This is a genomic window from Bacillus sp. FSL K6-0972 (assembly GCF_037976035.1).
Lineage (GTDB): Bacteria > Bacillota > Bacilli > Bacillales > Bacillaceae > Bacillus > Bacillus haynesii.
In genome coordinates, this window is record NZ_CP150260.1 from 3293054 (window position 1) to 3522179 (window position 229126).

251 protein-coding genes, 1 tRNA gene and 7 pseudogenes (2 of these 259 cut by a window edge) are annotated in these 229126 nt (G+C 44.5%); 76 read left to right on the forward strand and 183 right to left on the reverse strand.

What is annotated here, in order from left to right; genetic code table 11:
* Both MKX80_RS16730 and MKX80_RS16735 read right to left on the reverse strand, forming a co-directional pair.
* On the reverse strand, window positions 1-115 hold the start of the coding sequence (locus MKX80_RS16730; RefSeq protein ID WP_154999682.1) for a class D sortase. The gene continues 443 nt to the left of window position 1, outside the view; the window shows 115 of its 558 coding nt (coding positions 1-115); it begins with the start codon at window positions 113-115; its stop codon lies off the left edge, out of view.
* Window positions 116-221: 106 nt separating this feature from the next.
* Complete coding sequence (locus MKX80_RS16735) at window positions 222-1217, reverse strand: processed acidic surface protein (protein WP_154999680.1); 996 nt, start codon at window positions 1215-1217, stop codon at window positions 222-224.
* Window positions 1218-1396: 179 nt separating this feature from the next.
* Between MKX80_RS16735 and MKX80_RS16740 the strand changes: the two genes are divergently transcribed.
* The 6 genes and pseudogenes from MKX80_RS16740 (at window position 1397) to MKX80_RS16765 (ending at window position 5771) form a co-directional block, all read left to right on the forward strand.
* Window positions 1397-1585, forward strand: a complete 189-nt coding sequence (locus tag MKX80_RS16740; RefSeq protein ID WP_003184678.1) for a hypothetical protein — start codon at window positions 1397-1399, stop codon at window positions 1583-1585.
* Between the two features lie 124 nt (window positions 1586-1709).
* Window positions 1710-2822, forward strand: coding sequence for a tetratricopeptide repeat protein (locus MKX80_RS16745; protein WP_154999679.1), 1113 nt, complete (start codon window positions 1710-1712; stop codon window positions 2820-2822).
* A 1-nt stretch (window position 2823) separates the two neighbouring features.
* The gene (locus MKX80_RS16750) at window positions 2824-2952 is read left to right on the forward strand and encodes a hypothetical protein (protein ID WP_261763686.1); all 129 of its coding nucleotides are present in this window, start codon (window positions 2824-2826) and stop codon (window positions 2950-2952) included.
* 79 nt (window positions 2953-3031) lie between these two features.
* Window positions 3032-3679: a pyroglutamyl-peptidase I gene (gene pcp / locus MKX80_RS16755; protein ID WP_154999678.1), complete on the forward strand. Its 648-nt coding sequence runs from the start codon at window positions 3032-3034 to the stop codon at window positions 3677-3679.
* A gap of 114 nt (window positions 3680-3793) precedes the next feature.
* On the forward strand, window positions 3794-4450 hold the full coding sequence (locus tag MKX80_RS16760; protein WP_154999677.1) for a TrkA family potassium uptake protein: 657 nt from the start codon (window positions 3794-3796) through the stop codon (window positions 4448-4450).
* Between the two features lie 2 nt (window positions 4451-4452).
* Window positions 4453-5771, forward strand: a pseudogene (locus MKX80_RS16765) (TrkH family potassium uptake protein).
* A 10-nt stretch (window positions 5772-5781) separates the two neighbouring features.
* On the opposite strand, the gene MKX80_RS16770 reads toward MKX80_RS16765, so the two are convergent.
* Window positions 5782-6696, reverse strand: a complete 915-nt coding sequence (locus MKX80_RS16770; protein ID WP_154999676.1) for a DMT family transporter — start codon at window positions 6694-6696, stop codon at window positions 5782-5784.
* Between the two features lie 117 nt (window positions 6697-6813).
* Here MKX80_RS16770 and MKX80_RS16775 point away from each other — a divergent pair, with 117 nt between their 5' ends.
* Window positions 6814-7299 (forward strand): DinB family protein, encoded by a 486-nt coding sequence (locus tag MKX80_RS16775; RefSeq protein ID WP_154999675.1) that lies wholly within the window; start codon window positions 6814-6816, stop codon window positions 7297-7299.
* Window positions 7300-7344: 45 nt separating this feature from the next.
* Here MKX80_RS16775 and MKX80_RS16780 read toward each other — a convergent pair whose 3' ends face one another.
* The 3 genes from MKX80_RS16780 to betB all read right to left on the reverse strand — a co-directional run bounded on the left by MKX80_RS16780 (window position 7345) and on the right by betB (window position 10734).
* On the reverse strand, window positions 7345-7926 hold the full coding sequence (locus tag MKX80_RS16780) for an MOSC domain-containing protein (protein ID WP_154999674.1): 582 nt from the start codon (window positions 7924-7926) through the stop codon (window positions 7345-7347).
* A 109-nt stretch (window positions 7927-8035) separates the two neighbouring features.
* Window positions 8036-9244: an iron-containing alcohol dehydrogenase gene (locus MKX80_RS16785; RefSeq protein ID WP_154999673.1), complete on the reverse strand. Its 1209-nt coding sequence runs from the start codon at window positions 9242-9244 to the stop codon at window positions 8036-8038.
* Window positions 9245-9261: 17 nt separating this feature from the next.
* Window positions 9262-10734: a betaine-aldehyde dehydrogenase gene (gene betB, locus MKX80_RS16790; RefSeq protein WP_182070162.1), complete on the reverse strand. Its 1473-nt coding sequence runs from the start codon at window positions 10732-10734 to the stop codon at window positions 9262-9264.
* 323 nt (window positions 10735-11057) lie between these two features.
* On the opposite strand from betB, the gene MKX80_RS16795 reads away from it, so the two are divergent.
* Both MKX80_RS16795 and MKX80_RS16800 read left to right on the forward strand, forming a co-directional pair.
* Entirely contained in the window at window positions 11058-11612 is a 555-nt protein-coding gene (locus MKX80_RS16795) for a GbsR/MarR family transcriptional regulator (protein ID WP_154999671.1), read from the forward strand.
* Window positions 11613-11730: 118 nt separating this feature from the next.
* Window positions 11731-13359 carry a sodium:solute symporter family protein gene (locus MKX80_RS16800; protein WP_154999670.1) on the forward strand — a complete coding sequence of 543 codons (1629 nt, stop codon included), beginning with the start codon at window positions 11731-11733 and terminating at the stop codon, window positions 13357-13359.
* 43 nt (window positions 13360-13402) lie between these two features.
* Here MKX80_RS16800 and MKX80_RS16805 read toward each other — a convergent pair whose 3' ends face one another.
* Window positions 13403-14320 (reverse strand): class I SAM-dependent methyltransferase, encoded by a 918-nt coding sequence (locus MKX80_RS16805; RefSeq protein WP_154999669.1) that lies wholly within the window; start codon window positions 14318-14320, stop codon window positions 13403-13405.
* Between the two features lie 176 nt (window positions 14321-14496).
* On the reverse strand, window positions 14497-15678 hold the full coding sequence (alr, locus tag MKX80_RS16810) for an alanine racemase (protein ID WP_154999668.1): 1182 nt from the start codon (window positions 15676-15678) through the stop codon (window positions 14497-14499).
* Between the two features lie 367 nt (window positions 15679-16045).
* Between alr and MKX80_RS16815 the strand changes: the two genes are divergently transcribed.
* On the forward strand, window positions 16046-17227 hold the full coding sequence (locus MKX80_RS16815) for an oxalate decarboxylase family bicupin (RefSeq protein WP_268343073.1): 1182 nt from the start codon (window positions 16046-16048) through the stop codon (window positions 17225-17227).
* 74 nt (window positions 17228-17301) lie between these two features.
* Here MKX80_RS16815 and MKX80_RS16820 read toward each other — a convergent pair.
* The 9 genes from MKX80_RS16820 to MKX80_RS16860 all read right to left on the reverse strand — a co-directional run bounded on the left by MKX80_RS16820 (window position 17302) and on the right by MKX80_RS16860 (window position 23173).
* Window positions 17302-17374, reverse strand: a tRNA-Ala gene (locus tag MKX80_RS16820).
* 240 nt (window positions 17375-17614) lie between these two features.
* A complete protein-coding gene (locus tag MKX80_RS16825; RefSeq protein ID WP_234112199.1) occupies window positions 17615-18013 on the reverse strand; it encodes a hypothetical protein in 399 nt (132 codons plus the stop codon).
* A 244-nt stretch (window positions 18014-18257) separates the two neighbouring features.
* Complete coding sequence (locus MKX80_RS16830) at window positions 18258-18893, reverse strand: hypothetical protein (protein ID WP_234112200.1); 636 nt, start codon at window positions 18891-18893, stop codon at window positions 18258-18260.
* A 373-nt stretch (window positions 18894-19266) separates the two neighbouring features.
* Window positions 19267-19653 carry a ribonuclease toxin immunity protein CdiI gene (gene cdiI, locus MKX80_RS16835; RefSeq protein ID WP_154999663.1) on the reverse strand — a complete coding sequence of 129 codons (387 nt, stop codon included), beginning with the start codon at window positions 19651-19653 and terminating at the stop codon, window positions 19267-19269.
* A gap of 1 nt (window position 19654) precedes the next feature.
* Window positions 19655-21376, reverse strand: a complete 1722-nt coding sequence (locus tag MKX80_RS16840) for an EndoU domain-containing protein (RefSeq protein WP_234112201.1) — start codon at window positions 21374-21376, stop codon at window positions 19655-19657.
* 19 nt (window positions 21377-21395) lie between these two features.
* Window positions 21396-21719: a hypothetical protein gene (locus MKX80_RS16845; RefSeq protein ID WP_003184717.1), complete on the reverse strand. Its 324-nt coding sequence runs from the start codon at window positions 21717-21719 to the stop codon at window positions 21396-21398.
* The gene (locus MKX80_RS16850; RefSeq protein WP_234112202.1) at window positions 21716-22423 is read right to left on the reverse strand and encodes a DUF5081 family protein; all 708 of its coding nucleotides are present in this window, start codon (window positions 22421-22423) and stop codon (window positions 21716-21718) included. Before MKX80_RS16850 ends, MKX80_RS16845 begins: the two co-directional genes overlap by 4 nt.
* Window positions 22424-22441: 18 nt before the next feature.
* Window positions 22442-22792 (reverse strand): WXG100 family type VII secretion target, encoded by a 351-nt coding sequence (locus MKX80_RS16855; protein WP_234112203.1) that lies wholly within the window; start codon window positions 22790-22792, stop codon window positions 22442-22444.
* A 21-nt stretch (window positions 22793-22813) separates the two neighbouring features.
* Window positions 22814-23173: a hypothetical protein gene (locus tag MKX80_RS16860; RefSeq protein WP_154999660.1), complete on the reverse strand. Its 360-nt coding sequence runs from the start codon at window positions 23171-23173 to the stop codon at window positions 22814-22816.
* Window positions 23174-23466: 293 nt separating this feature from the next.
* Between MKX80_RS16860 and MKX80_RS16865 the strand changes: the two genes are divergently transcribed.
* Both MKX80_RS16865 and MKX80_RS16870 read left to right on the forward strand, forming a co-directional pair.
* A complete protein-coding gene (locus tag MKX80_RS16865; RefSeq protein ID WP_003184724.1) occupies window positions 23467-23676 on the forward strand; it encodes a zinc ribbon domain-containing protein in 210 nt (69 codons plus the stop codon).
* Between the two features lie 22 nt (window positions 23677-23698).
* Window positions 23699-23872 (forward strand): hypothetical protein, encoded by a 174-nt coding sequence (locus MKX80_RS16870; RefSeq protein ID WP_176276300.1) that lies wholly within the window; start codon window positions 23699-23701, stop codon window positions 23870-23872.
* Window positions 23873-23892: 20 nt separating this feature from the next.
* Here MKX80_RS16870 and MKX80_RS16875 read toward each other — a convergent pair whose 3' ends face one another.
* Complete coding sequence (locus tag MKX80_RS16875) at window positions 23893-25374, reverse strand: alkaline phosphatase family protein (RefSeq protein ID WP_154999658.1); 1482 nt, start codon at window positions 25372-25374, stop codon at window positions 23893-23895.
* A 16-nt stretch (window positions 25375-25390) separates the two neighbouring features.
* Window positions 25391-26524 carry a glycosyltransferase gene (locus MKX80_RS16880; RefSeq protein WP_154999657.1) on the reverse strand — a complete coding sequence of 378 codons (1134 nt, stop codon included), beginning with the start codon at window positions 26522-26524 and terminating at the stop codon, window positions 25391-25393.
* Window positions 26525-26623: 99 nt separating this feature from the next.
* Here MKX80_RS16880 and MKX80_RS16885 point away from each other — a divergent pair, with 99 nt between their 5' ends.
* The gene (locus tag MKX80_RS16885; RefSeq protein ID WP_154999656.1) at window positions 26624-27172 is read left to right on the forward strand and encodes a hypothetical protein; all 549 of its coding nucleotides are present in this window, start codon (window positions 26624-26626) and stop codon (window positions 27170-27172) included.
* A 44-nt stretch (window positions 27173-27216) separates the two neighbouring features.
* On the opposite strand, the gene MKX80_RS16890 is transcribed toward MKX80_RS16885, so the two are convergent.
* The 3 genes from MKX80_RS16890 to MKX80_RS16900 form a co-directional block, all read right to left on the reverse strand.
* Window positions 27217-28032, reverse strand: coding sequence for a metallophosphoesterase (locus tag MKX80_RS16890; RefSeq protein ID WP_154999655.1), 816 nt, complete (start codon window positions 28030-28032; stop codon window positions 27217-27219).
* 130 nt (window positions 28033-28162) lie between these two features.
* Window positions 28163-28993 (reverse strand): undecaprenyl-diphosphate phosphatase, encoded by an 831-nt coding sequence (locus MKX80_RS16895; protein ID WP_268343075.1) that lies wholly within the window; start codon window positions 28991-28993, stop codon window positions 28163-28165.
* A gap of 83 nt (window positions 28994-29076) precedes the next feature.
* The gene (locus tag MKX80_RS16900) at window positions 29077-30222 is read right to left on the reverse strand and encodes an AI-2E family transporter (RefSeq protein WP_216929523.1); all 1146 of its coding nucleotides are present in this window, start codon (window positions 30220-30222) and stop codon (window positions 29077-29079) included.
* Window positions 30223-30434: 212 nt separating this feature from the next.
* On the opposite strand from MKX80_RS16900, the gene MKX80_RS16905 reads away from it, so the two are divergent.
* A complete protein-coding gene (locus tag MKX80_RS16905) occupies window positions 30435-31421 on the forward strand; it encodes a Gfo/Idh/MocA family oxidoreductase (protein ID WP_268343077.1) in 987 nt (328 codons plus the stop codon).
* A 44-nt stretch (window positions 31422-31465) separates the two neighbouring features.
* Here the strand turns inward: MKX80_RS16905 and MKX80_RS16910 are convergent, their stop codons facing one another.
* From MKX80_RS16910 to MKX80_RS16925, 4 genes are all read right to left on the reverse strand, one after another.
* Complete coding sequence (locus MKX80_RS16910; RefSeq protein WP_154999651.1) at window positions 31466-31990, reverse strand: type 1 glutamine amidotransferase domain-containing protein; 525 nt, start codon at window positions 31988-31990, stop codon at window positions 31466-31468.
* 132 nt (window positions 31991-32122) lie between these two features.
* Window positions 32123-34105: a methyl-accepting chemotaxis protein gene (locus tag MKX80_RS16915; protein WP_154999650.1), complete on the reverse strand. Its 1983-nt coding sequence runs from the start codon at window positions 34103-34105 to the stop codon at window positions 32123-32125.
* 133 nt (window positions 34106-34238) lie between these two features.
* Window positions 34239-36224: a methyl-accepting chemotaxis protein gene (locus MKX80_RS16920; protein WP_154999649.1), complete on the reverse strand. Its 1986-nt coding sequence runs from the start codon at window positions 36222-36224 to the stop codon at window positions 34239-34241.
* 145 nt (window positions 36225-36369) lie between these two features.
* Window positions 36370-38352 carry a methyl-accepting chemotaxis protein gene (locus MKX80_RS16925; RefSeq protein WP_154999648.1) on the reverse strand — a complete coding sequence of 661 codons (1983 nt, stop codon included), beginning with the start codon at window positions 38350-38352 and terminating at the stop codon, window positions 36370-36372.
* Window positions 38353-38482: 130 nt separating this feature from the next.
* Between MKX80_RS16925 and MKX80_RS16930 the strand changes: the two genes are divergently transcribed.
* The gene (locus tag MKX80_RS16930; RefSeq protein ID WP_154999647.1) at window positions 38483-39220 is read left to right on the forward strand and encodes a protein-glutamine gamma-glutamyltransferase; all 738 of its coding nucleotides are present in this window, start codon (window positions 38483-38485) and stop codon (window positions 39218-39220) included.
* Here the strand turns inward: MKX80_RS16930 and MKX80_RS16935 are convergent.
* The 3 genes from MKX80_RS16935 to MKX80_RS16945 are packed head-to-tail and all read right to left on the reverse strand — an operon-like array spanning window position 39200 to window position 42393.
* The gene (locus MKX80_RS16935; RefSeq protein WP_154999646.1) at window positions 39200-40255 is read right to left on the reverse strand and encodes a nitronate monooxygenase; all 1056 of its coding nucleotides are present in this window, start codon (window positions 40253-40255) and stop codon (window positions 39200-39202) included. The genes MKX80_RS16930 and MKX80_RS16935 overlap by 21 nt on opposite strands.
* A gap of 15 nt (window positions 40256-40270) precedes the next feature.
* Window positions 40271-40672, reverse strand: coding sequence for a secondary thiamine-phosphate synthase enzyme YjbQ (locus MKX80_RS16940; RefSeq protein WP_154999645.1), 402 nt, complete (start codon window positions 40670-40672; stop codon window positions 40271-40273).
* A 38-nt stretch (window positions 40673-40710) separates the two neighbouring features.
* Window positions 40711-42393: an alpha-glucosidase gene (locus MKX80_RS16945; RefSeq protein WP_234112209.1), complete on the reverse strand. Its 1683-nt coding sequence runs from the start codon at window positions 42391-42393 to the stop codon at window positions 40711-40713.
* Between the two features lie 302 nt (window positions 42394-42695).
* Here MKX80_RS16945 and MKX80_RS16950 point away from each other — a divergent pair, with 302 nt between their 5' ends.
* Window positions 42696-43286 carry a TetR/AcrR family transcriptional regulator gene (locus tag MKX80_RS16950; RefSeq protein ID WP_154999643.1) on the forward strand — a complete coding sequence of 197 codons (591 nt, stop codon included), beginning with the start codon at window positions 42696-42698 and terminating at the stop codon, window positions 43284-43286.
* The gene (locus MKX80_RS16955) at window positions 43283-43957 is read left to right on the forward strand and encodes a 50S ribosomal protein L29 (RefSeq protein ID WP_154999642.1); all 675 of its coding nucleotides are present in this window, start codon (window positions 43283-43285) and stop codon (window positions 43955-43957) included. Before MKX80_RS16950 ends, MKX80_RS16955 begins: the two co-directional genes overlap by 4 nt.
* A gap of 82 nt (window positions 43958-44039) precedes the next feature.
* Here the strand turns inward: MKX80_RS16955 and MKX80_RS16960 are convergent, their stop codons facing one another.
* From MKX80_RS16960 to MKX80_RS16975, 4 genes are all read right to left on the reverse strand, one after another.
* A complete protein-coding gene (locus MKX80_RS16960; RefSeq protein WP_182070151.1) occupies window positions 44040-44825 on the reverse strand; it encodes a glycoside hydrolase in 786 nt (261 codons plus the stop codon).
* A 182-nt stretch (window positions 44826-45007) separates the two neighbouring features.
* Window positions 45008-46297 (reverse strand): hemolysin family protein, encoded by a 1290-nt coding sequence (locus MKX80_RS16965; RefSeq protein ID WP_154999640.1) that lies wholly within the window; start codon window positions 46295-46297, stop codon window positions 45008-45010.
* A 50-nt stretch (window positions 46298-46347) separates the two neighbouring features.
* Entirely contained in the window at window positions 46348-47022 is a 675-nt protein-coding gene (locus MKX80_RS16970) for a zinc metallopeptidase (RefSeq protein WP_154999685.1), read from the reverse strand.
* An 89-nt stretch (window positions 47023-47111) separates the two neighbouring features.
* The gene (locus MKX80_RS16975; protein WP_043927747.1) at window positions 47112-47336 is read right to left on the reverse strand and encodes a hypothetical protein; all 225 of its coding nucleotides are present in this window, start codon (window positions 47334-47336) and stop codon (window positions 47112-47114) included.
* 182 nt (window positions 47337-47518) lie between these two features.
* Between MKX80_RS16975 and MKX80_RS16980 the strand changes: the two genes are divergently transcribed.
* Together MKX80_RS16980 and MKX80_RS16985 are read left to right on the forward strand one after the other, a co-directional pair.
* Window positions 47519-47773, forward strand: coding sequence for a protein mistic (locus MKX80_RS16980; protein ID WP_003184771.1), 255 nt, complete (start codon window positions 47519-47521; stop codon window positions 47771-47773).
* Window positions 47770-48753 (forward strand): potassium channel family protein, encoded by a 984-nt coding sequence (locus MKX80_RS16985; RefSeq protein ID WP_154999639.1) that lies wholly within the window; start codon window positions 47770-47772, stop codon window positions 48751-48753. Before MKX80_RS16980 ends, MKX80_RS16985 begins: the two co-directional genes overlap by 4 nt.
* On the opposite strand, the gene MKX80_RS16990 is transcribed toward MKX80_RS16985, so the two are convergent.
* Both MKX80_RS16990 and MKX80_RS16995 read right to left on the reverse strand, forming a co-directional pair.
* The gene (locus tag MKX80_RS16990; RefSeq protein ID WP_154999638.1) at window positions 48750-49154 is read right to left on the reverse strand and encodes a YugN-like family protein; all 405 of its coding nucleotides are present in this window, start codon (window positions 49152-49154) and stop codon (window positions 48750-48752) included. The genes MKX80_RS16985 and MKX80_RS16990 overlap by 4 nt on opposite strands.
* 38 nt (window positions 49155-49192) lie before the next feature.
* Window positions 49193-49759 (reverse strand): DUF421 domain-containing protein, encoded by a 567-nt coding sequence (locus MKX80_RS16995; RefSeq protein WP_268343083.1) that lies wholly within the window; start codon window positions 49757-49759, stop codon window positions 49193-49195.
* Window positions 49760-49876: 117 nt separating this feature from the next.
* Here MKX80_RS16995 and MKX80_RS17000 point away from each other — a divergent pair, with 117 nt between their 5' ends.
* The 4 genes from MKX80_RS17000 (at window position 49877) to MKX80_RS17015 (ending at window position 52368) form a co-directional block, all read left to right on the forward strand.
* The gene (locus MKX80_RS17000; RefSeq protein ID WP_268343084.1) at window positions 49877-50353 is read left to right on the forward strand and encodes a tryptophan-rich sensory protein; all 477 of its coding nucleotides are present in this window, start codon (window positions 49877-49879) and stop codon (window positions 50351-50353) included.
* A 69-nt stretch (window positions 50354-50422) separates the two neighbouring features.
* Window positions 50423-50956 (forward strand): GNAT family N-acetyltransferase, encoded by a 534-nt coding sequence (locus MKX80_RS17005; RefSeq protein WP_268343086.1) that lies wholly within the window; start codon window positions 50423-50425, stop codon window positions 50954-50956.
* Window positions 50957-51283: 327 nt separating this feature from the next.
* Entirely contained in the window at window positions 51284-51946 is a 663-nt protein-coding gene (locus MKX80_RS17010) for a hypothetical protein (RefSeq protein ID WP_216921343.1), read from the forward strand.
* 53 nt (window positions 51947-51999) lie between these two features.
* On the forward strand, window positions 52000-52368 hold the full coding sequence (locus MKX80_RS17015) for a YolD-like family protein (protein ID WP_216921344.1): 369 nt from the start codon (window positions 52000-52002) through the stop codon (window positions 52366-52368).
* Between the two features lie 225 nt (window positions 52369-52593).
* On the opposite strand, the gene MKX80_RS17020 is transcribed toward MKX80_RS17015, so the two are convergent.
* Window positions 52594-53715, reverse strand: a complete 1122-nt coding sequence (locus tag MKX80_RS17020; RefSeq protein WP_025810452.1) for a Rap family tetratricopeptide repeat protein — start codon at window positions 53713-53715, stop codon at window positions 52594-52596.
* A gap of 256 nt (window positions 53716-53971) precedes the next feature.
* Here MKX80_RS17020 and MKX80_RS17025 point away from each other — a divergent pair, with 256 nt between their 5' ends.
* Together MKX80_RS17025 and MKX80_RS17030 are read left to right on the forward strand one after the other, a co-directional pair.
* A complete protein-coding gene (locus MKX80_RS17025; RefSeq protein WP_339227220.1) occupies window positions 53972-55471 on the forward strand; it encodes a T7SS effector LXG polymorphic toxin in 1500 nt (499 codons plus the stop codon).
* Window positions 55472-55485: 14 nt separating this feature from the next.
* Window positions 55486-55884: an Imm50 family immunity protein gene (locus MKX80_RS17030; RefSeq protein ID WP_026699343.1), complete on the forward strand. Its 399-nt coding sequence runs from the start codon at window positions 55486-55488 to the stop codon at window positions 55882-55884.
* Between the two features lie 45 nt (window positions 55885-55929).
* Here MKX80_RS17030 and MKX80_RS17035 read toward each other — a convergent pair.
* From MKX80_RS17035 to MKX80_RS17180, 30 genes and pseudogenes are all read right to left on the reverse strand, one after another.
* Window positions 55930-56184 (reverse strand): annotated as a pseudogene (locus MKX80_RS17035) (peptidoglycan-binding domain-containing protein); the annotation flags it as partial.
* Window positions 56185-56295: 111 nt separating this feature from the next.
* Window positions 56296-57009: pseudogene (locus tag MKX80_RS17040) on the reverse strand (N-acetylmuramoyl-L-alanine amidase); the annotation flags it as partial.
* 51 nt (window positions 57010-57060) lie between these two features.
* The gene (locus MKX80_RS17045; protein ID WP_073426392.1) at window positions 57061-57324 is read right to left on the reverse strand and encodes a phage holin; all 264 of its coding nucleotides are present in this window, start codon (window positions 57322-57324) and stop codon (window positions 57061-57063) included.
* Between the two features lie 15 nt (window positions 57325-57339).
* Complete coding sequence (locus MKX80_RS17050) at window positions 57340-57609, reverse strand: hemolysin XhlA family protein (protein WP_071583811.1); 270 nt, start codon at window positions 57607-57609, stop codon at window positions 57340-57342.
* A gap of 62 nt (window positions 57610-57671) precedes the next feature.
* Window positions 57672-57854, reverse strand: a complete 183-nt coding sequence (locus tag MKX80_RS17055) for an XkdX family protein (RefSeq protein WP_080627006.1) — start codon at window positions 57852-57854, stop codon at window positions 57672-57674.
* Window positions 57851-58174 carry a hypothetical protein gene (locus tag MKX80_RS17060; RefSeq protein WP_080627007.1) on the reverse strand — a complete coding sequence of 108 codons (324 nt, stop codon included), beginning with the start codon at window positions 58172-58174 and terminating at the stop codon, window positions 57851-57853. The genes MKX80_RS17055 and MKX80_RS17060 overlap by 4 nt, the downstream gene beginning before the upstream one ends.
* 12 nt (window positions 58175-58186) lie before the next feature.
* Entirely contained in the window at window positions 58187-59536 is a 1350-nt protein-coding gene (locus MKX80_RS17065) for a BppU family phage baseplate upper protein (protein ID WP_339227224.1), read from the reverse strand.
* A 13-nt stretch (window positions 59537-59549) separates the two neighbouring features.
* Window positions 59550-62195: a peptidase G2 autoproteolytic cleavage domain-containing protein gene (locus tag MKX80_RS17070; RefSeq protein ID WP_339227226.1), complete on the reverse strand. Its 2646-nt coding sequence runs from the start codon at window positions 62193-62195 to the stop codon at window positions 59550-59552.
* Between the two features lie 36 nt (window positions 62196-62231).
* A complete protein-coding gene (locus tag MKX80_RS17075; protein WP_339227228.1) occupies window positions 62232-63944 on the reverse strand; it encodes a phage tail protein in 1713 nt (570 codons plus the stop codon).
* A 12-nt stretch (window positions 63945-63956) separates the two neighbouring features.
* Entirely contained in the window at window positions 63957-64793 is an 837-nt protein-coding gene (locus MKX80_RS17080) for a phage tail family protein (RefSeq protein WP_339227230.1), read from the reverse strand.
* Window positions 64793-69262 (reverse strand): phage tail tape measure protein, encoded by a 4470-nt coding sequence (locus tag MKX80_RS17085; protein ID WP_339227232.1) that lies wholly within the window; start codon window positions 69260-69262, stop codon window positions 64793-64795. The genes MKX80_RS17080 and MKX80_RS17085 overlap by 1 nt, the downstream gene beginning before the upstream one ends.
* A 208-nt stretch (window positions 69263-69470) precedes the next feature.
* Window positions 69471-69836: a hypothetical protein gene (locus MKX80_RS17090; RefSeq protein ID WP_146910922.1), complete on the reverse strand. Its 366-nt coding sequence runs from the start codon at window positions 69834-69836 to the stop codon at window positions 69471-69473.
* Window positions 69837-69891: 55 nt separating this feature from the next.
* Window positions 69892-70509: a major tail protein gene (locus MKX80_RS17095; RefSeq protein WP_146910923.1), complete on the reverse strand. Its 618-nt coding sequence runs from the start codon at window positions 70507-70509 to the stop codon at window positions 69892-69894.
* A gap of 14 nt (window positions 70510-70523) precedes the next feature.
* Window positions 70524-70907 (reverse strand): hypothetical protein, encoded by a 384-nt coding sequence (locus MKX80_RS17100; RefSeq protein WP_146910924.1) that lies wholly within the window; start codon window positions 70905-70907, stop codon window positions 70524-70526.
* Window positions 70904-71302 (reverse strand): HK97-gp10 family putative phage morphogenesis protein, encoded by a 399-nt coding sequence (locus MKX80_RS17105; RefSeq protein ID WP_195257950.1) that lies wholly within the window; start codon window positions 71300-71302, stop codon window positions 70904-70906. Before MKX80_RS17105 ends, MKX80_RS17100 begins: the two co-directional genes overlap by 4 nt.
* Entirely contained in the window at window positions 71302-71610 is a 309-nt protein-coding gene (locus MKX80_RS17110) for a phage head closure protein (protein ID WP_146910926.1), read from the reverse strand. Before MKX80_RS17110 ends, MKX80_RS17105 begins: the two co-directional genes overlap by 1 nt.
* A complete protein-coding gene (locus MKX80_RS17115; RefSeq protein WP_075621835.1) occupies window positions 71600-71902 on the reverse strand; it encodes a head-tail connector protein in 303 nt (100 codons plus the stop codon). Before MKX80_RS17115 ends, MKX80_RS17110 begins: the two co-directional genes overlap by 11 nt.
* A 20-nt stretch (window positions 71903-71922) precedes the next feature.
* Window positions 71923-72348: a collagen-like protein gene (locus MKX80_RS17120; RefSeq protein WP_145681646.1), complete on the reverse strand. Its 426-nt coding sequence runs from the start codon at window positions 72346-72348 to the stop codon at window positions 71923-71925.
* 22 nt (window positions 72349-72370) lie between these two features.
* The gene (locus MKX80_RS17125; RefSeq protein WP_146910927.1) at window positions 72371-73651 is read right to left on the reverse strand and encodes a phage major capsid protein; all 1281 of its coding nucleotides are present in this window, start codon (window positions 73649-73651) and stop codon (window positions 72371-72373) included.
* Window positions 73652-73690: 39 nt separating this feature from the next.
* Window positions 73691-74422: a head maturation protease, ClpP-related gene (locus MKX80_RS17130; RefSeq protein ID WP_146910928.1), complete on the reverse strand. Its 732-nt coding sequence runs from the start codon at window positions 74420-74422 to the stop codon at window positions 73691-73693.
* The gene (locus tag MKX80_RS17135; protein WP_195257952.1) at window positions 74367-75677 is read right to left on the reverse strand and encodes a phage portal protein; all 1311 of its coding nucleotides are present in this window, start codon (window positions 75675-75677) and stop codon (window positions 74367-74369) included. Before MKX80_RS17135 ends, MKX80_RS17130 begins: the two co-directional genes overlap by 56 nt.
* Window positions 75678-75869: a DUF1056 family protein gene (locus tag MKX80_RS17140; RefSeq protein ID WP_145689609.1), complete on the reverse strand. Its 192-nt coding sequence runs from the start codon at window positions 75867-75869 to the stop codon at window positions 75678-75680.
* Window positions 75870-75881: 12 nt separating this feature from the next.
* The gene (locus MKX80_RS17145) at window positions 75882-77591 is read right to left on the reverse strand and encodes a terminase TerL endonuclease subunit (protein ID WP_146910930.1); all 1710 of its coding nucleotides are present in this window, start codon (window positions 77589-77591) and stop codon (window positions 75882-75884) included.
* Window positions 77588-78103: a phage terminase small subunit P27 family gene (locus MKX80_RS17150; RefSeq protein ID WP_146910931.1), complete on the reverse strand. Its 516-nt coding sequence runs from the start codon at window positions 78101-78103 to the stop codon at window positions 77588-77590. The genes MKX80_RS17145 and MKX80_RS17150 overlap by 4 nt, the downstream gene beginning before the upstream one ends.
* A 229-nt stretch (window positions 78104-78332) precedes the next feature.
* Window positions 78333-78707, reverse strand: coding sequence for an HNH endonuclease (locus MKX80_RS17155; protein WP_145689581.1), 375 nt, complete (start codon window positions 78705-78707; stop codon window positions 78333-78335).
* Window positions 78708-78733: 26 nt separating this feature from the next.
* Window positions 78734-79126 (reverse strand): hypothetical protein, encoded by a 393-nt coding sequence (locus MKX80_RS17160; RefSeq protein ID WP_339227243.1) that lies wholly within the window; start codon window positions 79124-79126, stop codon window positions 78734-78736.
* 44 nt (window positions 79127-79170) lie between these two features.
* Entirely contained in the window at window positions 79171-79341 is a 171-nt protein-coding gene (locus MKX80_RS17165; protein ID WP_339227245.1) for a hypothetical protein, read from the reverse strand.
* Window positions 79342-79665: 324 nt separating this feature from the next.
* Window positions 79666-80067, reverse strand: a complete 402-nt coding sequence (locus MKX80_RS17170; RefSeq protein WP_339227247.1) for a hypothetical protein — start codon at window positions 80065-80067, stop codon at window positions 79666-79668.
* A 79-nt stretch (window positions 80068-80146) separates the two neighbouring features.
* On the reverse strand, window positions 80147-80770 hold the full coding sequence (locus MKX80_RS17175) for a hypothetical protein (RefSeq protein WP_339227249.1): 624 nt from the start codon (window positions 80768-80770) through the stop codon (window positions 80147-80149).
* Window positions 80771-81189: 419 nt separating this feature from the next.
* The gene (locus tag MKX80_RS17180; RefSeq protein ID WP_339227251.1) at window positions 81190-81570 is read right to left on the reverse strand and encodes an ArpU family phage packaging/lysis transcriptional regulator; all 381 of its coding nucleotides are present in this window, start codon (window positions 81568-81570) and stop codon (window positions 81190-81192) included.
* Window positions 81571-82020: 450 nt separating this feature from the next.
* On the opposite strand from MKX80_RS17180, the gene MKX80_RS17185 reads away from it, so the two are divergent.
* Complete coding sequence (locus MKX80_RS17185) at window positions 82021-82839, forward strand: hypothetical protein (RefSeq protein WP_339227253.1); 819 nt, start codon at window positions 82021-82023, stop codon at window positions 82837-82839.
* 95 nt (window positions 82840-82934) lie between these two features.
* Here the strand turns inward: MKX80_RS17185 and MKX80_RS17190 are convergent, their stop codons facing one another.
* The 11 genes from MKX80_RS17190 to MKX80_RS17240 all read right to left on the reverse strand — a co-directional run bounded on the left by MKX80_RS17190 (window position 82935) and on the right by MKX80_RS17240 (window position 89978).
* On the reverse strand, window positions 82935-83474 hold the full coding sequence (locus MKX80_RS17190) for an ERCC4 domain-containing protein (protein WP_025807627.1): 540 nt from the start codon (window positions 83472-83474) through the stop codon (window positions 82935-82937).
* Window positions 83471-83908 carry a hypothetical protein gene (locus tag MKX80_RS17195; protein ID WP_339227255.1) on the reverse strand — a complete coding sequence of 146 codons (438 nt, stop codon included), beginning with the start codon at window positions 83906-83908 and terminating at the stop codon, window positions 83471-83473. Before MKX80_RS17195 ends, MKX80_RS17190 begins: the two co-directional genes overlap by 4 nt.
* Before the next feature lie 268 nt (window positions 83909-84176).
* A complete protein-coding gene (locus MKX80_RS17200) occupies window positions 84177-86615 on the reverse strand; it encodes a phage/plasmid primase, P4 family (RefSeq protein ID WP_339227257.1) in 2439 nt (812 codons plus the stop codon).
* A 60-nt stretch (window positions 86616-86675) separates the two neighbouring features.
* A complete protein-coding gene (locus tag MKX80_RS17205) occupies window positions 86676-87116 on the reverse strand; it encodes a DUF669 domain-containing protein (protein ID WP_061578359.1) in 441 nt (146 codons plus the stop codon).
* On the reverse strand, window positions 87116-88048 hold the full coding sequence (locus MKX80_RS17210) for an AAA family ATPase (protein WP_339227260.1): 933 nt from the start codon (window positions 88046-88048) through the stop codon (window positions 87116-87118). The genes MKX80_RS17205 and MKX80_RS17210 overlap by 1 nt, the downstream gene beginning before the upstream one ends.
* 3 nt (window positions 88049-88051) lie before the next feature.
* A complete protein-coding gene (locus MKX80_RS17215; protein ID WP_059231718.1) occupies window positions 88052-88609 on the reverse strand; it encodes a host-nuclease inhibitor Gam family protein in 558 nt (185 codons plus the stop codon).
* Window positions 88610-88674: 65 nt separating this feature from the next.
* Window positions 88675-88944, reverse strand: a complete 270-nt coding sequence (locus MKX80_RS17220; RefSeq protein ID WP_268361802.1) for a hypothetical protein — start codon at window positions 88942-88944, stop codon at window positions 88675-88677.
* A 93-nt stretch (window positions 88945-89037) separates the two neighbouring features.
* Window positions 89038-89304 carry a YqaH family protein gene (locus MKX80_RS17225; RefSeq protein WP_105179752.1) on the reverse strand — a complete coding sequence of 89 codons (267 nt, stop codon included), beginning with the start codon at window positions 89302-89304 and terminating at the stop codon, window positions 89038-89040.
* Between the two features lie 17 nt (window positions 89305-89321).
* Entirely contained in the window at window positions 89322-89489 is a 168-nt protein-coding gene (locus tag MKX80_RS17230; RefSeq protein ID WP_339227261.1) for a hypothetical protein, read from the reverse strand.
* Between the two features lie 28 nt (window positions 89490-89517).
* Entirely contained in the window at window positions 89518-89787 is a 270-nt protein-coding gene (locus MKX80_RS17235; RefSeq protein WP_268361799.1) for a group-specific protein, read from the reverse strand.
* Window positions 89788-89792: 5 nt separating this feature from the next.
* On the reverse strand, window positions 89793-89978 hold the full coding sequence (locus tag MKX80_RS17240) for a helix-turn-helix transcriptional regulator (protein ID WP_077736774.1): 186 nt from the start codon (window positions 89976-89978) through the stop codon (window positions 89793-89795).
* 268 nt (window positions 89979-90246) lie between these two features.
* Here MKX80_RS17240 and MKX80_RS17245 point away from each other — a divergent pair, with 268 nt between their 5' ends.
* From MKX80_RS17245 to MKX80_RS17255, 3 genes are read left to right on the forward strand one after another with little or no spacing between them, the layout of a single operon-like run.
* Window positions 90247-90675: a helix-turn-helix transcriptional regulator gene (locus MKX80_RS17245; RefSeq protein ID WP_268301667.1), complete on the forward strand. Its 429-nt coding sequence runs from the start codon at window positions 90247-90249 to the stop codon at window positions 90673-90675.
* An 8-nt stretch (window positions 90676-90683) separates the two neighbouring features.
* Window positions 90684-91145 carry an ImmA/IrrE family metallo-endopeptidase gene (locus tag MKX80_RS17250; RefSeq protein WP_339227266.1) on the forward strand — a complete coding sequence of 154 codons (462 nt, stop codon included), beginning with the start codon at window positions 90684-90686 and terminating at the stop codon, window positions 91143-91145.
* A 5-nt stretch (window positions 91146-91150) separates the two neighbouring features.
* Window positions 91151-92299: a site-specific integrase gene (locus tag MKX80_RS17255; RefSeq protein ID WP_017474835.1), complete on the forward strand. Its 1149-nt coding sequence runs from the start codon at window positions 91151-91153 to the stop codon at window positions 92297-92299.
* Between the two features lie 84 nt (window positions 92300-92383).
* Here the strand turns inward: MKX80_RS17255 and MKX80_RS17260 are convergent, their stop codons facing one another.
* Window positions 92384-93736 carry a glucose-6-phosphate isomerase gene (locus MKX80_RS17260; protein ID WP_079289531.1) on the reverse strand — a complete coding sequence of 451 codons (1353 nt, stop codon included), beginning with the start codon at window positions 93734-93736 and terminating at the stop codon, window positions 92384-92386.
* Window positions 93737-94026: 290 nt separating this feature from the next.
* Window positions 94027-95190, reverse strand: a complete 1164-nt coding sequence (locus MKX80_RS17265) for an iron-containing alcohol dehydrogenase (protein ID WP_182070148.1) — start codon at window positions 95188-95190, stop codon at window positions 94027-94029.
* Window positions 95191-95332: 142 nt separating this feature from the next.
* Between MKX80_RS17265 and MKX80_RS17270 the strand changes: the two genes are divergently transcribed.
* Window positions 95333-95569: a DUF378 domain-containing protein gene (locus MKX80_RS17270; protein WP_003184789.1), complete on the forward strand. Its 237-nt coding sequence runs from the start codon at window positions 95333-95335 to the stop codon at window positions 95567-95569.
* Between the two features lie 32 nt (window positions 95570-95601).
* Here the strand turns inward: MKX80_RS17270 and yugI are convergent, their stop codons facing one another.
* The 3 genes from yugI to MKX80_RS17285 all read right to left on the reverse strand — a co-directional run bounded on the left by yugI (window position 95602) and on the right by MKX80_RS17285 (window position 97867).
* Window positions 95602-95991: a S1 domain-containing post-transcriptional regulator GSP13 gene (yugI, locus tag MKX80_RS17275; protein ID WP_020452765.1), complete on the reverse strand. Its 390-nt coding sequence runs from the start codon at window positions 95989-95991 to the stop codon at window positions 95602-95604.
* A gap of 202 nt (window positions 95992-96193) precedes the next feature.
* Complete coding sequence (locus MKX80_RS17280) at window positions 96194-97366, reverse strand: aminotransferase (protein WP_043927758.1); 1173 nt, start codon at window positions 97364-97366, stop codon at window positions 96194-96196.
* The gene (locus tag MKX80_RS17285; protein WP_003184796.1) at window positions 97367-97867 is read right to left on the reverse strand and encodes an Lrp/AsnC family transcriptional regulator; all 501 of its coding nucleotides are present in this window, start codon (window positions 97865-97867) and stop codon (window positions 97367-97369) included. It lies immediately after the preceding gene.
* Window positions 97868-98071: 204 nt separating this feature from the next.
* Between MKX80_RS17285 and MKX80_RS17290 the strand changes: the two genes are divergently transcribed.
* The gene (locus MKX80_RS17290; RefSeq protein ID WP_154999209.1) at window positions 98072-98893 is read left to right on the forward strand and encodes an alpha/beta hydrolase; all 822 of its coding nucleotides are present in this window, start codon (window positions 98072-98074) and stop codon (window positions 98891-98893) included.
* 40 nt (window positions 98894-98933) lie between these two features.
* Here MKX80_RS17290 and MKX80_RS17295 read toward each other — a convergent pair whose 3' ends face one another.
* Window positions 98934-99188: a DUF1871 family protein gene (locus MKX80_RS17295; protein ID WP_154999214.1), complete on the reverse strand. Its 255-nt coding sequence runs from the start codon at window positions 99186-99188 to the stop codon at window positions 98934-98936.
* 79 nt (window positions 99189-99267) lie between these two features.
* Complete coding sequence (locus MKX80_RS17300; RefSeq protein ID WP_154999208.1) at window positions 99268-99765, reverse strand: hypothetical protein; 498 nt, start codon at window positions 99763-99765, stop codon at window positions 99268-99270.
* Between the two features lie 106 nt (window positions 99766-99871).
* On the opposite strand from MKX80_RS17300, the gene MKX80_RS17305 reads away from it, so the two are divergent.
* Window positions 99872-101035: a MalY/PatB family protein gene (locus MKX80_RS17305; protein WP_154999207.1), complete on the forward strand. Its 1164-nt coding sequence runs from the start codon at window positions 99872-99874 to the stop codon at window positions 101033-101035.
* Between the two features lie 26 nt (window positions 101036-101061).
* Here MKX80_RS17305 and MKX80_RS17310 read toward each other — a convergent pair whose 3' ends face one another.
* Window positions 101062-101262: a hypothetical protein gene (locus MKX80_RS17310; RefSeq protein WP_076788991.1), complete on the reverse strand. Its 201-nt coding sequence runs from the start codon at window positions 101260-101262 to the stop codon at window positions 101062-101064.
* Between the two features lie 66 nt (window positions 101263-101328).
* Between MKX80_RS17310 and MKX80_RS17315 the strand changes: the two genes are divergently transcribed.
* Window positions 101329-101718 carry a kinase-associated lipoprotein B gene (locus MKX80_RS17315; RefSeq protein ID WP_154999206.1) on the forward strand — a complete coding sequence of 130 codons (390 nt, stop codon included), beginning with the start codon at window positions 101329-101331 and terminating at the stop codon, window positions 101716-101718.
* Window positions 101719-101745: 27 nt separating this feature from the next.
* Here the strand turns inward: MKX80_RS17315 and kapD are convergent, their stop codons facing one another.
* Window positions 101746-102363, reverse strand: a complete 618-nt coding sequence (kapD, locus tag MKX80_RS17320; protein ID WP_154999205.1) for a 3'-5' exonuclease KapD — start codon at window positions 102361-102363, stop codon at window positions 101746-101748.
* A 218-nt stretch (window positions 102364-102581) separates the two neighbouring features.
* Here kapD and MKX80_RS17325 point away from each other — a divergent pair, with 218 nt between their 5' ends.
* The 3 genes from MKX80_RS17325 (at window position 102582) to MKX80_RS17335 (ending at window position 106251) form a co-directional block, all read left to right on the forward strand.
* Window positions 102582-103853, forward strand: coding sequence for an MFS transporter (locus MKX80_RS17325; protein ID WP_154999204.1), 1272 nt, complete (start codon window positions 102582-102584; stop codon window positions 103851-103853).
* Between the two features lie 90 nt (window positions 103854-103943).
* On the forward strand, window positions 103944-105821 hold the full coding sequence (locus tag MKX80_RS17330; RefSeq protein WP_234112219.1) for a transglycosylase domain-containing protein: 1878 nt from the start codon (window positions 103944-103946) through the stop codon (window positions 105819-105821).
* Between the two features lie 16 nt (window positions 105822-105837).
* On the forward strand, window positions 105838-106251 hold the full coding sequence (locus tag MKX80_RS17335) for a thiol-disulfide oxidoreductase DCC family protein (protein ID WP_182070145.1): 414 nt from the start codon (window positions 105838-105840) through the stop codon (window positions 106249-106251).
* 51 nt (window positions 106252-106302) lie between these two features.
* On the opposite strand, the gene MKX80_RS17340 is transcribed toward MKX80_RS17335, so the two are convergent.
* Window positions 106303-106860 (reverse strand): YufK family protein, encoded by a 558-nt coding sequence (locus MKX80_RS17340; protein ID WP_154999202.1) that lies wholly within the window; start codon window positions 106858-106860, stop codon window positions 106303-106305.
* Window positions 106861-107045: 185 nt separating this feature from the next.
* Here MKX80_RS17340 and malK point away from each other — a divergent pair, with 185 nt between their 5' ends.
* The 7 genes and pseudogenes from malK to MKX80_RS17375 all read left to right on the forward strand — a co-directional run bounded on the left by malK (window position 107046) and on the right by MKX80_RS17375 (window position 113384).
* A complete protein-coding gene (gene malK / locus MKX80_RS17345) occupies window positions 107046-108647 on the forward strand; it encodes a malate sensor histidine kinase MalK (RefSeq protein ID WP_154999201.1) in 1602 nt (533 codons plus the stop codon).
* A complete protein-coding gene (locus MKX80_RS17350; protein ID WP_043929140.1) occupies window positions 108640-109347 on the forward strand; it encodes a response regulator in 708 nt (235 codons plus the stop codon). The genes malK and MKX80_RS17350 overlap by 8 nt, the downstream gene beginning before the upstream one ends.
* Before the next feature lie 54 nt (window positions 109348-109401).
* A pseudogene (locus MKX80_RS17355) lies at window positions 109402-109679 on the forward strand (ABC transporter permease); the annotation flags it as partial.
* A 230-nt stretch (window positions 109680-109909) separates the two neighbouring features.
* Window positions 109910-110446, forward strand: coding sequence for a CDP-diacylglycerol--serine O-phosphatidyltransferase (gene pssA / locus MKX80_RS17360; RefSeq protein ID WP_234112220.1), 537 nt, complete (start codon window positions 109910-109912; stop codon window positions 110444-110446).
* A 6-nt stretch (window positions 110447-110452) separates the two neighbouring features.
* Window positions 110453-110935 (forward strand): DedA family protein, encoded by a 483-nt coding sequence (locus tag MKX80_RS17365; protein ID WP_154999199.1) that lies wholly within the window; start codon window positions 110453-110455, stop codon window positions 110933-110935.
* A 42-nt stretch (window positions 110936-110977) separates the two neighbouring features.
* Window positions 110978-111769, forward strand: coding sequence for a phosphatidylserine decarboxylase (locus MKX80_RS17370; RefSeq protein ID WP_154999198.1), 792 nt, complete (start codon window positions 110978-110980; stop codon window positions 111767-111769).
* A gap of 271 nt (window positions 111770-112040) precedes the next feature.
* The gene (locus MKX80_RS17375; RefSeq protein WP_154999197.1) at window positions 112041-113384 is read left to right on the forward strand and encodes a 2-hydroxycarboxylate transporter family protein; all 1344 of its coding nucleotides are present in this window, start codon (window positions 112041-112043) and stop codon (window positions 113382-113384) included.
* Between the two features lie 59 nt (window positions 113385-113443).
* Here MKX80_RS17375 and MKX80_RS17380 read toward each other — a convergent pair whose 3' ends face one another.
* Window positions 113444-113677 (reverse strand): hypothetical protein, encoded by a 234-nt coding sequence (locus MKX80_RS17380; RefSeq protein ID WP_043929145.1) that lies wholly within the window; start codon window positions 113675-113677, stop codon window positions 113444-113446.
* Between the two features lie 243 nt (window positions 113678-113920).
* Here MKX80_RS17380 and MKX80_RS17385 point away from each other — a divergent pair, with 243 nt between their 5' ends.
* From MKX80_RS17385 to mnhG, 7 genes are read left to right on the forward strand one after another with little or no spacing between them, the layout of a single operon-like run.
* Window positions 113921-116323 (forward strand): Na+/H+ antiporter subunit A, encoded by a 2403-nt coding sequence (locus MKX80_RS17385; RefSeq protein WP_154999196.1) that lies wholly within the window; start codon window positions 113921-113923, stop codon window positions 116321-116323.
* Entirely contained in the window at window positions 116320-116751 is a 432-nt protein-coding gene (locus MKX80_RS17390) for a Na(+)/H(+) antiporter subunit B (protein ID WP_154999195.1), read from the forward strand. The genes MKX80_RS17385 and MKX80_RS17390 overlap by 4 nt, the downstream gene beginning before the upstream one ends.
* Window positions 116751-117092, forward strand: coding sequence for a Na(+)/H(+) antiporter subunit C (locus MKX80_RS17395; protein WP_154999194.1), 342 nt, complete (start codon window positions 116751-116753; stop codon window positions 117090-117092). Before MKX80_RS17390 ends, MKX80_RS17395 begins: the two co-directional genes overlap by 1 nt.
* Window positions 117085-118563: a Na+/H+ antiporter subunit D gene (locus tag MKX80_RS17400; RefSeq protein ID WP_154999193.1), complete on the forward strand. Its 1479-nt coding sequence runs from the start codon at window positions 117085-117087 to the stop codon at window positions 118561-118563. The genes MKX80_RS17395 and MKX80_RS17400 overlap by 8 nt, the downstream gene beginning before the upstream one ends.
* A gap of 5 nt (window positions 118564-118568) precedes the next feature.
* A complete protein-coding gene (locus MKX80_RS17405) occupies window positions 118569-119045 on the forward strand; it encodes a Na+/H+ antiporter subunit E (RefSeq protein WP_154999192.1) in 477 nt (158 codons plus the stop codon).
* The gene (locus MKX80_RS17410) at window positions 119045-119329 is read left to right on the forward strand and encodes a Na(+)/H(+) antiporter subunit F1 (protein ID WP_003184842.1); all 285 of its coding nucleotides are present in this window, start codon (window positions 119045-119047) and stop codon (window positions 119327-119329) included. The genes MKX80_RS17405 and MKX80_RS17410 overlap by 1 nt, the downstream gene beginning before the upstream one ends.
* Complete coding sequence (mnhG, locus tag MKX80_RS17415; protein ID WP_075751277.1) at window positions 119313-119687, forward strand: monovalent cation/H(+) antiporter subunit G; 375 nt, start codon at window positions 119313-119315, stop codon at window positions 119685-119687. Before MKX80_RS17410 ends, mnhG begins: the two co-directional genes overlap by 17 nt.
* A gap of 36 nt (window positions 119688-119723) precedes the next feature.
* On the opposite strand, the gene MKX80_RS17420 is transcribed toward mnhG, so the two are convergent.
* The 6 genes from MKX80_RS17420 to degQ form a co-directional block, all read right to left on the reverse strand.
* Window positions 119724-120113 (reverse strand): hotdog fold thioesterase, encoded by a 390-nt coding sequence (locus tag MKX80_RS17420; RefSeq protein ID WP_154999191.1) that lies wholly within the window; start codon window positions 120111-120113, stop codon window positions 119724-119726.
* Window positions 120114-120129: 16 nt separating this feature from the next.
* On the reverse strand, window positions 120130-120768 hold the full coding sequence (locus MKX80_RS17425; RefSeq protein WP_003184849.1) for a response regulator transcription factor: 639 nt from the start codon (window positions 120766-120768) through the stop codon (window positions 120130-120132).
* A gap of 86 nt (window positions 120769-120854) precedes the next feature.
* Complete coding sequence (locus MKX80_RS17430) at window positions 120855-123161, reverse strand: ATP-binding protein (RefSeq protein WP_234112223.1); 2307 nt, start codon at window positions 123159-123161, stop codon at window positions 120855-120857.
* Window position 123162: 1 nt separating this feature from the next.
* The gene (comX, locus tag MKX80_RS17435) at window positions 123163-123336 is read right to left on the reverse strand and encodes a competence pheromone ComX (RefSeq protein WP_234112224.1); all 174 of its coding nucleotides are present in this window, start codon (window positions 123334-123336) and stop codon (window positions 123163-123165) included.
* 3 nt (window positions 123337-123339) lie between these two features.
* On the reverse strand, window positions 123340-124221 hold the full coding sequence (locus MKX80_RS17440) for a polyprenyl synthetase family protein (RefSeq protein ID WP_268332708.1): 882 nt from the start codon (window positions 124219-124221) through the stop codon (window positions 123340-123342).
* Between the two features lie 189 nt (window positions 124222-124410).
* The gene (degQ, locus tag MKX80_RS17445) at window positions 124411-124551 is read right to left on the reverse strand and encodes a degradation enzyme regulation protein DegQ (RefSeq protein WP_003184860.1); all 141 of its coding nucleotides are present in this window, start codon (window positions 124549-124551) and stop codon (window positions 124411-124413) included.
* Window positions 124552-125036: 485 nt separating this feature from the next.
* Between degQ and MKX80_RS17450 the strand changes: the two genes are divergently transcribed.
* Window positions 125037-125384 carry a hypothetical protein gene (locus tag MKX80_RS17450; RefSeq protein ID WP_268343102.1) on the forward strand — a complete coding sequence of 116 codons (348 nt, stop codon included), beginning with the start codon at window positions 125037-125039 and terminating at the stop codon, window positions 125382-125384.
* Between the two features lie 41 nt (window positions 125385-125425).
* Here the strand turns inward: MKX80_RS17450 and MKX80_RS17455 are convergent, their stop codons facing one another.
* The 7 genes from MKX80_RS17455 to MKX80_RS17485 form a co-directional block, all read right to left on the reverse strand.
* Window positions 125426-126646, reverse strand: coding sequence for an HDOD domain-containing protein (locus MKX80_RS17455; RefSeq protein WP_182070139.1), 1221 nt, complete (start codon window positions 126644-126646; stop codon window positions 125426-125428).
* 179 nt (window positions 126647-126825) lie between these two features.
* Window positions 126826-128295, reverse strand: coding sequence for a nicotinate phosphoribosyltransferase (locus MKX80_RS17460; RefSeq protein ID WP_154999184.1), 1470 nt, complete (start codon window positions 128293-128295; stop codon window positions 126826-126828).
* A gap of 17 nt (window positions 128296-128312) precedes the next feature.
* Window positions 128313-128864, reverse strand: coding sequence for an isochorismatase family cysteine hydrolase (locus MKX80_RS17465; protein ID WP_154999183.1), 552 nt, complete (start codon window positions 128862-128864; stop codon window positions 128313-128315).
* 182 nt (window positions 128865-129046) lie between these two features.
* A complete protein-coding gene (locus MKX80_RS17470; protein WP_025809741.1) occupies window positions 129047-129448 on the reverse strand; it encodes a YueI family protein in 402 nt (133 codons plus the stop codon).
* A gap of 95 nt (window positions 129449-129543) precedes the next feature.
* A complete protein-coding gene (locus tag MKX80_RS17475; RefSeq protein WP_234112227.1) occupies window positions 129544-129792 on the reverse strand; it encodes a YueH family protein in 249 nt (82 codons plus the stop codon).
* Window positions 129793-129865: 73 nt separating this feature from the next.
* Window positions 129866-130087, reverse strand: coding sequence for a spore germination protein (locus MKX80_RS17480; protein WP_154999180.1), 222 nt, complete (start codon window positions 130085-130087; stop codon window positions 129866-129868).
* 56 nt (window positions 130088-130143) lie between these two features.
* A complete protein-coding gene (locus tag MKX80_RS17485; RefSeq protein WP_216929550.1) occupies window positions 130144-131253 on the reverse strand; it encodes an AI-2E family transporter in 1110 nt (369 codons plus the stop codon).
* Between the two features lie 188 nt (window positions 131254-131441).
* Between MKX80_RS17485 and MKX80_RS17490 the strand changes: the two genes are divergently transcribed.
* The 3 genes from MKX80_RS17490 to MKX80_RS17500 all read left to right on the forward strand — a co-directional run bounded on the left by MKX80_RS17490 (window position 131442) and on the right by MKX80_RS17500 (window position 134553).
* A complete protein-coding gene (locus MKX80_RS17490) occupies window positions 131442-131876 on the forward strand; it encodes an Rrf2 family transcriptional regulator (RefSeq protein WP_268343088.1) in 435 nt (144 codons plus the stop codon).
* Window positions 131877-132046: 170 nt separating this feature from the next.
* Window positions 132047-132943, forward strand: a complete 897-nt coding sequence (locus MKX80_RS17495; RefSeq protein WP_003184882.1) for a prolyl oligopeptidase family serine peptidase — start codon at window positions 132047-132049, stop codon at window positions 132941-132943.
* Between the two features lie 146 nt (window positions 132944-133089).
* A complete protein-coding gene (locus tag MKX80_RS17500; RefSeq protein ID WP_268343090.1) occupies window positions 133090-134553 on the forward strand; it encodes a hypothetical protein in 1464 nt (487 codons plus the stop codon).
* On the opposite strand, the gene MKX80_RS17505 is transcribed toward MKX80_RS17500, so the two are convergent.
* From MKX80_RS17505 to MKX80_RS17550, 10 genes are all read right to left on the reverse strand, one after another.
* Window positions 134550-135080 (reverse strand): HD domain-containing protein, encoded by a 531-nt coding sequence (locus MKX80_RS17505; protein ID WP_154999175.1) that lies wholly within the window; start codon window positions 135078-135080, stop codon window positions 134550-134552. The two genes, MKX80_RS17500 and MKX80_RS17505, sit on opposite strands and share 4 nt — an antisense overlap.
* A 157-nt stretch (window positions 135081-135237) precedes the next feature.
* Entirely contained in the window at window positions 135238-135969 is a 732-nt protein-coding gene (locus MKX80_RS17510; RefSeq protein WP_154999174.1) for a (S)-benzoin forming benzil reductase, read from the reverse strand.
* A 13-nt stretch (window positions 135970-135982) separates the two neighbouring features.
* On the reverse strand, window positions 135983-136150 hold the full coding sequence (locus tag MKX80_RS17515; protein ID WP_182070133.1) for a hypothetical protein: 168 nt from the start codon (window positions 136148-136150) through the stop codon (window positions 135983-135985).
* A gap of 12 nt (window positions 136151-136162) precedes the next feature.
* Window positions 136163-136651, reverse strand: a complete 489-nt coding sequence (gene essA, locus MKX80_RS17520) for a type VII secretion protein EssA (protein ID WP_154999173.1) — start codon at window positions 136649-136651, stop codon at window positions 136163-136165.
* Window positions 136641-139757: a type VII secretion protein EsaA gene (esaA, locus tag MKX80_RS17525; protein WP_268343092.1), complete on the reverse strand. Its 3117-nt coding sequence runs from the start codon at window positions 139755-139757 to the stop codon at window positions 136641-136643. The genes essA and esaA overlap by 11 nt, the downstream gene beginning before the upstream one ends.
* Complete coding sequence (gene essC, locus MKX80_RS17530; RefSeq protein ID WP_268343093.1) at window positions 139754-144238, reverse strand: type VII secretion protein EssC; 4485 nt, start codon at window positions 144236-144238, stop codon at window positions 139754-139756. The genes esaA and essC overlap by 4 nt, the downstream gene beginning before the upstream one ends.
* Window positions 144239-144274: 36 nt before the next feature.
* On the reverse strand, window positions 144275-145591 hold the full coding sequence (essB, locus tag MKX80_RS17535; protein WP_234112231.1) for a type VII secretion protein EssB: 1317 nt from the start codon (window positions 145589-145591) through the stop codon (window positions 144275-144277).
* A 14-nt stretch (window positions 145592-145605) separates the two neighbouring features.
* Complete coding sequence (locus MKX80_RS17540; protein ID WP_020452810.1) at window positions 145606-145845, reverse strand: EsaB/YukD family protein; 240 nt, start codon at window positions 145843-145845, stop codon at window positions 145606-145608.
* Between the two features lie 80 nt (window positions 145846-145925).
* The gene (locus MKX80_RS17545; RefSeq protein ID WP_003184900.1) at window positions 145926-146222 is read right to left on the reverse strand and encodes a WXG100 family type VII secretion target; all 297 of its coding nucleotides are present in this window, start codon (window positions 146220-146222) and stop codon (window positions 145926-145928) included.
* 332 nt (window positions 146223-146554) lie between these two features.
* Window positions 146555-147964, reverse strand: coding sequence for a sodium:alanine symporter family protein (locus MKX80_RS17550; RefSeq protein WP_154999169.1), 1410 nt, complete (start codon window positions 147962-147964; stop codon window positions 146555-146557).
* Between the two features lie 183 nt (window positions 147965-148147).
* On the opposite strand from MKX80_RS17550, the gene MKX80_RS17555 reads away from it, so the two are divergent.
* The gene (locus MKX80_RS17555) at window positions 148148-149386 is read left to right on the forward strand and encodes a PucR family transcriptional regulator (RefSeq protein ID WP_154999168.1); all 1239 of its coding nucleotides are present in this window, start codon (window positions 148148-148150) and stop codon (window positions 149384-149386) included.
* 110 nt (window positions 149387-149496) lie between these two features.
* The gene (gene ald / locus MKX80_RS17560) at window positions 149497-150636 is read left to right on the forward strand and encodes an alanine dehydrogenase (RefSeq protein ID WP_268343095.1); all 1140 of its coding nucleotides are present in this window, start codon (window positions 149497-149499) and stop codon (window positions 150634-150636) included.
* A gap of 52 nt (window positions 150637-150688) precedes the next feature.
* Here ald and MKX80_RS17565 read toward each other — a convergent pair whose 3' ends face one another.
* Together MKX80_RS17565 and MKX80_RS17570 are read right to left on the reverse strand one after the other, a co-directional pair.
* Window positions 150689-150931, reverse strand: a complete 243-nt coding sequence (locus MKX80_RS17565) for a hypothetical protein (protein WP_182070129.1) — start codon at window positions 150929-150931, stop codon at window positions 150689-150691.
* A 14-nt stretch (window positions 150932-150945) separates the two neighbouring features.
* Entirely contained in the window at window positions 150946-151539 is a 594-nt protein-coding gene (locus MKX80_RS17570) for a sulfite oxidase-like oxidoreductase (protein ID WP_154999165.1), read from the reverse strand.
* A 103-nt stretch (window positions 151540-151642) separates the two neighbouring features.
* Here MKX80_RS17570 and MKX80_RS17575 point away from each other — a divergent pair, with 103 nt between their 5' ends.
* A complete protein-coding gene (locus MKX80_RS17575) occupies window positions 151643-152239 on the forward strand; it encodes a biotin transporter BioY (protein ID WP_154999164.1) in 597 nt (198 codons plus the stop codon).
* 80 nt (window positions 152240-152319) lie between these two features.
* On the opposite strand, the gene MKX80_RS17580 is transcribed toward MKX80_RS17575, so the two are convergent.
* Window positions 152320-153648 (reverse strand): Na+/H+ antiporter family protein, encoded by a 1329-nt coding sequence (locus MKX80_RS17580; RefSeq protein WP_154999163.1) that lies wholly within the window; start codon window positions 153646-153648, stop codon window positions 152320-152322.
* Between the two features lie 151 nt (window positions 153649-153799).
* Window positions 153800-155290, reverse strand: a complete 1491-nt coding sequence (locus MKX80_RS17585; RefSeq protein ID WP_182070128.1) for a leucyl aminopeptidase — start codon at window positions 155288-155290, stop codon at window positions 153800-153802.
* Between the two features lie 165 nt (window positions 155291-155455).
* On the opposite strand from MKX80_RS17585, the gene MKX80_RS17590 reads away from it, so the two are divergent.
* Window positions 155456-155932: a divergent PAP2 family protein gene (locus MKX80_RS17590; protein WP_182070127.1), complete on the forward strand. Its 477-nt coding sequence runs from the start codon at window positions 155456-155458 to the stop codon at window positions 155930-155932.
* A gap of 42 nt (window positions 155933-155974) precedes the next feature.
* Here MKX80_RS17590 and MKX80_RS17595 read toward each other — a convergent pair whose 3' ends face one another.
* The 4 genes from MKX80_RS17595 to MKX80_RS17610 form a co-directional block, all read right to left on the reverse strand.
* A complete protein-coding gene (locus tag MKX80_RS17595; RefSeq protein WP_025804898.1) occupies window positions 155975-156640 on the reverse strand; it encodes a 3D domain-containing protein in 666 nt (221 codons plus the stop codon).
* 133 nt (window positions 156641-156773) lie between these two features.
* Window positions 156774-157094, reverse strand: coding sequence for a YuiB family protein (locus tag MKX80_RS17600; protein ID WP_011198260.1), 321 nt, complete (start codon window positions 157092-157094; stop codon window positions 156774-156776).
* Between the two features lie 74 nt (window positions 157095-157168).
* Window positions 157169-157297 (reverse strand): YuiA family protein, encoded by a 129-nt coding sequence (locus MKX80_RS17605; protein WP_003184925.1) that lies wholly within the window; start codon window positions 157295-157297, stop codon window positions 157169-157171.
* A 314-nt stretch (window positions 157298-157611) separates the two neighbouring features.
* Window positions 157612-158829: an NAD(P)/FAD-dependent oxidoreductase gene (locus tag MKX80_RS17610; RefSeq protein WP_176277037.1), complete on the reverse strand. Its 1218-nt coding sequence runs from the start codon at window positions 158827-158829 to the stop codon at window positions 157612-157614.
* Window positions 158830-159166: 337 nt separating this feature from the next.
* Here MKX80_RS17610 and yumC point away from each other — a divergent pair, with 337 nt between their 5' ends.
* Window positions 159167-160165, forward strand: coding sequence for a ferredoxin--NADP reductase 2 (gene yumC / locus MKX80_RS17615; RefSeq protein WP_268343097.1), 999 nt, complete (start codon window positions 159167-159169; stop codon window positions 160163-160165).
* 34 nt (window positions 160166-160199) lie between these two features.
* On the opposite strand, the gene MKX80_RS17620 is transcribed toward yumC, so the two are convergent.
* Window positions 160200-160400: a hypothetical protein gene (locus MKX80_RS17620; RefSeq protein ID WP_020452822.1), complete on the reverse strand. Its 201-nt coding sequence runs from the start codon at window positions 160398-160400 to the stop codon at window positions 160200-160202.
* 141 nt (window positions 160401-160541) lie between these two features.
* On the opposite strand from MKX80_RS17620, the gene MKX80_RS17625 reads away from it, so the two are divergent.
* A complete protein-coding gene (locus tag MKX80_RS17625; protein ID WP_043927713.1) occupies window positions 160542-160766 on the forward strand; it encodes a cold-shock protein in 225 nt (74 codons plus the stop codon).
* Window positions 160767-160870: 104 nt separating this feature from the next.
* Here MKX80_RS17625 and MKX80_RS17630 read toward each other — a convergent pair whose 3' ends face one another.
* The 5 genes and pseudogenes from MKX80_RS17630 to MKX80_RS17650 all read right to left on the reverse strand — a co-directional run bounded on the left by MKX80_RS17630 (window position 160871) and on the right by MKX80_RS17650 (window position 165382).
* Window positions 160871-161350 carry a GNAT family N-acetyltransferase gene (locus tag MKX80_RS17630; protein ID WP_182070125.1) on the reverse strand — a complete coding sequence of 160 codons (480 nt, stop codon included), beginning with the start codon at window positions 161348-161350 and terminating at the stop codon, window positions 160871-160873.
* Between the two features lie 102 nt (window positions 161351-161452).
* Window positions 161453-161545, reverse strand: a pseudogene (locus MKX80_RS17635) (iron-sulfur cluster assembly accessory protein); the annotation flags it as partial.
* A gap of 199 nt (window positions 161546-161744) precedes the next feature.
* Window positions 161745-162089, reverse strand: a complete 345-nt coding sequence (locus MKX80_RS17640) for a hypothetical protein (protein WP_268343099.1) — start codon at window positions 162087-162089, stop codon at window positions 161745-161747.
* A 120-nt stretch (window positions 162090-162209) separates the two neighbouring features.
* Window positions 162210-162335 carry a hypothetical protein gene (locus MKX80_RS17645; RefSeq protein ID WP_268343101.1) on the reverse strand — a complete coding sequence of 42 codons (126 nt, stop codon included), beginning with the start codon at window positions 162333-162335 and terminating at the stop codon, window positions 162210-162212.
* Window positions 162335-165382 (reverse strand): phage tail tape measure protein, encoded by a 3048-nt coding sequence (locus tag MKX80_RS17650; RefSeq protein ID WP_339228602.1) that lies wholly within the window; start codon window positions 165380-165382, stop codon window positions 162335-162337. The genes MKX80_RS17645 and MKX80_RS17650 overlap by 1 nt, the downstream gene beginning before the upstream one ends.
* Here MKX80_RS17650 and MKX80_RS17655 point away from each other — a divergent pair.
* The gene (locus tag MKX80_RS17655) at window positions 165312-165638 is read left to right on the forward strand and encodes a hypothetical protein (protein ID WP_339228621.1); all 327 of its coding nucleotides are present in this window, start codon (window positions 165312-165314) and stop codon (window positions 165636-165638) included. The genes MKX80_RS17650 and MKX80_RS17655 overlap by 71 nt on opposite strands.
* Here MKX80_RS17655 and MKX80_RS17660 read toward each other — a convergent pair.
* From MKX80_RS17660 to MKX80_RS17710, 11 genes are all read right to left on the reverse strand, one after another.
* Window positions 165628-165966, reverse strand: a complete 339-nt coding sequence (locus MKX80_RS17660) for a hypothetical protein (protein ID WP_268343174.1) — start codon at window positions 165964-165966, stop codon at window positions 165628-165630. The genes MKX80_RS17655 and MKX80_RS17660 overlap by 11 nt on opposite strands.
* A 59-nt stretch (window positions 165967-166025) precedes the next feature.
* A complete protein-coding gene (locus MKX80_RS17665) occupies window positions 166026-166652 on the reverse strand; it encodes a hypothetical protein (RefSeq protein WP_268343175.1) in 627 nt (208 codons plus the stop codon).
* Between the two features lie 12 nt (window positions 166653-166664).
* On the reverse strand, window positions 166665-167150 hold the full coding sequence (locus tag MKX80_RS17670; RefSeq protein WP_268343176.1) for a hypothetical protein: 486 nt from the start codon (window positions 167148-167150) through the stop codon (window positions 166665-166667).
* Window positions 167147-167497 (reverse strand): hypothetical protein, encoded by a 351-nt coding sequence (locus tag MKX80_RS17675; RefSeq protein ID WP_268343177.1) that lies wholly within the window; start codon window positions 167495-167497, stop codon window positions 167147-167149. Before MKX80_RS17675 ends, MKX80_RS17670 begins: the two co-directional genes overlap by 4 nt.
* Window positions 167494-167880, reverse strand: coding sequence for a hypothetical protein (locus MKX80_RS17680; RefSeq protein WP_268343178.1), 387 nt, complete (start codon window positions 167878-167880; stop codon window positions 167494-167496). Before MKX80_RS17680 ends, MKX80_RS17675 begins: the two co-directional genes overlap by 4 nt.
* A gap of 688 nt (window positions 167881-168568) precedes the next feature.
* Window positions 168569-168799, reverse strand: a complete 231-nt coding sequence (locus MKX80_RS17685) for a helix-turn-helix transcriptional regulator (RefSeq protein WP_268343180.1) — start codon at window positions 168797-168799, stop codon at window positions 168569-168571.
* Window positions 168800-168864: 65 nt separating this feature from the next.
* Window positions 168865-169677: a hypothetical protein gene (locus tag MKX80_RS17690; RefSeq protein ID WP_065643659.1), complete on the reverse strand. Its 813-nt coding sequence runs from the start codon at window positions 169675-169677 to the stop codon at window positions 168865-168867.
* Between the two features lie 242 nt (window positions 169678-169919).
* Window positions 169920-170417, reverse strand: a complete 498-nt coding sequence (locus MKX80_RS17695; protein WP_234025550.1) for a hypothetical protein — start codon at window positions 170415-170417, stop codon at window positions 169920-169922.
* A gap of 644 nt (window positions 170418-171061) precedes the next feature.
* Complete coding sequence (locus MKX80_RS17700; RefSeq protein ID WP_268343181.1) at window positions 171062-171604, reverse strand: hypothetical protein; 543 nt, start codon at window positions 171602-171604, stop codon at window positions 171062-171064.
* Window positions 171591-171938 (reverse strand): hypothetical protein, encoded by a 348-nt coding sequence (locus MKX80_RS17705; protein WP_339227289.1) that lies wholly within the window; start codon window positions 171936-171938, stop codon window positions 171591-171593. The genes MKX80_RS17700 and MKX80_RS17705 overlap by 14 nt, the downstream gene beginning before the upstream one ends.
* Window positions 171935-172132, reverse strand: a complete 198-nt coding sequence (locus MKX80_RS17710) for a hypothetical protein (protein ID WP_268343183.1) — start codon at window positions 172130-172132, stop codon at window positions 171935-171937. The genes MKX80_RS17705 and MKX80_RS17710 overlap by 4 nt, the downstream gene beginning before the upstream one ends.
* Before the next feature lie 108 nt (window positions 172133-172240).
* Here MKX80_RS17710 and MKX80_RS17715 point away from each other — a divergent pair, with 108 nt between their 5' ends.
* Both MKX80_RS17715 and MKX80_RS17720 read left to right on the forward strand, forming a co-directional pair.
* Window positions 172241-172471, forward strand: a complete 231-nt coding sequence (locus MKX80_RS17715) for a helix-turn-helix transcriptional regulator (RefSeq protein WP_048350433.1) — start codon at window positions 172241-172243, stop codon at window positions 172469-172471.
* Complete coding sequence (locus MKX80_RS17720; RefSeq protein WP_017474975.1) at window positions 172461-172649, forward strand: hypothetical protein; 189 nt, start codon at window positions 172461-172463, stop codon at window positions 172647-172649. The genes MKX80_RS17715 and MKX80_RS17720 overlap by 11 nt, the downstream gene beginning before the upstream one ends.
* A 50-nt stretch (window positions 172650-172699) precedes the next feature.
* Here the strand turns inward: MKX80_RS17720 and MKX80_RS17725 are convergent, their stop codons facing one another.
* The gene (locus MKX80_RS17725; RefSeq protein ID WP_268343185.1) at window positions 172700-173041 is read right to left on the reverse strand and encodes a DUF1433 domain-containing protein; all 342 of its coding nucleotides are present in this window, start codon (window positions 173039-173041) and stop codon (window positions 172700-172702) included.
* A gap of 52 nt (window positions 173042-173093) precedes the next feature.
* On the opposite strand from MKX80_RS17725, the gene MKX80_RS17730 reads away from it, so the two are divergent.
* Together MKX80_RS17730 and MKX80_RS17735 are read left to right on the forward strand one after the other, a co-directional pair.
* The gene (locus tag MKX80_RS17730) at window positions 173094-174524 is read left to right on the forward strand and encodes a lipase (RefSeq protein ID WP_268343186.1); all 1431 of its coding nucleotides are present in this window, start codon (window positions 173094-173096) and stop codon (window positions 174522-174524) included.
* 11 nt (window positions 174525-174535) lie between these two features.
* Complete coding sequence (locus MKX80_RS17735; protein ID WP_268343187.1) at window positions 174536-174868, forward strand: hypothetical protein; 333 nt, start codon at window positions 174536-174538, stop codon at window positions 174866-174868.
* Between the two features lie 1091 nt (window positions 174869-175959).
* On the opposite strand, the gene MKX80_RS17740 is transcribed toward MKX80_RS17735, so the two are convergent.
* The 6 genes from MKX80_RS17740 to MKX80_RS17765 form a co-directional block, all read right to left on the reverse strand.
* Window positions 175960-176694, reverse strand: coding sequence for a helix-turn-helix domain-containing protein (locus MKX80_RS17740; protein WP_268343189.1), 735 nt, complete (start codon window positions 176692-176694; stop codon window positions 175960-175962).
* A gap of 165 nt (window positions 176695-176859) precedes the next feature.
* The gene (locus tag MKX80_RS17745) at window positions 176860-177906 is read right to left on the reverse strand and encodes a tyrosine-type recombinase/integrase (RefSeq protein WP_268343191.1); all 1047 of its coding nucleotides are present in this window, start codon (window positions 177904-177906) and stop codon (window positions 176860-176862) included.
* Window positions 177907-178052: 146 nt separating this feature from the next.
* The gene (locus MKX80_RS17750; RefSeq protein ID WP_020452825.1) at window positions 178053-178418 is read right to left on the reverse strand and encodes an iron-sulfur cluster assembly accessory protein; all 366 of its coding nucleotides are present in this window, start codon (window positions 178416-178418) and stop codon (window positions 178053-178055) included.
* 74 nt (window positions 178419-178492) lie between these two features.
* On the reverse strand, window positions 178493-179350 hold the full coding sequence (gene dapF, locus MKX80_RS17755; RefSeq protein ID WP_182070124.1) for a diaminopimelate epimerase: 858 nt from the start codon (window positions 179348-179350) through the stop codon (window positions 178493-178495).
* A 125-nt stretch (window positions 179351-179475) separates the two neighbouring features.
* Window positions 179476-180693, reverse strand: coding sequence for a NupC/NupG family nucleoside CNT transporter (locus tag MKX80_RS17760; RefSeq protein WP_154999156.1), 1218 nt, complete (start codon window positions 180691-180693; stop codon window positions 179476-179478).
* Between the two features lie 156 nt (window positions 180694-180849).
* Window positions 180850-181086: a YuzB family protein gene (locus tag MKX80_RS17765; RefSeq protein WP_003184941.1), complete on the reverse strand. Its 237-nt coding sequence runs from the start codon at window positions 181084-181086 to the stop codon at window positions 180850-180852.
* A gap of 271 nt (window positions 181087-181357) precedes the next feature.
* Here MKX80_RS17765 and MKX80_RS17770 point away from each other — a divergent pair, with 271 nt between their 5' ends.
* Window positions 181358-182425 (forward strand): NAD(P)/FAD-dependent oxidoreductase, encoded by a 1068-nt coding sequence (locus tag MKX80_RS17770; RefSeq protein WP_154999155.1) that lies wholly within the window; start codon window positions 181358-181360, stop codon window positions 182423-182425.
* A 365-nt stretch (window positions 182426-182790) separates the two neighbouring features.
* Here MKX80_RS17770 and MKX80_RS17775 read toward each other — a convergent pair whose 3' ends face one another.
* The gene (locus tag MKX80_RS17775; RefSeq protein WP_154999154.1) at window positions 182791-183066 is read right to left on the reverse strand and encodes an LCI fold-containing protein; all 276 of its coding nucleotides are present in this window, start codon (window positions 183064-183066) and stop codon (window positions 182791-182793) included.
* 224 nt (window positions 183067-183290) lie between these two features.
* Between MKX80_RS17775 and MKX80_RS17780 the strand changes: the two genes are divergently transcribed.
* Window positions 183291-183683 (forward strand): immunity 50 family protein, encoded by a 393-nt coding sequence (locus tag MKX80_RS17780; RefSeq protein WP_154999153.1) that lies wholly within the window; start codon window positions 183291-183293, stop codon window positions 183681-183683.
* 64 nt (window positions 183684-183747) lie between these two features.
* Here MKX80_RS17780 and MKX80_RS17785 read toward each other — a convergent pair.
* From MKX80_RS17785 to MKX80_RS17800, 4 genes and pseudogenes are all read right to left on the reverse strand, one after another.
* Window positions 183748-183819, reverse strand: a pseudogene (locus tag MKX80_RS17785) (peptidoglycan-binding protein); the annotation flags it as partial.
* A 44-nt stretch (window positions 183820-183863) separates the two neighbouring features.
* Window positions 183864-184235: an iron chaperone gene (locus tag MKX80_RS17790; protein WP_154999152.1), complete on the reverse strand. Its 372-nt coding sequence runs from the start codon at window positions 184233-184235 to the stop codon at window positions 183864-183866.
* Between the two features lie 312 nt (window positions 184236-184547).
* A complete protein-coding gene (locus MKX80_RS17795; protein WP_234113263.1) occupies window positions 184548-184730 on the reverse strand; it encodes a hypothetical protein in 183 nt (60 codons plus the stop codon).
* 5 nt (window positions 184731-184735) lie between these two features.
* Window positions 184736-185842 (reverse strand): Rap family tetratricopeptide repeat protein, encoded by a 1107-nt coding sequence (locus MKX80_RS17800; RefSeq protein ID WP_176276382.1) that lies wholly within the window; start codon window positions 185840-185842, stop codon window positions 184736-184738.
* 275 nt (window positions 185843-186117) lie between these two features.
* Between MKX80_RS17800 and MKX80_RS17805 the strand changes: the two genes are divergently transcribed.
* The gene (locus tag MKX80_RS17805) at window positions 186118-186618 is read left to right on the forward strand and encodes a phenolic acid decarboxylase (protein ID WP_009329528.1); all 501 of its coding nucleotides are present in this window, start codon (window positions 186118-186120) and stop codon (window positions 186616-186618) included.
* 19 nt (window positions 186619-186637) lie between these two features.
* Here the strand turns inward: MKX80_RS17805 and MKX80_RS17810 are convergent, their stop codons facing one another.
* Window positions 186638-186904 (reverse strand): hypothetical protein, encoded by a 267-nt coding sequence (locus tag MKX80_RS17810; protein ID WP_154999149.1) that lies wholly within the window; start codon window positions 186902-186904, stop codon window positions 186638-186640.
* A gap of 113 nt (window positions 186905-187017) precedes the next feature.
* The gene (locus MKX80_RS17815) at window positions 187018-187344 is read right to left on the reverse strand and encodes a YuzD family protein (RefSeq protein ID WP_154999148.1); all 327 of its coding nucleotides are present in this window, start codon (window positions 187342-187344) and stop codon (window positions 187018-187020) included.
* Window positions 187345-187477: 133 nt separating this feature from the next.
* On the opposite strand from MKX80_RS17815, the pseudogene MKX80_RS17820 reads away from it, so the two are divergent.
* Window positions 187478-187776 (forward strand): annotated as a pseudogene (locus MKX80_RS17820) (NifU family protein).
* Window positions 187777-187812: 36 nt separating this feature from the next.
* Here MKX80_RS17820 and MKX80_RS17825 read toward each other — a convergent pair.
* From MKX80_RS17825 to yutH, 6 genes are all read right to left on the reverse strand, one after another.
* Window positions 187813-189774 carry a S9 family peptidase gene (locus MKX80_RS17825; protein ID WP_268342879.1) on the reverse strand — a complete coding sequence of 654 codons (1962 nt, stop codon included), beginning with the start codon at window positions 189772-189774 and terminating at the stop codon, window positions 187813-187815.
* 107 nt (window positions 189775-189881) lie between these two features.
* Window positions 189882-190802: a homoserine kinase gene (gene thrB / locus MKX80_RS17830; RefSeq protein WP_154999146.1), complete on the reverse strand. Its 921-nt coding sequence runs from the start codon at window positions 190800-190802 to the stop codon at window positions 189882-189884.
* Window positions 190799-191857: a threonine synthase gene (gene thrC / locus MKX80_RS17835; RefSeq protein WP_268342880.1), complete on the reverse strand. Its 1059-nt coding sequence runs from the start codon at window positions 191855-191857 to the stop codon at window positions 190799-190801. The genes thrB and thrC overlap by 4 nt, the downstream gene beginning before the upstream one ends.
* Window positions 191857-193158, reverse strand: a complete 1302-nt coding sequence (locus MKX80_RS17840; protein ID WP_268310703.1) for a homoserine dehydrogenase — start codon at window positions 193156-193158, stop codon at window positions 191857-191859. Before MKX80_RS17840 ends, thrC begins: the two co-directional genes overlap by 1 nt.
* A gap of 234 nt (window positions 193159-193392) precedes the next feature.
* Entirely contained in the window at window positions 193393-194355 is a 963-nt protein-coding gene (locus tag MKX80_RS17845) for a D-glycerate dehydrogenase (RefSeq protein WP_182070122.1), read from the reverse strand.
* Between the two features lie 91 nt (window positions 194356-194446).
* Window positions 194447-195457 (reverse strand): spore coat putative kinase YutH, encoded by a 1011-nt coding sequence (gene yutH, locus MKX80_RS17850; protein ID WP_182070121.1) that lies wholly within the window; start codon window positions 195455-195457, stop codon window positions 194447-194449.
* A 144-nt stretch (window positions 195458-195601) separates the two neighbouring features.
* On the opposite strand from yutH, the gene MKX80_RS17855 reads away from it, so the two are divergent.
* A complete protein-coding gene (locus tag MKX80_RS17855) occupies window positions 195602-196102 on the forward strand; it encodes a phosphatidylglycerophosphatase A (RefSeq protein WP_154999211.1) in 501 nt (166 codons plus the stop codon).
* Window positions 196103-196148: 46 nt separating this feature from the next.
* Here MKX80_RS17855 and MKX80_RS17860 read toward each other — a convergent pair whose 3' ends face one another.
* From MKX80_RS17860 to MKX80_RS17870, 3 genes are read right to left on the reverse strand one after another with little or no spacing between them, the layout of a single operon-like run.
* Window positions 196149-196919 carry a TIGR01457 family HAD-type hydrolase gene (locus MKX80_RS17860; RefSeq protein ID WP_268323778.1) on the reverse strand — a complete coding sequence of 257 codons (771 nt, stop codon included), beginning with the start codon at window positions 196917-196919 and terminating at the stop codon, window positions 196149-196151.
* Window positions 196920-196938: 19 nt separating this feature from the next.
* Window positions 196939-197379, reverse strand: coding sequence for a DUF86 domain-containing protein (locus tag MKX80_RS17865; RefSeq protein ID WP_035339277.1), 441 nt, complete (start codon window positions 197377-197379; stop codon window positions 196939-196941).
* A 27-nt stretch (window positions 197380-197406) separates the two neighbouring features.
* Window positions 197407-197682, reverse strand: coding sequence for a YutD family protein (locus MKX80_RS17870; protein WP_026588639.1), 276 nt, complete (start codon window positions 197680-197682; stop codon window positions 197407-197409).
* Window positions 197683-197785: 103 nt separating this feature from the next.
* Here MKX80_RS17870 and MKX80_RS17875 point away from each other — a divergent pair, with 103 nt between their 5' ends.
* Window positions 197786-198403 carry a YhcN/YlaJ family sporulation lipoprotein gene (locus MKX80_RS17875; protein WP_154999141.1) on the forward strand — a complete coding sequence of 206 codons (618 nt, stop codon included), beginning with the start codon at window positions 197786-197788 and terminating at the stop codon, window positions 198401-198403.
* 53 nt (window positions 198404-198456) lie between these two features.
* Here the strand turns inward: MKX80_RS17875 and lipA are convergent, their stop codons facing one another.
* Window positions 198457-199368 (reverse strand): lipoyl synthase, encoded by a 912-nt coding sequence (lipA, locus tag MKX80_RS17880; protein WP_268315892.1) that lies wholly within the window; start codon window positions 199366-199368, stop codon window positions 198457-198459.
* 236 nt (window positions 199369-199604) lie between these two features.
* On the opposite strand from lipA, the gene MKX80_RS17885 reads away from it, so the two are divergent.
* The gene (locus MKX80_RS17885; RefSeq protein WP_154999140.1) at window positions 199605-200585 is read left to right on the forward strand and encodes a M23 family metallopeptidase; all 981 of its coding nucleotides are present in this window, start codon (window positions 199605-199607) and stop codon (window positions 200583-200585) included.
* A 46-nt stretch (window positions 200586-200631) separates the two neighbouring features.
* Here the strand turns inward: MKX80_RS17885 and MKX80_RS17890 are convergent, their stop codons facing one another.
* From MKX80_RS17890 to MKX80_RS17925, 8 genes are all read right to left on the reverse strand, one after another.
* Window positions 200632-200745, reverse strand: a complete 114-nt coding sequence (locus MKX80_RS17890) for a methionine/alanine import family NSS transporter small subunit (protein WP_003184985.1) — start codon at window positions 200743-200745, stop codon at window positions 200632-200634.
* Window positions 200742-202271, reverse strand: a complete 1530-nt coding sequence (locus MKX80_RS17895) for a sodium-dependent transporter (protein ID WP_154999139.1) — start codon at window positions 202269-202271, stop codon at window positions 200742-200744. The genes MKX80_RS17890 and MKX80_RS17895 overlap by 4 nt, the downstream gene beginning before the upstream one ends.
* 186 nt (window positions 202272-202457) lie before the next feature.
* Window positions 202458-203231, reverse strand: a complete 774-nt coding sequence (yunB, locus tag MKX80_RS17900; protein ID WP_154999138.1) for a sporulation protein YunB — start codon at window positions 203229-203231, stop codon at window positions 202458-202460.
* Between the two features lie 67 nt (window positions 203232-203298).
* On the reverse strand, window positions 203299-203604 hold the full coding sequence (locus MKX80_RS17905) for a DUF1805 domain-containing protein (protein ID WP_154999137.1): 306 nt from the start codon (window positions 203602-203604) through the stop codon (window positions 203299-203301).
* A 77-nt stretch (window positions 203605-203681) separates the two neighbouring features.
* Entirely contained in the window at window positions 203682-205037 is a 1356-nt protein-coding gene (locus MKX80_RS17910; RefSeq protein WP_268342519.1) for a bifunctional UDP-sugar hydrolase/5'-nucleotidase, read from the reverse strand.
* Window positions 205038-205056: 19 nt separating this feature from the next.
* Window positions 205057-205878, reverse strand: a complete 822-nt coding sequence (locus MKX80_RS17915) for a sulfite exporter TauE/SafE family protein (RefSeq protein ID WP_154999135.1) — start codon at window positions 205876-205878, stop codon at window positions 205057-205059.
* 17 nt (window positions 205879-205895) lie between these two features.
* Window positions 205896-206747 carry a DUF72 domain-containing protein gene (locus MKX80_RS17920; RefSeq protein ID WP_154999134.1) on the reverse strand — a complete coding sequence of 284 codons (852 nt, stop codon included), beginning with the start codon at window positions 206745-206747 and terminating at the stop codon, window positions 205896-205898.
* 131 nt (window positions 206748-206878) lie between these two features.
* On the reverse strand, window positions 206879-207412 hold the full coding sequence (locus MKX80_RS17925) for a hypothetical protein (protein WP_182070116.1): 534 nt from the start codon (window positions 207410-207412) through the stop codon (window positions 206879-206881).
* 89 nt (window positions 207413-207501) lie between these two features.
* On the opposite strand from MKX80_RS17925, the gene MKX80_RS17930 reads away from it, so the two are divergent.
* Entirely contained in the window at window positions 207502-208086 is a 585-nt protein-coding gene (locus MKX80_RS17930; protein ID WP_154999132.1) for a TetR family transcriptional regulator C-terminal domain-containing protein, read from the forward strand.
* A gap of 84 nt (window positions 208087-208170) precedes the next feature.
* On the opposite strand, the gene MKX80_RS17935 is transcribed toward MKX80_RS17930, so the two are convergent.
* The 3 genes from MKX80_RS17935 to MKX80_RS17945 form a co-directional block, all read right to left on the reverse strand.
* Entirely contained in the window at window positions 208171-208359 is a 189-nt protein-coding gene (locus tag MKX80_RS17935) for a hypothetical protein (RefSeq protein ID WP_234112240.1), read from the reverse strand.
* A gap of 653 nt (window positions 208360-209012) precedes the next feature.
* Window positions 209013-209291 (reverse strand): hypothetical protein, encoded by a 279-nt coding sequence (locus MKX80_RS17940; protein WP_268352803.1) that lies wholly within the window; start codon window positions 209289-209291, stop codon window positions 209013-209015.
* Window positions 209292-209409: 118 nt separating this feature from the next.
* The gene (locus MKX80_RS17945; RefSeq protein ID WP_154999130.1) at window positions 209410-210636 is read right to left on the reverse strand and encodes an alanine--glyoxylate aminotransferase family protein; all 1227 of its coding nucleotides are present in this window, start codon (window positions 210634-210636) and stop codon (window positions 209410-209412) included.
* A 164-nt stretch (window positions 210637-210800) separates the two neighbouring features.
* Here MKX80_RS17945 and MKX80_RS17950 point away from each other — a divergent pair, with 164 nt between their 5' ends.
* Window positions 210801-212399 carry a PucR family transcriptional regulator gene (locus MKX80_RS17950; RefSeq protein ID WP_216929599.1) on the forward strand — a complete coding sequence of 533 codons (1599 nt, stop codon included), beginning with the start codon at window positions 210801-210803 and terminating at the stop codon, window positions 212397-212399.
* Window positions 212400-212499: 100 nt separating this feature from the next.
* On the opposite strand, the gene MKX80_RS17955 is transcribed toward MKX80_RS17950, so the two are convergent.
* Complete coding sequence (locus tag MKX80_RS17955) at window positions 212500-213696, reverse strand: MFS transporter (protein WP_154997986.1); 1197 nt, start codon at window positions 213694-213696, stop codon at window positions 212500-212502.
* A gap of 178 nt (window positions 213697-213874) precedes the next feature.
* Window positions 213875-215281, reverse strand: a complete 1407-nt coding sequence (locus MKX80_RS17960; RefSeq protein ID WP_268342517.1) for an AbgT family transporter — start codon at window positions 215279-215281, stop codon at window positions 213875-213877.
* Between the two features lie 243 nt (window positions 215282-215524).
* Here MKX80_RS17960 and MKX80_RS17965 point away from each other — a divergent pair, with 243 nt between their 5' ends.
* Together MKX80_RS17965 and MKX80_RS17970 are read left to right on the forward strand one after the other, a co-directional pair.
* Window positions 215525-216571, forward strand: coding sequence for an anthranilate phosphoribosyltransferase (locus MKX80_RS17965; RefSeq protein ID WP_268310699.1), 1047 nt, complete (start codon window positions 215525-215527; stop codon window positions 216569-216571).
* 79 nt (window positions 216572-216650) lie between these two features.
* Complete coding sequence (locus tag MKX80_RS17970; RefSeq protein WP_268342516.1) at window positions 216651-217463, forward strand: endonuclease; 813 nt, start codon at window positions 216651-216653, stop codon at window positions 217461-217463.
* Between the two features lie 108 nt (window positions 217464-217571).
* Here MKX80_RS17970 and MKX80_RS17975 read toward each other — a convergent pair whose 3' ends face one another.
* The 10 genes from MKX80_RS17975 to sufC all read right to left on the reverse strand — a co-directional run.
* On the reverse strand, window positions 217572-218411 hold the full coding sequence (locus tag MKX80_RS17975) for an FAD binding domain-containing protein (RefSeq protein ID WP_339227315.1): 840 nt from the start codon (window positions 218409-218411) through the stop codon (window positions 217572-217574).
* Between the two features lie 221 nt (window positions 218412-218632).
* Entirely contained in the window at window positions 218633-219754 is a 1122-nt protein-coding gene (locus tag MKX80_RS17980; RefSeq protein WP_268342860.1) for an FAD-binding oxidoreductase, read from the reverse strand.
* A gap of 65 nt (window positions 219755-219819) precedes the next feature.
* Window positions 219820-220680, reverse strand: coding sequence for a DMT family transporter (locus MKX80_RS17985; protein ID WP_154998237.1), 861 nt, complete (start codon window positions 220678-220680; stop codon window positions 219820-219822).
* Window positions 220681-220710: 30 nt separating this feature from the next.
* Complete coding sequence (locus MKX80_RS17990) at window positions 220711-221094, reverse strand: hypothetical protein (RefSeq protein WP_182070105.1); 384 nt, start codon at window positions 221092-221094, stop codon at window positions 220711-220713.
* A gap of 736 nt (window positions 221095-221830) precedes the next feature.
* A complete protein-coding gene (locus MKX80_RS17995; RefSeq protein WP_182070104.1) occupies window positions 221831-223810 on the reverse strand; it encodes a hypothetical protein in 1980 nt (659 codons plus the stop codon).
* Window positions 223811-224073: 263 nt separating this feature from the next.
* Complete coding sequence (gene sufB, locus MKX80_RS18000) at window positions 224074-225471, reverse strand: Fe-S cluster assembly protein SufB (RefSeq protein WP_020452865.1); 1398 nt, start codon at window positions 225469-225471, stop codon at window positions 224074-224076.
* Between the two features lie 18 nt (window positions 225472-225489).
* Window positions 225490-225936: a Fe-S cluster assembly sulfur transfer protein SufU gene (sufU, locus tag MKX80_RS18005; protein WP_182070103.1), complete on the reverse strand. Its 447-nt coding sequence runs from the start codon at window positions 225934-225936 to the stop codon at window positions 225490-225492.
* Complete coding sequence (sufS, locus tag MKX80_RS18010; RefSeq protein ID WP_268313438.1) at window positions 225926-227146, reverse strand: cysteine desulfurase SufS; 1221 nt, start codon at window positions 227144-227146, stop codon at window positions 225926-225928. Before sufS ends, sufU begins: the two co-directional genes overlap by 11 nt.
* The gene (gene sufD, locus MKX80_RS18015; RefSeq protein ID WP_182070101.1) at window positions 227146-228459 is read right to left on the reverse strand and encodes a Fe-S cluster assembly protein SufD; all 1314 of its coding nucleotides are present in this window, start codon (window positions 228457-228459) and stop codon (window positions 227146-227148) included. The genes sufS and sufD overlap by 1 nt, the downstream gene beginning before the upstream one ends.
* Before the next feature lie 17 nt (window positions 228460-228476).
* On the reverse strand, window positions 228477-229126 hold the 3' portion of the coding sequence (gene sufC, locus MKX80_RS18020) for a Fe-S cluster assembly ATPase SufC (protein WP_003185044.1). It continues 136 nt past the right edge of the window; 650 of the gene's 786 nt are visible here — the last part of the coding sequence; its start codon lies off the right edge, out of view; it ends in the stop codon at window positions 228477-228479.

Here is a 229126-nt window from a genome sequence, read left to right on the forward strand (position 1 = left end):
TCGGAGGTTTTTCAGGCTTTTCCTCTTCTTTCATCTGCTGAAATGAAAAAAGAGCATAGCCGTGCATCAGCTTAAACACATTCGTTGTTGTAAAATAAGCGCCGCATGCAACCATCGCAATGGCTATGAGCCAGATGATCTTTTTTCGATGTGCCTTAATTTCCTTTCACTCCTTATAAAAACTTCCCATTCTAAACATACTTAGAATGGGAAGTGAAATGTTAAGCCGCTTTGCGAAGCCTTCTGACCATGAAGAATCCGCCAACCATCAGAACGGCGCCAAAGATCGACCATTCCGCGTAATGCCCGGCCGTTTTTGGAAGCTTTGCACCTTTAACCGTCTTTTTCACATGAGATTTCTGTGTATCATGTTTGACAGCCGTTTTGGTTTGCTTCACTTTTGACCCTGTGTCATGAATTAAATCAGATCCGATCATTTCAGGCGTCAGCAATACATCCAAAATGAAATTGCCCTGCAGATCGTACACTTCCACCAGAAGGCTTGCTCCCTTCAGATCTTCCGCACTGACAAGCGTTGTCAAAGACACTTCTTTTTTCTTTCCGTCTTTTACAAGATAATATTTCGTTTTCACTTCAAGCGTCTTCTGAAGATCGTTTAAAATGGACAGCATTTCAGCGATATCTTGAGCTGACAGCTCTGATACAGACTCGAAATCGGCTACCGCTTCAAGACGTTCTCCAAGAGCCATCAAGTCATTTTCAAGGTTCGGATTGTTATCGCGCACTTTTCGGAGATGATTCACGAGTCTTTCCCACTCCTGATCATCCACACCTAATTCTTGAAACATGTTCCCGATCTGAAAATCGTCTTCTTCATATGTCACGGTGAAAAGCGCATCGTCCAATTCGTATTCAAACATAAACACGTCGAGAATGTTTTGGCCGCTTTCCATATAGCCATTTTCAACAAAAAGGTCAGCCGCTTCTTTTTCGCTCAATCCGTATTCTTTTAAATAAGATGCCAAAAGCTTTTTAGTCAGCTTTTGCCCTAAAAAGTCTTTCAACTCTTCGACTGACTCAAAATCTTTTAAACTCTCATCATATGTATCCTGCAAATAGGTTTCCAATTCCTTTTCTGTCATTCCTATTTCTTCAAGGTACTCTTTAAGCTCGGCCTGTTTCGGCGCGGCAAAAGCCCCTGCTGCCGGCACTAAAAACAAGATGCAGACCAATAATGGCATCAGCCTTTTTTTCATTTCGTATGACCCCCTAAATTTATCTTTCATTTTGATTATAGTGGAAATATTTTAAAAAACATGTATTGTAATTAAAAATCTTTTCGTCTATAATATTTTGTTCTTTTTCCTGTTTAAACAGGCATAATCTTTCCCTCTATTGAATGTAATATAGTAAAGCGAATAGAGGAGGTATACAAATGAATCCTTACTATATGATGCTCTTATGTTACGTCCTATCGATCATCCACTTTTTAATAGGCTACCGGGAAGCCCTGAAAATAAGCGGAGCTGACGGGCTGGTCAACGGAACCGCAATGATCTCCTGTATTCCGCTTGGCGCGGTTTTCGCTTTTTTCGCGCACTTTTTTTGGAAAATGACGATTTAATTTCAGAAATGAATTTTTCACCAACAAACTTATATTTCGGCGTTATTCACAGACAGCGGCAGTTTATGCTATGATTAATAGAACTTCAATTTACAAAAAATTCACAAAGATTGGAGGGAAGAGAATGGCCAAAGCCGTGGCTTCTCAAGAAGTCGCCAATATGCTGAACGACTGGTACATACTGATGAAAAAACGAGACATTTCAGGTTCAATCGAAATGAAAGATGACATAGATAAAGCAATTGAAAAGATGGAAGATGATCATGACGTTCTTCTCTATTATCAAATGCTGGATTTTCGCTTAAGGCTCCTTCTTGAAGATATCTCCCAATCTTCCACCGAAAAATTGGAAGCCATCAGTTTTCAAGACAAAGATCCAAAAAGTACGGACGACAAGCTGAATTATTATTTTTACCTGTTCAAAGGGATTTATGAAGACTACAAGCAAAACCATACAGAAGCGCTTAATTTTTTCAGAATAGCGGAAAAAAGGCTGAACGTCATTCAAAATGAAATTGAAAAAGCCGAATTTCATTATAAAATCGGTGTTTTGTATTACAACTTAAAAGCGACATGGCTGTCGATTCACCACATCAACATTGCCTCCGGCATCTTCCAAGGGTATGACGGGTATGCCAAGCGGGTCATCAACTGCAAAATGCTGATCGGGCTCAATTATATTGACCAATTTAAGTTTGCCGAAAGTGAAGTATTGTTAAAGGAAGCAATTGAAAAAACCGAAAAAATCGGCGACCAATATCTTTTGCCTTATACCTACTATAATATGGGCTTTTTGAAGAGTAAGGAAGATAAACACGAAGAAGCGCTGAAGTATTATAATAAAGCTTTTGCAATCAAAGACTTTGAAACGAAAGCCAAGTATGCTTACCTTCTTTGTGTATATGAAAACACAAGGTCTCTTTTCAAAACCAACGATCCCGACCAAGCTTTTAAATGGATCGACACAGGCTTTAAAAAAGCTCAAGAAGTGAATAGCGAAATTTTCGAATTAAAATTCAAAACTTTATATACATTACATTCCGATTGTCAGAATAAACTGGAAGTAATCAAGGACTTTATTCACCAATTGGAAGATAAAAAAGCATGGGTTGATCTGGAGGAATTGCTGATGGACGTAGCGAATTACTATAGGGAAAATAAGTTATACGAAGAAGCCATATATTTCTACATTAAAACAGACAAGGCTAGTAAACTTGCCGGAAGAGGAGGAGAATAGGATGAAAAAACTGTTGTTTGCTGTATTTGTATTAGGCACTGTTTTCAGCTTTTCATTTGCAAATCACGCTCCTGAAGCGGCTTCTCAAAGCAATGAGATGCTTTTAGCTTCTCGTGGAGCAGGCGGGTGACTACATTCTCAAAATACCCATTCAGACAACTGCTGAATGGGTATTTTGCACTTTACATTCATATTCAGGAGTGATCGATATGGGAAAGAAAGTACTGCTGACAGGTTTTGACCCCTTCGGGGGAGATACGGTCAATCCGTCCTGGGAAGCTGTAAAACGGCTGAACGGAGAGGTAGTCGAAGACGTTTCTATCGCAGCGGAGCAAATTCCGACCGTTTTTCATCATTCAGCGGCTGTTTTGGAACAAGCGATCGAAAAGCATGACCCCGATGTCGTCATTTGTGTAGGACAAGCAGGCGGCAGAGCTCATATTACACCGGAACGCATCGCAATCAATATTGATGACGCCCGCATTCCGGATAATGAAGACCGGGAACCGATCGATGAACCCATCGCGGCACACGGGCCTGCAGCTTACTGGTCCGCGCTTCCGATCAAGCTCATTGTGAAAGAGTTGAGAAAAAACGGAATCCCGGCCTCTGTCTCCAATTCAGCGGGAACTTTTGTATGCAACCATCTCTTTTACCAGTTAATGCACCGTATAGACCGCACCTCGGCGAACATCCGCGGAGGGTTCATCCACATTCCCTTTCTCCCCGAACAAACAGTCGATAAACATGAGCCGAGCCTCAGCCTTGAAACGATCGTCGAAGGACTGAGGATAGCTGCGGTCACTTCCGCCCTTCACGAAAAAGACATTCGCGAAACCGGAGGCTCGCTCAGCTGACACCGAAGCCGCTTGATCCCTTGGCCGCTTTCACTCGGATTCTTGTACATCTTTGTGTGTTTTTCTTGAAAAAAGTAAACACTATAAGAAAAACAGGTAAAAGGGTGAACACGGATGCAGAAATCCTATGCCGTTTTCGGGCTCGGCCAGTTCGGCGGCAGCCTTGTGAAAGCCTTTCACGCAAAAGGGGCGGAAGTTTTAGGCATCGACAAATCAGAAGAAAAAGTAAACGAATATTCTGCTTATGCAACCTACACCATTTGCGCCAATGCCGTTGATGAAAATACATTGAAACAAATCGGAATACGCAACATCGACCACGCATTTGTATCATTCGGCGATGACATTGAAGCAAGCATTCTAACCTCGCTTTTGCTGATTGAAATGGGCGTCCCCAAAGTATGGACGAAAGCACAAAATGACTATCATCAAAAGGTTCTGCATAAAATCGGCGTCCATCGTATTATTCATCCTGAAAAAGATATGGCCAAGCGGATAGCCAGCCATATCACGTCGGAAAAGATGATCGATTTTGTTGAGCTGTCGCCAAACTACAGCATCGTCGAAATTGTGGCAACTAAAAAGCTGGACAAAAGAAGCCTGGGGGAAATCGATGTCCGCGCCAACTTCGGCTGCAACATCGTCGGCATAAAAAGGGACGGGCATTTCATCATCGCACCGAGTGCTGATGACATGATATATGAAAACGATATTTTGATTGTGATCGGGCAAAACAAAGATATTGAGACCTTTGAAAAAAAGGGCGATTAACCGTGAAGTTTAAACAGATTCAATTAAGCCCGTCCCAACTGCTCGTGCTCGTGTTTTTATTTTTTATCATATTAGGAACCCTTTTATTGAAGATGCCAGCAGCAACGCCCAAACCCATAGGCTGGATTGATACGCTTTTTACATCGACCTCGGCGATGACTGTTACCGGTTTAGCCGTCGTTGATACAGGCACGGATTACACGATGTTCGGTCAGCTCATGATCCTCGTTCTCATTCAGCTCGGGGGACTCGGCATCATGTCATTTGCGGTGCTTATTTTTATCATGCTCGGGAAAAAAATTGGCCTGAAAGAACGGCTGTTGATTCAGCAGTCACTCAACCAAACTTCTTTAGGCGGGATCATTAAACTTATCAAGAGTTTGTTTATCTACTCCTTTGCGATTGAAATGCTGGCGATGCTGATACTGGCTGTCAAATGGGTTCCTGAATACGGTTTCGCACGCGGCTTCTACTACAGCCTGTTCCATGCGGTTTCCGCCTTTAACAATGCGGGATTTTCCATATGGCCGGACAGTTTAATGCGGTATGAAGGTGATCCGCTCGTCAACCTGGTGATTAGTTTTTTGTTCATCATCGGCGGGATCGGGTTTACCGTATTGTCCGATTTATGGCATAAGCGGAGCTTTAAAAAGTTGAGCCTTCATTCGAAATTGATGATATACGGTACGTTTATCATCAATTTGGCAGCCATGATCTTCATCTTTCTGCTTGAGTATCAAAATCAAAAAACGCTGGGAATGCTTCTGCTAACTGAAAAACTTTGGGGCGCTTATTTTCAGGCCGTAACCCCGCGAACAGCCGGATTTAACACGACAGACATCGGAAGCCTCCGCGAAAGCACGATCACGCTTTTGCTCCTTCTTATGTTTGTTGGGGCGGGGAGCGCATCGACCGGCGGGGGGATCAAGCTGACGACGTTTCTTGTTATTCTCCTGTCGGTGATCACTTTTTTAAAGGGCAAAAAACATATTTCAATAGCAAAAAAACGCTGAAAGACCATTTGATCATCCGTTCGCTCGCTATTTCAACAATCAGCGTGCTGTTGATTTTAACGGCCGTCTTTATTTTAAATATGACAGAACCTAAACCGTTTTTGGCGATTTTGTTTGAAGTCGTATCAGCCTTCGGTACGGTCGGCCTCTCAATGGGGATTACGGCCGACCTGTCCCCTACCGGAAAGATGCTGATAATTTTCATTATGTTTCTCGGAAAACTCGGGCCGCTCACATTGGCGTTTTCGCTGGCCAGACCTGAACGGGAAAACATCCGCTATTCAAGCGAAGATATTTTGACCGGATAAAGCGCGGACTTTAAAGCGCCTTGTGCGTTTTCCCTTTCACAGCCGGGACGGTGTTTTTCCGCTTGCTTTGCGAGGCCATGAACAGGATGATGCCTGAAAAAATGACCGCTCCGCCGATCACCTGCGTCATCATGACGGATTCGTCTAAAATCCAATACGCCAGCGCAACCGCTCCGACAGGTTCAAATAAAATCGCCACAGAAATCATATTGGTGCTCAGCCATTTCAGCACCCAGTTAAACAGCGAGTGGCCGAGCAAAGTCGGAATGACGGCAAGCAGGAAGAAGTACCCCCAATCTGACGCAGGATAAGAAAAAAAGGCGGCGCCCGAAAACAGGCAGTATAGACATAAGGTGATGGCGCTGATTCCATACACAATAAAAGTGTAAACAGTTAAACTGTGGCGTTTTCTGACATGCTGTCCAAACAGCAGATATGCCGTTACAAGCGCGCATGCCAAGAGTGCAAGAATGTCGCCGTAGAGCGCCTGACCGCTAACTTTGAAATCCCCCCAGCTGATGTACACGCTTCCGCCGATTGCGAGAAGCGCACTGATGATCCCAGCGAATGACACTCTTTCTTTAAATAAAAAGTATGTACCGATAAAAGAAAAAATCGGCTGCAGCGTAACAAGAACAACCGAGCTTGCCACAGACGTGTATTCAAGCGAGCGAAACCATAAAATAAAATGAAATGCCAAAAAGAACCCCGCTGCCGCTGAAAACAGCCAATCTTTTTTCGAAAAACTCAAGACTTCTTTTCTTTTTCCCCAGAAAAAAGGAAAGATCAGCAAAGCAGAAAAAAAGAGACGATAAAAAGCGATGATTCCAGCATCAGCTGTTGACAGCCTGACGAAGATGGCGGAGGAAGACACAGCCAGCACCCCGACCACTAATGCTATATACGGATACAATGTTGTTCTCAAATGAATCCTTCCTTCTGTTCATTTTTTCTTAAGCATATCCGATGGCGATGCGAAAATCGAGTGTTTTTTGGTTATTTTACCAGCCAGTAATATGGTACAGTAAAAACAGGAGGGGATATGATGAGCATTTTTAATGAAGCAAGAAAAGAACTTTGGAGCGAGATTCAAGGCCTGTCAGACGAAACGCTGAATAAAAGGCCCGCGGAAGACGAATGGAGCATTCAAGAAGTGATCGACCACCTGAAAAAAATCGACCTGATGGCACTTCAAATCCTGAAGGAACAAATCAAGCATGCACCGGTTAAAACAATCGAAGATAAACCGGTTCATCAGTTGGAAGACAGAAGCTCCAAGCGAAAGGCGCCTCCATATGCAGAGCCTGAAAGAAAAACGGCTGATGCTTTAACCCTCAAAGCTGAGCTCGACAATGTCAGAACACAATTAACTTCAGTCATCGCTGCCTTTCATGATGAAGACTTTCAAAGGGTGCTGCCGCATCCGATTTTCGAAGAGCTTACGGTCAGGCAGTGGCTCGACTTCATCGGCCATCATGAAAGAAGACATATTAAACAGATCAAGGAAATCAAACAGAAACTATTGTAATACGCGGAAAGCCCCGGCTTTAGAGGCTCGGGGCTTTTTATCCGCTTAGGCAAACGATCTGGCGTCTTTCATGGCAGCAGGCGAATACGACCACACTTCTGCCTGGTCGCCTTGATGGATCAGGCCCGGGCGTTCGACGACGCAGACGATCCCCCTTCTTCCCATCGCATGGCGCACGAAGCGCGAAGCAAGCTTCGGTTTGTCGGGAAACTGCTCCTGAATGACTTCTCCGGGTTGAATGCACGGCTCATTCTCACCCTCGCTCAACAGAGAGGCGCCGCTTGGGAAAACGATTCTGCTTCCTTCTCTTAATGAGGTTAAATCAGGCAGTCCGCTTAATGCGATATTGGCCCCGAGCCATTCCGGAAGGACCGCAGGAATGTTCAGCCGTCCGGCAATCTCAAGGCACTCTTCTACCGAGACAATCGAAATCTGCCTCCTGTTGAAAATCTCCGTTCCTCTTTTATACATCGGCTCCCTTGCCCCGGCTTTTTTCGTCAATCCAAAATGCAGGTCACCCGGTATGCCCCCGTAATCGATCGCGATCTTTGCCTGTTTCTCTGTCACAAATGACGGTGTGTCCGCTATGTATACGTTCTCCGCAACAGCCGTGCGCTTCTTCCACATGCAACCCATCCCCTTTTTTCAAGATGTGATTTATTTTACAACGCTTCCCTTTTTTTCTCAAATTGAGAAAGCCCGCTGTACGCTCACACAGCGGGCTTAACGCATGTCTTTATACAGTTTTCGGCGTTAAATTAAAGCAGCGTTTGTAAATCCAATTGTACGCTTTTTCGTTCAGGTCTCTCGGGTTTCCGACCGTTTGCGGATCTTTCATTGCTTCTTTTGAAAGGCGGTCGATCATGTCAGATGATACGCCTTGCTCTTCAAGACTAGGAATCTCCAAATCTTCCACAAGCTGATACATCCAGTTCACTGCAGCTTTAGCTGCTTCAACTGTAGACATGCCGCTTGTGTCAATTCCGAACGCTTTTGCAATGCGGGCGAATTTTTCAGGGTAGCCTTTCCAGTTGTATTCCATTACAGGACCCATCATTGCTGCCACACATTGGCCGTGCGCAACAGGAATGATTCCTCCGAGCGTCTGGCTCATCGCGTGAGCAGCGCCTGCAGATTCGCTTCCGTAAGAAAGACCTGCAAGCATAGCCGCCTGCGCCATGCCGTATCTCGCTTCAAGATCTTCGCCATCGGCAAATGCTCTGCGGATGTAATGTGCGCCGTATTCGATCGCAAGAAGGGCTACAGCGTCAGTAATCGGCTGGGCAAATTTCATCGTATAGCACTCGATGGCGTGAGCCAAAGCGTCAACGCCGGTCATCGCTGTGACGTGCGGAGGCATTGATACATGTAATTCAGGATCGATCACTGTTAAGTGAGCAGCAATCAGCGGGCCGCCCGTATTGAATTTAAATTCGCGCTCTTCATCTGTGATAACCGCCCATTGTGTAACTTCTGAGCCGGTTCCGGCAGTCGTCGGGATCGTTGTAAGCGGAGGAATCCGGTTTTCAAGCGGCTTTTTTCCTTCTGCAGCTTCATAGTCAAGGACTGAGCCTTCATGAGTGGCTTCGACTCCGATCGCTTTTGCCGTATCCATTGAGCTACCGCCGCCGACTGCGACAAGGCCGTCGCAATTTTCTTCAGCATACAGCTTGGAACCTTCAGCGACAAGACGGACAGGCGGATTCGGCTCGACTTTATTAAAGACGACAACTTCTACGCCTGCTTCCTGAAGGGATTCAACGACCGGGTTTGTTACACCGGCTTTGTAGATGCCAGGGTCTGTGACAAGCAGCGCTTTTGAAACGCCAAGCTTTTTCACTTCTTCACCCACATGTTTAACGGCTCCGATTCCGTGCTTAATGACGGTCGGGATTTCAAACGTGTGGAATTTGTTCATCGCTTCTACTTTCATATTTAAAGTCATGAATCATTTCCTCCTTCTTATGCTTTAAACCAATTGACAGCCGCCGGTTTCGCATTGCGGTAGACGTGCTTCACTTCTGTGTATTCTTCAAGGCCCATGCGGCCAAGTTCGCGGCCGATGCCTGACTGCTTGTAACCTCCCCAAGGCGCTTGTGCGAAATAAGGGTGGAAGTCATTGATCCAGACGGTTCCCATGCGCAGTTTAGAAGCGACGCGTTCCGCTTTTTCGATGTCTTTTGACCAAACGGCGCCGGCAAGGCCGTAAATCGTATCGTTTGCAAGTGAGACAACTTCTTCTTCTGTTTTGAATGTTTCAACTGTTAATACAGGACCGAATACTTCTTCCTGAACGATTCTCATATCTGATGTACAGCCCGAGAAGATTGTCGGCAGATAGAAGAAGCCATTTGCAAGTTCAGGGTCCTCCGGACGTTTTCCGCCTGTTTCCAGCTTGGCACCTTCCTTCAGGCCGATTTCCACATATTTTTCAACTTTGCTGCGGTGTTCAGCTGAAATGAGCGGACCGCTCTGTGTCTCCTCGTGGAATCCGTTGCCAAGTTTGATTTTTTTCGCACGCTTGACAAGCTCTGCGACAAAGTCGTCATGAATGGATTCTTCAACGAGAAGACGAGCCCCCGCGGAGCAAACCTGCCCTGCGTGGAAGAATACCGCATTCAGCGCCTGGTCAACCGCAACGTCAAAATCTGCGTCTTTAAACACAATATTCGGATTTTTCCCGCCAAGCTCAAGCGCAATTTTTTTCACATTCGTACTTGCAGCCTGCATGATTTTCTTTCCGGTTTCAATTCCGCCGGTGAAGGAAATTAAGTCGACGTCTGTATTTCTGGCAAGTTCATCGCCGACAGTGGCTCCGGGGCCGAGAACAAGGTTGGCAACCCCTTTAGGCACACCGGCTTCTTCCATCAGCTTGAAGATCTTAATGGTTGTCAGCGGTGTGATTTCACTTGGTTTAACAACGATCGTGTTGCCCGCTGCCAAAGCCGGAGCGATTTTCCAGCTTGCCTGCAGAAGCGGATAGTTCCACGGTGTGATCTGTCCGCAGACACCGACCGGCTCCCTGACAATTTCGCTTTTAGATTCGGGAATCGGTGAAGAAATGACTTCTCCGCCATCTTTATCAGCAAGCCCTGCATAATATTGAAATACGTTTGCAATATCATCCATATCGGCTCTGCTTTCTTCAAGCGTCTTGCCGGTATCAAGCGATTCAAGTTCTGCCAGCTCTTCGTGGTCGCGTCTGATCAATTCCGCGATCTTTAATACAATGTTGCCTCGTTCAAGGCCCGGCGTATTCGCCCACTCGCCGTCGTCAAATGCGCGGCGCGCTGCGGCAATCGCCCGAACAGCGTCTTCTCTGTCTCCTTCACTGACGGTTTCAATATGCTCTTGATTGTAAGGATTGATAATTTGGCGAGTCTCGCCTTTTTTGGCGCCCACCCACTTTCCGTCAATGAAAAGTGTTTGACTCATAAAAGCAGCCTCCTCATTACGCAAAGTTTGTTAAATAAAAATTTAACGTTTTGAACACTTTGAATTTATCATGCGCCATTTTTTGTGTCAAAGGAAATCAGGCTGATTATTTTTTTTGAATTTTATGTGAATGCAGAGCTCACATGGGCTGAGGCTTTTTGAAAAAAAATTTTGATTTTGACATTTGAATTTCTTTCGTTAAGATAAAGAACATACAGAAATAACTTAACAAACTTAACGCGGATTTCAGATCAATCCCCGATTTTTCGGGGGGCATTGAATCTGCAATGCTGATGTTCCGCTCCTGTGAAAGGAGGCAAGTTATGGACAATCCCCGTGATCTTTCAGCAAAAGAAGCGATCGCACAGGCAAAGGATCTTGTCATTGATTCAATCGCAGAAACAATGGATCTGTACGGCATTACCCGGAGTGCGGGTATTTTGTACGGAACAATGTACCTTTCGGATGAAATGACACTGGACGAAATGCGGGAAGAACTGCAAATGAGCAAGCCCAGCATGAGCACAAGCGTGAAAAAGCTCCAAGACTTAAACGTCGTCAAAAAGACATTCCATAGAGGAAGAAGAAAACACAGCTTTGTTGCTGAAAAGGATTTCTTCAAATTTTTCACAAGCTTTTTCCCGCAAAAATGGGAAAGGGAAGTCAAAGTGAATCTCATGGCCATTCAAGACGCTCAAAAAGCATTGGAGGACATCGTCGAAAGCGATGGGCTTGACGAAAGTATAAAAGAAGAAGCGAGAACTCTTTATGACCAGTTGGAACATTCAAAACCGTATTATGACTGGCTGCTGAAACTCGCGAAATCTGTTCAATCCGGAGAGATCTTTGAGTTTATACCGATTGATAACAAGAAATAAAAAGGTTTTATCCGCTCTGAAGTCAGCAATTTGCATACTTCCCAGAGTGGCGCAAAACCTTTTTCACATTTTAATTTTAAGAAAATTCAAAAAATATTTTCGGAGGCGATGTGCATACATGAATTATGCTGAGAAGAAAAAAAACTGGATCAAATTAGGTATTTTTATGCTGTTTGCGGGAGGCATACTCGCGTATATCGGCATTTCGAATGCAGACATTCATTGGGGCGGCTTTATCTCGATGATGATATTCTTTGCTTTCACCTATTATTTAGGCGCATTTTACGCAGCAAAGAAATCAAATTCTTTTTCTGATATGATCGTGGCAAAAAGGAGCATGCCGTTTTTCGTCGGAATGGTGACGATGGCCGCAACATGGGTCGGCGGCGGATATATTAACGGAACGGCTGAATCGGCTTACAGCGACGGCCTCATCTGGGCACAGGCGCCTTGGGGCTACGCATTGAGCCTGATTATCGGCGGTATTTTCTTCGCTAGAAAAATGCGCCGTCATCGATTTATGACCATTATCGATCCTCTCGAACAGCGCTTCGGTAAGCGGATGGCCGGCGTTTTATATATACCGGCGCTGTTAGGAGAATTGTTTTGGAGCGCCGCGATCTTAACGGCATTGGGCACGACTTTCGGAATGATTCTGAATATCGATTTCCAAACGTCGATTATTCTTTCGGCGATGATCGCCATCGCTTATACGGTGGCCGGAGGCATGTGGGCAGTCGCTTTCACAGATGTCTTCCAAATGATCATCATTTTGCTCGGGCTGTTTTTAGTCGTCCCATTTGTATTGTCAAATGTCGGTTCTCTCGATAGCGTATGGGCAAATTACAGGCACGATTTCGGCAGCAGCGCCAATCTGTTTCCGCCGTTGGACGGCTGGAAAAACCCGGAATGGGGAAACCTGTTTTGGAACTGGTGGGATAATGCGCTCCTCTTAATTTTCGGAGGTATCGCATGGCAGGTGTACTTTCAGCGCGTTCTTTCGGCAAAATCAGAAAACGCCGCCATGTGGCAGTCGATTATTGCCGGAGTGATCTGCATCATTGCCGCCATTCCGTGCGTGATCATCGGAGCTGCCGGAAACAGTGCCGATTGGAGCCTGTTCGGAGCGAACGCTCCGGATAACCCTGCGATGATTTTGCCGCAAACGCTTGCGTATTTAACGCCAGGAATCATCGCAGGACTCGGCTTGGGTGCAATCGCAGCAGCCGTCATGTCAAGCATGGACTCATCGATTCTATCGGCATCATCAATGGCCGCATGGAATATTTACCGTCCGCTCATCAAGCCGAAGGCCACCCAAAAACAGCTGCAAAAAGTCGTCAAACGCTCAATCGTTTTGTTCGGCGCGGGAGCAGCTATCATCGCGCTGAATGTCAAAAGCGTTTATACTTTATGGTATTTGGCTTCAGATTTAGTTTATTGCATTCTTTTTCCCCAGTTAACAATGGCCCTCTTTTATAAAAGAGCAAACCTGTACGGGTCAATTGCTGGATTTGCAGTTGCAGTCATTTTGAGGCTCGGCGGCGGTGAACCCGCATTTGGCATCTCACCGCTTCTGCCGTATCCGATGATTGAAGACGGCACAGTCCTCTTTCCTTTCCGGACAATGGCTGCAGTCACAGCATTTATGACGATCTTCGTTGTGTCCGAATTGACGCAGCGCAAATGCCCTCCTAAACAGCTTGTACTCCCCCAAGAAAAACAGAAAGACGATCGCGCGGCTTAAATAGAAAAAACGCCCGGCCCCGGGCGTTTTTCTTGATTCGTGTTTATTTTTTCACGGCATGAATGTAATGAATCGTTTCAAAGGCTGACAGATCATCTTTTCGATTTTTAAAATAACGCTCTTGAATATCTGACGGTGATAAATGCTCATAAACGAGCAGTCCGGATTGCTCCAGCATTTGCTGCATTTCCTGATACGAATAGCATGACTTCATCGGTTCTCCGCCTGCTGCTGCCATTTTCACCATATTTTCCACCCTGTTGGAGAAACCTTTCTCTTTAAACAGGTTTTCATCCGCATAATCGAAAACGATCGAACTCCCTGAAGGAAGATCAGCCATTAATTGCCCGAGCAGTGTTTCGGTTTCTTCCTTTGTTAAGTAGTAAGAAACGCCCAAAAAGCTGAAGAACGTTTTTTTGTTAAAGTGAAAACCCTTATCAGCCAATTCTTGATATGAAAACGACTTGGCAAAGTCCAAAGGAATAAAATGAAGGTGGCCCGGGATGTGAAAACCGGCTTTGTTCAGCCTTTCCTTTTTCCATTTCTGTGTCGCCGGGTGATCAATTTCAAAGATATCAATTTTGTCCTTTAACTCTAGGTTCCGAAAACAGAAAGTATCCAGCCCTGCCCCAAGAATCACGTACTGTTCTGTCCCAAGCCGAATCTCACGATGGAGCACTCTTTCGCAATAAGCGGCACGGGCGAGCGGCGTCGGAGAGAGCTGAACTTGTGTAATCCATTTTAATATTTCTTCATCGTCTCCCTCGTATTTTTCCGCTATATCTTTGTTGAAGAACTGTATGCCTTGAATGAAGTTGTTTTTGATATCAGTAAATTCTTGTTGGGAAATGAGCGTTTTGGCTAGATTGTCATCAAAAATTTTTGGTTCATCATATTGGCTGTGATAAGCTCTGCCAAAAGCCGAAATAAGAGACGTTACACTCGATTCATCTTTTTTCATGTCGTACACTCCTTCATCAAACGCAAAAAAATAGGATTCTCCTGGCCAGGAGAATCCTATTATACACACCAATATTCAATTAGTAAATTATAGCATAAATAAATTTTTTTGTCAAGAAATTGCACTTTTTCTATTTTGATTAATGATCGAGAAACCGGCCTGTGAGTATGGGCAAACTACACGTATAACAGCGGAGTCGACTTTTTAAAAATCTCGCCGTCTCTTATATAAAAACGAGGGACGCGCCAGCTTATTGTAGATACCACTTCATAGTTGATCGTATCTAGCATTTCCGCAACTTCATCCACGGATATTTCAGCTCCCTTTTGCCGGCCGTAAATCACGACTTCCTCTCCTTGTTTACCTTCACTCTCTCCCAGACTGACCATTATCATATCCATTGTTACTCTTCCCGCCACCGGCACCCGTCTTCCGCGATGAAGAATAAATCCGCGGTTGGAAAGTTCACGGGAATAACCGTCAGCATAGCCGACCGGAATCGTGGCAATGACTTCCCCGCGCTCCGCAACATATGTAGCGCCGTAACTAACGGTTCGCGGTTCTGTCAACATGGTTTTCACATAAGCGATGCGCGCCTTCAAGCTTAGTGCAGGCACAAGCTTAACGAGATTGAGCTGCCTGATATAATCGGAAGGATATAATCCATACATTCCGATGCCTAAGCGAATCATATCAGCGCTGAATTCCGGAAAAGCGATCGCTGCAGCCGTGTTGTTCATATGGACGGTGGGCAGCTTAAAGCCTTGCTTTTTCAGAAAGCGGAGAAAGCGGAGAAACTTTTCATGCTGCAGCATGGTTAGCTCAGTATCCGGTTCGTCAGCTGTTGAAAAATGCGTAAAAATCCCTTCCCACCTGAGGTTTTCACTCGCCGTCAGCGCTTCCACAATTGCTAAAAGTTTTTCTTTTGTTCGTACACCTAAACGCCCCATACCGGTATCCACATTGATATGAACAGCCAGCCGGTTAGGACTTGCTTCTTTTTCCAATATCTCGTTCGCTTTTTTTATCCAATCAACCTGAAATGCTGACAATTCAATATTCCAAGCTGCCGATTCTTTCACACAGCTAAGCGGGGTGAAACCAAGTACAAGGATCGGTGCTTTAATCCCTGCTTTTCGTAAAACGACCGCTTCCTCCACCGAGGCAACGGCAAGCTCACTAGCGCCATGTTCAAGTGCATGGCGTGCCACTTCTACCGAGCCATGACCATATGCATTCGCTTTTACGACAGCCATAATCTTGCTCCTCTTCGGAATATGCCGCCGAAACGCGCGCAAATTTTTTTTTATCGCATCAAGGTTTACTTCTACCCAAACTTCCCGGCAAAGCTTTTTCATCAACGCTCCCTTCTTTCTTGTCAAATAGTATTCAACTCATTTAGCCGTTCGAAAATTGCCTGGATGCTTTCTATCTCATTCTTATTCAGCTTCGGTTGAAATCATTCAGTCAGTAATCGTTAGAGGATCGGTCGAAGGCAGTCAGAAAAGAAATAAGCTGGATGCCGCGCCGTGCAGACTGTAAATCGAAGGTTTCCCCTTCTGCTGCCCTACGAAAAACGGCTCAGAGCTATATAAAGGAAGCGCAAATCTGTCAATCCCTTTTAAACTGTCTTATTAAGGTTCCGGTTATTTTATCAATTTGATATATTTTCAGCGTCCGTGTCATAAATTTCGATATACACGACCTGTGAAGGGAGCTTTTCACATGAAAAGAACAGCCGGCACTCCAGCCTGGTACAATCACGTGCCGCACCCAATAAGAAACGATGGTGCGGGCGCGACCGATTTTGGCCCCCGCGACGTGATGCGGGATTTAGAGAATCCCGACATGTTCGTTCCTCCAAAAACAGATGCCGGAGCAATCCCTAATTTAAAGTTTTCTTTTTCAGACACACATATGCAGTTAAATCATGGCGGCTGGTCGCGTGAAATAACAGCCCGGGAGCTGCCGGTGTCAACGACGATTGCCGGCGTCAATATGCGGCTGACACCAGGCGGGGTTCGCGAGCTGCATTGGCATAAGCAATCGGAATGGGCTTACATGATTTTGGGCCATGCACGCATTACCGCCGTCGATCAGGACGGCCGAACCTTTATCGCCGATGTCGGCCCCGGGGATTTGTGGTTCTTTCCCGCCGGAATACCGCACTCGATTCAAGGGCTTGAGGATGGCTGCGAATTTCTCCTCGTTTTTGATGACGGGAACTTCTCCGAGTTCGATACCTTCACGATTACAGATTGGTTCGCACACACGCCGAAAGATGTTCTGGCCGCAAATTTCGGTGTACACGAAAGCGCCTTCGCCCGAATCCCTGACAAACAGCGGTACATCTTCCAAGCAAAAGTGCCGGGACCGCTTGAAAACCAAAAAGTGCCGGACCCGTATGGAACCGTCCCAAAAAGCTTCGCATACAGGCTGTTTGCACAAAAGCCTATCGTAACACCGGGCGGAACGGTACGAATTGTTGATTCTTCAAACTTTCCAATTTCGACAACGATCGCCGCCGCACTCGTCGAAATCAAGCCCGGCGGAATGAGGGAAATGCATTGGCACCCGAACAATGATGAATGGCAGTACTATATCTCAGGGACAGGGCGAATGACAGTATTCGCGGCGAACGGAACTGCCCGGACCTTTAATTACCGGGCGGGGGATGTCGGGTACGTCCCGTTTGCTATGGGGCATTACATTCAAAATACAGGCAGCGAAAGCCTGTGGTTTTTAGAAATATTCAAAAGCAGCCGCTTTGCGGACATTTCATTAAATCAGTGGATGGCGCTGACCCCGAGAGAGCTGGTTGAAGAGCATTTGCATGTAGGACCTGAGCTGATGAACGCTCTGCGAAAAGAAAAGTGGCCAGTCGTCAAATATCGTACGGACGGATAGGCCATGAACCTGAAAAAAATGGATCGCGTAAAAAAGCAACAAAAAAACCCTTGAATCATCAAGGGTTTTAAAGATGGAGCATAGCGGGCTCGAACCGCTGACCTCTACACTGCCAGTGTAGCGCTCTCCCAGCTGAGCTAATGCCCCGTATATTTGAGACATGATTTATTATAGATGGAATTTTGGAGAAAAGCAAGGGGTTTTTGTTGTGAAAAAGAAAATGCTCTGTTAGCCGGCATTTTCTTTTTCACCTAGACAATCTATCGCTCTAATTTTTCAAAGCAGAACTGAGTAAACCTTTCAGACAAATCCAGAATGTCATCTTTCCTTGCCAAGGCAGCGATCCATTCTTCTGGGTGGGATGCCTTCCATTCAAAAGATTACATTTCACGGGGCGGAAAAACCCCACATAGGTACTTTAACTTCTTCAATTTTTTCAACTTCACTTTTTCCTACCCATTTTTCATATTCAAATCTTTCAACTTGAACAAATCCATATTTTTTGATAATGTCCGGGCCATGTAGCCCACTTCCAATTAAGAGCCTATTGTCTTCCTCACGAAAAACAGGAAACTCAAGACCATTAATAATTGCTTGGTATCTTACATCATAAACTGAAGAAATATGTTCTCTTCGAACTTGTTTACAATAATGTCCATTCCCACCTAAAACAAAACCAAATTGCATTGATACGGGATCTTTGGTAAACAATTCATAGTTTTCTTGATCATGCTGAATAATTTCGTACTCTTTATCATTGTATAACGCCCAAACACCATTTCTCATAGAGCTACCTCCATCTATTCATTAACTGAAATGAGTCTTTTTCATTTAACACTATATATCCCAATAAGTTTCTTGCTTTGATTAGTGGTCTCATAAAGTTCTGCACCTTCATGCATAGGTTTTCTGGTATCATTGCGATATTCAGGAATAGTGATCTTTACTCTCTGTCTCCATAACCCCAACCTTATGTAGTTTCAATTAAAATCGACCATCTATAAAAGATAGATGGCCGATTAAAGATTCATTATGAAAGAAAAGTATTTATGTCTCCTTCAGAGAAATTATTTGCTATTCCTTCGGTTTCCAACAAGTTTTTCACTTCATTTTCAAATTGATAAAGCAAATAAACTTTTTTGAACGCAATAAACAATGCTCTTTGATTTTGGATTGCTACTGTAGATTGAATCACATTACCTTTATCGTTGACAAAAGAGACAATCGAACTTGTTTCGTCTTCCTTCTCTAGCATAATCGCTCTATTTTTTACTTGTGATTGTCCCAAAGCAAATAAAGAAGCAGGTATCCCTAATATAGACATTGCTTCAAAAAGTTTACTATGATCAAATGTAGGTCCACCTAGATCCAACTCTTCATGTTCTATCACAAAAAGCTGAAACTTTTCTAAAAAATAAAAAGAAGATAACCTATCCAATAAAAAGTATTTCGCCCCTTCAACTTTAGTGTCAAATTCTTTTGTTATTTCCAAATAAGGGTTGTTTTGTCTTTCAACCATAAACAAACCATAAACCCATTTGTCTTTGTCTTTCTTCAATATATAAAAATTTTCATACGGAGCAACATTCTCTTTAATACAACTATCCTCAAGAGTAGTTGATTTCCCCAGCTTATTCAAAATTTTATGAACCTGATTAATATACACTAAAAGTCCACCTCTTATGGGATACCCCTTATATATTCCAATTTCAATAAATTCTGATGAACCCTGCGTTGTTGACCTTTTGCTTTCAATCCCCCGAGCTGCGTACGGTTTTCCAGACGCTGCTTTTATCTTTTAAAGATTTAATTTCTTCGTTTAAAGAGGAAACAATTCCGATATACAAAACGCATGGAGTCTGCCCTACCCATGCGTTTTTTGTACTATTCATCAAATAAAAATCATTATTCTTTTATCTTATTCAATCGGTCCCATGATGCAAACCTAAATAATAGTATTCCACTTAGAGTTTAGCCTTAAGTTGCACAGAAAGCTTTTTCATCTCACCATATTCATCAGGTATCCATTCTTTTATTAATTATTTAATATCATATTTTTCTTTGATCTTCATTAATAATTCTTCAATAAGCTCTTTCTTCTCAGGATTTCTTTCTATATAAAAATTACATGCCGCACTTATATACTGATACAATTCATCATAACTCACAATATCGTAATCATCGTCACCGTCGCCAGAATAAAATAAAACTTTATTTTGTCCAAAGTATTCCTCTTCATCTTGTTCATATTCATCTGAATAAATTATTCCATTATACTCACGACGCTCTCCCTCTTTATTTTTAAATTCTTCTAAATGTCGTAAAAATTTATGTCCATTTACATAAAGGTTCAAAACATCTATAACTGCCTCTTTAGTCAAATTATTCTGTTTCATCATCTCAATAAATTCTTCATATACGTTCATACTAATCCACCCATTCTAATACTGGATAAGCATTCTCTATTTCTCCAGTTTCTGAATTCATAATGCCTTCAAATTTTAATTTTTCTCCATTATATTCTGTTTGTCCTTGTATTTTTATCTTCTTTTGTTTTAATAGAGGAATTTCCCTTTTATTGCTTAACCCTTCGGCCATTGCCTTTTTACTTAAATTTATCATTTCATCATCCGAAATAATCTTTGGATCATACACTGTCTTTTTATACATTTTGTCTTTATTAGGTATTACTTTGTATTCACCCGTTCCATTTTTTCCGGTATAGTCCATTTTTTCGTACTTCACTTTATATTCAATATCAAAAACTCCTTCTATACTTGGATGTTCTTTCTTAACAACAGTCTCCAACTCATACTTGTTAGAATTACTATCAAAATAATTCCTAAACTCATCATAATTATGTCCACCACTAACACCATTACGTTCAGTAAACTTTTTAACGGGTCCTGTCGTATGTTCGACATAGTAATCTTCTTTATATTTAAGGTTTGTCGTACCCTTTGAAACACTCTTCCCAGCCTCAATCTCCTTCTCAACCCGCTGAATCGAATCCTGCATCTTCGCTTTCGAAGCCTTATGGGCGTCGTTGACGTGGGCGGAGTAATTGGACCCTTTTCGGACGAGGGTGCCGCCGGCCCCTGCTTCTGCACCGCGTGCAATATCGCTCAATGCGTCGGCGCTTTTGGCGAATTGTTTTTTAATGGCGAAGCCTGCGTCGCTGAGTCGGTCTTGAGCCTTCAGCCCATTCACCTTTATGCGGTTCGCCCAGATGTTTTTGCTGTCTTTAAGAGATTGTACCACATGTTCTGTTTTGCTTGAAATTTGGCCGATTGTGGCTACGCTTTTAAATGAACCTTTCGCCGCGGCTGCCCCTGGAATGATGTCAAGGGCGCCGAACACGCCTCTTTCAAACCTTTCGCCTGTGTTTAACTCCCGTTGTGTCATCCAGTCTTTTCCGGTTGCGGCGCTCGTAATATTGGCTCCTCCGTAGGCGACGGCCACCGTGAGACCTGCCGGTGCGCAAAAGATGGTGAGCACGATAATGCCTGCGCCGGCCAGAAGATCCCGCCACAATTCCTGATTCTTTTGGACATCACCAATTGATTCGTATTCAAATCCGCGGGAAGAGGCAATCGCTTTCATGTATTCTTCATACGATAACTCAATGTCGGGGTGGTTGATCTGGAATTCTTCAAATTCTTTACTCAGTACGTGATCAAACGATTCTGAGTCTTTGAAGATATCATTTACGCTCACTTTCGCTTTGTCGGTTTCGACCGCTTGTTTGGACATGCCGTATCCGACGTAAGTGGTTTCCTTGGAGCCGATCCGGTTCACGGTGGTGTAATTATGTATGGTCAGTCCGCGCATTTTTTCGGCGAACGCGTCTATTTTTTTATAAAAAGGGCTGTCAATGTGATCTTCCACCAAACTGCCGGCTTTCAGGCAAAAGTCAGCCAGCTTTTGATAATCTTTAAACAGTTCCTCGATCTTGCTTTTTTTACTGGTGTGGGTAAAGCTGATCGACCTGTCGCTGTCCTTGTCTTTGATTTTGGATTCGATATCTTCCAAGAGATCATTGAGTTTGATAAGGCCGGCTTTCATACCGCCGCCGTATTGGCCGCCCGTCAGCGCATCAAGACCGTCTTTCATGCCCTGCCATTCTTCCGGTACGTATTTCACATCCATTTAGATGATCGCCTCATTTCTATTTCTGAATCTTGTAGAGTTTTTGGAGCTCTTTATCCGTTTCATACATTTTCTCCATCGCGTAACTGACGATGTGGGAAGCAATACAGTAATTATCAAACAGTTCCATCGTCTTGCCGAGAATATCTGCGTAGCTTTCAATCGCTTTTGATGCCTGTCCGGCTTTATAAAAATCGGATTCTGAGAGGTTTTTGATTTCCTTCTGAACCCCTTCTGTATAAATATCGCAGATGCTTTTCAGCTTATTGGAAATGGTGATCATTTCTTCAAACTCGAGATGGATGTTCGTGCCGCCGCCTCCTGCTCCGCCTTCTGCATTCATATCATCGCCCTCCCTGCTCTGAAATTGATCTGCAGTGCATCATAGATCCGGTTGTTCATGATATAAAGGCTGATCCATTCATATCGATCATTTAAAGGATCAACCGAGATGAAGTCTTCGCCTTTTGTAAAGTAAAGTGTTGTCGTCTGGAAGCCGGGGTCTGCCGGTTTTAGCTGTGAGGCAAGCTTGAACGTTTCCACAGCTAGAACTTCTTTTTCGTCAAGATTCATTGCCCTGACTTCCGCTTTTTCAGCGGCGCTCATCGGTTTTGTCAAAAAAGCGCGGTCTTGATCACGCGGCTCTCTTACTAAAAATGACACCTTGGAAATGAGCGATAAATAAACTTCACGCTTTTCCAAATAATCTAATGTGTACCCTTTGCCCGGGCTTATTTCAGTCAGAGCGATAACGCGCTCTTCGTCGTCCGGCAGAAATGCGCACATGACGTTATTAAAGCGCACGTATTCTTCGCTTTCTTGATAGTGCTTCAACAGCTTAATCAGAAAAAAAGCGGTCTTGGTCAGCTTGCCTTCCTTTAAAAGGATGCCTTTTTCAATCAGGCTGTCCTTTGCTTTGACTGCACAATCCGGCTCGACCAAGGCCAGCTGTTCGCGTTCCGGAAGACCGAATATGTAGGAAACTCCGGCTGCTCCTGCTAAAACATAAAGTTCTGCCGCCGACAGCGTATCTGCTTTCACCTGCATGTCATTCTCCTTCCCTGTTTATAAGTTTTTGATTTCCTGCACTTCACTGAGCTGCGAAAAACCGCCGATGTGTTTTTCCAGCGCATCTAATGCAGCGGTATGCTCTTTCAAGGCGTCTTTCATATCGGCATTCAATTCAATAATCAGCTCAAGGTAGCTTAAAAATGCGTCACGGGTTTTTCCGCTCCATTTGCCGCTTTCGACGTACGCTTTCAATTCCTTTGCTTTTTTGAGCGAGTCGCCGACATGTTTTTCGATCGCTTTCGCATGGGAATGCGCTTTTATTGTTCCGTTATGTGAAATTTTCACAGTCTCTCCGCTTACTTTCGGATTGGCCGCTTGATAGTTGTAGTATCCATATCCATCCATGATTCGGCTGTTCCTCCTCTTCTACGCCTTTTGCTCTTCAGCTTCAGCTTTTGCTTTATAATACTCCCACTTGCTTTTCGCCTTCGTCTTGGCGCTTTGGATGTCATCAACCATATCTTTAAAATGCTTGACCAATTCCTTCAACTTGGCATCCTTTTCATGGCGGGTATCCTCAAATTCGTGTGAAGGGATTTTCAAGTCCGGGAGATTGCTATGATACGCATTCAGGCTCGCATCAATATCTGCTAGTTTCGTTTTAACTTCGCTTTCTTTATCAGATAAAAAGTCGTATAAATTTTTATACTCGTCCCGTTTTCGTTCATTTTCCGTGTAGGATATGTGCAAAAAGTTGCCTACTGAATCCCAAAAACCTTCGCTCAAAGCAGCTTCCCCTTTCATTTATCCTAGTCAATAAAAACTATTTTCCTCTAGTGGATGATATTGTAATAGATTTATCTTACAGGATGGTCCTAGATGAATGAATAGGTTAAAAGGATTGTTTTTTGTTATAAAAAAATAAAACCACCGGACATCAAGGCTTTTTTATAAGCAAAAGGAATTAGTCTATTTTCCCTCCTCTTTCAACTGATCATTTCCTGAGAAATATTTTCTTTTGAAGAACATTCCATTATAATGAACTTGGTTGGATTTTACATCGTGAAAGGAGAAGCGCCATGCGTGAACATAAAGGATGTATCAAGTGTGGAAGCACAGATGCTGGGCAAAAAGAAATCGCGACGACCGGCACCGGCCTGTCAAAGCTGTTCGATGTGCAGCATAACCGCTTTCTTGTTGTTTATTGCAAAAACTGCGGGTATTCAGAGCTGTACAATAAACAATCTTCAACCGCCGGAAACATTCTCGACCTGTTCTTTGGAGGATGACGGCCCGAAAGGAGAAACGGTTATGGGGGAAAAATACGGTTCATTGATTGCCATATTTATTTTGGCTTTATGTGTGCACTCCAATATCGTCGTAGAACATTCACTCTTACAGGCGATCATAAAAACAGTTTCACTATTTGTGATGATCGCTTCGGCGCTTGCAGCATTTGTCAAAGGCATCAGACAGCCGTCATAATTGTAGGGAGGGGGCTTTAGTCATTCCCCCGCTCCCCGTGATTTGACTAAATCGAGGATCCATTCTTTTATATCGACAAAACGATTGTATGCCGGCTTTGTATCGGTTCCGGTGATGATCATGGAGACAAGGGTGTCCTGCTTATGCAATGCACCGTGGCTGGCTCCTCCGACGTGCGTCGGCGACCCTTCGCCGATAAATTCGTATCCAGGCTTTGCATTGGCGATCAAATAATCGCCTTCATGCGAAAAAAATGAAGTGTACAGTCTGGCCAGCGCGTCAGGAAATTTCCCGTATGAAATGCTGTTCCGTTCGACTGTCAAATCGAGAATGTGTACATCCCCTTCCAGCGTCCATGTTTGTCCAAATTCATCCGTGTATTTGCCTCCTGGCCGGAATGTGAGCTTCCCGTGCTGCTCCCCCGAAACGACCTCAATTGAATCCGTTTCATTTTTCCAGCTGATGATGTCGATCCTCTCATCCTTTTGCAGAATGTCCGCGATCCTCTTGAGCGGAAGCTTCGCTTTATCGAGCGAATAGATAAATGCCATTCTTTCGTTAACGGCAAGAACGATGTCGTCATCGTCCGTCACGCCTTTCTTTAATTTCACAATGCGAAAGGCGTCCAAAAGGCTTCTCAAATCAATCAATGCTTCTTTTTTATTGTCGCTGATCCAGGCCTGTCCGTTATCCCCCATCACGATCCAAATGTGATCCTTTAAAGCGGCTTCCCATGACGGAAAGCTGTCTAAAATCTTTTGAACATGCCGGTCGGCTTTCGCCACCCCCGCTGCGTCGTTCCTCCCGTGTTTATGTACGTGCTGGTCGAGATCGGGAAAATAGACGAGTGCAAGGGACGGTACTTTGTTCGTTCGGATTAGATGAACCAATTCATTCGTTGAAAACCGGTCATTAAAACCGAATTTTTTGAAGAGCGAGCGATTTGCCGGATTCACTTTTGAAAAACCCCCATACGAGAACAGCTGGGGTGCGTTGATTTTGACTGATTGGTTTAATCCGGAAATCATTGAAAAAAGAAAGGGAACCTGTAAATAGCCGTCCCGGCTCCCCCTGTGCAAAAGCGCATTAATCGAGCACGTTTCAATTCCTTTTTCATCAAGCTCTTCGTGAAGCGTCTTCACTTGTTGGCTTAAATGAACCTGGTTCAGATTGTAAAAGATGTCTCTGGAGGATTGTTTGATGCCTAATTTCACAAGCTCTCGAATATGGCTGCCATAATTGATGATCCGTTTTTCCTTCGCGTTGTACCATACAAGGCCCGGGACTTTGTGGCGGTCGCTGTACACTCCTGTAAGCAATGTGCTGTCAACATTGACAGACATCGTCGGAAAAGGGCTGATTACATCAGGCACATAACGCCCGTTTTCCAGCAAATATTGCAGTCCAGGAGCCTGTCCGTTTTTCACGGCTTTTTTAAGCGGTTCATCCATTAATGAATCGATCAGCAACATGACGACTGATTTCTTGCGGCTCTCAGACATCGTTCTTCCTCCTTCCCTATACGTGAGCATTCCCTAAACCGCTCCGGTTATGAATGATCCCTTCTAAAATGTCGCTGATATCCCTGTCCGATTTTTCGCGCAAATATTGACCAACGCTCATTTGATAGCGTTTGATGTCTTCTTCCGAACGGAAAAAGGAAAGCAGCTGCTGTTCAATCGGCTGCTGTTTTTGCTGATTCAGTTCGATGACAAGGTTTTTCTTTTTCAGGATATCGAGATTCATCTCTTCCTGTCCGGGCAGCGCATGATAGATGAAAACAGGGAGCTGTTTTTGAATGCACTCGCTGATTGTGACGCCGCCGGGCTTCGTAATGATGCCCGACGCCTCCCCGTATAAGCGGTTCATTTCAGCCTTGCTTTCGATATAAGGCAGCGCTTTAATATATGGATTGTTTAAATCATGAACATACCGGTAGAGCTTTCGGTTTTTTCCGCATAGTATTTGGTATGCGACATCCCCGTTCGGCGACAGCTCCCGCACGAGCTTAAAAATGCCGCCCACCCCCATGCTTCCGCCGGTTATGAGGATGTTGCAAAACGCTTTTTTGTCACCGGCCTGCCCAGGCTTTCTCTCCGTTTTATAGGAACGGTGCACGGGTATTCCGGTCAGAAAAATCTTCTCTTCATCAACGCCTTCTGCGATCAGCTGTTCTTTGATGTCTTTGATCGGCACAAAATGATAATCAATCTTTTCTCTTCCCCAAATTCGGTTGACGAAAAAATCGGTATAGACATTGACCACTTTCATGTCGGGAAATCGACCTTTTAAGCGGTTCAGCAAATAGGAGGGCAATGCATGCGTACAGAACACGATATCAGGCTTTTTTTCCGCAATGATCTCCTGCATGTCTTTCAAAAAGATCAGCTCATACAAGAGATGGCGCTTTGCCGTTTGATGGCGCCCGCACGCCAGGAGATGATAGACCGAGCTGTAGACTTTGGGAAAATACTGAATCCATGACAAATACGCCGCAGAGGAGGCTTTTTCAAGCCGCCGATAAGCATGTGAAAAAATGTCGATTTTTTCACAGTGATGAGATTTGAGGAGCAGTTCTGCCTGCAGCGAATCGGCAACGTGATGATGACCGGTGGAAATGCTTAAAAAAGGGAAAATCAGAATCTTTGTCATCTCCATCCTCCATTTCAGAAGAAAAATGTTTTCCATTTATATTTTTCAAATATCCAGCCAAAATATAAGTGTATTTTTTCAGGAAAGGAAAGTGACGACTTGAGAAACTGTTTTTTGTCAATTTGGAGTGTAATTGACCCGTTTTATTATTTTTTTTCAAGACTGACACTCATTGATCAAACGAAATCGAGCATTTTTCGCGTCCGTCTAACAAAGTACAAAGGGATCGATGTGGTGTTAAGCGATGGGACGGTTATTAAGAAAAACGATGTTCTGATCAAAATTCATCTGCACAATATTAAGCTGATCAAGGAGCTTCAAAATATTGAGAGCGCTGTCAGAAGAGGCATTCTCATTTATCAAAAAGCGTATTTTTCAATGCCGATCTTGGCCGAATATATCAAAAACCATCATCGATCAGACCAAATCAAAGGCATCATCGGCATCACGACGCTGCATAAAGGAGTTGAGAGGCTCGGTTTTGAAGCGGTAGAGCCCGCAAACCAGTTTTACAGAGTGTTCAAGAAGCTGACGCAGATTCCGATTTTATATTTGACAACAAAGCAATTTTCTCTTCGAAAAATCCCCCCTTCCCAATATTTGTTTATCTCGAAAGAAAAATTATTCAAGTCCTATCTACAGAAATAACAAAAAAAGAGACTGATGCAAAAAAACGCAACAGCCTCTTCTTTTTATGAAATGTGATGGAATGTCATTTCCGGACGGCTTCCGATGCGGATGTTCGCCCCCGTCTGACCCAATCCCTCGCTGATATAAAACGGTTTATCATGATGATAGTGAAGACCTTTGATCATATTCATTCGCACAAGCTTTCCCATCTTCACGAGATGATAAGGCTTCGGCCAATGAATCTGACCTCCGTGAAAATGCCCTGACAGCAGATAGTCAAAGTGAAATTCTTTCATATCAAGCACAACGTTCGGGTCATGCGTCAATACAAGATTATACCCTTCCTTCAGCCCTTTATATGATCCGGCAATATCGCTTCGCTTCGTGCTGTAATCATCAATCCCGATAATGTTGAGTGTCTCGCCTTCCATTTCAATGGAGACATGCTGATTTTGAAGGGTGATGCATCCGTTATCTTCCAGCACGCGTTTCAGCTTCCGAAAGTGTTCGCCTTTCAACACGTAGTCATGGTTGCCGAATACAGCGTACATCCCATAGGCCGGCTTCAGTTTTTTCAAAGCTTTTAAGTAGTTTGCAAGCTTTGGAATATTTCTTCTCCTATCAAGAAAATCTCCTGTTAAAGCAATGAGATCCACTCGTTTTTTATTGGCAAGTTCAAGAATCTTTTCAGGTGAAATCGAAATGTTTTCTAAATGAAGATCAGACAGATGAAGAATGTTCAGCTTTTTCTTTAAAGCGGGCGCCTGCACGCGCTCGACCGAAATCGTGTTGACTTTCACATCTTTTGTATTGTGGTTCGCTTTATAAAAAAAAGGCATTAAGCCTAAAATAATCAATAAACATGCGAAAATAAACATTCTATATCTCCTCCCTCTTACTAGTATAGTAAGTTGGCAGGCAGTTTTACAGTGGGAAATAATAGAATATCATTCTTTTTACCTATAACAAAACCGATTTCCAGCTGGAAATCGGTTCGTATTTTTACTCTTACAGAAACAAAATGAACAGTAGAAGCCCTAAAACGATTCGATAGATGGCAAACGGGACAAGCTTGATCTTATTGATCAGCCTGAGGAAAAAACGGACGACAAAAAGAGCGACAATAAAAGCGCTGATAAACCCTGTAATAAAGAAAGGAAACAGGTCTGCACTCAAATAGGCCCAGTTTTTGATTAAAGAGAGCAGGCTCGCTCCCATCATGATCGGAATCGCCATGATGAAGGTGAAATCGGCGGCCGCTCTGTGGCTCAAGCCGAGAATAACCCCGCCCGAAATCGTCGAACCCGAGCGCGAGAAGCCCGGCCAGAGCGCCAGACATTGAAACAGCCCCATACCGAGTGCCTGCTTATACGTCATCCGGTCAACCGAATCTGTCGTGTCCTTGCGCCGGTTGATCCAGTCGGCTGCGAGCATCAGCACCGCACCGGCGATGAGACCGACCGAAACTGTGCGTACGGAAAACAGGTATTGATCAATATAGTCTTCAAATAAAAATCCGAGCACAGCGGCGGGAACAAGGCCTACAGCGATTTGGGCGATGGAAAGGCGGTTTCCCGATTTCTGCTCTTCCGTAATGTTTTTCTTCACGCCTAAAAGATTGAGAATCCGGTCTTTAAATACGATGGCGACAGCAAGGATGGAGCCGAGCTGAATCACGACTTTAAAGGTATTCGCCGCCTCCGGCGTAAGCAGTTCTTTCGATTTCAGCCAGACGTCGTCAACAATGATCATATGCCCTGTTGACGAAACAGGGGCATATTCGGTTAATCCTTCAACAATTCCGAGTATGACGGCGACAAAAATATCCCAAATGTTCATATGTCATTCCTTTCGCTTCCTTAAAACTTGTCCTCTAATAAACTATTTATATCGCTTTTAAAAGCCGATTATGCAAGCGAGATTCAGACTTCTTCGTTTTTTTCATAAAGATGTGAACGCTGTTTAAACCATTCAAACAAATGTGTGACCACCACTTTGATGACCGCGTAGCCGGGGATGGCAAGAATGACGCCGATCACGCCGAACAGCTTGGCTGCCGTCAGCAGCACAAAGATGATCGTTACCGGATGGATGTGCAGGTTTTTCCCCATAATCTGCGGCGAAATAAATTTTCCTTCAAACAGCTGCACCACAGTCCAAACGATGATCAGCTTCACAAGCATAAACGGAGAAGTAACCAGGGCAATGATGATTGCCGGCGTGATCGCAATCGTCGGTCCAAGATACGGAACGATGCTCGTACACGCCGCCACAAGGGCTAAAAGAGAAGCATATTCAAGGCCGATGATCATATATCCGATAAACAATAGGCAGCCGATACAGAAGCTGACGATGATCTGCCCCCTGATATACGAACTCAGCCGGTGATTCATCTCAGACATCATCTCATACGTCTGTTCCCGTAAGCGGACCGGTACGAATTTCAAAATAAACAGCGGCAGTTTTTTACCGTCTTTCAATAAGTAAAACAGGATAAACGGCACGGTCACAATCGAAATCACAACTTCTGTCACGGCGCCTATAAACGTTCCCACTCCGGTAAACGTACTGTTTAAAATGGTGGTGGCTTGATCGGATAATTTGCTTGCGAAATCGGTTAGGTTGATGTTCAGCGTCTGCTGAACCTGATTAAAGAACTGACTTCCGATCAGCTGTTTAATTTGGTCTTCCACAATGTGGACATACCTTGGGAAGTTATCGACAAGGCTCATGATCTGTTCCCTTAACAGCGGGATAACGGAGACGATCGAAATCGTGATCAGACCGATGATCACAATGTAGAGAAGAAGAATCGAATAAATCCTTTTCACGTTTTTCCGCTCTAGAAAATCAACGATCGGATTTAACAAATAATAAACGACACCTGTCAGCACGACAGGCAGAGCGATGGTTTCCACCAGAACGATGAAAGGCGTAAAAATAAACGATGCTTTTGTAAATACAAGGATGTTCAGCCCGATCAAGAGCAGAATGAGCAGAAACAGGACGAACTTATTGTCTAAAAAAAACTTCTTAAATCTGCCGCCCCACATATGCAAAGAGTCCATGGCGATCCTCCATTAACGTTGGTTTTATACATTAAATTGTACACTATTACTCCTCATACTAAAAATAAAACCATTGCTATTGGTCTTTTTTTCCGCTTGCAAACGTTTGTTGATGATATACATATACGCCGGTGTTTCCGGCTTTTTGTCTTTCGCCGGCAAAAGAAAACACTGTATAATAAACATATCCTACAGTTGAAAGGGGAAATAGCATGATACGGTTCGGGGTAGTCGGAACAAATTGGATCACCGACCAGTTTCTTGATGCGGCCCGTTTGATTGAAGATTTTCAATTAACCGCGGTATATTCAAGGTCCGGGGAGCGCGGACGTGAATTCGCGCAAAAATACGGAGCCAAGGCGGTTTTTACCGATATCGGAGAAATGGCTGAAAGCGATGTTATTGATGCGGTATATATCGCAAGTCCCAACTCTTTACATAAAGAACAGGCCATCACATTCATGAAAAACGGCAAACACGTCCTGTGCGAAAAACCGCTTGCGTCCCATGTCAAAGAAGCGGAAGAAATGGTAAAAACAGCGCAGGAACACCGCGTGACATTTATGGAAGCGATGAAAACGACGTTTCTTCCGAATTTTATTAACATCGGACGCAGCCTGCACAAAATCGGCAAAGTCCGGCGTTTTACAGCCAGCTACTGTCAATACTCTTCCCGCTATGATGCCTATAGAAACGGAACCGTCTTAAACGCATTTAATCCGGCTTTATCGAACGGTTCCCTGATGGATATCGGCGTCTATTGCGTTCACCCCGCGATCGTCCTGTTCGGCAAGCCCCTCGAAGTTAAAGCGAACGGGCTGATCCTTGAGTCAGGGGCGGACGGTGAAGGAACAGTGCTTTTAAAATACGAGGAGCACGAAGCCGTTCTGATGCACTCGAAAATCTCCAATTCCTTCATCCCGGCTGAAATTCAAGGAGAAGAAGGCTCTATCGTCATCGATAAAATCCACCGCCCCGAAAAAGTCGATATCCGCTATCGGGACGGACGGATTGAACATCTTACGCTGCCTGATGACAAACCGGCCATGTTTTATGAAACAGAGGAATTCATCAATTTAATTAAACAAGGGCGGATCGAGTCCTCGCTTAACACGTTTGAACGCTCTATAGACACCTTGGCGGTCATGGATGAAGCGCGCAAACAGATCGGTCTCGTTTTCCCCGCTGATCAAAAGTAACAAATGAGCCGCCTCGACTCGAATGAACGGGCGGCCCGTCTGTTTTAGGATTGCGCCAAAAGATCGGCAAAGGCTTTGACATAGATCGGCAGGTCAGGCGGGCGGCGGCTTGACACGATATGGCCGTCGACGACCGCTGCTTCATTCACCCATACCGCTCCGGCATTTTCCATATCGTCTTTAATCCCCGGTGTGCTTGTAACCTTCCTGCCTTCCAATATTCCTGCAGAAATCAGCACCCAGCCGGCATGGCAGATTTGTCCGATGGGCTTCTTCCTTTCGTTGAACCACCGAATCATTTCCAGTACCTCGGGATATCTTCTGAGCTTGTCAGGCGCCCAGCCTCCCGGAACCAGAACTGCGTCGTATTCCTCAATGTTCACGCTTTTCAGCTCATAATCGGAGACAGCAGGCACGCCGTATTTGCCCTTATATTCATGATCCGCTTTTTCACCAATGAAATGTACGATCGCTCCTTCTTCCCTCAACCTTAAAACTGGATACCACAGTTCTAAATCTTCGAATTCATCGCTGACAAGCGCGATCACTTTCTTGCCTTCCAGTCGCATGTTTTATCCCCTCCTGTACAACCAGTGTACGATAGATGACAGTCTGTTTAAACCTAGTTATACCCTTCCCCGTTCGTTTAAAAAAATGCTTTTCCCGCGCAAAAGGCTGCCGGATTGCCGGCAGCCTGATGTTTAGTCAATCTTAAATTTTTTCGTCAAATCGCGCAGTTCTTCAGCCATTTGTTCAAGCGTAGCCGCAGAAGAACTGATTTCCTCCATTGAAGCGAGCTGTTCTTCAGCCGAAGCGGCAATGTCTTGAATGCTTCCTGAGCTTTCACGCGATACGTCTGCAATTTCTTCAACCGCTCCCGCGACTTGCTGTGACCCTTCTGACAGCTCTTCAACTGCCGCATTCATCGTCTGCAGCTTGCCCGCGATTTCGTTTGTCATGTCATAAATCTGCTTAAAGCTTGTATCTGTTTCATCTGTGATAGTGAGTCCCGACTGTACTTCACGGTTGACGTCCTGGAACATGTCCAGCGACTTTCCGATTTCATTGACGATTTCCTGAATGAGCGCTTCAATTTCTTTTGCCGATGACGCGGATTGCTCAGCCAGTTTGCGCACTTCTTCGGCAACTACAGAAAACCCTCTTCCGGCTTCACCGGCTCTTGCTGCTTCAATTGCCGCGTTCAACGCGAGCAAATTCGTCTGGTCTGCGATGCCGTTGATCACCCGCAGGATCGCCGTAATGTCTTTTGATTTGCTCTCAAGTCCTTTCACGACGGATTCCGCCTGTTTAACGGAATGATCGATGGAATTCATCTGTCCGACCGTTTTTTGAACAAGCTCTCCGCCTGTACCGGCAATGTCCGTCGATTGAATGGATGATTCTGTAATCGATGCTGAGACTTTGGACATTTCATGCAATCGGCTGTTCATGTCAGTCAGCTGCTGCGCACTGATTTCCACTTTCTCATTTTGGCTTTCATTTCCGTTTGAAAATTGTTCGATCGCAGATGTAATATGTTCTGTCGCCTTGCTTGTCTGATCCGCGCTCGCGGTCAGCTGCTCTGACGAAGAAGCAACGTTTTCAACCGATGTCTGAATGACGCTGATTAAAGAGCTCAGCGATTCAGCCATATCGTTGAAGCTTGTTCCGAGCTGTCCGATTTCATCTTTTGAACGGACAGTGATTTTTTGCGTCAGATCGCCGCCGCTGATGCTTTTCGCAGAGGAAACGAGTTCGCGGAGCGGCCCTGTGATCGATCTGATGATGAGAATCATGAGAAGCACGCCAATGATGATGCTGACGCCCAACGTAATCAGAGCGGCATTCAGCACAGGCTGTGAGGCTTCTTTTAATTCAGTGATATACATGGTTCCGCCGATTTTCCAGCCGGTCAGCTTGTTGGTCGCGAAAGCCATCTGCTTTTCGCCGTCAAGCGTGTATTTGAATGTTCCTTTGTCATTTGCATATACCTTTTCCGCCCAGCTGCCTTCGACATCTGTGCCCGCATCATGTTTCGGGTGGGCGACAAACTTTTTATCGGCGCTGGTGATAAAGGCATAGCCCTTTTTCCCGATTGTCACGCGTTCTGTCGCTTTAATGAGCTCTTCGATTTTCATATTGACCGCGACAACTCCGGAGCCGTCCTCATGCATCTTGGCGATGGTAATAACCATCGTTCCGGTTGACGCCGTTTTGTAAGGGTCTGTAATAATGACTTCTCCTTTGTGTTCGGCGGCTTTTTTATACCAGTCCCGCTCTACCGGATTATATCCGCTCGGCATCTCCTGATCCGGATAGCGGATGAACTTCCCGTCCTTTGAACCGGTAAAGATCCCTTCAACATCGGGATGAAGCTTGGCGAACTGTTCGAATTTCACTTTTAAAGCGTCGCTTTCTTTCCCTGTAAAAGAGTTTTCTTTAATGAACCCGCTGAAATAAGACATGGCGTTTGTTTTCTGGCTGATATTCTGATTGATGATTTCATTCAACTGGTTAACGTTTTCGCGCGCATTGTCCATGATTTCTCCGTCAAGCGTACTGCTTGCCGTTTGATACGCACTATAGGAAAGGACGATGATTGGAACGGTTAAAATAAGCAAGAATGAAAGAATTAATTTCTTTGCAATGGAGGGACGTTTCACCCAATTGACAATCTTTGACATAGAATTGTTGACTCCTCTTTTCTGTTATATCCCTAATATCGGATTCTTTTAAAAGTTTTTATATGCATTTTATAACTTTTTATAGTCTAAAATAACTAAAAAAACATCCGGAGGAAAACCGGATGTTTTAAAGCTATTCAATCTTAAATTTCTGTGTCAAATCACGCAGTTCTTCAGCCAGCTCCGCCAATGTCGTGGAGGAGGCGCTGATCTCTTCCATGGAGGCAAGCTGCTCCTCGGCTGAAGCAGCGATGTCCTGAATGCTTGCCGAACTTTCTCTCGATACATCCGCGATTTCTTCGACCGCGCCCGCGACTTGGCGGGAACCTTGCGTCAATTGCTCGACAGCGGCATTCATGGTCTGCAGCTTTCCTGCGATATCATTGGTCATATCGTAAATCGTTTTGAAGCTTGTCTCTGTTTCATCGGTGATTCGAAGTCCTGACTGTACTTCATGATTGACCGATTTGAACATGTTCAAAGAGTTGTCGATCTCCTTGACGATTTCCTGAATTAAATGTTCAATTTCCTTCGCCGAGCCTGCGGATTGTGCGGCGAGCTTCCTGACTTCTTCAGCCACTACCGAGAAGCCGCGGCCCGATTCCCCGGCCCTTGCCGCTTCGATCGCGGCATTGAGCGCCAGCAGATTCGTTTGATCGGCGATTCCGTTAATCACGCGCAAAATGCTTGTGATATCTTTGGATTTGGCTTCAAGTCCTTTGACGACCGCTTCCGCTTGCTTGACAGACCGATCGATCGAGTTCATTTGGCCGACCGTCTTTTGAACAAGCTCTTCCCCTTTGCCGGCAATCTCAGTCGATTTCAGCGACGCATCGGTAATCGACGCTGATGTTTTCGACATGTCATATAACCCGTTGTTCATTTCATTCAGCTGATGCGAACTCGCTTCCACTTTTTCTTTCTGGCTTTCATTTCCGTCAGAAAATTGTTCAATAGCCATTGTAATATGCTCAGTCGCTTTGCTTGTCTGCGCCGCGCTGGCATGAAGTTCCTCAGATGAAGAAGCTACATTGTCAACTGATGATTGAATGACGCTGATTAAAGAGCGCAGCGATTCGGCCATTTCATTAAAGCTTGTACCGAGCTGACCAAATTCGTCTTTTGAACGGACTTCGATTTTTTGCGTCAAGTCGCCGCCGCTGATGCTCTTTGCGGATGACACGAGCTCGCTTAACGGCTTGCTGATTCCGCGGATAATAAAGTAGATAAGAATGCCGCCGAGCACGATCGCCGCTGCCAAAATGATGATCGCCATGTGGAAGACGGGCTGGGCGGCCTCTGATATCTCATCCGTGAACATCGTTCCGCCGATTTTCCAGCCGGTCAGCTTGTTCGTCGTGAAAGCCATTTTCTTTTCTTTTCCTTCAAACGTATATTGAAAATCACCTTTTTCACTGCCGTACATTTGTGCAACCCAGTCGCCTTTGCCTTCGGTTCCGGCTTCAATCTTCGGATGGGCAACATATTTTTTGTCTTTGCTTGAGATAAACGCAAAGCCGCTTTTTCCGATGTTAACGCGCTCTGTCGCTTTAATAAGCTCATCGATTTTCATGTTAACGGCAACGACCCCTGAGCCGTCCTCCGTCTGCTTTGCAATCGTAATGACCGTCGTTCCGGTTGACGCCGTTTTATAAGGGTTTGTGATGATCACCTCTCCTTTATTTTCAACGGCTTGCTTATACCAGTCCCTATCCGTCGGGTTATAGCCTTTCGCCATTTTCTCAGCGGGATAGCGGATGAACTTGCCGTCTTTTGAACCTGTGTAGATCGCTTCCACATCCTGATTCAGCTTGGCGTACTGCTCGAATCTTTCTACAAGTGATGTGTTCCCTTTTTCTTGATATAGCTTTTCATTCACCCAGCCGCTGAAAAAGGAGACGGCCTGCTCTTTCTTTCCGATATTCTGGTCTATGATCTCATTCAGCTGTTCAACATTATCGCGCGCGCTTCTCATGATTTCCGTTTCAAGAGAGCTTCCCGCCGTCTGGTACGCACTATAGGATAAGGCCAAAATCGGCAAAGTTAAAACCAATATAAAGCTGAAAAACAGCCTTTTTGAGATAGACGGACGTTTAAGCCAGTCCAATACCTTTTTCATTTGATATAACTCCTTTAGCTTCTAGATTATGAAACTAATATCGGACCTTTCATTTACTTTTGCATATTAAAAAACTTTAAAAAGCATTTCTGAAAATTCTTGAAAATAGAACTAAAAAAAGAGGCTGACCAGCAGCCTCTTTTCCTCAAATCTTAAACTTTTTCGTTAAGTCACGCAGTTCTTCAGCCATTTGTTCGAGCGTTGCAGCGGATGAGCTGATTTCTTCCATGGAAGCCAGCTGTTCTTCCGCCGAAGCAGCGATGTCCTGAATGCCGGCAGAGCTTTCACGCGAAACGTCGGCGATCTCTTCGACCGCGTCGGAAATTTCGTGAGAACCTGTTGATAAATGCTCTACGGCGGCATTCATTGTCTGCAGCTTGCCTGCGATTTCATTTGTCATGTCGTAAATATGTTTAAAGCTCGATTCCGTTTCTTCCGTAATTTCGAGTCCTGACTGTACTTCTTGGTTGACAGACTTGAACATGTTGAGCGAATGTTCGATTTCTTTGACGATATCCTGAATCAGCGCTTCGATTTCTTTTGCCGATCCTGCTGATTGGGCCGCAAGCTTTCTGACTTCTTCAGCGACAACCGAGAAGCCTCTGCCTGATTCACCGGCCCGAGCTGCCTCGATGGCGGCGTTCAACGCCAGTAAATTCGTTTGATCGGCGATTCCGTTTATGACGCGCAGGATCGCGGTGATATCTTTCGATTTCGCTTCGAGCCCTTTGACAACCTGTTCGGCCTGTCTGACAGACCTGTCGATCGAATTCATCTGTCCGACGGTTTGTTGGACAAGCTCTCCGCCTGTTTCGGCAATTTCCGTCGATTTACCCGAGGATTCTGTAATCGATTCTGATACGCCTGCGATTTCATTCAGCTTGTCATTCATTTGGCTGAGCCGCTGGGAACTCGCTTCGACTTTTTCGCTTTGACTTTCAGCGCCGCTTGAGAACCGCTCGATGGCTAATGTAATGTGCTCCGTCGCTTTGCTTGTCTGGTCCGCGCTTGCCGTCAGCTGCTCTGAAGAAGATGCCACATTGTCGACCGATTCCTGAATTGTGCTGATCAGCGAGCGCAATGAGTCAGCCATTTCGTTAAAGCTTGTGCCCAGCTGGCCGAATTCGTCTCTGGAGCGGACATCGATTTTTTGTGTCAGATCTCCTTCACTGATGCTTTTTGCAGAAGAGACGAGTTGATTTAAAGGCTTGCTGATCGCGCGGACGATAAAGTAAACAAGGATTCCGCCCAGAATAATCGCGCCTGCCAATGTCATGACTGCCATGTGAAGCACGGGCTGGGCAGCGTCTTTAATCTCTGCTGTATTCATCTTTCCGCCGATTTTCCAACCGGTTAGTTTGTTTGTCGTGAAGACCGTTTTCTTTTCTTTGCCTTTTTCATTAAAGGTGAACAAGCCGCTCTCTTTGCTGAACATTTGCTCTGTCAGATCAGCTTCTGCTTCTGTGCCGGCTTTAATTTTCGGATGGGCGACATACGTTTTCCCCTCGCCGATGATGAATGCATATCCGGTTTTTCCGATGCTGATGCTGTTTGCCGATTTGATCAGCTTGTCAATGTTCAAGTCAAGGGCGACTACGCCAGAACCGTCTTTATTCTGCTTGGCGATCGTGACGACCATATGCCCCGTTGATGCAGACTCATAAGGTTCAGTTACAATCGTTTTCCCTTTTTCCTGGACAGCCTGTTTGTACCAGTCGCGTTCTACCGGGTCATACCCGTCAGGCAATGGAGCATTCGGATATTGTGCGTAAACACTATCTTCCGATCCGGTGAAGACGAGTTCGACGTCGGGATTCTGTTTTGCAAACTGCTCAAACCGTTGTTTAATGGCAGTCTGGCCTTTCTCTTTGTACGCTTTTTGATCAATCCATTCGCTGAAATACGCAATGGAAGTCTCCTTGCTGCCGATATCTTGCTGAATAATGTCGTTCAGTTCATCTATATTGTCTTTCGCACTTCTCAAAATCTCATCCTCGAGCGTGCTGCTGGCCGTAAAATATGAAGTAACCGAAAGAACCAAGATCGGAATTGTTAAAATGAATATAAATGAGAAAATTAATTTTTTAGAAATAGAAGGACGTTTCGTCCAATTTAAAAGCTTTTTCATGTGTGATTCCCCTTTCTCTACTTTTATCGGAGACGGGGTCTATTTTTTAAATAAAAAAAGCGGAAAATTAGACCGTTTTCCTGCCCAAGCATCAGGCATACGCTAATAAAAAAGGAAAAGGGTGTATCCTATGATAAGTGTTTCGGGCTACTGGCTCCGTCCTGAGGATATCGAAAAACTGAATGTCAGTCAGACGCAGAGAGACATCGCAAACCGGATGCTGGCCATGCCGTCCGGATATAGATACGGTTCAATCTCAGAACTGATATTTGAGCTGAGATTCAGAGAGCATACCGTCGAATCGGCCAGAGAGCTGATCAACAGCGGAGCGAAGTTTGCCACCTTTTCAAAGACATACGGGAATGAAGAGTTTTGGAGGGTGACGCCTGAGGGAGCTTTGGAGTTGAAGTACAGGGCACCTGCTTCAAAGGCGATTCGAAATATTTTTGAAAGCGGCCCTTCTTATGCTTTTGAGTGCGCGACTGCGATTGTCATCATTTTTTATATGGCGCTTCTCAAAACGATCGGCGATCAGACATTTGACCGGAATTATCAAAGGATCATTTTATACGATTGGCATTATGAGCGGCTGCCGATCTATACGGATAAAGGAAACGACTACCTTCCGGGGGACTGCCTGTATTTCAAGAACCCTGAATTCGATCCCGAAAGACCGCAGTGGCGCGGAGAAAACGCTATTTTACTTGAAAATAATCTCTATGCGGCACACGGTCTGGGGATCTTAAGCGGCGAAACGATCATTGAAAAACTGAACGGGCTGAGAAAGCCTCATGCACAGACGTCCGCCTATCTGCTTTCTCAAGTGACGCGGGTTGATATTCCGGCATTAATACAAATGATCAGATAGCACATCAGCCGGCACAAGCTGATCCATCAACTCTTTCACCGTCGTTTGCTGGACGGAGGCTCGCACGCCCTGTCCGGACCACAATGACATGCAGTCCGTATTCCCTTCAAGCTTCGCCTGTTTTCTCATCGGTTGTGTCAGCGTGTTTTGCAGAGGATAAGGCAGCGCTTCAGCTTCGTCCGGGCGTCTGTCTTCCATCCACTGATTGACAATGCCTCTTGCCGGCTTCCCTGAGAACAAACGGGTCAGACTTGTGTCTGTTTCAACCGCTTCGAGCAATTTTTGTTTGTATGCAGGGTGTGTTCCACTTTCTTCGCACGTCAAAAAAGCGGTACCGATTTGAACTCCCTGTGCGCCGAGGGCAAAAGCTGCAGCAACACCTCTTTTGTCAAAAATGCCGCCCGCTGCGATAACCGGAACCGACACATGATCTGCCGCTTGGGGAATTAAAGCCATCGAGCCGACAGCAGGCTCTCCCTTCGTTTTCAAGAAGGCTCCCCTGTGGCCGCCCGCTTCACTTCCTTGAACAATGATGACATCCATCCCCAGTTCTTCAAGCAGCACGGCTTCTTCAACTGAAACGGCGGTGCCCATTAAACAGCAATTTCGGTTTTTCAGTTCCTTGACGGCATCAGCCGGCGGAGGGCCAAACGTAAATGAAACGGCGCTGATTCCTTCCTTTAGAATGATTTCTATTTTCTCGTAAAAATCGTCCCAATCTTGTTTCTCATCTGCCACGGGTGAAGCCGACCGTGACAAAGGTATCTTCTCTTGCCACCTTTCATATTCTTCCCGGGTGACGGTTTCCCGTTTTTCCGGAATGAAGAGGTTGACTTGAAATCCGGCTGATGTCAGCTTTTTCGTTTCCAGAATCTGTTGTTGAAGCACTTCCGGCGTCAAATAGCCGGATGCAAGGCTGCCTAAGCCGCCGCAGTCTGATACGGCGGCGGCGAGCCTTGGTGTTGTCGGCCCGCCCGCCATCGGCGCCTGGACCACAGGCTTTGACAAAGAGAGGCGTTCCATGAACTGATTCATTTTTATTTCCTCCTTTTAATCGGCTAAAATTTTAAAATAGCACGTCCGGTGCCTCGGGCCGTCGAACTCGCAGAAATATATGCCCTGCCAAGTCCCGAGGACAAGCCTGCCCCCTTCAATAATCATATGCTGCGATGTCCCGACCGTGCTCGCTTTCAAATGCGCCGCTGTATTCCCTTCCATATGGCGGTCAAGCTCATGTTCCCACGGATACACTTCATCGAATCTTCTCAGCATATCGCGTTTGACATCGGGGTCGGCATTTTCATTAATCGTAATGCCTGCCGTTGTATGCGGACAGTAGACGATAACAGCGCCGCTGGAAACATCGTTTTCTGAGATGAATCTTTGGACGTCATTTGTGATATCAAGCATTTCATCGCGCCGGTTTGTTTGAATCTGTATTTTTTTCAACATACGAATCCGCTCCTTTCTTGACACCCTTTCTCAATTCGTTACAAATCGCCGATTTCCTGTCTGATCATGTAAACGCGCGCCTCATAAGGTTTCATCACAAAAGATGTGAGATGCTTGTGCGCGTTGATATCCGCATTTGACAGCAGCAGTCCGTCCGTACATAACGGGTATCCGGGATGATGGTAAAACGCCCGGCATGCGCTGAGGTTCACGATCACGATGGCCGTTTCTTCCCGAAGCTTTCGCAAGTATGCAAAAATTTGCCGGTCCTCAGGCAAAAGCAGTTCATATGATCCGTCGATGAAGACGTCATACCGCTTTCTGATGGCAATTAACCGTTTATAAAAATGATAGACCGACCGGGGATCATGCTGCTGATGAACCGTATTGATCAGCTTGTAATTTTCGTTCATGCGCAGCCACGGTTCTCCTTTAGTAAAGCCGGCATTTGGCTGATCCGTCCATTGCATCGGTGTGCGCGCGTGGTCCCTGCTCTTTTTCCAAACAGCCTTCATGATGTCTTCGTGTGAGCGGCCCTTTTCTTTTTGAATCCGGTAATCATTTTTAATCGATACGTCATCATAATCGTCTATATCAAAGAAAATCGCGTTTGTCATTCCGATTTCCTGCCCTTGATAAATAAACGGGGTTCCTTTCATCAAAAAATACATTGCAGCTAAGGCCTTCGCGCTGTCTATTCTGTATTTCCCGGCATCTCCCCAAACTGAAACAGCCCGGGGCTGATCATGATTTTCGATAAAAAGCGCGTTCCACCCTTTCCCTTCAAGAGCTGATTGCCAGTTTGACAAAATCCGCTTGAGTTCGGGGATATCGAGTTCTCCTCCTTCAACATCCCAAAGGCCGAGGTGTTCAAATTGGAAAATCATGCTGAATATACCGTTTGATTCCCCAACCCAGTCTTCCGCTTCTTCAGCGCTGACACCGTTTGCCTCGCCGACTGTCATGATATGAGGATACCCGGCGAACGTATTCTCTTTTACTTCCTGCAATAACGCCATAATCCCTTCGACATTCATATGGTAAGCAAATGAAGGCACAAAAGGGAGCCCTTCCGGATTCGGCAGATCCGGTAGCCCCTCTTTTTTCTTAATATGTGAAATCGCGTCAACCCTGAACCCGTCGATTCCTTTTTGAAGCCACCAGTTGATCATGTCATAAAGAGCGCTTCGCATGTCACTGTTTTCCCAATTCAGATCCGGCTGCTTTTCGTGAAACAGGTGCAGATAATACTGTTCTGTTTTTTCGTCATATGTCCAGGCTGAGCCGCCGAATATGCTTTCCCAGTTGTTCGGTTCGCTCCCGTCCTTTCCGTCTTGCCAAATATACCAGTCGCGCTTCCCGGAATTCCGCTCTGCCCTTGATTCGATAAACCAGGGATGTTCATCGCTCGTATGATTGATGACGAGATCGATGATCAGTTTCATTCCGAGCTGATGCGCTTCAGTCAGCAGGGCATCAAAGTCGTCCATCGTGCCAAATTCCGGCATGATGCTTTGATAATCCCTGATGTCATAACCGTTATCTGCATTGGGAGAATCAAAGACCGGACAAATCCAAATGGCATCTGCCCCGAGCTCCCTGATATACGGAAGCTTCTCTCTGATCCCGTTAATATCTCCGATGCCATCCCCGTTCGAATCCATAAAACTGCGCGGATACACTTGATATACGACAGCCTCTTTCCACCATGCCCTTGTCATTCAAACACCCCTTGTTGTGAAGACATTATGATATATGAATAAAATATTTTTAGACTCCGAACATAAACATCCTATAAACTTTGATATACCAACGATTATACGTTTCTCAATACTAAATATGCTTTGCGGATTATAAATCCTTTGAAGACAGCAAGGGTGACGGCAAGAGTAGGTGAAAGAAGCTTTAATCCTTTAGAAACGGAGCATCTGTTAATACAGAATATGTAAAGCATAAATTACAGTTGCTTTTTTACCTATCGGTAAGTAAAATAAATATATAGATTATGCTAAGGATGATTTCAATGAAAAAGAAAATGAACACCCAAGATGCGATTGTTGAAGCAGCATTTACTCTTATTGCCCGACACGGCCTAAAAGGCACGAGCCTTTCAATGATTGCATCGGAAGTCGGCATTTCTAAACCGGCTATTTACTATTATTTCCCTTCTAAAGAAGAGCTTATCGATTATCTATTTCACATCGTATTTGATGATCACAATTTCTCTGAATATTTTTCAATCAATGAGTACACGAAGGAGAACTTTAAAAAACGATTAATAACAGACGGCGTACGCTATTTTGAAGCGTATAAACATAACTCTCCTGCTTTAAAAGTGGTACACGAGTTTGTTTTAAGTGCAGCACAAAAACCAAGATATGAGAAAAAGCTTAAATCTATCATGGAACAATTCTTAGAAGGTTTTGAAGCATTGCTTTCTTACGGTGTCGAACTCGGTGTCATCTCTTCTAAAAACACCAAAGTGAATGCACACTCCCTTGCCCTGATCATTGATAATTTGGGTAACTTTATGATTTTAGGAATTGAGATGGATTATAAAAAAGTATGGGAAACAGCAGTCAGTCATGTAATGAAAGGCAGTGAAAGATTTTGAATCAGGAAACGATTATTGGATTGTCTAAAATAGAGAAAGCCTTATATTGGATCATTCCACCGGTTTTAGGAGCTGTTCTTGGATGGTTTTTGCCTGTTATAGCCGATTGGGTATTGACCATTCCAATCGTTCCTTTTAAAGGGCCTTTGGAATTTATCACATCACTAAACAGTTTCTGGGTTTCAATTATCGCTGCAGTTATCGGAATCGTTGCCGGCCTATTTTTTTCACAATATATTTTCACTGAAATTCTTCAAGTGTTCATTTCTGATCAAAACGTGAAGCTGTTGTTTAAAGAGAAAGAAGAAGTGATTGAGAAAAAAGACATTTCTGCAATTTATCTTGAGAAGAAGGATCTTGTTGTTCTTGGTCATAAGGGAACTGAATTGTACCGTGAACAACTTGAATCAAAGAGAGCGCTAGCAGAAAGTGCTTTTAAACATCACGGCTATAAATGGGCAGACGAAGATCCCTTTAAGAATGAGTATCAACGCTGGGTTGCGGATCACCCCGATTTTCCCTCGCATATCAATACGCTACTTTTAGCCAGAGAACGAGCTTTACTGGATAATAAACATGAAGAGGCAAAAATTCTGCGCAAAGACCTGGCAAAGCTTGGAGTGGTTATTCAGGATGAAGATAAACGGCAATACGTAAGGATGGTATCGTAATATTTCAGTTGCGAACGCCTAAAAAAGAACATTTGGAATAAATTAAACACCGCCCTTTTTGCGAAAGAGCGGTGTAAATCCATCAGCGGACCGTTACGTCCCAATTGGAAATATTAATTTGTCCTGTGCCTCCGAAAACTTCCGTACCGAATTCAACACTGCTGACATACTTGGTTTTGGAAAGCCAATGTTTGGAGTCGGCAAGATAATTCGTGAAATCCCGAATATTCAGGTTCGCATTTTGGGTGTTTGCTGTTCTGATAAATGAAAACACGTTCCACCCTTTGCCGCCTCCCGCATCAATATAGCCTTTATATACTTTCCAATTGTGCCCGCCAATCGAAACAGTTTCAACATAAGAACCGGCAGGTCCGGCATTTGTGTTATTGAGCCAGATCATAATCTCATCAGTTGGAGCCGAATCCCAGCTCGCCTTGTTTGTATTGTGGAGCCAAATGTCATATGCGGCATTGTACGTGCCGTTTGCGCTGATCGAATAGCTGACTTTCGTGTTGATGTTTTTTTGATCTGACAACCGGGTCGGGAAGCCGCTTCCCGCTGTATAGCCTTCAGTCCAATGCCAGCCGCTGACGATCGACGGATAAGCTTTTACTGTGCTGGTATTGCTCGGCCAATTCCATACCCACCCCATATCTGAATCACTGTTATGATAAATGGTCTGCCACCAGCCGCTGACCTGGTCGGCTCCCCATACATTGTTGAATATGTAGTATTTTTTGTTTTTAAAATACAATTTATCCGACGGGTTTGATGACGAAGCGGCAAATGCTGAGAGCGGCCCTGCCAGCACTATGATGCATACGGCACCCCATAGCAAAATGGATTTTAGCAAATGGTTGTTTTTCACGTATTTAAAACCTCCTCATATTTATACATCATATTATAAAAAAGAACGAAACGGTGCACATTCGTAAAAAGTCATGAATTTCCATAGATATATCCTCTTATCTTTGAATAAATATCCATTTTATTGAAATAAAGAACGGCCATCGAACTAAAAAACAACCGCAGTCACCCGCAGCTGTTTTCTTAAAAATCCGTTTTTTTCACTTCGATAAAACGGATATGATGATCTTCAGCATCAAGAATTTTAAATTCGCATCCCTCAGTTTTAAGGATGTCCCCGTTTTTCAGCTCCATCTTTTGCGTCAAAAGCCAGCCGGCAATCGTATCGACTTCTTCGTTTTCAATCGCAATATGAAGGAGGTCATTCACTTCGTCAATTAAAGCCTTTCCGTCCATAATATAATGATGTTCGCCTTTTTTTATAATGTGCGGCATTTCGTCCTGATCAAACTCATCCCTGATTTCTCCGACGATTTCCTCCAATATGTCTTCAACCGTAACCAGTCCAGCCGTTCCGCCGTACTCATCAACAAGAATGGCCATATGAATCCGTTCCTTCTGCATGCGAATCAAGAGCTCCTGGATCGGTATGTTCTCAATCACTCTGATGACAGGCCTCATTAAGTCAGTTAAAAGAATCGTCTGGTCGAGAAAATACGATTTAAACAAGTCCTTGCTGTTGACAATACCGATAATATGGTCTTTATCGTCCTTAATGACCGGATATCTCGTATAGCGTTCATTAATGACGGTTTCAATCGCTTCTTTTATCGATTGATCGGCTAAAAGGGTAGCGATCTCCGTTCTCGGCACCATGATTTCCCGGGCCAGCCTGTTGTCAAATTCAAAAATTTTGTTGACGTATTTATACTCAGACTGATTAATTTCTCCTTTTTTATAGCTTTCAGACAGCATAAGCCGCAGCTCTTCCTCACTGATCGCCACTTCATGCTCTTTTACCGAATGGAACCCGAACAGCTTCGTTAACAGCCGGGCCGAGCCATTCAACAGTTTGATAAACGGAAACATGATTCTATAAAACAAAATGAGCGGCTTCGCCGTCCATAAGCTGACGGCTTCCGCTTTTTGAATCGCAATTGTTTTTGGCGCAAGCTCGCCGACCACAACGTGCAAAAATGTAATGATGACAAATGCGGCAACAACCGAAGCCACTCTTAAAACGGATTCAGGCAGGCCAAATAATTCAAAAAGCGGGTGAATGATCCTTTCGAATGTCGATTCTCCGAGCCAGCCGAGCCCTAATGCGGTGATGGTAATGCCGAGCTGGCAGGCAGACAAATATTCATCAAGATTTGTCACCACTCTTTTGGCCGCAATTGCCCGCTTATCCCCGCTTTCAACGAGCTGATCGATTTTTGTGCCGCGGATTTTGACGATCGCAAATTCGGCGACAACGAAAAAAGCCGTAGCTGCAATTAAAAGTATGACGAGTATGAGATTCAGGATATTCAAAAAAAGCCCTTACCAAATATGGTAAGGGGCCACCTCCTTAAGACGAATGGTTAGTCATTACGACCGGACAGGAAAATTGCGACGAAGCGCAACAGCTCAAACAGCGAAACAAGCGCTGCTGCGACGTATGTCAGAGCCGCGGCATCCAGCACCTTGCTGACGCCTCTTTCCTCCGTGTTGCGGATCATTCCTTCTGAAACGATGATCCTTTTTGCCCGGGAGCTTGCGTTAAATTCAACAGGCAGTGTCACAAGCTGGAAGAATACGGCGGCCGAAAACAAAATGATGCCGAGTCCGATCAGATTGAGGCTTCCGAGCAGCATTCCGCCGATAAACAAAAACGGCGCTACTCCAGAAGAAAAGTTCACGATCGGAAACATCTTATGCCTCAAAACAAGGGCACCGTATGATTCCTGATGCTGCAGGGCATGTCCGCATTCATGAGAAGCAACGGAAACCGCTGCAATTGAACGGCCGTAATATACGGGTTCAGACAAGCGCACAACGCGTGCTGTCGGGTCATAATGGTCTGTCAAGGTTCCTCTTACCGGTTCAACCGGGACATCGTAAAGGCCGTTTTGGTCGAGAATCTGTCTGGCCACTTCGGCTCCAGTTCTCCCGCTTGACGCCTCTACTTTAGAATATTTTTCAAAGTTGCTCTTTACTTTAAATTGTGCCCAAATCGATAAACCTAATGCAGCAAATGTTAACAAGTAAAAAATCATGCTCATGCAATCATCTTCCCTCTTATGATAAGTCGTTTAATGTAAATATATTTTATCCCGAGGGATTTCCTTTTGTACAGAAAAGTGCACTACCTTTTCCTTCGCGGTAAACAAACCCCGATAAAGATCAGCACCATTCCTGACATCATGATGTATAAAGGCGGCCTTGTGAACAGCTCCTTGAAGAATTCCCTCCAGAACACCTCATCAGAGGAATGATAAACGGCGTTTAAATCAAAAATGAATTGAATGGATGACGCCGCCATCAGCTGGACTCCGATCAGTATGAAAAAGAGCCTCATTAAACAGGACATTCCGCTCCCATCCCTCATCCGTTTATAAAAAGTCTATGGAAGGACGGGAACCGATATGACGCCGCAGTAAAAATCTTCAGCTCTACCGGTTATTGTCGGTTAACGAAGGTTTATTTTTACCTGAAAAATTTTTGAAAAATAGGGATATACTGAATAAAAAGGCGAACTCGGGTGGTGACAAGGTGAAAGTAACAGATCAAGAAAAAGAACAGCTAAGCACGGCGATCGATAAAATGAATGAAGGGCTTGATGCGTTCATTCTTCTCTATAACGAATCGGAAAAAGACGAGCAGCTGATCGAATTTGAAGAAGAAACGGCTGAGATGATCAGACAAGCGATTGAACAGCACGGAAAAGTAAGCACCAATCAAAAGTTAAATGCGATCATCAAAGAGATTTTATCATTTTCCCTGCGGAAAGACGGTGAAGAAGCATGAAATCAAACCGTGTATTCATCGCATGGCTGAGGTGGCCGATATATGTCCGCATCGCAATCATTATCCTTTTATTGATCATCCTTTTCGGTCAGCTGATCACCTTCGTCGAGCCGCAGCAGTTTTCAAATGTTTTTGAAGGCATATGGTGGGCGCTGATCACCGTGTCCTCAGTCGGATACGGCGATTTTGTCCCTAGAACCGCGCTCGGCAAAACCGTCGGCATGCTCCTTATTTTAATCGGGGCAGCGTTTGTCACGGCCTATTTTGCTACGATGGCGACGGCCGCTTTCAGCAAGCAGCAGCGCTACGCCGAAGGCAAGGTGAACTACAGAGGCAAGGGACATATGATCCTGATCGGCTGGAACGAGAAATCCAACAAGCTGATGAGGACGCTCCAGGCCGCCGATTCAAACAAAACGATCGTGCTCATTGATGAAACACTAAAGGAAGGTCCCCTAATGGAAAACATTCATTTCATCAGAGGACACGCAGCGGATGATGCCACACTGCAAAAAGCGAATATTGAAGAGGCTGAAATCGTCTTTATTACCGCCGATCAGCATAAAAGCGAAATATCTGCAGACATGCAGTCGGTTTTAACATTGCTGGCTGTTAAAGGCTTGAACCCGTCGGTGTATTGCGTTGTAGAAATCTTGACAGAAAAACAGAAAAAAAATGCCGAGCGCGCCGGAGCGAACCAAATCATCAGTACGGCGGACCTTTTAAAAACGGCAATGCTGCAGCATTTTCTCATTAAAAATCAGCTCCCTGATCCGCTTTTTAAGGAAGCTGATATTCATTTCAAAGTCCATCGGGTTCCGCTTCCAAAGACGATGGAAGGCGCGTCTTTTCAAGAAGTGATCCGCCATTTCATGAAGGAAGACATTTTCATCATCGGTGTCCACCAAAAAGACGGGCCTGTGCTGTCTCCTTCTTTTTCGTACAAGCTACAGCCGACTGATCAGCTGCTGTCTCTTTAAGAAAGAAGCGCCTTTTCGAGTTCTTTTACATACGATTGGCCAAGCTCTTCATAGACGCCGGGAATATCGGCGTCTTTTTCTTTCGGTTCGGCAAACTGGTCAAAAGATGCGCGGAAATTCCCCTGAACGACGTAGTCGTCCAACGCTTCCTGATAGACGTGGCGAAGCAAAAACGGCGTGCCGAGCTTGACCGTCGCATTTTGCGAATCAAGCTGTCCGTCCTCCGCCTCAAACGGAATCCGCAAAAACATGTATCCGTCCTCATCATCAATCTTATAGTCAAAAAAGCCGCGGTCATATTCCCAGCCGCCGCTGATTACATAGCCGAGAGGCTTCAGCGTCTGTTCGAGATGATAGAGAGAAAACGAGCGGTTTTCCAGTTCAGAAGGTATGCTTATCATGAAAAAAACTCCTTTTATCGTTTTTATATTTCAAGGCTCTAGCGCAATTGTTTATCAGGTTCGTTCAGGTGGCCTTCGTTGATTTCTTTAAACAGATTGTCCTCCGGCTGCTGCAGGTTGTTTTGCATACGGAGGAATTTTTTATACTCTCCCATCGTAAAAGGCTTGGCATCATCCGATAACTCGTAGCCGATCTGGCCGTTTGATTCGAGCGTTACGTTTTTCACATCCGCTAACTTTGAAATCCCCTGTGTCCGGAGCCTCATTTCCAGCTGGTCGACAGTCAGGCGGTGCTTTTTTAGGTTCTGCTCCTGAAGCTCTCCGTTTTCGATCAATACAACAGCTTTCCCCGCAATCAGGCTTTCAAAAAAATCAAACTTCATTTTCAAATACTCGATCAACAGAAGGACGATGATAAAGATCGATGCAGCTGCCACGTTTTTTAAAATGCTGTCTTCAATGATCGGCTGAACGATGATCGTTCCGATGGAAATCATGACAACGGTGGTGGCAATTGTCATCTGGGAAATTGATTTTCTCCCCGAAATTCTCAGCAGAACAATACCCGTTAAGATGAGAAACAATGTTTCCAACACGAATAACATGATGTCACTCCAAACCGTTTTATTTTTTTAGTATGGATCAGAAGCTTGTGCGGTATGAGTATATTTGATCGAATTGGGAAAGACAAAGGTATGAGCTTATGACGGGAGGAATTTCGATTGAGAAGGAAAAAGTTTGTAACGTCTGTGATCGTGTTTATTGCTACATATGCACTGTTTTCGCTCGCGGGCGTTTTATTTCCCGTAGACCGGGAATGGTATGAGTCATTAAACAAACCGGATTGGACGCCGTCAGGCCGTTTAATCGGAACCGTCTGGAGCGTGCTGTTCGCCTTTATTTCATTATCGGCGGCGCTTGTATATGCCACATATGATCTGAGAAAGACAGCGGCGCCATTTTGGATCACGCTGATCATCAACTATTTGTTTAACCAGGCATTCAGCTATTTTCAATTCACGCAAAAAAACTTACTTGCTGCCGCGGTCGACTCTTTTTTAGTGGCCATTACCGCCCTTGTGCTCGCCTTTAACGCACGGCGCATTCATAAAACGGCAGCGATTCTCTTAATTCCTTATGTGTTGTGGAGTTTTTTCGCGACTTATCTCGGGTTTGCGATTTACGGGATGAATCATTAGTTTAAAGAGCCCCCGCCGGCTATGACCGTGTTAAAATAAGGTAAACAGCTATCTTACAGGGGGATCGGAATGGAAATGAAGCACTACTTTCTTCAAACAAAACGCATCGGCTTTTCTTTATGGGCTAAAGAGAATTTGAATTTGGCAAAGACATTGTGGGGAAATCGAGATGTGGCCAAATTTCTGACAGCAGACGGAATCATGACCGATAGAGAAATAAGAAACCGTTTGCTGCTGGAAATCGAACAATACAAAACACACGGTGTTCAATACTTCCCGATATTTAAAACAAGAAACAATGAATTCATCGGATGCTGCGGACTTCGCCCCTATGACCCGGAAAATGATGTGTATGAGTTAGGTTTTCATCTCGTCCGTTCAGCTTGGGGTAAAGGTTATGCATCTGAAGCGGCTGAGGCTATGATTGAGTACGCATTTAACAAAATCCGAGCAAAAAAGCTGTTTGCGGGACATCACCCTGAAAATACAGCTTCACGAAAACGATTGGAAAAATTGAGATTCGTCTACACACACGACGAATTTTATCCGTCTACTGGACTTCAGCATCAGTCATACGAATTAAAACAGCCTCCGGGACAATAAGTCCGGAGGCTGTTTTTTCGTTTATTGGTTTAAACGTTTCTCAAGCTCTGCTTTTTTCTCTTCGAAACCAGGCTTGCCAAGGAGGGCGAACATGTTGACTTTGTATTTTTCAATTTAAACAGGGTGAAACAGAGGTAAAACACGCGGAGATTATGGGAAACATGTTTTTTAGAATTAACTCGGTTTATGTGGTCATGTGGTCATTTTTGTGGTCATTAAAAAGCATCAAGAGCATTGTTGAAGCCAAGTGTTAGAAGGCTTAATAGAAATTCCCCCTCATTTGTTTTAAAATGTAAATGTTCGTTTTAAAACAAGAGGGGGTTTATTATGATTTTATTTATCGGTTTCCTAACAATCTTTTCAGTTTTAGGCTTAATTGTAGGAGTCATATTTCTCATAGTTAAAAAAACAAGAAGTAAAGGCAAAATATTAACTCCTATTGCTTTTGTATTAGCTGTAATTGGCTTTTGGTATATGGGGGCACCGGTACATAATAAGCAAGCAGACGTTAACAAGCAAGAAACTTCATCGACTTTAGCCGATACAGCTTCAGTAGATACTAATGAAGACGAAAAAGAAAACTCAGATGATACCATAACCCACAAAGTTGACTGGTCTATGAATGAGAATAATGTGAAATTTAGCATTGATCAGGTCAGTGTCGTAAAACAGGACCTTGATTCTGGGGATCAGGGAATGATCGGAGTTCATTTTATTATCGATAACAAAAGCAATAAAGATATTTCAACTTACCCAACCCAAGGTACACTACTCACAAACACAAGGGAGCAAATCAAAGCCAGTGTTCAAAGTGAGAATTTCGACGGGGATATCATGTCCGGAGCGAAAAAAGATGGCTTTGTTCTTTTTCCAATCAAAAAATTAAATAAGCCTCAAGATATTAATTCTGTAAGAGTTAAATGGGATTTCTGGCCTGACAAAAACACTTCTGAAGGATTAAAGGAACTAGATGCCCAATTAAGTTTTTAATCTTGAAATGAGAACGAATGTTCCTATATTATCATCTCAAGGAGATGAACACCATGAGAGATGACAACTTGAAAGATCGGGGATCAATTAAATGGACAGCCATGATGCTGCCGGAGCATGTCGGCCTGCTCCGCGAATTAGAAAGCAACCAGAACAAAGTAAAAAGGCCGGTTCTTGACACGTCTCAGATCGAAGATATGGAAATGGTTATAAGTGAAGCAATGGAGTTTAATAATCCAGTTCAGTTTTCTGTATTTAAGCCGCTGCCAATGCTTAACGGACCGGAAACCGGAGAGATCGTTCAAATAGAGGGCCAAATCCACTACATAAACCAGCTGCAGAAAACTTTCCATGTCATGGATTCTAAAGGAGACACGAATCTTATTAAATTTGAGGATATTGTTGGCGTGGAAATGAAATAAGCCCTTCTGGAAAATGTGAAGGGCTTTTCTTCTGTTACAATTGATGTGATGAAACATGCACTGAATGTATATCAAATTAATTAGTCCTTCAATAGTTAGTTAATGTTTATTTGTTATTAGGATGCTAACCTTTCCGAAACTTTATAAGAAGGATAATCAGCTTGGACGTATGAGGAACCAATCGCGCCAACTGCACTTAATAAAAGAACGGCACAAATCAATAACTTAGATTTCATCTACAATCCCACTCCTTTGAATTTGTCTTCTTCCGTCGTATGCAATTCGGTAGAACTCACAGGCATCGCGAACTTTTTCTTTACCCTCTAAAACTTCTGCAGCGATGACACCATAGTCTTCCATATCAGCATACAGACCATTGTCTTTGAAGAACTTAAAGGACTCCCTAATTAAGTCTACATCATGAATCAAATAAAGCCCCTTTAGCATTTCAAGTTTCGCAAGATCGTATGTGTTGCGATTTTTTTCAGCCAATTCTTTCCCCTCAAAATAAAGGTCATCGACTGCTCTCCATTCAGCCTGCTTTGCTTTAACATGGGCAAGGTTAAACAAAGTTTTCGGTATAAAGCTGTGATTTACCTCTTTATACACTTCCAGGGCTTTTTTGAGATGATTGGATGACTTTTCAAGTTCTTCAAGCTGATTATAACATATTCCAAGATTCAAATGCGATGAGCCAATTAAATGATCAGCACCGAGATCATTTGATTCCTCAAGCGCTTTATGTAAATTGATTAATGCTTTTTCTGGATACATTTTGTCAATTAGATTCCCCGTTAAAATGAACTGACATTGGACTCTACGCTCTCCGTATGTGTCATATTTTTTGTATATATTATATGCACGGGTGGCATAATTCATCGAAAAAAACGTTTGTTTCATATGATAATACACTTCTGATGCTTTGAAATAAAATTCGGCTTTCTCCAATTCGTCGCACTCAAAAGAATCAAGTTGTTTCTCAGCATTTCTATAAAAATTCAGTGCTAGTATCAATTCCTTTTGTCTGAAATGGTACATCCCTGCAAAGAATTGATAATAATACTCCAACATTCCTTCTAGATTATTCTGATCCCTAATTTTCTTAAATTCATCAAAGCGTGCATCTAAATTCCCACCTGGATCAGAGTACATATAATCAAACTGAAGATTATGCCGAAACTTTAATAAGTTATAATAGACAAGCACGTCTTGGTTCTCTTCCATTTGAGCTATTTCTTTTTCAACTTCTTTTCTAGTATCTTCTGCCTGACCAGGCCAATTGTTTTTTAAGGCGGTGTACCAAAAATTCATTTTTGTCGCAACCAAATCATAAGGTATGACGCTCACATATCCTCTTCCTTTCTCTCAAGATTATAATTTTTCAGAAAAATCAATCAAAATTATTTCCTTTTTCTTCATGGTAATCATTTTACAGAAAACATCAATTCTTGACAACAACAATCTAACGACAATATCTTTTGGGTTTTTTGACCTAATCATTATGATTCATTTTCAGAGATCCACAGGATTTTTTCCCCAATTGGTTTCCGTATAGTGGTAAACTCTATACTGATTGTAACCAAAAGGATTAGAGGAGAATGCCATGAAGACTCTAGATGTTCAGGCGTTACACAATGCAATTGATCAAACGCTCGAACAATTAAAACAACAATCAGACGAATTCGCCAAGGTCAAAAAGGCTGTTGGGGGGATCACATCACTTGATGATGCTTTAAAAGGAAAAGGCGGCGACGCGATCCGCGCCTTTTACGAGGAATGTCACACCCCTTTTCTACAGTTCTATGATACTTTTATAGAGGAGTACAGTTCCACGCTGAAGAAAATGAAAAGCGCGCTGAATTCCCTGGAACCCAACCATAACGGATTTATTTCACAATCCTTTCTGGAACACGAATTGGAGAATGGCTTAAATGCCGCTGATCGCACAACAAAACATTTGGTTTCTAAGACTAACGCGACGATCGCGAAAGTCAGTCATATCGTTGATTTACCGGATTTGAATGACAGCGGTTTTCATGAACAGAATCAGAAAGCGTTAAAGGAAATCAGCACGACTCTTGAAAAGCTGCATGCGTTTGACCGCGAACAGACAAACGCGCTCAAAACGGCTGAAAATGATCTTGAGACGATGCAGAGATACATAGCGCGGCTCGAAAAGATGTATACTGGCCCCAAAATAGAAATCACCAGTTATCAAAAAGGCGCGATTTTAAAGCCGGATGAGATGGATACCTTGAGTGGAAATCAAGAAACAGCGATGGGTGCCATGCTGAAAAAAGTCGGTGACAAAGAAGATGCTGATGTAAACACACTCGCCGATCCAGATCGATTAAAAAAATTGGCGACACAAAAGGTTTCCAAGAAAGAGTACACTCAAGAGGAATTGAATGAACTAAAAAAAGATTATAGAGTATTTAACGATACGCTTTACAGGGCATACATAGATGGTGATACAATCGTTAAGATAGAACCCGCCTACACCCTTCCAGAGAATGTGGAAAAAAGCGACTTTGCTAAATATTTCGATACAGCGATGGAATTTACAGGTGTGTATGATGCAGTAAGAGCAGCGTTTGGATACGACCTTGCGACAGGTGAAATCGTTAAAAGTAGTGGGGACCGTTTGATCGCCGGATTGAGTGTCACACCTTTCGGAAAGGCATTTAAGTACGGAAAGCGCGGCTTCAAGTTATTTAAAGGTGAAGAGGCGGGAAAGAAAGCTTCAAAGGTTGGTAACGGCTCTAAGAGTAGGGTTCATCTTCCAGGCAGAAATGGTGCTCTTAATGAAGCTAAAAAGGATGCGGGCATTACTAGATCTCAACACCCCGAATCAATTCGTCGTGTAGAGATGCGAACCGCTCCCCATGAAGGTGGCCATGTAATAAAAGACGAAAATGGTAAAATTATTTGGACCAAAGAGTATATCTATACAAATAACAAGGGTCAGAAAATCATAATACAAGACCATAGCGCGGGTCATGAAAAAGGTGGACAAGGGCCTCATTTTAATGTAAGGCCATTTGAAAATCCTCGAACAGGAAAAGTCCCAGGGACAAAAGATCATTATCCATTCAAAAAATAATTTGAGGTGATATTATGTGGTACGAAAATTTAGAGGAAAATTATTTTTTAAAAAGTCTATATAATGAGATTCCTAAATTAGAAAATATACGTATAGAAGGCATTTATATTAAAGAAGAAGGTAGAAAAGTAACTCTGCATTTTGATATGCCGTTTTATGCGGAAAAGCCACCGAAAAAGTGGGCTAACTTAGGATATAATTCAATTGCTCTTGAAGTGGATATTTTCGATATCCATTCTTTAGAAATGAAGACATTATCAGATACATATAGAGGAAACATTGAAATAAATAAGGATGACCAAGGTTTAATCGAAATCAATATCACAGGAGAGGTTACTGCAAAAATAAAAGCAGATGCAGGACTTATTCAATCAATTAATGGTTATATTAATGGAGCTTTAGAAAAGGAATAAGCAAAAAAAGCATGTGGCCCTTTACACAAGAAAGGGCCTTTTTGATTACTTCAATAAAGCTTCAATTTTTGCCTTTGTCTTCAGCCCGTAAATACCGTCGGCAGACAGCCCGTGCATAAGCTGGAACCGTTTGACCGCGTTCGCCGTTTTCGGCCCGTAATAGCCATCTATGCCGTTATTCTTCGCCCCTTTGTCTGGATAGAAATAGAGGGCAGCTAAAGCCTCCTGAATCTGCCGGACGGCCGTTCCCTTCATCATCGGGCTTTTTACCTTATAGATGCCAGACGGCAGCGGGTAGGATGATTTTTTGCCGCTTGAGGAAGGTTTTTTCTTTTTCGCTTCAATAGCTGCAAGTGCCTTTTCTGTAGCCGGTCCGTAGATTCCATCCACCGCGATACCCGCTTTCTTTTGCAGAGCTTTGACAGCTTGCACCGTTTCATTTCCGTAAGACCCATCGGCCCCGTATTTCGGCAGTGAGAAGCCAGCGGCAATCAAACGTTTCTGCAGCGCCTTGACTTTGGAACCGGACGATCCTTTTTTCAGAATGGCCCCTGTGGATTTGCTTGACTGGCTCGTGGATGATGTTGTCTTTGACACAGTTTTATTTCCAAGCAGGGCATCGACTTTTTTCCTGAAAGTTGCCAGCCGGCTTGCATCCCTCACCCAGGGAGTCGGACAGCTTTTATTTGTCACATCATAATGCCGCACAATCTTATCTGTAGAAAGGCCGTAACGCTTGCACAGATCAGCGACCAATTCAGCAGCATTTTGAACGGTCTCGCTGTGAATCTGCCCGTTTTTTTCAACACACATTTCAACACCGATCGCCTTTGTATTGGCGTTTGGCTTTAAAAAACTGACGTAACAGCGGTTTTGATCATGGGCGTGATAGGCGACTTCATTTTCTGGAATAATCAATTGCGCTTCTTTTCGATCCACAAAATAATGGGATGACGCGTAACGTTTATCAGCGATACACGTGCCATTGAAATAATTCCGCTCATTCAGTGCGGACGCGCCGGGAGTAGCCGTCCAGTGCATGACAATGCCTTTCACTCCCGACATTTTCAGACCCGGCCGGGTATACTGATTGACTTTCACAAAGTTTTTTACGACTTTAACCATTTGAACCCCTCCAATTTTGTTTTAAATAAAAAAGGCTGCCAGCTGGCAACCTCATTTTGTTAATCCTTTTTGTTTTAGAACTTCTTTTTGCTGCTTACCTTTACCGGTGACATAGTTGTTTTTATACCAAGCGACCAACGTCGTGACGATTGTAAAAATCGTAGAGCCAGTTAAATACAAGGCGTCGGCCAGCGTATTGACCTGGTCCTCGCTGATCGGCAAAGCTGCCTTTCCAAACATGATTAATGTCTGGTTTACCAATGCAATAAAAAGAAGCACCGTCCGGACGACCGTGCCTTTGTCAAAGTTTTTCATATTGTGTTTTCCTCCTTATTTCTGCAATAGATTATAAAAAATAGCGATTGCGCCGCCGATGATTCCGGTGCTAACCGCTGTAATGATCGCGCCGGTGATGCTGCGCTTGATCCAAGTTGTGTTTTCCTCGATCTTGTTCAGCTTTTCATTGATAGAAATGATCTGCTGATCATGTCGGTCAGTCGTTCTTTCGAGGGTAGTGATCCGCTGATCTTGTGTTTTTTGATCTGCTTTGATCTCTGCGATTTCTTTTTGTAAAACATCATAATCATTCGGTTGTGTCATGTCCTGAAATCCTCCTGTTCTCACATCTTTTTCACCTCCTTTGAGGCAAAATAAAAACACCCTTATTGGGCGCTTGTCATTCCTAAATCCACACAGACGGCGGGTTTGTCATAGCTCCTCCCCGTTATCTGTTCATACTCTGCCGGGGTGATCCAGTCGATCCTTACATACTCTCGCATCTCATCATCTGTGTAACACCCCCAATCATAGAATTGTTTTATATCTGCAAGAGTGGGATACTTCATGATGCCCCGCCCCCTTTTGACGCTTCAACATCGGCCTGAAGGCGCGCAATTTGCAATGAGAGCAAGGCAATTTGTTTTTTCAATAGGTCAGTTATGTCCGGCTCAGGCTCCGGAGGTTGCAAGCTTTCAATGTACTCTTTTGTAGCCGTCTCCTTCCACACCTTTTCGTCCGGAAAAAACTTCGGAAGATATAAACCCGGGTCAAATGGAATGTCTGTCCATCCATCCGGAATTTCATAGTTCCCTTGATCATCAGGCTGAATGATATCATTATCAATCAACAAGAACGTCTCTTTGTCATATTTAAAAATGTTTTTCATGACTTATCTCTCCTACAGGGGAATAATTTCGTCCAAACCATATGAAGTTATGTTCTCGGACTTATCAGCGATTTGCCCCTCCAGCCTCATATTTCCGTTTGTTTCGATATACAATTTTGTCATCCCTGTTGTACCGAATATAGGAACAAGTCTGCTGCGGAGCTGGTTAGGTCTATAAGAAGCTGGGAGCGTGCCAAAAATCACACCTCTATTGGTGATTACCTCGCCTTTTAAACAAAGAAAACCGCCAACCACCGCACACATAACTTTTCTGGCCCCATGTTTCGCACCGTTTTTTAAAGGAACTTCAGTCCAAGCAGGCTTTAGATCATTTGAAGTTGGAATCATGACAAAATCAGTCCAACCTAGACTATGATACCAATGACGAATGTAAATTCTCGGGTCTTTCAAATTTCCCGCTGGAAAGAAAACCTGAGCAAACCGGTATTGAGTTGATTTCACATTTAAAATACCGCCATAAGAACTCGGGTATCCTGTGGCTTCATTAACTAATAGCGGAAAAGTTGAGATTCCATCAGGGTAATTATCTCCCTCATAAGAAGCATCTTGAAATGCTGAATCATTAATAAGTGTAACCTGCTTTGTCGTTACTTGATGAGGGTTCGACTGATTATTGATATGAGACTCAGTCCGGGACTCCGCCTTATTCCATTTATCCCGCTCCGCTGCCGTGATATGAATATCCGTGTTCTTGGCATGAGTGTCCGTGTATTCTTTCGCGCTTACTGACGCTTTGTCAGTGTATTCTTTCGCGCTCGCTATAGCTTTGTCCGTGTATTCCTTTGCATTCGCTTCAGCCTTATTCGCCTTTTCCGTCGCCCCGTCTTTTGTTTCAATATTTTCAAACTCCGCAAATTTTGCTTTGATCTCATCAAGTGTTTGGCTGATCTCCGCCACAGTTTTGTTAATGCCAGCCCGGAGCGTTTCAAAATCGTCAATATAATACTCCGCTACAGGCACGATATTTTGATCTTCGAGAGTTTTCTCGATGTGGAAAGTGAAAAAGACTGTCGCAAGCGCCTGACCATTCGTATAATAAAGCTTGATTTCGGCCTTAACTTCGCCGTAATGCTTGAGCTCTTCGTCAGACAAAACATATTCGGCTTTCCCGTTTACCTTGTCCGTCAGCGTCAGGCTGCGTTTATAAAACGAGTCATCCGCATATAGAAGAACAATTTTGGCGTCTACGGCCGAAAGGGGCAATGGAACGCCGTCTTTTGTAAAAGAAAAGGACAGCTTTGCGCTGCCCGTATCCTGGGTAAAAAATTGGATATTGGTTGATTGTGCGCTCGATTTCCGCGCATTTATATCAAGTGATATACCACCTTGTTTATAAACCATCAATGAGCCTCCTTTACAGCTGGGGATACATAAAGACCAGGGCGACACCATATCCTTTTTGATGAGAGTAAGGCTGCTTAATACGCATCACATAAAAGCCTGTTCCGTCTTCTGATTTAGTGCCAATGCCGCCTGAAGGAACGATGCTGTCCCCTGCCTGGACCGTATCATCAATCCTGACATAGACCTGGCCGACCAGCCCCACAACATGCCACTCGTCCCGCTCTTCCCGCGGAATATATTCTATATCCGGATTGTAATGTGGGTTTTCTTTTGGAACGAGTTCTTTTTGAATTACTACATTACCTTCCTTGTCTTCTGACTCAATTTCGATTTCTTCATAAATGATCCCACCGAACTCATTTCTCAAATAGCGATCATTCCAATAAAAAGCTGCGCCGCCCATAATGACGCCAGCCGTCTCAGAAATAACGCCTAAAACCTTTTCACCTTTTTCTGCTTTCCGGATTTTATCGCCGTCCAACGTTACGAGGTAACCGGAATCAATCTTGCTGCCGTCTTTGGATTCAAAGTATTCAGCCAAGTCCTTTAAGTCAGATACACTTTCAATACGACCGGTGCCTAAAACATTCCCAGCCTTTGCGTTGATCTCTATCTTTTTATTTGAAGCCGATGGACTCCCGGTGCCGTATCCAAGCGCCACCGTATAGCTCTTATTGTTTATGACAGCTTGTGAGGATAAAATTGTTCGGGATACTCCATCCCCCTCAATCCTGACATTATTTGATGATCCAATGACAGACCGGCTTCCTTCTTTTGTTGTGGTCGATCTATCAGAAGAACCGATCACCACATTCCGCGTACCTTGTGCCTTACATCCGCCGGTTGATCCAATGACAGATGAAGCCTCTCCGGAAGCGACAGGATCACCGGAAGAAGCCGCAATAAAACCGGTCTCTGAGGTCGCATATCCTGAAGTTGTGGCGGCCCTCGTCCCGCCTTTTAAGTTGTTTGGCACATATTTATACTTTTGGCCTTTAATCATTGCCGCGTAATCATAACCCTCTGCATAAACACCCACAATATTGGCTTGACTGTTTGGTGAAGTGATACCGTAAGCACCCTTTTCCCCTGTCATAATCCCATTATTGATATTAACGTTATATACTCTCCCGCCAATCACGATGCCGCTTTTGGCCGATTTATAAAAAGTAAAGTTCGAAATATTAACATTGTCGGTCCGCTGGTCACCGCCAAATAGACGGATATCCGCTTCAGCTTTTTTAAACCCACGCACTTGAATCCCATTGAGTGAGATGTTTCGGCTGCGATATTGCAGTGCGATAGCCGGATAGTTTTTATAATCGTATGAAGGATCACCGATGGCTGTAAAGCCGCTTACCACGACATTTTTATAGGCAGAAATAACAAGCGCACGCGGTGAAAGGTCCTTATACAAGGAATTAAATACCGGTTCAATCGCCGTACAATCTGTTAATGTGACACCGTAAGCTGTCGTGCTTTCAGGGTCGGATGCTAAATGATGGCCGATATGACGGATATCGTATGACCGCACATCACGATAAGACACATGACCGATGACATGGACATTTTGAGCAGCCGGCCATTTGGCATGAGCTTTAACCTCTACGCCCCTGACATTTCCTTCAGAATAGCAATTCAGTATCCAGGCGTGCTTTGAACCGTCGTCAATTTCAATACCGTTGGAATTGGACTCCCCCTGTTTATGAGCTTTGCCGCTTGGATAAACACAATGTGAATTGGAGATGAAAATATATTCACTGTAATGTGTGGTAATCCCATCGTCGCCATATCCGTATGCAACGCAATTGTCTAGCCATATATAACGACTCCCGTTCTTCGTATAATCGGTTGTTGGCAAATGATCATAAGTAGGGGCTGTAATATCAAAACCGTGCAGCCCTGGGTTTATCGCCTCAACATCTTTCACCCAGCCGTATTTCACATTGGCAAGTGTTAAGCAGCTGGAATGTTGCCCGCCAGTCGCCCGAACTCCGCCTTGTCTATTCGGGTTCCAATCAAGCGACATCCCCTGTACAAAAATATTTCTGTTTCCCTTCTCATAGTCTGCATTTGTAATCACCCATCCACTTGCGGGCGTATCCTCATGAAGCTTGATGGTGGTGATACCTTTTCCCTTTCCATTCAAGAACGTCCAAGATGGGAGCTTGATGCCTTTCACAATATAAGTACCGGCACTTAACTCAATTCGCACCCGGCCATTCCCTAAAGCCTTTTTGAAAGCCTCAGTGCTGTCGGTTTTTCCGTCCGGAACGGCCCCAAAGTCATCAACATACACAGTGCGCTTTATTTTTTGAGCAAGCCTATTAAATTCTAAATCTAGCCGGTCTTTCAAGGTTTGAGCAATTTCTCCGTCAGTTGTTACCCTGGCATCCACAACCTCTTTTACATCTGAACCATCGTGATTTGTGACCAGGTTGGCAAAGCGAGCTGATAAATTTTTCAGACGGTTTCCAACAGTGAAGCCGCCATGGTCGATTTGTTCCGACGTGTGGGCGGCTCTGGAAGACTCATGTCTTTTCAAATTATAGTCGTGATCATTCAACGCATTTTCTATGGTTTGCATATCTTCACTTAGTTGGGATTCATAAAGTGAATTACGGGTTTTATTGTAGTTCTTAATCAGCCGCAACATGTTCATCACTCCCTTTTTGGCAAAATAAAAAAACGCCTACCTGAGCGTTTTGAAAAGCTGGTCGATATATCGTTTTTGATCTCTAAGCCTTTTCGCTTGATCCACATTTATGCTTTGGATATCTTTGCGGAAGTTCGCAAACGTCAATTTTGGACTGCTGTATGGGTCCAAAGGGTTGTACTCGATGGACACAAGTCTCACATCATCTTCAAATGTGATACCATCCGCCGTATCAGCCAAGACATGGATAGTGTCGCCTTTCCAGAAATCTTGCTCGATCTCTAAAAGCTTCGGCTCATAGATTTTTTGGAAATCAGCTTCTACCGTCATTTCTGGATATGGATTCACATGCCTTTTTAATACAGAAATCATACTGCTGGCTTTTTTATAACGCTCATCCCTGATCGGTTCAGCCCAGCGCGGCTTCCCTTCAATCAAGAATTTCTTTTCGTCTGGATGAATGTATAAGATAGGCTCAAACTCGTACTGAGGGTTTTTGTCATCGGTACTGCTCCCTTTTTTTAAGGCCCCGTATCCCCAGGCACGTGTTGTACTGTTTTGCGAGCTTGTTTTAATTGAAATGCCCGGCATGTTATAGCGCGAATCCAACGTGAAATTAACCCGTTTTCCCATCTTTTTATAGATATAAATTTTGTAATTATCCACGTCTATTTCAAGACCATAATCCTCAATGATTTCGTCCATTAGCTCTGTAGAGTTTTTATCACCGAAATTTTCTTGATCCGCTGATTCAAACTCACTTTCCGGTGTCTTGAAAATATATTTAAAGTCTGTATTTTTCAGCGCAAAATCAAGCGCATCTCTAAGTCTTAATTTCTTTGATACAGTTTCATGAATCCTGTTGTTAATAAGCAGCACAGTGAATATGTGGCTTGCTGTAACAGTTTTTCTTATGACATTCTTCTCTTGATGAAGTTCGACATTCGTAATGTAATATTTTTGGTGATTGAATTTTTTCTCGTCCAAATAAAGAATATTGTCATCCACCAATAAATCAAATTCTGTCCCGTTTTCCTGCGTTTTTGTGATCGTAAAGGTAAAACTCTTTTTGCCAGTCGTATCGTCCATCAGATCGACGGAAACGCCCGTTATTTCCACAACTTTTTTTCCATCTTTTGATGAGACATGCAGCTGTGGAAAATCAACATCAGACGGCAGATTCTGATTGAGTGTTATATCTTTCCCGTCATATTCCTTGCTTGGATACCCTGGGGTAGGATTCGGGTTTGTAGGCTCGTCAGGTCCATCTGGCACCCCATCCACAGTGTCATATTGTGTTAGATTGTAGGTTTGGATGAGGTTATTCAACTTTGTTGCATAGTTGGGATCGGAAGCATAACCAGCTTTAATAAGTGCTGCTGTTGCTTTTTTGTAGTCTTTTTCCCCGACCACAGCTTTATACTGATTCGGGTTCCAGCTCGTTCCGTTCACATACAAATTAGCTAGGTCTTGAATTGATTCAGTCCAAGATGGATATTTCCGAAACTTGGCTTGTACACGAGTTGGATTCTCGTTCTTATCATATTCAGTCGTCCACATAAGAACATATTGACCGTTATAAGTCCCCTTGATGCCGAATAAGTTTTTTCCTTTCTGCGCCAGCTCACTTGTACCCCATCCGCTTTCTAAACAGGCTTGAGCAATAATGAGAGACGCGAGAATATCATACTTTTTATAGACTCTTTGGGCGTCTGGTGCAATTGCTTTTATAAAATCTGTATTTGCCATTTTACATGCTCCTTACGCGTAGTAGAAACGGGTATCGAATATGATTTCAAAATTATTGGTATTCTGGATTTCAAACTCATTCATTCCTTTATCGAGTCCCGGGAGCCTGCCGGATGTTTTGATAGGTGTTTTATTGATCACCGTATATTGCTTGATAAAAGAAACACGCTGTGTTTTTTTTAATTCCTGTTCAATTTTCAGTTTCTCACCATTTGTATGGTTGATGATCGTCACATTTTTTCCCGCTGCCCATAAGGTCACATTGTAGTCATGCTCAAGAGGATTGATATAGGCGTCCCCAGTGTTATAAACCTGAAACCTCTTTCGATTTTTGAACCTGTATTCCAGATCATCTCTCATTTGAATGTTCATGCCTGGACTCCAATGTTCACCGTCAAAATTTTGCTTTGTCAGGGAAGTGAATTTGGATTCTGCCAGTCCAGTGATGTTATTAAATTCAACTGTGAACGTTACAAAGTTTTTCTCCTTTTCTTTTGGAATACTAAAATTCCCATCACAAGTTACACGAAAACGAAGATTCGGCAATAAATCGGTCGAGATATAATAGGGGAACGGCTTGACTAAAAGCGCGTAAAGTTCCCGCCTAAATTGATAAAAGTTTTCAGCGATGACTGAATTCAAATAAAATTCAACGGTTATTTTTCGTTCTGTATATGTGACATCCCGAGGATGCTGCGGAAGGACAACTCCGTTTATTCTGGGTATACTAACCGTTTCACGATCAATCCCCGGCGCTTCAGGTGTGAAGCTTAAAGGTTCAAAAAAAGGAAGCAGGCTTTTTAAGCTCTGCTCCCCAAGACCATTATCGTAATCAAGGAATAATTTCACTATCTCACCCCGTTTATGAATGAAGTTCGAGTAAACCGATCCCCGGCTGATTGGTCAATTTTTCTGCCATCAAGATATGTGTTGTTGTCTTTTAGTAAAAGTTGCTGCAAGAGCTGCACATTTTTATTTAGAAAATCAATCTGCTTTGCCATCATACTGATTTGTTTTTCTTGATTCTTTACAACACGGCTGATGTCTACAGAAAAATCATTAGGTGGTGGTGGCTCCTGTTCAGGCTTTGCCGAAACTTTTTGAAGCAGGAGAAGTGCTTTTGAAATCATCCCATCCTGTAAATCCGGAAGTATGCCAAGCTTGCTACCGATACGAGCCCATAGACCAATATTACGCTCCCTGTATGAAGGATCTTCCGTGATGGTCGTTTCATCATACCCTCGTTCATTTAAGATGGCCCATTTTGAGCCACCCCGTCCAGGTGAGATACCACCTTTTGCATAACCAACATAGCCGCCACCTCGGGCCATTGATTTTAAGCCTGGATGATTGCTAATGTCTCCATATCTGCGCTTGATATAGTTTATTGCAGCCAACGTATTATCTATCGGATTCAAAATGTTATTATGTCCAGGAAACTTATTGGCGTTAAAAGTGCTCGGAATCGTTTGCATCAAACCCTGTGAGGGATGGCCGGCTTTCGCATTGGAATCCCATAAGTTGATAGCATTTGGATTTCCGCCGCTTTCCTTCATGGCGATGGTCACAAGCCCTGGAATCCATGAAAGTGGCACCCCTGCTATACCAACAGCCTCTGTCACCCATTGGTTTACGGCTTTCGTTCCTCCGGTCCCTTTAAATGTGGACGGCTCTGGCATGACTCCTTTCAAAAATTGAGCTGCACCATTTTTTAATGTCTTGAGTATGCCTGTTCCAAATGAATCAATACCTTTTCCCGATTTATACGGGATCAGCCCACTAAACAGTTTTTTAATTAATTTGCCTGGGCCGTTGATTATCAAGTCCATAGCGCTTGAACTAACATCCCCGACTTTGTCCACAACACCTTTTCCGAAAGAAATAGCTCCATTGACCATTTTCTTAGAGCCTTCAGCAGCTTTTTTGAAAAAGTCTCCGACACCGCCGGCATATCCAGGAAGACCTGAAGCCGCTAACTCTTTTGATTGATCATGGGGGAGCACAGATGTGCCACGCGGCAGGTCCCAAACTTGCGGGCCGCCCATCCCGACAACATACGTTCCGATGCCTGGTGTATGGGCCAGTTCCCATCCTTCTTCACCAACAAGTGCTTTTCCTCCAGGGTGAAAGTCTGTACCTTTCGCATATGCAGCTCCTGGCGCCATTTGCATTTTTTCAGACCGGCCATTGTAACCTTTAGGCTTCCACTCTGGAATGGTTGGGATATGCATAAATTCAAGAACCGTGTTAATTCCACCGGTAATCTTATTAACAACACCAGCTAAATCGAGAACAAAAATATCCCATTTACCAAGGACTTCACCTGTCTCAAAATCAACTTGATCAAGATGTCCATATGCTTGAAGCTTTGCCTCCTTGACTACACCTTTATGCGTCTTTTCTGCTTGCTTGATTGTTTTTTTGGCTTGGCTTTTTGCTTTTCCAACAGTGTCATCGTGCTCTTTCTTTGAAATTGTGCCTTTTACATAATACTGATCATCAGCAGCAGCAATAACGGAATCGCGTTGCTTTTCGGCTGCTTTTATTGTTTTTTCTTTTGCTTTATTACTATTTTTCACAACAGCAGCAGCCTGTTTAGCAGATAAGTTAGAGGATTCTTCCTTCAGCTTCCTTGAAATTTTAATTTGCTCGTCCTTGCTTCGAGTAAGAGCCGTCTCCATTTGAGCCAACATTTTCCCCTGTATCTCTGCTATTTCTCTGTTTTCCTTCGCTGTTGTTTTTCGATTTTCTTCAGCCGCGGTTCTGTAAATTTCATTTACCCGATCTACATAACCTTGTATTTCCTTCTGTTTCTTATCATTTCCACTTTTGATTTTATTGAGGATTTTAGCTGCTTCTTTATCTGAGGTTTTATCATTTGAAGCATAAAAATCCTGTAACACTTTGGTAGCTGAATCGGCACTTGTTTGAAATCCCTTTTTCAACGAGTCTCCCATTTCAGTGAACTGTTTTGTCACATCATTAGCAATATCCTTGGTGATCTTTGTATTTGTCGCTCGAAGGGTATTGAGCTTTGCCGTAACTTTGATATTCATATCTTCATAAGCATTCACAGCTTTTGCCGTTGACTTCGATACGCCCTCACCAAAATCTATTGTTGCTGGAAGAACTCTTTTCTTTAAGTTGTCATAATACTTTGTGCCAGCCTCAGCTAAAAATGTGAATCCTGTGATGGCGATACCAACAGGACCACCTAACAAGCTCAATCCTCCACGTAAAAGGCCGACAACCCCTGCCCCTTTTTTGAGAATGTTAAAAAGGCCAAAACCGCTTTTTGCTAAATTCATAAAGCCGCCAGCGCCTTTAATTGCATTGGCTCCAACCTTTAAAATACTCCCGCCGAATTTTAATAGCTCAGGAGCAAATGAAAGAATTAGCCCGGCAATTGAACCAACTGGCCCACCAAACAATCCAAGACCAACGCCGGCAACACGTGAAGCACCGCCTAGACCTCGCATGGCTTTAGCACTTCTGCTGGATGATTGTTCAAGCCTCCCGACTCTGGTTGTTGCCAGATTGGCTGACTGATGAAAACGCCCCATTCGTGTGGATGCTGCCGCCGCTGCCGCAGATGTTGTTGTCATTCCTGCAGCCGCTGTCCTGGAAGCTGCGCCCGCTGCAATGGCTTCCGTAGAATAAACGCCAAGACTGACCGATGCTTGATTTACATTTCGCGTTAAATATCCGCCCGCGGTCCGAAGCATATTCCAGCCTGCTGCTACTTTTGGCAAAGAGCCCAGCAACAGTAAGAACGCGCCGCCTAAGAGGGAAAATACAGTGACTGCACCGCCAGTAATCGCAATGGTACTCGCCACAGAAGGGGGCAATGAATCAAACCAGGTTACAAGCTTTGTTAGTCCGTCAGCTGTAGCCCGGATAACAGGCAAGAACTGATTTCCAAAAGTGATAACAGCATTGTTTGTAGCAGATTTTAGATACTCAATAGATCCAGCCAGGTTGTCCATTTGCTTTTTGGCTACTCTTTCAGCTGTACCGCCGCTTCCTTCAACTTCTTTTGTGAATTCTTGAAGCTTATCTTTCCCGGCGTGCATTAAGGTAATAAACCCGGAAAGCGCATGTTGCCCCGCCAGCTGTTTGGCAATACGAATTTGCTCAGTTTCGGTATAATCTTTTGTTTTCTCATTGATTTGTCCGATAATATCAGCAAGCGGACGCATTCTACCGGTTGAATCTGTAACTTTTAGACCCAACTCTTCAATCGCTGATGCAGCTGGTTTTGGTGGTGCAGAGAGTCGCGTCAAGGTAGACCTTAAAGCCGTTCCTGCCATATCGGCTTTAATCCCGCTGTTTGCCATGATACCGGTTGCCGCCGCCAATTCCTCCATACTGACTCCCGCTGTTTTTGCGGCCGGCGCTGCATATTTCATTGTTTGCCCGATTTCTTGCAGGGTGGCGTTTGAATTCGTAAAAGTATATGTCATTGCATCCGCAACACGGTTTGTGTCTTCAGCCTTGATATGAAATTCAGTCAAAATGTCAGAAACGATATCGGCCGTAACTCCAAGTTCTGTTTGACCGGCTGCGGCAGTCGCGAGAAGGCCAGGCATAGCCCCAATAATTTGATTTGTTTTATATCCGGCCATCGCAAGATACTGCATCCCTTCTGCAACTTGGCCATCAGTATATTGAGTTGTCGCCCCTAAATGACGGGCTGTTTTTGTAAGCTCACTCATTTGATCATTTGTCGCATTTGCCAGAGCACTTACGCGACTCATCGCTTTCTCAAAATCAGCTGCGGCTTTAACAGACATGCCGATTCCCAAAGTTCCCGCTGCGCCGATTGCAGAAAGAGCCTTTCCGGCAGTTGTGGCTGATTGATACACAGCGTTTAGCTCTTTAGATACTTCTCCTGAATTACGCTTAAACACAGAAAAAACACCCGCTGCTCGTCGGGTGCTGTTTGTGGTATTTTCAAATAGTTTTGTTACTCGTTGCAGTTCATTTCCAAGGCTTTGATGAACGGCAATTGCATCATTCAGCCGGCGGCCTTGTATCTGCGTTTCTCGGTTGTCCAGCCCTTTTTCTCTGACTAACTTATTGTATTTTGTCCGATGCTCATCAACTAAACGGCCTTGTATGCGGTATTTGTTATTAAGTCCTTCTACTTGCGATTGAAGAAACTTAGACTGATTGCCCGCAGCTTTATATACTGCACCGGATGCCTTCATTTCTGAATTCGCTAAACGCATTTGCCGCTTTAGACCTTCAATTCCGCGATTAAAGCCGGTATCATCAAGGCCTACTTTAACAACCATATTTCCGATAGGTTGCGCCATATGTATCCACCCCGCTTCCCTGGCATAAACTCAACGAAAAAAGACCGGCGATAAAGCCAGTCTTAGAAAAACACTTGATCAATTGGAACAACTTTTGGTTTATTTTCATGAGCCAAGACTTCTAAGTAATGGTAAATATCCATCTCGTCAATTTCTGTCATGGTCCATCCCTGTTTTAAAAGGGCCGCATATATATCATTGAGCTGTTCTATTCCTTTTTCTGCTGAAAGGCCTCCGCTTCCGCTGCCGACAAAAAATCTTCTTCCTCCTTAACTTCCTCATAACCCATAATTTCCCCCATGATTCGCCTTACTTCGTTTGAAACTTCAAAGGACTGTAGGCCTTCTTGAAATTCCTCTAAAGTAAATTGATTATGGAATACACGCACAATGAATTTCATACGATCCTCAAGGCTTTTAAGCACTGCCTTAATACTGTTGGTATTTTTAGCGGCTGCCTCATCTAGCTCAAGAGCTTCATACAAAGTTTTTGTATTTGTACGAGGTGCAATAAACGTTTTATATTTTTCTTCTTTTTCAAACCACAATTTTACCGATATTTGTTTTTGAGCCATGTTGACTCCTCCTTTGTTTTGTTAGATTTTAAAAAAAGAAGTACGGAGCTTCCCTCTATACCGTCTTTCCAATGTCTACGCTGGATTTATTCTCAGAGCCTGAGTCAGAATTTTTATAAGCATCGCCAAACACTTTTTCATAAAACTTGTCCAAGCTGAAATTCGGTGCGTCCTCATCGGCCAATACTTTATAGGCGTTGTCTTGTTCGCGCTCCATAAATTCAGCAGAAAGTTTGACCGTCTGAAAATCTGTCTTTTCTTCTTTTGTTTTCCATTCATCATCCGGCAAAGAAAAACGCCCTTTTACAAGTCCCACATGGCGATTCTTACCGTTTGCTTTTGGCCCAAAGAAGGACATAGCAACCCACGGCGGAATGATATTTTTCTTAAATAAATAGAGGCCGTCTGTTTCCTCAATTCCTAACAGTTCGGCCAAGATTTCCATTGGTAAATCCCGCATTTCCAGCTCCAACTTTGTGGAACCTGTTGTGACGGCCATATCAACTAATTTGTTGTCTGCATATTGTTTTTCGGTTGATGTTTCCGTATTTACTTTCGCGTTGATTGCATAGGGATATTCAATAATTTTTGAAGCTACATAAAGACCATTCACCTTTTTTAAAGGCGCAAATCTAACGCCTTCCAACCCGGTAACGGAACTATATTCAGGCATTCTAAAACCTCCAATTATAGTAAAATATTGGCCTCAAACCGGTAACCTTTCCGGATAAGGCCCTCATCTTTTAAAAAGTCATTGATTAAAATTCCTGTTTGAAAATCTAATCGATTCATGACCCCAACTACGGCAGCCAAAATCTGATCGCAGGAAGAATCGTTGTATACATCAATTTGATAAACGGCACTGTCTTTAATCGGCTTTCCGTCAGCCCATCCTGTAGTTCTGTAGTCCAATTCCTGAACAACGATATAGGCTGGTTTGCTTTTGATGCCAATCGGTACCGCAAGTTCAAAAATGTTTGCTGGATCGGCCAACAATAAAAGCGCTGGATCGGTTTCCAGCGCTTCAAATACTCTGTTTTTCAGTTGTAATGCTCTTTCTGCAACATTCATAGCTTGTACCCTTTCCTAATAACGGCTACCATCGCTTCAAGCATTCGATCGTTTGCACTTTTCATACTCTGCTGAATAAACGGGTTAGCCGGTTGATGGATCGTACCGAATTCCGGTAAATGGACACGGTATTTTGTATCTTTTGTAGGGCCGACCACAGCATATATCTCACCATCAGGGTCCTTTCTCGTGCGATTACCGACTATAATATCTTCATCAATGTGGGGATGGCTCCCTCCAATATTGGAACGGGGAGCATTCTTGTTAATTTCCTTCGCAAGAATCGCGCCGCCGGCTTTCACAGCAGCTTTATTTATTTTTTCGTCCTTCCTTGCGAGTGAAGATAAATATGAATCTAATTCTTTAAAGCCCTGCATCTCCATTTCGATTTTCATTATTCCACCGCCTTTGCCCTGATTGTGGTGAAATTTTTTCGTGAATAGTTCGGAAGAATTGATTCGATCTCATATGATTGGTTCTCAAACAGAATCCGCATATGTTTGTCGATATCCTCACGGTGTCGGATCGTAAATTTTATTGTATGTTCTTTTTGTACAGCCGCTGCTGCATAGTATTCCCGGCCTTTTAATCCTTCAGCTTTTGCCCAACATTCAACGACCGTTTCATAGTCACCTTCCACAGGGAGACGGCCGCCTTCTTTTTTCTTTTGAAACTTGATTCGATATCGCATGTCATTCAGCATCGGCATCAGTCTCCGAAACTGTGTATTTTAATTGATTGATCAACGTTGTCAGAACTCCATCAAGGTTTGAAGTTGTGCCAGCTATTTCACGGTTTTCATACCAGTGAGTTACAAAAGCCTTTACACACAAATCTGCGCGAGCTGAATTATTTGGGAATTTCAGGCCCGTTGCGGTCGTAATGTATTCTTTTGCTGAAGCGATAAACCCAAGAATTAAATCATCCTCCAGATCACCATCGACCCGGAGGAATTTTTTCGCCTCTTCAAGCTCTTTTTGTTGGGTTTCAGTCATAGGGCATCACCTATCTTTCGTTAACTAGATGAACCGCCTTTGAGCTCATCAATTTGCTTTTGTAGGTCTTCAAAAATGGCCTTTACTTCGCTGTTAAAGTGATCCGGCATGACACTGCCGGTTCCGATGTTGTTGCTTCTAACAGACTTGTCCGCAAGCATTTCATGTAGGATACTTTTCTCTCCAATTTCAGCCGGATCGCCTTTGTCACCTTTCGGGCCTTGTGGTCCTTGTTCACCTTGCGGACCTGGTTCGCCTTTATCCCCCTTGTCGCCTTTTGGACCTTGGGGTCCCTGCGGCCCAGGTTCCCCCGGCATCCCTTTGATGTATAAAGGATTATCTTCACTGTTGCCTTTCAAGTAAACAGGCGTTACCGGTTTTCCTGTGCCGTCGTCCTCTGCGGAAGTATAAACACCATTGCTTTGGTTTAAAAATTGATCTGCCATTTTTCCTCATCCTTTTCTTTTATTATTTTCCAACATCAACTGATTTATCTTCTGAGCCGCCAGCGCTTGGAGTTTCATTGTCAGGAACTGCATCTTTAATTGATGAAAATTCCGCGTAAACCACCGCATCTGTATCCCATAGGACTACGTCCTCACGTTCAATGATTCGCACATCTGTAGAGTTACGGTAGAATGCTTTACCACCGACATTTGTCGTTAAAATGGAATACTGCTGGCGGTCAAACAGTTTAACGGCTTCTTTAAGGTCTCCGATGATTAACGGATGTTTTGGTGTTTTTGTGCCGTTGCTCGGCAAATACTTATCAGAAATCACAGAAACCGGCTTTCCAAACAACAACTTTTTCGTCGGGTCTGTAGGATTCGGCTGAAGTAGATAGCGGCCGAACGCGTCTTTCAGTTTATCCAACATATTAAAGCCGGATTGGTTTGTGACAACTTTAGTTGTCGCATTAATAGCTGGATCGAGTTTGACATTAAGAATGTCTTTAATATCGTCCTGTTTTGAAACCGTTGTTTTTGCAAGGGTCCCCAATTGATTAAGGATCAACGTATTGCGGGTTACGGCTGATTTTTTCGCCAACCAAGTCGTTAGATACTGCAAGAGCGCTTCCTTTGTATCTGCAAGCAAATCATTTGAAAGAACCAAGATCCCGGCATAATCCTTGATGTTATATTTAATGTTTTCAAATTTAGGGTTCTCTAACTCTTCAATATTTTCTAATTCCTCAAGATTTGCCAATGGGGTGATATCTGATAATTTTTCAAGAACCCGTGAACCTTTGTTTGTTGATACCGGAATGACATCGACGAGATTTGCCAGGGTATCAAATTGGCGTCGTTTTTCATTAATTTTCGTGGAGATATCCTGCGGTACAATAAGCCCGCCATCCTCATCCACACCTTCTTTCATCGCGGCAAGAGGCTGCGGTACTTTGCCTGTTCTAAGGGCGTGAGCAAAAAGTTGAACATGATTCTTCACTTCTGTTTCAGCGATATCATCCGTTGCCTGTTGCGGTGTCTTTGTCTCTGGATCATGCTGCGGCTCTTCTTGTGCATATGAAACCTGCATGTTTCGTAAATCCTCATATGTTTGAATTTGATCTTTAATTTGTTGAGCCTCAGCAAGCAGTTTTTTGGCTTCGTCCATTTTCCCTTCATCGGTCAGCGCTTCAATTTTTGTACGTTTTTCCGCCAAGGTCTGGCGCAATTCTCGTTCTTTTTTGGACATCCCGCCCCCGGCAAAAAATTGAATATCAAGTCTCAATAACTTTTTCTGTTTCAAATGCTTGTCCTCCTTAAAAGTGGCATAAAAAAAGAACCCTTAAAGATTTAAGAGTTCAAGTTTCATATTGATCTTTTGTTTTAGTAATTCATCCGGCTTAGTTTCTTCAGCCGGACTTTCAGCAGTAGATTGAGCAACGATCTTGCCTGGAACATGTTTAAAATGAGCCAGAACATGATGATCAATACAGGCTGCTACATCCTTTGACTCTGAAACCTCATCGATCAAGCCATAATTTAAAGCTTCATCAGCAGTAAGCCAGGTTTCTTCATCCAGCAGCTGGCGTAAAGTCGCGTCATCCAGTTTGTCTCCTGCTTTCGCAAGATATGTGGAAACGATACTTTCAGTAATCTTGTCCAGATCATCGGCTGCCTTCCGGAATTCCGCTGCATTCCCGACCATCCCCATGTATGGGTTGTGAATCATCATCATGGCGTTACTTGGCATCGTGATGTTGTCCCCCGCCATTGCAATGACAGAAGCAATACTTCCAGCCAGTGCATCCACATAGACATTGATTTTTGCCTTGTGACGCTGAAGCATCGAATGAATAGCCTGCCCCTCAAAAACATCCCCACCAGGCGAATTGATGTACAAATCAATAAAGCTCACATCACCTAAACTTTTCAATTCAGACTGAAAGGCTTTAGATGAACTTTCACTGAACCAGCCTTCGCCAGTTATCGAACCGTAAAGCGTGATTTCAGCGGACGAATCATTCAGAACCTTCATGTTCCAATACTTGTTTTTCTTCTTCTGTTCCGTTGCCATCACCCCCTTTCAGGCGATTTGAAGACCGTTTGACCTTGCTAAGTTGATACTCTTTCATAATTGAAAGGGGAACAAGGTTTAAGTTTCCGTAATGCTCATCGCCGATCTCTCCGATGCCTGTCATGTCCTCTTTTTGAAGAATAGTATTAACGCTAAAAGCGCCGACACTTTGCATCGTTTTATAAAATTCAGCACGTGATTTACTGTCCCCGCGGAGCTCTGATTCCAGGTTAAATTTAAAGTAATAGCCAGCTCCCCGCTGCTTCTCTGTCAAAACCTTATCGTTTAACTCTTGTTCAATATTTGTGACGATTGGCTGTAAAGTGGTTTTGACATAATCTAAGGATTGTTGCTCAATATTTGAAAATGTTGCCCTGTCCAGCTCACCTATTTTATGCGGAGGCACCTTATAAATCGATGCAATCTGCTGACGATTCCACTTCATTGACTCTATAAATTGAGCATCCTTCATAGGCATTGTTACTTGTGAATAATCGAGGCCGGCGTCTAAAACTGCAATAGACTGCCCCGCATTCACCCGCTCCCAGTCTTCCCTAAGAATTTGTTTGCTTTTTCTGTCTAAAAGGGTCGGCGCTTTTACAACGCCAAATGGTGCGCCGCCATTCTTGTAAAATTTCGCGTTAAATTTTGTCGCAGCTCTATTTGATCCGATATTGTCCCGAATAACTGAAATCGGGGTTTGGCCTACAATTCCGTCAAGAGACAGGTTTTTAAAATGCAGTACCTCTTCGTAAAAAAATTCACGGTACTTGCCGTCAAGTGTGGTTGAATACCATACCCGGCCGTTATTTGGATCAATATTCGTATTTGTCGCTTCAGGGTCTAATGGTCTGATCCCAGCCACATTCCCGTCTTTATCAAAAAGCAAAAGATTATAGCTGTTTCCCCAAGTACACAATCTCGTAACCAAAAGCCGTTTCCACACAAAGCTTGTCATGTAGTTATTGACTTTGTTCAGAATAATGTCGCTTACTTCATTTTGAATCTGTTGTATGTTTCCGTTTTGATTCTGAAAAAGTTTAATCGGCAGTTTCGCAATATCATCAGCTAAAACAATCACGCAAGCATATACATCCGGATGCAAAACGGCCGTTTTTGTTGATACTCTTTCACCAGATGAACTCTCTGTCCCGGCAAAAATATTTCTAAACCAATTAGCCGGATGGAGAAGGGAACCGCTATCCTCTTCAGCAATTTCATTTTTTATTCCGCTCTTTAAACGGCTTAATAGCATCTATTTCCCTCCCTCATCCTTATTTTTTTGACGAACAAATCCTGCCAAGCTGGCAAGAGAAAATAAAAAAACACCGGTTGCAATTAAACCCGCGTTTATGTTCATCCGATATATGGCTATTGAAATGAATACCATGCCTGCGAGCAGCAAGATATCCTCTAAAATCAACTGCAAGAACCTTAGAAATTTCAGCATTTCCACCCCCTACAGGCTGAACGATCCAGATTGTATATAAGCGTTTAAGTCAACGGCCGTATCAATTTGCGAAGCCCGCACGTGTGCATTGATAAGCGCAGCCGCCGGGTCAATCCGTTGTGTTGACTTTGACTTGTCCAGCATTATGTTTTCCTGGGCATCTACTTTTGTAATGGCATTCCCCATGGCCCATGTCAGCAGATCATTTTTATTGTGAATGATCTTCTTGGCCTTTACTTTTTCACGGAAGTCTTTCGTTGGTTCAGATAATGTAGCAACACCCTGTCGAATTTCAATCATGACATATCCGTCAGCCTCCATCTGTTGGGCAAATTGTGTAGCATTATACGGATCGTAACCAATTTCTTTGATTCGCCACCCTTTCTCTTTCTCCATTTTTTTAATGTAGGTTCTGATATAGTCATAATCGACAACAGCGCCATCGGTGACGGTTAACCAATTCTTTTTCCTCCACAAATCATAAGGTACATTATCTGTCTTCATGCGCTCATAAAATGTATCTTCTGGCATAAAACCGTGACTCTCTACAGCAAAGCTCCCGTTATCCAACGGAAAAATAAAGGATACAGCTGTCAGGTCAATTCGTTTTGATAAGTCAATCCCAACATAACACTCGCGGCCGGTTAGATTAGGGAAATGATCAGATCCACAATCTTTCCAGGCCTGCATATCCATATAGCCATTTTCACGCATATTGACCCAGATATTCATATTTTTAGTGAGGAAATTACGCATTTTTTCAGGAACCGCGAGAGCTACTTCAAGCTCGCCGCGCAAATACTCTAACCCGTGTTCATTAGCAGCCACAATAGGGTTTGCTTTTATCCAGTTACACTCATCCTTGATGTCATCGCCCTTATCCAGTTCATTGATCATCACAAAATACTGTTCATTGGTTTCTACTTTGTTTGGGTCTAAAATCCGAGAGACGTAATCATATTCCACCCGGTAAGCTGGATTGTTTAACTCAAAGCCAGCAGTCGTGATAATAATCATCAATGGCTGGTTTCTTGCTCCCATTCCAGAAGCAAGGACGTCATAAATTTCGGATGTTTTATGCGCGTGATATTCGTCAATAATGCCACATTGAGGGTTGAAACCGTCCCCTGTTTTACCAGCATCCTTAGATAAAGCTTTGATAATTGAATTTGTTTTTGGGTGCTCAATGGTACTGTATGCAATCCTGTATTTTTGCTCCGGTTTGTTTAAAAGTTCGCACCCTTCTATCTGGGCTTTTATCTCTTTCCAACATATTTGAGCCTGTTCAGTTTTTGTGGCTCCAATGTATACCTCCGACATGTTTTCACCGCTTGCCATAGCCTCATATGAAGCGACACAGGCCAAGCTCTGAGTTTTTGCATTTTTACGGCCAACCTGCCAATACACTTTCCTGAAACGGCGGAATCCCGTATCTTTGTGAACCCATCCGTAAACATTACCGAAAATAAAAATCTGTATTGGTTCAGGTACAATATTTTGTCCTTGTAACGGCCCCTTGGTATGTTTAAATTGAGTCATCCAAAAGAGAAAACGCCGAGCCTTCTCGTCATCGAATACGTAGGGAAATTCTCTTGTCCCTTCCCTTTTGATGTCTTTTAAGAATCGCTCACAAGCCCAAATATGCTTTTGACACGCAACAATCTCGCCCGATACCACATCGCGCGAGTAGTCAATCATAAACTGTTTAATTGTATTCATACATTATTGAACTCCTTTTCCGCTGCTGTTTTTTCGCGTTCTTCTTGGGTCTTGGTGATCGCCAGCTTGGCACGTGCAGACGGAGTGAGCCCAAAATCATTTGCAGCCGATTTCATTTGATCATAGAAGTTTTTCTGTCGTTTCAGGAGGGGATGCTCTTCTCCAATCAACTTGACCGGCTCCCCGTTTTCACCTTGACCCTCTGTATGAATCATGATGCCGTCTTCTTCAATAATTTTTGTAATAGAGATGTACTGAGAATAGGCGTTACAGTAGGCGGCTAACATGCTGATATCCGCCTCCGTCATAATTTCCACCTCAGATAATAAAGCAGCAATCCGCTTAAATTCTTTTTTAGCCACCTTATCCAGCCAGGTAGGCGGTTTGATATTTTCAGAGCGCATTTTCATCTTTTTTTCATGTTTGGCCCTGGCGGCAAGCTCTTTCGTATTCTTTTTATTTGGATTGCCCTGTATTAATTGAAGGGCTGCGGATTTTGCAGGTCTCGGCATGTTTTCTCACCTCATTTCTTAAAAAAATTGCAATTTTGCGCTTGTTTTTTCTCAGTCTCATGGTATGATGAAAGCAACAACAAAACCAGTCATATCAAGCCCTCTCGGCAAATTTGCCGGGAGGGTTCTTTGTGTTTTCGGGAACTTTGAAAAGCGGTGTTTGTTTGCAGAAGAGGGGGCGCCGTTCCCGCGGCGGTTGCTTCCCAAGGATTTTCATAGGGGGGTATCCCTACTTGATCGGCTTGCTCCGGTCGCCGTGAACCTTGTTATGGCAGGCATTGCAGAGACTTTCAAGATTTGAAAGGTCTAAACGCTTGGACCAGTCCTGCTTAACCTCCACAATATGATGAACCATGTCAGCAGGCGTGAAACGGTGTTCTCTCAAGCACCGCTGGCAAAGACGATTGTCTCGAAGTAAAACAAGTTCTCTTGTTCGTTTCCATTCTGTTGATTTATAAAAACTTGTTATTGTTTTGTTTCTTGAATGTTTGTTGTAATGTTTCGTTTCCTCCTGCTTGACGTGCTTATGGTCAGGGCAGTAGCCCTCTCGGGTAAGAGCCTTACACCCGTGGGCCTTACACTCCCTTAATGGCTTAGGCGGCATTATAATCCTCCTTCAGTGCCAAACACTTATTGGTTCAGCTCTTCATTTGCTTGCTCTACTAAAGGCTGCATAAGTAGACCTATACGCTCTTTTAAATTGAAATACTCTGTCAAAAGGCGCTCGGATTTCTTTAGCCTCTTGGCTTTCGCATATTGGTTCTTTACACCTCTAATACGCTTTTGTAGGACTCTAATTTGTGGGGTAGTCACAGAAAACACGGCCCTATGCTGGCAGGCGGGGCATTGAACATACCCAATTTCAACGCCATTCTCCCTTTTCTCCTCCCGCAATAAAACCCCATGTACCTCGCCGCAATGCTCGCATTTTGATTCCATCCAGATCATCTCCTCAAATAAAAAACGCTCTCCCGTTTTAGGAAAGCGCCCGTTTCTTAAATATCCGTCTTTTTTGATAACCACACCAAAAAACTTCTACGAACTCGATAATACATTATCTAAATCGCTTAATTCTTAGTTGATTTTTCGTATTTTTCTAATGCTGTTGCTAACATCTCAGCGTTCAGTTTGATCATAGTTTCATAGAGTTGATATACTTCTTGCCCTTTAACTTCTTGAATTGATGGCATGTACTCATCAACTAACTCAGATGCAATTTTAGCGAACTTACGATCCAAGATTATCCCTCCCTTCTATGTAAATTCTACCATAAAAGGAAGAGAAACGCTCATCTAATTGCATCTAGACTTTTAATGAAACCCTCCTCTTTTATATTCTTTCTAAACTAGCCCCACACTCAGAGGCACCCTTTGGCCGCTGATCGTCTATTCTGAGATTCACTGGACCCGGTTTACAGAGAATATAAAACCAAGGGGTTTAAGATTGCCCCCCTGAAACGCTTGCTTTCATCCGACTATCCGTGTGCACCTGAACACCTTTGGTGGTATGCAACTACTCAAACAAAAAAGCGCCCTCCATTGGAAAGCGCTACTAATTGGTTCTTATGAATCAAATTGTTCGGGTAAATTCTCTCTGCGGAGTGACTCCCATTCTGTAATAATTTTTTGGTTTTCTACGTCATGGGAAAGAATAGTAACTATCTCAAATTTCTTAACCTTATCAAGATATAATCTCCCTGTTTTACACAACCATTCCTTTATGTCAATATCCTTTAAATTACAAGGAGCATTTACAAGAGCAGTCCCAGAAACTCTTAATTCCAATAAATATTCTCCGTTTTTAGTGAAATAGACACCCTCATAATCGCCATTTCTTGGACTTCTCTCACATTTCACTTTTTGTCGCTCAGCTTCTTCTCGACGACGTTTTTCTTCTTCATCTCTTTGACGTACAATTGCTTGCTGTTGAGGACTATAGTTTCCCATATCATACCTATAACCCAAATTATCACCTCCCACCTTATTATCGGTGAAAAAAAATGACAATGGAACCTTTTGCAAAATTTGTCGAATAAAATTTACGCTAATGTCTTGTTTTTCTTCTATATTCTCTTCTCTGTTTAAGTTCCTTTTCTTTATCCTCAATGTCAGAAATACACTCTATGATCAACATATGATAATATCTTGTTTTTTTGACTCTTCTTGTGTATAGATACATCAAAACGAGTATGCCTACAATAAGAATAAAAGTCCCACAAGCTATAAAAGGGAAAAAGCCTCCCAAAACTAAATCATTAATCTCTTTTTTTATTGGAGAATAAATTCCTGTTAATAGATCATTTTGATCCACAGAGCTCATTTTTTTAAATTTTTCCTCAGCAATTGTTGTAGTTACTTTAGTGTTTATTGCTGAAGTCATTACTTGTGTACTAATAGTGAAAAAGCAGACCATTAAAGTACACAGTAACGTTAAAGCGGTAATTAAAACGGTAATAATAAGATTATAAAAAAAACTTGTATCTTTATTTGTCTCTATTTCAATGTCATACCGTTCTTTTAATAACAAAAAATCCGATTTTGTATGATCTTCTTTTAATTTTTCCTTAAATTTATTTTGATCCTTAACAGAGTTCCCGAATCCCCCTTCTTTCTCTATTTTTTTAAAATACTTTATTACATTTTTTTCTTTTGCTAATTTTTCATTCAATATCTATCACCAATATGCTTATCGGTTAAAAAATAAACAAGTAAATATTTCGCAAAATTTGTCGAACAATTCCTCCTTATGCTAAATGCTTATTCAAAATTGCGCCTTACCATACTCCGGGAGGAAGCCAAGCATTGTAAGACGGCATCTCTAAAAAACATACTTCTTACAATCTCCCGATACCAAAGTCGCAAGACTAGCGCGATCCGGCTCAGAATGTTCCTCCCGTTTGGCTTCATTCTTCATCGCCTTGATTTGAGTATCCGAATTCACCTTGATAAGGGAATGGTGCATTTCCCGTTATTTCTTGATAAGTAAATCTTATCGATAAAACACACATAAAAATTCCCCCTCTTTATCCCCCCGATTATCGGAAAAATGTCGAGATTTTGTCGGGTTTTTCTCGATGAAAAAAGCCCTCAGATAATTCCGAGAGCTGTTGCTATACGGTATATTGCCCGCTGTTTTATTTCATAATAGGTATCCTTTTTCATCCCGAGTTCCATATAAATATTGATATCTTTCACCCTGGCAGCCGTTAGGTATTTCTTTTCAATGATCAAACGTTCCTCATCGTCCAAGCTGTTTTGTAAAGCCCGTTCCATCTGCTTGACCTTGAGCTCGTTTACGGTAAATGAATCCCGGAGGGAAGGGAAAATGTTAATGCCAGCAGATGAACATTCTTTTTTATTCTCTAATTGGACTTTGAGCGCGCGGTAATTTTTCAGTTCTTTGATGACTATTTTTCGGACGGCTTTTTCGTCCACATCATCGAGAAAAGATAGCTGTTCTTTTGACATCCTTTCCCTCCATTCGTTCATTTTTCTTTTTCCCATTCTTGGATCCGTCTTTCAGCAATCTCCATCCAGATGAACGGAGCAGCAAGAATGACGATTCCTATAATTAGATAAATCATAACTCCTCCTTAGCGGCGCTCGCGCCGCCTCCTCGTCACCGAAAGCCATTTTAAAAGTTTCTTCAAAGAATTCAATCTGCTCATTCGTCATTTTCTCAAAATTCGGACCGTGTTCGGGGACGTGAAAAGCCGATGCCTTTTGAATAATAATTTTCGTTCATTATGCATCCTCTTATCCTTTCCTGCCTTTGGTCTAACGATAATTTATAGCTGTGCTTGAAGTCATTTTCACATTGAGTTTTTAGCGTGAAGCTCAATAAACATCAATGCCTCCCATGTCAATCAACCTATTATCGTGTTAAAATTAGAAAAAAATAGAATGGAGTTGTTATGTTTGGTTAAGGAATTATCATCAGATTATTTAGCATTAGAGCTAGGGTTGTACCAACCTATTACCATCAATGAAGAAAACGTCGAAAAATTTGAATCTTATTTAAGAAAACCCCATAATATTCAATTTGACTGTTACTGTGTTGAGTGTAAAAAAGAATCAACTTTTAAATTCCATCACCATACGGGAGGGACTTTACCAAACCGTTATAATCCAGATGATATTTTAACTAGAATTAAATCCACCTGGCCTGTTGTGTTAATGTTCAAATGTCAAAGGGATGAATCTCATTTATTCTATTTTTCGCTACTTATTCGTGACAATAAAGTGACTAAGATTGGACAATATCCATCCCTTGCTGACCTTCAATTACATAAAATTGATAAATATCGAAAAATCTTAAATGACGATTATCGGGATTTCTCCAAAGCAATACGACTGAATTCCCAAGAAATTGGCGCTGGATCATTTGTCTATCTTCGTAGAATCTTTGAAAATTTAATTGAAGAAACTAGACAGAAAGCAGCATCTCAAGATCCTAACTGGGACAACAGCAACTTTGAAGGGTCTAAAATGGATCATAAAATTAAATTACTTAAAGATTATTTACCGGATTTCCTTGTTGAAAATAGAAAGCTGTATGCAATTTTAAGTAAAGGTATACATGAACTGACTGAAAAAGAATGTCTTGAACTATTCCCAAATGTGCAACTTGCGATCGAATTAATACTCGATGAAAAAATTCATCAAAAAGAGAAACAGATCAAGATATCTTCTGTAAAGAACTTTGTGTCAGCTACTATTGAAAAATTTAAAAGTTAGAGACTAAACTATCTTTTCAGGATGGTTTAATTTTTCTCGACTCCTGCCCAACACTCTTCCTCAGCCAAATGAGTCGTCGTTTTCTGCTTGTAATTTCAAACAAGGCCCCCCTTTAACAGCTCCCGGGCCATATAATGAAAATGGTGGTAGATATAGTTTCCGGTCGCGCTCGGATTAATAAAAACGGTTGAGAAATTGTAACGGACTTCAAACGTTTTTAAGCTCCCAAGCAAAGATTGCGGCTTATATTGTGAGCGATATTTTCCGTTCAATATTTTTTGGTAGCCTTCCAGATCCTCCACAAGAAGAGTGAAAGGGTGTTTGGCTGCACGAATCAATTCATTTTCAAACCGGGAACGGTCCTTAATGGATTGAACCAGCTCATCAACTCCATTTTTCCGTTCGATAGCAGCGTTCAAATACATGTCCCGGCTGATCCCGTATTCCTCGTTTTTCGGGATCATGGCGGAATAATCGCCCGTCTTCATCCCTTTGAATTTGATGGATACGTTCTTTTTGCGGAGATAGTCAAGAACATGCTGGTTCTTCTGCTCTCTCGTATCCACAATAATGATCATGCTGTCGAGAATATTTTTCATTTCAGTATCCGAATAGTTATAGTGAATAATCGTCATGCTTTCTTCCCCTTAAAGTACGACATGGCCCTTTCATAGATTTCTAAAGAGAGCTTATCCGTTTCTTCATCCTCAAAATTCGCAACGGAGCTGTTCAGATCTCTCCAGCCGTTCTCCCAAAATAGAACGAGCAATCTCGCGGCTTTGGTTGCCGCATCCCAATCATGATTGAACCAGTCGTCTATTTTTGGATTCATTTCTTGATCTATGCCCACAAAATAATTGATGATTTTATCAATGGTCTGTTTGACTTTATGATCCTGCACTGAGTATTCACCTTTTAAATACTGGATGAGCCGTTTTTTATAAGACTGAACAAATTCCACAAGTTCTGGATAGACGTTCTCCGGATTCTCGATAAAAAGATTGTTTCCATCCAAGACTAAAGGTGATCCCAAAAAGGCAAGGTCATCACAAATTTGTTTTGGGTGCAAAATTATCACCTCTTTTAAAAAGGGGTTACTAAAGGGTTATCGAACTTAAATTTCAGTAACCCTTTAAAAACTCAGTCATATCAAGGGTTTCAACCTCTTTTGGGTTACTGGGTTATCAAAGGTTACCTATTTTTCTATTAAAGTCTATATACTTATATATATATTTATTTTTTATTTATTTTTTTCATGAGAACGGAACATAGAATTTAAGTAACCCTTAGTAACCCCTAAATAATGTAAAACCTCACAAACCCTTATATATCAATGGTTAAAGCTTCTTTCTATTGATAGAAGCGACCTTATTTGGGTTACTTTTTGAAGAAAATTCAGTAACCCTTTCAGTAACCCGCCCATCATTATTCTGCAAAAAACTTCCTCCGGCATATTGATTTAATGTCATCCCATGAATAAATGTTTTGTTTTTTGCGCCTTTTTCTTTTTTAAAACCTCGAATTTCTAATTGACGATAAAAGGCGCGATTTTTTAACTCAACATCATCATTTTCATAACACCAATCTTTGTATTCCTTATAGAGTTCCTTTGCTTCGACTTTTGCAGCCGGATGAGTGACACACTTTTCAGCAAGAAAAGGGGCGAGAATGTCCATATCCTCCCGGTAGCCTTCCGTCGCCTTCCTGATCGCTTCCGGTTCTCCCAGGCCTTCCTTCTGCCACTTCAAGCAGCCCTCAATAGCCCACCGCAGGATCCCTGGCATTTCCGCAGCCAGTTTCTGCGGCAGCTTCTTGTCTACTTTTTCTTTTGGTATCGTGACAGTAAACGGGATCAGCCGGATCCGGCGCCAAATCCCCTCATCGCTGCCTTTAACGATCGGTTTATGGTTTGTGGTAAAGAAGACTTTAAATTCCGGTGTAAACTCAAAGTATTCTTGACGCAGAAAACGTGCTGACATCTTTTCGCCGCCGGTGATCTGCTTCACCAACGATTCAGACAGCTGCTGTCCCTCTTCACTCTCGACAGCCGACACAAACCGGGCGCCGTCCAACCTGGCAATGTCATTGTTTATGGCGCTGTCATTTTTCTTCTTTATGAAGGTGTCGCTGTTTGTCTGCCGCCCATAGTCCCCGAACAGGTGCTGAACAGTATTGATAAAGGTTGATTTACCATTCCGACCGTTCCCAAATAGAAAGAACATGACCTGTTCTGTGGTATCCCCGGTCAGCGAATAGCCAATTGCCTTTTGCATGAAATCAATAATTTCATAGTTTGGTGCGCCCTGGTCATCTATAAAAATACTTTCCAAGAAAGCTTTCCAGTTCGGACAGTCGGCGTCCGGTTGATAAGAGACAGGAGATATTTTTGTAAAAAGCAGATCCCGATCATGCGGCAGAAGTTCTCCTGTTTTCAGATCAATCACACCGTTATCGCAATTGAAAAGATATTTGTGGGAGTCCAGTTCCTGCTTCCTCACTGAAACCATTGGTCGGACATCTAAAATGGTGTTCATCCGTATATTGCGGCGCTCGCATTTCTTCGCCCAATCATTGAGCTGTTTTTTTCGGAATTTGTCTTCTGTGGCCTTGGCCTCGCCGTATAATGCCCGTAATGTTTTCGCAGTGATGGCTTCAATTTTCCGTTTGCTGTCTTCTTCCCATCGCTTGCCGTTCCAGATCAGCCAGTCAAGCTCGTTACAGTATCGGATATTCTTTCCGTGGTAGTAGACAATTCGTTCAGCATTGCCAAGCTCCGTTAAATGAAAGACCGGCGGGGTGTCAATGATCTCTTCAGTATCCTCAACTTGAGAATTAGAATTATCGGAATGGGAAATGTACACCTCATACGGCTGTTCCTGCTGCTCTTCCAGCAAATCAGAAATTGTGGTATGAGTAGAATAAACGGCAGCGGCAATGGTCATGTCTCCATATGTAGCGCCGTCAGATGAATGCTGTCGATCCCATTTCTCCCGGAACAAACCCGATTCGCGAAACATGGAATCCATTTTTGCGGGATCCTTATCCGTCCAGAATGCCAGGTGATTACACAAAGCCATATCTGTGGCCGAGTGATCATCATTTATCAGATGGCCGTTAAACAGATCCTGAATGCTTTTCCCGTTCTTGCTGTTGAACATCCTTTCCCATATCTCCTTATTGGAGAGATTGCTCATATCACGGGATGAAGCAGCAGGCGGGTTGGACGGTTTCGATTCTTCTTTTTTGTCCTTCAAATATTTATCGAACAGCTCTTTGAGCTCGTCCGTTCGTTCTTCAACGGCCCCGACCCCGAGGCTATTACCGGTAAAGGTAAAATAGCGGCCGTGGCGGTATACTTCCAGTCCGAGTTCGGGATTTTTTCTCCCCGTACCCGGCCCGCGCAATGGAATCTTACCTTTTGTGATGATGTGGACTCCTTTGCCGCTGGGTGAATATTCGGTGTAGCTTCCAATAGCCTGAACGATTTCCTCAGCGAACGGGGACAAGACACCGTCCTCCACACAATGATCTATGTCTATGCCGATGAACGGATCATCTTTTGAAAACATGAAGCCGATCCCGTCATAATCTCGATCGTTATAAAATTTCAAAACGGTCGGGAATGTCGACCAGGTTCTTTTATTACTGGATTGAGCCATGCTGCCGTCAATCTGGTACGGCATTTTTGTTTTCTTACCGTCACGTTCTTCGGAACGCCATAAAATCCACTGAGGGGCGTTTTTTAGCTCTTGCGGTATGTTCTTAAATTCGTACATGTGATAACTCCCCTTTAAAAACGAGGGAGCTATACACTCCCTCAAATGTGTTTTTTATGATCAAAACGGTACATCATCGTCACTGATGTTAACTGGAGCTGCTTCCGGTGCAGGTGCCTCAGACGGCTTAAACGCTTTGACTTCCGGATACTTTTTGCCGTTATGCTCTCGTTCTCCGACAACCAGGCGAACCGGCTTATTCAGGAACGCATTGGCCCATTCAATATGATCTTTAAATTTCATTCCGTTTGGAAAACCTGCGGCCTTTGATGCTTGATGAAATCTCCACATAGCATTGTCTGTAACCGTAAAGTTATCGTATAGGATTTTTTGACCCTGACATGGCTGCTCAACGTCAGAACGGATTTCATAGTCTACGACAAGCCTTTTATTTCCGGATGAGGCTGCTGTTTTCTCCTCAAAATTGATAACTGTTGCCTCATATTCTCCTGGTTTAATCGGTTCAAAAGCTTCACCTTTGCTGTGGTCTACTGTAAACATTATTTTTCCTCCTTAGTCTTTAAAGCTTGTAATCTATCAAGTGCGGCGGATGCCAGCTTAATAGTCCATTGATCAAGTTTTTTATTTGCTTTGATCTGAAATTCTTCAACCATCTGCGCGGCTGCTTCGTTGCCGGAAACGATCGCTTTAATTTCATCAATCAAACGGGTCCGTTCCGCTTCTTCCTCTGCCTTCACGTCAATGCCGAGCTCAAGCCATTGGTAAAGCTTGCGGCCGACTTCTGGATTGAGTTTAAAAGAAGATCCTTCAAACATGCGGGTATTGTCTTTGGATGTTTCCGCCATGTGATCGATACTGATATTGAAATTCAGCATGAACTCGTATTCCATTTCGTCTTTCTGTACCGGTTTGGTCCCGACTTTGCGCGGTGCCATCTTTCCGTTTTCATCCGGTTCAACCACATACTCCGTTTTTGTTCTCAATGTCGCCAAGATGTGGACATCGTTTTGCGTTAAGGTCTTAATCAATTTGGTTGTTTCAGGCGCAAGCTTGCCCCAATTTTGAAATGAGTTGCCGGACATGCTCCCGTGTTTTTCTACTATCCCGCCTTCCCCTTGCCAGTTGTGGGAAAGCGAATCAATTACGACCACCTCGGCCCCGGCGTTCTTGATAGCCTCCACAGCCAATTGATAACGTTCTGTGGTGTAAGGCGGCGTAAAATCAATATGTTTAAAACTCCCGATCTGCACGTCATCAAATTGCAAGTTTGCATACAGTTTGGCGCGGCGGTGCTCAGTATCCACAACACCAATCTTGGACCAGACTTCCTCATCGCTTGCTTCCGGGTATGCTTCCCGCATCATTCCGTAAGCGACAAGCAGGGCGCCGGCAGTCTTTCCGGATCCACTCGGCCCGATAAAGCCGACAATTGCCTTTTCTTTTTCACGCTGTGCGTTTGTAACTTGAAACATCTATCACACCTCCACTTTGAAGCTTGTGGAGGCAGGTTCTATTTCTACCCCCGGAACAGCTTGTCCATTTTCATCAACGACAACCTTTTTGCCGTCCACCTCTTTGATGGACAGAGATTTTTTAAAGTCGCCCCATTTGACATCTTCTTTGATAAATTCAGTGAGTTCAGCTTCTTTGACATGCTTGAGAAGCTGGTCCTTATCGGCTGGTTTAGGTTGCTCTTTAATTGCGCGGCTTTTTGACTTGCCGTAAGGTGTGGAAAGTGTTTTTGCTTTCGGATCCTGCTCGAGCTGCTTTGAGTGATAAACGCTGACTAGGTTTTCAAAGAACTCCAGATTGTCCGCGACAGGTTTTAGCTCCTGGGTTTCCCATTCATCGATGCGCTGCCTTTCCGTTGCCGCCAGGGCCTTGATTTCTTTTTCCTGTGTCTTTAAAGCAGCTATTTTCCGAAACGCCCAATTTAGACTATTCATGTCCGTGATCTCAAACTGTGGACGGCTCTCCTGCTGCAGGCTATTATTTGAAATCTCGTTTAGTTCAAACGCCTGTAAAGGATTCATATATATTGCCTCCTAATTGATTTTGTAATAAACTCCATTTAAAATGAGGTTGTTAAGTATTGTTTTTAGTCGCCTTTGCCGAGGCGGCTTTTTTGTTCATAAGCTGACGGATAAAATGCAACAACTTGAAGTTTCCTGCTAATCTCAGTTACGTACCAAAAGCAATTATCGTAGGAACGCTGATCAATTCTTGTGTTCAATTTTTCAGCTGCATCCTGCACTTTTTGAAGAGCTGCCTCTTCATTCTTACAGTGATAGTCAATGCCAATTCGCCCGCCATTTTTTAATGCACTTTCAACAAGGGGCAATACTGAGTCAATCTGCTTTGGATCCATTTTCACCCTCTCTTTCTGCATCATTCTCGTCCTTCAAATTTTTCAAAGGATAACCGTAACGGTTAATCTCAGTGATCATTGGGTGCTCGATATTCATTGATACACTCTCCTCACAGTTGAAACATTAATCCCTCTGCTTGCGAGATTGGACACTATTTCACGGAGCTGGACGACTTGTTCTGGATGTTCCATCCGTTGAAGGTCCTTGCAATTTGAAATGATTGTCGCCGCAATTTCTACACATCCTTCAAAATCATGCTCCTCGATCGCGGCAGGCAATTCCGCAATAAGATCTCGCGTTGAAATGAACAGCCTTTCCGCCTTTTCACGGTCAGCTTTTAGAAATCTGTTTAGGTTCATGCCTTCAAAGCTCCTTCCTATATCTCCATTCCGCAATCACTGCAAACTGTGAACGTCTCGTAAGTTCCTGTGATCTCGATAGTTTCACTGTTTTCATTCCTACAATTCTTCAGAGCTTCGTTTTGAATCAGCTTAGCCCTGGCTTCCTTGCTTAAAGCAAGCCATTCTTTTGTTTTGATCTTCATTTCCTCACCTCCTTTCATTTAGTAGGGCTTAATGTCTTGGCTGTTCGGCTAACCATGTCAGTAGAAATTCTTTCATTTCAGCTGCAGGAAACCTCCACTTAGTTCCAACCTTGTATTTAGGACACCTAGGATCGTATAAAAACTTATCTATAATTTCTGGCCAACTCATATCTGTTTTTTCCTTCAAGGTTTTTGTATTCCAAAAAACCTTTTCATTATCAATAGCTTTTAAGTGTTCCTCAATTTTCTCTGAACAGATCCGTTTAATTTCGTCTTTATCAACCTGAACCGTTAGCATACCTATTATGAAACCTCCTTCATGTCTAGGATCTTGACAATTTTCTCTCTGACTTTTTTGCCTTCTCTTTTACCGTGTAAAATGTCAGAGAGATAGGGGCCTGAAATGTTTAGCATTTCGGCTAATTCTTTCTGCTGCATGCCGTTAAGTATTAACCAGGTCTTAACCCTTTTTCCGAAATCCAATTCCACAGAAAACACCTCCTATATATTTTTTGCTAATTATTTAGCTTTTTGTTGACTGAAAAATAGGATATATGCTAATATCTAAACATAGCGAATAAACCCTACAATTACAGCCTTTTACGTTGGGGAACGTGGTCTTAGGCTTTAGTTTGTAGTGTCCTGAAAGCTAAATAAGTAGCTTATGAACACAGTTTAATAAACTATATGCTAATTGTCAACACAAAAATAGCATAAAGTTTAATTTTTGTCATAGGCTCATTTAAGGATGGTTGATATGACAATAGTTGAAAGGATAAAAAAGTTGGCAAAAGAGCATAAAATATCTTTGGCTGAACTTGAAAGGAAGACCAAATTATCAAATGGAACAATTAGAAGATGGGATGAAAAAACTCCAGGTATAGACAAAGTTCAAAAAGTAGCTGATTATTTTAACGTCTCAGTTGATTACCTTCTCGGCAGAACAGAAAAGGAAACCTTTGAGCCTGAGCTAACTGCTAAAGATGAAAGAGATATACAGAAAGAGCTACAAAAAATTATAGAAGGGTTAGAAGGCAAGAACGGTTATGCCGCGTTTGACGGTCAAACTCTTGACGATATGGATGAAGAAGACAAAGAGTTGTTAATCGCGAGCTTGGAAAATTCCTTACGTCTCGCCAAAAGGATTTCAAAACAAAAATTCACTCCGAAAAAATATCGTAAGTAGGTGCTTTTGTGGAGTCAATTACTAAAAAGATAAAATCAATAACAAAAAAATTTGAAACAAACAATCCATTTAAAATTGCAAAAGAATTAGGAATTGAAGTGGTATATGAAGATTTAGGAAAAGCCCTGGGGTATTACAGTAGGCATTTCAGAGTTAAGGTCATTCACATTAATCAGAATGCGAATGAACATAACAAGGAGTTTATTTGCGCTCATGAGTTAGGTCATGCGATCTTTCATCCGGACGCAAACACTCCTTTTTTAAAAAGAAAGACATTATTCTCAACAGATCAAATCGAATTAGAAGCAAATTTTTTTGCAATAAATTTGTTGTTCTCATCTATCAATGGGTGTGTAACTGCAAAGGAAGCGATTGAACAATATGGGATTCCAGAACAGTTAGTCTTATCTAACATCACAAAAAATTTTGAATCCCAAAACAGAACATACATTCCGTTTTTAAGGAGCTGAGAAGATTGATTAGTTTCTCAAAAGTCTACAAAAACAAAGTGCATGTCGGTTGGAAAGGAACAGCTGAGGGGCCGAAACATCCAGTTACCGGAAAGCGTCAGCAAGTCACACGGAGAGGAAAAACACAAGCGATTGTAAAGGAAAAAATTTTGCAGGCTCTGAAAGATATTGAATCAAACTTAAACAAACCGATTAAGTCTAAATTAATTAAAGATTATCTTCCTGAGTGGCTAGAATTGTATAAAAAAGGGAAAGTAAAGCCTTCTACATATCGGGCTCATTATAGGAATATTCACAAATACCTTATACCTGAATTTGGTCATATTCAAATTAACAAATTAACTAGGGCACAATATCAGTCATTTATTAATAAGCTGTTAACATCACGCAAAACAAGCTCTGTAAGCCATATAAATGCAACAATGAGTAATGCCATGAGACAGGCTTACTTGAATGACGAGATTGTAAAAAACCCATGCACCGGTGTAATTATAAAAAAGATCGAAGAAATTGAGGAAGAGAAAAAAATCCATTATTGGGCTAAGAACCACATAAAACAATTTTTGAATGGTTTTGAAGATGAGGAGAAGGTTTATTACTATTTTTTTCTAACGTTGATTTATGCAGGTCCTAGGAAAGGTGAAGCTATGGCATTACAAGAAGAGGATTTAGATTTTGAAAATGATTATATAGATATTAACAAAACACTCCTCTATCATCTTTCAAGTGAAGAAGCTGTTTTCGGGCCGCCTAAAACAAAACATTCAAAAAGAAGAGTTAAAATAGATCCGTTTCTTTCAAGTCAATTAAAACAGCTTATCACTGTGAACAAAAAAAATAGACTTTCTGCTGGCCCATTAACTTCACCGCACAGATTCGTTTTCTGTAAAAAAGACGGATCTCGCTTACGTGAAAGGACCATTCAAAATGTCTTTACAAGAGTAAAAAGAAAAACTGGGGTTCCGGATATCTCCATCCATGATTTACGACATACTCACGCTGTTATGATGTTAGAGGCTGAAGCAAGTATGAAGGAAGTTCAAGAACGATTAGGCCACAAAGATATAAGAACAACATCAAATATTTACTCTCATATCACTCCCAAGATGGAAAATGAGGCAGTAAATAAGTTTTCAAGATATATGGCCGACTGATCCAATTGTGGTCATAATGTGGTCAGCCAGCCATAAATTTAAATTAAAACTTTAATAACCTCTGTCCAAAAAATACCCTAAACCTTACTCTCCCAAACGTTTCTCAAGCTCTGCTTTTTTCTCTTCGAAACCAGGCTTGCCAAGGAGGGCGAACATGTTGACTTTGTACGCTTCCACTCCAGGCTGGTCAAACGGGTTGACGCCGAGCAGGTATCCGCTCATTGCGCAGGCTTTTTCAAAGAAGTACACAAGGTAGCCGAACGTGTAAGCGTTCATTTCAGGTACGTTCACGATCAAGTTCGGCACATTACCGTCCGTGTGCGCGAGCATTGTGCCTTGGAACGCTTTTTTATTGACGAAGTCGACCGTTTTGCCGGCAAGATAGTTCAAGCCGTCAAGATCATTGTCCGCTTCTTCGATTGTCAGCTCGTGTCTTGGCTTTTCAACGTTCAGCACCGTTTCGAACATATCTCTTCTTCCTTCTTGTACGTATTGTCCAAGAGAGTGAAGATCAGTCGAGAAGTTGGCCGAAGAAGGATAAATGCCTTTTTCGTCTTTTCCTTCACTTTCACCAAAGAGCTGCTTCCACCATTCTGCGAAGTACTGAAGGCCCGGCTCGTAGTTGATCAGCATTTCAATCGTTTTGCCTTTGTTATAAAGGACGTTTCTGACGACCGCGTATTGGTAAGCCGGATTGTCTTCAAGCTCTGATGTGGAGAAGTCTTTGCTCGCATCGCGGGCGCCCTTCATCATTTCATCGATATCGGCTCCGCTGACTGCGATCGGAAGCAAGCCGACCGCTGTGAGCACAGAGAAGCGGCCCCCGACATCGTCAGGAATGATGAATGATTCAAAACCTTCCTCATTCGCAAGCGTTTTTAATGCGCCCCGCTCTTTATCAGTCGTTGCATAAATACGGCGTTTCGCTTCTTCTTTTCCATACTTTTCTTCAAGAAGCTTGCGGAAGATCCGGAAAGCAATCGCCGGTTCTGTCGTTGTACCTGATTTAGAAATCACGTTGATTGAAAAATCAGCGTCTTCAAGAAGATCCATCACGTCTCTCATGTAAGAAGAGCTGATGTTATTGCCGATGAAAATCACTTGCGGAGTTTTCCGCTTTTCTTTCGGCAGCACATTGTAAAATGAATGATTCAGCATTTCGATCGCTGCTCTTGCACCGAGGTAAGAACCGCCGATTCCGACAACAAGCAAAACATCGGAATCATTTTGAATTTTTTCGGCGCATTTTTTAATGCGGGCGAATTCTTCTTTGTCATAGTCAGTCGGAAGATCCACCCAGCCTAAAAAGTCGCTGCCCGCACCTGTTTTTTCGTGAATGGTATGGTGGGCGACTTTAACGAAGTCACGCAGATATGTAAGTTCATGTTCTTTAAAGAATGGCAATGCTCTTGAGTAGTCAAAACGGACATGCGTCATATTATTAAACCTCCAGTACTAGCTGTTTTCTTTCAAATACCCGCCAGCGCTTTCATTTTCATGAGAGTGCGGGCCAAAGGGTTTTAAAACATGTCGATTTTCGGCGACAGCCTCTTCCCTTTTCACTTTATATGAACTCCTTCGTTAAATCAAGTGACGAAAAAAAGGAGGATGGGGACTGGCGCGCCAAAAACGCATGTTTTTCAGCCCGCCACCCGCAGTTTTGTCAAAAAGATAACAATAAACAACGGCTCAAGAAATGGCGGTTCTCCTTGAGCCGTCAAGAAGTCTTATAAAGAAGCCTTCAAAATAGACAGAACATCGTCTTTATTCAGCGTTTTAAAACGGCCGAATTCGCCGTTTGCCATCGCTTTATCGGCAATGACGTCCAGCTTCTCATCTGTAATGTCATAATCGGCAAGACGATTTGGCGCGCCAAGGCTGGTCCAGAATTCAGACAGTTTCTCGATTCCAACAAGCGCCACTTCACGATCGGTTTTTCCTGTTTCATCTACATCAAAAACACGGACGGCAAGCTGTTTAAAGCGGCCGACATTCTCGGAAAGCGTGTGCTTCATCCAATTCGGGAACAGAATTGCAAGCCCTCCCGCATGCGGAATATCGTAGACGGCTGAAACAGCGTGCTCGATATTGTGCGTCGCCCAGTCTCCGCGTGCGCCCATTGATAGCATGCCGTTCAGCGCAATGGTGCCTGTATACAAAATCGTTTCGCGCAACTCATAGTTTTCTAGGTCTTCAATGAGCTTAGGAGCTGTTTCAATTACCGTTTTGAGCAGGGATTCGCACATCCGGTCCTGATAAGGGGTATTTTCGGTATGGTGAAAATATTGCTCAAACACGTGGGACATCATGTCGACAATGCCGTAAATCGTGTGGTCTTTTGGGACGGTAAACGTGTTGACCGGATCAAGAATTGAAAATTTAGGGAAGACGAGCGGGCTTCCCCAGCCGTATTTTTCATTGGTTTCCCAATTTGTGATCACAGATCCCGAATTCATTTCCGATCCTGTCGCTGCTAACGTTAAAACCGTTCCAAACGGCAGCGCATCAGCCGGAATATGTTTTTTCGTCACAATATCCCACGCGTCGCCGTCGTATTTCGCTCCAGCGGCGATCGCTTTCGTACAATCGATGACGCTTCCGCCGCCAACTGCCAATAGAAAGTCAATATCGTTCTCTTTGCAGATCGCGACTCCTTTATTCACGGTGGCAACACGCGGATTCGGTTCAACGCCAGGCAGTTCATGGACGGTTGCACCCGCCTTTTCAAGGATTGAAATGACTTGATCGTATAAACCGTTCCGCTTAATGCTGCCTCCGCCGTATACGAGCAAGACATTGCGGCCGTAGTGTTTCACCTCGTCTGCCAGCTTTTCAACTTCTCCCCGGCCGAAAATCAGCTTCGTGGGATTCCAATATGTAAAGTTATCCATCTACATCTCCTCCTTTATTTACTATTATGGGAAATCGCCAAGCGCCCTGTAAAGCGATCTGCTCCTCAGGCGTATAATGTTTCCAAATCGGTCGCAATCTATAAATGTGAAATAAAGGTCTTCAAAAAAGGAGGAAAAATAAATGAATGCACTTCAACGTATTGCATTGGTATTAACAATCATCGGAGCAATCAATTGGGGACTGATAGGATTTTTTCAATTTGACTTGGTTGCAGCCATTTTTGGCGGCCAAGGGTCTGCTTTAGCCCGGACCGTTTACGCGCTTGTCGGAATCGCAGGCCTGATCAACCTCGGCCTTTTATTTAAACCGGCTGAAGAGACCGCCGGCGAAGACGCCAAACAGCCTGAAATGCGTTAAAAAAACTCCGGCTTTTGCCGGAGTTTTTTCATTTACTTCTTAATAAGATCTTTTCTGTTGGACTGCTCGATCCACTCTTCAAGTTTGTCTTTTAACGTGTTGAACCCTTGTGGAGCAGCTGTATCTTCGGCTTGAACAGCCTTTTGTCTTCTAGGCTTGCTTTCTTTTCGTTCAGGAGCTGCCTGTGTAGCGCGGATAGAAAGGCTGATTTTGCCTTTTTCCTCATCTACAGAAAGAACCTTCACTTGCACCTCATCACCGATCGCCAAGTGTTCATTAATATCTTTAACGAAACCGTGTGTTACTTCAGAAATATGCACGAGTCCCTGTGTTTCTTCATCTAATGCAACAAACGCTCCATACGCCTGTAATCCAGTCACTTTTCCAGTGTAAACACTGCCTACTTCAAATTTTGCTGTCATAACTAACAACTCCTAAATCATATGAATTTAACTCTTTTTATACGCAATAAAAAATTATATCATACAAGTCTTTATTAAGCAAAAAAACTTTTTTAGCATTGGATGTTTAAAACCGAGATGAAAGGGGAATACTAAAGAACAACTAAGGCTTTCTAGTATTCCCCCCCTTATGTTGATGCGGACCTTTTAGGTGCGCATTTTTTTATTGAACTGCACCGACCTTCTGCACAAAGCGTTTCATTCTGACGAGCGCTTCCTGAAGCTGTTCAAGCGAGGAAGCATAGGAACATCTGATATAGCCTTCGCCGCTCGGACCGAAAACATTGCCCGGGACGACGGCGACTTTTTCGCTGATGAGAAGCTCCTCTGCAAACTCTTCGGAGCTCATGCCCGTTTTTTTAACGGACGGAAACGCGTAAAAAGCGCCCCCCGGCTGATGGCAGTCAAGCCCGATTTCGTTCAGTGAATCCACAAACACATTCCTTCGGCGGCGGTAGCTTTTTTTCATCTTTTCGACGTCTTCGAGGCCGTTTTTAAGGGCTTCCTCCGCCGCAAATTGAGCCATGCTTGGCGCGCACATCATCGAGTACTGGTGAATTTTCAGCATAGGGTCTCTTAAATATGCAGGAGCTGCTACATATCCAAGGCGCCAGCCTGTCATGGCAAACCCTTTTGAAAAACCAGATATCAATATCGTCCGTTTTTTCATTCCGGCGATTTCCGCAAAGCTTGTATAAGCTTCATCGTATGTCAGCTCGGCGTAAATTTCATCCGCTATTACAATCAGGTCATGCTTTTCAGCAAAAGCCGCGATCTCTTCCAGTTCTTTTTTTGAATAAACAGAGCCTGTCGGATTAGACGGGGTACAAAGGATGATGGCCTTCGTACGCTCAGTCAGAACGGCTTCAAAATCCGCAGCGCTCGCTTTAAATCCGCGCTCTGCGTTCGTATGAATGTGGACCGCTTTTCCCCCCGCCAAAGAGACAAGCGCTTCATAAGCGACAAAACAAGGCTCTGGAATCAACACTTCTTCTCCGGGATCAAGGATCGCCCTGACCGCAATATCAAGCGCCTGGCTTGCTCCGACTGTGACAATCAGCTCGTCATCAGGAGCATAATCCAGATGAAAGCGTTTATTCAGATAAGCGCTGATCTCCTTCCGCAGTGAAAGAAGACCCGCGTTTGCCGTATAAGACGTGTAGCCCTGCTCAAGGGAAAGAATGCTCGCTTCCCTTACATTCCATGCCGTCACAAAATCGGGCTCTCCGACTCCCAATGAAATCACGCCTTCCATTGTGGACGCAAGATCAAAAAATTTGCGGATGCCCGACGGTTTGATTTGCTGGGCTGCTTTCGAAATATAAGTTGTCCTCATTTAAGGAGACACCACGATTCTTTTGTCATCATCACCGGAGTCAAAAACTTTACCGTCATGCTTGTATTTCTTTAAAATAAAGTGGGTGGTAGTCGACACGACCGACTCGAGCGTCGATAATTTTTCGGACACGAAATGCGAAATATCCGACATCGTTCTGCCGCGGATGACAACAGACAGATCATATACGCCTGACATCAAGTAAACGGATTCAACTTCCTGAAAACGATAAATCCGCTCGGCCACTTCGTCAAATCCGACGCCGCGCTTCGGCGTTACTTTCACATCGATCATCGCTGTCACGCCTTCATGGCCGTCGACTTTTCGCCAGTCGATCATTGCAGAATAATCGATGATGACCTTTTCTTTTTCAAGCTTTTCAATAATCGCTTTTGTTTCTTCCTGTGAAATGTTCGCCATTTTAGCAATCGTTTCAGGTTCGAGGCGGCTGTTTTCCTCTAATATTTCCAATATTTCTGTTTCTTTTTCTGTTAGCTTCATCTCGTTATCACACCTTTTATATGTCAAGAAATCTTCTGAATATTATAGCACGTTTTTGAACGAATGTAAGGCGGTAAAAAAAGCGAAATCGCAGCGTGAAAAAATTTTTTTCGGGTACGATAAATAATATACTCAGGACTTAGGCGACAACATGCAGCCAGATTGTTTGAACATGAAAGAAAAACATTCGGAGTGATTTGGATCATGCTGTTAACAAAACCTTCTATCGAGACCATTCAAGGGGTCAATATATATTATGAGCATTACGAGAATCCAGGCAAGACATCGCTCGTTTTAATACACGGTTTTCTTTCTTCCTCGTTTTGCTACAGAAAAATCATTCCTCTTCTGAAGGATGAGTTTAATTTAGTCGCCGTTGACCTGCCTCCCTTCGGCCAATCAGAAAAATCCAGCACCTTTGTGTATACCTATCAAAACATGGCCAAGGTGGTCATCGAGCTGATCGAAAGGCTGAAGATTAAAGACGCCGTGCTTGTCGGGCATTCGATGGGCGGCCAGATTTCACTTTATGCGATAAAGGAAAGGCCTGAACTGTTCAAAAAAGTCGTCCTGTTGTGCAGCTCAGGCTATTTAAAGCGTTCGCCCCGCTCGCTCATTTTCGGGAGCCATATTCCTTATTTTTATTTGTACATCAAGCGCTGGCTGTCAAAACAAGGCGTGCTGAAAAATCTCATGAATGTTGTCTACGACAGCTCTCTGATCGATCAGGAAATGATCAACGGCTACCTGAAACCGTTTCTCGACGATCAAATTTTCAGGGCGCTCGCACGTCTCATCAGACACCGGGAAGGCGATTTATCACCGGATGATTTGAAGAAAATCGAGACGCCTTCCCTCTTAATCTGGGGCGAAGAGGACCGCGTCGTCCCGGTACAGATCGGAAAAAGGCTGCATCAAGATCTGCCCAATTCCATTTTCTATTCCCTGCGGGATACCGGACACCTCGTCCCTGAAGAAAATCCGGATTATGTATCAGACAAAATTGCCGATTTCATTTTGACATGAATATAAAAAAAACCGCCGATTGGCGGTTTTTAGATTCTGATCAGCACGAACTGCTGTCTTTGATCACAAGAAGCCGCTCAGCCAGCTGTTTGCATTTTGCCAGCGGCAGCGTCTGATCAAATGATATTTCAAAAACGGTCTGGATAGCTTTGCCCAGCCGCTCTGCATCGTCTTCCGTGTAGACGGCCTGAACGATTTCGGCCGCTTCCGTTTCATAAAAATCGGGTCCGGCTTGGAACGGATCCCATTCTTTTATGATGTGTATGATTTGTGCTGCTGCCTGACTTTCTTTCATCATAATCACCGCTTCATTGTAATGTTTCAAAAGCTATTGTATCATAACACACCGACTTGTCGATAAGGAAAGCCGCAAGCTACCGGCCGGCTTTTCTCCGCTTCCTCCGCCAGGCGATCAGCAGCAGCCCGATGCCGTTGACGAGAATCAATCCAAAGACGGTATTTCCGAGGGGCGCCCAGCCGTTTTCCCCTGTCAGCATCACTGACAGCACGACCTTTCCGATCAGCGTCACATTCAATACCAGAAGCCCCCATCCTAAGGAGCGCTTCCAAAATGCCGCGCCAATCAACACGAGAAACCCCATCATGAAAGCGAGCGTGACCACGGCTGAAAGCGGGTTGGACAAAAGCATCAGCTCGTAATCCAAAACGGCCTGCATCTCCGGATTGATCCGCTCGGGGACGGGAAACCAAACCATGCTGCTCGTCATCAGCAAAAAAGTAATGATGACACCTTTCCAAGTCCGCCTATAGCAAAAGTAAGCAAGCGCCACCAGAAAGACCGGGCGAATATACCAGCTCATAGGGTTGAGATGACGCTGAAAAGCCCACTCAAGCATGCTGCTCCATTCCACCAGCTACCACTCCCTTTATTTTATAAAAGCTTTACTGGTTAAAACATTGCAATCTATCCTTATCACAGTTAATGTATAACATATGAAAAAGTCATGAGGTGAGATCATGGATTTTAATAAAGAGCATAACAGACGCGGGACCCAGTCTGTGAAGTGGGACTTAACACAGGAATTATTCGGCGTAAACGACGCGCTTCCAATGTGGGTGGCTGATATGGATTTCCGTGCCCCTCAGCCTGTTATTGACGCCCTTCAGCAGCGCCTGGAGCACGGGGTTTTCGGCTATACATCTGCAAACGCGGGCACGAAGGAAGCCGTCACCGATTGGCTCAGCCGCCGGCATGGATGGAATACTGAACCGGCGTTTATCACCTTCAGCCCGGGCATTGTAACAGCGCTCGCCCAAGCGGTGCAGGCGTACACAGAGCCCGGCGAGCGGGTGGTCGTACAGCCGCCTGTATATACGCCGTTCTTTGATATAGTTGAAAAAAACGGACGGGTTGTTTTACATAATCCATTAATCGAAAAAGACGGCCGCTATGAAATGGATTTTTCCGACCTTGAAAAAAAGCTTGGGGAACCGGATGTGAAGCTGTTCATTCTTTGCAATCCGCATAACCCTTCCGGGCGTTCATGGTCGAAAGAAGAGCTGACAACGCTGGGCGAACTCTGCCTTAAACACGGTGTCACAGTTGTTTCCGACGAAATCCATTCGGATCTGATGCTGAACGGACTGAATCATACGCCGTTCGCCTCTTTGTCTCCGGAATTCGCGGATATTTCGATCACATGCATTGCACCGAGCAAAACGTTTAACTTGGCCGGGTTGCAGGCCTCAGCCATCATCATACCCGACAAGGCGAAGAGAACCGCCTTTGCAAAGGTCATGCAGCGCCAGGGACTGCATTCTTTAAATACATTTGCAGTTGCAGCAATCGAGGCGGCCTATTCAAAAGGCGAACCATGGCTCGATCAGCTTATCCCCTACATTGAACGAAATATGGAAGAAGTCCGCCGCTTTTTGGCAGAGGAGCTGCCTGAGGTTCGCATGATGGAGCCTGACGCCTCTTACTTGGCATGGCTTGACTGCCGCAAGCTCGGATTGACGGATCAGGACATCAAACGCCTTCTCCTTCATAAAGGAAAGCTGATTCTTGAGCCGGGACCGAAGTACGGACCGGGCGGAGAAGGATTCGTCAGAATGAATGTCGGATGCTCGCTCTCGATTGTAAAAGACGGACTGAGACGGCTGAAGACCGCTTTTTCATAAGCGTTCCGGCTGAAAGCCGGGCGCTTCTAAGAGCGTTTATGGATGGTTTCATTTAATTCTCTTTCCAGCTTTTCCGCTTTTTCAGCTTCTTTTTTGGAATGCTTGATGATCAGCCGGAATACAACAATCGCGATGACAAAGAAAACGGCCAGCGTAATAAAAGAAGGGATATATTCTCTTTTGTCTTCAGGAAAATAGAGCATAAACTGAATCAGAAACGGCGCCATTTTTCTTCCTCCCTGAAATGATTTTTTACCATTTATTTATTATGATACCATTAGGAGGCAGATGCAGTGAACAACCAATTTCAAGTCGGAGATCACGTAAAAGGCTTTTATAAGACAGGCGTCTACATCGGCGAAATTACGGATGTTAAACCGATGCACTACCTGGTCAAAATCCTCGCCGTGCTGACCCACCCGAAGCAAGGCGATCTTCATCATCCCAATCAGGCAGACGTCCCTTTTTTTCATGAACGAAAAGCGCTCGCTTACGGTGAACAGACAAATATCCCGCACCGCATGGTCAAGCCGTTCGATGAAGCTGTACCGGATTATGCGGATTCGCTCCGCTCAGCTTTGAGCCGCTTAAAAACGGATCTGCAAAACGATTCGTCCGAATACGCAGCAAAATCGCTTGAGCTTATTCATGCGCTTGAAAAAGAATATTTCCCGCACAAATAACCCAATCTGTTTGTCAGATTGGGTTGTTTATGTGGCGTGCGGAAAGACTTTTGAAAGGTCAACCCGTTCGCCGATCGTCGTCGGTTTCGGATTTTCCAAATACTTCTTATCCCGTTCGACGAGCCGAAACAACTTATACGTTGTCATCGCGTCGTCAAGCGCTTTATGCTGTTTTCCCGTTCCTGAATCGCCGTACTCTTCCGCTGCTTTCCACAAATTCGTCAATGTTTTGTCGCCAAAGAATTCCTTGTACTCCATGGAAAGATCCCTCATCTCTCCTTTAAACGGAAACGGAACATGGTTGAACATGCAATTTTGCTTCAGCACTTTCATATCCATGTTTCCCCATGTAATGATGACGCTGTTTTGATCAGGATCAAGCTCCCGCAGCTTTTCTATCAGCGCATTAAACGTGATGCCTTGGTCAACCTGTTCCTGAGTAATGCTGAGAAAATTTTTGCAGCGCCTCGTTAATTTAGGGAACTTCTTCGGCTTAATATAGCTTGAAAATGTCTCAACCACCTCATCATGAGCCGCCTTTACAATCCCTGCTTCTATGATTTCCGGGAAAAAATTTTGCGGGTGATACCTTCCCTCAGGCATTGTAAATTCAAAATCAATAATCAGTAAGGTGCTCGCTTCCAACTTTTACACCTGCCTTTCTATCTCAATATAAAAAACTTATGGAAATAACGCAGCGGATTGAAATCGTCCAAGCCTAAGGTCTTCTGAATGTTTTCCAAAGTACGTTCATATTTCTCTTATTATATCATTATATTTCTATATTTAAGGTTATATTTTCTGAAAATGTTGAAAATTCCTTCAAATACCTAATTTTCGTCATTCCCAGGAGCAGCGATTCCATACAGCTTCCACATTTCATTTATAATGAAAGGGAATTCAAACTTTTTAAGAAGGTGATTCGCATCTCTGTTTATAAGAAAAACCTTGTGATCATGTGGTTTGCGAATTTTTTCGTGGCCGCAAGCTCCACAATGGTTCTGCCGTTTCTTTCCCTCTATATTGAGACGCTCGGCAGCTATTCGGACGGATTTACGGCAAAATGGAGCGGATACGTTTTCGGCGTCACATTTTTGATGGCCTTTTTGGTTTCTCCTTTTTGGGGAAGGTTCGGTGATAAACACGGCTATAAAAAAATCCTCTTGATCACGGGTACCGGCATCGGCACTTGCATTCTTCTCATGTCCCTTGTCTCGTCCGTATACGAACTGTTTTTTTTGAGAATGGCGATGGGGCTCGTCACCGGGTTTATCCCCACTTCCCTCGCCATGATTTCGGCTCAGACGCCGAAAAAAACGGCTGGCAAAGTGCTCGGCACGCTGCAGATGGGCACGGTCTCGGGAGGATTATTCGGCCCCTTGCTCGGCGGTCTGCTCGCCGATCGCGTCGGTTTTACATATACGTTTTTCATTACGTCATTTGCCATTTACAGCGCCGTTTTCCTCGTGTTTGCCGGAGTGCGTGAACGGCCCCTGAAGCAGAAGCGCGATGCTTCCACCGGGTACACGAGAAAGCAGGTGCTGCAGACGATTCTTCATAAGCGTCCGCTGATTACGGCGATGATTCTCACCGCTGTGATCCAAGTGGGAAACTTCAGTGTTCAGCCGCTGCTCGCCTTATATGTCAGCGAGCTGCACGGAACTGAGAATCTCGCATTTTTCTCAGGGTTGGCTTTTTCTGCAACGGGCCTTGGAAGCCTTCTCGCTGCGAGAAAATGGGGTGCCTTAGGCGACCGGTTCGGCCACGGAAAAATATTGATGATTCTCGCGCTGACTGCCGCGGTTTGCGTTATCCCGCAAGGACTTACATCTCAGTATGAAATGCTTGTGTTCTTCCGCTTTCTGTTCGGAATCGCGCTTGGCGGGATGATTCCCTGCATCACCGCTTTAATCCGAGTTGAATCTCCGGGATCTATACAAGGGGAAGTGCTTGGCTATAATGTAAGTTTCAGATTTTTGGGCAATGTCATCGGCCCGGTGCTCGGCGGCGTTCTTTCCAGCTTTTTCGGTATTTCTTCCGCCTTTTACGCAACTGCCGTTCTCTTTTTCGGCGGAGCATGCCTTCTGATGTTCCAAAGGTCCCAGCAAAAAAAATCAGAGGCAAAAGCAAGCTGAAATCGGATAAAAAACTGCCAATCTATCAAATTATCCTTCTCGATATCCAAAAAGAATGGTACGATATGGCTAGAATTTAGCGAAAAGAGAGTGACAAAGTTGCGTTCATTTTTTGGATGGATTTTTCTGTTGATGTTAATTCCTATATTTGTCTTTACCTTAATGGCCTCCGGCCGGGAAGCTCAGAATATGAAGCCTCTCGATCAGGTGCTCGATGAGAAGATCAATATAAAAGATATCGGCCTTGTACAAAACAGCTACATGTATGACAGGGACGGCGCCCTGATTTCCGAAATCGTTTCAGATCACCAAAACCGGGTATTTGTCCCCTATAAAGACATCCCTGAGCATGTCAAGCAGCTGTTTCTGACTTCGGAGGACCGTCATTTCTTTCAGCATAAAGGCTTTGATTTTATCGGGATGGCGCGGGCCGCCGCAGCCAATGTCAAAAAAGGCGGCATTGATCAGGGGGCCAGCACGATTACACAGCAGCTTTCGAGAAACTTGTATTTGAACCATGAACGAACCTTCGACCGCAAGTTCACAGAGCTCCTGTATTCCTATCAGCTGGAAAAAAAGCTTTCAAAAGAAGAAATTTTTGAGAAATACTTAAACACAATCTATTTTAATCATGGGGTCTACGGAATTGGATCCGCGTCTTCTTTCTACTTCAGCAAGCCTTTGAAATCTCTCAGCCTTGCCGAAACGGCGTTCATTTGCGCGATCCCTAATAACCCTACATTATATGATCCTTTGAAACATTTTGACTACACAAAAACCCGCCAAAAGCGGCTGCTTGAAGGGCTGAAAAAAGCGGGCGTGATCACGGAAAAAGAATACAACAAAGCCGTAAAGCAAAAAATTACGCTTAGCGTTAAAGAAAAGAAAGACGCTTATCCCGACTATACGACCTATGTCAACGAGGAATTCACCGAATTGGTGTCTGCTTCGGAAGGGTTTGACGAACGGCTGAAAAAGGCAAAAACAAAAGAAGAAAAGAAAAAAATCGAAAAAGAGCTGTCAAACCGAATCAGCTCCCTTACAACAAGCGGAATCAAAATTTATACGGCGCTCGATACCGGCATGCAAAACCGGGTCGTCCAGCAAGTAAAGAATCGCCTCCCTTATGAAGGCGTCCAAGGCGGAGCAGTGGTGATCAACCACCAAACCCATCAAATCGTCGCCATGTCCGGCGGGAAAAACTATAAGAAATACGATTATAACCTGGCATTCCAAGCATACAGGCAGCCTGGGTCATCGATTAAACCGCTCCTTGACTACGGGCCGTACATTGAAGAAACGGGTGCGACGGCAGGCAGCATGATTGACGCAAGCAAATTTTGCAGCAAGGAATACTGTCCGAACAACTTCAACGAAAGAACATACGGAACCGTGTCGATCAAGACAGCCTTTAAATATTCGTATAATACACCGGCCGTACGAATGCTGAACCGTGTCGGCGTGCAAAAAGGATTCAGCTATTTAAAACCGTTCGGATTTGATAAAATTGTTCAAAACGACTACCGTCTTCCTGCTGCATTGGGCGGATTCACATGGGGCTTCTCACCGCTGGAGATGGCTGATGCCTATACGACCTTCGGCAATAACGGCAGCTACACGTCCAGCCATGCAATCACAAAGGTGACGGACTTAAAAGGCAAAACGCTTTACAAATGGAAAGACAAACCGCAGCAAGTATTCAGCACGCGGACAAACAGCCAAATGCGCGAACTCTTATCAGCGGTTGTCAAAGAAGGAACCGGAAAAAAAGCGAATTTCAGCGGCGGATATGTAGGAGGCAAAACCGGAACATCCAACGGGTACAGAGACCTTTGGTTTGTCGGATTGACGGATACGTATACAATGAGTGTATGGGTCGGAAAAGAGGCAAACGGCAATGTCGAGTATCTGCATAACGCGGGACCTCAGCTTTTAATCTGGAGAGGAACGCTGCAATACGCATCTTAAATCAAAAAAGGGGTGGATGAAAGTGGCGGATATGCCTGAGCGAATCGTTCTGTTTGACGGGGTGTGCAACTTTTGCGACGGTGCTGTTCAATTCATTATCAAGCATGATCCTGAAGGCTTATTTTCATTCGCTTCCCTGCAATCTGACGCCGGAGAGAATCTGCTCAAGCAATATCAGCTCCCCTCCGATCATTTTGACAGCTTTATTTTGATCGAAAACGGACGGGTATATCAGAAATCAACGGCAGCCTTGCACGTGGTGAAAAGCCTCCCGGGCCTTTGGCGGGCTATTTCCGCCCTCTTGATCATTCCCCGTCCGCTCCGGGACGCCGTCTACAGCGTGATTGCGAAAAACCGTTACAAATGGTTTGGGCAAAAAAGCGAGTGCACCGTTCCCGGTCCTGAGATCAGAAAACGATTTTTGTCATAAAAAAAACCGGAGCCGCCGGACAAACGTCCGCGCTCCGGTTTTTTGCATGGCTCAAACGGGCAGGCTCGCCATAACGCTGTTATAAAGCTTAATGATGATATACACCGTCCCGATTACAAAGGTAAACCAAAACAGCAGCTCAAACATAATGAAACCGATTAATGACATGATTGAAAGCGTGCTGTGGATCGCATAAACGATAAAAATAAAATATACGAGTGTTGCGAGTAAAAAAAGCGCTGCAATTCCAGCGGCATATTGGACAAAAATAAAGGATAAAAGGCTTGCTCCTAGATACACGGCAGAACCGATCCTGATTTTCCTCAGGTTCGTTCCTTCAGGATCTTTGGCGAAAAATAAAAGGGCAAGCTCTGTCACTGTATTGGCAATCAGCTTCAAAGCGGAAAATACCATGAAAAAAATCAGCGTAAACACAGCAAACAAAGCCATCCGGATGCCGCTCTCAGAGAAAAATTCGAGCATCCCTTTGTAAATGCCGAGAGACGACAGCATCTCCATGGCATAGATAACGGAAGAAATCGCAAGAGATGAACTGAAAAGAAGAATTGCGATAAAAGGAAAAAAGCCTGTTACATACGTATTTTTCATAAAAAAAGTCCCTTTCTGATATGTTCCTCATTCATTATGTACGACTTATGACCTGTTGACAAGAATATTTTCCATATTTTTAATTTCTGCTATTGCGGCAGAAAGGTGCAGGATTCTTCACAAATTCGCCATTTACTTGTAAAGTATTATGTGTTGACTAATCAATAGATCGCGAGGAATCGCCGTTGAAAAAAACATTAAAACTGCAGACACGGTTAACGATATTTGTCTGCGTCGTCGTTTTGATTTCTTTATTGATCGCGTTTTTTATGGTCGGCTCTGAGACCGCAAGGAACATTCGGGAGCAGGAACAGCAGATTGCCCTGCAGACGGCGGAGATGGTCGCCGAGGCTCCGATTACGGCACAATCGCTGGAAAGCGGTGAATACGATGAGCTCCGAACATACACCGCCCGCGTTCAAAAAATCACCCAGACTGAATTCGTCGTTGTCATGGATATGAACAGCATCCGCAAAACCCACCCCGACCCGAATAAAATCGGAAAGAAATTTGCCGGCGGGGACGAAAAAGAAGTGCTGAAGGGCCGCCGCCACATTAGTACGGCAAAAGGCACGCTCGGTGAATCACTGAGGGCTTTCGTTCCCATCTATAATCAAACGGGCAGCCAGGTCGGAGCGGTAGCGGTCGGGATCACCCTTAACGAGATTGAGCAGATTACCCAGCAAAATCTCCGCCCTTTATATACGGTCATCGTGCTCAGCATCTTCGCCGGAATCATCGGGGCTGTCATCGTGGCAAGGAAAGTGAAAACGATTATGTTCGGTATGGAACCGTATGAAATTGCAACGCTTTTGAACGAACGAAGCGCAATGCTTGAGTCGACAAAAGAAGGGATTCTCGCTGTTGATCGAACAGGAAAAATCAAGCTCGCCAATGCGGAAGCGAAGCGCCTGTTTCAAAAAATGGGGATCGAAGAAAATCCGATAGACCGGGATGTCATCGACATCTTGCCAAACAGCCGCTTGAAACAAGTGATCGAAACACAGAAGCCCGTTCTGGACCGCGATGTCAGAATCAATGGCCTTGAACTTGTCTTTAATGAAGTTCCGATTCACTTAAAAAAGGGAAACATCGTCGGAGCGATTGCGACATTCCGCGACAAAACCGAAGTGAAGCACTTAGCTGAGCAGCTGTCCGGTGTTAAAATGTACGCAAATGCGCTCAGAGCGCAGTCGCACGAGTTTATGAACAAGCTCCACGTGATTCTCGGTCTTGTTCAATTAAAGAACTACGACGAGCTTGGAAACTATATAAAAGACATTGCGATCTATCAGCAGTCTGAAGCGAGCGAAATTATCAACCATATTAAAAACTCGGTACTCGCCGGCTTTTTGCTCGGCAAGCAGAGCTATATTCGGGAACAGGGGGCTTCGTTGGAGGTTCATTGCAGCACCAGGATTCCGGATACAGCCAACACAGCGGTGATTCACGATTTGATCACCGTTATCGGGAACCTTCTCAACAATGCCCTTGATGCCGTTTCCGCAACTGAGAAGAAAAATATTTCGATTTCATTCCGCCACCATGACGGACAGCTTGATATTGAAGTCACGGATACGGGAGTCGGCATATCCAAGGAGGAACAGCAGAAAATGTTTGACCAAGGCTTTTCAACAAAGGGCTCCAATCGGGGGTTCGGTCTTTATTTCGTCGAACAAAGCCTTGAAAATTTAAATGGACATATCATCGTGACGAGCGAAAAGAATGAAGGAACGACATTCAGTCTCCGCATTCCGTATGAACCAAAGGAGGATGACCATGATTGATGTATTAATTGTTGAAGATGACCCGATGGTAAGAGAGCTGAATAAACGTTACCTCAGCCAGGTAGACGGATTTCAGCTGAAGGGAATTGCCGCTTCTTTTCAAGAGGCTCTTACCTTCCTCCGGGAAGAGCACATCGATCTGATCCTGCTCGACATTTATATGCCGGGCAGAAACGGCGTCGAGCTGCTCACTGAGATCAGACGCCAGAATCAAGCTGTCGACGTGATCGTCATCTCAGCAGCCAGTGAAATGGATGTTGTTCAAAAAACGCTGCGGTTCGGGGCCGTCGATTATTTAATCAAACCGTTCGAATTTGAGCGGTTTCAAAGCGCCCTCACCGATTACAAACGGAAACAGCAGCTTTATTCAAGCAACCGGAATATCAGCCAAAAAGAGCTGGATTTTGAACTTTTTCAAAAAAAACGCGCGCCCGAAAAGGTACATTTGCCAAAAGGGCTAACCAAAAGCACGCTGAAGCTCATTTGGTCAAGCATCAGGTCGTTTGACAGCTTGACGTTCACAACAGAAGACTTGGCCAATCACACGGAAATCTCTCAAGTTTCAATCCGCAAATACTTGAAGTTTCTGGAGGAAATCGAAGTTCTCAACGTAGAAATGGCCTACGGGACGATCGGCAGACCGGTTTTCCAATATAAATTAAATACAAATGACTTGAACGTGATTAACCAATATTTATAACATTTCCCTCTCCCCGTCCGCTGCTTCCTAAAGACAGCGGGCGGTTTTTTTGTAACAGTCACGCTTGACTTCTCGCATGCCACCATTACCGGACAAGGATTTATCACGCTCGCCGCGCTTGTGTTCTGAAAATGGCATCCGATCGGAGCCCTCGACGCCGCCCTGTTCTTCGGCTTCTCTCAAAGCTTAAGCATCATCGGGTCCATGCTTCCCTTCTTTAAAGAGTCTACATGCCGATTGCGCCTTACGTATTGACGATTCTCGCGCTGGCCGGATTTATCGGCAGAGCCGATGCGCCAAAGGCAAATGACAATATTAAAGGAACACGATAACCGAACGATAGAATAAGAGAGCGGCCTGCTCTCTTATTCTTTTTTTGTTACCTTAACAAAAGATAAAATTTTTTGACGCCGCCATTGTCTTTACCACTTTTATGGTATGATGAAAAAGTCTGGTTATCAATCATTACAGGAATTTTATTGCAGACAGGAAGCAAATCGTATACAATTTAATATTGTTTAATTTCTATATAAAACGTTTTTATTTAAAGGATGCGAAAACATTGAATAAATCAGTCATACCTTCTTTAATTACGGTTGGAAACTTTGTTTCGGGCATCTCTTCGATATTGCTTGCATTCAGAGGGTATTTATTTTTAGCCATTATATTTGTTCTGATCGGCGCTATCTTGGACAGCCTTGACGGCATGGCCGCGCGCAAATTAAATGCTGTCAGCCCGTTTGGAAAAGAATTAGATTCTTTGTCTGATATTATCACTTTTGGAGTCGCCCCGGCCATCATCACCTATTCAATCGTTTTTTATGATGCTCCGATCTTAGGCCTTCCTTCGACATTGTTATTCCCTGTTTGCGGAGCGCTTCGGCTGGCGCGATTTAATATTCAATCAGAGAACCAGGATTATTTTACAGGCCTTCCGATCACCGCAGCCGGAACGATTCTGGTATGCTTAAACCTTTTATCAGAGATCCTGGGCAAAAAGCCGTTCATTTTGATCATGCTGTTCCTGTCGTTTCTCATGGTCAGCAAAATCAAAGTCATCAGCCTGAAGGGGAAAAAACTATTGAAGAAAGTGAGCTAGTTTTTAATGGAGTTGGCAAAAGAATTAATTTCCCAATACGGGTATTTTGCGATATTCGGGATGCTTGTCCTCGGAATTGTAGGCCTGCCGATACCCGATGAGATCATGATGACATTTGTCGGTTATCTGTCTTCTATTCATATATTAAACTATGAGCTGTCTCTTTTAATCAGTTTTTCAGGTGCGGTATCAGGGATGCTCATCAGTTATTTTCTAGGGAAGAAAATCGGTAAACCGCTGCTCGATAAGTTCGGGAAATGGATCGGTCTGACGCCGAAAAGACTGGACACCGTGCACCGCTGGTTTGAAAAATACGGCCCGTGGACAATTCTCTTCGGCTACTTTGTTCCCGGAGTCCGCCATGTGACATGCTATCTGTCCGGCATGAACGAGATGGACATGAAAAGGTTCCTGATTTATGCCGGATCAGGAGCTTTTATTTGGTGTCTCGTTTTTATTACGATCGGATACACAATCGGCGTGATTTAAATACCGCTTGCATCCCGGATGAACAGTAAAGGAGTGAACAGCTTGAAAAAGCGGCTTTACCGGTTTTTGATTGAGTTGACGAATAAAAAGGGCGTGTCCCGGGTGTTGAAAAAGTTTGCTCAGTCAAAGCTCAGCAAACCTCTCATCCCCTCCTATATCAAAACCTTTCATATTAATACAGAAGAGATGCTGGAAGATGTCCGCTCTTTTAACAGCCTGCACGAGCTGTTCATCAGAAAATTAAAGAGCGGTGCACGCCCCCTTCCCGCTGATCCAAACAGCCTGGTCAGCCCTGTGGACGGAGTCATCGAAGAAATGGGCACCATCACCCGCGACAAGCAATTTACCGTTAAACAAAAGCTCTATTCTGTAGAAGAGATGATCGGACGATCCGAGATCGTGAGCCGCTATGTCGGCGGAACCTATATCATTATCTATTTAAGTCCGAGGGACTACCACAGAATTCACAGCCCGGCTTACGGTACACTTGAAAAACAATATTCGCTGGGAAGCACGTCTTACCCGGTGAATAAAATTGGTTTGACATACGGGAAATCGCCGCTGACAAAAAACTACCGGATGATTTCCGAATTTAAGCATCAATATGGGTCCGCCCTGCTTGTGAAGGTTGGGGCGATGTATATTAACTCGATTGTGATGCTCCAGGAGTCAAAAGAATGGCGCCAAGGCGACGAAATCGCATATTTCTCTTTCGGCTCGACCGTTATTCTGCTGTTTGAAAAAGATACCTTTATTCCTGACGAGCGCCTTCACGCCTCTCTTCAAGTCAAAATGGGAGAGGTTTTAGGATCTCTTGCCAAAAGAAAATCATAATGCACCGCCCCCGAATACCGTTTCGGGGGTTTTTTAATTACTGCTTAAAAAAGCTTTCTTCATGGACAGGAAATCCCCTTTTTCCACCTGGATACGGCTTCCTAATAAACCAAAAGACCTATAAAACAATCAAAATCAAGCAGATTTCTCCTCTTTTTCCGTCCTTTTTCGTTTTAATTTAATTATCAATCGATTATTTTAATTTAAAAAACGCACAGAATTGACACTTTTCTTCTACAATTGAACACATACAAACATGGGGGTGTTTTTTATGGAAGCAGCAAAAGATTTGAAACCGATTACAAATCACGGTCATAAAGAAAATAAAAATTTTTTCCAGAAGTTGATAAACTGGAAAATCGGCGTGATTCCGTTTCCGCTATACATTGCACTTGCGTTGATTGTTTTTCTGGCAGCTTACTTAAATGAATTGCCGAATGACATGCTTGGCGGTTTCGCGGTCATTATGATTCTCGGTATATTTCTCGGGGATGTCGGACAGCGCATCCCGATTTTAAAAGATATCGGCGGACCTGCCATTCTATCACTATTTGTTCCTTCGTTTTTAGTGTTTTTCAAAGTGCTTAATCCTGCATCTATGGAAGCGGTTACGACTTTGATGAAAACGTCAAATTTCTTATATTTCTACATCGCATGTTTAGTCGCGGGAAGTATTTTAGGAATGCATCGCACAGTTCTGATTCAAGGTTTTATGAGAATGTTCGTTCCGTTATTGGCCGGTACGATCGCAGCGGTGGCCGCCGGTATTCTCGTCGGTCTGTTATTTGGCTACAGCCCTTATGAAGCTTTCTTCTTTATTATTGTACCGATTATTGCCGGAGGCATCGGCGAAGGTATCCTGCCGCTGTCACTCGCTTACTCGCAAATTTTGGGGCAATCCACCGATGTATTTGTTTCACAGCTCATTCCGGCCGCTATTATCGGAAACGTAGTTGCCATCATCTCAGCCGGACTGATGAAAAAGCTTGGCGAAAAGCGTCCTGAACTGAACGGTAACGGCAGGCTCGTCAAATCGAAAAAAGACGATGAAATTTTCAACCAAAAAGAAGAGGAACCGAAAATCGACTTAAAATTAATGGGTGCCGGTGTTTTAATCGCATGTTCCTTCTTCATTTTCGGCGGTTTGGTCTCCAAGTTCATCGCGATTCCGGGAGCGATCCTGATGATCATCGCAGCGGCTGCCGTAAAATACGCAAAGGTTCTACCTGCAAGCATGGAAAAAGGCGCACACCAGCTTTACAAATTCATGTCATCAAGCTTCACTTGGCCGCTGATGGTCGGGCTCGGCATTCTTTATATCCCGCTTGATGATGTGGCGTCTGTTATTTCCCTGCGCTTCATCGCCGTCTGCGCTTCAGTCGTCATTGCCATGGTGACATCAGGGTACTTTGTCGGAAAATTAATGAACATGTACCCTGTTGAATCAGCGATTGTCACAGGCTGTCACAGCGGTCTCGGCGGTACAGGGGATGTGGCCATTCTTTCGGCTTCAGGCCGGATGGGTCTGATGCCGTTTGCGCAAATCTCAACGCGTCTTGGCGGGGCATCCACCGTCATTATGGCGACCGTTTTACTGAGGTTCTTCACCTCGTAAGGTCCGCATAAAAAAACAAAAAGGAGTCTGATCTATACGATCGGATTCCTTTTTTGTTTTCAGCGTTTCTCAACTCTGATATATTCTCTCGGTTTAAAGGGAGCTCTTTCTTTTCCCGTTAAGGACTGATCTTCAGCTCCCGTCTGGAGCGGCGTGTAATCCCCGCGATATTGAGGCCCTTCGTCCGTTCCTATCCCCGGAGTCTGTTCACGCGTCATTTCCCTGTTGATCATAAACGCTCCCGCAAAAAGCGAACAAAATAAACTTAAGCTGACAAAAGCTTTCCTTCTCATCTTTCATCACCTCAAATTCATCTTGTTCAAAAAAACTTTCCATTATACAAATGCCGCATTTTTTGTTAAAATTGTTTTCAGGTTCATAAGACCGCATAAACCGTGGTTACCATGAGATCATGCAGCCGATTAAAATTTGAGTTATAATTTGTCTAGGTCACCAGTTCTAAAAAAGTACATAACGTTTGAAAATTTTAGTATGGAACAGAATGTATTTATACATGCTACCTAAGGGAGGTTACTATGACGTCTTTACATATTGCTATTTTATCGCCTTTTGCACTCGCCTTCTTGATTCCGCTATTGGCGAAAAACGTCAGAAAGATTCATACAGGCTGGTTTGTCCTGTTTCTTCCTGTTCTATTATTTATTTATTTTTTCCGCATGATCAAAATGACGGCGGATGGCGGAACATTAAAGGCTGTACTGGAATGGATTCCGTCCTTTGGCATTAACTTTACCGCGTACGTTGACGGACTCGGATTGCTATTCGCCCTTCTGATTACAGGGATAGGGTCTTTAGTTGTCCTTTACAGCATCTATTATCTGTCTAAAGAAAGAGAGCAGCTCGGACCGTTTTACGTTTATCTGCTCATGTTCATGGGGGCAATGCTCGGTGTTGTTCTCGTTGATAACGTCATTGTACTTTATTTATTTTGGGAATTGACCAGCATATCGTCTTTTCTGCTCATCGGCTATTGGTACAAGCGGGAAAAATCAAGATACGGCGCGACAAAATCGATGCTTATCACCATTTTCGGCGGTCTTTCCATGCTTGGAGGCTTCATTCTTCTTTACACGATCACAGGTTCATTCTCGATCAGAGAAATGATCAACCAGGTTGATTTAATTTCGGGGCACGGCTTTTTCATCCCGGCTCTCGTGTTGGTGTTAATCGGAGCCTTCACTAAATCTGCGCAGTTCCCTTTTTACATCTGGCTTCCGGACGCAATGGAAGCACCAACGCCTGTAAGTGCTTACCTGCACTCCGCCACGATGGTAAAAGCGGGGATTTATATCGTTGCAAGATTCACCCCTGTGTTCGCTTTTTCCGGGGAATGGTTTTGGATCGTGTCCCTCACGGGGATTGTCACGCTTTTCTGGGGTTCGTTCAACGCCGTCAAGCAGACTGATCTGAAATCGATACTTGCATTTTCTACGGTCAGCCAGCTCGGAATGATCATGTCAATGCTCGGCGTCGGAGCGGCTGCTCTGCACTATCAAAACTTTGAATATTATATGGTTGCGGTCATTGCCGCCATCTTTCACTTGATTAACCATGCGACTTTCAAAGGCAGCTTATTCATGGCAGTCGGAATCATCGACCATGAAACAGGAACGAGGGATATCCGCAAGCTCGGTGGTCTTATGACGATCATGCCGATTACGTTTACGATTACGCTGATCGGCGCATTTTCAATGGCCGGACTGCCTCCGTTCAACGGCTTTTTGAGCAAGGAAATGTTTTTCACCAGCATGCTCAGGATTACGAACTTTAACTTGTATAACGCTGACACATGGGGTTTTCTCTTTCCTGTGCTGGCTTGGATCGGCAGCGTGTTTACGTTCATTTACTGCATGGTTCTGCTGTTTAAAACCTTCGGGGGAAAATATCAACCTGAAAAGCTTGAAAAACAAGCACATGAGGCTCCTCTCGGCATGCTGATTTCGCCGATTGTCCTCGTATCTCTCGTGGTGATTTTTTTCTTTTTCCCGAACATTCTGTCATACAGCATCATTGAACCTGCTGCATCGTCGATTATGCCGACCCTTTTGGACGGAGACGAAAAATTTAAGGTTCATATTTACATGTGGCACGGCTTTTCGCCTGAACTCTACATGACGATCGGCGTCGTTGCTCTCGGAGTTCTCGCCTATTTGACCTTGTCAAAATGGCGGAAGGTCTACGGCCTCTTCCCGGAAAAACTGACGCTGAACAAACTGTACGACAGCTCGCTGTCAGGGCTTGAAAAAGGCTCCAACAAGATTACAAGAACGTATATGACCGGATTTCTCCGCGATTATCTCGTCTATGTTTTTGTCTTCTTTATCGTGATCATCGGCGGATCGCTCGCTGTTACCGGGGGCTTTTCATACGATGTGAAAGGCAATGCTTCAATCGGCGTCTATGAGCTCGTTCTGTCAGCCGTCATGATTGCCGCAACATTTACCACCGTTTTCGCAAGATCAAGACTGACGGCGATTATCGGGCTCGGCGTCATCGGCTACACGCTCGCGCTATTCTTTGTCATTTTCAGAGCGCCGGATCTCGCGTTGACACAGCTGATCATCGAAACGATTTCAGTCGCATTGTTTCTGCTTTGCTTCTATCATTTGCCGAAGCTCAGATTCAAGCCGAAATCGGCTAGGTTCAGGGTCACAAATGCGCTTGTATCGGTCGGAGTCGGAACCGTTGTGACGCTGCTCGCACTTTCTGCAAACAGCCAGCGCTCACTTGAAAGCATCGCATCGTATTTTATTGAAAACAGCTATAAACTTGCAGGCGGCCACAATATCGTCAACGTGATATTGGTCGACTTCAGGGGATTTGATACATTGTTTGAAATCACCGTACTTGTCATTGCCGCTTTGGGAATATTCGGCATGATCAGGCTCAGATTGGAGAAAGGAGGGGAAGAGCATTGAAAAAGGTTCAGACGAATGATGTGATTCTGCAAACCGTTACAAAGATTGCATCCTTTATCATTCTGCTCTTTTCTTTCCATCTGTTTTTTGCCGGCCACAATAATCCGGGAGGCGGTTTTATCGGCGGATTGATGACGGCGTCTTCGCTAGTCCTTCTGCTGCTTGCCTATGACTTAAAAACAGTGCAGAACATTTTGCCAGTCAACTTTATCTATGTGGCAGCCACCGGCTTATTCATTTCCGTTTCAACCGGAATCGGCTCATTTTTATTCGGAGCTCAATTTCTTTCCCACGCGTTTGATTACTTTAACCTTCCGCTCTTGGGAAAAACGGAGCTTGCCACCGCGGTATTGTTTGATATCGGGGTTTATCTTGTAGTGGTCGGCGTGACCATGACCATTATTCAAACGATTGGGGAGAGAGAATAATGGAGATTTTAATGTCTATTATTGTAGGAATTTTGTTCATGGCAGCGACTTACCTGCTGCTTTCAAAAAGCCTTCTGAGGGTGATTATCGGAACTGCCGTTCTCAGCCATGGCGTCCATCTGCTTTTGCTGACAATGGGAGGGTTAAAAAAAGGAGCGCCCCCCATTTTAAATGAAGAGTCGTCATCTTATGTCGACCCTCTCCCTCAGGCGTTGATTTTAACGGCGATCGTCATTGCTTTCGGGGTCACCTCTTTTCTCCTGGTCATGGCTTTCCGCGCCTATCAAGAGCTGAAAATGGATGATATGGATCAAATGAGGGGAAATGATCAACATGAATAATCTTGTAATTCTGCCAATACTGATTCCTTTAATGGCCGCCATTTTGCTTATCTTTATGAACAAGTCGATCGTGCTGATGCGTGCATTCAGCGCCATCTCTTCCATTGCGGCGATCGCGGCGGCCGCTGTTCTTGTGCAGACCGTCTATACGGACGGAATCCAGACCTTGTATCTCGGAGGTTGGAAGCCGCCGTTCGGTATCAGCCTTGTCGCTGATCAATTTGCCAGCCTTCTGGCGTTAACGACAGCTATTATTGGATTTCTGACGGTTCTTTATTCGTTTCGCTCCATCGGCGAAAAACGCGAGCGTTTCTTTTATTATCCCGCCGTCCAGTTCCTGCTTGCCGGAGTTAGCGGCGCCTTCTTGACAGGGGACTTGTTTAACCTGTTCGTATTCTTTGAGGTTCTCCTGATGGCTTCGTATGTGCTGATCGTCATCGGCGGCACGAAGATTCAGCTGCGGGAATCTCTGAAGTACATCGTCTTTAACATTATTTCTTCCGCCCTCTTTGTCATCGGTGTCGCTTATTTATATGCGGTTACGGGCACATTAAACATGGCGGATCTGAGCGTTCGGATCAGCGAATCGGGGCAAACCGGGCTGATCACGGTGATCGCTGTTTTATTTTTGATCGTCTTCGGTTTAAAAGGCGGCATCTTCCCGCTGTATTTCTGGATGCCTGGTTCTTATTATGCGCCGCCTGCCGCTGTGTCCGCACTGTTTGGCGCACTTCTGACCAAAGTCGGCCTGTACGCGATCACAAGGGTGTTTACATTAATTTTCACCCAAGACGCGGCTTTTACTCATCAATTAATGGTCTGGCTTGCGGCCCTTACGATCATCTTCGGTGTCATCGGCTCGATCGCTTACTGGGATGTTCAAAAAATCATCATCTACAATATTGTGACTGCGGTCGGTGTGATCTTGTTCGGTATCGCTGCCAATACGCCGGCTTCGATCGAAGGATCTGTCTACTATCTGATTCATGACATGATCATTAAAGGAGCGCTGTTTATGCTTGGCGGGGCGCTTTTTGCCCTGACAGGGACAAACAACCTGAAAAAAATGAGCGGCCTGATCAAAAACCATCCCTTGCTCGGCTGGATGTTTATGATTTCAGCCGTTTCATTGGCAGGAGTGCCTCCTTTCAGCGGATTCATCGGAAAGCTGAAAATTGCAGAAGGCGGCTTTTTAAGCGGTGAATTCGTGATTACGCTGCTGATGCTTTTCTCCAGCCTGCTCGTCTTGTATTCCGTCATGAAAATATTTATCAACGGCTTCTGGGGGGATGAACAGGAAGATGCTCCGGCCAAAAGGCAGCTAAAAGGCTATATGTATCCGGCAGCGGTACTGCTCTTTCTGTCGCTTGCCATCGGACTCGGAACCGAGCTTATCGCGCCGTATTTTCATCAGGCTGCTGATACGCTCGTCAACCCCGAAAAATATATTGAAGCCGTTTTGAAGGAGTAGATGGCATGGCATTACAAATATTGTTGAACTTTATTCTTGCGTTGTGCTGGATGTTTCTGAACAATGACTACACCGCTCCCGGGTTTGTCATCGGTTACGCGATCGGATTATTCTCTCTCTTTCTGATGAGGCGTTTTTTCCGCCGCCGCTTTTACTTGATTAACATTTGGGCGATCGTCAAGCTGCTGTTTATTTTTATTAAAGAGCTCGTGTTGGCAAACGTCAGCGTCTTAAAAACGATCTTGTCCCCAAGGTTAAAAAATAAGCCCGGCATATTCGCCTTTAAAACAGAACTGAAAGCGGACTGGGAAATTACGACATTGGCGAACCTGATTTCGCTGACACCGGGCACATTGGTCGTCGATATCTCCGATGACCGTTCGATTCTTTACATTCATGCGGTCGACATCGATGATGCCGAGAAAGCCATCAGTGATATTCGCGTTTCATTTGAAGAAGCCATTAAGGAGGTAAGCCGCTGATGTTTGAATTCATTTTGCAATTGTCACTCGGCATTTTGGCGGTCTCCACTTTTCTGTATGTCCTGAGGGTCATTAAAGGGCCGAGCATCCCGGACAGAGTGGTGGCGCTTGATGCGATCGGCATCAACCTGATTGGAATTACGGCTCTCGTGTCCATCCTGTTAAATACGACAGCATATTTGGAAGTCATCCTGCTGATCGGTATTCTGGCCTTTATCGGCACCGTCGCATTTTCTAAATTCCTTGAGAAAGGAGAGATTATCGAAAATGATCGAAGCCGCTAAATTGCTTATCGCCGTTTTGGTCCTTCTTGGCGCACTGATATCGTTAGCCGCTTCCTTTGGAACGCTAAGGCTGCCTGACGTATACTCAAGAATCCACGCCGCTTCAAAAGGAGCGACATTGGGGATCATCAGCGTGCTGCTCGGCGTATTCTTTTACTTCTGGTTTCTGCACGGCTTCATTACGGCCAAAGTGCTGCTCGGTATCGTCTTTGTATTTCTGACGTCTCCTGTAGGCGCGCACCTGATCGCAAGGGCCGCCTATAATACAGGCGTTAAAATGGAAAAGAAAAGCGTACAGGACGATTATGAAGGCTACAGAAATTTTCTGATTAAAAAGAAGGAAGATTCCTATTTATAAAAAGAAAACTCGCCCCAAAAGGCGAGTTTTTTATGTTTACGATGAAGGACGGCTGATGACCGCCATCGTGCACCTGGACGTGCAAATCAGGCTGTCTTGCTCATCGCGTATTTCAATTTGAAACACCATTGTTGATTTGCCCACATGCAGAGGCGTTGCGACCGCTTTAACCATCCCGTCTTTTACCGACTTCATATGGTTGGCGTTGATCTCGAGCCCGAAGCATGCCTGCTCTTTTGGATCGATATGCTGATATGCCCCGATGCTCGCCACCGTTTCAGCAAGCGCAACGGACGCTCCCCCGTGCAGATAGCCGAAAGGCTGACGCGTTCTTTCATCGACAGGCATGACGGCAACACACCGTTCTTTGCTGCACTCCTTCAACTCGATTCCCAACGCTTCAAGAAGTGTATGTTTCGTTTCCATTACAATCGTCCCCTCATCAAAGTACCCCTTCAGATTTCGCGATTAAAACAGCCTCTGTCCGTGATCCTACATTCAGTTTGCTGAATACTGAAGTCAGACTGTATTCGATCGACCTCTTGCTTAAATGAAGCGCATCTGCAATTTCCTGATTTGTGTAGCCTTTTTCGACTTCTTTTAAGATCAGGCATTCCCTTTCAGTCAAGAGATCGTGCTGAGTCTGCTGGCTGTTTGACTTCGATTTTTGCTGTGTAATCAGCTGCTTGAAATAATCATAATCGACGACAATTTTATTATCCAGCACCTGATATATGTACTCTATAATCTTTTCCTTCGATTCCGTTTTGCTAATGGCGCCATGCATGCCGGAACGAATCGCCTCTTCAAAATAATCTTCGACTTCATACCCTGTGTAAACGATAATTTTGCATGATGAACATGTCTCAAGGATTTTCTTAGATAGGTCCATACCGTTGATTTCACCCAAATTTAAATCCATTAAGATCAGGTCATACGCAGAAAAATCATGTTTCTTGAGAAATTGTTCGCTGGCTTCAGGGCTGAGGCAATCGACAACAAAGTCCTGGTTCGTTTCAAGAATTGCCTTCGTCCCCTCCATGACAGCCGGATGATCATCGATCACAAGTAATCTTCTCATAATTTCCTCCCTTTTGCGTAACCTTGCCCTATCACCATTTTATAGAAAAAACTTGGCGGATGCCAAGCAAAAATGTTAACTAAACATTACAATTCCATTTCAATGGCGACCCTGAAGCCTTTCCCTTCTGCTGTCTGTATATCCAGACTGCCGTTCAGCGCGCGGACGCGCTCGCGAATGCCCGACAGCCCCATGCTTGCGCTGTTTTGATAAAGCTTGTCCGGATCAACCCCGATGCCGTCATCTTCATAATGAAGAACAACTTTTTCTTTTATGCAGACAAGCATAATCAAAACCTCTTTAGCTTTCGAGTGTTTAACCGCATTGCTTAAAAGCTCCTGCACAATTCTGTACAAATTCAACTGCGTGTCCAAGTCGAGCACCTTTGAGAACCTTTCCGTATTGAGGCGGATCTTATCGATCGATGAGGACTCCTGATGCTGCGCCGCCAGTTTCGAAAGGGCTTTGACAAGTCCGAGATCGTACAACAGCTGCGGTCTCAGCTCTTGGCACGTTTCCCTTGTCGTCTGGATGACGGTGGACATTTGCTCATTCATATTGATGAGCCTTTGCCGGATTTGATTCGTACAGACTTTATCTTTTTCAAAATTAGCCAAAAACATCTCGCTTTGATGCTTCAAGGAAATCATGTCCTGCAGCACAGAATCATGGAGATCGCGGGCTAAATCAGATCTCTGCTTCTCTTCAATCGCAAACATCAATTTATTCAGCCACGCCGGATTCGGCCCTTCTTTTTTCACATGTTCCAGATGCTCCATCAGCTCGCCGATTTTCAAGACGTTTTCCAGGGAAACGCTCGTATAAAACGCCAGCGTCTCAAGCCACGAAATCTCATCGCGCGTCAGCCTAGGCGTATTTAAAACCGACAAACAGAGCATGACATAAGACGTCCCGCCCCGTTCACCGATCTTAATCAAAAATCCGCGGTCGACTTCGACGATTTTGCCGATGTCAGTGATGACCTTAGTTACTTCTTGTTCGTAGGGAATCCAAGGATATTCTTCGGTATCTCCCTCGAGCAAAGATATTGTTCCGTCGCTTTTAACTTTTAGCACATGGGCTTGGCTGACAATCAAAACATCGAGAATTGTTTGTTTCAATTCCAACAAAACCTGATTTAAAGATGAATGTGTTCGAATCGTTTGTGTAAACTTAAATATACTGTCTTGGTAGTTATACTTCTCCGAGAAACGTTTTAGACGGAAGCGATAGTCTAAGATTTCTTTAAGATAGAAAACGCCTAAAATCACAAGATAAACATAGATTGCCAATCTCGCATCATAGTAATCGCCTTCTTGAAATTTCATTAGCTTTACGGTAGAAATCATGATGATCGTTGGGATAATTGCAAGTAGTCCATAATATTTTAACCTTCCTATTAAAAATTCCACATCATAAATTTTGTTTGATATAAATTGATAAACTAATGTAAAGGGAATGATTAATAGAAACGGAGCAACTACTGCTGCAGAGTAAATAAAATCATCAATGACTAAGACAGGGACGAGATAAAATGCAATAAAAGGAAAGATCGCAAAAAAGTTGCCAAGCATGAGCATTTTTAAAAAATAAGTTTGCTCTGTATTTTTATATTTAACTAAGCCGTAAACAAAAACAAATATCACTAATACTAGCCCAATAAAGAACGAATACAAATTAATATATGGAATAGGTTCTTCAAGTTTTTCAAAAGTATTACTTAAAATCTCAAGAACTAGATTAAAAACCGGCAGTAAATAAAAGAAAAACACCTTATTACTACATAATTTTTTGCCTATCTCTTTAAAATATTGATATATAAAATGCAAGTAATTGATTGGAATTGATATAAAAGTTAATAAATTAACATACCTACTAAACACATTACCTCTTGAGGTTCCTCCTACACTTACATAGGCAATCGATACAGTGAGCAAAAATAGGATTAGTAAAAATGACGATGTTTGTTTTTTAGTCTTTTTAGATTTTAAAATTAAGATAATACAAAACAAGCATAATAAATAAAACACGATCGGGATTAAAACAGTAAATAAGATATCGTAGCTAATAATAGTATCTCTTGTATCAGTAGTAATAATTTGGCCGTTCCTTTCAATCGAAAGGGAACTAACATTAGATAGTATACTATTTTTTGGTACGTCTTTACGTGGTTTTTCATGATTAACTTCAAGAATAATATCACCGGCTTTTAAGCCGGTGTAATCCGCCAGTGAATCTTCTTCTACATAATCGACCACAAGTTGATTGTCCGAATCGTATTTTAAATATGCACCTACAAATAAATTGTTATAACATATATAGACTACGTAACAGCTATAGATAAAACTAAGACAGACTAGTATAACTGAAATAACTTTCAAGGAAAATTTCATTTTAAAAACTTCTCCAAAAAGGAACTGGCCTTCCAATTGATGAATCTAATAATTTAAATCCATCAATAATACTTTCTAATTGATCTATATCCAATCCTAATAAACAGGCATTCCCATTAATAACCTGTTCTAAAACCTCCGGATGTTGAACTAAAAAATTTACTATCTCCTGCACATTCTAGTACTCCTTCCCAAACATCTTCAATACAATCGAAGTCAAATTCTGTTTTTTCAGCTCCCCCAACTCCAATTCAGCGATTCCCTTTTTAAATTTCTGAATAGCGAGCTGATTCATAACATACATATACTGAGTGACGCCTGCCGCTTTCAATTTCTCTTTATAGCATTTTATTTCTTTATCGGCAATTTTATCCTCAGTTTCAAATGTTTTTAACAAATCAATCGACGGCTGGTTAAATTTTCTTGACAAATATAAGTACGCAAGTGTCCGCTTTTTCTTGGCGATATCGCTTTTTGAATCATAAAAAAGTGCTTTATAATCATTTTCGATTTGTGAAGCAATGCCCAACTGGTAGGCGTACTTTTCAACCGCCGGGTCAAATTTACCCGTGGCAAGCATCGCTCCCAGCACGCATGGCAAAGCCGTCAGCGCCCCGGATTTACGCTTGATCATCTCAAGGCACTCTTCTTCAGTGGCAGGCCGGTTGCTGAGATCGTCATGCTGTCCCTGCATCGATTGAAGTATATATTCCATCAGTTTTTCAAAAAACACCGGTTCTTTCGACACCGAACTGATCACTTTAATGCTTATTGTATAAAGCGCAGTCGCCGCATTCATTGCGACTGAACGGTTTATTTTCATCCAAGGTTCATCGGGGCTGTCTTCATCCTCTAAATCATCGAATATATCAAACGCAAGAATCAAGAGCTCTATGCCCGCTCCAAGGGTTTCCGCTGCATCAGTGTCCGTGCCGCCGAAACTTTGGTAATGATAAAAAGCAAGCTCGCTGAAATGCAACTGGTCCTTTGCATCTAGAAAAGCGTGCAGCGTCCGATTTAAGTCCGGGTTGGGAATCTCAATGTCTATAAAATGATTCATTCTTTGCTTGATTTTACTGTGATCTAGACAAAAAAGCTTAGAGATGGTGCTCCCTCCTTTCTTATTATTTTACTAAATCAAATTCCCGATTGACAGAGCAATTTTTTTATTTAACAATTATATAATAATTTATCCTTTTTTTGGATTCGTTTACACACAAAAAAAAAGACTTGTCTGAAACAAGTCTTTTTACGAGGTTTTTAGATATGTGTACTTATCGTATTGATCAATGCTTTTGTTAATCTTGCGCAAGGAGTCCTTTGTTTCTCTGATTTCATTCTCTAGCCGCCAAAGCAGTTGTTTTAATTCTTCAATTTGTTGCTTTTCCACCGGTTCCACACTCCTTTTGGAAGATCAATCAATTTGTGTATAGTGAACGAGTCATAGGTATTTGATCTGTTAATACAAGTTTAAAGGGATTGGGTCTCTTTTTCACCGAAAAGTTGCATATAAATTCATGCGTTACACCGCAAACTTTAAATAGACCATAACACCCATTTTACACGACTTGCAATTAGTTCTCAAATCCTAATGAAACATAAAATTTTTGTTTGTTTTTTAAGAAGTCAAATAAAGATCGCTTATAAATCCCTTTAACATCACAAGTTCAGTTATTTTTTGTTCGTTTTGCAACCTTGAGTCTAAAGTAATAACTAGCCGAGAATAGAAAAACTTGAGTGTTCACGGAACGCAGATCGGGTATGCACCACCGAAAATCACGCAATAGACCGACACGCATTTCGGCCCTTAAAAAAAACCATCCCTTCGCCTTACACCGCAAAAAACGCAATTTGACCCGTAAAAATCGGAAAGAGGTGTTCATATTGCTTCCTCCTTATTGCTTTTGGATGCATCCATACCAACATGTCCGCTGCCGGCAGGTCTATCCCGGAGTTGAAGCCAGTCCCTTTTCGCGTTCGGCAAAAGAAGCAGAGGGCTTGATGGCTGACGGACAGAGAATTTTAAGCCGGCTTTCAGCTTCGCGTGCTTTGGCTCACCAAATCATGACGGCTGCCCAAAGCAACCAAAAAAATACCGTGCTTGCCCTGCTCAGGCAAACCGGCGTCCGCAGCCAGCTTGATGCCTCTTTTGATCCCGACGGCATCCGCATCATACTCATCAGCCCCCGCAGCAGAATATTTCTGTTATTGCGTTGGTCTTAGCACAAAAAAATTCCGGCCCCTAAAAAAGGAGCCGGAATTTTTTATAAAAGCTTTTGACACCAATCAACGGCTTCAAGATAGCATTGATACGCTTCATCTTTTGTTAAGCCTTCTGTTTCTGGTGTGTTGTCTTCCCATTCGTTTCGTTCGATTGATTTTGCAAGCCGCAAGATTTTTCGGTAATCGTTTTCTTTGCCGAGCAGCGCCTGGCCTACTTCGTCCGTCAGCGGCAGTTCGCTGATGACTTCTGTTAGTTCTTTGTGCAGCAATGTATCGATAAATGAAAACATACCTGTCAGCATATAAGAAGCCGGCTGAGGGCGGTTCGTTTTTTTCGCAAGCAATTCGCAAAGCTTCGCACGGATCAGCGAAATCTTGACGACTTCGTTCTTGCTGGAGTTTTGCTTTTTCGTTAAATCCTTAAATGAGAGGATGAAAATCCACCTCTTGATTTCTTTAAATCCGAGAAGCACGATAGCCTGGCGGATGCTTTTAATCTTTTGGATCGGCCGGTTGGCTGGAGAATTCAACAGCTTCAGCAGCTGGTAAGAAAGCGACAAATCGCGTTCTATAATATTTGTGACGTTCTCAATATCAGGCTGATCTTCGCTTAATTCATGCAGCAGCTCATAATAAGCATGGAAATGATATGTAATGTCCTGACCGTCAATCACAACGGGCTCGCTGAAGAAATAGCCTTGAAACAGATGAAATCCGTCTTTTGCAGCCTGCTCATAATCTTTTCGCGTCTCCACTTTTTCAGCGAGGAACGTCAGGCGGTGGTTCCGGCATGATCGTAGGATGCTCTGTCTTTCCTGCCGCGTCGTTTTGAAAAAATCGATCTTCAAAATATCAATGGATGCCAAAAGCTGATGGAGCAAGTCCCTTTCCACGCGATGCTTTAAACAAAAATCATCAAGGGCAATCGTGTAGCCGAGGCTTTTCAAATGCCTGCACCTTTCGATAAGCTCAGGGGTGATCGGCACATCTTCAAGGATTTCTACAACGAGCTGGTCCGGGTCAAAATACGTCGGAAGCCCTGATGTCAAAAGACCTTCGGTAAAATTCACGTAATACCTTTTGCCTTCTGTCAATTTGTCGATTCCAATGTTTAAAAAGCTGTTAATCATTAATTCTGTTGTCGCTTGATCACCGTCAATACCGGAAAAAAAGTTTTTCTCGCTTTCCCTGTATAAAAGCTCGTATGCGACAACTTGTTCTTTTCTGTTGAATATTGGCTGTCTGGCAACGAATACCCTCATTCTTCTTCCCCCTAGCGACTGAGGTGCCTTCGCTTTTAAGTATATCAAATAAATGAGCAAATCCCGGCTGCTATAAAAAAATTCACCCAAATATTGAACTTAATATTGAAAAACAGATAATCCCCGAAGAAATTATCTGTTTCAATCCCCAGTTATGTTAAAAACTATCGTTTACAGAGTCAACTTTGATCCAGACCTTTTTTCGCCTTGATTTTCGCTTCGTGAATTTGCTGCATCTTGTTGTTCCAGCAAGCTTCGCTTAAATCGACAGGATATTCTTCGGGCTTGCTGATCCGCTTGTACTCTTCCCACAGCAAACTAAGATTTTCTCGAACATACCGCTTAATATCCTGAATGCTCGGATTCTCATAAACAAGCTCGCCTTTTTCAAAGATCGGCTGGTGAAGATCTTTTGCATCAAAATTCGTCACAAACTTGCTGATAAACGTATGAACGGGGTGAAACATCTTCAGCCGCTCCTGTTCATTGACCTTCTCATAGTCCAAAGCGATATAATCACCTTCCGAATGATGGTTCAGCTGATTGATGATTCTGTACACCTTTTTCAAGCCTGGGGTCGTCACTTTTTCCGGATTCGAAGAGATTTTAATCGTGTCTGCCATCTTTCCGTCTTCTTCGATGGAAACGAGTTTGTAAACCGCGCCGAGAGCCGGCTGATCATAAGCGGTAATCAGCTTTGTGCCCACGCCCCAGACGTCGATTTTTGCTCCCTGGGCTTTCAGATTCATAATCGTATACTCATCAAGATCGCTTGATGCGACGACTTTTGTATCTGTAAATCCGGCTTCATCCAGCATGGCTCTCGCTTTCTTCGACAAATAGGCAAGGTCTCCGCTGTCCAGGCGGATTCCCGAAAATTCAATTTGATCACCGAATTCCTTCGCTACTTTGATTGCATTTGGAATGCCGGAACGCACCGTATCATATGTATCGACCAAAAAGACACATTTTTTATGAGTTTCCGCATATTTTTTAAATGCCGTGTATTCATCACGATAGGCTTGGACAAGCGCATGGGCGTGCGTACCTGATACTGGAATGTCAAACCGCTTGCCGGCGCGGACATTGCTTGTCGCGTCGAACCCGCCGATAATCGCGGCCCTTGCTCCCCACATCGCCGCGTCCATTTCATGCGCGCGCCTTGTTCCAAATTCGAGCGCCGTCTCTTCTCCGATCACACTTTTGATTCTCGCTGCTTTTGTCGCAATCAATGTTTGGTAATTCACAATGTTGAGCAGAGCCGTCTCAATGAGCTGCGCTTCAGCCAAAGGCGCTTCGATCCTCATGATCGGTTCGTTGCCAAACACGATTTCGCCTTCCTGCATGGAATAAAGCGAACCGGTGAATCTCATATCTTTTAAAAAGCTGAGAAAGTCATCTTTGAAGCCCAGCTCTTCTTTTAAATAAACTAAATCGCTTTCAGTAAATCTGAAATCCCGCAAAAATTCAATCGCTTTTTCAAGACCGGCAAAAACGGCAAAACCGCTGTCAAAAGGGAGCTTTCTGAAGAACAGTTCAAATACGGCTTTCTTTTGATCAATGCCGTCGCGCCAATACGTTTCCGCCATATTAATTTGATATAGGTCTGTGTGTAGTGCTAGACTGTCGTCTGTAAAACGGTGTTCCAACCTTCATTTCTCCTTCCTCAATCTGACACTGAGGCTCCCAGGGTGTTTGCAAAATGAGAAAGAGCCCAGTCGTGTCCGTCCGGGTTAAAGCTAGCCACTGCGTTTTGATGAATGACAAGATTAAACCCTTTATTATAAGCATCTACTGCGGTATGGAGCACGCATATATCTGTGCATACGCCAACGAGGTGCAGTTCTTTTATATCCCTTTCACGAAGCTTCAGCTCGAGGTTTGTCCCGGCAAAAGCAGAGTACCTTGTTTTTTCCATGTAATATATATTCTGATCATGTTCGTGTTTTCGATAAAGCGCTTCAAGCTTTCCGTATAAATCCTGTCCTGATGTACCTTTTATATTGTGTGGAGGAAACAAACGGGTTTCCGGATGACGCGTATCGCCGGTCTCGTGTGAATCGACTGCAAATACGATATAATCGCCGTTTTGAATAAACGTTTCCGCGAGACGCGTCACGGCATCTTCGATTTTCCGGCCCGGTTCTCCGCACGTCAGCTTTCCGTCAGCTGCGACAAAGTCATTCGTATAATCTATACATATAAGAGCTTTTTTCATTGCCGCCCTCCCCGCCTTTTGTATGATAGGTAACATTATAACTTATCTAAACGGACAAGTGAATGGCGAATCAATCGAATATGGCTGTCAAGCCGCGCCAGCAGCGGCTTTTTCTTTTTCAGAAAAAAACAAAAACCACGGGTTCGCACGCCCTGTGGAAGGCACGTACGAAAACCCGTGCCTCATCTCTTGTTTAAAACCGACTGCTCAAAGATATCGTCCTGAACATAAATCGATTCTTTCTCTACGGCCTCACGCGCCGCGAGAACAAGGCCAAGGGGAGTATCCGATTGCTGATCGGACACGATCGAAAAAGGGACGCCTTGTTTATTGGACTCCTTGATGTAAGGAGATAAATGTGAATAGTCGATTTCACCGTTCAGCAATAATGTCGCATCCGCTTTTGAGCCAAGCGCATCGATGACTTCGCGGTATGCCTGCGGACGCAAAACTTGTCCTTTCGTCAGTGCAATGATGACCCTTTCCCTCAGCGAGCCTAAAAACAGTCTGCGTTCATCCGGCTTCGTTTCGCGTGGTCCGTACATTCCCTGCTGTAAATATTGATCCATTGATTGGTCGCTCACGTCTTAGACCCTCCATTTTTATCCTGCTGGCAGCGTTTTTTTAAACTGCATTTTTTTATCAGTATGCCCATGAAAACAGCGGGCATGAGTCCGGGCTACATTTCGGTCACCCATTGTACGATCTTTTTGGACAGCTCCTCGGCCGCACCCGTTTCAGCCACTCTCGACAATGACCGGTCAAGCTTTTCGGCGAGTTCTGTTTTTTCTTCCTCATAGGAAATCAGCGCGCTCCACTCCAGTTGAGGCACAGCCACAAGTGTATGAAATTCCCTTTTATTTTCATGGAGGTAAACGTCTGTGATCATCTGATCCTTGTTCAAGATGTTTGCCTTCCTGATTTTCATCTTTGTCACCTGCCTTATCTATCTTTTTTCCCATTATACTATAAAAAAGAAACAGCCTCTTTAAAAGAGGCTGTCACATGTTCAATGACTGGGAACCGTCCATCACATCCGCATCTGTGAAGGACGTTTTATTGATATCGTTTTGAATCAAACCGTAGTCCCCTGTTTGAAATGCACCCGCTCCGCTTCCGGAAATATCCGTGCACTTCGGGGAAATCGCAAACACATCTCCAAAGAAGGCTGCGCTGTCATTAACGACTTGCCTGATAAAAATTGGTCCGACGATCGCCGGCATCTTCACACCTCCGCCATTCAATTTATTAGCATCATATGTGAAAATGGGCAAAACGTTCAGACTTCAGCATTTTCCGCCGTTTCTTTTTTATACCTTTGCCTTAAACGGACAAGGCGGACGATATTCAATGTAAAAGCCTTGAGCAGGGCATAAGCCGGAACGGCCAGGATCATGCCGAGAATGCCCCCGAAGCTTCCGGCGCCGATTAATAAAAGGATGATCGTCAGCGGATGCGTATTCAAGCGTCTGCCGATAATCAGCGGCGACAGCAGATTTCCGTCTGTCTGCTGAACGGCAACGACGATGATCAGCGCAATCAATGCTTTTGTCGGCGAGTCGAGAAATGCGATAATGACGGCCGGTGTCGCTCCAAGAAAAGGTCCGACATATGGAATAATATTCGTCACAGCAATGATCAAGCCGAGAATCAGCGCGTATTTCACACCGGCGATCCAAAAACCGATAAAGCACGCCGTTCCGACGAACAGACAAACGATAAGCTGTCCTTGAATGTAAGCCGCCAGCGTCTCGTACAAATCCTTGAAAATTTTCAGCCCTTCATTTTTGTACTTTTCAGGCAGGATCTTGACAGCCAGATTCGGAAAACGGTGGCCGTCCTTCAGCATATAAAACAGGATGAACGGCACGGTAACAGCCGTGAGCGCAATGTTGGTCACAACACCGAATACAGAAGACAGGCTCCCTGTAATATTCTCAGGCAGGCTCGTCAAATATTCGCCGATTGAGCTTTCGATTTTTGCAACCGATACGAAGTCCTGATTCATCATCCAGGTGAACCACTGCGAATTCGACATTTGCTTAATGAAAATCTGGATCTGTTTCACATAGGACGGGATGCTGTTAAACAGATCGGTAACCTGCTTTGTAAACACAGGACCGACAGCTGACAACACAAATCCGATGAATGCCACAAACACCAAATAGATCAGCAGAATGGACAGCGTTCTCGGCAGTTTTTTCTCAAGAAACCGCACGATCGGATTGAATATAAAATACAAGATTCCTGCAATTAAAATCGGAGTAAATAAAGTCGATGCAAATACAATGATCGGTTCGAACAGAAAAGACACTTTTGTCGACACATAAATAATAAGAAGAACCAATAAAATTTGCAGCGTCCAAAAATGGGTTTTTGATTTTAACAAGCTTTGTTTCCTCCCGGCTTTTTTCATTAATCTAAAAACTACTATTCACACTAACGTCTGTCAACTGTTTTCCTTCCATTCATACGAAAAAGCTTTGACAGGGTTTCATATTTCAGCGCCTTTTGAATAAAAAAGATTGACAGCTCCCCCTGTTGTAATTATCATGATTACAACAGGAGGGTGGTTTGATGAAGATCAGCAGCAGATTTACGATAGCCGTACATATGTTATCCTTGATGCACGTCCGAAGCGACCATTTGACATCAGAGCAAATCGCAGACAGCGTCAATACCAATCCGGTCATCATCCGCCAAATCAGCAGATTGCTGAAAAAAGCGGGCTTGATTGAAGTAAAGCGCGGCACAGGCGGAGCGCACTTATTATGGGATGCCGGCGCCATTTCTTTGTATGATGTCTATAAAGCCGTCGAAGTTGTCGGTGAAGGCGAACTGTTTCACACTCACGAAAACCCCAATCCTGATTGCTGGGTTGGCGCGAATATCCACCAGGTTCTTGAGCTTATTTTATTAAAAGCGCAAACAGCCATGGAGAATATACTCAAAGAAATGTCTATAAAGGAATTGACTGATCTGATCATCCAAAAAAAGAATGCTTCTCAGTGAGGCATGATTATTTCAACTCGTTGTAATAACTATACTTACAACAAACGTCTGGCACTGTGTTTTTTTCACCTCGTTGTAATATTATTCATTACAACGGAATAAAAGGAGGTGGTTCCATGTGATCAACACAGGCAAATTCGGATTTCCATCACATTAAGGGAGGACTTAACATGACGAATCATATAAAAGAAATCAACTGGGAGCAAAACACCAACTCTTACATTCAGCTCATACCGAATATTGAGTACACAAAAGTGGAAGACACTTCTTTGACATTACATTTGCTGGTTTACCGCAATCCAATGGATGCGTTATTTAACAGGAAAGGCAATCAGGAAACATACCCGCTGATCATTTATTTGCAAGGGTGCGGATGGGGCTGGACAAAACAGGATACATCCGCCTTTATCCCCCAACTGGTTCCATTTGTCGAGCAAGGATATGTCGTGGCAAGCGTTCAATACAGAGGCAGCGGAGAGGCGGTGTTTCCGGCTCAGCTTCATGATGTGAAAACAGCAGTCCGCTTTTTAAAAGCAAATGCCGCCCGCTATAACATCGATCCTGATAGAGTCGGAGTCTGGGGGGATTCTTCAGGCGGCCATTTGGCTCTTTTGCTTGGATTGACCGAAGGAATTGAAGAATTTGAAGGCCCGGACGAATACCGTCATGTATCGAGCAAAGTCGATGCGGTTGCGGACTGGTTCGGTCCGGTCGACCTTCTGTCCATGAGCAAGTATCCGTCCATCTTCGATCATGATTCACCCAATTCACCGGAATCCAAGCTGATCGGCGGAGCTGTTCAAGAAAACAGAGTACAGGCGAAACAAGCGAGTCCGATAAGCTATGTTCACAGGGAAGCGCCTCCCATTCTGATTATGCACGGGGATCAGGACGATGTCGTCCCTTATCAACAAAGCGTCCAATTGTTTGAAGCCTTAATAAAAGAAGGCCATGATGCCCTTATGTATAAAATAAACGGGGCCGGACATAACGGTTTTACCCAGGCTCATACCCTGGACATCGTCAAATCGTTCTTCCGCAAACATTTAAAGCCTGGAAAAGCCTAAACATTGAAGGCCGGATATCCGGCCTATCAGTGTATATTCCTCTCTTTTATGAATATTTTCTAAATTTTTTTCAGTATATCGGTATAAAGTTCACCTTCAGAAAATAAGATGAAAACGCTTACAAATAAACCATGAGGTGAACAACGATGAAAAAACTGGTGCTGCTCGTGCTTGTTTTGCTGCTCGTGTATCCGCATGTATCGAAAGCGGGAGGATTTAAAGGAGGAGGAGGCGATCCGGGCTACTGGTTCGTGGGAGACCCTGTTGAACATCCCGATCCCGCAAAACCGCCGATTGTATTTGTCCATGGATTAAACGGCTCTTCAAGCGCGTGGGTTGACGAAAATGACATGGCTGAACAGGCGTGGAAAAACGGATATAATGCGGCTTTTATCGATCTCCACCCCGATAAAGACATGCAGGATAACGGAGCGATGCTGGCCGCCAAACTGCGCGAAATCTACCAGCATTTCGGCCGCAAGGTCATTCTCGTTTCCTACAGCAAAGGCGGAATTGACAGTCAGTCGGCGCTGATTCATCACAACGCATACCATTATGTCGAGCGCGTGATTACGCTCGGAACCCCTCATCACGGCTCACAGCTGGCAGACCTTGCCTACAGCAGCTGGGCAGGATGGCTCGCCGATATTTTAGGCCAGAAAAATGACGCCGTTTATTCACTCCAGACAGGGTTTATGAAATCGTTCCGCGACCAGACCGACAATCATCCCAATCGATCGAAAACTAAATATTTCACCCTGGCAGGCAATAAGATCGGCGGGTTCGGCAGCGTTTTGTTTTTTGGGGGCGTTTATTTAAACATGTTTGGCGAAAATGACGGAGCCGTCACCGAAAAAAATGCGAGACTCCCTTACGCCACAAACCTGGATACAGGAAAGTGGGACCACTTCTCGATTATTAAAGGAAACCTCACGTTTCCTGTATTTATGCCTTTATTGACGGTTCAGGCATATGCAAATGAAACTGCGTCCATCAAAGAAAACTTATCGTACCCTTTCATCAGAGGGGGAGAAAATCATGGATTGAGAGAAGAGGAGTTTGCCGTTGAAAAAGGCGTCAAGGAAATAACCGTTCACTGGCTGAGCAATCATTCCTCGGGAAATATCAAATTGACAGATCCACGCGGCAAGCCGGTCAAAGATTTTTCAATGGCAAAGACGGCGGATGTTTTTGAAGGGGGATTCGTCCATTCCGCTGCCATCAAAAATCCCGCAGCAGGCACATGGAAGATCGCATCATCCGTCAAACAAAAAGAGGCGTTTTTGTTCATTGTGACGTTCGATTCTCCTTTGAACCAGCAAATTAAAAACGCGGGCACCAGAGAAACGTCAAACCTTGCGAATGTTAAGGCGTCAGTCCGCTCGATCCGCTACGAAAACGGAAAACAAGCCGAGAAAAAGTCGCTGAAACCTGCTTCCATCAATGCGCTGCAAAACAGCCTGTCATTCAAAAAAGCGGGCATGTATTCGGTGACGATCGACCTTTCAGGAAAAACGGCAGACAACTCGCCGTTTAACAGGACGATCATCCGCTCTATTTATGTAAATGACAAAGGGGAGAAGTTTGAAAACAGCCCTTTGTCCGATTAAACCGTTCTTTTCATGGGAGATAAGGATTCATCGACCATGCGGTCAAGCTTCCTGACTTTCTCAAGCGCCAGCTTATAGTCGATTTTGCGGTAATGGTGGTTTCCGCCCGGCTCTTCGTCCAGCTCATCCGCTTTCTTGACGATTTGCTGCAGCTTGTTTTTATCAAGGTCCCCTTCTGGCAAATAGGAATCCGTATGAAGCAAAATCGCCAAAGCAATCTCTTTTGCCGCTTTCCGATCTTCGCCTAGGCGGATCAGAAGCTTGTGGGCGCGCTCGGCTCCCTTTATCGCGTGAATGTCATTTTGCTTGTATTTTTCATAATCCCATTCTCCGTCGGTATACCATTCATAATGACCGATATCGTGCAGCAAAGCCGCTTTTGTCGCAATATCGGGATCTACTCCAGCTCGAACCGCCAGGCGGTATGCGTGGTAAGCGCAGGCTACGGCATGAGCAACACCGGAACGTGTTAAATATTTTTGTGCGATTGGATGGGTGAATACATCCACTAATGTTACGTTTCTCATGTAAACCCCTCCTTTATATATTTTTAGAATCCTAACATATTTTCATGCAAATCTCAATTGATCTGACACATCATTTTCAAAATTCCGCTATATGAGCTGGCGCAATGATAAAATAAAAACAAGCACAATCGATTTGATGTGCTTGTTTTTTTATTTTTCACAAAAACTCTTTAATATCATACACTCTGCCGTTTTCAAAGTCGGTCTCAAGCAGGTCGAGCAGAACGCCGGCCACATAAGGCGTGCTTCTCAGCTTTCCTTCTGTTTGATAGGTTTTGAATCGTTCAATTGCATGAAAGTCTTTTTTCGATGATGAACGGATAACCTCTTGCATGCCGGTATCCATGATCCCCGGTGAGAAAGAAATCATCTTCACCGGATCAGACTCATCTTCCTGTTCAAAGCCGAATGTTTTCGTGAACATATCGAGCCCCGCTTTTGAACTGCAGTAGGCGCTCCATCCTTTATAAGGGTTTTTGGCCGCCCCTGATGATATATTGACAATCGATTTTTTGCCTTTGTATGGCTTGAGCCATTTGGTAAACAGCTGGCTGAGAATCACCGGCGCTAACAAATTCAAGTCATAATGCAGCCTCAGTTCTTCCAGTCCAGCTTCACCGGCGCGCTTGATCGGCGTCACCATTCCCGCATTGTTGATCAAGGTGATCGAATCAAAATCGCGGGCTTGGACAGATTCTGTGAATTGCCGAAACCACTTTTCTGTTTCGGCGAGCTGTGTTAGATCGGCCTCATGCTGGATCAGCCTGTCATGACTGATATCAGACTTGGTCCTTGAGACAGCATGAACAATATGGCCTTTTTGCAAAAGCCCTTCGGAAATCGCGGCGCCAAGCCCTTTTGACGCTCCGGTAACAATGGATAAATGCATACGGCGTCCCTCCTTATCCATTATTGTACTGATTCATCAGCCCGCTTCTCAAGTGCAGCGGTTTTCCGTGACCGCTTCCGCCAGAAACACCCCATTTGAAATCACCGGCAAGACAGCCGAATAAACGACAATCCAAAAGCCGTCTACACGGCAGCACCTTATAGAACCTCGGACTTTTCATTGCTGAGCGCTCCTATTTTTTCTGCTGGCCGCTGACTTTCGGAATCAAAAAGAACAGACCGGCGATGCAAAGGAGAATCAGCAGACCGTACAAGATAGGCAGGAAGATGGATTGCCGGCCTTCCGCAGAGTCATCTTCCCGTCCCGATAAGGACGGATTTGCCGAGAATGACAGGTCAAGCTGTTTCAGCTTTGACGCCACGGAATTGCTTTCATTCGTGAAGCTTCCGGACAGGCTTTTCAGCTTTTCGATGGCATCTTCTTTTTTCGAATCTGTAAATGAGAATTCCTTCAGTTCTTCTGGAATTGATATTTCTTCTTTGTATTCCGTCTCTTCTTCCTGAAGGTAGTCCGTCTCGATTTTAATATCCTGCTTTTCATACTCGTTTGGCTTGACATCGACTTTATCGGTTTCGTCCGCCTTCACGATTGGAGTGAAAAGAAAGAAGGAGAGCATGACTGCCATGATCCCCTTCTTTCCCCATTTCGCATTAAGCATCATGGTCAGTCTCGCTTTCTTCTGTTCTTGATTTTGCAAAATCGACAATAAAAGGAACAGCAATCGCGATGATCGTGATTAAAATTAATGCTCCGATTCCGAGTGCAAACTGGCTTCCAGTTCCGTACTGAATCGACATATATACGGTTGATACCGGATTGTTAAAGCTGAAGTTCGGCATCGCCAAGTCAAGCAGCGGCGCTACATAGAACAGCACCATGGCGGCTGTTGCGATTCCGCCTGCGATCGACCCCAGCATAAACGCCGTCCGGATAATGGCTGAACTTGCGACAAGCAGCAAGATCGTAAAGACCGACCACATGACGGCCTGATCGTCGGCGAGTGAGTAAATGTTCAAACCGAACAGGCTGATCATCAGTCCGACAATGATATTCAAGATGCCGAACAGTGCACCCCTGACTAAGAGCGGAGCATTTTGATAATGGTGGCTGAAATATCCGATCAGCAAGCTCGAAAGCATCACAATCACAAGAATGACGACCGGCGGTACGTTTTGCGCTTTTGACTCTGGAACATCTCCGCTGATTTTCACCGGACTTGCCAAGTGATCGTATACATATCCGTCGTTTCCTCCGAACGCATTGCCGAGAATGCCGTACACGTCTCCGCGGATAAGCTTTGTCGTCGCGACATTTTGACCCCAGTTTGAATTCAGGGTATCCGCTTTTTTCTGAACATCGTTTACACTTTCCTGAATATTGCCCGTGTACTCGATGACGCCTGATTGCGTTTCCGACAAGGAACCGAGCATGTTAGACAGCTGCAAAATGTCATTTCCAAGCGTATCCTGCATGCTGATAACCATCGTTCCATCTGTCGCGTCTCCCTGCATGACCGCTGTTCCGGCGCCTTCCGGATTGCGCAGCTGTTCAGATACGGCATTTGCTCTGTCTGAGATGTTGCTGAGCTCATTTAGCGTTTCTGTTTGCTTTTCATCAATGAATTCTCCGTAGGTTGTTACAAAATCGGACATGCCTTTTGTGTAATCTTGAATATCCTCATTTGATAAAAGCATGTTGTTTTTAAGGTTTTCCCATTTTTCCGCTTCGGTTTCACCGACTTTAAGGACTGTATTGAGGCCGGCTTGTGTCCCGGAAATGACGCTTTCCTTAGTTGAATAATTGACCGAACCGAAAAACGTTGTTTCATAATTTGATAGTAACTTATAGTAATTGAGCAGTTGATCGACATCTCTCGTACGAATGTTAGATTCAAAAGCTTTTTTTAAGTTGCTATCTTCTGGAAGATATTTTGATACTCTCGCTTCTATATTTTGAATTTTGTTATAGATAGCATCAAAATCATCTGTTCGTTTATTTTTAAGTTCTGTAATATCATCGTTTAGATCTTTTATTTCTATCTTTAAATCCTCAATGTTTTTATTTAGTTTTGTAATTTCTCCACTCAGGTTTTCAAGCTGTTTTTTCAACTCTTCATTATGAGTGTCCTGTTTTGCACGAAGATCTTCTTCCACCTTTTCAAGCCGGGCAGCAGCTTCATTTAGCTGCTCTTTTAATTTGGCAACCTCGTCATCCGATCCTTCTGAAGGCGAAGGCTGATCATTTCCAGGGTTCTGGGTATCTCCATCTTCACCTGTTGCTTGATCATTTGTCGGATCTTCAGAATTTGATGCGTCTTGCTGTCCGTTTTCTCCAGTATCGGCTGACGGTTCTTGATTCTGATCCGGTGTCGTATTTTCAGCAGCGGAATTTTCATTCTGATCAGGAGCCGGTTCTTCGGAAGTCGGATCTTCGCCCGGGTCCGGAGTTGGTTCCTTAGCTCCACCATCGTTATCAGAAGAATCTTTTAACCCGTCCGATAATTCTTTCAGTTCAGCCGCAATGCTCTTCAATTCATCTTGCTGTTCTTGAAGATTGATTTCTAGATTGTTCGGCTGTTCTTCATCATCTTGATTATTATCCTGATCATTTTTATCCTCATCACCCGGGTCCGTGCCGTTTTGCGAATCATCTTCAGAGCCTTTCGATAGATCAGAGCGTAATGCAATTAAGTCAGGATCAAGCTTACTCAAATTCGCTTTTCTTGTTTCAGCCTGATAATTATCTATCAACTTATTTTGGATAGAATTAATCCCATTCAGTTGGATTGAAATCTGATCCTCCCTCGTTTTTTGCAGGTTTTCAAGAGAGGTAGAAGTCAAGCTAAACTGGTTTTGTAAACCATTGAGCGATGTTGCCATGCCGTTCATTTGTTCGCTGAAGCGGCTTTGGGCGCTGGCTTGTTTATCTTTGATAGATGTCAGGCCGTCTTGAATTTGCTTTTCACTGTCCGCTTGTGCAGCCTGAAGCAGTTCCGACTGCTTTTCTTGATATTGTTTGTACTGATTGACGTTGTCGACGAAGCTGTCCAGTTGTTTTTTGGATTCTTCGACGCTTGCGTGGCGCTCTTTTGATGTGCCTTCTGTTTCATTGATCGACTCTTTCAGTCTGTCGATCATCTCTTTTTGTCTTTCTACTTCGCCCGCTAAATTGTTGGAGCTCGGCTTGTAAAAATTGTACATCGCGTTTTGGAACTCTGATTCTTTATTTACGATGCTGTCAAACTCTTTTCTGACCTTTTTGACTCCCTGTTTGACAAAGCGCCAGTACAGGGAAGACATTTTTTTGCTCACCGTTTTTTGCGCGTCCTGAAGCTCGCGCTGGACTTTTTCCTTGTTGACGGCGTCGAGCTGGTCCTGAATTTTGAACTCCAGCTCTGCTTTTTGCGGACGCTCATGGTTGTAGCTTAAAATGTTTTGCGAAAAGTCCGACGGAATGTAGACAATCGCATCGTATTGCTTCTCCGCAAGTCCGCTTTCTGCTGCGCTCCGGTTGACGACCGTCCATTTATAGTCCGGACGGTCAACCAGGGAAGCCGAGATTTCGTTCCCCAGGAGCGCATCTTGATCAACGGTCCCGTCATCTTTCAAAATGCCGGTATCCTCATTGACGACTGCGATTTCCCTTGTCGCGTTCGATACCTTTTTCGTCGGGTTCTCACCGATGAAATGAAAGAACAAGACGGGCAGCAAGATGATCGTGACAATGGCGCTGATAATTTTCAGCGTGCTTTTTTGTTGTTCCGTCATTTCGCTTTCTTCCTTTCTACAGCACATAAAGGAATTTGAATTTTCCTCTCTTTGCCGTTTTCAACGATATAGCCAAAGCCCGGCAGAATCTCCGGCTCCTGGCGTTCATATGGGAGCTGAATCAAGTTCTGCTCGGATTTTTTCATCAATAGCATCGCGTGTCTGACCTGCTTGACTTCGCTTGTCAGGGAATCATAGCCTTTTGTGAACTCGCTGTGATTTCCGGAAGGTATAAAATGGAAACCTAAATGGGCGTAAGATTTCATGAACATCGCCATTTTGTCCTGAATCGATGCGTCGATTGTCTGCTGGAATCGTGAAATTCCGTCGACAATAAAGACCATCGGTGAAAAATCAAGGTTGGCGATTTCGCCTTGTTTAACAGCTTCCAAATACATCGCTTCTCTTGTCCGGCAAATTTCTTCCGTCTCAGCCAGCCAGAGCATAATGTCGTCTTTTGTTTCAAGATAGCTGATTTGATCCTCTGTCGCATATTGAGAAAGCCCTCTGTCTATCGAATCAAACACGGCAATTTTTTTCGTGTCATGATCAAGCAGGTGCTCGAGCATGATCTTGATGACGTTTGTTTTTCCGCGCTGTGTCTGACCCATGATGAGACAGTGCTTATTTTTCTCAAGGTTAAAGTATACGGGTTCGACTGATTCTTCATCGAGCCCCATTGGAATAAGGCCTCTTTCAGGCTGAAGCGGATAATCTCTCACAAACTGCGTGACGGAAAGCTCGAGCGGCAGCATCGGCACAGGCGCCGGCTTTCTCATGCCTTCCGAGCGTTCTGCGATCGCCTGAATGTCGGCTTTGATCCCTTCAAACAGCTCGATATCGTTGTCTGCTTCCACAGGCATAAACATTTGTGCGAAGTATTGGTTTTCTTTATTGATAATGACGCGTCCAGGGATCGGTTCAAGGCTGAATTCCGGCCTTCCGATAATCGAATATGCTTCAGACTGATCCATCAGATAGTGGACAACCCTCGTTTTCAGGTTGTTCAAGAGCGACTGTCTGATCGCATTGACCCTTGTCGCGGTCAGGATTAAATAAATTCCAAGCGACTGGCCGTCGCGTGAAAACTGGATAAATTCACTTTCGAGTTCATGCATTTCATCTTTAATGATGTCAAAGTTGTCGACCGTTATGAAAATAAACGGCAGCTTTTCCTCATTCAGCGCATTGTACATCTTGATATGGCTGATTTCTTTTGCACGGAAGAGATTTTTCCTGTGCTCGATTTCCGCCTTGATCCGAACCATAAATTTCTCGATTTTTCTCGTTTGGTCCATCAGGAAATAATCCGCGGTATGCGGAAGCCTTGCAAGCGGAAGCAGCGTTCCGTTGCCAAAGTCGAAAATGTAGTAATGCAATTCTTCCGGCGTATACTGTTCGGCAAAGCTCATCATGAACGTCGTGGCGGTCAGGGATTTTCCGTAGCCTGACGAGCCGACGATGCCGATATTGCCGTCTTCCATCATGCGATAGCTGATCGGCTCCTGGCTTTGCTTTTCAGGTTCGTCGATATAGGCAAAATTAAAGGCATCTGCTTCCTCCGACGGGTAGCGCGTTTTAGGTATACGCTCTTCAAGCGGCGGCAGCCAAGGGCTCGGAAGCTTCTCGATTCCCATTTCATCTTGAATCCGTTCAATTTGTTCGACGACGGCGGAAATTTCCGTCACGGCCTCTTTTTTCGCAGTATGATCGGCATCAACGTCTGACAAAGGAATTAATCCGGTGTCTGTAACGATCGCCACTTCATCCTCTGTGCCGTAGCCATCCTCCATGTAAGGGGCCCCGCTCCATGCAGACTGGAACAGTTCATACACCTCATTATTGCCGACTTGCAAATAACCGCGGCCCGTTACCGTGATGGTAGCCGCATCCCCGTTTTTAAGGATTTCTTTACTGTCATTCGCATCCTGCACCTTCAAGGCAACCTTGAATCTGGAGTTGCTCCAAATCTGGTCATCGATGATGCCGCCCGGTTTTTGCGTCGCCAAGATTAAGTGCACCCCGAGGCTTCGGCCGATCCTTGCCGCGCTGACAAGCTCGCGGATAAATTCCGGCTCTTCGCTTTTCAGCTCGGCAAATTCGTCTGAAATTAAGAAAAGGTGCGGCATCGCCGTTTTCGCTTTTTTCTGTTTGTAAAGCTTTGTATAGTCATTGATATGGTTGACTTTGTACTGATCAAAGAGCCGCTGCCTTTTCTTCAGCTCGCTCTTAATGGACGCAAGCGCCCGGTTGCTGAAGTTCTTGCTGCCTTCAATGTTAGTAATCGTTCCGAGCAAATGCGGAATGTTCCGGAACGGCTGCGCCATTCCGCCCCCTTTGTAGTCGATTAACAAAAATGCGACTTCATGCGGGTGGAAGTGAACTGCCAAAGACAAAATATAAGTCTGTAAAAATTCACTTTTACCCGAACCGGTCGTTCCGGCAAGCAGCCCGTGGGGGCCGTGCGCTTTTTCGTGAAGATTTAAATAAACTATGTCGTCTTTTCCTTTATAGCCGATCGGCACGGCCAATGATTTGGCCGATTCGCTTGTCATCCATTTTTGACCGATTCCGATGTCATCGACTTCCTTCACTTGGAACAGTTCGAGAAACGATACGGTATCAGGAATCGAATTCGTCATGCCAGTCTGGTGATCAAGCGTTCTCAGCGTCCGGGAAAACAGTTCGTTGTCTTCCCTGTTGTGGTGATCCAACTGAAACGGGATCTGAACGGCTTTCTTTTGTTTGATCAGAATGTCGCCTTCTTGTTCAGTAATATAACGAACAAGGGTATGAATGTTTTCGGACAGGCTTTCTTTCGTCTCTGCCGCAACGATTGTCGACACTCCGAGGTTTTTCTGCTTGCCTTCCAAATATTCCAAAATGACGTGTTCTGCGATGAGCTGCTGATTTGTGATGATAAACACAAAGTGCGGCTTGTACAAAGTTTTCTTTTTGTTTTCATCTAAATCCCGTTCTCTCAAAATCTCATATATGCTTGAAAGGAGCTGATCTCTCGTCTGTTCGTTGTAAATAAACCCTTTCGCATAAATATGAGGCATCTGAAAATGCGGAAGCCACTTCATCCATTCCCATTCTTGATACTCGGCTTCGTCAAAAATGAAGACAAAGCGCAAATCATGATAGCTGTGGAAAAATGCGAGCTGGCCGACAAGCTGATGAATTTCATTTTTGACGACGGACAATTTTCCGACGACGCCCATCGGGCCTTCGGCGAGATTCACGGTGATCGGCGCATTTTTCAGCTCTCTGTAGACCTCTTCCATTTTTTGCGTTTGTTCAAGGAGATGGTCTGTATCGCGATTGGCCAAATCTCCACCGTTCAAATTGATTTGGTACGAAGATGCAACGTTTCCCGTTCCAAGGCGGATTTGCAGGAAATCGGCGCTTTCAATCGATTTTTCCCAAATTCGTCCGCTGATCTCCTTTGTTAAATATTTCATCCTCTCAAATGTAGGAAAATGGAAATCAAGGACGAACTTTTGTCTTTCTGCTAGTTCATGCAGCTCTTTCTTTTTGTTTTCAAGGTAAAGGGTGTAGACCCGCTCTCTTTTTTCTTCCCTTTTTTTACGCTGATTTTTGTCGCGGAAGTACTGCACGGTTGACGTAATCAGCGTCATCATAAACATTGCAAGGGAGACGATGATAAAGATCCCCCGCGGCTGAATGAGCGCCACGATCCCCATGACGAGCAGCATGACGAGCGGAGGCAGAATCATCAGCCATAAGCCTCTGTTGTCTCCGTCGCTTTCCTGTGCCGGGAAGCTGAAGGATACTTTTTCGTCCGGCAGATCGTAAATCATTCTCGGCGGCCTGCGGTATTGCGGATATTTATTTTTTGTCTCGGAGCTCGGCTTGAGAATGTTCTCCAAAGACGTATCATACTGCCCGAACCCCTCGATTTCCAAGAGGTCATCTTCAACGATGCGAAGAATATTCAGTCCAAATGCGATTTCGTCTCCATTTTGCACGGATACCGAAGCGGACACTTCTTCTCCGTTCAAATAAATTTTGGCGCCATTCGGCAGGACATTCCATTGCCCGTCGAGGCGGATGAAGGAAAACGTACCTTTTTCTCCAAAGAATGAATCCGTTTCATTGAAATAAACATCCGCTTCTTGCTCGAGGGAAGAAATGACGACTTCCTGCCTCTCTCCCAAATAGTAGGCGGGAACACTGTCGGATTCTTCGGCTAAAAAGAGCGTCAGCTGTTCAGCACCGCTTTGGACGGACGCCTTTCCGCCAAGCTTTAAAGAAGAGACAGCCTCCCCTCCCAGCTGCACGTTGAAAGCGTCTGAGTCCTTCTGCTTTTCCAGTACTACCGGGCCTTTTTCAAACGAAAAATGCTTGATCGTGACAGAATGTTTCAAATCCGGCCCGATTGTGAGCGTGCGGCTGTTCTGATCATCCAGTTTTATTTTTTGATAGTTTTTATGATAAAAAATCCATAACAGACTCATTTCTCCGCCTCCTGCCAACAACAGGTGTTTTCGCTTTTATTTATCATCTTTTTTCTTTTTGTCTTCCTTTTCTTTATTTTCTTTTTTCGCCTGCTCTTGCTCAGCCTTCTCCTTTTCAGCCTTTGCAGCCTCTACGTCCGCCTGGTTTTGCTCGGTGTTTGCCTGCTGGTTTTCTTCAGCTTTAGCCTTCTGTTCATCTGCTGTCCGCTTCAATTCTTCAAGTTCTTTTTCAAGCGGTTCCAGCTGTTTCTGCCTCTCATCACTGGACAATTTATCATCGGCTTTAATGTCATCTGTATATTTCATAAGTGCCAACATGATCTGTGCATTGTTTTCCAGCTTGCGAGCCGTCTCAAGCGCTTCTTTATTGTCGCCGCGTCCGATTTGAATCCAGTAAAGGAAGTTATTCGGATCGACTTGAAGCGTCAGGCTCTTCATAGCATCTTCCTGTAAATCCGCTTCCTTCAGTACATTGTCAACGATGATATACGAATAAGCCAGCTGATATTGAACAGAATCAGGCATCTCGCCGGCATCATATTTATCAAGCGTACTGATGACTTTGCTGTACTGTTTATTTAAGAAGTAGCGGTTGCTTTCGATAAACGCCTGCTGTTTCGGCTGTGCGAAGAATAATGAGTAGAAGGAAAATAAAACAGCCGGTATTAAGCATAAAATAAGTCCTAACCCTATGTACCTTTGAATCTTCCATTTCTTCTTCGGAAGATGAACAAGCGTTTTTTCTTCGGCATCCAGTTCATCGATCCTCTTTTGAATGACGGCTTTCAAGTCGCCGTACGTCCCGCTTGTGATGATGTCTTTTACTTGATCTGAAAACTTGATGGTTTCGCTGTATTTTAAATACTCTTCAAAAGTAAATTGTCCGTCGACAGCAAGCGCAGCTGCGGCTTTCACTTCATTGAAAAGTCTTTCTTCGTCGTGTTCATATGGCGGAATGCTTTCTTTCACTCCATAATGTAAAAATTTGGGTGTTAATCCTTTATCAAAAACGATGTTTTCAGGCGCAGCGATCAGGTGCAGCCTTTTAATTGAATGTTCTTCAACGGCTTTCACGAGCTGGTACGCAAAAAGCCATTTGCTTTTTTTATTTTTTCCTTTTATATAACGAAATTCTTTATATTCGGAAGGAGGCTGAATCAAAATTTGGACTTCATCATCGGTCATGACGGTTTCTTTATTAAAGGAAGGATCGACTTCTTTAATGACGTTTGCTTCCAAGCCGTTCACAAGATTGATCTTTTCTCTTTGAAAACGAAAGATATATGCACCGTCTTCTTTCGTCATGACGGCCTCTAATTGGTCTTCGAGATACGTTTTCTTTTTCTCTGCCATTCATCCAGATCCTTTCATAATATTTCCAGGCGGTCACCTGTCGTAATTCCGCATTGCGATAATGTATATTCGCCTGAAAAAACGGCATCTTTATTTGTCACCCTTACCCAGTAGCCTTCCCGGGGAGGTACCGGTATGCTTTTGGCTTGCCACGCGATGTCGATTACCTTTTTAACAGAATGGTAATCCGACAGCCTGAGGTCAAAGGCGCTGCCGTCGTAATGTTTTAAATCGATGGTAATGTCAACATACACCAGTTCATCACCTCTCAATAGAAAAAGCGCCGTCATCTTCTTTTGAATTAGGCGCTTCTCTCATTCTTCTAATCTGTAAATTAGCCGCGGATTTGGCTAGCGATGTCTTGGTCAGTGCTTTCAAGAGTGTTAGCAGTCTGATGAAGCTGTTTAGAAACGTCGCTTAGAAGTTCAGCCATTTTAATAAAAGAAGGTCTTAGCTCTTGGTATTGCTCTGAGAACGCACGGCTTGATTCACCTTCCCACATATCTTGAAGCTGGTTGATCATTTGATCAAGGCGCTGATTGACCTGCTCAGTCACATCTCCGCTTTCTTTTTGATATCTGTCAGCCATTTGCCGCAGTTCAGCCGGCGTAACACGAATGATTCCTGACATATTCCTTATACCTCCTGCGCTATTCGCCCTAGATATGGGCTAAATAACTTATTTTTTTGAACGCTTTTATTATAAAAACAAGATTGAGGCACAGTCAAACAAATCTGTTGTTATTTTACAAAATGAGTCTAAAGGTTTATCATTCCTCTATTTCCACCCGGCAAAAATTATAGAAATCTAGTAAAAATATCTCAATTTTCTTCTTTCGGAACATTTGAATCAAATGACATGGTTACATATACCTATTTGAATCTGAAGCGTTTCCATAGGATAAAGGAAGGATTGCATAAGCGCAAAAAAGCCCGCCTCTAAGAGAGGCAGACTTGTCTCGATCAGCCCGCTTTCAAGCCGGCTGACTTTTGTTTTTCCTTATTATAGTGGTGCAAAAAGAAATCGTCAGTTTCCGCCCGAATGACTTTCCATAAGAGCACAAGGGCGATCAAGTTCGGGATCATCATTAATGCGTTCGCCATGTCGGCAAAAGCCCATACAGTATTCAGACTTGCGACTGCACCGTAATATGCAGCAATGACATAAACGACACGGTAAACCGGCACCCATTTTAAACCAACTAAATATTCCAGACATTTTTCTCCATATACATACCAACCAACAATAGTGGAGTAGCCAAAGAAAATCACCGAAAAGGTCACGATGTATTTGCCCGTGGCTCCCAGTGAAGAAGCAAACGCTGCGTTTGTCAGCGCGCCGGCGTCAAGCGATGTATCGTGGGCAACACCAGAAAGCAGACCGCCTGAAGGATCCCAGAATCCCGTGATAATGAGGACGAGCCCTGTCATTGTACAAACGATCAATGTGACGATGAAAGTTCCTGTCATCGCAACCAAAGCGGCCTTGACGGGGTGATCGGATTTCGCGTTTCCTGCGATCAAAGCAGCGGTACCAAGACCCGCTTCATTTGAAAAGATTCCTTTCGACATTCCATTTCTGATCGCCTCAGACACGACCACACCGGTAAAGCCCCCAGCGGCTGACACCGGGTTGAAGGCGTGATAAAAAATCAGCTGGAACGCCGGAATGATTTGATCATAATGAAGGAAAATAATGATTAGTGATCCGCTGATATAAAGAATTGCCATGACCGGCACAAAAATGCTCGCAACCGTGCTGACACGCTGAAAACCGCCAAAGATGATCGCAGCCGTCAATACCGCGAGCACAAGGCCGATGATCCAGCCGGGAATCCCGAAGCTGTGTGTGACGACTTCCGAAATCGTGTTAGACTGGACGGAATCCCCGATTCCAAAAGAGGCAAGCACACCTGACAATGCAAATAAAACGGCAAGCGGCTTCCACTTCTTCCCGAGCCCTTTTTCGACATAGTACATCGGCCCGCCCGAATATTCGCCCCGCTCATTTTTGACGCGGTATTTCGTGGCGAGCAATGCTTCGCTGTATTTCGTAGCCATCCCTAAAAGACCGACGAGCCACATCCAAAACAAAGCCCCCGGACCTCCAACCGTAATCGCCGTGGCTACACCGGCAATATTCCCGTTTCCGATCGTTCCGGCAAGCGTCGTCATCAGCGCCTTAAAATTGCTGACATCGCCGTCTGCTCCGGCTGATTCTTTTTCTTTCCCGAATGCAAGTTTGAATGCATATATCAATCTTTTAAATTGAAGCCCCCGGAGGATGAACGTCAGAAATAAACCGGTTCCCACAAGCAGAATGATGCCCGGGACTCCCCATAAAAAGCCGTTGATTTTCTCTAGAATCGCCAATGTTTCCTACTCCTCTTATTTCAGAATAATTAAATTAGGTGTAATAGATCGCCGTGTTTATGAAAAATAATAAATCACCAGCGACTTTTTTGTTGATTTTAACAAACAACTATATTCATAATAAAAGTAAGATGGGTATATGTCAAAATTTTTTCATGCAAACATAAAAGTAGGGGTTTTTTTATGAACAATCGAAACAATCCTTTTAAATATCAATATGACCGTTTAGAAGATGTGGCAGATCATATCAGCGAGGTGCTGGATTGTCCGATTACGATAGAAGACATCAACCACCGCCTCCTAGCTTACAGCACCCACAGCGACTACACGGACCCGGCAAGAACGTCAACGATCATCGGAAGGCGCGTGCCGGAGAAGGTCATCAACAAACTGTGGAAGGATGGAACGATTCCCGCCTTGATGAAAACCGACGAACCGATCAGGGTCGAGCAAATCGATGAGGTCGGCCTGTCGAGCCGCGTGGCGATTTCAATCTGGAAAAACAGCGAGGTCATCGGTTTTATCTGGGCGCTGGAAAGCCAAAAAACGCTGTCGGAAGACGAGCTTCATCTTTTGAAGCTGGCCGCGGATTCCGTCAAAAACAAGCTGTTGCCCTATCAAGTCCGAAAAAGAAAAAATGAACAGCGCAGCCAGGAATTTTTCTGGAAGCTTTTGACCGGACATATTTCGGAAGATCAGGAGATCTCTGACGGCTTTCATCAGCTTGGTATCGGAGTTCCGTCAACTTATTCGGTCATCATCATCCGGCTGAAAGACGAAATCGAGGAAAAAACCGAAAAACAGCTCCATTACTTGCTGGAGACGACACAGCAGGTGCAAATCCTTCTGGCTACAATCGACTATAATGAACTGATTGTCCTCGCTTCGCCGAAAACGGGGCAAAAGGGGCAGCCATTCAATGATTTAAAGCAATTTGCCGCGAATATACAAAAGCAGCTTGAAGAGCGCTATAAACTGAATAACTGCACGATTGCGATCGGTGGAATGTACAGCTTGATCACCCTTGTACACCAGTCTTATCAAGAAGCGCTCTCTGCGCTGAAGGTCAAGGAGCGTTTTCCCGATGAAACAAGGCATCTCGTCAGCTTTTCAGAGCTCGGCATCTATCAGTATCTCGACGTGCTCAGCGAAAAACGGAAACACGCCAGCTATCCAAACTATTCTTTAATGCAGCTTGAAGCATATGATAAAGAGCACCACTCCAATCTTGTCGAGACGCTTGAACAGTTCATCGAATGCGACAGCAACGTCAACACCGCCGCCAAAAAGCTGAACATTCACGTCAACACGCTGAACTACAGGCTGAAGCGCATCAGTAAAATCGCCGAAATCGATTTAAAAAACATCAATGAAAAATTTACGATTTATCTTGAAATTAAGCTTCGCAACATGCATTTGTGAAATTCCACAAATGCATGTTTTTTTATTTTCTGATTCAAACAAAGAAAATTCTAAAAAGTCAGTATAAACTAAAACAACAGCGTTTTTACAGAAAAAGGAGGAATGACGGGATGATTATCGGCGTACCGAAAGAAATCAAAAACAATGAAAACCGTGTTGCATTGACTCCCGGTGCGGCTTCTCAATTGATTACGGCCGGACACCGCGTCATCGTTGAAAAAGACGCGGGGACTGGAAGCGGGTTTGAAAACGAAGATTACGTCTCAGTGGGAGCGGAGATCTCAGAACAGGCGAAAGCCGTCTGGGAAGCGGTTGATATGGTGATGAAAGTCAAAGAGCCGCTCCCGGAAGAATATCCGTATTTTAGAGAAGGTCTCATCTTGTTCACCTATCTGCACCTGGCCGCAGAGCCTTCCTTAGCTGAAGCATTAAAGCAAAAAGGCGTGACAGCCATCGCCTATGAAACGGTCAGCGACGGCCGTTCCCTTCCTTTGCTGACGCCGATGTCAGAGGTAGCCGGGCGGATGGCCGCCCAAATCGGCGCGCAGTTCCTTGAGAAGCCGAAAGGCGGAAAAGGCATACTATTGGCCGGTGTACCCGGAGTCGCGCGCGGGAAAGTGACGATCATCGGCGGAGGCGTTGTCGGCACAAATGCGGCAAAAATCGCGGCGGGACTCGGAGCCGATGTGACGATGATCGATTTAAGCGCAGAACGTCTGCGCCAGCTTGATGATCAATTCGGCAACCAAATCAAAACATTGATGTCCAATCCGGTCAACATCGCCGATGCCGTAGCTGAAGCTGATCTCCTCATCTGCGCGGTTCTGATCCCGGGTGCCAAAGCGCCGACTTTAGTGACGGAAGAGATGGTCAAACAGATGAAACCGGGCTCTGTGATCGTTGACGTCGCAATCGATCAAGGCGGCATCGTCGAGACGGTGGATCACATCACAACCCACGACAATCCGACATATGTCAAACACGGAATCGTCCATTACGCCGTCGCCAACATGCCGGGCGCCGTTCCGCGGACATCTACAGTTGCGCTGACAAATGTAACGGTTCCGTATGCGCTTGAAATCGCAAACAAGGGCGCGGAAAAAGCGATTCTTGAAAACCATTCGTTAAAAGCCGGCGTAAACACAGCAAACGGCCATATCACTTATGAAGCCGTAGCAAGGGACTTAAACTATGATTACGTTCCGGCAGAGCTTGCGATCGAAAATTCGTCGTCAGCCGCCGGCGCATAGCATCAAAAAGACAGAGCCTCGGAAAATATCTCCGAGACTCTGTCTTTTCCTATTATTCCGTTTTCCGCCGATCCTGAAACAACTTTGCCGCGATTGCAGAAACAGAGATCGCCGCAAACAGGACAATTCTCCACAGCGCCCGGTCTGAGACATCGCCGGCTGAGGCAAACAGCGACAGAACCGCCGCAGCCGTCAGCAATAATAAAACAGCAAAAGCCTTTTTCTTGAACGATGCAATGAGAAGCCAAAAACAGATGGTCAGCATGAAAAATATGAACAGCTGTACGAAAAACATTTCACCCTCCCCCGCTAATCAAAGCTGTACCTTTCTTCTTTCCAAGGATTTCCTCTCATATGGTAGCCGTTTTTCTCCCAAAAGCCCGGATGGTTTTCCTTTGTAAACTGAATACCCCTCAGCCATTTGGCGCTTTTCCAAAAATACAGATGAGGCATCACCGCTCTGAGCGGAAAGCCGTGCTCCGGCGTGAGCGGGGCGCCGTTGTGGGAATGGGCCAAAAGAGACGAATCCTTCAAAAAGTCTTCGAGCGGAACATTCGTCGTCCAGCCTTCCTCTGCATGCAAAATGACAAATTTGGCTTCCGAAAGCGGCTTTACTCTTTCAGCGATTTCCCTTGTCTTGATCCCTTCCCAGACATTATCGAGCCTGGACCAGCCTGTTACACAATGAATGTCATTGGACACTTCGCTTTGCGGCATTTCATGCAGGTCATTCAAGGTCAGCAGGAGCGGCTGTTCGACAAGTCCGTAAATTTGCAAATTCCATTTTGACAGGTCTTCGTATTCCGGAACATCGCCTGCATGAAGAACAGGAAAAGATGTCGTGACATTTTGGTTTGGAGGCACCCTGTCGGACTTGTGCGCTTTTGTTTTTCCAAAAAACACGAAAGAACCTCCTTTGTTAACTTTGATTAAAAAGTGGTTGACAAACTATTTTGTGATCTCTTACGATAAAGTTGTGTTGAATCACTGAGGAGGAACAAAGCTCATGAATAAAAAGAAACTTCGCGCCGCTGATATGGCGCTTGTCGGAATGTTTGCCGCCCTGATGGGGATCGGCGCTAATATCACTTCGTTTGCCCCGTTTCTGCAAATCGGCGGTATTCCGCTTACAATGCAGCCTTTCTTCTGTCTGCTTGCCGGGCTTCTGCTCGGCCGCAAATTAGGTGCGCTGTCCATGATCGTTTATGCGTTAGTCGGCTTTGTAGGCGCTCCTGTATTCGCTTCTTTTTCAGGCGGTATTTCCGTTCTTTTCAAAGGAAGCGCCGGATTTATTCTATCCTACATTCCTGCCGCATATGCCGCGGGCTGGATCACAGACAAAATATCTGAACCGAAAACAGGCCACTTTTTCACAGCTTCATTGATCGGTACACTGATCATTTATCTGATTGGCGTCAACTATACGTATATCGCGTATTCAACTTGGCTCAATACACCGTTGTCTTATTCAGCCGTTTGGAAGATGATGACCTGGTTCTTCGTGAAAGACTTGGCATTCTCCGTTCTGCTCGCCGCGCTCGCTTCAAAGGTTTTCCGGGCGGTTCAAAAAGGCGCAGGCTTCAGAAGAAACCCGACTTTTTAATAAAGAGAGCAGGTGGTGCGGTTCTCTTTTTATTTTAACAAACATAGAAAAAAATTCCCCTCAAAACGAGGGGAATTTTTTTAAAGAACAATTGCCGCGATCCAGCCAAACAAAATCAACGGAATATTATAAAAGATGAATGTCGGAACACAGGTGTCCCAAATATGGTGGTGCTGTCCGTCTGCATTTAAGCCGGATGTCGGGCCAAGCGTGCTGTCGCTCGCAGGTGAACCGGCGTCTCCGAGAGCCGCCGCTGTCCCGATAATGGCGATTGTCGCCATCGGGCTGAAGCCAAGCTGCATACAAAGCGGAACAAATATCGTTGCGATAATCGGAATCGTCGCAAATGATGAACCGATCCCCATTGTGATCAATAAGCCGACAATCAGCATCAGCAATGCGCCGATCACCTGATTATTGCTGATGAAACCTGTTGACGCTTCAACAAGCGCCTTGACATCGCCCGTTTTTTCAAGCACATTGGCAAAACCGGCGGCGGCCAGCATCACAAATCCGATAAACGCCATCATGTTCATGCCATTTGTGATCAATTCGTCCGCTTCGCCGCGCTTCATCGCTCCGCTTAAAAACAAGACCGCCAAACCGCTGAGCGCGCCGAAGATCATTCCGTCGACATCTAAACTCTGAGACAAATAAAGCTGTACGCTTAATGAGACAGCGATGGCCAAAACGGCAATCGAAAGGCTTTTCTTCGTATAGGCCGCCGATTTTTGACCTGCGATTTCCTTCATTTCGTACGTGCGCGGTTTGCGGTACACAAAAGCAGCAACAGCCAAACCGGCAATCATCCCCGCGATCGGAATGATCATGGCGATTGGAATATCAGCCAATGTGACTGAAAGGCCGGCGTCTTTCATATTATCTTTCAAAATCCCCTGGAAAATCTGGCCGAAGCCGACGGGAAGCAAAACATACGGAGCTGTCAATCCAAATGTCATCGCACACGCAATCAGGCGGCGATCCACTTGCAGCTCATTTAAAATTTTCAATAACGGCGGAATTAAAACAGGAATAAATGCGATATGAACCGGAACGACATTTTGAGACATACAAGAAATGATTAAAATCACGAAGACGATCAGCGCTTTTGAAAGGGTTTTGCGCCTTGTATCGCCTTCTTTGCCGATCAGCTTGACAGCAGCTTCAACCATGGCATCCGGAAGACCCGTTTTCGTTAAAGCGACCGCAAATGCGCCAAGGAGCGCGTAGCTGACGGCAACGGTTGCGTTGCCTCCGAGTCCTTCCGTGAATACGCTGACCGTCTGGCCGAGACCGAGACCGCCCGTCAGACCGCCGGCAAGAGCGCCCACAATCAAGGCAAGAACGACATTGACCCGCAGCAGGCTTAATATAAGCATGACAATAACAGCAATCACAACTGCATTCATATTTGAAACCTCCGAACAAACACTTTAGTTTGCTAATGTAGTAGATAATTAAAGTAATGAACGTATATTACCACATATTTTATGAATGCGTCAATGAGGCTCCTCTGTATTTTCCATAAAAAAATCCCCTTCTATCAAAGGGGATGAAAGCCTATAAATGATCCGAAAACCGCTCGACAAACGTAACAAGCGTCCTCACCATCACGCCTGTTCCGCCTTTCGGTCCAAAGCATGAGCTTTGAGCTGTCGTTGCCGTTCCGGCGATGTCAAGGTGAACCCATGGCGTCTGTTCGGCGAATTCGCCGAGGAACGTTCCGGCCATAATCGCATGGCCTTCCCTGCCCGGTGAATTGTTAAGATCGGCCATTTGGCTGTTTTTCACTCTTTTTTTGTCTTTTTCTGTGATCGGAAGCTGCCAAATCGCTTCTCCCGCTTCTTCAGCCGCCTGTCTCACCTGCTGATAAAGCGGATCATGATTTGTCATCGCGCCCGTCGTTTCCGTTCCCAGAGCTACGACGACACCTCCGGTCAGTGTCGCGACATCGATCAACACGGAGGCTCCGTGGTGCTTCGCATATGTCAGTCCGTCAGCGAGCGCCAGCCTTCCTTCGGCGTCCGTATTCAAGATCTCAATCGTCTTGCCGCTCAAGGAAACGATGACATCGTCCGGCTTCATTGCGCTTCCCGAAATCATGTTATCAGTCGACGGGATCACGGCAAGCACGTTTTGTTCCGGCCTCAATTCGCCGATCGCTTCCATCGCTCCCAAAACGCTGGCGGCTCCGCCCATATCGGACTTCATGCCGACAATCCCGCTCTTCGTCTTAATCGAATAGCCGCCGGTATCAAACGTGATCCCTTTGCCGACTAAACCGATGACATCATCCCATGCTTCCTTTCCCTGATATTTTAAGACGATCATTTTCGGCGGCTCTTCTGATCCTTGGTTGACCGCGAGGAGGCCGCCCATCCCGAGCTCTTCCATTTCAGCCTTTTCGAGAATTTCACACTCAAATTCGTATTTTGCTGCCAATTCAGCGGCGTATGACGCGAGATCCGCCGCTGTCAGCATGTTCCCCGGCATGTTCACGAGGGTTCTCGCCGAATTCGTCGCATTTCCGAACACCTGCCCGACGTGCAGACTCGCCTGAATTTCCTTCAGGTCATGGTCTGTCAAAACATAGACGCTTTGCAGACATTGATCAGGCACATTTGATCTGTGCTTGTAATCCTGCACTTCATAACACGACAGCATGCACGATTCAGCCAATGCATGTGCGGCGTCAGCGGCGGGGACCTCTTCAGACACAAAGCTGTCGAGCATGACGGTTAACTCCTGCTTTCGATCTTTGTGAATCAGCTGAACAGCTTCGGCAAAGCACTGCTTCGCATCCTCGAAGGTAAATTCCGCTTCACGGCCCAACCCGACGATATAAATGCGTTTGACTCCCTGAAGGGATGGGGTAAATATTTTAGACACTTTCGCTTTTTTGGAAGATACATCCCCGTCTTTCAGCAGCTGAGAAAGCTGGCCGTCCAAAAGGCGGTCGATTTCTTCCGCCTTCCCGTACAGCCGGCTTTTTTTAAACAGACCGATTAAAAGCGTTTCTTTTTTTTCGAAATCTTTAAAGGCATAAAACATGCGTTCACAGCTCCTTATCAACAAAGTGAGTAAAATTAAAACAACAATGTTATAATAGGAAAAACATTTTTTCCCGATGGGGTTTCATATTATATATTTTAGCAAATAACTGCGTGCTTTTCTGAATTCATCTCTATTTTCTTTATAGAAAGGATGTTCTGCAAAATGGAAATCCTCACAAACTTTCCCTTGCTGGCGAGCTTTGCCGCGATCTTTTTCGCTCAGTTTATCAAGGTTCCCATTTACTTTGTCGTCTCGAAAAAATGGGATTGGCGGCTCATCACAAGCACGGGCGGAATGCCGAGTTCACACTCAGCAGCCGTTACGGCGCTCTCAACCGGTGTAGCTCTTGATCATGGGATGAATTCTTCTTTGTTCGCCGTTTCCGCAATATTTGCCGTTATTACGATGTTTGATGCAACCGGAGTGAGAAGACATGCCGGAGAACAAGCAACAGTGATCAACCGGCTTGTCCGCGATTTTAACCGCTTTGTCAACGAAGCGAAGGATTTCCCTAAAAGCCATCAGGAAGAAAAACAGAAGAAGCTGAAGGAACTGCTCGGCCATCAGCCGATCGAAGTGTTTTTCGGCGGTTTGACCGGCATTGTCCTGACGCTGCTTCTCGATTATTTAGTGATGTAAAGCAAAAAACGTTTAAGACACACAGGTCTTAAACGTTTTTTCTTATTCTTTCGCCATTTTATATTTTTGTCTGAATACTTGCATCGATTTATTTTCGTTCAGCTTCAAGAGATCCTCTTCGGTAATGGTGCCGTTTCCTTTTTTAATGACATAAACATCAAGTGTTTTTTTGCCCCATTCTTTATAAACATCTTCAACCGTCTCATAGTACAAATCGAGCCGGTTCCCTTTAATGGCCGATCCGGTATCCGCAACAACGCCATAGCCGTAGTCCGGTATGAACAATATCGTGCCGATCGGAAAGACTGACGGATCGGCTGCAACGGTTGAATATAAATCTCTTTTTACTTTGACTCCCGAATATGTAATCCCGTAATCGGGATGATGCGGCTGTTTTCCCGTCGATTCAGCTCCTGCTGTATATCCGGTCGCGGTGACTTTTTGCTTCGGATACTTGCTCCAGTCAAATGCGTCTTCAAGCGATTTCGGTTTGTTTTTAATCTGTTCTGCGGCAGACAGAGACGTCTTTTCCGCTTTTTCTTCCGGAAGTGATTTAAAGGTGAGCATCAGCTGTTTCAAGGACAGATCGCGTTCTTTCGCCCAGCTTGATATATCCTGTGCTTCCACGCCTGAAACGGCAAAGAAGGTCGTCATAAAGGCAAGGACAAACAAAACTGTCATCAAGAAACGCCGAAACATTGTCATCACTTTTCTCAATTCTTCCACTCCTCTCACCATCTAGTTGTTTCCAAGTGGAAAAAGAAATATTCAGATGGCGGAAAAGTTTTGAGAAAAGTGAAAAAATTAAACCTAAAAAACCCTCTCCCTTGAAGAAGAAGGCTTAAAACATTTGATATCCCCTTTTTCGCAGCGCTTTGATCGTAACGCCCGACAACAGGGCTCCGGCCATTCCGCTGGCTAAAATGATGATATCGGCAGCAGCCAATGAAGCCACTCTGTCAAAAAGGCCGGAAAATGCCTCTCCCGGCGCCTCTACATAGCGAATCAGCTTTTCTTTATTCACAATGAAAAGGCATACAATTGGATAAATGACAGCCATGATCCATGACATCCTGAGCAGCATATTCAGCAGAAAACCGATGCCGAAAAACAGGACGAAAAATAAGACAACTGAAATGATGACAACTGGTAAACTAATCAAAGCCTCCACCCCCAATTCACCTCTTTTAGTGTACATTGGGGAAGGAACTTGAGTCAATCATTGGAAAGCGGCGATCAGCGGTCTTTTCCCGTTCCCTTGCAGTTGCTGCACGTTTCCGAACCGCCAAGCAGAAGCTGAAAATAGCCTTTTCCCGAACAGAAAGTACAGGTTGATTCAAGGCGATGGGTTGAAGTCGTCTTCATTAGATACACACCTTTTTCTCAATTTTCTGATAATATATCATGAACATTGTCAATAATAAAGTCAGAAAATATAACAGATCATTCGATGTAAGCGCTTAAAAGCGAAGCTTTCTTCCTTTTTCTTTCGTTTTTGAAGTTTTAAGCACGAATAAAAAGCCCGCGGCTTTCGCTGCAGGCTTCAGCGTGTCGACAAACCCTCGCATTCGTTGTCAGGCCTGCTAAGTCGGTACTCATGAATAGAGGAAGGATCGGCGGCTGTCCGCCCAGACGTCCTGCCTGAACGCCGCCGTCATCACCTCCTGTGAAAGTCTGATTTAGAAAAATTTAAACTTGCCTTTTTTCAGAACAAGTCCCGGCCCGCCGATCATGAACAGCGAGCGGTTGTCAATGATTTTTTTCATCATGGACGCCGTCGTTCCCGTCATCTTTCTGCCGAATGCGACGCCGATTGCATCGTGTTCGCCGAGAGAAGCGACAGAGCCTTTATTATCGAATGAGAACGTTTCCGTTTCTTTGCCGTGAATCAGTGCGGCCAGATTGTTTGCACACGTTTCGCCCTGCTGCATGGAAATCTGTGCAGTCGGCGGATAAGGCCTTTCTGTTTCTTCATTTATGATCAGTGAGCAGTCTCCGATAACAAATATATCATCATGGCCTTCAACGCGCAGATCAGGTTTTACCTTCACACGGCCGCGCATGTTTTCAAAGCCGGATTCTTCAATGATCGGGTTGCCGCGGACGCCTGCGGCCCATACGACAGTGCCTGCTTTGATTTCTTCGGTCTGATCGTCTTTTCCGACGATGATTCCGTCAGGCGTGCATTCTTTCACAGCCGTGCCGATTTTGAATTCAACGCCTTTTCCTTCGAGGTAGTTGACCGCATAATCGACAAGCTCCGGTTCAAAACCCGGGAGAACAGACGGCGCGGCTTCCACGCATATTAAACGAACCTGCTGGCGGTCGATATCGTATTCGCGGCACAGCTCAGGAATGCGGTTGCCCATTTCGCCCAAAAATTCAATGCCGGTAAAACCAGCTCCCCCGACAACGATCGTCAGGCGTTCCGGGCGCTTCTCGGCTTCTGTGTTATACGTCGCAAACTGATATTCAATGTGCTCGCGTAGCTGCCGGGACGAATTGATGTTTGCAATAGAGAAAGCATACTCTTTCAATCCCGAAATTCCGAAAGTTTCAGGGACGGACCCCAGCGCCACGACAAGATAGTCGTAACTAAGCTCGCCGGTTTCAAGGACAACTTTCTTTCCTTCTTTATCGATTTTCTTTACCGTATCCTGAACGAAATTGACACGGGATGTATTGATGACGTCTTTAATCTGATAGCGGCATCTGTCATGATGAAGCGTACCTGCGCTCGCCTCGTGCATCCAGGTTGTCTCATAATGGTAATTGTGCTTGTTGACAAGCGTAATTTCCGCTTCATTGATGCCGATTTTTTTAACAAGTCTCGTAACGGTCATTAATCCACCATAACCTGCACCTAATACTACTACTTTTGGCTTATTCAACGGAATCACATCCACCTTTTCTGTATTTTACTGCTAAGCCGGATTAAAATAGCCTTTGGGTTATCTTCTACCGGCTTCCGGCTTTTTATGAAAAAAAGTTTGTGAAACCCTTCACTTTAGTTTACCGAGCAACGGAATGTTTTTCGGCTGTGCGACGAAAAATATTCACGAATCGTTAACAAATTGTTCACAACTACATCATAGCCGCTTGCATTTGCTTTTTCAAGGTTAAATATGCTCGGACGGTATTATTTTCCGCTCCTAAAAAAACAGACGCGCTCGTATTTATTTTATGTGATATGATATAATTAAGAACAATTTTCATTTAGGGGGCATTATTTTCATGCGTGAAGACTCAAAAGTATATGACATCACAATTATCGGGGGCGGCCCTGTCGGCTTGTTTACCGCATTTTACGGCGGAATGCGGCAAGCGAGCGTCAAAATTATCGAAAGCCTGCCGCAGCTCGGCGGTCAGCTGTCCGCTTTGTATCCCGAAAAATACATATACGATGTAGCCGGGTTCCCTAAAATCCGTGCTCAGGAGCTGGTCAACAATTTAAAAGAGCAAATGGCGAAATTTGATCAGACCGTTTGTCTGGAACAAGCCGTCGAAAGCGTTGAAAAACAAGCAGACGGTATTTTCAAGCTCATCACCAACAAAGAAATCCACTATTCTAAAACGGTGATTATCACAGCCGGAAACGGAGCATTCCAGCCGAGAAAGCTCGAGCTTGAATCTGCGGCTCAATACGAGAATGCAAACCTTCATTACTTTATAGATGATTTGAATCAATTTGCGGGCAAACGCGTTGCGGTATTGGGCGGCGGTGACTCCGCTGTCGACTGGGCGCTCATGCTGGAACCGATCGCAAAAGAGGTGTCAATTATTCATCGCCGCGATAAATTCCGGGCTCACGAGCACAGCGTCGAAAACCTGCACAATTCTAAAGTCAATGTATTGACACCGTTTGTTCCGACCGAGCTGATCGGCGGTGAGCGAATTGAACAGATCGTCATCGAGGAAGTGAAAGGCGAGAGAAAAGAAATTATCGATGTCGACGATGTGATCGTCAACTTCGGCTTTGTTTCATCTCTCGGACCAATCAAAAACTGGGGGCTTGAAATCGAGAAAAATTCGATCGTCGTCAAGTCCACAATGGAAACGAACATCGAGGGATTCTATGCAGCCGGCGACATCTGCACATACGAAGGGAAAGTCAAGCTGATTGCGAGCGGATTTGGAGAAGCGCCGACCGCTGTCAACAATGCAAAAGCTTACATGGATCCTAAAGCGCGCGTACAGCCGCTGCACTCTACTAGCATGTTTGAAAACAAATAAAAATGAAAAGGAGCCTGACACCGGCTCCTTTTCATTATATGATATTCAAATATGAGAAGATCGTTCCCAAAATCAGCACAATCGTTAAGATGCCGACCACTCCCGCCGCAGTTAAGACAATCCGGTCCGTGATTTTCTGTGCTTTTGGAAGCGGTTTTTCGCATCCGCATGCCTCACAAACTTTTGAATCGTATGGCGTAAGCCCGCCGCAGCTTCTGCAGTTGATTTTTTCCATGGTTGAACCCCTTTTCTTTACTGGGCTTGGACTCTAAATAAACCTGTCCAGTATAGAATAACAAATTGACGAATAGAATGTCTTAAGATTCACAAAATATTCTTAAATGAACTCCAAAAACCCTTGTTAGGAAGTGACGATATGTCTTACTACAACAATCGCAATCAAGAGCCTCTGCCAAAGGAAGATATCAGTACGTGGGAATGTACGGCTGAGGACTGCAACGGATGGATGAGAAAAAATTTCACGAGCAGCGATCGCCCTCTATGCCCTCTGTGCAACCAGGAAATGGAAAGCGGAAGCCGCTATATCACCTCGATCACCAACAACACGAGCAATCTCAATCGCATCTTTAACCAGAAATAAACACGGTTGTTCCTGAAGCCCCGTTGCAAAAACCTTGCTCAACACTTGAGCGGGGTGGCTGCATTGCTTCCGTGCGGCATTTCCCGAGCGAAGCGGAAAACAGATTATGTTAAATCTTTTACCAAAAGAATCTCATCCCGAATCGGAATGCCGTTATCAGCAGCAAAGGGAATTTCAGGCTTTATTTTTCTTGCTTTTTCAACTGCGTTTACATACAACTTGGCCAATATATAGCCCCTCTTTTGATAAAACATAAGCGCCTGCATATTATCGTTCGTCGTGATTAGTTTAATCGATTTACACTGTTTTCGCTTTGAGACACGTTCCACTTCTTTTAAAAGGAGTGAGCCGATCCCTTTGTTTTCAGCAATACTGTCCAAGGAAACAACTTCACATTCGTTTCCAGCGATGAAGTACGTAATCAGACCTTTGATGTCGCCTTTTTCATCTGTTACAGCGAATCCTTCCAATTCATCGCAGCGGAATGTTCCGTGTGAATTGACCATGTCCGGACTTCCCCAATGCTTTTGAAAAAACGCAGTAACGTCCGCTTTTGACAAGCTGAGCGTTGATACGGGTTTCATTTCTTTCCCCCCAGACCATAATAAAACGCCTTTTCGTCACGATGAAGCATCGAGATGAAAGGCGTTTTTCTCATTCCATATCGTTGACCTGATGCAGGTATGTCAGCACTCTTCAGGCTTCCCTGCATTCACTGCGGTTCTGAATGATGATCCGCAGCCGCATGAAGCGATGGCGTTTGGATTATCGATGGTGAATTATCGATATTCCCAAACGTTGACCAAACGGTAACTTATCGCTCACTGAACCGATTTTTCATACTCGTTTATTTTTTCGTTCTTACGTATTTAACGCATCGTGTATTATTAACGTTATTATAAACGGTTCAGGTAATTGGGACAAGCGTTTTATTTCGAAAAAAGCGCCCCATCCTACGAAGGACAGGGCGTACGACAGTTAGATTGCGTCTTTCTGCTTTTCAGTTTTTTCGCTTCTAATCCAGTCTATCGCGATATTTTGCTTACATTTGCTGCATGTGGCATTATGCTTACCGTACAAGGCAATGTTCTTTTCGAACCCGCAACGAGGGCATTTAAATCTTTCGCCTCCCGAAAACGCAGCTACAATTAAAAATAAAGAAAGGCTTCCGAGACCAAGTCCTGGTAAAATACCGATTATAGTAATCATAAGAATCGCGCTTATTAATAAAAGTATTATGCCGCTGATTGCCGAAAAAATACGAGGGACTAGTCGGCCGACTGTCATTCGCCTTCTCAAAACCTCAACTCGAACAAAATCCATCCACCTAACCTCCGCTCATGATATAGTAAAATTATACTCTGTCGGAAACCCTTTCCGCAATCCGATTTTATGTATACGAGCACCTACGAACTTATACGTAGGAGCCCGCCAAAAGTACCGTTATCTCTCAACTTGCTCGGTTTCATTGCGAGGCGAAGGAGATGACGGATTAAATTCACGCGTTGTAATCCCGAGCTTTTCTAAATCGTAAACGGTGCCGTTTAATTTCGTGATTTCTACGTCCATTAATCGAAATACCTCCTTACTAGTGCGTCAACGGCGTTGCCTTCGTTCACGTGCGGACGTACTAGCTGACCGACACGCTCGCCGTCCATTTCGATTGTCATACCATCAAGCGACTGTTCTAAGCGATTAATGGCCGCGGCAATCATATCGTCACGTGAATTAACGTCGATCGTGCCGCTTACTGCTGACGATAGCGTGCTACGCAATCCGTTAGGCGTTGAATGTGCGATAGCAACGTCTGGGCTGTACGAATATCCACTCATATCGACCAAAGCCGCGTTTGCCATTTCGTCGGCTGCCGCTCTTACTGCGCCGATATTTCGTTCGATACCGACCGCAAGACCCATCGGCAGGAATTTACCGATTTCATCGCGGAATACACGTGACGGCGAGTGGATTCCGAGCAGCGACTTAAAGTTGCCCGTAAGGCTGTCTACGAATCCGCCAACTTTTTGGCCGATCCAATCTTTCATGGAATTTATTCCGTCCCAAAGCCCCCGGATCAAGTCAGCCCCCGCCTTGAACAGCTCCTTTTTATTATCCAAAATGGTCTGACCAAGCTTTACGACGAGTTCAAGACCCATCTGTAATAGTTGAGGTAAAATTTGAATTATGCCGTCAATCAAAGCCAAGAGGATTCGCACCCCAGCCTCGATAATCTTTGGTAAATTTTCAATCAACGCCCCGGCAAGAGCAACGATTAATTTTAGAGCTGCCTCAACTAGACTAGGCAGCATCTTGATAATCCCGTCGATTAGGGCTATTAAAAGTTTTATCCCTGCATCGATAATTTTCGGTAAATTCTCTATCAATGCGGTAGCAACTGCAATGATTAAATAAATAGCCAAACCTATGAGTTGCGGAAGGATGCTTATAATACCATCGATCAAGCTAGTTAAAATTTGAATTCCAGCCTCAATAATCGTTGGCAAGTTTTGTATGATTGTTTCTATAATCGTAGTTAGTAATTGAATTGCCGCTTCGATCAACATCGGAAGCACTTGGATTATCCCACTTATCAAGGAATTTAAAATCTGGATTCCGGTCTCGATAATCATAGGCAACAACGTGACTACGGTATTGATTAACGTCGTCAAAATCGTGATAGCCGCTTCGATGATTGTCGGTAAGGCGCTTGCTATCCCCTCGATTAAAGACGTAAGAATCATTACCCCAGCCGCTAGAATCACCGGTATCATTGTGGTAAGCGTCTGAACAATCGTATTTATGACCTGAGTCACCTGCGCAACAATGTTCGGTAATGCTTGCGTAAATCCTTCAAGAAGACCAGTCACGATTTGGAGTCCGGCTTGTAAAATACGAGGCAGATTCGTCGTGATCCCGTTAACTAACGAATTGACAATCTCGGTTGCTTTTTCGAGAATTGTCGGCATGTTCTGCTCCATGCCTTGCGCAATCGCCGGTAAAAAACGGGCGCCTGCGATAATCAGCCCAGGTATGCCTCCAATCAACATACCGATGATATTCGGTATGAATTCCGCTAATCCCGAAAAGTCTCCGTTAAATACGTCTGTGATCGCCTTCTTTAAGTCATCAAATCCGCTTCTGATTAACGCGAGCCCTTTTACGATTAAATTCGCGACCGATTGCGGCAGCAAATTGTGAAGCGCGATTGATCCTTTCGTAAAATCTCCGGTTAATGTCTCAGCCACGCCTTTAAATAGCGAAGACATTGTCTTAATGGCCGGAGTAAGCATCTGGCTTATTATGATAGCGAAATCAGATGCCTTCTTTTTAATAGTATCGAAGTGTTTGTACGTTAAATAAATCGCAGCTCCTAATGCTACAAGCCCAGCTATTACTGCCGCTGTTGTTCCAACTATCGGTAAAAGCGCAGGGGCTAACTTTAGCGCAAACAGTTTCATCAATGCGAAACCTTCAATAATCCCCGGAATCATGCCGACAAAAAATAGAAACGGACCTATTAACGTTGCTACAACCGCTAATAACGCACTAAGAACTGCTATTACGGTTTTTGCTGGCTTAGGCAGCTTATTGAACTCATCGACTAAGAACTGAAGCCCTGAGGCTATTACCTTCAGCGCAGGCAGTAACTCATTACCAATTGCGAGTGCCGCTCCTTGAAGAGCAGATTTTAAGATTATTAACTGCCCTTTAAGGTTTTCTAGCTGCTTCTTCGCGATTTCTTCCGCTGTTCCGCCGCTGTTTTCGAGTTCTTTCGTGAATTTTTCGATTTCTCCTTGTCCGGCCTTCATTAACGCCAACATAGCCGAAGACGCTTCAACGCCGGAAATCCTCGAAATGGCCGCAAGACGATCGGCCTCGCCCATGTCTTTCGTTGCTTCCGTAAGCTCTCCGATAATTTGCGCCAACGGCTTCATGTTGCCTTTCGCATCTTCTACCATGACGCCTAGATCGTGGAGTTCTTCTCGTGCGGCTTTCGGCGGTCCAGCTAAACGCGTCAACATCCGACGAAGTGACGTACCGGCCTGCGTTCCCTGAATACCGGCGTTTCCGAGCAATCCGGCCGCAGCCGCTACGGATTCAAGCGACTGTCCCGACGCGTGTGCAATCGGCGCAACGTATTTCATCGTATAGCCGAGCATCTCTAAGTCCGTATTCGAGTTCGTAAACGTCTTCGTTAACACATCCGCAACTCTAGCCGTCTCTTTCGCCTGCAATCCGAATCCGGATAGGATATTCGACGTGATATCCGCTGTCGTAGCGAGATCAGTCTGTCCGGCAGCCGCCGTCGCCAATAGACCCGGCATAGCTGCGATAATTTCATTCGTCTTGTAGCCGGCCATCGCGAGAAACTGCATCCCTTCGGCTGCCTGAGTCGCTGTAAATGCGGTAGTCGCTCCGAGATGTTCCGCTGTCTGCGTCATAGATTCGAGCTGCTTTCCTGTCGCACCGCTTAGCGCCCCAACCCGGCTCATTGCCGATTCGAAGTCCGCGGTTGTCTTGACGACTGATCCTATCCCAAGTGTCATTATGCCGCCAAAAACTGAAGCTGCTGTACCAGTCGCTTTTAACGCCCCGCTCGCTTTATTCATCGAATCCATGACCGATTGTCCAGAACGGCTGGCCGTCTGTGCCGACCGACTTGTTCTTGTTAGCCCTTCCGAAGCGACTGCCGCCGCACCGGCAACTCCGGTCATTGACGAAGACATTCTCGTCGAGGACGTCGTCATGGCGTTAGACATAAGCGAAGTAGATGCACGGATCGACGCCATCGAAGTCCCGAGCCGCGACATCGTAGACGAAAACCGGTCAACCGCCGTAATAGTAAAGCGTATATTGCGATCGCTCACTCGTTAACCTCCTTTCTGGCTATTTCACTGAAGAGGCGGACGACTTTTGCCTCTAAGCGCTTAGCCTCAGAGGTTTCTCTGCGGCATAGGTGGTCGAATCCTTTGCCGAGCGTTTCAAGATACTCGATATACAGATCGACATGCTCCTGATCGCTTCCGGAAAATACCATACGTTTTAGTTTGCGCGCGTTACGATTTGCTAGATTCCTAGCGCGTTTCACTTCTCTTAAAAACGCTGGCCCATAACTCATCTTTTCAATTTTTGGGTTAATTTCTTTTTCGAATTTTTGGTTTGCTTTCGTCATTATCGAGTTTGCTTCGTGCAGACTGTTCATTTTTCCGATCCCCTTTTCTATAAATAAAAAAGGCGCCTCAACCAGAGGTGCCTTTTGCCTTATTCGATTCTCCCGTGTTCCCATGCCCGCTTTACTTCATCCCGAAAAATTCCGTATTTATTTGAACCATTATCGCGATAAGTATAAATTGGATGATGGACTGATAGGCCCGGTTCATTTTGCTGCGCAATGTGGTCGGGTACGTCTATCTCTTGTACAAGGTCATAATATTTTTTCTGACCGTCGGTAATTAAAAGGTCATAGTACGACTTGGCCGCCTCAAGATATTCTTGCTTCGCCTTTGCAATACGTTTCAGCACCTTTTCCTCATTAGCGTCTCTGTTTGCTCGAATTTCATCTCGAGCCATCTCTAAAATTTCAAGTTTAAGACTGCTTGTTTTACCACTATTCAAGCCGAAAACGACATTCTCGCGCTCTTTAGCCCCGTTTAACTCTAGCTGTAACTCGACAACCCTCCGACGTGCTTCTCTTTCTTTCGTCCTGTTCGCATCAGAAGGATTGTCCGCCAGTTCCGCAATAGCTGCCTTTAGATCGGCCTCAGCTTCCGTCAATTCATCCGCCACTTTTGCATTATGCCCGCGAATTTTCTCCGAGCTGCTTGTCGCCTTTTCTTCTAGCTCCTTCAATTCCGTTATTTTTTCCTGTAGCTGCTTAGAAAATTTCACCTAACCGTCTCCTTATCGAATGATTTTTTGAGAATTAAAAAAGAGATCGCGAAATATCTGCCATCTCCCTTTGACCGTCTTATTTTGTTCGAGTGAATCTAACGCATTGTCCAATGTTGATACTTCCTGCCATGTCGCGTCATCGCCGCTGAAATCCGCAGAGGCCAGCTCGTGAGATGCGAACCGTTTCAGCATCCTGTTTGTCGTCTGACATAATACTAGGTGCAACGGCTCATCGATCCCCATTGTTTCAAAGACGACCGGTTGTAACAAAGGATGGTCGACGATTACCTTTAGCGATATTACACCCTCGATCTTAGACACCGATCTCAGTGCCCTTTGAAGCGCGATATGCCCACAGTAAGACATGTCGTTACGTCGTTTCCCTAAGACGACAAATGTGCCGGCAGCCTTCTGGCCTTCGAAGTTGTGAAGCGTATAGGAAAAGACCGTCTCACGGCCGTCGCTGACCTGTGTTAAATAAAGCGTGTAGTTCATTCGACTTCCCTACTTTCTAACGCCTGGATACGTGTATCGATACGCATCAATTCCGCCGCCTCACGGCCTGATCCGGCGTATCCTCTGTAGTTCGCTTTCTTTTCCCCATACAGTCTCCGGAGTTCCTGCGCGGACATTCCTTCGTATGGATCTGAAGGGCGACCGGCCTCATAGTCGCCGTTTGAAATTTGCGAAGCCAGGTCCGTGACTGCTCGCTTGGCTTCCCGGTACTCGGATTCGGTAACTGTACGAGAAGGTTTTAGCGTCCCTTCGTATTTGATCACCGTTTGTTTCGCATTAATTAGCTGCCTTTCCAGCTCTGCCCTCTCTTCTTTCCATCCACTCATTCGAAATCCCCCTCATTTCTGATCGCTCTTTCTTCTTTCAATAGTTCGGCCTCATACTCGTAAACCGGCGTTTTTACCGGCCCCTCTATTACAAACGCGTCCTTTGCCCCGTAATGATAGGCCGAATCTGTCGCCGAATTGAACAACTCCCGGCGAAATTCAAGGTCGGTCAACTCGTCACCCCGGCTTACGGTAGAAAACACAATCAAACAGCCGTCACGATCCGTCACCTTATATGTGCCTTTTTCTAGGTTCAGTTCGATAAAAGTAACACCACCGGGCAACAGGTCCGTGAAGCCGCCGCCTTTTGGCTCGCGAATATATGTCGTTTCTGCGGTGCCGTAGTCTCCGTAATGATCGAACATTTTTAAGACACAGAACATGCCGGTTCCTCCTTTTCATAAACGATTTTCGCCTTTTCCTCATAATCCCAACATTCTAGCACCGCCCGAGAGACGTTTAGATCACGGATGCGGCCGGACGATCGACGCAGGATCTCCCCGGTTTCGGCGTCTACCGTAAGAGCTTCGGCAGGCCTAACGTATATCAGAACGTCATACAAAACTAACTCCCCTTCCGATACAAAAATCGAATTCTAATAGTAATATAGCTGAGTGCCGTTTTTTGCATTTATAAAGCCTGTCATATCAACGTTTACGGACGTCTAAATCGTCATTCTTTTTCTCTGTCTATCACGATAATCACGATTCCTTCGCCGGCTATTTTCCTTTTCATTTTCAACCGCACATCCAGCGCAGTATTGTTGCCGGTTACTTCTGCGTTCGAACCGCTGGCCGCAACGTTTGCAATTTCCCGCCCAGTTCGACTTGTTCCGTAACGGATGATCGGCCGGTAAGTATTCGAGATACTCCCGCATTAAAGCCGGCTCTGCGGGCAGAACGTTTCGCATAAAGTACGGACAGATATTCCCCTGTATTGAATCCGTTTTGATTTCAACGGTACACAAACCGCAACGCTGAAGGTCGCAGGCGCCGCCACTTTTATAGTTGGCGCAATGATTTCGGGCTAGACGGCCGAGTTTGCTTCGTGTCGAGTTAATCTTTCGCTGATTCATTTCACAACCTCCGTTTGCGCGTAGAATTCAAGCAGACTAATCACTTTTGCCGGATTAAGGCTCAATTTGTCAATTAATCTCCTGGAGACTTTTGGAGTGATTTTTCGCTTTCCGTTTTCAATCATGCAAATAAAAGCCTCAGAAACACCTGTCAAATCTGCTACATCCTTTTGTGATAGCCTATAAATTCGGCGAATTTTTAAAACCTGATCACCGGTCAATTCCATGCTTTCGGTCCCCCTTTGTTAACTTTTCTTTACTAAGTGCCGAAAAAAAAGACATAAAAAAAGCATTAGCCAGAATGACTAATGCAAGATTGAAAGAGATACAACGCGCCCGTACCCCTCTCACTATATTCGTGTTTTTTCCCGTTTGAATGATAAATTTTAAGGCCCGATGCAATATTCACCGAAAAGATACCTGGGCTCTCACCGTCTATGAATTTTTCATACTCTGACTTCTCTTCCCCGTCGCTCTCAACCTGACCAAATTTTATATCACCCGACTGCTTGGCTTTTGTATCTCTGCGGGGAGAATATGGACGGTTTCCGTCTGACTCTCGCTTCCCGTATAATTCTATTTGATCGGTGAAAACAAGGCGGACTTTGTCCTTTTGACCGGCATTTTCTTCGCGGTTAGGGAGATATCCGTCGCGCTTGGGAGCCAAGTATGTGCAGGTCCTTTTCAACCGTTTATCCGCGTCTCTTTGTTCCTGTCCACAAGCGTCGCTGCAATATTTCTTTTTTCCAAGGCGCCGAAAAACATTGTTACAATTCCAGCAAGCACACACTCGATAGCCTTCCGGAACCTCTGAGGGCATGGGCGGCATATACTTTCGCTCTTCCTGCTCCCACTCTTCCCGGGTCCGTTCTTTTATTTGAAGCCGCTCGATATTTTCGTGGACTTTGACGAACAGATCGGTAATAAGTTTCATTAACTTCGGCGCCGATTGCAACGGACTTTTTCCGGAAGCCTGGACGTATGCCAAAAGCGCTTCATCCACTTCGCGATTCAGGCGTGCGGCATCCATAAATTCGGAGTTGACTTCGATTTTCCATCTATTTATTTTTTGTTCAAGCTCTTTCTTTGGATTAACTTCTTTCACCTTGTTTCCTCCTTCCTTATTTAAAACATTGCAATCGTTCGCTCACACTCACGCTTGCGGATGTTCATTTACTCGCGATATATCTTTTAATAAAAATATCCGCGCGAATGTATATGAGCGCTATTATTTGTTGGTATATTTAACGTTGGTATGTTTCTTTTGGTATGTTTACTCGGATATCTAATGACCCTTTGCAAACGTACCTCTAATGTCTGTATCCAAACAGGCATCTAATGCATGTATCATTCATAAACGGACGGATCGGGGACTATTTCCTCCCCTTCCTCGGAGACAATATAACCGTCATCACTGATCCGCGGGCAGAAAGAAACGAAATACCACTTATATCGTTTTGTCCCTATCCATACGTCTCTTACCTCGAGAAGGAGCCCATTCGCTAATAGAATATCTACCAGTTTCTTTATCCGGCTTTCTGCGATCCCCAGCTCAGACGCTATCTTTTGTCTTCCTGGAAAGCTTGCACCAAAACGATCGTTTTCATCTCCATTTTTTAGGATATAGGTGCCGTCCACATACGAAAGTAGATAAAAATAAAGCGCAATTACGTCCCGGATTTGAAACTTACGCTGCGTACGACCGACAGAAGAGTTATAATCGTCTATGATTCTCGGAAAAACTTTACGCAAAAGGTCTAGGTTATACATTTCATAATTATCGTGAGATAGTAATTCCTGTTTGTTGTTCGGAAGTTTTTTCTTTGGTTCGTTGATTTTATTCAACCTCTTCACATCCTCTTCATTTTTTTTAATAACACAGATTTCTATCCTATTTATAGTTGCGAAATGACTTTCCGAGCCGGACATACGTCCTTACATATAACTGCGAAAGTAATTGGCAATATGGCAAGCACAAGTAACGGTGATCATCCCCTTGAGAACTATCCAGAATCTATTTTTACCGCCTTCTTTAATTCATTTGAAAACCACGAAACACTGAGAACAAACTGACTTTCGAGTAAAGTAATTTTGTTTTTCATTTTGTGCTTGACAATCCTCCTTTTTGTGATTATAATTGCAATAGATAATATAATGGGTGACCTTTAAACTAAAAAAGTTTTCACCCGTACTTAAATAGATTCGAATTGGAAAAGAAGCCTATGTCCGTCGAATCTAAAAAAACATTTATTTTTTCGCACCCGGAAACCCATTCGGCCCCGGATGCGTATAGTCTATTAGATTAATATCGGTTATTAAATTCAAATGTTTAGTGTTTTAATCAAATTATTTTCGATAATTTTAAAGACGGATTTAGTTGTTCCCGCAACTGTTCGTCTTTTTTATTTCCCATCCAAATAAAGCATCGACGTATCTTACCCCCTCTTTATTAACTGCGAATATACTTTTATAAACGGACGGTTCATGGGTTATATATACGGCACAAGGGCGCGTTCCAACTCGGTCCTTTCCTTCCTCAACGCAGACCTTTCGTTGTGCAGCCGTTTGTTTTCGGCGCAAAGCTGGGCCAGCCGCCTTTTTATTTGCAGCTCATCGTCACCGGTGACCTCTATTAAAGCCAGCCGACGTCTAGCAATCTCGTAACTGTTCGAATGGAACTCGACCTCAACCTCGCACCATTTGCGATGAACTGCGTCTCTTTTCGCAATTAAGGCGTTACGTGTCGCTTCTTTCAACGACTGTAAGACGTGATCGGACAAAGCGTGCGGAGACTGAAGCGCATAGTCCGCCGGGAAAACATCTAAGATCGTGCCATTTTCCGCAATGACAAGGCGCACCTGTTCGCGAGGATTATCATAAACGGACTGGCTGCCGCTAGTTGATTCGAGAGTCCAGACGAATGAGGCGCCTTGAGCATACTTCGGTAATACGTTTTGTGCCTGCGCTTTTGAAAGGCCGAGGCGTGTCGTTGCTTTTTTAACTACCGCTTTAGAAACGTTAAATTTCTCCATAGTTTTCCCTCCCCAAATTAAAGCCAATCCGAACGAAATCCGTAAATGACATGCCTGCAAGTTCAGAAACATCGATTTTGCGGAGGTCTGCGTCGACCTTTGAAGTGTCTACCATAAAAAACCGAGGATGGTTGTTTTCATAAAGATGGAATCCATCGCTCCTTTTTTCTAATCGGCCAGTATCGTAAAACACCAGCCCGTCATCCGAGCATGTTCCTATGACATCAGCCGCAATTAACCAGGCGTCAGAGATTTCGTGTATTTCCTGTTTTGTATCGAATGTTTCCCCGTGATAATGCAGCTTTACTGCTTGCGGTTGAAATGTATCCATCATGCCGACTGCACCTCCTCACCGAATAGTTCTCGCGCTGCCGTGACGCCGATTTCGGCGCAGCCTGCGAATGCTCTCCGGGACACTTGCGGCAAGAGTTCAGCGAATTCCTCCGGATTTAAGTTAACGAATTGTTCTGTTCCTGAAATGTACACATTGAACCATCCCACAACAGTTCGAACATAACGAATTTGCATTTGTATTCCTCCTCGAGATTTTGTTACGCTTTTGAGTACCACCTTAGTTAAGATTATATGGTACGCTATTACGTAAAGTCAAGAAAAAAATACACTTGGAGGGCAAAAATGAAAAAAGTCAGTGTGAATATCGGAGAAATCTTGGAAAAAGAAAACCTTTCACTTAGAAGCCTCGCTGACAAATGCGGAATCAGACACGCTGCGCTTAGCGAATTGATTAATGGGAAAAGACAAAATATTAATTTTGGACATATTGAGCGAATCGCCAACACTTTTAACATTGAAGATATCAATGAAATTTTAAGTTTAGTTGAGGTAGAAGAAGAAAATGATGTTTGAAGAAGAAAAACAAGAGTGGCTTCTTTTTAAAGAAAGGAAGTTAAACGTCCGAGTGTTCAAGGTTAATTCTACATATGAGGTGCATGCATCGATTATTGGAAAAGGTACATACACAGCTCGCGGCCTTGAAAAATGGTCGACTATTGCGGAAGCTATTGAGGGCATTAACAAAAAGTAAATACACAACATTAGAAGAAAACAAAAGCCCGACTCGATTGAGCGGGCTATCTATTTTTCAATTTTAGTTTTTTCGATCTCATCATCATAGATGGTATAGGACTGTATCTCCTTATTAGGAGGATCATATATTCCTTGGATTTTACTTTCCTTATCTCCGTTTAAATATCCTTCTACCCTGATACCCCCCATCGGACTTATGTAGTAGTCGTCAGAAAAACTAACATCTTTAACGCCTCTGTAATTTTCATACAAAAACTTCTCCATATGTTCTTGAGCTTCTTTAACAAAAGCAATCTCTTTTTCTTTTTGATCATGCTGATACTTCATAATAAATCCTCCAACTGCTATAATTATTAAAATAAGGATAATTATGTACTTTTTCTTTTTCAAAGAAACCAACCCTTTCATACCCTAATTTTACAAAAATAAAGAGGCGATGTATATGACCAACGACATAAAAGTGCCAAATGTATCAGATAAAACTTATTTCATTCTTAATAGAGAGGCCTACGACCGCGAGCGGTTGGACGATCTAATGAAGTCTGGAAAACCAATACAAACCGAAAAGAATTCGTATTGGTACGTAGAAAAAATTAAAAGGGATAATGATACAGGACTCGATGCGGTTGTTGTATCGCAGGGCAAAAAAACAAAAGACGGCAAGTGGGTCAAATCAGATAATCCAGAAAACGTTGTCGTAGCCTTCGCGGGAACGGATCCTAAGAGCCAATTCTTCCAGGATGTTATTGACGCTGACGGCGGGAACGTTGTAATGGGAATTGACCCGAAAAAGAAGGAACACTACATAGTCGAAAAAGATGCGAAAGACACTTCTAAAACACTCGGAAAATATAACGGAACTCCGACACAAGACTCGATGCTTAGCACCGGTAACTACAAATTAATTACAAAAACGTCCCAAATCGGGCAAGCTGACGACTTGGTGCGGGAAGTTAAACAAAAGTATAAAGGCACCTCGACAGTTATTTCAACAACCGGACACTCGCTCGGCGGCGCAGAGGCTGAATATAGCGCGGTCAACAACAATGTCTATGCCGTAGCGTTTAACAGCCCTTCAATCGTCCACCTACACTCTGAGGAGCAGCAAAAGAAAATTAATAACGGTGAATATGACCGATCCATAAAATCGATTATCAACCCGGATGATATGGTCGGGGCCGGCTGGTGGGACGAATATGACCGGCACAATGGAACGACAATTTATACGAAGGACCCTGAATTATCAAACGCGGTGCGCGAGGCGAGAATGCAGGGCGATGTATTCCAACAAATCGGGCAAAACGCTGGGTATTTCTTTCAGACCGCAATCTTAGGAATGCCTGATACGCATTGGGTCGGGAGTAATAACTTCGCCTTCGACAAAAACGGCAACGTTCAAAATATAGAGGGCGATGAGCTCGTTTATGACAAAAATTTAAAAGCGATGCTCCCACCTGAAGTTGCATCCGGAAGTGGCGCAATTAAAGTAACACCCGCAGTTGCCAAACAGCTCGCGCAAAAAGTAAATGCGATTATCAACGATCTGCGGACGATGAAACGGGAAGCCGAAAACGCTTATCAGGAACACGACGCCGAGATCAACGACCTGAAACATGATACCTACCGTCAAGTCGGCCACGGTTTATACGACAAGCTGACACTCGAAGATGTAAACAATACGCTGAAAAACCTGGCGAAGTCGTTTGACAAAAAAGGCAATCCGCTCTTTTACGATGTTCATGCCGAAAAAGCGTACATCGCCTCATTACAAAATACGATTTCAGATTTAGAAGACATCAGCGGGTACCTTGCTCAGATCGCAAAAGATTTTAAATCAAAAGATAAAATGCTGGCAAGCTGGCTTAAGCTTTAGGAGATGACATGATGGAAAATTTCGATCAACTGGCTTCACTCAACAACTTAAACGGTAATGAAGAAGATACGCTCTTCATACGGCGCAATCAGCTTCAAATGCTGAAAACGGGCATGAGGGTAACAGCCGCAACTAAGCTTGAAGGCATTAAAACGACGCTAAGACCGAAGTTTAAAGTAGACGATATACAAAAAGAAATGAACAGCGTCTATTCATCACTTCTCTACAGCTTCGAAGGAAAAGCGCAGCAGGCGCTTGCTCAGCGAATCAGCCAAAGCGCCCAGCAGCTTATTTCGACAGAAAAGGACGGAGAGAGCTTTGTGAACGGATTTAAGACGAGATAGAGGCGCCAAAATAGGCGTCTTTCTTTTTGCACAATAGCATGGGTCTCCGTGACGATTTAAACGCCCGGAAACGCTGATTGAACGGGCTTTTCAAATGCAGAATCGAAGGGGGCGCTATATTCATATTCAAACGTTGATTTTGACGTCCTAAACCGTCATATCTCTCCGGATTTAAAATTTTGCGAGAAAATTGCTGGCGTCCGGCACGGCTTTTTCCGGTCGGACCTCCCCCGCCCCCTTCCGTTTTTCCGGTCGGAGACGCCGTTGTTTATGCATATCGATGTATTTCGTATTCATTTTTAGTTTACATAATTCCTGCTATCGGAAGTTAATCGATTGCATAAACATTGATATAATAGCGTTTGTGAATCGATTGTTATTCTTCGTTATACACGTTTTTATACACCGCAGTATCGGCGCAGGTTCATGGCGTTTCACAATCGCTTTATTGCAACAAAGTTTTGCATATTGTTAACTCAGTTAAGCATTAAGGGTAGGGGTCGAGGTTTTGGAGGACCTTCTGTCATGAAGCGCGAGGCCGCCGAATTTTATACGCGTAACATTTCGAAACGTAAAAAATCGTAATTATTCCGTTTTTCTTCTATAATACTGTCCGCGGCCCTTTCGATGTTACAACGCGGCCATACGGCTTGCTCGTGCAAAATTTACACAAGTAGACTGAGCGCATTGATGCGTTTGATTGTCGCGATTTGCGACGTTCAATCTATTCCGCTTGGAGGAACGTTTCGAACTCCGCCAATAGCCCAACGTTTTTAACGCGATTTTCACGGGCTTTTACCGTCCATGCGGCTTGTCGGAAGCTAGCGTATAGGTAGTCGTCAAAGCGTCTAATTTCTGCTTGTTTCGTTTAAGAATCGCAGCATGCCACGCTTCAACGAATGGTTGCGCTCTATAGGAATAAAAAAGGACGCAGCGATTAGGTTAATTCAGCGATATGAATTGATTAGCGCAAAATGCGCTGAACAAGCCGATCTGCTCGAAGACCTTCCCGTCTCGCTAACGTACGAAATCGCACGCCCATCCGCAGAGTCAACCGAACCGAAACGACGTCCTGTCCTTCTAGTTACCGGTTAGGAACACGTCAGCTCATCAAAACGCGTTTCATATAGACGGTCTAACATCCGATCCAGCACGCCGTTATAATAGCCGGCAAGATTCTGAATACGCTTGCGCTTTGTCGCAACGAACGTCTGACGCACCGCATACAAGCCGATTTCTTCGAGCGTTCTGGAATCATAGGCGCCCTTTAAATACGACGTATGTGCGAGGTAAATACCGTATAGCCGATTCGTTAGCTTCCGATCGCTTACAAACGATTCGACCGTAGCTTTGAACGCACTATACGTATTACGTAGTAATTTATTTATGCTTTTAGAAATAACAGCTTCGCCCGTGCTTTTCGGCGCGGCGGTCGTTGTCTCCGTTGGCTTGTCCGATGTCGAACGGGGTTGCATTTGCGGAGTAGCATCGCCATTGTCAGCCGGCAAAATCACGTACATATTGGCGCCGTGACCGCCGGACACCGGCCGGAATTTCGTTTCCTTGCGGATGATGCCGCAGGCTATTAGCCGCTTAATTGCCCGGATAACTGTGGTACGGTGTCGGCCGATCAAGTCCGCGATCGATTGCAGCTTCAAATATGCGACGCCTGGCGTTTTGCAGGCATGACGCGACAACACCTTCAGAACCTCGATAGCGGCAGGCGTTAGGGCGGATTTATTGCGGTATATATGCGTGCGGATGGCGCCGTTAAGCTCGTCCACAGAACGAAAAGACGCCATTTTAGCGGATTCTTTCGTGTACATTCGGTTTTCTCCCCTTGGAGACGTACCGACCCTTATCGGAAAAGAAGGCGCATTCAAATAAGCGTTGACTGGAACGCTTTTTTTCGATAGGATAGACGAAGGGTTAGGACGTTCTATCTATCGGATTTATTTCCGACGGGTGGTCGTCTTTTTTTTGTGTGTTTTTTATCTTAATTTAGTTCGAAATTTCTTTATGGGCGAAAACTGTTCATGTTTGATCCGAACATCCTCAGGCGTCATCTGCACATATCGACGCGTCATTGCAATGGAGCTATGGCCGAGCAGACGCATTAATGTATAAGGATCTCCACCGTTTAATATATAATTTCTTGCCGAAGTATGGCGCCATGTATGCGCAGTCGTTCGTATCTCTTTACTTACGCCCGTAATATCCCCATAATATTTCAAACGTTTATTCATCTGTGTGTCCTTGACTTCCTCACCATAAACCGACAGAAACACCTTCTTCGCGTAAGGAAAGTGCGCTTTATTCTCATCAATTAATTCATGGAGTAATTTGATTGTCTCTGCTGACACCGGAACAATTCGCGTTCTTCTGTTCTTATTAAAACGGCCAGCCAGCTCAATAGACCTAGTTTTTATATCGATGTCTTCTGGAGCAATTGACAGCAATTCATTAATCCTCATCGCAGTATCTAACAGACACCATTGAAAAACATAGTCACGGAAACCGACGTATGTACGTTGATCACACGCCCCCAATAATGCCTCGATTTGCTCATCTGTGAAAGATTCGATTTTATCCTCATCTTCCTTTTGACACCGAATATTATCCATTGGATTTTTACGAACGAAGCCTTCTTTATACCAAAAATTGAACGCAACCTTTAACGCTCGTATCCGCATGTTTATTGTGGTGGTTGAGAGTCCTTTGCCTTGATCATTTTGTATGTATTTATGGCCTTTAAACCGCGGGGCTTCGACAGTTAGATAAAGGATATAGTTGCGGCATATTTCTGTAGTAATTTCGTGCACATACTTAGCGTTATAATTCTCCTCGTATAGCCAATCCGTAAAATATCTCCACGTATTCGAATAATCTGTTTGCGTACGTTCCCGAATTCCTTCGCCAATTTTTGCGCTCATGAAGTAGTTAAACGCCGGGGCTAGCTCCATCGGTTGGATATTGCTAGGCGGGTTCGCACGCTTATCAGCCTTCCGTCTTCTTCGAATTATTCGTTCTTCTGACAAAATAAAAACGCCTCCTAACGTACGGTTAAATACGTAAAGAAGCGTTTTATAAACGAGTAGATATGCGATTTCCAAAGGGTTATATACGTAATCCTGTTCGGGATAAATACGTAACCCCTTCGTCTAACTTATCGATTCACTGAACGTCAGCACTCTTCAGGCTTCCCTGCATTCACTGCGGTTCTGAATGATGATCCGCAGCCGCATGAAGCGATGGCGTTTGGATTATCGATGGTGAAGCCTCCGCCCATCATCGATTGTTTAAAATCAATGACCGTACCGTTCATGATATCCAGGCTTTCTTGGTCTACAAGCACTGTAATTCCATGCTGGACGAATTCATTGTCGTCTTCGTTTTTTTCGTGCTCAAACCCCATGCCGTATGACAGGCCGCTGCATCCGCCGCCTTTTACTCCGATTCTCAAAAATGCGTTCTCCTCTTCATGCTCTTTCATCATATCCTTGATATGAAGAGCAGCCGCTTCCGTGACCGTAACCGTTTTTTCGCTCATAACATTACACCTCCTAAAAGCTCGTGTGTACCTTTATTATAAAGTCGTACGTCCGATTTCTCAAACAGACCGACTCATGATATAAAAAACTCGCCTTCACATACCGTTTCAGCTGGTCCCGTCATCATGACGCGTCCATCGTTTTTCCAATTAATAATCAAATCGCCTCCAGCGAGATGGACGGTAATGTCCGTGTCCCGTTTGGAATAGCCGTTGAGTATCGAACTCACTGCGGCTGCGCAGGCGCCTGTTCCGCAAGCCTGGGTAATTCCTGAACCCCTTTCCCATACACGGAAATGGAGTTCTGTCTCGTTTTCGACTTCAACAAATTCTACATTAACCCCTTCCGGAAACCTTTCATCTTTTTCAATGAGCGGTCCCATCGTCGTCAATGGCGCTTTTTCAATATCGTCTAAATAAAAGACGATGTGGGGATTGCCCATGGATACAGCGGTACCTTTCATTTCACGGCCGCCGAATATCATCTTTTCATTGATCGTCTGCGAACCCTGTTCACCCTGCATCGGCATATCTGATTTGAGAAGGCGCGGTTTGCCCATATCGACCGTAGCCGATACAACTTTTCCTTCTTTCACCTCAACCTCTGCCTTTACCAAGCCTGAAAGGGTTTCAATTAAAAAGGATGTTTCCTTCACCAGTTTATGTTCATACGCGTATTTTGCAACGCAGCGCAAACCGTTTCCGCAGTTTTTGCCTTCAGATCCGTCACTGTTGAAAATCCTCATTTTAACCGGCGCCCGCTCTGAAGGACAGATGAGAATCATTCCGTCTGAACCGATTCCGGTGTAAACGGAAGACACTTTGACGGCCAAATCTGACAACAGCTCCTCAGGGAGATGTTCTTCAAACTGATTGACGTATATATAGCTGTTTCCTAAGCCGTGCATTTTAGTAAAACGAAAAGAATTCATAGCCGCCTCCACATTTTTTTCTTTCTTCTAGTATAAAAGCTGAAAAGGATGGATACAATATGGCTATCCCCCGTTTTTCATACATAAAAGCTCCCTGCGTTCATTTGCAGGGAGCTTTTATCATGTTATCCGATAAACATACCGGCGATCGCCGCGCTTGTAAGGTTGGCCAGTGTTCCGGCAGCAACGGCTTTCAAGCCGAGACGGGCGATATCGGAACGGCGGCTCGGCGCCATTCCTCCCAATCCTCCGAGTAAAATCGCCACAGAAGACAAGTTTGCGAAACCGCACAGCGCAAAGCTGATAATCGAAGCGGTTTTGACGGAAAGCTGATCAAACATCGGAGCAAAATTGGAATAAGCGACAAATTCATTCAACACGAGCTTTTGCCCGATAAAGCTTCCGGCCTGGACCGCCTCATCCCATGGCACGCCGATGACAAAGGCGAGCGGTGCAAATACATAGCCGAGAATGAATTCGAGCGAAAGGTCTTTAAAGCCGAACCATCCGCCGATTCCTCCAAGAATTCCGTTTAAGACAGCAATCAAAGCAACGAATGCAAGCAACATCGCGCCGACATTCAAAGCAAGAGAGAGACCCGTTGATGCCCCTTTTGCCGCGGCATCGATAACATTTGCTGCGTCTTCGTCTTCAGCCATTTGAATATCTTTTTCTTCAATTTTCGGTTTTTCCGTTTCGGGAATGAGCATTTTTGCCATAATCAAGCCCGCAGGTGCGGCCATAAAGCTCGCTGCCAGCAAATATTCGAGAGGAACCCCGAGAAGGGCGTAACCGAACAAAACAGAACCGGCCACTGATGCGAGTCCGCCTGTCATAACAGCAAACAGCTCCGACTTTGTTAAGTTTGCGATAAACGGCTTAATCACAAGCGGCGCCTCAGTTTGTCCGACAAAGATATTGGCAGCTGCAGAAAGGGATTCCGTTTTGCTTGTTCCGAGCAGTTTTGCCAATCCGCCTCCGATAAAACGGATGATGATTTGCATGATGCCTAAGTGGTAAAGAACCGCAATCAGCGATGAAAAGAAGATGATAACAGGAAGAACGCTTAAAGCAAAGGCAGCACTGTCGCCTACTTGCAAGAGAGGCCCGAAGAGAAAGCTGATCCCTTCATTCGCATAATTGACGAGATGCTGAACGGCTTTCGTAAACGAAAGAAACAATTCCCGCCCCGTTTCCCATTTGAGAACGATGAATCCGAACAGGAGCTGGATCGCCAAACCGATTAAAATCGTTCTTATGTTAATTTTGCTCTTGTGCTCAGAAAGTAGAAAAGCAATCGCGAAAATCGCCAGAATACCAAGAAGTCCCCATAAAATGTTCATGACCACACCTCTTATTATTTTTTAAACTTTTATTAAGATAACAATTAATGATTGGCCTGTCCACAAAAATTTTTACGAATTTTTTCTCTTTTTATGTAAACCCTTTCAAACAAAGGCTTTGCATGAAAAAACGAGATCACCAAGATGACCCCGTTTTTAAATAAGTTCATTTTCATCAATGAACTTGTATATATTTTCGACCAATTCAGCCGGATTATTCGCTGTCACCATTTCTCCGTTTACAAGAGCATACATGGTCTGCATACATTGTCCGCAGTAACTCAGGCAGCCGTATTCGACGACGTCCAGATTCGGATCTTTTTCCAATATTTCTTTTGCTTCCTGAGAACCTTGGGCAAGATTGCTGACGCAAAACTCAACGATTGGAAACACTTTTTTTCACCTCACATCGCTTTTTTATCGTACCCTATTTACGTTTCAATAGTCAAAGTTTAAGGCTGGGGAATAAAGCTTTTGTAACATATTAATGCTTTAAAGGGTTTTACTAATTATCGATTCAAGGCAGATAGGTAGGTTATTTTCCCGAGAAATATTGTGATTCTACATCAAATTAGATATAATTCTAGAGGGTATTTACATAGTATTTTATTTTTGCAGTTTAAAAGGTGAGTTTCTTAATCTGAGGGGAAAAGGGGAATTACCAATGAGAAATTTAGTCTTGCTCGGCGGCGGGTACGGAAATATGCGCATCATTCATCGTTTGTTGCCTAATCAGCTGCCAGATGATGTGATGATCACTTTAATCGACAGAAACCCTTACCATTGTTTGAAAACGGAGTACTACGCACTGGCTGCGGGGACGATTTCAGATCATCATATCAGAGTGTCCTTCCCGGATCACCCGAAGTTAAAGATTGAATACGGGACGATTTCGTCTGTTGATTTGGAAGGGAAAAAGGTTTTGTTTCATGACAGGGAGCCGATATCTTATGATGACGCCGTCATCGGACTCGGCTGTGAAGACAAATATCACAACGTTCCCGGGGCGCCTGAACATACCTACAGCATTCAGACAATTGATCAATCACGCAGCACGTACCAGGCGCTTAACAACTTAAATGCGGAAGCCACCGTTGCGATCGTCGGGGCAGGACTGAGCGGCGTTGAGCTTGCGAGCGAGCTGAGGGAAAGCCGAAAGGATTTGAACATCATCCTTTTTGACCGGGGAGAATTAATTTTGTCGAGCTTCCCGAAGCGTTTGAGCAAATATGTTCAAAGCTGGTTTGAAGAGCACGGCGTCAAGATTATCAACTGCGCCAATATTACAAAGGTGGAAGAAGGCATCGTCTACAATCATGACGACCCGATTCAAGCCGATGCCATCGTCTGGACAGCGGGGATACAGCCGAATCAAGTCGTTCGGGATCTCGATGTGGAAAAAGATCCGCAAGGGCGCGTCGTCCTGACGCCGCACCATAACCTGCCGGGAGACGAACACGTTTATGTTGTCGGTGACTGTGCAAGCCTGCCTCACGCGCCGAGCGCACAGCTGGCCGAAGCCCAGGCGGAACAAATCGTCCAAGTGCTTGAACTGCGCTGGAAAGGCGAACCTCTTCCTGAAACGATGCCAAAATTCAAGCTGAAAGGCGTCCTCGGTTCACTCGGCAAAAAAGCCGGGTTCGGTTTAGTTGCCGAACGGCCGTTGATCGGCAGAGTGCCTCGCTTGCTGAAATCCGGCTTGCTTTGGATGTATAAGCATCATAACGGGTAGGGTTTCGCAGGGTTTCGCAGGGTTTCGCGGATGTTCGTGAAACCCTGATATATTAAGGTTTTTTACATATTAAGTTTTAAAAAAACTGCCTCATTTCGAAAAGTAACGTTTTTTTCGTTAGGCAGTTGTTAGGTTTTTTACTCTCAGAAAAGCAGGTATTATGCCTGCTTTTTTATATTAACAGTTTTGCGGGATGCGCTTTCCCTAGACCGAAAATAGAGTAACAATTCATGAGTTCCTATTTGGGTTATTTCTCATTGAGAAAGTATTCCTTCGATCAGCAAAATGAGTCTTGAATTCAAAAAACTTGCAGAGAATTTTTTCTCTGCAAGCCAAAATAGAAGCATAAGCTCTCTTTTTTCTTCTTAGTTCGCCCTTTCATAAACGCCGATCCAAATACCTCTGCTGTCATCATAATATCTATGCTTAAAAATCCACCTTTTTCCATCTTGGGTGAATTCAGCAGCAAAAACCCCGTTTGGACTTTGTACAAGCTTAATTTCTTGAATACTAAAATCTTTTGATGATACAGCGTGCTCAGCAGAAGCAGACTCAGACGGTGATTGAGCAAAAGCAGGGGCGGCAGAAAGGAGCATCGCTAAAGACAGAGCAGAACCAGTAATCATTCTTTTCAACTTCATTTTAAAACACATCCTTTTTGGTTTTTTGTTGCATTATACTTCTTAGGCAAAAAACCAATAAATTCCTGCTAAAAAGTAATTTTTTTGAATTTTTATTTAATGTTTGACAAAGTATTTGTAGTCAAAATCAGCTGTCCAATGAGAAATCTGATGACCTCTAAATGAAGAAGACCATTATTATTTTGATAAAAAAAACCAAAAATAAAAATAAGGAGACTTAAAATATGATTAGTCAATTAAAATTTATGAATCCTCAAGCCATTGCCAATATATTTGGTGATATGCCTAATTTTATCGATTCTGAATTAATGGATGTGGAACTCAGAAGAGACGGCCCTTGTTTATTTGTTAGACTCATGACAAAAAAGGATGTTGTGAATAAACCTAAACGTTGGAACAAGTGGGATGTAGTTTATATAGAAATCTCCTTTATAGCTGTGCGGAATTTAACCATAAAAGGGTTAGGCACGAGTAATATTATTAATCAATTTGAAATAAATGAGGATGAAGAAGAAGGATCATTGAAGATTAAATGCAGTAATCAAATGGAAATTGAATGTTTGTTTGAATGGGCGAGAATTGAAAGCATTTCGCCTGGTTTAATTGGTATGTCTTAAAAAATAGAAAGGCCCTCTTCATAGAGGGCCTTCGTTGTTATTTTAATAGCGTCTCAATTTTTGCTTAGTTTTTGGACCGTAAAATGCCGTCGGCAGACAGCCCGTGCATCAGCTGGAACCGTCTGACCGCATTCGCCATCGTCGCTCCTTTAGGAGAGAATGCCCCTTATTTTCGGCTTTTTATTTCCGCCAAAAAGTTGAACAGTCTGCCTTATCCTCAATATTAAACTCGATCATTTTCTGAATTAATGAAAAATCAACCGGACGATCCCACCGGAAACGAACAAGCTGCTTCGTATGATCATAGCCGGCCTGCACGATTTCTTCAGAAAACCGATCAATTCCGGCACTTTCAGGAGCAACAGCCAGGTGATTTTTCGCTACGCTAAAGCCGATAATAAATGTGCCGTGATCGGTAAACATAGGCTGATTCCAGGCGATTTTCGGCGTTAAATTTGGAAATGTCTCCGCTACCCACCCCAACACTTCTTCCATCCGGGCCCGATGTTCTGGATGATCAATTCCGGCTAAATATTCTTTAAAAACTTCCATGTTGCTCCCTCCTAAATAAAAATTTTCCTCTGCATCTTATCGAGAAGCATGCCTCACATTGGCGTTAAGACTATTATAAGGATTTATAGAATGACAAGCACCATAAATCAAGCAGATTTTTCAAAAGAGTTCAACCAAAAAAGCCCACCCTTCCCCGGTGAGCACCATTCCTGTCATTTGTTTCACTATTGTATTCCACAAGCGATTTGCAGGGACGCCGAGAGTATTTTGCAGCTTATGTTCAAAAAAAGCGCCGCTAGCGGCGCTTTTTGAGAGCTTGTCCGGTGACAAGCAGGGTTATGCGGTGTTTTGTCAGGCGGCTGGCGATTTTCCGTCAAAGCTGTCGAGAAAAATCGCTCTGCCCGCCATCAGCTGGGCCGGCTTATCGTCAAGAAAAATGGCGCGACCGGCAAACTCGGCATCTCCCTTTGGCTGAGACGAAAAACTTAAAACGACAAGGCTGGCAAAGACGGCAGTCAACGCAACGGCGATCATCTTTTTCACTTTAACTCCTCCGTTCTTTTAAGAATTTGGTCTCTTGCATGATGAGATTCTTCAAAATATTCGGCAGCTTTGTCTGCATCTCCATTTTCTTTATAGTAAAGTGCGATATCAAATGTTAATTCCGCTACATCCGTCCAGAGATTGATCGTTTTAAGATATTCTAAAGCATGTTCAACCGTAAGTGGGTTTTGTTCATCATACAGAGCATGAATAAGTTTAAATTTCGACAAATATTCCCTTTCTCCTGCTTTTTCCGCACGGAAAAATCCTTTTTCATACAATTTGCGGGCTTCTTTGACAACATTTGATTTGTACAGCACATGTGTCAATTCAAACATGGAGTGAATGCCGTAAACCGATTCTTCATGCTCTTTGATAAGCAGCGCTTCTTTGAAATGATGTTCGGCCAAGGTGAGGAGATTGCGATTGACATAGCTCAATCCTAAGTTGTGGTGAGCCATGCCGAGAAGAACATGATGCTTGATCAGTGCCGCGTCTTTAAGGGCTTGCTTGTAATGCTGTTCGGCTTCATCAAAACGAAATAAATCGAGTTTATTTGCTCCGATCAGCATATCGTTGCTGATCGCTTTTTGAATGTAATCATCATGTGCTTTGAAGGTTTTTAGAGCTGTTTTCGCATGGTTTAAGGAGAGGAAATTTTGTTTGATTTGGTAGTAGGCGATAGCCAGTTTGTAATGGAATTCGGCGATTTCGATTTGATCGGGGATTGTCCTGAGCTTTTCCTCGGCTAATTTATAATAATTGATTGCATTTGTATAATCCTTCTTATGAAACTCGTACATGCCTGCGAAAAAGAAATAATAGTATTCGATCATGTCATCTGTGCTTTGCATATCTGCTTTTTGCTCCTGAATATCCTCGAACAGTTTGTTGGAAGCGGCAAACTCCTCTGTCAACAGCTTGTGCCGATAGTCTAACAGATTAAAATAAAGAAGCAGATCTTGATTTTCTTCCATATTCGGCAACCGGTGCTCAATGTCGTATTTAATCGAGACCGCTTGTGCAACTTCGTGACGTTTGATCATGACATACCATTGATTAAGCATTCCCGCGACTTCCTCATACGCAATTTTTGTCTTCAATCGTTTATCCTTCCTTTCTTCCCATCTCATTTCCTTTTTATGGGTTGTTTTTCATTTTACAGAATCGCTTATTTTTTGACAATCATTTTTCTAAATATTGGCATAATTTCCTAAGATAACTCAAAATTCTGACATTAATCGTAACAATCTTCTGTATTTATGCAAATCTCTCAGGAAGTATTTTCGTTTGACATCGTTTTTGAAGACATTTTATAATTATATATGTAAACATCAACATGTTTCTATTTACAATAAACAAATAAGGAGCGGTTCATATGAATCAAGATGTCAAAGAGTTTGTAGGAAGCCATATGATCTATACGTATGAAAACGGATGGGAATATGAAATCTACATTAAAAATGACCATACCATCGATTACCGCATTCACAGCGGAATGGTTGGGGGACGCTGGGTTCGCGATCAAAAAGCCGATATCGTCAAGCTGACTGAAGGCGTCTATAAAGTCTCATGGACAGAACCGACAGGGACTGACGTTTCCTTGAACTTCATGCCGAATGAAAAGCGGATGCACGGCATCATCTTCTTCCCTAAATGGGTTCATGAACGCCCTGATATCACAGTCTGCTATCAAAATGACCACATCGACTTAATGGAGGAATCGCGCGAAAAATATGAAACGTATCCAAAATATGTCGTACCGGAATTCGCCGATATCACATTCATTGAAAATGCCGGAATCGATAATGAGGATCTGATTTCAAAAGCGCCTTATCCTGGAATGACGGATGACATCAGGGCCGGAAAAAGAGTATAAAAGGGGAAAAAGTCTCTTCTTAATGATATAGTGACTGGACTTTTGTTAAGTCATGCAGCAGCGCTTTTATATCATCTTGCGATAAAGGCACAAGCATTTGGTCGTAAAGGGTGATGATCTGTCCACTCTCGTCGTGCTCATGCTGCCTTAAATATTGCTGCAAAGCCCTGAGCTGGCTTTCTTTCAGACTGGTCTGCGTTTGAAACTGCTTGATTTTCTTTAATGAAAAAACATTCATTTCGTCATCAAAATCGCCTGACATGATTTGTCCTTCAATGCTGGACATGCTTGCTATCCCTCCTAATTGATGATCCGGCTGATAGTTAGTCTGTCCGGTTTAAGAAAAGTACAATCATAAAAAATAAAACAGCAAGGGACATGTGTGTCCCTTGCTGTTTATCATGCAGGCTTATATCCTTGCTTTTCCATTTCTTTATACACGTCTTTCAGCTTCGGATTTCCTTCGCCGACCACTTGATCACCGACCATGACAAGCGGATAAAAATATTCGTCGTTCAGGATTTTTTCGGTGATTTCCTGTTTTTTAGGGTCATTTTCCGGCGGCTGATGGATATCAATGTACGTGATTGAGAAAGGCTGGTCTGGATATTTTCTTTTCAGGGCGGCTTCGAGCCACTCATACGTTTCTTTTGATGACGGAAGGTTCACACAGCTTGGACAAAGAACGTCGGCACCGTAAACAAAAAGTTCGGCTTGTTTTTTCATCTGCAGCAGCTCCTTTCTCTTTATTTTTATTTTATTCTATTTTGTCCCTCTGCTCCATATTGAAATGAAAATCGTTTTTTGTCTTTGCCGGCAAATATGATATAATATGTGGGAAAACGATTGAAACCAAACAATAGCTTTTTATTGTTCGACTGAATATAATGGTTGTATGATTTGAAAGGAGCGATACGAATGACGACAGAGGTCGAAATGAAAGAACAAGTACAGGAAGTGCTGGACAAACTTCGTCCATTTTTACTCCGTGACGGCGGTGACTGTGAACTCGTCGATGTTGAAGACGGCATCGTTAAGCTTCGCCTGCTCGGCGCATGCGGAAGCTGCCCAAGTTCCACCATCACTCTTAAAGCTGGAATTGAACGCGCCCTTTTAGAAGAAGTTCCGGGCGTCATTGAAGTAGAGCAAGTATTTTAATTTGAGAAGGCTGCCGTAACGGCAGCCTTTTCTTTTTTATAAATACGCTTCAAACCAGCCTGCAATATACTCAAGCCGCCTGATCCGCTGCTTCGGATGCCCGCTTCTTGATAAATCGTGTGTCGCATTCGGGAATCTGACGAGTTTTACTTCTTTCCCCATTTTTTTCAGCGCCGTAAACAGCTGTTCCGCCTGTTCAATCGGACACCTGTCGTCCCGTTCGCCATGCAGGATGAGAAGAGGGGTCTCTACCTTGTCCGCATATTTGAGCGGCGAATGCTCCCAGAGTTTGCCCGGATTTTCAAAAAGATCCGCACCGATCTGCCAGTCTGTGAAAAAATAGCCGATGTCGCTTACCCCGTAAAAACTGATCCAGTTGGAAATGGACCTTTGCGTCACCGCGGCCTTAAAGCGCTTCGTGTGGCCGACAGCCCAGTTTGTCATAAAGCCGCCGTAGCTTCCTCCTGTGATTCCGAGCCTTTCTTGATCGATGAAATCATATTGTTCAAGCACGTGGTCAACTGCAGCCATTACATCCTCAAAATCTCCCCCGCCGTAGTCGCCTCTCACCCGGTTGACAAAATCCTGTCCGTAGCCGTGGCTTCCCCGCGGATTGACATATACGACGGCGCTTCCCTTTGCGGCCAGCACTTGAAATTCGTGAAAATAAGCATTCGCATACATGGCGTGAGGACCGCCGTGCACTTCCAGAATAAGCGGATACGTGTTTCCTTTCTCATATTGGGCGGGCTTTATCAGCCACCCGTGAACTGTCAGACCGTCCGCTGTCTGAAATTGAAGTTCCTCCGGTTCCGATATGATATGTTCTTCTGTAAACGCTTGGTTGGCATCTGTTAATCGCTCCGCTTTTTCTTCACCCAATGGGAGATCGTAAAGTTCGCTCGGCCGGACGGGCAGGGCGATGGATGCCGCAAAGCCTTTTTCATCCGGATGGAGGCTGAATCCGTTCAGATGCTCTTTTTCCAACCGGACCGGATAAGCAAGACCTTCGATTGATATGTAGTAAATGCCTGTCGAACCTTGGTCAGATCCGATGACATAAAAGCCGTTTCCGTCTTTGGTCCAGGCCGGTTTCGGAAGAACGCCTCCGACAAGGCTGTCTCCTGCCACCGCATCGCTGAGATGGATGTCAAGCATTTCCGACAGACACGTTAGTTTTCCTGTTTCGATATCATACAGCCATGCTTTATCAAGCGTGGCGTTTTGAAATTCCTTTTCGTTTCCGATAAATGCAAGGTGTTTGCCGTCGGGAGAAAACGATAGTGAAGAAAAAATGCCATTTTGGCCTGTGAGGCGCTTCACATCACCTGTCGAAAGGTTCATCAAGTAGACATCGTTCACACGCATATCCGTCTGATTTGCGCAAAATGCAATCCTGCCTCCGCACGGTGAAAATGCGTGGCTGAAATGGTCGCGTTCAAGATCGGTCAGCTGTTTCATTTCCCCGGTTTCCACTTGTACGAGGAAAAGCTGCGTATATTTTCCCCTTTTAAACCCTTGGCCGTCTGCTTTATATGATAAAGAATCGACTTCCAGCGGTTCGTGATCTTCAACCTCCGTTTTCTTCTCATCGTCGATGCTTTCCTCTTTCGTCAGCCTCACTGAACAAAGCAATGACTTGCCGTCAGGCGACCATTCAGGCTGTGATACATCATAGGGAATATCGGTCACTTTCCTCGCTTCTCCCCCGGCGGCGCTTATCACGTAAATTTGTGTGGTTTCCTCGCGATTGGACGTAAATGCAAGGTATTTGCCGTCGGGCGACCAGCGCGGATGCTGGTTTCTTCCTTTTTCAAACGTCCATTGCACTGACGCTTGTTTTTTGCGGTCGTAAATCATGATATGCGAATCATATGAGTCCTGTTTTTCGTTTACTTTTGTTTGGACGTAGGCGATTTTTGCACCGTCAGGCGAGTACTGGGGATCGGTAATGGATACAAGCTTGATGAGGTCTTTTTCGGTTATCAGCTGCTTCATGTTCGTTTCTCCTCCTCATGTACGTTTGTCATACTACTTCGACTTCCTAAATAAAAATCCTTGTTTTGAAGGCAAACAAAAAAAGAGCCGAAAAAGCTCTTTTTTCGTTAAACACTGTTTACTGATTTTCTTTCAACGATAATGCCTGTATCCGGGACATGAAGGCAGTCGACCTCACAGTGAGGAAACTTGGAAGCAAGCTGCTCTCTCAGCGCCTCTCCTTTTCCTTTTTCAATAAAGGAAAGGATCGTCGGGCCCGCTCCGCTTAAAGCCGTCCCGAACGCGCCGTTTTGGCCTGCTTCATGCTCCACTTTCGAAAGCTCAGGGACGAGCGCCCTTCGGTAAGGCTGATGAAAAAGGTCTTTTTGCATCATGCGGCCGACAAGCTTCCAATCTTTTGCCATCAGTCCGGCGACGAGCATATTGCTGACCGCGCTTGCTTTCACTGCTTTCGGATAAGAAAGGCTTTCGGGAAGAACATCCCGCGCATCTTTTGTCAGCACTTCATAGAAAGGAATGACGACGACGACATCCAAATCGATGTCTTTCATAGAAACCATCTCTGTTTCATCTTCTTCATGAAGTCCGATGACAAGCCCGCCGAAAAGCGATGCTCCGGCATTGTCAGGGTGGCCTTCTTCAAGGCTCGCAAAATGGAGTTTCTCGCGGTCTGAGAGCCTCAAATCGGCAAGTTCGTTCGCCAGCTCAATCGCAGCGGCAATTGCGGCTGCGCTGCTGCCGAGACCGCGCGCCAGTGGAATATCGCTCCACACTTTGACAAGGCTTGGCGGAAGTTCTTTTCCGAAGTGTGCGGCGGTCCGTTTGGCCACCTGATAAATTAAATTGTCCGTTCCTTCAGGTATTTCCGCTACGACTTCTGTTTCAGCTTCAAAACGCCACTCATCATAAGGAAAAACAGACAGTCTTAAATAGCGGGATAGCGCCATGCCGACTGAATCGAAGCCCGGGCCCAGATTGGCCGTGCTTCCGGGAACCGTAACGGAAAACAGCATGTCAGCCTCAGTCATACACGAGCGGCTCCTTTTAAGTGTTCGAGAATGGCTTCTTCATTTGTCGGCAGTGTGACAGGTTTGATCTGCGACACATCAACGGCTGTGTTCGGATCTTTCAGGCCGTTTCCGGTTAAGACGGCAACAACTTTCGCACCCGGCTGAATCTCTTTCGTTTGCAGCTGTTTCAGCACGCCGGCAATGGATGCGCACGATCCAGGTTCTGCAAATACGCCTTCTTCTCTTGCCAGAAGCTGATAAGCGTGCAGAATCTCCTCGTCTGACACTTCATCGATTTTTCCGTTCGATTCTTTTGCAGCATTGACCGCTTTATCCCAGCTTGCCGGATTTCCGATTCTGATCGCTGTCGCTACGGTTTCCGGCTTTTCAATTACTTTGTTTTTGACAATCGGGGCCGCTCCTTCCGCCTGAAACCCCCTCATAACCGGCAAGCCTGTGCCGTTTTTCTCATGATACTCTTTAAAGCCTTTCCAGTAAGCCGTAATATTTCCGGCATTCCCGACAGGAATCGCAAGGATGTCAGGCGATTCGCCCAGCTGTTCACAAATTTCAAAGGAAGCGGTTTTCTGTCCTTCAATCCGGTAAGGATTCACAGAGTTGACGAGCGCAATCGGCTCTTTCTCGCAAATGCTGCGCACCATTTTCAAGGCATCGTCGAAGTTTCCGTCGATCGCAATGATTTCGGCGCCGTACATGACGGCTTGGGCCAATTTTCCGAAGGCGATTTTGCCGTCTGGAATAATGACGATGCACTTCATGTTGGCGCGGGCCGCATAAGCCGCAGCCGCAGCCGACGTATTGCCGGTTGAAGCGCACATGATCGTGTCATTGCCTTCTTCTTTCGCCTTGGCGACCGCCATGACCATCCCGCGGTCTTTAAAGGAGCCTGTAGGGTTGACACCCTCCGTTTTGACATAAAGCTCAATTCCGAGCTTTTTCGAAAGGTTTTGCAGATAAATGAGCGGGGTATTTCCTTCGTTCAGCGTCAATTCCGGTGTTTTATCCGTTACTGGCAAATATTCCTTATATTGATGGATGAGTCCTTTCCACATTAGCTCCAACCGTTCCCTTCTACTCGATAAGTGCTTTTCACCTGATGAACAACCTCAAGATCGTTCAGCTTTTGCAAGATGTCCGTAAAATCCTCTTCTGACGTATGATGTGTCACAATGACGATCTCAGCCAGGTCATCATGGCCTTTAATCGGGAGTTGCAGGATTTTTTCAAAGCTGACGCCTCTTTCTGAAAATATCGAAGTGATTTTTGAAAACGAACCGACCTGGTCTTTGACATGAATTCTTAAAAACTGCTGGGCAAAGATTTCAGACGGCGCCTTTATCTTCTTTTCAAACTGCGGATCGACAAAGCTGCTGCCGTTCACGCCGAGACGCATGTTTTTCATGACGGAGACCAAGTCTGATACGACGGCGGTCGCAGTCGGCATGCTTCCTGCGCCAGGACCGTAAAACATCGTTTCCCCGACGGCTTCGCCGTATACGTAAACCGCATTGAATTCATTATGGACAGAAGACAGCGGATGATGCTCCGGCAGCAATGTCGGCTGGACGCTCACTTCGACTTTTTGTCCGTCGCGCTGGGCGATGCCGATCAGCTTCATCGTATAGCCGAGCCGTTTGCTGAAATTAATGTCTTCATCAGATACCTGGGAAATGCCTTTCACTTTGACATCGTCAAGATCGACATTCATTGAGAAACCGAGCCTGGCCAAAATCGCCATCTTTCTCGCCGCATCAAGACCTTCAACATCAGATGTCGGGTCCGCTTCGGCGAAGCCGAGCTCCTGCGCTTCTTTCAGCACCTCTGCATAAGGCGCGTTTTCTTTGTTCATCTTCGTTAAAATGAAGTTGGTCGTTCCATTGACGATGCCCATCATCTTCGTAATCCGGTCTGAAGCCAGCCCGTCTTCCAAGCTTCGCAAAATCGGAATCCCGCCGGCGACGCTCGCTTCAAAATAAAGGTCGCAGCCGTTTTCTTTCGCGGCAGCCGTCAGTTCCGATCCATAGAGGGCGATCAAATCTTTATTCGCTGTCACGACGTGTTTTTTCGCCTGAAGCGCGTCAAGCAAATAGCGTCTCGTCTCCTCGATCCCCCCGATGACCTCGATGATGACATCCACTTCTGGATCTTGAATGACATCATAAGCTTCTGTCGTCAGAACGTCTTTGGAAAGCTCGACATCCCTCTTCTTATCTTTATCTTTAACAAGAACTTTTTGAATCGTAACAGGGCATCCGACTTGGTGTGTCAGCTTATCCTGGTGATCCTGAATAATCTTAACCACACCGCTCCCGACTGTTCCTAATCCTAGCAGCCCCACTCGTATCGCCTTCAATGAAATTCCACCTTTCTCTCTCTTGTCCGTCCTCTCCGAAAGGACATTTGTAAACACAACGCAGACATTTAAGTTACAAACATTATAATGGGGGATTCTTTTTTTGACAAGATGACATTTGTTGAAAAACAAATCATGAAAACGCTTTAGTTATTGATACAATAAGATTCTATATATTCAGAAATATTTTTGTAAGAAAATCTCCCGACCCGCTCAGGCCGGCCGGAAGAAACGTCAAATCTCGGTCTTTGCCGGCTTCCCTCCCAGGACAAGCGCAATATTTTCCGCACAAAGCCTCATCATAGCTTCTCTCGTTTCGACAGTGGCGCTGCCGATGTGAGGCAGTGCAGTCACTTGCGGCAGACTGGCGAGCGGGTGATCCTTTTGCACAGGTTCTTCCGCAAAGACGTCGAGTCCTGCGCCGGCAATATCTTTTTCGACCAGCGCTTCATATAAATCGTCTTCATTGACAACCTGTCCTCTTGAGACGTTGATAAAAATAGCAGAGCACTTCATCTTTTTAAAAGCGCTGCGGTTAAACAGATGCTTCGTTTCATGAGTCAGAGGTGTCAGGCAGACAACAAAATCCGCCTGTTCAAGCAGTTCGCCAAAGGAAAGATAGGATGCGCCCAGTTCGGCTTCTGCCTCGGGATTGCGGGTGCGGTTATGATATAAAATTTTCATGTCAAAGCCTTTCGCCCGCCGGGCGACGGCTTGTCCGATACTCCCCATCCCGACGATGCCGATCGTTTTATGATGGACATCCGCACCGGCCAAAAGCAGCGGCCCCCAGCCCGTCCACTTGCCATGTCTAATCCAGTCGCTTGCTTCGACGATTCTGCGGGCGGACGCCATCAGCAGAGCAAACGTCAAATCTGCCGTTGACTCTGTCAGCACGCCGGGCGTGTTGCAGCAGATGACGCGATGCTTTTTCGCAGCCTCCACATCGATGTTGTCATAGCCTACCGCCAAGTTGGCCACCACTTTTAAATGTGGCGCGCCTTTTAAAAGCTCCTCATCAACAGTGTCGGAAAGCATCGTCAACAGTCCGTGCGCCTTTTTTGCTTTTTCCGTCAGGATGGCGCGCGGGCACGGTTCTTCTTCCTTTTCCCACATCTCAATATGGGCCTCTTCTTTTAACGCAGAAAGCTGTTCTTCAGGTAATTTTCTCGTCACATATACAAACGGTTTGTCCATGCTGCCTCGTTCCTTTCTAAGAGTAGCTTCCTATCTAAGCATATCGAAAAAATCCGGAAATGTTAATATGAAGAAAAGAACACCGCGGCGCCTATGGTGTCCTTTTCAGCCAATTGACAGGCGGCATGCTCATCAATCCTGGAGATCTCATGCCCGCCATTTCTTGAAAGCCGTTCAGGAATTGCTCATATGCCGGCGCCTGAGACAATAAATGGTCGAGTCTGCTTTCAAAATAATGGTGCTCTGATTCAGGAGAAATATAGTACCCTTCAACCGTCTCAAAATAGTGGAGCGGAAACAGCAGCCTGCTGTACATCAGCCGCTTAGAAAATGAAGAAAGCGGTGCGGCTTGTTCGTATTGCTGAAGAAACAATGCGATTTCATTGAGGCTTTTCCTTTCGTGAAACAAGCTTCTGGCGTATTCCGCAAGATCCCTGGCTGCATGATCAAACACCCATTCCATCGGGATTTGAATTAGCGGCTCGCGCCTTAAAGCCTCGCAGGTGAGCCGCTGCTGGCAAATCGTTCCGGAGTCAGCGGCCTGCGGCTGATCATCCAATTCGGTATCGGCTAAATATTGAATCGCATTTTCGGTTAAACCGAGATAATAAGGAAACGATTCGATAAATTGTTTTTCAAAAGGCTGAAGCTGTCTTGCCTGCGTTTTTTGAATCCAGAATTGTTCCAGCTGGTCGAGCCGTTTCCCCCAAAGGTCTTTCCACTGCCCGATCCGCGAGGTTTCTTTTACCTCGTAAGGGTATCCTCTTCCCTTATGATGAAATTCGGCCAGCTCCGCCCCAAATGAAACAGACCTGTTTGTCATGCGGGGAGCAGCTTGAAGAAGCACATATGAGACACCATTCTCCGCAAACGTCATCTCCCCGTCCTTTGTCAATATAAAAGATGAAACGTATGGGTCGCGCTGTTCTTGCAAATACTGACTCATACTAAACAATTCCGCCAGCTCATCCTGACTCAAGTGGGAAACAGGGACGATCAAAAACATCGAACTCGGAGTATGAAAAGCCTGATAAGACAAGTACGATGTAAGATCGCGAATGTAGATGCCGAATTTTTCTTTGATCAGTTCCTTCACGGACATCACTTCCTGAAAAATTTTTCTCCTTCTACACATCGTAATCATGAAGGAATTCGATTATGAATCGATCTGGAAAAAGAGTTCTAAAATCGTTACATTTTTAAGGTTGTTTGTATACACTAAGTAAAAAAAGATTGGGTGAAAATGATGCCGGAAAACAACAGCATGCATCAAATCGAAACAGCAGCAAAAGAATGGCTTGAGAAACGGGGCGTCAAGATTTCGGAAATTGCCGATCTTGTCTACGTACTGCAGAAGAAATATCATCCAAACTTGACAAAAGAAGAATGTGAAGAGAATGTCAACCGGGTCATGAAAAAACGTGAAGTTCAAAACGCCGTGCTCACAGGGATTCAATTGGATATGCTGGGTGAGCAAAAAAAGCTCATGGAACCGCTCCAAACCTTAATCGAGACAGATGAAAGCCTGTACGGCGTCGATGAAATCTTATCCTTCTCCATTGTGAATTTGTATGGATCAATTGGTTATACAAATTATGGATATATTGATAAAATCAAACCGGGGGTGCTTGCACGTTTAAACGATAAATCAACAGGCGAATGCCACACATTTTTGGATGATATCGTCGGAGCGATTGCGGCAGCCGCATCCAGCAGACTGGCGCATCGAGCAAAAGATGCGGAATAAGCCATTAAAAAACACTTGTCTATAAAAGACAAGTGTTTTTTTGCGTTTAGATGCGATCCATCCAGTCTGTCAGTGAATCAATGACATATGTCGGCTTTTCCTGATAGGCTTCAAGGTGTTCTTTTTTGGTCACACCCGTATGAACGAGAAGCGTATCTATCCCGGAATTCATTCCCGCCATAATATCCGTATCATAATTGTCTCCGACCATCAGCGTTTCACTGATATCTGTGCCGAGCACCTTCATCGCCTGCTCCATGATGATCGGCTCCGGCTTGCCGATAAAAATAGGTTCTGTGCGCGTGGAAACGGTTAATACTGACGTAAGAGAACCATTGCCTGGCAAGAGCCCTCTTTCTGTAGGAATGGCGATATCGCCGTTAGTCGAGATGAATGTGGCGCCGTTGCGGATGGCAAGGCACCCGACGGCAAGCTTTTCATATGTAATGCCGCGGTCGATGCCGACGACGACAAAGTCGGCGTCTTCTCCGCCGAACGCCAGTCCTTTTTCCTCAATGGCCTGACGGATGCCTTCTTCACCGATCACATATACTGAAGCATCTGGTTTTTGTTCGGCGATAAAATTGGCGGTCGCCATGCTGGTTGTGAATACCTGGCTCTCTTCGGCCGGAATATCGAATGAAACAAGCTTGTCCGCCACCTGCTTCGGCGTACGCGAGGAGTTGTTCGTGACGAACAGGTACGGGATGTTCCGGTCTTTCAGCTTCCTTACGAATTCGCATGCTTCTTCGATTTTTTCCGTCCCTTTGTACATTGTTCCATCCAGATCAATTAAGTATCCTTTGTATGTTTTCATGTTGTACACTCCAGTTCGTTTAGTGCGGTTTGAATGCGGATACCGGACCGAGTTCATGGTTTAAATAATCGCGGATTCGCGCCGGAAATTTCTCAAGCGTTTCCGCATGCCTGCTGAGCAGCTCGTCCAATTCTTCATGGTTGACATTCAGGTAGTCTTGAACCAATGTCTTCCGATAGGCGATCAAATGTTTCAGACTGTCGCCTTCCGCTTGGCTGACAACCTTTTCATCGGTCAGTATATCCATAATGTCGTCATAGCTTCCAGGATCTCTCATAATAAAGCCGTCAATCATATCGTTCCCGATATCCAATATACATTCGATCAGCGTGTGGCCGATTCGTTCGAGCGCTTTTTTTTCGACGTCGGAAGTCCATTCCTCCTGCGTTTGATAGAGCCGAAGCTCCTCTTCCAGGAAGTTCAGCGTGTTTTCGATTTTGTGTCGATCGACAAAATACATCATCAGAGCATCCCCTTTTATGATCGCTTATTTTCGCATACGTTTTAAAACAAAGTAGGCACATCCGAAATTGCAGTACTCGTAAATATATTCATCAAGCGTGCTGATCTTCGTATCAAATGTGGCCTTTTGATTTTGATCGTCAAAAAAGCCTTTCAGTCTCAGCTGGCTGTATCCCCAATCCCCGACGATGTAGTCATATTTATTTAAAATGTCGGAGTATCTGGCTTTAAACGCTTCTTCGTTAAAACCGTTTTTCACATCTTTGACGACTTCAAATGCAGCGTTCTGAACGACAATCATTCTTTTCACCTCTTTTATATGATAATTCAAACCCGAGCCGCCATCAATTGCTAAGAATAAATCCTCCCCGTTGGAAAAGCTATAAATGAGGAGGAAAAGCAAAATGAATAAAAAAATTCTTTTAGCCGGGCTGCTCACGGTGCCTTTAGCAGGATGCCAGACGGCCTTAAACGATACCGAACACAATATATATGACGAAGACGGAAATACCGTTCACGTTGCGGACAAGAACCCTCAATATCATGAAAAGTTCAGAAATGACAACCGAAAAGGCAGATTTGGATATGCGCGCCATCAGGCAACACCAGTCGCAAACAAGGAAGAAATGCAGGCGCCCCAAATCGACCGGGAAGAAATGGCACATATTATATCTAGTTTAACGGTTCAGCTTCCCAATATTCAAGATGCGTCAGCACTTGTGACAGACGAAGAAGCGCTTGTCGTGTACAAAACGGACTCCGGGCAGCGCGAACAGACGGCTGATCAAGTCAAAAAGACGGCGGCATCCGTCATTCCGAGATATTACCACATCTATATTTCCGATGACCCGAACATGATGCAATCCGTCGCCAACTTCAGCCGGCTTGGAGCCAATTCAAGAAACGTCGATCAGCTGATGGCCGATACGATTAAGGAAATGCAAAAATCGCCGCAAGGCAAAACAACGACAGGTACAGATGAAAACGGCCTTGACGGAAAAGGAAAAGCGACCGAATCCTGACCTGAAAATAAGAAAAACGCCAGCGCAAATGGCTGGCGTTTTTTCATCCAATGTTATGCCTGCGCCTGGCGTTTTTTAGACGCTTCATTCACCTGTTCATCGGCATGGTATGAAGAGCGGACGAGCGGCCCTGCTTCACAGTGGCTGAAGCCTTTTTCCATGGCGATTTCTTTCAGCTCGGCAAACTCGTCAGGATGGTAATATTTCTGTACTTTAATATGTTTTTTGGACGGCTGCAGATACTGGCCGATTGCCATGATGTCGACGTTGTTCGCAAGAAGGTCGTCCATTGTTTCGATGATTTCATCTTTTGTTTCGCCGAGGCCGATCATAATGCTGGATTTCGTCGGGATGTCCGGCTGCATCTCTTTGGCGCGGCGCAAAAATTCCAATGATCTTTCGTATGTAGCTCTCGCACGGACTCTCGGCGTCAGGCGGCGGACCGTTTCAATATTATGGTTTAAAATGTCCGGACGCGTATCCATCAGCGTTTTCAAATTATTATAGTCTCCGCCCATGTCAGACGGGAGAACTTCAATTGTTGTAAATGGACTTTTTCTCCGGACGGCGCGTACGGTTTCAGCGAATACCCCCGCTCCTCCGTCTTTTAAATCGTCACGGGCAACGGCTGTAATGACCGCGTGTTTCAGGTTCATGATGCTCACAGAATCTGCGACTCTTTCCGGCTCATTCAAGTCAAGTTCTGTCGGCAGCCCCGTCTTCACCGCACAGAAGCGGCAGGCTCTCGTACAGACAGATCCGAGAATCATAAAGGTCGCGGTACGTCTGACGGCCCAGCATTCGTGGATGTTCGGACATTTCGCCTCTTCGCAGACCGTATGGAGGTTGTTTTCCCGCATTAATTTTTTTAAGCCCGTATAGTTTTCATTTGTGTTCAGCTTGATTTTAAGCCAGTCGGGCTTTCTTAGGTGCTCGTCTTTCTTTGCCAATTCCATCATCTCCATTGTGGATTGTAGTCATGTTCAATACGAAATTTGTGACATAGCGCCGGATGTGTCCCCCTGCTTTGGAACCGCTTAAATAAAAAATCTAAATCTTCATCTTAAGTCACTTTAACATAGTACAGATTTGTGAACAAGAGCTTGATTAGACAAGATGGAATTTCTAACATTTTCTTATTATCGATTTCTGCAGATGTCATAAACTAACCGTATTCAAACTGAAAGGAGCTAAGGACACCGTGAAAGCTGTATTATCCGTTCTCATCCTCCTTTTGCTCATATTGCAGCCGTGCGCTCTTGCAAAGGAGAAAAAAGAGCCCGATCTGCAAAAGAGAATGGCCCTTTATCATAAAACCGAAGCTGCAACCCATATTCCTTGGTATGTTTTCGCGGCTGTCGACCAATACGAAATCAATATCCGCAAAAACCGCAAGGACTTGCCGAAGCAAAAAGGGCACATCGGGATATATATTCCACAAAGCGTGTGGAGCGGACCTGAAAACCCCAACCCAAAAGATACATCGCCGCTCAGCATCAAGGTTTTTGACGGAATTGGAATGGACGGAAACGGAGACGGATTGGCGGAATCGGATCAGGATGAAGACGTCCTTTATACGTTTGGACAATACTTGTTGACATACGGAAGGGACATTGAAAATATCCGCATCGGCCTGTGGGAGTTTTATGAAAGGGATCAGACGGTCGGCATCATATCAGGATTTATCAGGCTTTTTCAAAAATACGGCCATATTGATTTGGGCAAGCACGCCTTTCCTCTTCCCGTAAGATCAGATTACAGCTATAGAAGCACATGGGGAGATGCCCGCGGATTCGGAGGCAGGCGCATTCATGAAGGGACGGATTTGTTCGCCCATTACGGCCTCCCCGTCCGGTCGACATGCTACGGCATTGTTGAAATGAAAGGCTGGAACCGTTTCGGCGGATGGCGGATCGGAATCAGAGACATCAACAATACGTACCATTATTTTGCCCATTTGAACGGATTCACAAAAGGCTTGAAAGTAGGAGAAATCGTCGAGCCCGGCCAGGTGATCGGCTCGGTCGGAGCGACGGGATACGGGCCGCCGGGAACATCGGGAAAATTCCCGCCCCATCTTCACTACGGCATGTATAAAGACAACGGTAGAACCGAGTGGTCTTTTGACCCTTATCCTCATTTAAGGGCATGGGAACGGAAGGAACTTCGAAAGAAAAAATAAAAGACATCCCTATTTCAAAAGAATAGGGATGTCTTTTTTTCAGAGGTTAACCGGCTTGGCTTTTCTTGCTTTTCACAACCGCATTGATGATGCTTGCGGCCAAGCCTCCCCAAATGATGACGATGCCGATCACCATCATTGCTATAGATGCGCCGTTCATGAGGAAACCTCCTTGTCATGTTGAAATGGCGTATATTTCAGCCCGTTCTTCCATTTTGAAAGCGAAAGGATAAATCCGGCTGCGATCGCTCCAACAGCGACGCACCATCCCCATTTGAGGAGGAATTCTACCGGCAGATCACCGTAGGCTGTTGTGATATTCGTCTTGATATTATCAAACATCATATACCCCAGAACAATCGGCGTGACGACGCTCAGGCAGATTCTCCACCAGGCGCCGAGCTGAATGTCGGAAACCGAATTGGCGTGAGCCTGCAGAGCTTTCAGCTCTTTCGCAAACCATGCAATCGCAACGACTTCGATCAATCCGGCAAGAGCCACTCCGAAATTGTTGATAAAGTAATCGGCCGCATCGAGAAAGAACAGCCCGCCTTTCGTCGCAAATACGAGCGAACACAATGCAGCAGCCCCTCCGCCGACCAGGACGGCTTTCCGCCGCGGAACGTTGAATTTATCCTGAATCGCGGCAACATATGTTTCAGAGATAGAAATGAGAGACGACAGACCAGCCAAAACAAGCGAGCCAAAGAATAAAAATCCGAAAAGCGCATTAAACGCTGGAAACTCATTGATAATCTGCGGAAAGACGACGAACGCCAAACCGATTCCGGAAGAGACGACTTCTTTGACTGGAACACCTTGCTGCGCTGCCATAAAGCCCAGCGCACTGAATACCCCAATCCCGGCCAGCAGTTCGAACGACGAGTTCCCGAAGCCGGTGATGAACGCATTGTTTGTAATATCGGATTTTTTCGGCAAATAGCTGGAATACGTAATCATGATGGCAAACGCAATCGACAGACTGAAGAAAATTTGACCGTATGCCGCAACCCAAACTTTGCCATTTGTAATCTGGCTCCAATCAGGCGTGAAAAACGCATTCAGCCCTTGGGCAGCTCCATCAAGTGTAATCGAATAAATGACGATGATTAAAAATAAGACCACGAGCAGCGGAATGAAAATACGGTTCGCAATTTCGATTCCTTTTTTGACTCCGGCAAATAAAATGCCTAAGGAAACAATCCAGACAATCGCGAGCGGAATCAGGACGCCCGGCACGAAGCCGCCGAATTGGCCTATGGCTCCTCCTCCAATATCAATTCTGTTTAAATATTCATTCATCAGGAAATTTTCTGTATTTTTACCCCATCCTAAATTGAAAGAAAAGACAGTGTAAGAAATGGCCCATGCCACGATAACGGCATAATACGTCGAGATGACAAAAGAGATTGCGACCTGCCACCAGCCGATCCACTCCTTCCCTTTCCCCATCCGGGCATAGGACAGCGGGGCTGAGCCTCTGTATTTATGACCGATTGTAAATTCCATGATGAGAAGAGGAATTCCTGCTGTCAAGAGTGCGAACAAATATGGCAGAAAGAACGCGCCTCCTCCGTTTTCATAAGCTACAGCTGGGAACCTCCAAATATTCCCCAAACCGATCGCAGAACCGACAGCTGCTAAAATAAAACCCGCTCTTGTTCCCCATTGCGGACGATTATCCATAAGCTTCCTCCTTTACCTTTTCGAAACATCTGAAAACAGTGAATTTTCTAATAATTATTATTATTGAATAGTATATACAGTCTTTTTGCCTAAGTCAAAGTATTTTTTTAAGAAAATAGACGCATGCCGTTTCTAGGCCATGAAAAAAAGCATTCTGCCTGATGTTTGCAGAACGCCTGGAAATCATTATTCATTTTGTTCCTTTTTTTGCTCTGTTTTTTCATCCTTTGAAGGGATTTGAATCGATGGCGACGTCTGGCTGCCGCTGCCGCTGTAGAAGTCGGGTACTTCTCCGTGCACGGCTTGAATCGTTGCCGGGATCGTATTTTTGACAACCGCCGTTTTTGTCGCAAACGGTATGACGACACGGACCTTGACTTCGACAAGAATCCCGATATTAATTAATGCATTATTAATTCCGTACGGCTCCACGCTTTTCTTGAAATCTGTAAAAACATCTCCTACAACATTAAAGCGCACCGGGATTTTCGGCCCGAGGTTTCCAAGCAGGGAATTTCCCGTTGTCTGGCCGAGAGGAATTTGATAAATCACGCCGTCACTCTTGTCTTCCGGCGTTTTCGCAGAAGAATTAAATTCTTCTGTTTCCGTTACTTTCAAGTTTTCATGCAGCCGTTTCGTAATCTTGGTTTGCATATCGCGAACAACATGGGAATTGAAATTGATCGTTGTCACTTTCCCGTTTTCATTTGTCTTCATTTCGACCATGTTTTGCACATTTTCATCTTGGTTCATATAATCCTCGACAGCTTCCTGGATGACGTGGGTCGCAATCCGGTTCGTTTCCATTTCAGCGATGTTCAGAAGCGTCGGTTTGATGGATGAGTTGATAATCAACAGGCTGATGGCCGTTGAAAAAATAAAAAATACAAACGAAAGCAGCATGACATATCGAAAAGGCAAAGGTCCTCTTTTTGACAGAGGGCCGCGAAGTCTTCGCAAGCAAAATCCCCCCTTACATCACAAGTGTATGCTTGTAAGAGGGGATATACGATTCAATCAGACAACTTTATTTCACCATTTTTAAAAGGGCATCTTTTCCGCTCATTCCGGGATGGATGCCGAGCTCTCTGGCCGCATCGGTTACAGATTCGAGCGGGGCTTCGAGAAGCTGATCGATCGTCCGCACACCGACGGCTCTGGCGGCGACAATTTTCCGGTCTTTTAATTTATCATTCAGCAGGGCGACATCAAGCGCTCCGCACATAATATATCCATGGTCATTGGTTACCGCCATAAAGTTCGTTTTCGGCAGTTTGACCGTTACAGCCGTAAACGGCTGATCTTCTATCATAATCGGAGTTAAATTTACCATCGCTATCCCTCCTTTACCATTAATGTATGATAAAGTGAGAGACATGTTCCGGTTTGCCCCGAATCTTAGAGATCTGTTTAGGACCGGTTTGCTTTTTTAAGCTTCCAGGCGAGCAGATCGCGCAGGAATTCAGGCATAAAGTAGTCAATATCTTCCGCATCGCGAATAACCGGAAACAGCATTCCGAGTGTAAACATGTCAATCGTGGCGATCGTGTAGAATGCATCATCTTCAATGTCCGCTCCGTTGACGGAGAGCTTTTCCGGGTCAAGGCCGGCATACAGCATTTTCCCCATCACTTCCCCGCGAAAACCGAGCCCTTTAATGCGCAGCTTTTCGGTTTGTTCTGATGATGCATGGAGGATGACCTCTTTCAGCTCACGTCCCGTCAGCTTCAATTTGACCGGATTAATCGGATGCGGACAGATGCGGTGAACATCGGCTTTCGTCACCGGACCTTGTGAAAGAGATTCCAGCACAATGCCTGAGTTGACCATTCCGATCTCTGCCTCACACCATTCCTTTAAGGCGTCTGCCAGCATTTGCGGAAGGGCGCTTCTGCGGAACCAGGCGGTTTCAAGGGTGTTGTCCAATGTCGCAATTTCTTCTTCAAGGAGCTGTCCGGCTTCTTTCTCTTTTTCCTTCAGAAAACGAATCGTCTCCTCTGATTCTACGTTCCATTCTGCCGTCTTCATCACGGTTGCTGTGATGTTCTCAAGCGTTCCGTTATACGTCAGTTCAATATGACCGACATAGTTCCCGTATTTTTCGGCGCAGGCCAGCATAACGCTGTCTTTCATCATCCCTTCTTCAAGCAGGTGATGGGTGTGGGAGCCGAGGATCAGGTCGATTTCGGGAAAAGCCTCCGCGACGCGCTGATCATCCAAAATACCAAGGTGTGAAAGAAGGATGACAGTATCGGCTTTTCCTTTGATTTCACTGAGCATCTCGCTGATGCTTTCAAATGCGTCTGTAACCGTCCAGCCAAGCTGTCGATAGATCGGATAATACGGGACTGTCACACCGAGAATGGCAAGAGTTGCACCGCTCTTCACCTTTTTGAGCAAATACGGCGCTGCCCAGCCGGGCCTCTTCCCTTCTCCGTCAAACAAATTGGAAACAATGACAGGAAACTGAGCGTTATCATAAAGTGTATCCAGCTCCTGGTGCGGCAGTGTAATTCCTTCATTATTCCCGATCGTTGCAGCATCATACTGCAGACGGTTCAACAGCTCCACATTTGCTTTTCCGAAGGTGGCCTCAGATATCGGATGGAATCTGTCGACATGATCGCCGAGGTCGAATAAAAGCACTTCTTCCCCCTGCTCTTCATGTTGTTGTCTTTGTGTTTGAATATAATCGACGATTTTCGGCCAGTTTTCAAAATGGCTGTGCAAATCGTTCGTATGGTAAATATGGAGCTTTTCCGTCATGCAAATCTCTCCCTAACGTTTAACTAAACACGCCTTGATAGATTAATCTGATTCCAATGATGATCAATACGAACCTCATGATCAATACGATCGTCTTTGTCTGCATCTTTTTGTTAATGTAGGCGCCGAGCTGTCCGCCAAACCAGGCGCCCGGGATCAATGCGAGCGCATAAAGCCAGTTGACATGGCCCGCGATGACATGGCCGGCAGAGCCCGCGACAGATGAAAGGAAAATGATAAACATGGATGTCGCAACAGCGACCCTTGTCGGAAATAAAAACAGAAGAATCATCGCCGGCACCATCAGCGAGCCGCCCCCGATGCCGAAAAGCCCGCCGAGGAAGCCGACGAAAAAGGCGATCGCGATTCCGGCTAAAGGATGATATGAATACGTATATTCCTGTCCTTCATCTCCTGTGAACGTTCTGATAACGCCCGTATGCTTTTTCTCGGCAGGTTTCACCTTTTTCTTTATCATTAAGGAAAGGGAAATGAGAATCATAAAAATCCCGAACCATAGAGAAAACGAGTCTGAGCTGAAATATGTCGATACATGGGCACCTGCGATGCTGCCCGGCCCCGAGCCGATGAAAAAAATAAGGCCGCTTTTATAATCTACGGTTTTATACTTCATATACGCAAGCGTTGAAGAAAGCCCTGTGAATATGATGACGACGAGCGATGTGCCGACCGCCATTTGCGGTGTCACATGGTCAAACAGCATCGGCAGACCCGCCAGAAAAAGGAGCGAGGGAACGATGACGATCCCTCCGCCGAGCCCGACAAGACTGCCGATGGTTCCTGCGATAAATCCGAGTATGATCAAGATAAGATATTCCATAAAATAAGTCCTCTTTTCTAGCTGAATAAATCGAGCTGCCTTGGCGTAAGCCCTTTGTATTCAATGTCGAGCAGCTCCATCATTTGCTTCCCGTTTTGAGCCGCATCACCGCCTGAATTGTTATTAAACAGCACGTAAACATTTTTCGACTGCTGTTCAAGCAGCTCAAGGTTGTTCTTCCAGTCTTTTAATTCTTGTTCATTATATAAATACAAATATCTGACCTCACGCCAATTTTGACCGGAAGACGGCCTTAACCAGCCTTCCTTGTTGCGGCCGTGAAAACGGACGAGCGTTTTCCGGCTGTCAGTCGCATGAAGAACCGTCGGTATGCTGCCTTCGCCCGCCTGGGGTTCATCGCAAATGCTGTGAATCCATTGCTGTTCCTCCATAAAAGCAAGCGTTTTGTCGTAAAACTGGGGCATAAACCATGACCGATGCCTGAATTCAAGCGCACACGGTATATCTCCCATTTTCTCTTTTACCCATCTTAAATAATTGACGTTTTCTTTTTTGCAATCAAACCATGGCGGAAACTGAAAGAGGACCATCGCCAGCTTACCCGCTTTTATGTATGGCGTTAACGAAAGCTTAAAAGCAGCAAACATATCGTCTTTCGTTTCAAAGGGGATTTCCCCGCGCTGATGCCCTGTCATTCCCTGATATGCCTTAATGATAAACTGAAAGGTTTCCGGCGTCTCCTTTACCCATTTTTCATTGTTCCGCTCGGGCTGTATCGCGTAAAAACTCGCATCAAGCTCGACGATCGGAAAATGCGCCGAATAGTGGGTCAGCTTGTTTTGACTGCTTGTCTTGGGCGGATACAGGCTGTCATGATCCCCCCATCCTGTTAATCCAATATAAATCAATGCAGTTCACCTCTTCTTTTAGTTTATCACAGGTTTTTTTCGAAAATCTTGATCCAGGTCTGCTTGTAGCATTTCCTTTTTCAGCGGCGGGATACTTGAACATGAAAAAGAAGCCGGACATCCGGCTTCTTTTAACGGGCTTTCTTCGGAAAAAGGGTAAAGCTGAAACTGTACAGAAAATCGATAACAAGGATGATCGACCATAAAGAAGCGATGCGGATTAACGGCCCGGTTCTATCCGGGTCGCCGATGAACAGATGCATCCCGGCCAACAGCGCCGCTCCGATCAGCCATGCGATAAAATGTCGCAACCAGCCTTCACGCTCTTTTTTGGCATGTTCCCTGCCGTACTGCGGGCCTTTGTCAGGCTTCGAACCGCCGGCAAAGCGATAGGCGAACCTTTCATCCGCCCATTTGATCATGCGGCTCCCGAACGCGATGCTGACGCCGATATAAACGGCGGCGATGCCGTGCAAAACATCCGCTTGTGCCCCATTGTGCAGATCAAGCGCCGTTGCAGCCAAAAGCAGCAAATCCAAAACCGGTGTGCATGCAAACATGATCAAGCCAGCCTTTTTCCAGCCTGCCATATAGCGAAAGATAAGTCCAAGCATAATAAAAATCCAAAAACCGATCTCACAGGCTATAATCAATAAACCAATCACCTTTTATCCGCCTCTCTTTTTTAACACATTTGTACTAAAAAATTATAACACAGATGTATTAAATAATACAGCCGTGTTATAATGTGTGTATGCCAAAAATTGTTGATCACGAAAAACAAAAAGAAAAAATTGCAGAAGCGGTGTGGAATGTGATTCACAGAGATGGACTTGAACAATGCACCGTCAGAAATGTCGCTAAGGAAGCCGGACTTTCGGCCGGGTCGATGCGCCATTATTTTCCTCATCAGTCTGAGCTTTTCATTTATTCAATGAGGCTTGTGGCAAACCGGGTCAAAACGCGTATTGAAAACATGACATTTAACGGTCCACCGGCTGAAAACGTCAAACAGCTTCTTTTTCAGCTTATGCCTCTTGATGAAGAGCGAAAACTGGAAATGGAAGCATGGTATGCATTTACAGCCAAATCGCTCAGCGATCCGGAGCTCAAACCGTTGAGAAAGGAGATGAATGAAGGCATTTATTCAGCCTGCAAATCGGCTGTTGAAATGCTGGTGAAAACTGGTGCAAAGCCGGGGATCGATGTTCTAAAGGAAACCGAGCACCTGTACGCCCTTGTCGACGGACTGGCGCTTCATTTGATCATGAACCCTGAAAGGCTGACGGCTGAAATGATCGATTCTGTATTGGCCGGTTATTTAAGATCGTTGGAATAGGAATGGGAACAGATCGATCGCATTGTACCAGAAGGAACTCACACACAACCACGGAAAAGCAGGCCTCTCAGCCTGCTTTTTTGATTAGTTCTCTTGTTTTAGATTCTCACGGATTTCCTTCTTCATTTCTTCGACATTTCTTTTAATAATTTCAATTTCGTATTTCTCTTTTGCATCTGGAGGTAAGTTCTCATCTAAGTATTCTCGGAGTTTTTCTTCGCTGCGAGTATCATCTAGGCCGATTGATATAACTGGGTCTGTTTTTCCAATCACAGAACTAACTAAACCAAACTTATCAAAGGCGTCAGAAGTACTTCTTCAGTTGTTTTTTGATTTGGATCAGCCGCTTGTGAAGCTGTATTAAACAGTAACAAAAAAAGAACTAAGAACAAGATTCCGAACCGTTTTTTCTTCATTATTCTCTCCTTAAAATCATTTTTCCTAAGCACAGCATTGAGTTTCTATTTTTATGTATTTCAGCTTTCCGGGACACCGTTTATTCATATTTTAGGAGCCGGTCCTGAAAGCGTTAACGAGAGAGGTAATCTTTATTTTCTGGGGAAGTAGGCTCATGAGGTGGATCAGTGTAAGTTTATTTTCTCTGAATGGAGATATTTGACTGTTTTGCAACTTCTTCTTTTGCTAGCGATTGGAGGCGCTGTCATTATTTCCGCCTCTTCTACCTTGATACCTCCTTTATTTTATTCACAAGTCTAATATAGCATAAACCTCTGCAAAATTTTTCAAATTATAATTGATGTCACAAATTATTTTGCTGATCATCACAAAAAAAACAGCCTGATCGCAGGCTGTTTTTTTGCACCAGTGAACTGCTTTTGCTTCTCTTTCGTTCAGCCATGTTCCGCCTGCTGCCCCGCGTGTGTCGGAGCCGTCAAACACGAGCCTTCCTCTATTAAATGCCGCCGTTATGCGGCACGGGAAAACATGTTCTTCGTACAGGCTTTCTTTATGCTGTGCAAACATACTGTATTTGTAACGGTATACGTTTCATTCAGGCTGACGATCGCAACATCGGCCTCACAGCCGATCTTGATCTGCCCTTTTCGATTTCCGAGGCCAAACCGTCTGGCAGGGGCGAGCGCCGTCCATTTCGCCCTGCCGGCTCGCTGAAAATCGACGGTTCCCGAAAAAATGTATTGGTATTGGCCTTCGGCTTGAAAAAATTTTCGGCCGCACCGCATCATGCACGCCTAGCTCAGCAATCATCCCGTTTTTGACGCCGATATCGGTTTTCCTTACGCCTTCCGGTCACACGACGGAAGCGCCTTTCAAAAGCAAGTCAAACGTTTTCATGAGATTAGCCTACTCATGATAGAAATCCAGAGCCGCCTGAAGCGCATTTCCCGGCGATACAGAAGCACCTGTCCGTATGAGAACCGCTTCGAGAGCTGCCAATGTAAAAAGAACATTTTCTTTCCGGCAGCTGTACCCCATCGTCCCGATTCTCCATATCTTTCCGGCCAACGGCCCGAAAGAGCTGGCGATTTCGACGCCGAAGTCGTCGAGCATCATCTTCCTGACAAGATCCGCGTCAACCCGATCAGGCACTTTCACACAAGTGACGGTCGGCAGCTTTTTCCGGCCTTCCGTAAACAGTTCGAGTCCCATCGCTTTGATGCCCTTGATGAGCGCTGCTTCATGGAGCCGGTGTCTTGAGAATCGCTCGCGGAGTCCCTCCTCAAGAACGACCCTCGCTCCTTCGCGCAAGCCGTACAGCATCGAAGTCGCTTCTGTATGATGATTGAGGCGCCTCGGGCTCCAATAATCCATCAGCATGCCGAGGTCAAAATAATTGCTGGGAATCGGCAAGCGTCCTGTTTCAAGCTCGATATCTTCTCTTGTGGCAATGCCCCGTTCTACCTTTTTCCTTTCATTGATGCGCTTTTCAACCCGGCTGTTAAAAGTGATCGGCGCCATACCGGAAGGAACGGATAAACACTTTTGCGTACCTCCGACGACCGCGTCAAGGCACCATTCATCCGTATTGACATCCGTGCCGCCGATTGTAGCCACCGCATCGACTACACAAAGCACATCAAGCTCCCGGCAGGCCCGGCCGATTTCTTCGAGCGGCTGAATGCATCCCGTCGATGTCTCACCGTGCACTACCGCAACAATCTCCGGTTTCGTCCGTTTGATTTCGGAGATGATCTCTTTCGGTTCAAAAACGTCTCCCCATGGGCATTCCATTGTATAAACATCAGCCCGGTACCGTTCGCAAATCTCGGCAAGCAGATAGCCGAACCGTCCGAAAATGGGAATGAGCACCCGGTCCCCCGGTTTGATGAGACTGGCAAGGACGGCTTCAAGCCCGGCCCGCGATGTCCCATCTATCGGAAATGCCCATTTATTTGTCGTTCGGAAAATCTGCCGGAGCAGCGCCATGACGTCGTTCATCATGTCTGTAAATGCAGGGTCGAATTGTCCCAGTACAGGTGAGGAAAGCGCCCTCAGCACTCTCGGATGAACCTCAACAGGACCAGGAGTCATAATTGTTCGTTTCGGAATATTCATTTCGCCAATTGTCATGTAAAGAAGCTTCCTTTCTTTTTTCTTGTTATATTTCTTTACAACTTTATATATAAATACAAGTTTACTGGTAACATAAAAAATAAGCATCGGCATAAATGTCATAAATTCGCTCGTTTTTTGTTGAAAATGACTAAAATGACAAAGGAGGTCTGTACAGATCAATGAATATCTATGACATGATGAAACTCCCCGTGTTTAATGGCGCAATGCTTGCCGCCGGAAAAACGGGCGGGACCCGGAACATCGAACACATCAATATGATGGATGCACCAGATATTGCCGATTATCTGCATCATGGCGAGCTCCTCGTCACGACCGCTTATCATTTGAAAGACCGGCCTTTTTTATTGAAGGAATTGATTGAAAAGATGATCAGGCGGGGCTGCGCCGGACTCGGCATCAAAACGCGTTTTTTGCAGGAAATACCCGAAGAGGTGATCAAGCTTGCCGACGAGCAGTCTTTTCCGATCATCGAGCTAAATGAAGATGTCCGCCTCGGTGATATTGTCAATCATACACTGAGCCATATTTTAGACAAACGGACGGCAGAACTCGAACAGGCCATCACCGCCCAAAAAAAGTTCACAAGCCATATTATGAGCGGAAAAAGCATTCAATCGCTCTTGCATAACGTCTCTGCTGTTTTGAACCTTCCCGTTCTTTTATTCAATCAGCACCTCAAGCCGATCGCCTCCTCAAAAGCGGAAGCAGCCGGGACGCTTTCGCTTTATGAAGGAATATTTCAAAAAGGAAGCAAAACGGGGTTCTCCTGCTTTTCAACGCTTTCCGACAAACAAACCTATTCGGTATTTCCAATCTATACTCATGAAAAAAAAAGCGGCTTCCTCGTTATCTGTGGAATGATTACCGCTTCAGACAAAGGCTTGCTGTTAACACTCGAACAAGCCGCCAATGTCATCGCCTTTGAGCTGATGAAGGAAAATGCGCTCAAGCAATATTCACGAAGAGCGCGGAACGAGTTTTTCAGCAATTTTTTAGACGGCGCCTTTTCTTCGGCTGAAGAAATCAAAAACCGGGCCAAAGAATTTCAGCTCAAGTGGGATCAAAAATATGTGTGCATCGCCGGCAAATTGGACCGCCGCGAAAAATCACTCAGCTTCACGGAGAATCAGCTTGAATCAGATTCCGTGTTCGAGCGCCTGGAAGAAGAGCTGGTTGAGTTCCCGTTTCCCCCGCACCTTTTCACAAAAGGAAACGTATGCTTCCTGCTGGCCGAGGCGACGGACAGCTGGGCTGAAATGAATGCAGCCGTGGGCGGATTTTTAAAGACGTTTCAGCGCCATGCATATGAGCATTTTCAGCGGACGATCTCTTTCGGAATCAGCAACCTCAGCCATCAGCTGAGCGACGTTCCACACATTTGCAAAGAAGCCGTCGACGCGCTCCACTCCGGCCATTTGTCAGGCAGCACCGAGTTCATTCAGACGTATCATATGAAAGACGTGTCAGAGCTTTTGCGCATGATTCCGGCTGATGATTTGAAGACATTTTACACGCATGCGCTGCATCAGCTTGCCAGCCTGCCGAAGGATGACCCAGGGCTCCTGCAAACATTGTCCGTCTATCTGGAAACGCACTGTCAGATTTCTGAAACAGCCAAGCGCCTGTACATCCACAGAAACACCGTCATCTACAGGCTTGAAAAATGCGAGGAACTGCTCGGGAAAAGTCTGAAAGATGCGGACACGACCCTGCGCTTGAGACTGGCGCTCAGAATTCAAATGCTGCTTGGGTTATAAGAAATTTCAACAGTTTTTTTCCGCGCGGCAATCGGAGGATGTAAAGCTGATGATTTGAGCATTTCACTATAGAAAAAAGCCGGCATATGTGCCGGCTCCCTTATACTTTTTCGGGAATTGTGCGTGCCTGCTGCTTCCGTCCCCAGCTGACTGCCGCCAAAAAGCTGAGCACGAGAACGACCGCACCAAAAATATATGGAATTTCTACGTTCACATCGAATAACAGACCGGCCACCGTCGGTCCAACGATGTTGGCAAGACTCATAAACGCATTGTTCATGCCTGCGGCAAAGCCCTGTTCATCACCGGCCATTTTTGAAATCAGCGTATTAATCGCCGGACGGAGGATGGACGTCAGCATGAAGAAAACAATCGTTGCTCCGAAAACGAGCCAGTACGAACCGGCAATCGAGCAGACGGCAAGCGCTCCGGCAGAACCGATCAGCGTCATGTTCATCAGCTTTTTTTCGCCGAAGCGGTTCGTCAGCATCCCGAGAGCCACCGCCTGGACGAATACGCCGATCAAACTTGCCGCTGTAATGACAAAGGCAATGTCTCCCGGTGTGAAGCCGTGCTTATGATCGACATAAAGGCTGAATACCGCCTCGAAATTCATGATTCCGAAGTTCAAGATGAACACGAGAACAAACAGAAAAGCATACGGCGATCGCAGCGCGCGCGCCATTTGCTTAGGAAGCGGTTCGCGCTTTTGAGCGGAGCGGCGCTTTTCAAGCATCTTTTCTTGACTGAGCGTTTCCGGAAGGACAAGAAGCGATAAAACCGTCGCCAAGCCGGCTAATCCGGCTGACACGTAAAACGGGAAGGTGAGCCCGAACGCCGCCAAATATCCGCCTGCTCCCGGACCGATGACAAAGCCTAGAGACATCGCGGCGCTGATCAGCCCCATCCCTTTGCTTCGATCCTTTTCTGACGTGATGTCAGCGATGTAGGCAAACATGGCCGGCACCAAAAACGCGGCTCCCGCTCCGCCGAGAAGGCGGGAAACAAACAGCAGCCACATCTGGCTCGCCAAGGCGAAAAGCAGCTGGGAAACCGCAAACGCACCGATGCCTAAAATGATCATTTTCCGTCTTCCGTATTTATCAGTCATTTCCCCGGCAGCGGGCGAAAACAGCAGCTGGGTAATCCCCGAAGCCGCAATCAGCAATCCGAGCGTGCTGCCTGACGCGCCGAATTCTTCTATAAACGTAGGCATGAGTGGAATAATCAAGCCTATACCAAGCATAACGATGAATACGTTCAGCATGAGAATATACAGTCTGGCCATCTTTTTCATCCGCGGATACCTTCCTTCAGCCCGGAAATACCGGACAATCTTAAATTCGAACAATTACTAAATTAGTATATCCACAGATAGGTTTAAAGTCTAGTTTTTTCATATTTTTGCATATTTTTTCTTCTCAAGGGAGAATGGGAAAATAAAAAAGCGGAGGATTCCCCGCCTTTTTATCCATTTACGACCAGCCAACGGCATTAGCAAACATCAGGAAAATCATGGCCGCTCCCATCCAGAGGCAAAACAGCGGAAGGATGAATCTCAGCCATTTGTTCCAGGCAATCCGGCTGATCGCAAGCGTCGCCATAAAGTAACCTGATGTCGGAAAGACGATGTTTGAAAAACCGTCTCCGAATTGAAAGGCCAGAATCGCCGTCTGCCGCGTAATTCCGACGATATCAGCCAAAGGCGCCATAATCGGCATCATAATTAATGCCTGTCCGCTTCCGCTTGGAACAAAAAAGTTAAACAGCATCTGTGTCAATAGCATAGCCATCACCGTTAAATAAGAAGGAAACTGTGAGACCGCATGGGACAAGCCGTAAACCATCGTATCCATAATCTGCCCGTCCGCCATAACGACCGCTGCAGCTCTTGCAATGCCGCAAATCATCGCACCGACGAGCACTTCTTTAAAACCTTCATTAAAGGACTCGGCAATGTCTCTCGAGCTCATACCGGCAATGTAAGCAGGAATGATGCCGAGCGCCAGGAAATAGCCCGCCATTGTCAGCATGTCCCACCTGAAATAAATCACACAGCCAATCAAGCCTACAAACAACCCAAGCGCCGCGATGCCGGCCCATTTCACCCGTCCGCCTGCTTTAAAAGCCGGAACCTGTTCGACTGCTTCCTTGCCCGTCAGGCTTTTTTCAGGATGCGCCCTGACCTTTTCTGCATATTTGAGCACATATACAGCGGCAATCGCCGTAATGACAACAAAGATGACCGCCCTGTACCCCATCCCGGAATAAAGCGGGAGACCGGAAATCATTTGTGAGGTCCCCACCGTAAAAGGGTTTGTCAAAGCGCTCGTAAAGCCGGCGATCGTCCCGCACAATGCGATTGCTGCTGCTGTCATCCGGTCATATCCGAAGGACAGCAGCAGAGGAAGAATGACAGGGACATAAACGATGGAAAGCTCAGGCGTCCCGATAAAACAGGAAATGCCCGAAAAAACGAATATTAAGACAGGCGTAACGAAAACCGGCTTGTTCCTGAACTGATCGGCCAGCAGATGGACACCGAGCTCAATGACAGACGCTTTCCTCAGAACGGCAAATGCACCGCCGATCACAAATGTAAACACAATAATTGGAGCCGCTTCCGTCATCCCTTTCGGAACCGCCGTAAGCAAGCCAAGAATATCAACCGGCGTCTGTTCGACCCGTTTGTAGGAGGCTGGATCGATCATTTCCCTGCCGTCCGGACTTTCCACCCGTTCATATTCGCCTGCTGGAATAACATATGTCATAAGCGCCATTAGACCAATCATGACAGCAAGAATGACATAAATATGTGGAAATTCTTTTTTGCGTTTTTCGTTCTTTTTCACGTCTTCTGTTTTGTAAGCCGGCATTCCCATTTTCTCTCATCCCCTTCTTTCGCGTTAACTTTTTTAACATATTAAATGATCACAGCACGGATAGCATTGAAAAATCCTCTGAATTTCAGCATGTTTTCAGTTAAAATACCTAAATTAACACGACCCATCCAGAAAATCGTCACATTTTCTGTCAATCATTAAGCTGACAATCTCCACTGTTCCTTTTCTGCATTTTCATGTAAAGTCATAAGAAAGATCAGCATGTAAAGGAGAGAGTTCACATTGCAGCAGTGGATTAAAGAAGTCGCAAGAGGAAAAAGGGGCGCCCGCGATTTAACTTATGAAGAGGCCAAACAGGCTGCAGAAGCGATGATTACGGGAAATGCCAGCCCCGCTCAGACCGCCGCATTTTTAATAGCGGAGCGGATCAAAACAGAGTCCCCTGAGGAATTGCTCGCGTTTACCGAAGCATTGCGGAACAGCTCGGAAACACTGAGGCTTTCCAAAGCTGTAAAAGATGCGGTCATCGATTTTGCGGGACCTTACACAGGAAGACATTCTTTTTTAGCAACCATTCCCGTCTCGCTCCTTCTCGCAGGAAACGGGATCCCTGCGTTTCTCCACGGCAGTGATGCATTGCCGCCCAAGTATGGAACGAGCATAAAAGATGTCTTGGACAAGCTCGGAATCCCTTCTGAGACCAATCCGGCGCAAACGGCACACTCACTGGAAGAGGCCTCAATCGGGTTCGCCGCCGCCGAAACATTTTGTAAACCGTTTGTTCGGATGAGGAAAATCCGGGAGGAAATCGGCGTCCGCACCGTGTTGAATACAGCAGAAAAACTGGTCAACTTCTCTGATGCCGACAAGCTCATGATGGGCGCGTTTCACCGGACGGCCATTCAGAAAATGCATCCCGTTTTTCAGCGCTTGACGTACAAAGAAGTGTTCATTGTCCAGGGGGCGGAAGGCTCGGAAGACGTGCCGGTCCACAGAGGCAGCTTTGTGTTTGCGATAAAAAGCGGCGCGATCGATTCCTTTATATTAAAACCGGAAGAATACGGACTTTACGCAGATGAAGCAAAGCTCAACAAACCGCTGTCTGCTGAGAAGCAGGCGGAAAAAATAACCGCCGTTCTCGCCGGAGACGAATCGGCAGATACCGAATACGAAAGAAAACAAGTGATCATGAATGCCGCATTGCGCTATTATTTATTCGGACACTGCGCGGCCATCGAAGAAGGCGTCCGAACAGCGGAAAAACAGCTGAAAGAAAAAGCCGGTCTGGAAGCCCTCGAAAGGTGGAAAGCTTCATTTACAAGACCGTAAGAAAACCGTAACCAAAATGATATTTCCTTTTCATGAAAAGATTGGATAATGAAAGAAATGAAAAGGAGGGAATCGAAAGATGAACCGAAAGTGTCTCATACCGTTTATTTTGATGTTGTCAGCGATGTGCGCGCCCACCCAAAACGCAGAAGCCTTTCAGCTGTTTTCCTTACATGTCCAGTCCTCGCCTCCGGCGGATTACTACGAACAGGCGCAAGGCAAAACAGGTGAAGCTTTAAAACAAGCGCTTCACGACACGATCGACGATCATAGAGAGCTGTCTTACAGCGAGGTATGGGAAGCGCTGAAAACAACGGACGAAGATCCGGCCAATCGAAACAACGTGATTCTCTTATATTCCAGGGAGTCGCGCTCTAAACAGGCGAACGGGGGGCAAACGGGCGATTGGAACCGCGAGCACGTATGGGCAAAATCGCACGGCGATTTTGGGACAAGCAAAGGACCCGGAACAGATTTGCATCACCTCAGGCCCAGCGATGTGCAAATAAACGCCGCCCGCGGAAACCTTGATTTTGACGAAGGCGGCAGTCCATATCCCGGTTCCCCCGGAAACCGCTATGACGGCGATTCCTGGGAACCTGACAAAAGCATTAAAGGCGATGTCGCCAGAATGATTTTCTATATGGCGGTCCGCTATGAAGGGGACGACGGTCATCCGGATCTTGAAATGAACGACACAACGAACAACGGATCTAAACCGTACCACGGAAAAATGTCGGTTTTATTGAAATGGCACCATGAAGACCCTGTCGATGCCCTCGAAAGAAAGCGGAACGACATCATCTATCAGCAATACCAGCATAACCGCAATCCATTCATTGATCACCCTGAATGGGCGGAGGATATTTGGGGCTCAGGCGTTTTGAATTGAACAAAAAAAGCGCCTGCCCGGCGCTCTTTTTTTTGTTCAGCACGATTTTACGGCTAGTTCAAATTCATGGATTCCCACGGACCTGCAAATATTGGATTCAAGCGCTTGTCAAAACGTCTCCTTTTTCAGCATGCCGAGAATGTCAAACAGCGTATGTTTGATGACAAACTTGCGGTACTCAGCGGAACCTTGCGCATCGTCCAAAACAGGGCCGGGAAAGCGGTTGATCGCCTCTTCCACCCTTTGAACGACAGGGAGTGCCTCATCATTCAACGCAGATTCCACTTCAGTGGAGCGAAACGGAAAAGGGCAGACACCGCTGAATGCACAGCGGACGCGTCCGTCTATTTCGAGAGCCGAAACCGTCGCCAAAGGATATCCCGTATCCCATTGCTGCCTCACTTTTATGCTTGCAAAAGGCTGATGAAGATAGCGTTCTTCAATCAAAAGCGAAATGAGGATTTCTCCCTTGTTCAGCCTCAGCTGCTGATCAAATACGTCGTGAATCAAATAGCGCTTTTCCCCCTCGTCTCCGATTGTCAGCACTTTGCTGTCGGTTAATAAAAAAGGGAGCACTGCTTCGCGGTAAAAGATCTGCCCGCAAATATTGCCGCCAAGCGTAATCTTATTACGTGCCGTATGGTCGGCCACTTCTCTCGCCGCTTTGCTTAACAGCGGAAAGCCGCCGTTTTCCGTGATCTCCGTCAATGTTAATGCTGAGCCTAAAGCAAGGTGATGCCGTTCAAATTGCAAAGTCCTGCACTCAGGTATGTCTTTAATATCGATAACGGCATTTGTATGGATCACATTCAGCCGTCCGAGCGTCAAATGTTCTGTTCCGCCGGAAAAATACGCCGGCTTCTTCCCATCCCGCTCCAGGCTTTGAAAGAGCTTTACCGCTTCCTGCGCAGATTGGGGCCTGTAATACTCAAAGTCAAACTGGATCATGGCGACCCTCCTTCATTTTCCAAATTTGTTCGGGAATCAGAGGCAGCCGATTCAACGGAACGCCTGCCGCTCCAAAAAAACTGCATGCACTTCGAAGAAAGTCAGATGGTTTTCTAAAATTTTCCTCCATGGATTTATATTGAAAAATTTTCTATTTTAAAACTGTAAACAAGAAAAAAAGTTCACTCTAGCTTCGAGTGAACTTTTTTCTGCATGATAATTTAACTTTCAAGCGCGCCGGCCGGATCATATAAAGAGATATCAAGCTCAGGCTCTTCTCCCAAGGCGAGCCTTGCCAATTCCGCGCCAAGGTATGGACCTGACGTAAGCCCTGAAGCGCCGATACCGTTGGCAACGAGCAGCCCGCAAATGTTCGGCAATGAGCCGATCACGGGGAGAAAGCCCGGTGTAAATGGCCTGAATCCTACGCGCGTCTCAAGCAGCTCGCTCAATTCTAAACCCGGCGCAACGGCAAGCGCCTTTGAAAAAATTTCGTGAAGGCCGCCGGCCGTTACCCGCAGATCATCCAATTCAGCTTCATTTTCGTGAGTAGCGCCGGCAACGATCCGGCCGTCTTCAAATGCCAGTATGTATTGGTCATTCGGAGGCATCACAACAGGCCAGCTGCCGGTATCCGCATCAGGAAGACGAAGATGAACGATCTGCGCTTTTTGATGGCTGACTGAAAAACGAACGCCGAGCGGTTTCAAAAGCTCGTCCGCCCATGCTCCCGCTGTGATCAGCACCTGATCAGCGTATATTTTCTTTTCCGCTGTAGAGATTCCTGTTACCCGGTTTCCTTCATAGAGCAATGAAGCGTTTCCTGCTACAACAGAGGCTCCGTATTTTTGTGCAGCGTTCACAAGTGAGCGGCGGAGCAATTTTCCGTTCACGCGCGCGGCTCCGCTGATATGAACCGAGCCGTACCCCTCTGCCAAAGGCGGAAATAAACGCTTCGTTTCCTCATGGGATAAACGGGTGATCTCGCCGATTTCAGGCGCATCCTTGCGTCTTAGATGCGCCCGTTCTTCCATTTTCTCCAGCTTTCGCTCGTCTGTATGCAAGCTGATAGCGCCTGTCCGTTTATACCCCGTCTCCGATTCTCCGTCAGCTTCAAGCTGCTTGATTAAATCGGCATAGTACGCCGCACCGCCTTTTGCAAGCTTGTACCATGCCTGGTTTCTGCGCTGCGAAAGCCAGGGGCAGACGATTCCAGCCGCGGCATCTGTAGCCCTTCCCCGCTCTCCGCGGTCGATCAACGTCACATCCGCGCCCTTTTTTGCAAGATGATAAGCGGCTGAAGCACCGAGGATGCCCGCTCCGACTACAATAAAAGATTTCATGACTAACACCTTTTTCATTTCTGTTTATTCTACAAATATAACGGATCACACCGATGGAACACAACCTAACCAACGGCTACCGATATCACGCCAAGCACCATTAAGACAGCCGCGATGATCCTCAGTCGTCCGAAACCTTCAGACAAAAGAACCGCCCCCATCACGGTTCCGATTAAAATGCTGATTTCCCGAACCGGCGCCACATAGCTGACCGGAGCAAATACCATAACACTCAGCGCCAAAATATAAGCCAAAGAATTAAAAACCCCGACCCCGACCGCTTCCATCCGGTGATGCTTCCACTCAAACCGGACTTCACTCCAGCTTTTCGCGGCAAAAGGAGTCAAGATGATGAGACGGCCGAGCGTATTGCAATAATCCAGCAGCAATGGCGGAATGAGAAACCGGCTGACCGCTGCTTTATCAAGGAGGGTATATGCGGCAATAATACCGCCGACCGCCAGCCCGTAAAAAACCGGTGTGAGCGAGCCTGATTCTTTTAACCGCTTGACTCCCCCCGTGAAAAAAAGAATGCTGATCACAATCAAAAGAATCCCTATAATAGCGGGCGGCGTCAATGACTCGCCAAAAACGGCGACCGCCAGCACGCAGGTTAGCAGCGGGCCTGTCCCCCTCGCAATCGGATAGACGAGAGAAAGATCGCCCTTTTTGTACCCTTTTTGAAGAACAAGAAAAAAGCCCAAGTGAGCAAGGATGCTCGCCATGATGATGACAAGCTGCCAGATGCCAATCTCAGGCTTTTCATATATGACAACACCTATGGCCAGAGGCGTGTAGACAACGGCTGCAATCGCTGTGAACAGCCAGATAAACGGAACGCCTCCATCGGCTTTTTTAGAAAGGTAGTTCCACGATGCATGGATAAATGCAGAACATAATAAGACGCAAAAACCCACGACAGTCATTACACAGCCCTCCGTTCATCATAAAGGAGCTCAATGTTTGATGACAATGTAGCGCTTCAATTCCCCGTGCCACTTCTTTCCTTTGACGGCATCCACCCAGACGTCATACTTGCCTGGCTTCAGCTTTTTCGTCGGGAAGCTCACCCGAAAATGAGGTTTTCCGCGTGTTAAATGAACATCTCGATAGATCAGGACAGTTCCTTTTTTATTGATCAGCCTGACGGCAATCATCGTCCCCGTAACAGGACTTTTTCCCGTCACAACGATCGAAGTGGCTGATTTCGTATATGTATTGGCATCCGTCCTGAACTTCACCGCGCCTTTGGAAGGCATAGCAAAGGCTTCTGTACTGTCAAAAAAAAACTGCCCAATTAAAATCACGGCTAAGACCAAAGCCCTTATAGCTACTTTCATGAAAAAACCCTTTCTGATTAATAGTAGGAGTTTCACTTAATGAAAATATTTATAATTTCCAATAATTGTAAATATCAGATGATTAAAATGGTCAGAGAAGTAAGTAAACCAACCTACGATATTTAAAAATCAGCATAAATAACAGAGATAAAAACAGCGAACTCAACATCCCTTTAAGTTAAAATTCCTGCCGTTGTAAGTGGTAAGAATGTAAATTACCAACTTTGTGTGCAGCCTCCATCAGTTGGTATTTTCTGCATTAAACATTCAAAAATTCCTTGGTTATAAATCTCGGTTTTCAAATAATTGAATAATTGCAAATTTACTTTGAAGAATATATCGATATCTTCAGGCGTGCATTTATAAAGAATTTTAAACGTTCTTGAGTTAAGCTTTTCAAATATAAAGGTTTGGGCGGAGTGGAGATTTTTTGGTTTTCTTTTATCTTCTCCAGACTGTCAGAAAGCCATGTTATAAAAATGTATAGCTCTTTGAGTACTCGGAATCCTTAATTTTAATGTACAAAACTTCTCCTTTTAATCTTTTAGCAACAGTTAACTACTATGCCTAATAACCATAACCTGATCAAAAAACACTTTGCCTTTTTAACAAGAAAGAAACAAAAATGAAAATCGATGGTAAAGGGGACATGATCCCCCTTCATGAACTGTATTAATTGTTTGCAGGCTTAAACAATGAATCTCTTCGACTGCCGGTAATAGTAATCAAATAATCTCTATTTTTTTATAATATTTGAAAATGGGCTCGTTGCATCTATTAATTCGATTTTTTTGTCACTTTTTCTTAATACGACTCTCTCAATTATAATAGCTCCTGCTTTTCCCCAGTTCCATTTTTCACAGTCTTTTACTGCAATTATCCTAATAGTAAGTGTTGACCTTTCATTTAGGGTTTTAAAATGAATATTTATTTGATTGCTTTCTTTCCACAAAGCAATATCCTCTTCTAGAATCATGTTATCATTTAACAACAATTGATACTTTAGCCTTCCTTGATTTTTTCTATTTTCATAGGGTGACCGTATCTGAACTATACAATGATAAAGACTATCTCCTGGTGTATATAAAGGGACGCTCGCATCAACGTGATCTCCTTTTTTCGGGTCGCTTTTGTCAATATAAAACTTTGCCTTATAGCCCAGGTTCTTATATTTAAAATCAACACTATGGCCACCAAGTATTGAACTGCTATTTAGTTCTAAGCTTTCAAGGGACAGCCCATAGTCATCAGCTTGTTTATCAAGTCTATCTATAGGTTTTACTAATGTATTAACTCCCCAATAGTTCAAAACATTCCAATTGGTTGAAATCATCCGATGGAAAACAGTGTTATTTTTCTTATCTGAAGCAGAAGCAGAGAGTATTAATTTTAAAATTCGTCTACAGTTAAATGGTATAAATGTATCGTGTGCTACATCACTTTCCAAAAGAATCTGCGAATGCCAAACCCCCATCCTATACTCCCAATAGAATATATCAAATGGATCATAGTTAAAGATATTTTCCATTTCAACAACATTATAATATTCAGAAAATAAAGATTGAACTTCCAAATCATCTGAAGCTGCTGGAGAATAACATCGCGCAAGGGCTTTAGCATCGGCGATTTCAGGCAAATCAAGCTTATTCCTATAAAAATATCTGCCTATTTCTAAAATATTTGATCGGATATGCAGTGCTTCTTTTGGAAAATTATCATAATAAAATTTAGCCAACCTATAACTATGGGGGCTAATCGTATTATTCTTCATCATTTCGATAAACTCCAAATAATCTTCCGTTTTTTCATCTTCTCTTAAGGGGATAAATATATGGTTCAAATTAAGGTTATTAACAATATCCCCCACTAATCTCCTGTCAATTTCCAATGATTTAACGCCATCTGGAAGGTTCTTCGATAACTTATAATAAGTGAAAAATTGAATCTTGTCGATGAAGTTTTTTGTTAAAGACAATGTTGATCTACTATCAATTCCTGCAGTGAGAGAAAAAATAAGTTTATTTTTTCCTTTAGATAGTTGAGCCAATTGTGTTTTAACAAGAGCTGAAACCTCTGCTGCAATATCATTCGCATTTTTCAATTCCAATGGCTCTCTTGGAAAAAATCTTTTCACTCTTTTAGTCTCTATTTCTAATAATGTGTTAGGTGTCAAAAAATAAATATCCTCAAAAGGAGTGAAATGGCCTGGAAAAGCATAGCTAGAAAATTTCTTTTTCCAATCTCTCTTTATTACTTGTGAAGGATTTGAACCAATAATCGATTCCACAACTTTCACATGGGAAGCGATTACAGTCTGTTTGTTTGAATAGATTATACTTCTCATACCCGTTGCATCAGAAAGGATTTTCGTTGTTCCTCTATTATGAAACATAATAAAATACCTTCCTGATAATTCATCTAAATAATCATAAAAATCGTTTTCAGACAGGCTTAATTTCTGCAGTAACTTTCCACATATAAAATGTTTATCCATAGTATTATTTAAAACATCAATAACATGTCCTAATACCATTATCCATTTGCCGTTTTGTTGAAAATGAGTTAAATCATTTAACGGATCGAAATATATTAAGAATTTATCAAATTTTTTCTTTTTCCAATAATCATTTGGCGGGGATACCTCTTTATCTGTTATTAAAAATCCTCTTTTATAAGTTAATTCGTGATATCGGTTTTTTCTTTCTGCTTGCTGCATCCTAATTCCCCCTTAAATATCTAATCCTAATCTTATCAGAAGGTGTTTTAGATTACTATTCTACTATCAAAATAAATTGTTTTGCATTAAAAGGAATCTAAGAGGAGGGCTAAAATCGAGGCACTCAACTAAAAAAAGACCGCAGATACATACTCCACTGCAGATTAAAGGCCGATCAATGGAGTTTATTATATCTACGGTCATACTATATTTCCTGTGGTAGCAATCAAATCTTAATCGATTTCAAATTTTATCTTTAATTATTAACCAATAGACCCTTCCATCTCAAACTTGATAAGACGGTTCATTTCGACTGCGTATTCCATCGGCAGTTCTTTTGTGAACGGCTCGATGAAGCCCATGACGATCATTTCTGTTGCTTCTTCTTCAGAAATACCGCGGCTCATCAAGTAGAATAGCTGCTCTTCAGATACTTTTGATACTTTCGCTTCGTGTTCCAATGAAATGTTGTCGTTCAAAATTTCATTGTATGGGATTGTATCAGAAGTTGATTTGTTGTCCATGATCAGCGTATCGCACTCGATGTTTGAGCGGGCGCCTTCGGCTTTGCGTCCGAAGTGGACGATTCCGCGGTATGTGACTTTTCCGCCTTGTTTTGAGATCGATTTTGAAACGATTGTGGATGACGTATTCGGTGCAAGGTGAATCATTTTCGCACCGGCATCCTGATGCTGTCCTTTTCCTGCAAGGGCGATAGAAAGCGTCATACCGCGCGCGCCTTCGCCTTTCAGGATAACGGCAGGATATTTCATTGTCAGCTTGGAGCCGATGTTTCCGTCGATCCATTCCATCGTCGCGTTTTCTTCACAGACCGCACGCTTTGTCACAAGGTTGAAGACGTTGTTCGCCCAGTTTTGAATCGTTGTATAACGGCAGTATCCGCCTTTTTTAACGATAATCTCAACAACCGCGCTGTGAAGGGAATTCGTTGTATATACAGGTGCTGTACATCCCTCTACATAGTGAACGTGAGCGCCTTCGTCTACAATGATTAACGTCCGTTCGAACTGCCCCATGTTTTCTGAGTTGATGCGGAAGTATGCTTGCAGCGGAGTATCAACTTTTACGCCTTTTGGCACGTAGATGAATGATCCGCCTGACCATACCGCTGAGTTCAAGGCCGCAAACTTGTTGTCAGTCGGCGGGATGACTTTTGCCCAATGCTCGCGGAAAATGTCTTCATTTTCTTTGAGGGCGCTGTCTGTGTCTTTGAAGACGATCCCTTGAGACTCAAGGTCTTCTTTCATGTTATGGTAAACGACTTCTGACTCATACTGCGCGGATACACCGGCCAAATATTTTTGCTCAGCTTCAGGGATCCCGAGTTTGTCAAATGTCTGTTTGATTTCCTCAGGAACTTCGTCCCATGATCTTTCTGAACGCTCAGAAGGTTTTACATAGTACGTGATTTCATCAAAGTTTAATGAGTTTAAATCTCCGCCCCATTGCGGCATTGGCATATTGTAGAAGTGTTCAAGAGATTTCAGGCGAAAGTCGAGCATCCACTCTGGCTCTTCTTTCATGCGTGAAATTTCTTCAACGATTTCTTTTGTCAATCCCCGCTCTGAACGGAAAATGGAAACGTCTTTGTCGGCAAAACCATATTTATATTCGCCGATATCCGGCATTTTCTTAGCCATCCATTTTCACTCCAATCTTTATTCGTTATCGCTGTTTTCTTTGGAAACACCTTTTTCAAGGGCTTTCCATGACAATGTTGCACATTTAATCCGGGCCGGAAATTTTGAAACGCCTTGCAGGGCTTCAATATCGCCTAAATCGATCGAATCGTCGTAGTCTTTGCCCTGCATCATATCTGAAAAGATCTGTGACATCTGAAGGGCGGTCTCCACGTCTTTCCCTTTGATCGCCTGGGTCATCATGGACGCAGAAGCCATTGAGATTGAGCATCCTTCACCTTCAAATTTTGCATCTTCTACTTTACCGTCCGTTACCTTCATCGTCAGTCTGATTCGGTCCCCGCATGTCGGGTTGTTCATGTCAACGACGATGCTGTCATTTAAAACCCCTTTGTTTCTCGGGTTTTTGTAGTGATCCATTATCACCTGGCGATACAGTGTATCCAAGTTCACATTAAAAGACATTTGTGAAATACTCCTTTGTCTTCTGAAGAGCTTCAATCAGTTTGTCGATGTCTTCTTCCGTATTATACAGATAAAAGCTTGCTCTTGCAGTGGCGGAAACGTTCAGCCATTTCATCAAAGGCTGTGCGCAGTGATGGCCGGCTCTGACGGCGACCCCTTCTGCATCAAGTACGGTTGCCACATCGTGCGGATGAACGTCTTCAAGGTTGAATGTCACAAGTCCTGCACGTTCAGCCGGACCATAGACAGTAGCGCCTTCAAGCTCTTTAAAGCGCTCCAGAGCGTATGCCGCCAAACGGTGTTCATGCGCCAATATTTCGTCAAGTCCGATGTCTTCAAGGAAGTCAATCGCCGCTCCCAATCCGATCGCACCGGCAATAATTGGTGTGCCGGCTTCGAATTTCCAAGGCAGCTCCTTCCAAGTCGATTCGTAAAGACCGACAAAATCGATCATTTCTCCGCCGAATTCTGCAGGTTCCATGTTTTCAAGCAATGCTTTTTTTCCATACAATACCCCGATTCCGGTCGGACCACACATTTTGTGGGCTGAAAACGTATAGAAATCGCAATCCAAATCCTGGACGTCAATTTTCATGTGAGGCGTGCTTTGCGCACCGTCTACGACCATGACCGCGCCGTTCTCATGCGCGATTTTGGCCATTTCCTTAATCGGGTTGATCGTACCAAGAACGTTTGAAACATGCGCAGCTGAGACGATTTTTGTATTTTCCGTCACCGTTTCCCTGACATCGTCCAGGGAAATGGTTCCGTCTTCCTGAAGCGGAATGTACTTCAGCGTGGCGCCGGTTGCTTTGACAGCCTGCTGCCACGGAATAATATTCGCATGGTGCTCCATCGGTGTAATGACGATTTCATCACCGGGCTTGAGGTTTGCGCGGGCATAGCTGAGCGCAACCGTGTTCAGGGCCGTTGTCGTACCCCTTGTAAAAATAATTTCCTGCATCGATTTCGCGTTTATAAACTTCCTGACCTTCTCACGTGCTCCTTCATAACCATCCGTTGCTTTCGTTCCTAATGTATGAACGCCGCGATGGACATTGGAATTGTAAGAGTTGTAATACTCATCAATCGTCTCGATGACGACGCGCGGCTTTTGCGAGGTAGCCGCGCTGTCCAAATAAACGAGATCATGTCCGTTGACCTGTTGACTGAGAATCGGAAACTGTTCGCGAATATCTTTAGCATTCATTATTTTACTTTCCTTTCAATCACAGAGACCAGCTGCTTCTTCACGCCTTCGATCGGAAGTTCATTGACAACCGGTGCGAGGAAGCCGTAAATGACGAGGCGCTCTGCTTCTTCTTTTGGAATTCCGCGGCTCATCAAATAGTAGAGCTGAACCGGATCGACGCGGCCGACGGATGCAGCGTGTCCTGCCGTTACATCGTCTTCATCGATTAAAAGGATCGGGTTTGCGTCGCCGCGCGCTTTTTCACTCAGCATAAGAACGCGTGATTCCTGCTCTGCATTTGATTTTGACGCGCCGTGTTCAATTTTTCCGATACCGTTGAAGATCGAAGATGCGGAATCTTTCATAACGCCGTGTTTTAAAATATAGCCTTCTGAATGCTTTCCGTGGTGAATGATCTGCGTTGTAAAGTTTTGAGTCTGTTCTCCTCTGCCGACGACAACCGTTTTCGTATCGCCGAATGTGCCGTCTCCATGCAGATTTGTCGTGTTTTCAGAAATGGTGTCTCCATCATTCATCAAACCGAGCGCCCATTCAATTTTGCTGTCGCGTCCGAGTGCAGTTCCGCGGCGGCTGACATAAGCCGTTACCCCTGCGGAGAGGTTGTCGACTGCACCGTATTGCACGCGGGCATTCGCGCCTGTGATCACTTCTGACACGATGTTAAAGACCGCTTCCTTAGGGTTCACCGTGCTGATGTAGTTTTCTACATATGTGACTGAACTGTTGTCATCTGCAACGACAAGCACATGGTTGAAGAGCGTTGTATCATTGCTTTCATGGACATAAACAGCTTGCACCGGAGCTTCCAGTTCGACGTTCTTCGGAACGTAAAGGAAGGCTCCGCCGTTCAGAAGCGCTGCATGCAATGCAGTTAATTTATGCTCATCGGCTTTTACGCCGTCTTTCATAAAGTATTTTTTGACAAGCTCGCCGTGTTCGCGGAACGCAGTATGAATATCTGTAAAGATAACGCCTTTATCCTGCAGCTCTTTTGAAAGAGAAAGGTAAGCCGGCGTCTGGTCTCTTTGGACATAAAGCGTTTTGTCTTCATTTCCAAGATCGATCAGCGATTTGACCTCATCTGAAAGATCATCCAAAGAATCAAGCGGTTTATTTTCTACAGTATGCTTATCAAACCGTGTAAAATTCCAATTTGCAATTTTTGTTTTATCAGGTTTCGGCAACGGCAGATCTTCTGCTTTTGCAAGCGCTTCTAAGCGTAGATCTTGCAGCCATGCCGGTTCCTGGTGCTTCTCAGAGAAGCTTTTGACATATTCCCGATCTACAGATAGTTTAGTTTCCAATGTCATGTTTATCCCCCTAACGCTTACGCTTCTTGACCGACAGTTTCGTCTTCGATTCCAAGCTCATGCTTAATCCAGTCATATCCTTCAGCCTCAAGGCGCTGTGCAAGTTCAGGTCCGCCGGATTTCACAACGCGGCCCTGCATCATGACGTGCACGTGGTCAGGCGTAATGTAGTTCAAGAGGCGCTGATAGTGCGTGATGATCAGGCAGCCGAAGTTCTCGCCGCGCATTTTGTTGATTCCTTTTGAAACGACTTTAAGGGCGTCGATATCCAAACCTGAATCGATTTCGTCAAGAATCGCGATTTTCGGTTCGATCATCATTAGCTGAAGGATTTCGTTGCGTTTTTTCTCACCGCCTGAAAAACCTTCGTTCAGGTAGCGCTGCGCCATATCAGGGTCCATTTCAAGAAATTCCATGTTTTCGTCCATTTTGCGGATGAATTTCATTAAAGAAATCTCGTCGCCTTCTTCTCTGCGCGCGTTGATCGCTGAACGGAGAAAATCGGCATTTGTAACACCGCTGATTTCACTCGGATACTGCATAGCCAAAAACAGACCGGCCTGAGCGCGCTCGTCCACTTCCATTTCCAGAACGTCCTTGCCGTCAAGCGTGATGCTTCCTTTTGTCACTTCGTATTTAGGATGTCCCATAATCGCCGCGGATAAAG

Coding starts and splice junctions, on each gene's coding strand:
- MKX80_RS16735 (WP_154999680.1), bottom strand. CDS start 1,217: ATGAAAAAAAGGCTGATGCCATTATTGGTCTGCATCTTGTTTTTAGTG.
- MKX80_RS16740 (WP_003184678.1), top strand. CDS start 1,397: ATGAATCCTTACTATATGATGCTCTTATGTTACGTCCTATCGATCATC.
- MKX80_RS16745 (WP_154999679.1), top strand. CDS start 1,710: ATGGCCAAAGCCGTGGCTTCTCAAGAAGTCGCCAATATGCTGAACGAC.
- MKX80_RS16750 (WP_261763686.1), top strand. CDS start 2,824: ATGAAAAAACTGTTGTTTGCTGTATTTGTATTAGGCACTGTTTTCAGC.
- pcp (WP_154999678.1), top strand. CDS start 3,032: ATGGGAAAGAAAGTACTGCTGACAGGTTTTGACCCCTTCGGGGGAGAT.
- MKX80_RS16760 (WP_154999677.1), top strand. CDS start 3,794: ATGCAGAAATCCTATGCCGTTTTCGGGCTCGGCCAGTTCGGCGGCAGC.
- MKX80_RS16775 (WP_154999675.1), top strand. CDS start 6,814: ATGATGAGCATTTTTAATGAAGCAAGAAAAGAACTTTGGAGCGAGATT.
- MKX80_RS16780 (WP_154999674.1), bottom strand. CDS start 7,926: ATGTGGAAGAAGCGCACGGCTGTTGCGGAGAACGTATACATAGCGGAC.
- MKX80_RS16785 (WP_154999673.1), bottom strand. CDS start 9,244: ATGACTTTAAATATGAAAGTAGAAGCGATGAACAAATTCCACACGTTT.
- betB (WP_182070162.1), bottom strand. CDS start 10,734: ATGAGTCAAACACTTTTCATTGACGGAAAGTGGGTGGGCGCCAAAAAA.
- MKX80_RS16795 (WP_154999671.1), top strand. CDS start 11,058: ATGGACAATCCCCGTGATCTTTCAGCAAAAGAAGCGATCGCACAGGCA.
- MKX80_RS16800 (WP_154999670.1), top strand. CDS start 11,731: ATGAATTATGCTGAGAAGAAAAAAAACTGGATCAAATTAGGTATTTTT.
- MKX80_RS16805 (WP_154999669.1), bottom strand. CDS start 14,320: ATGAAAAAAGATGAATCGAGTGTAACGTCTCTTATTTCGGCTTTTGGC.
- alr (WP_154999668.1), bottom strand. CDS start 15,678: ATGAAAAAGCTTTGCCGGGAAGTTTGGGTAGAAGTAAACCTTGATGCG.
- MKX80_RS16815 (WP_268343073.1), top strand. CDS start 16,046: ATGAAAAGAACAGCCGGCACTCCAGCCTGGTACAATCACGTGCCGCAC.
- MKX80_RS16825 (WP_234112199.1), bottom strand. CDS start 18,013: ATGAGAAATGGTGTTTGGGCGTTATACAATGATAAAGAGTACGAAATT.
- cdiI (WP_154999663.1), bottom strand. CDS start 19,653: ATGAACGTATATGAAGAATTTATTGAGATGATGAAACAGAATAATTTG.
- MKX80_RS16840 (WP_234112201.1), bottom strand. CDS start 21,376: ATGGATGTGAAATACGTACCGGAAGAATGGCAGGGCATGAAAGACGGT.
- MKX80_RS16845 (WP_003184717.1), bottom strand. CDS start 21,719: ATGAATGCAGAAGGCGGAGCAGGAGGCGGCGGCACGAACATCCATCTC.
- MKX80_RS16850 (WP_234112202.1), bottom strand. CDS start 22,423: ATGCAGGTGAAAGCAGATACGCTGTCGGCGGCAGAACTTTATGTTTTA.
- MKX80_RS16855 (WP_234112203.1), bottom strand. CDS start 22,792: ATGGATGGATATGGATACTACAACTATCAAGCGGCCAATCCGAAAGTA.
- MKX80_RS16865 (WP_003184724.1), top strand. CDS start 23,467: ATGCGTGAACATAAAGGATGTATCAAGTGTGGAAGCACAGATGCTGGG.
- MKX80_RS16870 (WP_176276300.1), top strand. CDS start 23,699: ATGGGGGAAAAATACGGTTCATTGATTGCCATATTTATTTTGGCTTTA.
- MKX80_RS16875 (WP_154999658.1), bottom strand. CDS start 25,374: ATGTCTGAGAGCCGCAAGAAATCAGTCGTCATGTTGCTGATCGATTCA.
- MKX80_RS16880 (WP_154999657.1), bottom strand. CDS start 26,524: ATGACAAAGATTCTGATTTTCCCTTTTTTAAGCATTTCCACCGGTCAT.
- MKX80_RS16890 (WP_154999655.1), bottom strand. CDS start 28,032: ATGTTTATTTTCGCATGTTTATTGATTATTTTAGGCTTAATGCCTTTT.
- MKX80_RS16895 (WP_268343075.1), bottom strand. CDS start 28,993: ATGAACATTTGGGATATTTTTGTCGCCGTCATACTCGGAATTGTTGAA.
- MKX80_RS16900 (WP_216929523.1), bottom strand. CDS start 30,222: ATGGACTCTTTGCATATGTGGGGCGGCAGATTTAAGAAGTTTTTTTTA.
- MKX80_RS16905 (WP_268343077.1), top strand. CDS start 30,435: ATGATACGGTTCGGGGTAGTCGGAACAAATTGGATCACCGACCAGTTT.
- MKX80_RS16910 (WP_154999651.1), bottom strand. CDS start 31,990: ATGCGACTGGAAGGCAAGAAAGTGATCGCGCTTGTCAGCGATGAATTC.
- MKX80_RS16915 (WP_154999650.1), bottom strand. CDS start 34,105: ATGTCAAAGATTGTCAATTGGGTGAAACGTCCCTCCATTGCAAAGAAA.
- MKX80_RS16920 (WP_154999649.1), bottom strand. CDS start 36,224: ATGAAAAAGGTATTGGACTGGCTTAAACGTCCGTCTATCTCAAAAAGG.
- MKX80_RS16925 (WP_154999648.1), bottom strand. CDS start 38,352: ATGAAAAAGCTTTTAAATTGGACGAAACGTCCTTCTATTTCTAAAAAA.
- MKX80_RS16930 (WP_154999647.1), top strand. CDS start 38,483: ATGATAAGTGTTTCGGGCTACTGGCTCCGTCCTGAGGATATCGAAAAA.
- MKX80_RS16935 (WP_154999646.1), bottom strand. CDS start 40,255: ATGAATCAGTTCATGGAACGCCTCTCTTTGTCAAAGCCTGTGGTCCAG.
- MKX80_RS16940 (WP_154999645.1), bottom strand. CDS start 40,672: ATGTTGAAAAAAATACAGATTCAAACAAACCGGCGCGATGAAATGCTT.
- MKX80_RS16945 (WP_234112209.1), bottom strand. CDS start 42,393: ATGACAAGGGCATGGTGGAAAGAGGCTGTCGTATATCAAGTGTATCCG.
- MKX80_RS16950 (WP_154999643.1), top strand. CDS start 42,696: ATGAAAAAGAAAATGAACACCCAAGATGCGATTGTTGAAGCAGCATTT.
- MKX80_RS16970 (WP_154999685.1), bottom strand. CDS start 47,022: ATGATTTTTTACTTGTTAACATTTGCTGCATTAGGTTTATCGATTTGG.
- MKX80_RS16975 (WP_043927747.1), bottom strand. CDS start 47,336: ATGTCCTGTTTAATGAGGCTCTTTTTCATACTGATCGGAGTCCAGCTG.
- MKX80_RS16985 (WP_154999639.1), top strand. CDS start 47,770: ATGAAATCAAACCGTGTATTCATCGCATGGCTGAGGTGGCCGATATAT.
- MKX80_RS16990 (WP_154999638.1), bottom strand. CDS start 49,154: ATGATAAGCATACCTTCTGAACTGGAAAACCGCTCGTTTTCTCTCTAT.
- MKX80_RS16995 (WP_268343083.1), bottom strand. CDS start 49,759: ATGTTATTCGTGTTGGAAACATTGTTTCTCATCTTAACGGGTATTGTT.
- MKX80_RS17005 (WP_268343086.1), top strand. CDS start 50,423: ATGGAAATGAAGCACTACTTTCTTCAAACAAAACGCATCGGCTTTTCT.
- MKX80_RS17010 (WP_216921343.1), top strand. CDS start 51,284: ATGATTTTATTTATCGGTTTCCTAACAATCTTTTCAGTTTTAGGCTTA.
- MKX80_RS17015 (WP_216921344.1), top strand. CDS start 52,000: ATGAGAGATGACAACTTGAAAGATCGGGGATCAATTAAATGGACAGCC.
- MKX80_RS17025 (WP_339227220.1), top strand. CDS start 53,972: ATGAAGACTCTAGATGTTCAGGCGTTACACAATGCAATTGATCAAACG.
- MKX80_RS17030 (WP_026699343.1), top strand. CDS start 55,486: ATGTGGTACGAAAATTTAGAGGAAAATTATTTTTTAAAAAGTCTATAT.
- MKX80_RS17045 (WP_073426392.1), bottom strand. CDS start 57,324: ATGAAAAACTTTGACAAAGGCACGGTCGTCCGGACGGTGCTTCTTTTT.
- MKX80_RS17050 (WP_071583811.1), bottom strand. CDS start 57,609: ATGACACAACCGAATGATTATGATGTTTTACAAAAAGAAATCGCAGAG.
- MKX80_RS17055 (WP_080627006.1), bottom strand. CDS start 57,854: ATGAAGTATCCCACTCTTGCAGATATAAAACAATTCTATGATTGGGGG.
- MKX80_RS17060 (WP_080627007.1), bottom strand. CDS start 58,174: ATGAAAAACATTTTTAAATATGACAAAGAGACGTTCTTGTTGATTGAT.
- MKX80_RS17065 (WP_339227224.1), bottom strand. CDS start 59,536: ATGGTTTATAAACAAGGTGGTATATCACTTGATATAAATGCGCGGAAA.
- MKX80_RS17070 (WP_339227226.1), bottom strand. CDS start 62,195: ATGTTGCGGCTGATTAAGAACTACAATAAAACCCGTAATTCACTTTAT.
- MKX80_RS17075 (WP_339227228.1), bottom strand. CDS start 63,944: ATGGCAAATACAGATTTTATAAAAGCAATTGCACCAGACGCCCAAAGA.
- MKX80_RS17085 (WP_339227232.1), bottom strand. CDS start 69,262: ATGGCGCAACCTATCGGAAATATGGTTGTTAAAGTAGGCCTTGATGAT.
- MKX80_RS17090 (WP_146910922.1), bottom strand. CDS start 69,836: ATGGCTCAAAAACAAATATCGGTAAAATTGTGGTTTGAAAAAGAAGAA.
- MKX80_RS17095 (WP_146910923.1), bottom strand. CDS start 70,509: ATGCCTGAATATAGTTCCGTTACCGGGTTGGAAGGCGTTAGATTTGCG.
- MKX80_RS17100 (WP_146910924.1), bottom strand. CDS start 70,907: ATGAATGTTGCAGAAAGAGCATTACAACTGAAAAACAGAGTATTTGAA.
- MKX80_RS17105 (WP_195257950.1), bottom strand. CDS start 71,302: ATGAAAATCGAAATGGAGATGCAGGGCTTTAAAGAATTAGATTCATAT.
- MKX80_RS17110 (WP_146910926.1), bottom strand. CDS start 71,610: ATGCTGAATGACATGCGATATCGAATCAAGTTTCAAAAGAAAAAAGAA.
- MKX80_RS17115 (WP_075621835.1), bottom strand. CDS start 71,902: ATGACTGAAACCCAACAAAAAGAGCTTGAAGAGGCGAAAAAATTCCTC.
- MKX80_RS17120 (WP_145681646.1), bottom strand. CDS start 72,348: ATGGCAGATCAATTTTTAAACCAAAGCAATGGTGTTTATACTTCCGCA.
- MKX80_RS17130 (WP_146910928.1), bottom strand. CDS start 74,422: ATGGCAACGGAACAGAAGAAGAAAAACAAGTATTGGAACATGAAGGTT.
- MKX80_RS17135 (WP_195257952.1), bottom strand. CDS start 75,677: ATGCTATTAAGCCGTTTAAAGAGCGGAATAAAAAATGAAATTGCTGAA.
- MKX80_RS17145 (WP_146910930.1), bottom strand. CDS start 77,591: ATGAATACAATTAAACAGTTTATGATTGACTACTCGCGCGATGTGGTA.
- MKX80_RS17150 (WP_146910931.1), bottom strand. CDS start 78,103: ATGCCGAGACCTGCAAAATCCGCAGCCCTTCAATTAATACAGGGCAAT.
- MKX80_RS17155 (WP_145689581.1), bottom strand. CDS start 78,707: ATGCCGCCTAAGCCATTAAGGGAGTGTAAGGCCCACGGGTGTAAGGCT.
- MKX80_RS17180 (WP_339227251.1), bottom strand. CDS start 81,570: ATGTCAAAAGAACAGCTATCTTTTCTCGATGATGTGGACGAAAAAGCC.
- MKX80_RS17190 (WP_025807627.1), bottom strand. CDS start 83,474: ATGACGATTATTCACTATAACTATTCGGATACTGAAATGAAAAATATT.
- MKX80_RS17200 (WP_339227257.1), bottom strand. CDS start 86,615: ATGTACGAATTTAAGAACATACCGCAAGAGCTAAAAAACGCCCCTCAG.
- MKX80_RS17205 (WP_061578359.1), bottom strand. CDS start 87,116: ATGTTTACAGTAGACCACAGCAAAGGTGAAGCTTTTGAACCGATTAAA.
- MKX80_RS17210 (WP_339227260.1), bottom strand. CDS start 88,048: ATGTTTCAAGTTACAAACGCACAGCGTGAAAAAGAAAAGGCAATTGTC.
- MKX80_RS17215 (WP_059231718.1), bottom strand. CDS start 88,609: ATGAATCCTTTACAGGCGTTTGAACTAAACGAGATTTCAAATAATAGC.
- MKX80_RS17220 (WP_268361802.1), bottom strand. CDS start 88,944: ATGGATCCAAAGCAGATTGACTCAGTATTGCCCCTTGTTGAAAGTGCA.
- MKX80_RS17225 (WP_105179752.1), bottom strand. CDS start 89,304: ATGAACCTAAACAGATTTCTAAAAGCTGACCGTGAAAAGGCGGAAAGG.
- MKX80_RS17230 (WP_339227261.1), bottom strand. CDS start 89,489: ATGAAGATCAAAACAAAAGAATGGCTTGCTTTAAGCAAGGAAGCCAGG.
- MKX80_RS17235 (WP_268361799.1), bottom strand. CDS start 89,787: ATGCTAACGGTTCAGGTTGATAAAGACGAAATTAAACGGATCTGTTCA.
- MKX80_RS17245 (WP_268301667.1), top strand. CDS start 90,247: ATGACAATAGTTGAAAGGATAAAAAAGTTGGCAAAAGAGCATAAAATA.
- MKX80_RS17260 (WP_079289531.1), bottom strand. CDS start 93,736: ATGACGCATGTCCGTTTTGACTACTCAAGAGCATTGCCATTCTTTAAA.
- MKX80_RS17265 (WP_182070148.1), bottom strand. CDS start 95,190: ATGGATAACTTTACATATTGGAATCCCACGAAGCTGATTTTCGGCCGG.
- MKX80_RS17270 (WP_003184789.1), top strand. CDS start 95,333: ATGAATGCACTTCAACGTATTGCATTGGTATTAACAATCATCGGAGCA.
- yugI (WP_020452765.1), bottom strand. CDS start 95,991: ATGACAGCAAAATTTGAAGTAGGCAGTGTTTACACTGGAAAAGTGACT.
- MKX80_RS17280 (WP_043927758.1), bottom strand. CDS start 97,366: ATGAGGACAACTTATATTTCGAAAGCAGCCCAGCAAATCAAACCGTCG.
- MKX80_RS17285 (WP_003184796.1), bottom strand. CDS start 97,867: ATGAAGCTAACAGAAAAAGAAACAGAAATATTGGAAATATTAGAGGAA.
- MKX80_RS17290 (WP_154999209.1), top strand. CDS start 98,072: ATGCTGTTAACAAAACCTTCTATCGAGACCATTCAAGGGGTCAATATA.
- MKX80_RS17295 (WP_154999214.1), bottom strand. CDS start 99,188: ATGAAAGAAAGTCAGGCAGCAGCACAAATCATACACATCATAAAAGAA.
- MKX80_RS17305 (WP_154999207.1), top strand. CDS start 99,872: ATGGATTTTAATAAAGAGCATAACAGACGCGGGACCCAGTCTGTGAAG.
- MKX80_RS17310 (WP_076788991.1), bottom strand. CDS start 101,262: ATGGCGCCGTTTCTGATTCAGTTTATGCTCTATTTTCCTGAAGACAAA.
- MKX80_RS17335 (WP_182070145.1), top strand. CDS start 105,838: ATGAAAGTGGCGGATATGCCTGAGCGAATCGTTCTGTTTGACGGGGTG.
- MKX80_RS17340 (WP_154999202.1), bottom strand. CDS start 106,860: ATGAAAAATACGTATGTAACAGGCTTTTTTCCTTTTATCGCAATTCTT.
- MKX80_RS17350 (WP_043929140.1), top strand. CDS start 108,640: ATGATTGATGTATTAATTGTTGAAGATGACCCGATGGTAAGAGAGCTG.
- MKX80_RS17365 (WP_154999199.1), top strand. CDS start 110,453: ATGGAGTTGGCAAAAGAATTAATTTCCCAATACGGGTATTTTGCGATA.
- MKX80_RS17375 (WP_154999197.1), top strand. CDS start 112,041: ATGGAAGCAGCAAAAGATTTGAAACCGATTACAAATCACGGTCATAAA.
- MKX80_RS17380 (WP_043929145.1), bottom strand. CDS start 113,677: ATGAGAAGGAAAGCTTTTGTCAGCTTAAGTTTATTTTGTTCGCTTTTT.
- MKX80_RS17385 (WP_154999196.1), top strand. CDS start 113,921: ATGACGTCTTTACATATTGCTATTTTATCGCCTTTTGCACTCGCCTTC.
- MKX80_RS17395 (WP_154999194.1), top strand. CDS start 116,751: ATGGAGATTTTAATGTCTATTATTGTAGGAATTTTGTTCATGGCAGCG.
- MKX80_RS17400 (WP_154999193.1), top strand. CDS start 117,085: ATGAATAATCTTGTAATTCTGCCAATACTGATTCCTTTAATGGCCGCC.
- MKX80_RS17405 (WP_154999192.1), top strand. CDS start 118,569: ATGGCATTACAAATATTGTTGAACTTTATTCTTGCGTTGTGCTGGATG.
- MKX80_RS17410 (WP_003184842.1), top strand. CDS start 119,045: ATGTTTGAATTCATTTTGCAATTGTCACTCGGCATTTTGGCGGTCTCC.
- mnhG (WP_075751277.1), top strand. CDS start 119,313: ATGATCGAAGCCGCTAAATTGCTTATCGCCGTTTTGGTCCTTCTTGGC.
- MKX80_RS17420 (WP_154999191.1), bottom strand. CDS start 120,113: ATGGAAACGAAACATACACTTCTTGAAGCGTTGGGAATCGAGTTGAAG.
- MKX80_RS17425 (WP_003184849.1), bottom strand. CDS start 120,768: ATGAGAAGATTACTTGTGATCGATGATCATCCGGCTGTCATGGAGGGG.
- MKX80_RS17430 (WP_234112223.1), bottom strand. CDS start 123,161: ATGAAATTTTCCTTGAAAGTTATTTCAGTTATACTAGTCTGTCTTAGT.
- MKX80_RS17440 (WP_268332708.1), bottom strand. CDS start 124,221: ATGAATCATTTTATAGACATTGAGATTCCCAACCCGGACTTAAATCGG.
- MKX80_RS17455 (WP_182070139.1), bottom strand. CDS start 126,646: ATGAGGGTATTCGTTGCCAGACAGCCAATATTCAACAGAAAAGAACAA.
- MKX80_RS17465 (WP_154999183.1), bottom strand. CDS start 128,864: ATGAAAAAAGCTCTTATATGTATAGATTATACGAATGACTTTGTCGCA.
- MKX80_RS17475 (WP_234112227.1), bottom strand. CDS start 129,792: ATGAAAATCAGGAAGGCAAACATCTTGAACAAGGATCAGATGATCACA.
- MKX80_RS17480 (WP_154999180.1), bottom strand. CDS start 130,087: ATGCCGGCGATCGTCGGACCAATTTTTATCAGGCAAGTCGTTAATGAC.
- MKX80_RS17490 (WP_268343088.1), top strand. CDS start 131,442: ATGAAGATCAGCAGCAGATTTACGATAGCCGTACATATGTTATCCTTG.
- MKX80_RS17495 (WP_003184882.1), top strand. CDS start 132,047: ATGACGAATCATATAAAAGAAATCAACTGGGAGCAAAACACCAACTCT.
- MKX80_RS17500 (WP_268343090.1), top strand. CDS start 133,090: ATGAAAAAACTGGTGCTGCTCGTGCTTGTTTTGCTGCTCGTGTATCCG.
- MKX80_RS17505 (WP_154999175.1), bottom strand. CDS start 135,080: ATGAGAAACGTAACATTAGTGGATGTATTCACCCATCCAATCGCACAA.
- MKX80_RS17510 (WP_154999174.1), bottom strand. CDS start 135,969: ATGCATTTATCCATTGTTACCGGAGCGTCAAAAGGGCTTGGCGCCGCG.
- MKX80_RS17515 (WP_182070133.1), bottom strand. CDS start 136,150: ATGAAAAGTCCGAGGTTCTATAAGGTGCTGCCGTGTAGACGGCTTTTG.
- essA (WP_154999173.1), bottom strand. CDS start 136,651: ATGATGCTTAATGCGAAATGGGGAAAGAAGGGGATCATGGCAGTCATG.
- esaA (WP_268343092.1), bottom strand. CDS start 139,757: ATGACGGAACAACAAAAAAGCACGCTGAAAATTATCAGCGCCATTGTC.
- essC (WP_268343093.1), bottom strand. CDS start 144,238: ATGAGTCTGTTATGGATTTTTTATCATAAAAACTATCAAAAAATAAAA.
- essB (WP_234112231.1), bottom strand. CDS start 145,591: ATGGCAGAGAAAAAGAAAACGTATCTCGAAGACCAATTAGAGGCCGTC.
- MKX80_RS17545 (WP_003184900.1), bottom strand. CDS start 146,222: ATGTCAGGAATCATTCGTGTTACGCCGGCTGAACTGCGGCAAATGGCT.
- MKX80_RS17555 (WP_154999168.1), top strand. CDS start 148,148: ATGAACAATCGAAACAATCCTTTTAAATATCAATATGACCGTTTAGAA.
- ald (WP_268343095.1), top strand. CDS start 149,497: ATGATTATCGGCGTACCGAAAGAAATCAAAAACAATGAAAACCGTGTT.
- MKX80_RS17565 (WP_182070129.1), bottom strand. CDS start 150,931: ATGTTTTTCGTACAGCTGTTCATATTTTTCATGCTGACCATCTGTTTT.
- MKX80_RS17575 (WP_154999164.1), top strand. CDS start 151,643: ATGAATAAAAAGAAACTTCGCGCCGCTGATATGGCGCTTGTCGGAATG.
- MKX80_RS17580 (WP_154999163.1), bottom strand. CDS start 153,648: ATGAATGCAGTTGTGATTGCTGTTATTGTCATGCTTATATTAAGCCTG.
- MKX80_RS17585 (WP_182070128.1), bottom strand. CDS start 155,290: ATGTTTTATGCCTTTAAAGATTTCGAAAAAAAAGAAACGCTTTTAATC.
- MKX80_RS17590 (WP_182070127.1), top strand. CDS start 155,456: ATGGAAATCCTCACAAACTTTCCCTTGCTGGCGAGCTTTGCCGCGATC.
- MKX80_RS17605 (WP_003184925.1), bottom strand. CDS start 157,297: ATGAAGACGACTTCAACCCATCGCCTTGAATCAACCTGTACTTTCTGT.
- yumC (WP_268343097.1), top strand. CDS start 159,167: ATGCGTGAAGACTCAAAAGTATATGACATCACAATTATCGGGGGCGGC.
- MKX80_RS17620 (WP_020452822.1), bottom strand. CDS start 160,400: ATGGAAAAAATCAACTGCAGAAGCTGCGGCGGGCTTACGCCATACGAT.
- MKX80_RS17625 (WP_043927713.1), top strand. CDS start 160,542: ATGTCTTACTACAACAATCGCAATCAAGAGCCTCTGCCAAAGGAAGAT.
- MKX80_RS17630 (WP_182070125.1), bottom strand. CDS start 161,350: ATGAAACCCGTATCAACGCTCAGCTTGTCAAAAGCGGACGTTACTGCG.
- MKX80_RS17640 (WP_268343099.1), bottom strand. CDS start 162,089: ATGGATTTTGTTCGAGTTGAGGTTTTGAGAAGGCGAATGACAGTCGGC.
- MKX80_RS17645 (WP_268343101.1), bottom strand. CDS start 162,335: ATGGACGTAGAAATCACGAAATTAAACGGCACCGTTTACGATTTAGAA.
- MKX80_RS17655 (WP_339228621.1), top strand. CDS start 165,312: ATGCCGCCAAAAACTGAAGCTGCTGTACCAGTCGCTTTTAACGCCCCG.
- MKX80_RS17650 (WP_339228602.1), bottom strand. CDS start 165,382: ATGGATTCGATGAATAAAGCGAGCGGGGCGTTAAAAGCGACTGGTACA.
- MKX80_RS17660 (WP_268343174.1), bottom strand. CDS start 165,966: ATGAACAGTCTGCACGAAGCAAACTCGATAATGACGAAAGCAAACCAA.
- MKX80_RS17670 (WP_268343176.1), bottom strand. CDS start 167,150: ATGAACTACACGCTTTATTTAACACAGGTCAGCGACGGCCGTGAGACG.
- MKX80_RS17675 (WP_268343177.1), bottom strand. CDS start 167,497: ATGAGTGGATGGAAAGAAGAGAGGGCAGAGCTGGAAAGGCAGCTAATT.
- MKX80_RS17680 (WP_268343178.1), bottom strand. CDS start 167,880: ATGTTCTGTGTCTTAAAAATGTTCGATCATTACGGAGACTACGGCACC.
- MKX80_RS17685 (WP_268343180.1), bottom strand. CDS start 168,799: ATGGAATTGACCGGTGATCAGGTTTTAAAAATTCGCCGAATTTATAGG.
- MKX80_RS17700 (WP_268343181.1), bottom strand. CDS start 171,604: ATGGAGAAATTTAACGTTTCTAAAGCGGTAGTTAAAAAAGCAACGACA.
- MKX80_RS17705 (WP_339227289.1), bottom strand. CDS start 171,938: ATGATGGATACATTTCAACCGCAAGCAGTAAAGCTGCATTATCACGGG.
- MKX80_RS17710 (WP_268343183.1), bottom strand. CDS start 172,132: ATGCAAATTCGTTATGTTCGAACTGTTGTGGGATGGTTCAATGTGTAC.
- MKX80_RS17715 (WP_048350433.1), top strand. CDS start 172,241: ATGAAAAAAGTCAGTGTGAATATCGGAGAAATCTTGGAAAAAGAAAAC.
- MKX80_RS17720 (WP_017474975.1), top strand. CDS start 172,461: ATGATGTTTGAAGAAGAAAAACAAGAGTGGCTTCTTTTTAAAGAAAGG.
- MKX80_RS17730 (WP_268343186.1), top strand. CDS start 173,094: ATGACCAACGACATAAAAGTGCCAAATGTATCAGATAAAACTTATTTC.
- MKX80_RS17735 (WP_268343187.1), top strand. CDS start 174,536: ATGGAAAATTTCGATCAACTGGCTTCACTCAACAACTTAAACGGTAAT.
- MKX80_RS17740 (WP_268343189.1), bottom strand. CDS start 176,694: ATGTACACGAAAGAATCCGCTAAAATGGCGTCTTTTCGTTCTGTGGAC.
- MKX80_RS17750 (WP_020452825.1), bottom strand. CDS start 178,418: ATGAGCGAAAAAACGGTTACGGTCACGGAAGCGGCTGCTCTTCATATC.
- dapF (WP_182070124.1), bottom strand. CDS start 179,350: ATGAATTCTTTTCGTTTTACTAAAATGCACGGCTTAGGAAACAGCTAT.
- MKX80_RS17760 (WP_154999156.1), bottom strand. CDS start 180,693: ATGAACATTTTATGGGGACTTCTTGGTATTCTGGCGATTTTCGCGATT.
- MKX80_RS17770 (WP_154999155.1), top strand. CDS start 181,358: ATGAGAAATTTAGTCTTGCTCGGCGGCGGGTACGGAAATATGCGCATC.
- MKX80_RS17775 (WP_154999154.1), bottom strand. CDS start 183,066: ATGAAGTTGAAAAGAATGATTACTGGTTCTGCTCTGTCTTTAGCGATG.
- MKX80_RS17780 (WP_154999153.1), top strand. CDS start 183,291: ATGATTAGTCAATTAAAATTTATGAATCCTCAAGCCATTGCCAATATA.
- MKX80_RS17790 (WP_154999152.1), bottom strand. CDS start 184,235: ATGGAAGTTTTTAAAGAATATTTAGCCGGAATTGATCATCCAGAACAT.
- MKX80_RS17795 (WP_234113263.1), bottom strand. CDS start 184,730: ATGATCGCCGTTGCGTTGACTGCCGTCTTTGCCAGCCTTGTCGTTTTA.
- MKX80_RS17805 (WP_009329528.1), top strand. CDS start 186,118: ATGAATCAAGATGTCAAAGAGTTTGTAGGAAGCCATATGATCTATACG.
- MKX80_RS17810 (WP_154999149.1), bottom strand. CDS start 186,904: ATGTCCAGCATTGAAGGACAAATCATGTCAGGCGATTTTGATGACGAA.
- MKX80_RS17815 (WP_154999148.1), bottom strand. CDS start 187,344: ATGAAAAAACAAGCCGAACTTTTTGTTTACGGTGCCGACGTTCTTTGT.
- MKX80_RS17825 (WP_268342879.1), bottom strand. CDS start 189,774: ATGAAGCAGCTGATAACCGAAAAAGACCTCATCAAGCTTGTATCCATT.
- thrB (WP_154999146.1), bottom strand. CDS start 190,802: ATGACTGAGGCTGACATGCTGTTTTCCGTTACGGTTCCCGGAAGCACG.
- thrC (WP_268342880.1), bottom strand. CDS start 191,857: ATGTGGAAAGGACTCATCCATCAATATAAGGAATATTTGCCAGTAACG.
- MKX80_RS17845 (WP_182070122.1), bottom strand. CDS start 194,355: ATGGACAAACCGTTTGTATATGTGACGAGAAAATTACCTGAAGAACAG.
- yutH (WP_182070121.1), bottom strand. CDS start 195,457: ATGTCCGTGAAGGAACTGATCAAAGAAAAATTCGGCATCTACATTCGC.
- MKX80_RS17855 (WP_154999211.1), top strand. CDS start 195,602: ATGCCGGAAAACAACAGCATGCATCAAATCGAAACAGCAGCAAAAGAA.
- MKX80_RS17860 (WP_268323778.1), bottom strand. CDS start 196,919: ATGAAAACATACAAAGGATACTTAATTGATCTGGATGGAACAATGTAC.
- MKX80_RS17865 (WP_035339277.1), bottom strand. CDS start 197,379: ATGTATTTTGTCGATCGACACAAAATCGAAAACACGCTGAACTTCCTG.
- MKX80_RS17870 (WP_026588639.1), bottom strand. CDS start 197,682: ATGATTGTCGTTCAGAACGCTGCATTTGAAGTCGTCAAAGATGTGAAA.
- MKX80_RS17875 (WP_154999141.1), top strand. CDS start 197,786: ATGAATAAAAAAATTCTTTTAGCCGGGCTGCTCACGGTGCCTTTAGCA.
- lipA (WP_268315892.1), bottom strand. CDS start 199,368: ATGGAGATGATGGAATTGGCAAAGAAAGACGAGCACCTAAGAAAGCCC.
- MKX80_RS17890 (WP_003184985.1), bottom strand. CDS start 200,745: ATGAACGGCGCATCTATAGCAATGATGGTGATCGGCATCGTCATCATT.
- MKX80_RS17895 (WP_154999139.1), bottom strand. CDS start 202,271: ATGGATAATCGTCCGCAATGGGGAACAAGAGCGGGTTTTATTTTAGCA.
- MKX80_RS17905 (WP_154999137.1), bottom strand. CDS start 203,604: ATGGTAAATTTAACTCCGATTATGATAGAAGATCAGCCGTTTACGGCT.
- MKX80_RS17910 (WP_268342519.1), bottom strand. CDS start 205,037: ATGACGGAAAAGCTCCATATTTACCATACGAACGATTTGCACAGCCAT.
- MKX80_RS17915 (WP_154999135.1), bottom strand. CDS start 205,878: ATGGAATATCTTATCTTGATCATACTCGGATTTATCGCAGGAACCATC.
- MKX80_RS17930 (WP_154999132.1), top strand. CDS start 207,502: ATGCCAAAAATTGTTGATCACGAAAAACAAAAAGAAAAAATTGCAGAA.
- MKX80_RS17940 (WP_268352803.1), bottom strand. CDS start 209,291: ATGATGCGGTGCGGCCGAAAATTTTTTCAAGCCGAAGGCCAATACCAA.
- MKX80_RS17945 (WP_154999130.1), bottom strand. CDS start 210,636: ATGACAATTGGCGAAATGAATATTCCGAAACGAACAATTATGACTCCT.
- MKX80_RS17950 (WP_216929599.1), top strand. CDS start 210,801: ATGAATATCTATGACATGATGAAACTCCCCGTGTTTAATGGCGCAATG.
- MKX80_RS17955 (WP_154997986.1), bottom strand. CDS start 213,696: ATGAAAAAGATGGCCAGACTGTATATTCTCATGCTGAACGTATTCATC.
- MKX80_RS17960 (WP_268342517.1), bottom strand. CDS start 215,281: ATGGGAATGCCGGCTTACAAAACAGAAGACGTGAAAAAGAACGAAAAA.
- MKX80_RS17970 (WP_268342516.1), top strand. CDS start 216,651: ATGAACCGAAAGTGTCTCATACCGTTTATTTTGATGTTGTCAGCGATG.
- MKX80_RS17975 (WP_339227315.1), bottom strand. CDS start 218,411: ATGATCCAGTTTGACTTTGAGTATTACAGGCCCCAATCTGCGCAGGAA.
- MKX80_RS17980 (WP_268342860.1), bottom strand. CDS start 219,754: ATGAAATCTTTTATTGTAGTCGGAGCGGGCATCCTCGGTGCTTCAGCC.
- MKX80_RS17985 (WP_154998237.1), bottom strand. CDS start 220,680: ATGACTGTCGTGGGTTTTTGCGTCTTATTATGTTCTGCATTTATCCAT.
- MKX80_RS17990 (WP_182070105.1), bottom strand. CDS start 221,094: ATGAAAGTAGCTATAAGGGCTTTGGTCTTAGCCGTGATTTTAATTGGG.
- MKX80_RS17995 (WP_182070104.1), bottom strand. CDS start 223,810: ATGCAGCAAGCAGAAAGAAAAAACCGATATCACGAATTAACTTATAAA.
- sufB (WP_020452865.1), bottom strand. CDS start 225,471: ATGGCTAAGAAAATGCCGGATATCGGCGAATATAAATATGGTTTTGCC.
- sufU (WP_182070103.1), bottom strand. CDS start 225,936: ATGTCTTTTAATGTGAACTTGGATACACTGTATCGCCAGGTGATAATG.
- sufS (WP_268313438.1), bottom strand. CDS start 227,146: ATGAATGCTAAAGATATTCGCGAACAGTTTCCGATTCTCAGTCAACAG.
- sufD (WP_182070101.1), bottom strand. CDS start 228,459: ATGACATTGGAAACTAAACTATCTGTAGATCGGGAATATGTCAAAAGC.